201 protein-coding genes, 1 tRNA gene, 1 pseudogene and 2 riboswitches (2 of these 205 cut by a window edge) are annotated in these 229,274 nt (G+C 64.3%); of the genes and pseudogenes, 55 read left to right on the forward strand and 148 right to left on the reverse strand.

The features are described from left to right. The 3 genes in view from HGB41_RS01590 to HGB41_RS01600 are tightly spaced (at most 3 nt apart) and all read left to right on the forward strand, a layout consistent with a single transcriptional unit that may run on beyond the window. Positions 1–850, forward strand: the 3' portion of a protein-coding gene (locus tag HGB41_RS01590) for an exo-alpha-sialidase (protein WP_171080416.1). It extends 326 nt beyond the left edge of the window; the window shows 850 of its 1,176 coding nt (coding positions 327–1,176); the start codon falls outside the window, past its left edge; it ends in the stop codon at positions 848–850. Continuing rightward, on the forward strand, positions 850–1,554 hold the full coding sequence (locus tag HGB41_RS01595) for a hypothetical protein (protein ID WP_171080418.1): 705 nt from the start codon (positions 850–852) through the stop codon (positions 1,552–1,554). The genes HGB41_RS01590 and HGB41_RS01595 overlap by 1 nt, the downstream gene beginning before the upstream one ends. A gap of 3 nt (positions 1,555–1,557) precedes the next feature. Then, positions 1,558–2,361, forward strand: a complete 804-nt coding sequence (locus HGB41_RS01600; RefSeq protein WP_171080420.1) for a hypothetical protein — start codon at positions 1,558–1,560, stop codon at positions 2,359–2,361. A 352-nt stretch (positions 2,362–2,713) separates the two neighbouring features. On the opposite strand, the gene HGB41_RS01605 is transcribed toward HGB41_RS01600, so the two are convergent. Continuing rightward, positions 2,714–5,209 (reverse strand): TonB-dependent receptor plug domain-containing protein, encoded by a 2,496-nt coding sequence (locus HGB41_RS01605; RefSeq protein ID WP_171080422.1) that lies wholly within the window; start codon positions 5,207–5,209, stop codon positions 2,714–2,716. A 210-nt stretch (positions 5,210–5,419) separates the two neighbouring features. Between HGB41_RS01605 and HGB41_RS01610 the strand changes: the two genes are divergently transcribed. From HGB41_RS01610 to HGB41_RS01625, 4 genes are all read left to right on the forward strand, one after another. Then, a complete protein-coding gene (locus tag HGB41_RS01610) occupies positions 5,420–6,313 on the forward strand; it encodes an alpha/beta fold hydrolase (RefSeq protein WP_171080425.1) in 894 nt (297 codons plus the stop codon). Positions 6,314–6,440: 127 nt separating this feature from the next. Continuing rightward, positions 6,441–7,244 carry an SPFH domain-containing protein gene (locus HGB41_RS01615; RefSeq protein WP_171080427.1) on the forward strand — a complete coding sequence of 268 codons (804 nt, stop codon included), beginning with the start codon at positions 6,441–6,443 and terminating at the stop codon, positions 7,242–7,244. 262 nt (positions 7,245–7,506) lie between these two features. Further along, complete coding sequence (locus HGB41_RS01620; protein WP_171080429.1) at positions 7,507–8,904, forward strand: APC family permease; 1,398 nt, start codon at positions 7,507–7,509, stop codon at positions 8,902–8,904. A gap of 30 nt (positions 8,905–8,934) precedes the next feature. Continuing rightward, entirely contained in the window at positions 8,935–9,528 is a 594-nt protein-coding gene (locus HGB41_RS01625) for an SAM-dependent methyltransferase (protein ID WP_171080431.1), read from the forward strand. A 6-nt stretch (positions 9,529–9,534) separates the two neighbouring features. Here the strand turns inward: HGB41_RS01625 and HGB41_RS01630 are convergent, their stop codons facing one another. Continuing rightward, on the reverse strand, positions 9,535–10,695 hold the full coding sequence (locus HGB41_RS01630) for an MBL fold metallo-hydrolase (protein ID WP_171080433.1): 1,161 nt from the start codon (positions 10,693–10,695) through the stop codon (positions 9,535–9,537). A 470-nt stretch (positions 10,696–11,165) separates the two neighbouring features. Here HGB41_RS01630 and zwf point away from each other — a divergent pair, with 470 nt between their 5' ends. Then, a complete protein-coding gene (gene zwf / locus HGB41_RS01635; RefSeq protein ID WP_171080436.1) occupies positions 11,166–12,632 on the forward strand; it encodes a glucose-6-phosphate dehydrogenase in 1,467 nt (488 codons plus the stop codon). Positions 12,633–12,852: 220 nt separating this feature from the next. On the opposite strand, the gene HGB41_RS23325 is transcribed toward zwf, so the two are convergent. Continuing rightward, complete coding sequence (locus tag HGB41_RS23325) at positions 12,853–13,236, reverse strand: DUF2784 domain-containing protein (protein WP_171080438.1); 384 nt, start codon at positions 13,234–13,236, stop codon at positions 12,853–12,855. 239 nt (positions 13,237–13,475) lie between these two features. Here HGB41_RS23325 and HGB41_RS01645 point away from each other — a divergent pair, with 239 nt between their 5' ends. After that, positions 13,476–14,189, forward strand: coding sequence for a hypothetical protein (locus HGB41_RS01645; protein WP_171080441.1), 714 nt, complete (start codon positions 13,476–13,478; stop codon positions 14,187–14,189). 10 nt (positions 14,190–14,199) lie between these two features. On the opposite strand, the gene HGB41_RS01650 is transcribed toward HGB41_RS01645, so the two are convergent. Beyond that, entirely contained in the window at positions 14,200–15,549 is a 1,350-nt protein-coding gene (locus HGB41_RS01650; RefSeq protein WP_171080443.1) for an MBL fold metallo-hydrolase, read from the reverse strand. A gap of 184 nt (positions 15,550–15,733) precedes the next feature. Between HGB41_RS01650 and HGB41_RS01655 the strand changes: the two genes are divergently transcribed. From HGB41_RS01655 to HGB41_RS01665, 3 genes are all read left to right on the forward strand, one after another. Then, on the forward strand, positions 15,734–16,420 hold the full coding sequence (locus HGB41_RS01655; protein WP_371868417.1) for a trimeric intracellular cation channel family protein: 687 nt from the start codon (positions 15,734–15,736) through the stop codon (positions 16,418–16,420). A 598-nt stretch (positions 16,421–17,018) separates the two neighbouring features. Further along, on the forward strand, positions 17,019–19,361 hold the full coding sequence (locus HGB41_RS23805; protein WP_212760789.1) for a family 43 glycosylhydrolase: 2,343 nt from the start codon (positions 17,019–17,021) through the stop codon (positions 19,359–19,361). Positions 19,362–19,391: 30 nt separating this feature from the next. Then, positions 19,392–19,949, forward strand: coding sequence for a PEP-CTERM sorting domain-containing protein (locus tag HGB41_RS01665; protein WP_171080445.1), 558 nt, complete (start codon positions 19,392–19,394; stop codon positions 19,947–19,949). A 45-nt stretch (positions 19,950–19,994) separates the two neighbouring features. Here the strand turns inward: HGB41_RS01665 and HGB41_RS01670 are convergent, their stop codons facing one another. Then, a complete protein-coding gene (locus HGB41_RS01670) occupies positions 19,995–20,597 on the reverse strand; it encodes a hypothetical protein (protein ID WP_171080447.1) in 603 nt (200 codons plus the stop codon). A gap of 286 nt (positions 20,598–20,883) precedes the next feature. Between HGB41_RS01670 and HGB41_RS01675 the strand changes: the two genes are divergently transcribed. Together HGB41_RS01675 and HGB41_RS01680 are read left to right on the forward strand one after the other, a co-directional pair. Continuing rightward, complete coding sequence (locus HGB41_RS01675; RefSeq protein ID WP_171080449.1) at positions 20,884–21,258, forward strand: group III truncated hemoglobin; 375 nt, start codon at positions 20,884–20,886, stop codon at positions 21,256–21,258. A 10-nt stretch (positions 21,259–21,268) separates the two neighbouring features. Next, positions 21,269–21,544, forward strand: a complete 276-nt coding sequence (locus HGB41_RS01680) for a TehB family protein (RefSeq protein WP_171080451.1) — start codon at positions 21,269–21,271, stop codon at positions 21,542–21,544. Positions 21,545–21,606: 62 nt separating this feature from the next. Here HGB41_RS01680 and HGB41_RS01685 read toward each other — a convergent pair whose 3' ends face one another. Next, positions 21,607–23,223 carry a phytoene desaturase family protein gene (locus HGB41_RS01685; protein WP_171080453.1) on the reverse strand — a complete coding sequence of 539 codons (1,617 nt, stop codon included), beginning with the start codon at positions 23,221–23,223 and terminating at the stop codon, positions 21,607–21,609. A gap of 94 nt (positions 23,224–23,317) precedes the next feature. After that, a complete protein-coding gene (locus HGB41_RS01690) occupies positions 23,318–24,634 on the reverse strand; it encodes an MFS transporter (RefSeq protein WP_171080454.1) in 1,317 nt (438 codons plus the stop codon). A gap of 238 nt (positions 24,635–24,872) precedes the next feature. Between HGB41_RS01690 and HGB41_RS01695 the strand changes: the two genes are divergently transcribed. Then, positions 24,873–25,316: an FKBP-type peptidyl-prolyl cis-trans isomerase gene (locus HGB41_RS01695; RefSeq protein WP_171080456.1), complete on the forward strand. Its 444-nt coding sequence runs from the start codon at positions 24,873–24,875 to the stop codon at positions 25,314–25,316. A 42-nt stretch (positions 25,317–25,358) separates the two neighbouring features. On the opposite strand, the gene HGB41_RS01700 is transcribed toward HGB41_RS01695, so the two are convergent. From HGB41_RS01700 to HGB41_RS01730, 7 genes are all read right to left on the reverse strand, one after another. Beyond that, positions 25,359–27,650, reverse strand: coding sequence for a DUF4214 domain-containing protein (locus HGB41_RS01700; protein ID WP_171080458.1), 2,292 nt, complete (start codon positions 27,648–27,650; stop codon positions 25,359–25,361). Between the two features lie 212 nt (positions 27,651–27,862). After that, entirely contained in the window at positions 27,863–28,402 is a 540-nt protein-coding gene (locus HGB41_RS01705; protein WP_212760790.1) for a hypothetical protein, read from the reverse strand. A gap of 40 nt (positions 28,403–28,442) precedes the next feature. After that, positions 28,443–30,641: an OsmC domain/YcaO domain-containing protein gene (locus HGB41_RS01710; protein WP_171080460.1), complete on the reverse strand. Its 2,199-nt coding sequence runs from the start codon at positions 30,639–30,641 to the stop codon at positions 28,443–28,445. A 243-nt stretch (positions 30,642–30,884) separates the two neighbouring features. Beyond that, positions 30,885–31,493: a TadE/TadG family type IV pilus assembly protein gene (locus HGB41_RS01715; protein ID WP_171080462.1), complete on the reverse strand. Its 609-nt coding sequence runs from the start codon at positions 31,491–31,493 to the stop codon at positions 30,885–30,887. After that, positions 31,480–31,962: a TadE/TadG family type IV pilus assembly protein gene (locus HGB41_RS01720; RefSeq protein WP_171080464.1), complete on the reverse strand. Its 483-nt coding sequence runs from the start codon at positions 31,960–31,962 to the stop codon at positions 31,480–31,482. Before HGB41_RS01720 ends, HGB41_RS01715 begins: the two co-directional genes overlap by 14 nt. After that, positions 31,959–34,052: a hypothetical protein gene (locus tag HGB41_RS01725; RefSeq protein ID WP_171080466.1), complete on the reverse strand. Its 2,094-nt coding sequence runs from the start codon at positions 34,050–34,052 to the stop codon at positions 31,959–31,961. The genes HGB41_RS01720 and HGB41_RS01725 overlap by 4 nt, the downstream gene beginning before the upstream one ends. A gap of 395 nt (positions 34,053–34,447) precedes the next feature. Next, the gene (locus HGB41_RS01730) at positions 34,448–35,761 is read right to left on the reverse strand and encodes a VWA domain-containing protein (RefSeq protein ID WP_171080468.1); all 1,314 of its coding nucleotides are present in this window, start codon (positions 35,759–35,761) and stop codon (positions 34,448–34,450) included. Between the two features lie 314 nt (positions 35,762–36,075). Here HGB41_RS01730 and HGB41_RS01735 point away from each other — a divergent pair, with 314 nt between their 5' ends. Then, complete coding sequence (locus HGB41_RS01735; protein WP_212760791.1) at positions 36,076–36,825, forward strand: 3-keto-disaccharide hydrolase; 750 nt, start codon at positions 36,076–36,078, stop codon at positions 36,823–36,825. An 82-nt stretch (positions 36,826–36,907) separates the two neighbouring features. Here HGB41_RS01735 and HGB41_RS01740 read toward each other — a convergent pair whose 3' ends face one another. From HGB41_RS01740 to guaB, 4 genes are all read right to left on the reverse strand, one after another. Continuing rightward, positions 36,908–37,630, reverse strand: a complete 723-nt coding sequence (locus tag HGB41_RS01740; protein WP_171080472.1) for a 3-hydroxyacyl-CoA dehydrogenase family protein — start codon at positions 37,628–37,630, stop codon at positions 36,908–36,910. 66 nt (positions 37,631–37,696) lie between these two features. Further along, positions 37,697–39,277, reverse strand: coding sequence for an isocitrate lyase (locus HGB41_RS01745; protein ID WP_171080474.1), 1,581 nt, complete (start codon positions 39,275–39,277; stop codon positions 37,697–37,699). Positions 39,278–39,672: 395 nt separating this feature from the next. Next, positions 39,673–41,283 (reverse strand): glutamine-hydrolyzing GMP synthase, encoded by a 1,611-nt coding sequence (gene guaA / locus HGB41_RS01750; RefSeq protein WP_171081881.1) that lies wholly within the window; start codon positions 41,281–41,283, stop codon positions 39,673–39,675. Positions 41,284–41,464: 181 nt separating this feature from the next. Next, positions 41,465–42,925 carry an IMP dehydrogenase gene (gene guaB / locus HGB41_RS01755; protein ID WP_171080476.1) on the reverse strand — a complete coding sequence of 487 codons (1,461 nt, stop codon included), beginning with the start codon at positions 42,923–42,925 and terminating at the stop codon, positions 41,465–41,467. A 149-nt stretch (positions 42,926–43,074) separates the two neighbouring features. On the opposite strand from guaB, the gene HGB41_RS01760 reads away from it, so the two are divergent. Next, complete coding sequence (locus HGB41_RS01760) at positions 43,075–43,620, forward strand: DUF4124 domain-containing protein (RefSeq protein WP_171080479.1); 546 nt, start codon at positions 43,075–43,077, stop codon at positions 43,618–43,620. Here the strand turns inward: HGB41_RS01760 and HGB41_RS01765 are convergent. Continuing rightward, positions 43,617–43,940 carry an RnfH family protein gene (locus tag HGB41_RS01765; RefSeq protein ID WP_171080481.1) on the reverse strand — a complete coding sequence of 108 codons (324 nt, stop codon included), beginning with the start codon at positions 43,938–43,940 and terminating at the stop codon, positions 43,617–43,619. The genes HGB41_RS01760 and HGB41_RS01765 overlap by 4 nt on opposite strands. Further along, complete coding sequence (locus tag HGB41_RS01770) at positions 43,933–44,364, reverse strand: type II toxin-antitoxin system RatA family toxin (RefSeq protein ID WP_171080483.1); 432 nt, start codon at positions 44,362–44,364, stop codon at positions 43,933–43,935. Before HGB41_RS01770 ends, HGB41_RS01765 begins: the two co-directional genes overlap by 8 nt. Before the next feature lie 117 nt (positions 44,365–44,481). On the opposite strand from HGB41_RS01770, the gene smpB reads away from it, so the two are divergent. After that, positions 44,482–44,931, forward strand: coding sequence for an SsrA-binding protein SmpB (gene smpB / locus HGB41_RS01775; RefSeq protein ID WP_171080485.1), 450 nt, complete (start codon positions 44,482–44,484; stop codon positions 44,929–44,931). Between the two features lie 12 nt (positions 44,932–44,943). On the opposite strand, the gene HGB41_RS01780 is transcribed toward smpB, so the two are convergent. The 5 genes from HGB41_RS01780 to HGB41_RS01800 all read right to left on the reverse strand — a co-directional run bounded on the left by HGB41_RS01780 (position 44,944) and on the right by HGB41_RS01800 (position 48,893). Then, on the reverse strand, positions 44,944–45,429 hold the full coding sequence (locus tag HGB41_RS01780) for an ATP-binding cassette domain-containing protein (RefSeq protein WP_171080487.1): 486 nt from the start codon (positions 45,427–45,429) through the stop codon (positions 44,944–44,946). A gap of 56 nt (positions 45,430–45,485) precedes the next feature. Further along, the gene (locus HGB41_RS01785) at positions 45,486–46,667 is read right to left on the reverse strand and encodes a multidrug effflux MFS transporter (RefSeq protein WP_171080489.1); all 1,182 of its coding nucleotides are present in this window, start codon (positions 46,665–46,667) and stop codon (positions 45,486–45,488) included. Between the two features lie 131 nt (positions 46,668–46,798). Then, positions 46,799–47,464, reverse strand: coding sequence for a signal peptidase I (gene lepB / locus HGB41_RS01790; RefSeq protein WP_171080491.1), 666 nt, complete (start codon positions 47,462–47,464; stop codon positions 46,799–46,801). A 71-nt stretch (positions 47,465–47,535) separates the two neighbouring features. Next, positions 47,536–47,718: a hypothetical protein gene (locus HGB41_RS01795; protein ID WP_171080493.1), complete on the reverse strand. Its 183-nt coding sequence runs from the start codon at positions 47,716–47,718 to the stop codon at positions 47,536–47,538. After that, positions 47,715–48,893, reverse strand: coding sequence for a PepSY-associated TM helix domain-containing protein (locus tag HGB41_RS01800; RefSeq protein ID WP_171080495.1), 1,179 nt, complete (start codon positions 48,891–48,893; stop codon positions 47,715–47,717). The genes HGB41_RS01795 and HGB41_RS01800 overlap by 4 nt, the downstream gene beginning before the upstream one ends. A gap of 108 nt (positions 48,894–49,001) precedes the next feature. On the opposite strand from HGB41_RS01800, the gene HGB41_RS01805 reads away from it, so the two are divergent. Next, positions 49,002–51,167 (forward strand): TonB-dependent receptor, encoded by a 2,166-nt coding sequence (locus HGB41_RS01805; protein ID WP_171080497.1) that lies wholly within the window; start codon positions 49,002–49,004, stop codon positions 51,165–51,167. A gap of 207 nt (positions 51,168–51,374) precedes the next feature. Here the strand turns inward: HGB41_RS01805 and HGB41_RS01810 are convergent, their stop codons facing one another. The 4 genes from HGB41_RS01810 to ppsA all read right to left on the reverse strand — a co-directional run bounded on the left by HGB41_RS01810 (position 51,375) and on the right by ppsA (position 56,324). Continuing rightward, positions 51,375–52,181: an SDR family oxidoreductase gene (locus HGB41_RS01810; RefSeq protein WP_171081883.1), complete on the reverse strand. Its 807-nt coding sequence runs from the start codon at positions 52,179–52,181 to the stop codon at positions 51,375–51,377. Beyond that, a complete protein-coding gene (locus tag HGB41_RS01815; RefSeq protein ID WP_171080499.1) occupies positions 52,181–53,101 on the reverse strand; it encodes an SPFH domain-containing protein in 921 nt (306 codons plus the stop codon). Before HGB41_RS01815 ends, HGB41_RS01810 begins: the two co-directional genes overlap by 1 nt. 58 nt (positions 53,102–53,159) lie before the next feature. Continuing rightward, positions 53,160–53,582 (reverse strand): NfeD family protein, encoded by a 423-nt coding sequence (locus HGB41_RS01820; protein WP_171080502.1) that lies wholly within the window; start codon positions 53,580–53,582, stop codon positions 53,160–53,162. 279 nt (positions 53,583–53,861) lie between these two features. After that, positions 53,862–56,324 (reverse strand): phosphoenolpyruvate synthase, encoded by a 2,463-nt coding sequence (ppsA, locus tag HGB41_RS01825; RefSeq protein ID WP_212760792.1) that lies wholly within the window; start codon positions 56,322–56,324, stop codon positions 53,862–53,864. A gap of 179 nt (positions 56,325–56,503) precedes the next feature. On the opposite strand from ppsA, the gene ppsR reads away from it, so the two are divergent. From ppsR to HGB41_RS01840, 3 genes are all read left to right on the forward strand, one after another. Further along, positions 56,504–57,364, forward strand: a complete 861-nt coding sequence (gene ppsR / locus HGB41_RS01830; RefSeq protein ID WP_171080504.1) for a posphoenolpyruvate synthetase regulatory kinase/phosphorylase PpsR — start codon at positions 56,504–56,506, stop codon at positions 57,362–57,364. A 142-nt stretch (positions 57,365–57,506) separates the two neighbouring features. Beyond that, positions 57,507–58,046 (forward strand): heme NO-binding domain-containing protein, encoded by a 540-nt coding sequence (locus HGB41_RS01835; protein ID WP_171080506.1) that lies wholly within the window; start codon positions 57,507–57,509, stop codon positions 58,044–58,046. Further along, on the forward strand, positions 58,043–60,100 hold the full coding sequence (locus HGB41_RS01840; protein ID WP_171080507.1) for a putative bifunctional diguanylate cyclase/phosphodiesterase: 2,058 nt from the start codon (positions 58,043–58,045) through the stop codon (positions 60,098–60,100). The genes HGB41_RS01835 and HGB41_RS01840 overlap by 4 nt, the downstream gene beginning before the upstream one ends. A 417-nt stretch (positions 60,101–60,517) precedes the next feature. On the opposite strand, the gene HGB41_RS01845 is transcribed toward HGB41_RS01840, so the two are convergent. From HGB41_RS01845 to rpsB, 17 genes are all read right to left on the reverse strand, one after another. Then, on the reverse strand, positions 60,518–61,714 hold the full coding sequence (locus tag HGB41_RS01845) for an EAL domain-containing response regulator (RefSeq protein ID WP_171080509.1): 1,197 nt from the start codon (positions 61,712–61,714) through the stop codon (positions 60,518–60,520). 74 nt (positions 61,715–61,788) lie between these two features. Further along, positions 61,789–62,574, reverse strand: coding sequence for a TrmH family RNA methyltransferase (locus tag HGB41_RS01850; protein WP_171080511.1), 786 nt, complete (start codon positions 62,572–62,574; stop codon positions 61,789–61,791). After that, entirely contained in the window at positions 62,571–63,218 is a 648-nt protein-coding gene (rnhB, locus tag HGB41_RS01855; RefSeq protein WP_171080514.1) for a ribonuclease HII, read from the reverse strand. The genes HGB41_RS01850 and rnhB overlap by 4 nt, the downstream gene beginning before the upstream one ends. Further along, the gene (gene lpxB / locus HGB41_RS01860; protein WP_171080516.1) at positions 63,215–64,390 is read right to left on the reverse strand and encodes a lipid-A-disaccharide synthase; all 1,176 of its coding nucleotides are present in this window, start codon (positions 64,388–64,390) and stop codon (positions 63,215–63,217) included. Before lpxB ends, rnhB begins: the two co-directional genes overlap by 4 nt. Beyond that, positions 64,374–65,162 carry an acyl-ACP--UDP-N-acetylglucosamine O-acyltransferase gene (gene lpxA / locus HGB41_RS01865; protein ID WP_171080518.1) on the reverse strand — a complete coding sequence of 263 codons (789 nt, stop codon included), beginning with the start codon at positions 65,160–65,162 and terminating at the stop codon, positions 64,374–64,376. Before lpxA ends, lpxB begins: the two co-directional genes overlap by 17 nt. A 1-nt stretch (position 65,163) precedes the next feature. Further along, on the reverse strand, positions 65,164–65,658 hold the full coding sequence (gene fabZ, locus HGB41_RS01870) for a 3-hydroxyacyl-ACP dehydratase FabZ (protein ID WP_229422664.1): 495 nt from the start codon (positions 65,656–65,658) through the stop codon (positions 65,164–65,166). Beyond that, positions 65,655–66,704, reverse strand: coding sequence for a UDP-3-O-(3-hydroxymyristoyl)glucosamine N-acyltransferase (lpxD, locus tag HGB41_RS01875; RefSeq protein ID WP_171080520.1), 1,050 nt, complete (start codon positions 66,702–66,704; stop codon positions 65,655–65,657). Before lpxD ends, fabZ begins: the two co-directional genes overlap by 4 nt. A gap of 54 nt (positions 66,705–66,758) precedes the next feature. Next, positions 66,759–67,283 carry an OmpH/Skp family outer membrane protein gene (locus tag HGB41_RS01880; RefSeq protein WP_171080522.1) on the reverse strand — a complete coding sequence of 175 codons (525 nt, stop codon included), beginning with the start codon at positions 67,281–67,283 and terminating at the stop codon, positions 66,759–66,761. A 34-nt stretch (positions 67,284–67,317) separates the two neighbouring features. Continuing rightward, the gene (gene bamA, locus HGB41_RS01885) at positions 67,318–69,654 is read right to left on the reverse strand and encodes an outer membrane protein assembly factor BamA (protein WP_171080529.1); all 2,337 of its coding nucleotides are present in this window, start codon (positions 69,652–69,654) and stop codon (positions 67,318–67,320) included. Positions 69,655–69,759: 105 nt separating this feature from the next. Continuing rightward, the gene (rseP, locus tag HGB41_RS01890; protein WP_171080531.1) at positions 69,760–71,100 is read right to left on the reverse strand and encodes an RIP metalloprotease RseP; all 1,341 of its coding nucleotides are present in this window, start codon (positions 71,098–71,100) and stop codon (positions 69,760–69,762) included. A gap of 4 nt (positions 71,101–71,104) precedes the next feature. Continuing rightward, positions 71,105–72,292, reverse strand: coding sequence for a 1-deoxy-D-xylulose-5-phosphate reductoisomerase (gene ispC / locus HGB41_RS01895; RefSeq protein ID WP_171080533.1), 1,188 nt, complete (start codon positions 72,290–72,292; stop codon positions 71,105–71,107). A gap of 13 nt (positions 72,293–72,305) precedes the next feature. Then, positions 72,306–73,136: a phosphatidate cytidylyltransferase gene (locus HGB41_RS01900; protein ID WP_171080535.1), complete on the reverse strand. Its 831-nt coding sequence runs from the start codon at positions 73,134–73,136 to the stop codon at positions 72,306–72,308. A gap of 22 nt (positions 73,137–73,158) precedes the next feature. Continuing rightward, positions 73,159–73,911: a polyprenyl diphosphate synthase gene (gene uppS, locus HGB41_RS01905; protein ID WP_171080537.1), complete on the reverse strand. Its 753-nt coding sequence runs from the start codon at positions 73,909–73,911 to the stop codon at positions 73,159–73,161. A 125-nt stretch (positions 73,912–74,036) separates the two neighbouring features. Then, on the reverse strand, positions 74,037–74,597 hold the full coding sequence (frr, locus tag HGB41_RS01910) for a ribosome recycling factor (RefSeq protein ID WP_171080539.1): 561 nt from the start codon (positions 74,595–74,597) through the stop codon (positions 74,037–74,039). Between the two features lie 48 nt (positions 74,598–74,645). Next, a complete protein-coding gene (pyrH, locus tag HGB41_RS01915) occupies positions 74,646–75,362 on the reverse strand; it encodes a UMP kinase (RefSeq protein WP_171080541.1) in 717 nt (238 codons plus the stop codon). Between the two features lie 193 nt (positions 75,363–75,555). Continuing rightward, complete coding sequence (tsf, locus tag HGB41_RS01920) at positions 75,556–76,464, reverse strand: translation elongation factor Ts (RefSeq protein ID WP_171080543.1); 909 nt, start codon at positions 76,462–76,464, stop codon at positions 75,556–75,558. Between the two features lie 154 nt (positions 76,465–76,618). Next, positions 76,619–77,371, reverse strand: a complete 753-nt coding sequence (rpsB, locus tag HGB41_RS01925) for a 30S ribosomal protein S2 (RefSeq protein WP_171080545.1) — start codon at positions 77,369–77,371, stop codon at positions 76,619–76,621. A gap of 408 nt (positions 77,372–77,779) precedes the next feature. Between rpsB and map the strand changes: the two genes are divergently transcribed. The 3 genes from map (at position 77,780) to HGB41_RS01940 (ending at position 82,003) form a co-directional block, all read left to right on the forward strand. Next, the gene (gene map / locus HGB41_RS01930; RefSeq protein ID WP_171080547.1) at positions 77,780–78,613 is read left to right on the forward strand and encodes a type I methionyl aminopeptidase; all 834 of its coding nucleotides are present in this window, start codon (positions 77,780–77,782) and stop codon (positions 78,611–78,613) included. A gap of 10 nt (positions 78,614–78,623) precedes the next feature. Continuing rightward, a complete protein-coding gene (locus HGB41_RS01935; protein WP_171080549.1) occupies positions 78,624–81,194 on the forward strand; it encodes a [protein-PII] uridylyltransferase in 2,571 nt (856 codons plus the stop codon). Between the two features lie 62 nt (positions 81,195–81,256). Continuing rightward, on the forward strand, positions 81,257–82,003 hold the full coding sequence (locus HGB41_RS01940) for a pseudouridine synthase (RefSeq protein ID WP_171080551.1): 747 nt from the start codon (positions 81,257–81,259) through the stop codon (positions 82,001–82,003). Positions 82,004–82,013: 10 nt separating this feature from the next. On the opposite strand, the gene HGB41_RS01945 is transcribed toward HGB41_RS01940, so the two are convergent. From HGB41_RS01945 to HGB41_RS01965, 5 genes are all read right to left on the reverse strand, one after another. Further along, complete coding sequence (locus tag HGB41_RS01945) at positions 82,014–83,195, reverse strand: FAD-dependent oxidoreductase (RefSeq protein ID WP_171080553.1); 1,182 nt, start codon at positions 83,193–83,195, stop codon at positions 82,014–82,016. 159 nt (positions 83,196–83,354) lie between these two features. Further along, a complete protein-coding gene (locus HGB41_RS01950; RefSeq protein ID WP_171080555.1) occupies positions 83,355–84,083 on the reverse strand; it encodes an amino acid ABC transporter ATP-binding protein in 729 nt (242 codons plus the stop codon). Between the two features lie 13 nt (positions 84,084–84,096). Then, on the reverse strand, positions 84,097–84,801 hold the full coding sequence (locus tag HGB41_RS01955; protein ID WP_171080557.1) for an amino acid ABC transporter permease: 705 nt from the start codon (positions 84,799–84,801) through the stop codon (positions 84,097–84,099). Between the two features lie 7 nt (positions 84,802–84,808). Beyond that, on the reverse strand, positions 84,809–85,504 hold the full coding sequence (locus HGB41_RS01960; RefSeq protein WP_171080559.1) for an amino acid ABC transporter permease: 696 nt from the start codon (positions 85,502–85,504) through the stop codon (positions 84,809–84,811). Between the two features lie 19 nt (positions 85,505–85,523). Continuing rightward, entirely contained in the window at positions 85,524–86,354 is an 831-nt protein-coding gene (locus HGB41_RS01965; protein WP_212760793.1) for an ABC transporter substrate-binding protein, read from the reverse strand. 181 nt (positions 86,355–86,535) lie between these two features. Between HGB41_RS01965 and xth the strand changes: the two genes are divergently transcribed. Then, positions 86,536–87,339: an exodeoxyribonuclease III gene (gene xth, locus HGB41_RS01970; protein ID WP_171080561.1), complete on the forward strand. Its 804-nt coding sequence runs from the start codon at positions 86,536–86,538 to the stop codon at positions 87,337–87,339. A gap of 79 nt (positions 87,340–87,418) precedes the next feature. Further along, the gene (locus HGB41_RS01975; RefSeq protein ID WP_171080564.1) at positions 87,419–88,042 is read left to right on the forward strand and encodes a LysE family translocator; all 624 of its coding nucleotides are present in this window, start codon (positions 87,419–87,421) and stop codon (positions 88,040–88,042) included. 156 nt (positions 88,043–88,198) lie between these two features. Here the strand turns inward: HGB41_RS01975 and HGB41_RS01980 are convergent, their stop codons facing one another. Next, complete coding sequence (locus tag HGB41_RS01980) at positions 88,199–90,592, reverse strand: glycoside hydrolase family 31 protein (RefSeq protein WP_171080566.1); 2,394 nt, start codon at positions 90,590–90,592, stop codon at positions 88,199–88,201. A 222-nt stretch (positions 90,593–90,814) separates the two neighbouring features. On the opposite strand from HGB41_RS01980, the gene HGB41_RS01985 reads away from it, so the two are divergent. Together HGB41_RS01985 and HGB41_RS01990 are read left to right on the forward strand one after the other, a co-directional pair. Beyond that, on the forward strand, positions 90,815–92,329 hold the full coding sequence (locus tag HGB41_RS01985) for a peptide MFS transporter (RefSeq protein WP_171080568.1): 1,515 nt from the start codon (positions 90,815–90,817) through the stop codon (positions 92,327–92,329). Positions 92,330–92,899: 570 nt separating this feature from the next. Next, the gene (locus tag HGB41_RS01990) at positions 92,900–94,093 is read left to right on the forward strand and encodes a pyridoxal phosphate-dependent aminotransferase (RefSeq protein ID WP_171080570.1); all 1,194 of its coding nucleotides are present in this window, start codon (positions 92,900–92,902) and stop codon (positions 94,091–94,093) included. A 30-nt stretch (positions 94,094–94,123) separates the two neighbouring features. Here the strand turns inward: HGB41_RS01990 and HGB41_RS01995 are convergent, their stop codons facing one another. Genes HGB41_RS01995 through HGB41_RS02005 form a run of 3 tightly spaced genes read right to left on the reverse strand, consistent with a single transcriptional unit; the run spans position 94,124 to position 97,371 of the window. Continuing rightward, complete coding sequence (locus tag HGB41_RS01995; RefSeq protein WP_171080572.1) at positions 94,124–95,506, reverse strand: hybrid sensor histidine kinase/response regulator; 1,383 nt, start codon at positions 95,504–95,506, stop codon at positions 94,124–94,126. A gap of 8 nt (positions 95,507–95,514) precedes the next feature. Next, a complete protein-coding gene (locus HGB41_RS02000; protein WP_171080574.1) occupies positions 95,515–96,984 on the reverse strand; it encodes an ATPase domain-containing protein in 1,470 nt (489 codons plus the stop codon). Next, the gene (locus HGB41_RS02005; RefSeq protein ID WP_171080576.1) at positions 96,985–97,371 is read right to left on the reverse strand and encodes a hypothetical protein; all 387 of its coding nucleotides are present in this window, start codon (positions 97,369–97,371) and stop codon (positions 96,985–96,987) included. It lies immediately after the preceding gene. A gap of 240 nt (positions 97,372–97,611) precedes the next feature. On the opposite strand from HGB41_RS02005, the gene HGB41_RS02010 reads away from it, so the two are divergent. Then, positions 97,612–99,369 carry a DUF885 domain-containing protein gene (locus HGB41_RS02010; protein ID WP_171080578.1) on the forward strand — a complete coding sequence of 586 codons (1,758 nt, stop codon included), beginning with the start codon at positions 97,612–97,614 and terminating at the stop codon, positions 99,367–99,369. 143 nt (positions 99,370–99,512) lie between these two features. On the opposite strand, the gene HGB41_RS02015 is transcribed toward HGB41_RS02010, so the two are convergent. The 7 genes from HGB41_RS02015 to HGB41_RS02045 form a co-directional block, all read right to left on the reverse strand. After that, entirely contained in the window at positions 99,513–100,001 is a 489-nt protein-coding gene (locus tag HGB41_RS02015) for a hypothetical protein (protein ID WP_171080580.1), read from the reverse strand. After that, positions 100,001–100,537, reverse strand: a complete 537-nt coding sequence (gene def / locus HGB41_RS02020) for a peptide deformylase (RefSeq protein WP_171080582.1) — start codon at positions 100,535–100,537, stop codon at positions 100,001–100,003. Before def ends, HGB41_RS02015 begins: the two co-directional genes overlap by 1 nt. Next, positions 100,534–101,427: a UTP--glucose-1-phosphate uridylyltransferase GalU gene (gene galU / locus HGB41_RS02025; RefSeq protein ID WP_171080584.1), complete on the reverse strand. Its 894-nt coding sequence runs from the start codon at positions 101,425–101,427 to the stop codon at positions 100,534–100,536. Before galU ends, def begins: the two co-directional genes overlap by 4 nt. A 20-nt stretch (positions 101,428–101,447) precedes the next feature. Continuing rightward, a complete protein-coding gene (gene ligA / locus HGB41_RS02030; protein ID WP_229422666.1) occupies positions 101,448–103,802 on the reverse strand; it encodes an NAD-dependent DNA ligase LigA in 2,355 nt (784 codons plus the stop codon). A gap of 13 nt (positions 103,803–103,815) precedes the next feature. Then, positions 103,816–105,006: a cell division protein ZipA C-terminal FtsZ-binding domain-containing protein gene (locus HGB41_RS02035; protein WP_171080586.1), complete on the reverse strand. Its 1,191-nt coding sequence runs from the start codon at positions 105,004–105,006 to the stop codon at positions 103,816–103,818. Continuing rightward, entirely contained in the window at positions 105,003–108,530 is a 3,528-nt protein-coding gene (gene smc / locus HGB41_RS02040; protein ID WP_171080588.1) for a chromosome segregation protein SMC, read from the reverse strand. The genes HGB41_RS02035 and smc overlap by 4 nt, the downstream gene beginning before the upstream one ends. A gap of 107 nt (positions 108,531–108,637) precedes the next feature. Next, the gene (locus HGB41_RS02045; protein ID WP_171080591.1) at positions 108,638–110,974 is read right to left on the reverse strand and encodes a DUF1631 family protein; all 2,337 of its coding nucleotides are present in this window, start codon (positions 110,972–110,974) and stop codon (positions 108,638–108,640) included. Positions 110,975–111,256: 282 nt separating this feature from the next. Between HGB41_RS02045 and HGB41_RS02050 the strand changes: the two genes are divergently transcribed. Continuing rightward, the gene (locus HGB41_RS02050; RefSeq protein WP_171080593.1) at positions 111,257–111,472 is read left to right on the forward strand and encodes a hypothetical protein; all 216 of its coding nucleotides are present in this window, start codon (positions 111,257–111,259) and stop codon (positions 111,470–111,472) included. A gap of 92 nt (positions 111,473–111,564) precedes the next feature. Here HGB41_RS02050 and HGB41_RS02055 read toward each other — a convergent pair whose 3' ends face one another. Continuing rightward, complete coding sequence (locus tag HGB41_RS02055; RefSeq protein WP_171080594.1) at positions 111,565–112,125, reverse strand: ATP-dependent Clp protease proteolytic subunit; 561 nt, start codon at positions 112,123–112,125, stop codon at positions 111,565–111,567. A 378-nt stretch (positions 112,126–112,503) separates the two neighbouring features. Next, positions 112,504–112,589, forward strand: a riboswitch (glycine riboswitch). Positions 112,590–112,607: 18 nt separating this feature from the next. Beyond that, positions 112,608–112,709, forward strand: a riboswitch (glycine riboswitch). Between the two features lie 49 nt (positions 112,710–112,758). Between HGB41_RS02055 and gcvT the strand changes: the two genes are divergently transcribed. From gcvT to gcvP, 3 genes are all read left to right on the forward strand, one after another. Next, a complete protein-coding gene (gcvT, locus tag HGB41_RS02060) occupies positions 112,759–113,877 on the forward strand; it encodes a glycine cleavage system aminomethyltransferase GcvT (protein WP_171080596.1) in 1,119 nt (372 codons plus the stop codon). Positions 113,878–113,923: 46 nt separating this feature from the next. Further along, complete coding sequence (gcvH, locus tag HGB41_RS02065; RefSeq protein ID WP_171080599.1) at positions 113,924–114,304, forward strand: glycine cleavage system protein GcvH; 381 nt, start codon at positions 113,924–113,926, stop codon at positions 114,302–114,304. A 177-nt stretch (positions 114,305–114,481) separates the two neighbouring features. Next, the gene (gene gcvP / locus HGB41_RS02070; RefSeq protein WP_171080601.1) at positions 114,482–117,376 is read left to right on the forward strand and encodes an aminomethyl-transferring glycine dehydrogenase; all 2,895 of its coding nucleotides are present in this window, start codon (positions 114,482–114,484) and stop codon (positions 117,374–117,376) included. A gap of 32 nt (positions 117,377–117,408) precedes the next feature. Here gcvP and HGB41_RS02075 read toward each other — a convergent pair whose 3' ends face one another. Further along, positions 117,409–119,100 carry a methyl-accepting chemotaxis protein gene (locus tag HGB41_RS02075; protein WP_171080603.1) on the reverse strand — a complete coding sequence of 564 codons (1,692 nt, stop codon included), beginning with the start codon at positions 119,098–119,100 and terminating at the stop codon, positions 117,409–117,411. 303 nt (positions 119,101–119,403) lie between these two features. Between HGB41_RS02075 and HGB41_RS02080 the strand changes: the two genes are divergently transcribed. Both HGB41_RS02080 and HGB41_RS02085 read left to right on the forward strand, forming a co-directional pair. Beyond that, the gene (locus tag HGB41_RS02080; RefSeq protein ID WP_171080605.1) at positions 119,404–120,075 is read left to right on the forward strand and encodes an outer membrane beta-barrel protein; all 672 of its coding nucleotides are present in this window, start codon (positions 119,404–119,406) and stop codon (positions 120,073–120,075) included. An 85-nt stretch (positions 120,076–120,160) separates the two neighbouring features. Then, complete coding sequence (locus HGB41_RS02085; RefSeq protein WP_171080607.1) at positions 120,161–121,123, forward strand: DUF3108 domain-containing protein; 963 nt, start codon at positions 120,161–120,163, stop codon at positions 121,121–121,123. Between the two features lie 19 nt (positions 121,124–121,142). Here HGB41_RS02085 and HGB41_RS02090 read toward each other — a convergent pair whose 3' ends face one another. The 9 genes from HGB41_RS02090 to HGB41_RS02130 all read right to left on the reverse strand — a co-directional run bounded on the left by HGB41_RS02090 (position 121,143) and on the right by HGB41_RS02130 (position 132,986). Next, complete coding sequence (locus HGB41_RS02090; protein WP_171080609.1) at positions 121,143–122,816, reverse strand: peptide chain release factor 3; 1,674 nt, start codon at positions 122,814–122,816, stop codon at positions 121,143–121,145. Positions 122,817–122,950: 134 nt separating this feature from the next. Next, complete coding sequence (locus HGB41_RS02095) at positions 122,951–127,528, reverse strand: pilus assembly protein (RefSeq protein ID WP_171080611.1); 4,578 nt, start codon at positions 127,526–127,528, stop codon at positions 122,951–122,953. 41 nt (positions 127,529–127,569) lie between these two features. Beyond that, entirely contained in the window at positions 127,570–128,157 is a 588-nt protein-coding gene (locus HGB41_RS02100) for a hypothetical protein (RefSeq protein ID WP_171080613.1), read from the reverse strand. Further along, on the reverse strand, positions 128,154–129,359 hold the full coding sequence (locus HGB41_RS02105) for a PilW family protein (RefSeq protein ID WP_171080615.1): 1,206 nt from the start codon (positions 129,357–129,359) through the stop codon (positions 128,154–128,156). The genes HGB41_RS02100 and HGB41_RS02105 overlap by 4 nt, the downstream gene beginning before the upstream one ends. Continuing rightward, positions 129,356–129,790: a type IV pilus modification PilV family protein gene (locus HGB41_RS02110; protein ID WP_171080617.1), complete on the reverse strand. Its 435-nt coding sequence runs from the start codon at positions 129,788–129,790 to the stop codon at positions 129,356–129,358. The genes HGB41_RS02105 and HGB41_RS02110 overlap by 4 nt, the downstream gene beginning before the upstream one ends. Then, positions 129,787–130,413, reverse strand: a complete 627-nt coding sequence (locus HGB41_RS02115) for a pilus assembly FimT family protein (protein WP_171080619.1) — start codon at positions 130,411–130,413, stop codon at positions 129,787–129,789. Before HGB41_RS02115 ends, HGB41_RS02110 begins: the two co-directional genes overlap by 4 nt. Next, positions 130,401–130,814 carry a type IV pilin protein gene (locus HGB41_RS02120; protein ID WP_171080621.1) on the reverse strand — a complete coding sequence of 138 codons (414 nt, stop codon included), beginning with the start codon at positions 130,812–130,814 and terminating at the stop codon, positions 130,401–130,403. The genes HGB41_RS02115 and HGB41_RS02120 overlap by 13 nt, the downstream gene beginning before the upstream one ends. A gap of 125 nt (positions 130,815–130,939) precedes the next feature. Continuing rightward, entirely contained in the window at positions 130,940–132,280 is a 1,341-nt protein-coding gene (locus HGB41_RS02125) for a sensor histidine kinase (protein WP_171080623.1), read from the reverse strand. A gap of 25 nt (positions 132,281–132,305) precedes the next feature. Further along, positions 132,306–132,986, reverse strand: coding sequence for a response regulator transcription factor (locus tag HGB41_RS02130; RefSeq protein ID WP_171080625.1), 681 nt, complete (start codon positions 132,984–132,986; stop codon positions 132,306–132,308). A 257-nt stretch (positions 132,987–133,243) separates the two neighbouring features. Here HGB41_RS02130 and HGB41_RS02135 point away from each other — a divergent pair, with 257 nt between their 5' ends. After that, positions 133,244–134,044, forward strand: coding sequence for a Crp/Fnr family transcriptional regulator (locus tag HGB41_RS02135; protein ID WP_171080627.1), 801 nt, complete (start codon positions 133,244–133,246; stop codon positions 134,042–134,044). Here HGB41_RS02135 and HGB41_RS02140 read toward each other — a convergent pair. The 11 genes from HGB41_RS02140 to HGB41_RS02190 all read right to left on the reverse strand — a co-directional run bounded on the left by HGB41_RS02140 (position 134,041) and on the right by HGB41_RS02190 (position 145,083). Beyond that, the gene (locus tag HGB41_RS02140; RefSeq protein ID WP_229422668.1) at positions 134,041–135,615 is read right to left on the reverse strand and encodes a CHASE3 domain-containing protein; all 1,575 of its coding nucleotides are present in this window, start codon (positions 135,613–135,615) and stop codon (positions 134,041–134,043) included. The two genes, HGB41_RS02135 and HGB41_RS02140, sit on opposite strands and share 4 nt — an antisense overlap. 155 nt (positions 135,616–135,770) lie before the next feature. Then, positions 135,771–136,403 (reverse strand): response regulator, encoded by a 633-nt coding sequence (locus tag HGB41_RS02145; RefSeq protein WP_005667428.1) that lies wholly within the window; start codon positions 136,401–136,403, stop codon positions 135,771–135,773. Between the two features lie 232 nt (positions 136,404–136,635). Continuing rightward, on the reverse strand, positions 136,636–137,040 hold the full coding sequence (locus HGB41_RS02150; protein ID WP_171080629.1) for a MerR family transcriptional regulator: 405 nt from the start codon (positions 137,038–137,040) through the stop codon (positions 136,636–136,638). A 7-nt stretch (positions 137,041–137,047) separates the two neighbouring features. Continuing rightward, on the reverse strand, positions 137,048–137,407 hold the full coding sequence (locus HGB41_RS02155) for an integration host factor subunit alpha (protein ID WP_171081893.1): 360 nt from the start codon (positions 137,405–137,407) through the stop codon (positions 137,048–137,050). A gap of 106 nt (positions 137,408–137,513) precedes the next feature. Continuing rightward, complete coding sequence (pheT, locus tag HGB41_RS02160; protein WP_171080631.1) at positions 137,514–139,940, reverse strand: phenylalanine--tRNA ligase subunit beta; 2,427 nt, start codon at positions 139,938–139,940, stop codon at positions 137,514–137,516. A gap of 67 nt (positions 139,941–140,007) precedes the next feature. Then, complete coding sequence (pheS, locus tag HGB41_RS02165; RefSeq protein ID WP_171080633.1) at positions 140,008–141,024, reverse strand: phenylalanine--tRNA ligase subunit alpha; 1,017 nt, start codon at positions 141,022–141,024, stop codon at positions 140,008–140,010. A 121-nt stretch (positions 141,025–141,145) separates the two neighbouring features. Continuing rightward, on the reverse strand, positions 141,146–141,505 hold the full coding sequence (rplT, locus tag HGB41_RS02170; RefSeq protein WP_171080635.1) for a 50S ribosomal protein L20: 360 nt from the start codon (positions 141,503–141,505) through the stop codon (positions 141,146–141,148). Between the two features lie 22 nt (positions 141,506–141,527). Beyond that, complete coding sequence (rpmI, locus tag HGB41_RS02175; RefSeq protein ID WP_171080637.1) at positions 141,528–141,725, reverse strand: 50S ribosomal protein L35; 198 nt, start codon at positions 141,723–141,725, stop codon at positions 141,528–141,530. A 573-nt stretch (positions 141,726–142,298) separates the two neighbouring features. Beyond that, positions 142,299–142,820 carry a translation initiation factor IF-3 gene (infC, locus tag HGB41_RS02180; protein ID WP_171081895.1) on the reverse strand — a complete coding sequence of 174 codons (522 nt, stop codon included), beginning with the start codon at positions 142,818–142,820 and terminating at the stop codon, positions 142,299–142,301. 36 nt (positions 142,821–142,856) lie between these two features. After that, positions 142,857–144,767, reverse strand: a complete 1,911-nt coding sequence (gene thrS / locus HGB41_RS02185; RefSeq protein ID WP_171080639.1) for a threonine--tRNA ligase — start codon at positions 144,765–144,767, stop codon at positions 142,857–142,859. A gap of 239 nt (positions 144,768–145,006) precedes the next feature. Continuing rightward, positions 145,007–145,083: transfer RNA gene (locus HGB41_RS02190), tRNA-Val, on the reverse strand. 132 nt (positions 145,084–145,215) lie between these two features. On the opposite strand from HGB41_RS02190, the gene HGB41_RS02195 reads away from it, so the two are divergent. Next, positions 145,216–146,148, forward strand: a complete 933-nt coding sequence (locus HGB41_RS02195) for a cation diffusion facilitator family transporter (RefSeq protein WP_171080641.1) — start codon at positions 145,216–145,218, stop codon at positions 146,146–146,148. 69 nt (positions 146,149–146,217) lie between these two features. Beyond that, the gene (locus HGB41_RS02200; protein ID WP_171080643.1) at positions 146,218–147,174 is read left to right on the forward strand and encodes an NAD(P)/FAD-dependent oxidoreductase; all 957 of its coding nucleotides are present in this window, start codon (positions 146,218–146,220) and stop codon (positions 147,172–147,174) included. 95 nt (positions 147,175–147,269) lie between these two features. On the opposite strand, the gene HGB41_RS23135 is transcribed toward HGB41_RS02200, so the two are convergent. From HGB41_RS23135 to HGB41_RS02235, 7 genes are all read right to left on the reverse strand, one after another. Next, positions 147,270–148,769, reverse strand: coding sequence for a hypothetical protein (locus HGB41_RS23135; protein WP_212760795.1), 1,500 nt, complete (start codon positions 148,767–148,769; stop codon positions 147,270–147,272). Between the two features lie 476 nt (positions 148,770–149,245). Continuing rightward, positions 149,246–149,878 carry a hypothetical protein gene (locus tag HGB41_RS02210; protein WP_171080645.1) on the reverse strand — a complete coding sequence of 211 codons (633 nt, stop codon included), beginning with the start codon at positions 149,876–149,878 and terminating at the stop codon, positions 149,246–149,248. Next, positions 149,875–150,807, reverse strand: a complete 933-nt coding sequence (locus tag HGB41_RS02215) for an MlaD family protein (RefSeq protein ID WP_171080647.1) — start codon at positions 150,805–150,807, stop codon at positions 149,875–149,877. Before HGB41_RS02215 ends, HGB41_RS02210 begins: the two co-directional genes overlap by 4 nt. 16 nt (positions 150,808–150,823) lie before the next feature. Continuing rightward, a complete protein-coding gene (locus tag HGB41_RS02220) occupies positions 150,824–151,630 on the reverse strand; it encodes an MlaE family ABC transporter permease (protein ID WP_171080649.1) in 807 nt (268 codons plus the stop codon). 232 nt (positions 151,631–151,862) lie between these two features. Further along, positions 151,863–154,103 (reverse strand): RelA/SpoT family protein, encoded by a 2,241-nt coding sequence (locus tag HGB41_RS02225; RefSeq protein ID WP_171080651.1) that lies wholly within the window; start codon positions 154,101–154,103, stop codon positions 151,863–151,865. Positions 154,104–154,107: 4 nt separating this feature from the next. Further along, a complete protein-coding gene (locus tag HGB41_RS02230; protein WP_171080653.1) occupies positions 154,108–154,458 on the reverse strand; it encodes a RidA family protein in 351 nt (116 codons plus the stop codon). Positions 154,459–154,492: 34 nt separating this feature from the next. Then, the gene (locus HGB41_RS02235) at positions 154,493–155,371 is read right to left on the reverse strand and encodes an alpha/beta fold hydrolase (protein ID WP_171081897.1); all 879 of its coding nucleotides are present in this window, start codon (positions 155,369–155,371) and stop codon (positions 154,493–154,495) included. Positions 155,372–155,495: 124 nt separating this feature from the next. Between HGB41_RS02235 and HGB41_RS02240 the strand changes: the two genes are divergently transcribed. The 3 genes from HGB41_RS02240 to HGB41_RS02250 all read left to right on the forward strand — a co-directional run bounded on the left by HGB41_RS02240 (position 155,496) and on the right by HGB41_RS02250 (position 159,174). Beyond that, positions 155,496–156,290: a 3-hydroxybutyrate dehydrogenase gene (locus tag HGB41_RS02240; protein WP_171080655.1), complete on the forward strand. Its 795-nt coding sequence runs from the start codon at positions 155,496–155,498 to the stop codon at positions 156,288–156,290. 170 nt (positions 156,291–156,460) lie between these two features. Further along, positions 156,461–157,747 (forward strand): metal-dependent hydrolase family protein, encoded by a 1,287-nt coding sequence (locus tag HGB41_RS02245; protein ID WP_171080657.1) that lies wholly within the window; start codon positions 156,461–156,463, stop codon positions 157,745–157,747. Positions 157,748–157,869: 122 nt separating this feature from the next. Then, the gene (locus HGB41_RS02250) at positions 157,870–159,174 is read left to right on the forward strand and encodes a dicarboxylate/amino acid:cation symporter (protein ID WP_171080659.1); all 1,305 of its coding nucleotides are present in this window, start codon (positions 157,870–157,872) and stop codon (positions 159,172–159,174) included. 68 nt (positions 159,175–159,242) lie between these two features. On the opposite strand, the gene HGB41_RS02255 is transcribed toward HGB41_RS02250, so the two are convergent. Next, complete coding sequence (locus HGB41_RS02255; RefSeq protein ID WP_171080661.1) at positions 159,243–159,605, reverse strand: hypothetical protein; 363 nt, start codon at positions 159,603–159,605, stop codon at positions 159,243–159,245. Next, on the reverse strand, positions 159,535–160,056 hold the full coding sequence (locus HGB41_RS02260) for a hypothetical protein (RefSeq protein WP_171080663.1): 522 nt from the start codon (positions 160,054–160,056) through the stop codon (positions 159,535–159,537). Before HGB41_RS02260 ends, HGB41_RS02255 begins: the two co-directional genes overlap by 71 nt. Before the next feature lie 192 nt (positions 160,057–160,248). Here HGB41_RS02260 and HGB41_RS02265 point away from each other — a divergent pair, with 192 nt between their 5' ends. Together HGB41_RS02265 and HGB41_RS02270 are read left to right on the forward strand one after the other, a co-directional pair. Further along, entirely contained in the window at positions 160,249–160,644 is a 396-nt protein-coding gene (locus tag HGB41_RS02265; protein ID WP_171080665.1) for a BlaI/MecI/CopY family transcriptional regulator, read from the forward strand. Continuing rightward, positions 160,641–161,912, forward strand: coding sequence for a M56 family metallopeptidase (locus HGB41_RS02270; RefSeq protein WP_171080667.1), 1,272 nt, complete (start codon positions 160,641–160,643; stop codon positions 161,910–161,912). The genes HGB41_RS02265 and HGB41_RS02270 overlap by 4 nt, the downstream gene beginning before the upstream one ends. Before the next feature lie 82 nt (positions 161,913–161,994). Here HGB41_RS02270 and HGB41_RS02275 read toward each other — a convergent pair whose 3' ends face one another. After that, positions 161,995–162,645, reverse strand: a complete 651-nt coding sequence (locus tag HGB41_RS02275) for a 3-oxoacid CoA-transferase subunit B (RefSeq protein ID WP_171080669.1) — start codon at positions 162,643–162,645, stop codon at positions 161,995–161,997. Between the two features lie 21 nt (positions 162,646–162,666). Next, positions 162,667–163,365, reverse strand: coding sequence for a CoA transferase subunit A (locus HGB41_RS02280; RefSeq protein ID WP_171080671.1), 699 nt, complete (start codon positions 163,363–163,365; stop codon positions 162,667–162,669). A 278-nt stretch (positions 163,366–163,643) separates the two neighbouring features. Here HGB41_RS02280 and HGB41_RS02285 point away from each other — a divergent pair, with 278 nt between their 5' ends. Together HGB41_RS02285 and HGB41_RS02290 are read left to right on the forward strand one after the other, a co-directional pair. Beyond that, a complete protein-coding gene (locus tag HGB41_RS02285) occupies positions 163,644–164,201 on the forward strand; it encodes a PAS and helix-turn-helix domain-containing protein (RefSeq protein ID WP_171080673.1) in 558 nt (185 codons plus the stop codon). 818 nt (positions 164,202–165,019) lie between these two features. After that, on the forward strand, positions 165,020–165,595 hold the full coding sequence (locus HGB41_RS02290) for a sigma-70 family RNA polymerase sigma factor (protein WP_171080675.1): 576 nt from the start codon (positions 165,020–165,022) through the stop codon (positions 165,593–165,595). 173 nt (positions 165,596–165,768) lie between these two features. Here HGB41_RS02290 and HGB41_RS23810 read toward each other — a convergent pair whose 3' ends face one another. The 15 genes from HGB41_RS23810 to HGB41_RS02365 form a co-directional block, all read right to left on the reverse strand. After that, on the reverse strand, positions 165,769–166,047 hold the full coding sequence (locus HGB41_RS23810; protein ID WP_171080677.1) for a superinfection immunity protein: 279 nt from the start codon (positions 166,045–166,047) through the stop codon (positions 165,769–165,771). Positions 166,048–166,084: 37 nt separating this feature from the next. Next, the gene (locus tag HGB41_RS02300; protein WP_171080679.1) at positions 166,085–167,590 is read right to left on the reverse strand and encodes a GNVR domain-containing protein; all 1,506 of its coding nucleotides are present in this window, start codon (positions 167,588–167,590) and stop codon (positions 166,085–166,087) included. A 152-nt stretch (positions 167,591–167,742) separates the two neighbouring features. Further along, positions 167,743–168,861 carry a GNAT family N-acetyltransferase gene (locus tag HGB41_RS02305; protein WP_171080681.1) on the reverse strand — a complete coding sequence of 373 codons (1,119 nt, stop codon included), beginning with the start codon at positions 168,859–168,861 and terminating at the stop codon, positions 167,743–167,745. 45 nt (positions 168,862–168,906) lie between these two features. Continuing rightward, positions 168,907–170,382, reverse strand: coding sequence for a lipopolysaccharide biosynthesis protein (locus HGB41_RS02310; protein WP_171080683.1), 1,476 nt, complete (start codon positions 170,380–170,382; stop codon positions 168,907–168,909). A gap of 5 nt (positions 170,383–170,387) precedes the next feature. Continuing rightward, a complete protein-coding gene (locus HGB41_RS02315) occupies positions 170,388–171,542 on the reverse strand; it encodes a glycosyltransferase family 4 protein (RefSeq protein ID WP_171080685.1) in 1,155 nt (384 codons plus the stop codon). Continuing rightward, complete coding sequence (locus HGB41_RS02320; RefSeq protein WP_171080687.1) at positions 171,535–172,641, reverse strand: glycosyltransferase family 4 protein; 1,107 nt, start codon at positions 172,639–172,641, stop codon at positions 171,535–171,537. Before HGB41_RS02320 ends, HGB41_RS02315 begins: the two co-directional genes overlap by 8 nt. Continuing rightward, positions 172,638–174,146, reverse strand: coding sequence for an O-antigen ligase family protein (locus HGB41_RS02325; RefSeq protein WP_171080689.1), 1,509 nt, complete (start codon positions 174,144–174,146; stop codon positions 172,638–172,640). The genes HGB41_RS02320 and HGB41_RS02325 overlap by 4 nt, the downstream gene beginning before the upstream one ends. 25 nt (positions 174,147–174,171) lie before the next feature. Then, on the reverse strand, positions 174,172–175,791 hold the full coding sequence (locus HGB41_RS02330) for a glucosamine inositolphosphorylceramide transferase family protein (RefSeq protein ID WP_171080691.1): 1,620 nt from the start codon (positions 175,789–175,791) through the stop codon (positions 174,172–174,174). A gap of 18 nt (positions 175,792–175,809) precedes the next feature. Then, positions 175,810–176,685 carry a hypothetical protein gene (locus tag HGB41_RS02335; RefSeq protein WP_212760796.1) on the reverse strand — a complete coding sequence of 292 codons (876 nt, stop codon included), beginning with the start codon at positions 176,683–176,685 and terminating at the stop codon, positions 175,810–175,812. A 2-nt stretch (positions 176,686–176,687) separates the two neighbouring features. Beyond that, on the reverse strand, positions 176,688–177,863 hold the full coding sequence (locus tag HGB41_RS02340) for a Gfo/Idh/MocA family protein (RefSeq protein WP_171080693.1): 1,176 nt from the start codon (positions 177,861–177,863) through the stop codon (positions 176,688–176,690). Further along, positions 177,847–178,875 carry a DUF354 domain-containing protein gene (locus HGB41_RS02345; protein WP_171080695.1) on the reverse strand — a complete coding sequence of 343 codons (1,029 nt, stop codon included), beginning with the start codon at positions 178,873–178,875 and terminating at the stop codon, positions 177,847–177,849. Before HGB41_RS02345 ends, HGB41_RS02340 begins: the two co-directional genes overlap by 17 nt. After that, the gene (locus tag HGB41_RS02350) at positions 178,859–180,034 is read right to left on the reverse strand and encodes a glycosyltransferase family 4 protein (protein ID WP_171080697.1); all 1,176 of its coding nucleotides are present in this window, start codon (positions 180,032–180,034) and stop codon (positions 178,859–178,861) included. Before HGB41_RS02350 ends, HGB41_RS02345 begins: the two co-directional genes overlap by 17 nt. Positions 180,035–180,287: 253 nt before the next feature. Next, a complete protein-coding gene (locus HGB41_RS02355) occupies positions 180,288–180,548 on the reverse strand; it encodes a hypothetical protein (RefSeq protein ID WP_171080699.1) in 261 nt (86 codons plus the stop codon). Next, positions 180,536–181,585, reverse strand: a complete 1,050-nt coding sequence (locus HGB41_RS02360) for a GNAT family N-acetyltransferase (protein ID WP_171080701.1) — start codon at positions 181,583–181,585, stop codon at positions 180,536–180,538. Before HGB41_RS02360 ends, HGB41_RS02355 begins: the two co-directional genes overlap by 13 nt. Before the next feature lie 195 nt (positions 181,586–181,780). After that, complete coding sequence (locus tag HGB41_RS02365) at positions 181,781–183,022, reverse strand: GNAT family N-acetyltransferase (protein WP_171080703.1); 1,242 nt, start codon at positions 183,020–183,022, stop codon at positions 181,781–181,783. A gap of 545 nt (positions 183,023–183,567) precedes the next feature. On the opposite strand from HGB41_RS02365, the gene HGB41_RS02370 reads away from it, so the two are divergent. Further along, complete coding sequence (locus HGB41_RS02370) at positions 183,568–184,200, forward strand: response regulator transcription factor (RefSeq protein ID WP_171080705.1); 633 nt, start codon at positions 183,568–183,570, stop codon at positions 184,198–184,200. A gap of 231 nt (positions 184,201–184,431) precedes the next feature. Here the strand turns inward: HGB41_RS02370 and HGB41_RS02375 are convergent, their stop codons facing one another. From HGB41_RS02375 to HGB41_RS02500, 26 genes are all read right to left on the reverse strand, one after another. Further along, the gene (locus HGB41_RS02375; RefSeq protein ID WP_229422765.1) at positions 184,432–185,556 is read right to left on the reverse strand and encodes a glycosyltransferase; all 1,125 of its coding nucleotides are present in this window, start codon (positions 185,554–185,556) and stop codon (positions 184,432–184,434) included. A gap of 170 nt (positions 185,557–185,726) precedes the next feature. After that, positions 185,727–186,326 (reverse strand): response regulator transcription factor, encoded by a 600-nt coding sequence (locus tag HGB41_RS02380; protein WP_171080709.1) that lies wholly within the window; start codon positions 186,324–186,326, stop codon positions 185,727–185,729. Between the two features lie 442 nt (positions 186,327–186,768). Continuing rightward, positions 186,769–187,935: a hypothetical protein gene (locus HGB41_RS02385; RefSeq protein WP_171080711.1), complete on the reverse strand. Its 1,167-nt coding sequence runs from the start codon at positions 187,933–187,935 to the stop codon at positions 186,769–186,771. Between the two features lie 212 nt (positions 187,936–188,147). Beyond that, complete coding sequence (locus tag HGB41_RS02390; protein WP_171080713.1) at positions 188,148–188,771, reverse strand: 4'-phosphopantetheinyl transferase family protein; 624 nt, start codon at positions 188,769–188,771, stop codon at positions 188,148–188,150. Beyond that, a complete protein-coding gene (locus tag HGB41_RS02395) occupies positions 188,772–189,218 on the reverse strand; it encodes an excinuclease ATPase subunit (protein ID WP_171080715.1) in 447 nt (148 codons plus the stop codon). Positions 189,219–189,301: 83 nt separating this feature from the next. Continuing rightward, positions 189,302–189,889 (reverse strand): hypothetical protein, encoded by a 588-nt coding sequence (locus HGB41_RS02400; RefSeq protein ID WP_171080716.1) that lies wholly within the window; start codon positions 189,887–189,889, stop codon positions 189,302–189,304. Positions 189,890–189,900: 11 nt separating this feature from the next. After that, entirely contained in the window at positions 189,901–191,133 is a 1,233-nt protein-coding gene (locus HGB41_RS02405) for a beta-ketoacyl-ACP synthase (protein ID WP_171080718.1), read from the reverse strand. Further along, positions 191,130–191,864 (reverse strand): 3-oxoacyl-ACP reductase FabG, encoded by a 735-nt coding sequence (fabG, locus tag HGB41_RS02410; protein ID WP_229422670.1) that lies wholly within the window; start codon positions 191,862–191,864, stop codon positions 191,130–191,132. Before fabG ends, HGB41_RS02405 begins: the two co-directional genes overlap by 4 nt. After that, a complete protein-coding gene (locus HGB41_RS02415) occupies positions 191,861–192,319 on the reverse strand; it encodes a hotdog family protein (protein ID WP_171080722.1) in 459 nt (152 codons plus the stop codon). The genes fabG and HGB41_RS02415 overlap by 4 nt, the downstream gene beginning before the upstream one ends. Beyond that, complete coding sequence (locus HGB41_RS02420; protein ID WP_171080724.1) at positions 192,316–193,497, reverse strand: beta-ketoacyl-ACP synthase; 1,182 nt, start codon at positions 193,495–193,497, stop codon at positions 192,316–192,318. Before HGB41_RS02420 ends, HGB41_RS02415 begins: the two co-directional genes overlap by 4 nt. Before the next feature lie 16 nt (positions 193,498–193,513). Beyond that, entirely contained in the window at positions 193,514–194,068 is a 555-nt protein-coding gene (locus HGB41_RS02425) for a DUF3261 domain-containing protein (protein WP_171080726.1), read from the reverse strand. Continuing rightward, complete coding sequence (locus tag HGB41_RS02430) at positions 194,046–196,412, reverse strand: MMPL family transporter (protein WP_371868424.1); 2,367 nt, start codon at positions 196,410–196,412, stop codon at positions 194,046–194,048. Before HGB41_RS02430 ends, HGB41_RS02425 begins: the two co-directional genes overlap by 23 nt. After that, positions 196,409–197,011, reverse strand: a complete 603-nt coding sequence (locus tag HGB41_RS02435) for an outer membrane lipoprotein carrier protein LolA (RefSeq protein WP_171080728.1) — start codon at positions 197,009–197,011, stop codon at positions 196,409–196,411. Before HGB41_RS02435 ends, HGB41_RS02430 begins: the two co-directional genes overlap by 4 nt. Beyond that, complete coding sequence (locus HGB41_RS02440) at positions 197,008–197,442, reverse strand: acyl-CoA thioesterase (RefSeq protein ID WP_171080730.1); 435 nt, start codon at positions 197,440–197,442, stop codon at positions 197,008–197,010. Before HGB41_RS02440 ends, HGB41_RS02435 begins: the two co-directional genes overlap by 4 nt. Then, positions 197,435–199,006 carry an HAL/PAL/TAL family ammonia-lyase gene (locus HGB41_RS02445; protein WP_171080732.1) on the reverse strand — a complete coding sequence of 524 codons (1,572 nt, stop codon included), beginning with the start codon at positions 199,004–199,006 and terminating at the stop codon, positions 197,435–197,437. The genes HGB41_RS02440 and HGB41_RS02445 overlap by 8 nt, the downstream gene beginning before the upstream one ends. Continuing rightward, on the reverse strand, positions 198,993–199,943 hold the full coding sequence (locus tag HGB41_RS02450; protein ID WP_171080734.1) for a lysophospholipid acyltransferase family protein: 951 nt from the start codon (positions 199,941–199,943) through the stop codon (positions 198,993–198,995). Before HGB41_RS02450 ends, HGB41_RS02445 begins: the two co-directional genes overlap by 14 nt. After that, positions 199,931–200,677 (reverse strand): glycosyltransferase family 2 protein, encoded by a 747-nt coding sequence (locus HGB41_RS02455; RefSeq protein ID WP_171080736.1) that lies wholly within the window; start codon positions 200,675–200,677, stop codon positions 199,931–199,933. Before HGB41_RS02455 ends, HGB41_RS02450 begins: the two co-directional genes overlap by 13 nt. After that, positions 200,674–201,762, reverse strand: a complete 1,089-nt coding sequence (locus HGB41_RS02460; protein ID WP_171080738.1) for a class I SAM-dependent methyltransferase — start codon at positions 201,760–201,762, stop codon at positions 200,674–200,676. The genes HGB41_RS02455 and HGB41_RS02460 overlap by 4 nt, the downstream gene beginning before the upstream one ends. A 3-nt stretch (positions 201,763–201,765) precedes the next feature. Continuing rightward, entirely contained in the window at positions 201,766–203,463 is a 1,698-nt protein-coding gene (locus tag HGB41_RS02465; RefSeq protein WP_171080740.1) for an ApeI family dehydratase, read from the reverse strand. Then, the gene (locus tag HGB41_RS02470; protein ID WP_171080742.1) at positions 203,456–204,001 is read right to left on the reverse strand and encodes a COG4648 family protein; all 546 of its coding nucleotides are present in this window, start codon (positions 203,999–204,001) and stop codon (positions 203,456–203,458) included. The genes HGB41_RS02465 and HGB41_RS02470 overlap by 8 nt, the downstream gene beginning before the upstream one ends. A 4-nt stretch (positions 204,002–204,005) precedes the next feature. Then, positions 204,006–204,278, reverse strand: coding sequence for an acyl carrier protein (locus tag HGB41_RS02475; protein WP_229422672.1), 273 nt, complete (start codon positions 204,276–204,278; stop codon positions 204,006–204,008). 16 nt (positions 204,279–204,294) lie between these two features. Beyond that, a complete protein-coding gene (locus HGB41_RS02480; protein ID WP_171080744.1) occupies positions 204,295–204,549 on the reverse strand; it encodes a phosphopantetheine-binding protein in 255 nt (84 codons plus the stop codon). Then, positions 204,542–205,315: a lysophospholipid acyltransferase family protein gene (locus HGB41_RS02485; protein ID WP_171080746.1), complete on the reverse strand. Its 774-nt coding sequence runs from the start codon at positions 205,313–205,315 to the stop codon at positions 204,542–204,544. Before HGB41_RS02485 ends, HGB41_RS02480 begins: the two co-directional genes overlap by 8 nt. Continuing rightward, positions 205,308–206,036: a beta-ketoacyl synthase chain length factor gene (locus HGB41_RS02490; RefSeq protein WP_171080749.1), complete on the reverse strand. Its 729-nt coding sequence runs from the start codon at positions 206,034–206,036 to the stop codon at positions 205,308–205,310. Before HGB41_RS02490 ends, HGB41_RS02485 begins: the two co-directional genes overlap by 8 nt. 401 nt (positions 206,037–206,437) lie before the next feature. Continuing rightward, positions 206,438–206,860, reverse strand: a complete 423-nt coding sequence (locus HGB41_RS02495) for an acyl-CoA thioesterase (protein WP_171080751.1) — start codon at positions 206,858–206,860, stop codon at positions 206,438–206,440. 21 nt (positions 206,861–206,881) lie between these two features. Next, complete coding sequence (locus tag HGB41_RS02500) at positions 206,882–207,658, reverse strand: SDR family oxidoreductase (protein WP_171080754.1); 777 nt, start codon at positions 207,656–207,658, stop codon at positions 206,882–206,884. A 180-nt stretch (positions 207,659–207,838) separates the two neighbouring features. Between HGB41_RS02500 and HGB41_RS02505 the strand changes: the two genes are divergently transcribed. The 3 genes from HGB41_RS02505 to HGB41_RS02515 all read left to right on the forward strand — a co-directional run bounded on the left by HGB41_RS02505 (position 207,839) and on the right by HGB41_RS02515 (position 211,104). After that, positions 207,839–209,515 carry an electron transfer flavoprotein-ubiquinone oxidoreductase gene (locus tag HGB41_RS02505; RefSeq protein WP_171080756.1) on the forward strand — a complete coding sequence of 559 codons (1,677 nt, stop codon included), beginning with the start codon at positions 207,839–207,841 and terminating at the stop codon, positions 209,513–209,515. Between the two features lie 8 nt (positions 209,516–209,523). Continuing rightward, positions 209,524–210,480, forward strand: coding sequence for an alpha/beta hydrolase (locus HGB41_RS02510; RefSeq protein ID WP_171080758.1), 957 nt, complete (start codon positions 209,524–209,526; stop codon positions 210,478–210,480). 123 nt (positions 210,481–210,603) lie between these two features. Continuing rightward, on the forward strand, positions 210,604–211,104 hold the full coding sequence (locus tag HGB41_RS02515) for a hypothetical protein (RefSeq protein ID WP_171080760.1): 501 nt from the start codon (positions 210,604–210,606) through the stop codon (positions 211,102–211,104). A gap of 98 nt (positions 211,105–211,202) precedes the next feature. Here HGB41_RS02515 and HGB41_RS02520 read toward each other — a convergent pair whose 3' ends face one another. From HGB41_RS02520 to HGB41_RS02535, 4 genes are all read right to left on the reverse strand, one after another. Next, on the reverse strand, positions 211,203–211,826 hold the full coding sequence (locus tag HGB41_RS02520) for an amino acid ABC transporter permease (protein WP_229422767.1): 624 nt from the start codon (positions 211,824–211,826) through the stop codon (positions 211,203–211,205). Positions 211,827–211,890: 64 nt separating this feature from the next. Continuing rightward, positions 211,891–212,697 carry a transporter substrate-binding domain-containing protein gene (locus tag HGB41_RS02525; RefSeq protein ID WP_171080764.1) on the reverse strand — a complete coding sequence of 269 codons (807 nt, stop codon included), beginning with the start codon at positions 212,695–212,697 and terminating at the stop codon, positions 211,891–211,893. An 85-nt stretch (positions 212,698–212,782) separates the two neighbouring features. Further along, a complete protein-coding gene (locus HGB41_RS02530; protein WP_171080766.1) occupies positions 212,783–213,193 on the reverse strand; it encodes a hypothetical protein in 411 nt (136 codons plus the stop codon). Positions 213,194–213,329: 136 nt separating this feature from the next. After that, the gene (locus HGB41_RS02535) at positions 213,330–213,716 is read right to left on the reverse strand and encodes a DUF1622 domain-containing protein (RefSeq protein WP_171080768.1); all 387 of its coding nucleotides are present in this window, start codon (positions 213,714–213,716) and stop codon (positions 213,330–213,332) included. 309 nt (positions 213,717–214,025) lie between these two features. Between HGB41_RS02535 and HGB41_RS23340 the strand changes: the two genes are divergently transcribed. The 3 genes and pseudogenes from HGB41_RS23340 (at position 214,026) to HGB41_RS24010 (ending at position 215,813) form a co-directional block, all read left to right on the forward strand. Continuing rightward, on the forward strand, positions 214,026–215,165 hold the full coding sequence (locus HGB41_RS23340) for a glycoside hydrolase family 16 protein (RefSeq protein WP_371868426.1): 1,140 nt from the start codon (positions 214,026–214,028) through the stop codon (positions 215,163–215,165). Positions 215,166–215,180: 15 nt separating this feature from the next. Next, positions 215,181–215,495: pseudogene (locus HGB41_RS24005) on the forward strand (glycoside hydrolase family 16 protein); the annotation flags it as partial. A 75-nt stretch (positions 215,496–215,570) separates the two neighbouring features. Further along, positions 215,571–215,813 carry a hypothetical protein gene (locus HGB41_RS24010; protein WP_503827416.1) on the forward strand — a complete coding sequence of 81 codons (243 nt, stop codon included), beginning with the start codon at positions 215,571–215,573 and terminating at the stop codon, positions 215,811–215,813. Between the two features lie 247 nt (positions 215,814–216,060). On the opposite strand, the gene HGB41_RS02545 is transcribed toward HGB41_RS24010, so the two are convergent. The 4 genes from HGB41_RS02545 to HGB41_RS02560 form a co-directional block, all read right to left on the reverse strand. Beyond that, a complete protein-coding gene (locus HGB41_RS02545; protein ID WP_171080770.1) occupies positions 216,061–216,522 on the reverse strand; it encodes a metallophosphoesterase family protein in 462 nt (153 codons plus the stop codon). A 2-nt stretch (positions 216,523–216,524) separates the two neighbouring features. Continuing rightward, complete coding sequence (locus tag HGB41_RS02550; RefSeq protein ID WP_171080772.1) at positions 216,525–216,815, reverse strand: DUF378 domain-containing protein; 291 nt, start codon at positions 216,813–216,815, stop codon at positions 216,525–216,527. 112 nt (positions 216,816–216,927) lie between these two features. After that, complete coding sequence (locus HGB41_RS02555; RefSeq protein ID WP_171080774.1) at positions 216,928–217,551, reverse strand: YcbK family protein; 624 nt, start codon at positions 217,549–217,551, stop codon at positions 216,928–216,930. Positions 217,552–217,641: 90 nt separating this feature from the next. Beyond that, the gene (locus HGB41_RS02560) at positions 217,642–218,181 is read right to left on the reverse strand and encodes a GNAT family N-acetyltransferase (protein ID WP_171080776.1); all 540 of its coding nucleotides are present in this window, start codon (positions 218,179–218,181) and stop codon (positions 217,642–217,644) included. A gap of 231 nt (positions 218,182–218,412) precedes the next feature. Here HGB41_RS02560 and HGB41_RS02565 point away from each other — a divergent pair, with 231 nt between their 5' ends. Next, positions 218,413–219,420 carry a sulfate ABC transporter substrate-binding protein gene (locus HGB41_RS02565; RefSeq protein WP_171080778.1) on the forward strand — a complete coding sequence of 336 codons (1,008 nt, stop codon included), beginning with the start codon at positions 218,413–218,415 and terminating at the stop codon, positions 219,418–219,420. Positions 219,421–219,700: 280 nt separating this feature from the next. Further along, entirely contained in the window at positions 219,701–220,681 is a 981-nt protein-coding gene (locus HGB41_RS02570) for a serine hydrolase (protein ID WP_171080780.1), read from the forward strand. Positions 220,682–220,748: 67 nt separating this feature from the next. Here HGB41_RS02570 and HGB41_RS02575 read toward each other — a convergent pair whose 3' ends face one another. The 4 genes from HGB41_RS02575 to recC all read right to left on the reverse strand — a co-directional run. Continuing rightward, on the reverse strand, positions 220,749–221,849 hold the full coding sequence (locus HGB41_RS02575; RefSeq protein WP_171080782.1) for an RDD family protein: 1,101 nt from the start codon (positions 221,847–221,849) through the stop codon (positions 220,749–220,751). 257 nt (positions 221,850–222,106) lie between these two features. After that, complete coding sequence (gene recD, locus HGB41_RS02580) at positions 222,107–224,065, reverse strand: exodeoxyribonuclease V subunit alpha (RefSeq protein WP_171080784.1); 1,959 nt, start codon at positions 224,063–224,065, stop codon at positions 222,107–222,109. Then, positions 224,052–227,714, reverse strand: a complete 3,663-nt coding sequence (gene recB / locus HGB41_RS02585; RefSeq protein ID WP_171080786.1) for an exodeoxyribonuclease V subunit beta — start codon at positions 227,712–227,714, stop codon at positions 224,052–224,054. Before recB ends, recD begins: the two co-directional genes overlap by 14 nt. Continuing rightward, positions 227,711–229,274 carry the final stretch of an exodeoxyribonuclease V subunit gamma gene (gene recC, locus HGB41_RS02590; protein ID WP_171080788.1) on the reverse strand. 1,823 nt of this gene lie beyond the right edge of the window, so the window shows 1,564 of its 3,387 coding nt (coding positions 1,824–3,387); its start codon lies off the right edge, out of view — the gene reads right to left on this strand; its stop codon occupies positions 227,711–227,713. Before recC ends, recB begins: the two co-directional genes overlap by 4 nt.

Below are 229,274 nucleotides of genomic sequence, written 5' to 3' on the forward strand. Positions count from 1 at the left end.
TGCCTCGCAGTGGGATGGGGGCAAATGGGGCGCGGCCTGGGAGGTCGCCAGCCGCGAATCGCTCGGCAAGGCCCTCGGCTTCGGCGTGCGCCGCCTTGGCAATCCGGTCGCCTGGACCAGCCGCGACGGCAAGGTCCACCTGTACGTGGTCGCCACCGGCCTGGGCGGTTGGGCAGCCTCGCGCGTGGTCCACATGGTCTCGTCCACGCAGGGTGCGTCGTTCGAGGTGCGGCGCGTACTGCCGATGTCGCCCCTGTTCAATACCAGCGTGCTGGTGCGCACTTCGGCCGTTGGGCTGGCCGACGGCGGCTGGTGGCTGCCTGTTTATTTCGAACTGGGGATCAAATACCCGATGCTGATGTCCTTCGATGCCGCAGGCGAACCGACCGGGCTGGCACGCATCGGCAGCCGCACCACCACGCTGCAGCCGGCCATCGTGCCGGTGTCGCACAGCGAGGTGCGGGCCTGGATGCGCGACGCCAGCGACGAGCGCCGCGTGCAGCACGCGATGAGCCGCGACGGCGGCGCCAGCTGGCAGGACTTGCCGGCCCTCGACCTGCACAACGAAAACACCTCGGTGGCGACGATCCGCCTCGCCAACGGCGAATTCCTGATGCTGCACAACGACCAGGTGAAAGGCGGCTCCTCGCGCAGCACGCTGCGCCTGTCGATGTCGAAGGACGGCCACGCCTGGCGCAAGGTGGCCGACGTTGCCAGCGGCAGCGCGGGCGACGAGTTTTCCTATCCAACGATGCAGCAGGTCGGCAGCGAGCTGCACGTCACCTATACCCACCAGCGCAGGGCGATCGCGCACCACCGCTACCGGATCAGCATCGGGGAGAAGATCTGATGGTCCTGCCTGAACTGTCATCGCAATTCGTGTACGCCAGGATCGGCTGGGCACTGGTCTTTGCCTGCCTGATTGCCGCCGCCTGGCCGGCCGCGTGGCGCCTCCCGCGCCGCACGCTCGCGGCCATCCTTGGCGGTTCGAGCATCCTGATGGCGCTGCCCGGCGCAGCCTCGCCCGCCTGGCACCTGGGGCTGGCCTTCCAGTATCCGAGCGGCCTGCTGCTGGGGCTATGCCTGGTGAAGCTGCACGCGCGCTGGGCCGGTGCGCCCAGGGCCGCCCTGATGCCGCCCGCGGCGGCGGCCGTGCTGGCGGTCGCCGGCACCTGCCTCTACCTCGACGCCGCCGGCCTGCTCTCGCGCGGCTATTACTATGCCGGCTTCGGCCCCGATGCCGCGCCGGCGCTCGCCGCCCTGCTGGCCGGCGCCTGCGCCATCGCCGTCCTGCGCGGCCAGGCACGGCCACAAGCCTGCGCCCTGCTGGTCGCCCTGTCGCTGTTTTCGCTGGCGCGCCTGCCGAGCGGGAACCTGTGGGATGCGCTGCTCGACCCGCTGCTGTGGGGCTGGGCCGTGGCCGCGCTCTGCGCCGCCGGCCTGCGGCGCCTGCGAGTGCTGCCACGGCGCGCCAATCCGGTAGCGGACGGCGCGCAGGAAGCGCCCGGCCTGCGCCCTGCCGGCGCCGAACCGTTTTTACCAATGAAGGAGTAGTTTGTGGCAAACAGGAAGTGGCTTACTCATCCGGCAATCGCCACCGGGATCGCGATCAATGTCTTCCTCATGGCGCTGGCCGTCATCTGGTCGGACGACACGGAGGCGCTCTGGCGCCTGCTGGGCGAAGACGGCATCGTCGAATGGATGCAGTTCCTCTGCTTTACCGTCATCGCCGGCCTGCTCGGCTTCGCGTTCGTGGAACGTCTGAAACGTCCCGACCGTTCGACGCTGGAGCTGCTGGCCCTTGGCGGCCTGAGCGCCCTGTGCGCGCTGGCCGCACTCGAGGAAATCAGCTGGTTCCAGCGCATCCTCAATGTGCAGTCCTCGGAATTCTTCGTGGCGAACAACCGCCAGGGCGAGACCAACCTGCACAACCTGGCGGTGGGCAGCGGCAGCCTGCACAAGAACGTGCTGCTCAAGCTGATCTTCATTGCAGGCATCACGCACAACCTGATCCTGCCGCTGGTGGCGCGCTCCAAGCCGGCCGTAGGAAGATGGGTCGAGTCGCTCGGCCTCTACCTGCCGCCGCTGTCGGCCTCGATCGTCTACCTGGTGCTGGTGGCGCTGTCGCACCTCTTGATCGAGCATCCGCGCAAGGGCGAGCTGGGCGAGACCTTCGGCGCCGTGCATTACCTGGCCACCGTCTTCGGCGCCTATTTCGCCGGCGTAGCCTACAACCGCCCGCCGATCTTCGAGAACCTGGCGGACCGCCGCCGCATGTCGACCCTGTTCGCGATGTGGATGGTCTTCTTGCTGCTGGTGGGCTGGCTGTTGAGTGCTGGGGCTGGGGCCACCGGCGCGTGAATTCGTAGGGTGGTCGGCTACGCCGACCGCGCGGCGATAGTTGCAGTTTGAACCGGAGCACTGGCTGCAGCACCGTAATTTAAACGCGTGGGCAAGGTAACTCGGGCCAGTGGCCTGAGTTACGAATTGCCCACCCGACGAGTACGTGGCGGCTCTCAAGTGATCGGCATTAGGGCAATGCCCGGAATTACGAACGCCCGCGCGTTCAACACGCGTTGAAATAGTGGTACAGCTATTCATCCACTGATTGAACGCGCGGGCGGCGAAGCCGCCCACCCTACGGGTATCGTTCAAATCACCCGAAAACACACGGCGCCATCGGCGCCGTGTGTTTTAGCCCTACAGTGTCAGATCAGAAGCCGTAGTTGGCACGGACATAGAGATAACGTCCCGAGCGCCCAAACGGTGCGTAGTTCGCGAACGGCGTGTTACCCGTGGTGTTCAGCGCCGGCGGCTGGGTCTCCGGATACTGGTCGAATACGTTGTCGGCGCCGACGGCCAGGCTCAGTTTCGGCGTAACGGCGAAGCGTCCTTCCAGGTCGACCACGGTCCTGGCGTCCATCCAGAAGTCCAGCGCCGGCGTTGTGCCAGGCGAGAGCACCTTGCCGTAGCGGGTGGCGCGGAAGGTCGCGCCCCACTGGCCCAGGCGCCAAGCGACGTTGGCGCTGATCTTGCTCGACGGCTGGCCTTTTTCCAGCGACAGCACGTTCAGGCGGTCGAACAGCACCGGCGCAGGGGCCGGCAGCGACGACAGCTGCGCCGTCACCGGGGTCTTGGTGACCTTGGTATCGGTGAAGTTGCCGGCCACGGTGAAATCGAGCTTGCCGGCGCCATCGAGCGACATCGGCCAGCTCACCACCACGTCCACGCCCTTGGTGGTCGTGTCGACGCCGTTGATGAAGAAGCGTCCGCCGCCCACGCCGATGAAACCTTGCGAAGCGATGTAGTTGCGCACGTTCGCCTGGGTCAGGTTCTCGGACAGGATGATGCGCTCTTCGATGTCGATGCGGTAGGCGTCGATGGTGATGCTGAACGGGTCGAAGCGCATCACCGCGCCGAGCGAAGCGTTCACCGACTTCTCGGCTTCGAGCGGCTTGGCGCCGAGGGCCACCGCCACCGGATCGCCCGGCTTGAAGGTGGTGATCTCGAAGGGCACTCCGTTGATGAAGTTGGTCGAGGTGGCGGTGAAGTTCTGCTGTTGCGGCGACGGCGCGCGGAAGCCGTTCTGCACCGCGCCGCGCAGCGCGAATGCCTTGCTGAAGTCATAGCGCGCCGAGAACTTGCCGGCCAGGCTGTTGCCGAAGTCCGAATAGCGCTCGCCGCGTACCGCCACGGAGGCCAGCAGTTCCGGCGTGATGTTCGCTTCCAGGTCCACAAAAGCGCCGATCGCGTTGCGGTGGGCGTCGACTTCATTGGCCGGGCGGAAGCCCGGGAACACCTGGGCGCCCGGTGCGGCCGGGGTGCCGTTCGGGAGCACCACGCCGCCGTAGCGGTAGGAGTCCGGCTCACCCGCGAACAGCTGGTAGCCTTCGCGGCGCGCTTCCATGCCCACCGCGACGTTCAGCGGCGAAGTGAAGGCGCCCACCGGCACGCTGCGCACGCCGGTCAGGTTGGCAACCAGCTGGTCGTAGGAATAGCCGCCCGCATAGAACTCGGTCTTGCTGGTGGGGCCGATCGACCGGTTCAGCGTGTTCTGGATGTCGTACTCCATCTTGTTCTTGCCGTAGCCGAGCGAGGCATCCATGTCCCAGTCGCCCAGGGTCCAGGTGACCCCGCCGGTGGCCGAATAGTCGGTCACGGTCGGCGCGATGATCGGCAGGAAGCCGTCCGGATAGATCGACAGGATGTTGCGCGCGTCCTGGGCCGGGCGGAAGAAGCCGCCCGAACGCGCCTGGCGGTCCTGGTAGCTCGCCCAGCCGTAGACCTTGACGCCGCCGCCCAGGTTCTTGCCGGCGTTGGCGAACAGGGTGGCCTGCTCCATCTCCGGGTCGCCATACCAGGCGTTGAAGCGGTTGATGGTGTTCTCGCGCGGGTCGAAGGCGGTGCCGACCAGCGGATATTGCTGGCGCATGTCGTAGCCGCTGCGTTCGGTGCGCTTCTGGTCGCGGTATTCGGCGGCGATGGTGACGTAGCCGTCCTCGCCCCAGGCCAGGCCTTTCCACAGGCTGACCGTGGCGGTCTCGCCGTCGGTGCGCTTGCGCGATTCGGGCGCGGTCCAGGTGCCGCCGGCCGGGGCCGCGCTGTTCCACAGGTCGTATTCGGTTTCGCGCAGGCCGTAGGTCACGCTGGCTTCGCCGCCCGTGCGGTTGGTGCGCAGGCGCAGGTTGACCACGCCGGAAATCGCGTCCGAGCCGTATTGGGCGGCGGCGCCGTCGCGCAGCACCTCGACGCTTTGCACGATGGCGGTCGGAATGGTGTTCATGTCCACCGCCGCAGAGCCGCGGCCGATCGAGCCATTCACGTTGACCAGCGAGGAAGCGTGGCGGCGCTTCGAGTTCACCAGCACCAGGGTCTGGTCCGGCGCCATGCCGCGCAGGGTGGCCGGACGGATGGTGTCGGTGCCGTCGGTGATGGCCGGTTTCGGGAAGTTCAGCGAAGGCAGCGCCATCGACAGCGCCTGGTTCATCTCGGTGCTGCCGACGTTCTTCAGGGTGTCGGCCGAGATGATGTCGACCGGGGCCGCGGTATCGAGCGCGGTGCGGTTGGCGACGCGGGTGCCGGTGACCACCACGGTGGCAGTGGATGCGGCAGGGTCGGTGGCCACGGCTTCCTGGGCGTGGGAGACGCCGGAGAACAGCGAGGCAATGGCCAGGGCGAGGACCGTCTTTTGCGTTACGTGTTTCTGCATCTTGGATTTCCTCTTGTTGTTGGAGCGCGCTACTAATGCCGGAACAATGCGCAATAGGCGCCATCTGATACTGCTGGGCGCGCCGGAGGATGTCAATTGGGAAAGTTTCTAGAGGGCATATTTACAACAGTGTGAAAACGTCAGGCTCATGTAAGGCTGGAATGGCGCGGCCTGCTACACTTTTTGCTACTTCCACTTTGCCCACCTCGTATGCACGATTCCCTTTTCCCCGGTTTCCAGGCGTTTCGCATCAAGACCGATACCGCGGTCGAGATCCACGGCGAGATCGGCGGCTCCGGCCCGCCGCTCCTGCTGCTGCATGGCCACCCGCAAACCCACGCGATCTGGCACAAGGCCGCGCCCGTACTCAGCCGGCACTTCACCGTGATCGCCTGCGATTTGCGCGGCTATGGCGATTCGTCGAAACCTGCAGGCACGACAGACCATGCCAACTACAGCAAGCGGGCCATGGCCGCGGACATGCTGGCAGTGATGCGCCATCACGGCTTCGAACGCTTTCGCGTGATGGCGCACGACCGCGGCGCGCGCGTGGCGCACCGGCTGATGGCCGACCACCCCGACGCCGTCGAACGCGCGGTCCTGCTCGATATCGCGCCAACGCTGGCCATGTACGAGCAGACCTCGGATGCGTTCGCGCGCGCCTACTGGCACTGGTTCTTCCTGATCCAGCCGGCGCCGCTGCCGGAGCGCCTGATAGAGGCCGACCCCGCGGCCTATATCCGCGACGTGATGGGACGGCGCAGCGCCGGCCTGGCGCCTTTCGATCCGCGTGCGCTCGACGAATACCGCCGTTGCTTAGGTCTACCCGGCACCGCGCACGGTATCTGCGAAGACTACCGCGCCGCCGCCGGCATCGACCTGGAGCACGACCGCGCGGACCGCGGAGCCGGACGCCAGCTCGCCATGCCCTTGCTGGTGCTGTGGGGCGAACACGGCGTGGTGCACCGCTGCTTCGATCCGCTGCGCGAGTGGCGCAAGGTGGCGGCCAGGGTCGAGGGCGAGGCGCTGCCCTGCGGGCACTACATCCCCGAAGAAGCGCCCGATGCACTGCTGGCGCGCGCCCTGCCCTTCCTGCTGTCATAAGGGCCGCTTGTGAGAAACCGAGGATTTTCTCTCTCCTGAAACTGGTATCGTTCGAGACGCGCCGGGAACCAGGCCATGCCTGTCCGAGACCTGCGGCGCGCTCGCGCAAAACCTGAAAGAGAGAACAATGAAAAAACTGTACCTGGCCATCGCGGTGGCCATCGCCCTGGGCACCCTGACCACCGGCTGCACGATCGTCGACACCGGCGAAGTCGGCTTGCGCGTGAACTTCGACAAGACCATCGAGGCGGACGAGCGCGTCGCAGGCAGCTTCAACCAGACCATGGTGGGCTCGCTGCTGACCTTCCCGGTCAAGGACGTCAGCGTCGATGTGCAGAACCTGACGCCGCTGGCCGCCGACAATTCGACGATGAAGGAATTCGACATCAGCGTGATTTACAACATCACGCCGTCGTCGGTGTCCGACCTGTACATCAACAAGAGCCGCTCCTTCCACATGGTCGACAAGACCGGCGACATCTACCTGATGCATGCCTACATCTACCAGACCGCGCGCAACGCCGTGTATAAAACTGCGCGCAAGTACGAAGCGCTGAACATGAACGATAACCGGGCCCAGATCGAGCAGGAGATCCAGGAAATCATGGTGTCGACGCTGAACGACGAAAAGCTGAACGGTATCGTGATCTCGCAGGTGCGCGTGGGCAGCATGGTGCCGAGCGACGCAGTCAAGGCCAGCGCGGACAACCTGGTACGCGCCAAGAACGAGGAAAAGACCAAGGAAGTCGAGGTCCAGATCGCGAAGAAGGAAGCCGAGCGCATCGCTGCGCTGAACGCCAACGCGGGCGCCATCAGCTACATGCAGGCACAGGCGCAGATGAAGATCGCCGAGGGCATCGCGGAAGGCAAGGTGCAGACCGTCGTGATTCCTTACGACTTCAAGGGCATGGTCAATATCAACAGCAAATAAGGTTCATGCGTGCGGGAACGGGGCGCTGGCCGCGGCCCCGCTCCCGCTGGACGGAGCCTGTTTCCATCTGGATTTTGTGCAATGGCCAGAGTCTTTCCGCACAAGACCGTCACCGCTTTCAGCCGCGCGCCACGCGCAAAAACCCTTCCCTATAATCGGTCGCCGCGGACCTTGAAGCGTGTATTCGGGCCCGTCTTCGATGCTGCACAAGGCCGGTGCATCCCACGCCGGAAAAGTTCCCTCACCAGGATAGCCCGGCACCATGGATCGCACCGAGGCAGGGCAGTTTGCATCGACCGGCACAGGCGACCAGCCGCGCCGGCTGCTGGGATTGCGCCAGACGATCGCACTCATCGTCGGCGTCGTGATCGGCGCCGGCATCTTCAAGTCCCCCTCCATCGTGGCCGGCCTCAGCGGCAGTGCCGACTGGATGTTCGGCATGTGGATCCTCGGCGGCCTGATCTCGCTGATCGGCGCGCTCTGCTATGCCGAGCTGACCACGGCCTATCCGCATCCCGGCGGCGACTACCATTTCCTGCACCGCGCCTTCGGGCGCTCGACCGCCTTCTTGTTCGGCTGGGCCCGCTTTGCGGTGATCACCACCGGCTCGATCGCGCTGCTGGCCTTCGTGTTCGGCGATTACATGCAGCAGGCCATGCCGTTGACGGCGCTGCCGAGCGGCTGGGGCGCGCCGGCCTATGCCTGCGCCGTCATCCTCGTGCTCTCGATGGTCAACCTGCAGGGCCTGAGCACGGGCGCCGGCACGCAAATGTGGCTGACCCTGGCCGAGATCGGCGGGCTGGTGCTGCTGACCCTGGCCGCGGCCTTTTTTACCGACCCCGCACCGGCCGTGGCCACGCCGCTGGCGGCGACGGTCCCGGTGTCCTTCGGCATGGCGATGGTATTCGTGCTGCTCACCTATGGCGGCTGGAACGAGGCAGCCTATATCAGCGCCGAGATCAAGGGCGGCGCAGCCAGCATGGTGCGGGCGCTGACCCTGTCGATCCTGATCATCACCGTGCTCTACCTGATGGTGACCTGGGCCTGCCTGCAGACCCTCGGCATGCAAGGCATGGCCAAGTCCGAAACGCTCGCTGCCGACGTGATGGGCCAGGCGTTCGGGGCGCCCGGCGAGAAGATCATTTCGCTGCTGGTCGCGATCTCCGCTTTGACCTCGATCAATGCCACCATGATTGTCGGCGCGCGCACCGGCTATGCGATGGGCCGCGACTGGAGCCGGCTGGCCCGGCTCGGCCAGTGGGACGGCGAGCGCGGCACGCCGGCGGTGGCGATGTCGATCCAATGCGGCGCGGCCCTGCTACTGGTCGGCCTTGGCGTGGCCTTCGGCAGTGGTTTCAAGGCCATGGTCGAGTTCACGGCGCCGGTGTTCTGGCTGTTCTTCCTGCTCAGCGGCATGTCGCTGTTCGTGTTGCGGCGACGCGAGCCCGACCTGCCGCGCCCGTTCAGGGTGCCGATGTATCCCCTGCTGCCCCTGCTGTTCTGCGCCAGTTGCGCCTGGATGCTCTGGTCCAGCCTGTCGTACGTAACCAGCCAGTCGCTCGGCGGGCTGAACGCGGCGTGGATCGGGGTTGCCGTGCTCGCCAGCGGCAGCCTGCTGATGCTGTTCCTGGACCGGAAGACCCCGTCCGCCTTACCCTGACCTGATCCTGACCCTACACGGAGAATGCCGATGAATACCGATGCACGCCGCCGTACCCTGCTGCTGTCTGCCGCAACCACGGCCGGCCTGGCGCTGGTCCCTGCACGCAGCCTGCTGGCGCAGGACCTGGCCGAGCCCGCGCACCTCGACGTGCCCTATGTGCCGACGCCGCAGGAGGTGGTCGATCGCATGCTGGAACTGGCGCGGGTCGGCAAGAAGGACGTGCTGTACGACCTCGGCTGCGGCGACGGCCGTATCGTGGTCACCGCCGCCAAGGCGCGCGGCGCGCGCGGCACCGGCATCGACCTCAATCCGGTGCGCATCGCCGAAGCGATGGAGAACGCAAAGAAGGCCGGCGTCGCAGACCGCGCGACCTTCAAGGTGGGCGATTTGTTCGAGACCGACGTTTCGGCGGCAACGGTGGTGACCCTCTATCTGCTGCCGTCGGTGAACGTGAAGCTGCGTCCGCGCCTGTGGCAGCAGCTGAAGGTTGGCACCCGCGTGGTGTCGCATGCCTTCGACATGGGCGCGGAATGGCCGCCCGAGAAAAAAGTGGAGGTCGAGGGCCGCACCATTTACTACTGGACCATTACGGAGGCGAACAAACGTGCGGTGAAGGCTTGACCCGCGTCAGTCGCCGCTGACCCAGGGCGCCGCCACTGGCCGGGCTCCGGCCAGGCCGGCGGGTCCCGCAGCGCGCGCCGCATCGGTCTGGGGCGGACGATAGGTCTCGCCATGGCGCAGCACGAAGAAGGCATCGTCCGCCACGCCCTGGGCCTGGCGCGCGGCAGCCAGGTCGCGCGGGGCCTGGTCGAGGCGTTCCCGGCCCATCGGGTAGGTACCCCAGTGCATCCCGACGCTGCGCCGCACGCCCAGCTCGCGGTGGATGCGCACGGCCTCATCCGGGCTGACGTGGGAATTGCGGTACCAGAGCGGCTGGTAGGCGCCGATGCCGATCGCGGCCAGGTCGAAGCTCTTGAAGCGGGCGGCGATGTCCTGCACGTCTTTCGAATAGCCCAGGTCGCCTGAAAAGAAGAAGGCGAAGCCGGGACGGGTGACGGCCCAGGCGCCCCACAGGGTTTCGTTGCGGTCCCAGGGCGTGCGCGAGGACCAGTGGTGCACCGGCAGCAAGTGCAGTTCCAGTCCGCGGAACGAAACCTTGTCCCACCAGTCCAGCCGATTGATGCGCGACCGGTCGCCGCCGGTAACGTGCCTGGCCAGCCACAGGTCGATGCCGAGCGGCGCGTACAGCATTGGCGGGCCGCCCTTCTGCTGGTACAGGGCGCGCAGCGAATCGAGCGAGAGGTGGTCGTAGTGCGAATGGCTGATCAGCACGGCGTCGATGTGCGGCAGGTTCGCCAGCGCCACGCCCGGCGGCTGGTGGCGCTTCGGGCCGGCAAACGCGACAGGCGAGGCGCGCTCGTCGAAGATCGGGTCGGTCAGGATATTGACCCCGCTGCCGGTCTGGAACAGGAAGGTGGCATGGCCGATCCAGGTCAGCGCCGGCTCGCTGCGGTTGGCGTGGATGAAGTCCAGGTCCGGACGCACGGTAGGGATCGGCGCCTGCGGCTCGCGTTCGGAATTATCCGAAGTCCAGTTCTTGATGCGTCCGAGCCAGCCTTCGAAGAAGCCGCTCGGTGGCCGCTGGTAGGCGGGGTTCGACGGATAATTGTTGGCAAACCCCTGCGGCCGGTGGTGGAGCTTGCCCGCGTCGTAATAGGGATTGACCTGCGCGCATCCGGCAAGGGTCAGGCTAAAGCTCAGTGCTGCAAGGCAGGGTAACAGGCGCATGGCGAGGGAGAGGTAGGGAAAGCAACGAGTATAAGGGGCGAATACACGAGACACGGCCGCAGCCTGGCGCCGCCCAGGGCGTGCAAACAAGATTTGCAAAAACAGCCCGCGATGCACACAATATTTGCATGAATAGCAACTCAGCCGAACGCCGTTTCTTCTCGATGCTGCGGCTCACACGCCCCTGGTCCATTTTGTCGTTCCATAATTATTGCCCAGCATGTAAGCTAACGGGTCCCAGCCTACCCGCTGGCAAGCGCCCTTGCCCATCCCACGCCCGGGCGCGCCTGGCCGGCCACAAGCCGAACGCCTCCTGCGCAATTGCTCCCGATCTGATACCGTAGCAACAAACCAAGGGTCGATCCGGCACCCTCCGCCGCCTGCAGCGACCACGCTGCCCCGCCGGACGCAGGCAGGACGCATCGGGTGCCGGCGTACCAGCTCCTTCTTTAACTTATTTGGCTATTGAAATGACCCCTTCGACAGACACTGATACCGGTCTCCCGCTCGACATGATCATCTTCGGCGGCGTGGGCGACCTGGCGATGAGGAAGCTGCTTCCTGCGCTCTACATGGCCCACATGCACGGCAACCTGCCGGCCTCGACCCGCATCATCTCCACCGGACGCCAGGACTTTGACCGCGCGGCTTACCTGGCGCAGGTGGAAGAACAATCGCGCTCCTTCATCGCCAAGGAAAATTTCAACGAGAAAAGCTGGGACGGTTTCCTGCGGCTGCTCGAATACGTCCGCCTCGACGTCCAGGCTGCGCCCGATTTCAGCGCGCTGGCCAAGGCCGCGCACCCCGGCGCCCAGCGCGTGTTTTACCTGGCCACCGCGCCGGCGCTGTTCACCACCATCTGCGACAAGCTGGCCGAGTCCGGCCTGGTCGACCAGAATGCTAGAGTGGTGCTGGAGAAACCCCTGGGGCGCGACCTCGAATCCGCGGTCGAGATCAACGAAGCCGTCGGCAAGCATTTCGCCGAATCGCAGATCTACCGCATCGACCATTACCTGGGCAAGGAGACGGTGCAGAACCTGATGGTGCTGCGCTTCGGTAATTCGATCCTGGAACCGCTGTGGCGCGCGCCGAACATCTCGAGCGTGCAGATCACGGTCGCGGAAGAAGTCGGCGTCGGCAGCCGCGCCGGTTTCTACGACAGCACCGGCGCCATGCGCGACATGGTGCAGAACCACTTGCTGCAACTGCTGTGCATTGTCGCCATGGAACCGCCGACTTCGCTGTCGCCGGACGCCGTGCGCGACGAAAAACTGAAAGTGCTGCGCTCGCTGCGCCGCTTCGGCCTGGCCGATATCGCGCGCGACACGGTGCGCGGGCAATATGCCCACGGCGTCAGCGGCAACCAGGAAGTGGTCGGCTACCACGAAGAGCGCAATGTCCCACCAGACAGCAAGACCGAGACGTTTGTCGCCCTGCGCGCCCATATCGATACCTGGCGCTGGTCCAAGGTGCCGTTCTACCTGCGCACCGGCAAGCGCATGCAGCGCCGCTCTTCCAAAATCGTGGTCGAGTTCGCGAACCCGCCCTTCCCGCTCTTCCCCGACATGCCGGGCGGCGTCGCCAACCGCCTCGTCATCGAACTGCAGCCGGAAGAAGCGATCAAGCTGCAGATCATGGCCAAGCAGCCCGGCAGCGGCATGCAGATGCAGCAGGTTGCCCTGAACCTCGACCTGCAGTCGGCCTTCCAGCAGCGCCGCGCCGAAGCCTATGAGCGCCTGCTGATCGACGTCGTACGCGGCCGCCTGACGCACTTCATGCGCCGCGACGAGCTGGAGGCGGCCTGGGCCTGGGCCGACCCGATCATCGAAGGCTGGAATACGCTGGGCGAGAAGCCACATGCCTATCCGGCTGGCTCCTGGGGTCCGGCAGAGTCGTTCGCGCTGCTGGCACGCGACGGGTTTGCCTGGGTCGAATAAGCGCCGGCCGGGCCAATGCGAGCCCTCGCCGGTGAGTATTTCCGTCCGGTTAGCCTGAACATGCAGGGTGGACGGGGTCGTCCAGGCCAGTGGCCTGGACGACCCCGGCCGCGCGTCCAACTCCGATGTGATCTGCCACAGCGCATCGGGGATTTGAACGCGCGACCGGCGAGGCCGGCCACCTTACGCCTTTCTAAACAGCATTACGTAACGGCGAGTCCTATCTTCCTTGACCCGCCGGACGCGGCAGCCGGTGCCGGAAGATCCACAGGTAGAGGGCCGCATTGATGAAGAGCACCCCGGCAGCCAGCCCGAACTGCAGCCCGCGCGTCAGCGCGCCCGGATAGATCAGCGGCAGCAGGTAATGCTCGACGAAGCCGCCGCTGTAACCAGCCCCGCCCGCCAACGAACGCAGCCAGACCTCGGCATGGGTCAGCGGGCACACCCCGCCGATCACCTCGATCCCGACACCCCAGGCGGCCGCCGCCAGGTGCACCGGCAACAAGCGCCGCCGGCGCGCCACCAGCAGCGCGCCGAACACGACGAACAGGATGAAGCCGAGGTGCAGCAGCAGCACGGCATCCGCCAGCAAACGATAAGCCACGGTCGAGAATCCTTCCGGTAACAGGCCAGGCTTCAGTGTAGCGTGCCGCAAACGGCCGCGCCATCCAGAAGTACGTGGCCCGCACGCGCCCGGCACGCGAGTCGCTCTGCCGCGCCGATGGTCGATCCTCGGCAAGGTAGTGCAAATGGGGCGTGACGCAAGGTCTTGCACTAGAATGCTGGCCTGACCCGAGGTTCTCCGCATCCTGCGCGGCGGACTTTCCCTCTACAGAAAGCACGATGAGCACTACCGACCTCCCCTTCCGCGCCACGACGCCCGAAGCCTGCACCTGGCTGGCCGAACAAACCGGATCGCCCTGGACCCTGGCGCGGCTGCTCGAGCATGAAATCACGCCCTATGTCTGGCTCGATTACGACGCGGCCCACCCCGAGCTGTTCGGCGAGGCCAACGGCGGCTACCTGGCGCCGATCTTCTTCGCCGACGATATCGCGCGCCTGGCCGCGGGCAGCGAAGATGTGCTGATCACGACCACCAAGGATGCGTACAAGATCGTCGCGCGCCTGCCTGCGCCCGGTTTCACGCGCCGGCTCGACGAGCTGCGTTTCCAGAAGAAGGACCTGGAGCGGCTGGTTGGCAAGCTCAAGCACGCGGCCGAACCGGCGCCGCCGGTGGCGCCACCGGCCGCGAAGGAATCGCAGCTCGGCATTGGCAAGGCCGAAGTGATCGAAGCTTTTGGGCGCATCGTGCGGCTGGACCTGGGCAAGGCGCTGGACGATGCCATCGGCATCTTCGGCGACGACGGCGCCCGCGTGAAGGCGAGCGCGAAGAAATCGAAACGCAACGCGGTATGGAACCCGGTCACCCTGGCCCTCGGCCTGCACGACGTCTACCGCGTGCCGCTTGGCCCCCTGAAGCGCGCCTTCAAGACTCACGACTTTCTGCTCGACTGGGACGGCAACTGGGAACAGTCGCTGCAGCTGCTCGGCAAGTAAGCCTGGACACTCAGCGCGCCAGCAGGCGCCGCAACTGGGCCGCCTGGTAGGCGCCGAAGGTGTCGCTGAACAGGGACCGGATCAAGGGATCGTCGACCACGTCGGCCAGCGCCAGCGCCGCCTCGGTATCCGGATCGAACACGGTGTCGTTGATGCGCATGTACATCGAGGTCAGCGACTCGCCGTTATCCAGCGCCGCATACAGCTTGGCGGCAGGGATCTCGGTGGTCCAGCCGAGCGGCGCGGCGTCCGCGTCGACGAGCACGGCGCTTTCTGCATCGAGGCGATAGCGCAAGCGCGTCACCTCGCCCGCGCTGCCGAACAGCGACATCTGCCAGATCCGCGGCTCGTCGAAATACTCCGAAGCCGCCTCCACCTGCCCGTATTTTCCCGGCAGGCCTGTGCGGCAGTAATCCATCACGCGCGCATGCTGTGCGTCGGTCAGCGCTGCAAAATGGCCAGCGATGTCGGCGGTCGACGGCGGCGCGGCATGGCCTTCATAGACGTAGTCGACATCCTGGTCGCCGACCGGGATCACCCAGGGCAAGGGCGCGGCAGGCTGCAGCGCGGTGGCGTCGAGCCGCACCGACATCGATGGGTTGAGGCGCACGACCTCGGCATCCGGCAAGGCTGCGCCGACTTCACGCGCGAACTGCGCGTAGGTGATCGGGAAGAAGGCGCGGTTGTACCAGGACCACGGCTCCTGCTGGAACTGGCAGGAACTCGGCACGACGTAACGGGGTTTGAGCGCGCGCAGCTGGGCGATCCACGCTTCCGGCAGGGTCGGCGGCGCAGCCGCGGCGCGCGACGGCGCCAGCACTTCGATCTCGCGCATGGTCTGGAAGGGCCACAGCACCATGTCCCACGGCCCCTCGCGCACCAGCTTCGCGAGCGTGTCTTCGTCGATCCACGAATCGACCACGTTCAACACGTTCATGCCGGCGGCCATCACCTGGAACATCGAGTCGACGTCGGCATCCATGGCTTCGCGCGGGACCACCTCGAAGGGCCCGACATGCACCGGCAGGTTCAGGGTCAGCGAGTGCACCTGGGTGAAGCCCAGCATGCGCACCATCTCGAACAGCTCATCGAAGATGCAGTAGATGTAGAGCGGCGTGCTGCGTTCAAGCAGGTCCAGGCTCTCGAGCGAGCAGTGGTCGTCGTGGAAATGCGAGATGAACACCGCGTCGTATCGCTGGGCGCGGATCGCATCGCGGTCAAAGCGCACGTCCGGGAAGGCATGGCAATTGCGGCTGAACGGGTTCTCGAAGATGGTATCGAAGGCGATGCGCACGTCCTCGCACTCGAACACGTAGCCTGCATGCAGGATCCTCGAAATTGTCAGTCCTGTATCTGCCATGATGTCCTCCGTAGAAGCCCGCATTCTACAACGCCGGATGGCCGGTAGCGCCCGCAAGGCCTGGCGTTCTGCGCTACCATGTCGGGTTGGCCCTGGATGCCCACCGCATTGTTTCGATGCTCCCCTCCTGGCGTGGCCTTCCTTGCCGCCCCGCCCGTACTACTCTCGCTCATAGGTAACCAACGTGTTCGCTGTCCTTTCCCTCGACATGGGGGCCGCCATGAAGACCCTCGTGCTGACCCTCGACCTGGTCGGCACCTTCGTGTTCGCCCTCAGCGGCGCCATGGCGGCCTCGCGCCGCCGGCTCGATATCTTCGGCGTGCTGGTGCTCTCGTTCGTGGCCGCCACCTCGGGCGGCATCGTGCGCGACCTCCTGATCGGCGCCACGCCGCCGGCGGCCATCAGCGACTGGCGCTACTTGGTCATTTCGACCCTGGCCGGGCTGGTCATCTTCTTCTGGTACCCGGCCATCGGCCGCCTGCGCAACCCCGTGCTCATCTTCGATGGCGCCGGGCTGGCGCTGTTCTGCGTGGCCGGCGCACAGAAGGCGCTGGTGTTCGGCCTGGAGCCCGTGATGGCGGCCCTGCTCGGCATGTTGACCGGCATCGGCGGCGGCATCGCGCGCGACGTGCTGCTGTCGAACGTGCCGGCCGTGTTCCGCTCCGATATCTACGCGGTCGCCGCACTGGCCGGCGCCTCGGTGGTGGTGATCGGCGATGCGCTGCAGCTGCCCACCACTGCCACCGCCTGCGCCGGTGCCGCCCTGTGCTTCGGCCTGCGCCTGGCCGCCATTCGCTTTGGGTGGCACCTGCCGACCGCGCGCGCGCCGGAGAACGAGGCCGAGACCGACAAGATCGACCAGGGACGGTAGGCCGCCAGCCGCCACCAATGCCGCTCAGTTAAGCGTAGGGTGGCCGGGGTCATTCAGGCCAGTGGACTGAATGACGAACGGCCCCGCCTCCAGCTCCGATCTGATCTGCCACAGCGCATTGGTGGTTTGAACGCGCGGCCCGCAGAGCCGGCCACCCTACATTTCTTACGCTAACTGAACGGCATTAGCCAGCCGCCGCCGCTTGTTGTCGGCAAACTGCCCAGCTACAGTGGGCAGGCTTCAAGCCGACGCGCATCGCCGGCATCCTGATCGACGGCGTCGATGGTTCATGGGGCATCGTGCCCGACGACATCCGCGCGATCAGCGGGTATCCGGCGTCGATCCCGGGCGACAGCGATCTTCCGTCTTCTTGAACGAACCGGGTTAGCCGCGGCTCGCCGGCTGGGATACCGATACCGGTATCGCCAGCCGCATTAAAGTGATTTGTAGAAAACGCAGAACTTCCTCAATCTGTCTCCTCACCGACCATACCAAGAAAAGCGGCCGCGCCCCGCGCGTGCCGCTGGATCCTTGCGCCCTGCTCCCGGCACTGCGCAACGAACCATCAAGATAACAACAGCGACAACGGAGACACGCAATGAAGAACACACTCTCGCTATGGGGGATGGGGGCGCTATTGGCCTCGTCGCTCCTGTCCTTGCAAGCCGCCGCCCAGGCGAGCTTCACCCCGATCACCTTCAAGAACGCTTCCGTCCACGATCCATCCGTGATCAAGGCCGGCGACACCTTCTATGTCTTCGGCTCGCACCTGGCCTCGGCAAAGTCCACCGACCTGATCAACTGGACCCAGCTGACCGACAGCGTCAGCGCGACCAACCCGCTGTTCCTGAATGGCTCGGCGAACGTGTTCACCGAACTGTCGGAAACCTTCGCCTGGGCCCAATCAAACACCCTGTGGGCGGCCGACGTACGCCAGCTCGCCGACGGCAAGTTCTACATGTACTACAACGCCTGCAAGGGCGATTCGCCGCGTTCCGCCCTGGGCATCGCGGTCGCCGACCGCATCGAGGGACCGTATGTCGACAAGGGCATCATCCTGCGCTCGGGCATGTGGGGACAGGCCAGCCATGACGGCACTGTGTACGACGCCCTGAAGCACCCGAATGCGGTCGACCCACACGTCTTCCACGACAATGCGGGCCGCCTGTGGATGATCTACGGCTCCTACTCGGGCGGCATCTTCATCATGCAGATGAACCCGGCCAACGGCATGCCGCTGGCCGGCCAAGGCTATGGCAAGCGCCTGATCGGCGGTAACCACAGCCGCATCGAAGGCGCCTTCGTGATGTACAGCCCGGCCACCTCCTACTATTACATGTTCACTTCTTACGGCGGCCTGGACGCAAGCGGCGGCTACAACATGCGCGTGGCGCGCTCGCTCAACCCGAACGGCCCCTACCTGGACGCACAGGGCAACGACATGGCCAACGTGCGCTCGGACGCATCGAAGCCGCTGTTCGACGACGCCTCGATCGCGCCCTTTGGCGTCAAGCTGATGGGGAACTTCCTGTTCGAGCGCAAGCTCGGCGAGACCGGCACGGGCATCGGCACCGGCTATGTCTCGCCCGGCCACAACTCCGCTTACTACGATGCCGCGACCGGCAAGCACTTCCTGGTCTTCCACGCGCGCTTCCCGGAACGCGGCGAACAGCACGAGATCCGCACCCACCAGATGCTGATGAATGCCGACGGCTGGCCGGTGGTCGCGCCCTACCGATATGCCAGGGAAACCGCAGCCACCGTGCGCCGCGAGTTCGTGGTAGGCGACTACCTGTTCGTCAACCATGGCAAGGACATCTCCGCCGCCATCAAGACATCGCAGTCGATCACCCTGCGCAGCGACGGCGCCGTCACCGGCGCGGCGAGCGGCAGCTGGACGCTGGCCGGCACCAACCAGGTCGAGCTGCGCCTGGCCGGCGCGCCCTCGCCCTACAAGGGCGTGTTCCTGAACCAGTGGGACGAGACCTCGAAAAGCTATGTCATGACCCTGTCGGCCCTGTCGCGCGAAGGCGTGGCGGTCTTCGGCAGCCGCCTGATCCCGCGCACCGACCTGCAGGTGGTGAATGCGGTCCATGCGGAACTCAGCCTGGGCAACACCGCTGCCGTCAGCGCCAACCTGGCCCTGCCGACGTCGGCCACGCGCGGCGCCGTCATCAGCTGGACGTCGTCGAATCCTGCCGTGGTGTCCAATACCGGCGTCGTGACCCCGGGGAGTAGCGACGTCACGCTCACCTTGAGTGCGCGTATCAGCAAAGGTACCGCGGCCGTGCTCAAGACCTTCACGGTCACGGTGCGCAAGACCGGTGGCCCGCTGGCCCACTATACCTTCGACGGCAGCCTGTTTGACGCGAACGGCATCTTCGCACCGGGCGCGGTGGTCGGCAGCCGCATCGACGTGGGCGGCGGCAGCATCGGCTACGAGGTGGGCATGAAGGGCAATGCGGCGGTCTTCAATGGCGCCTCCGGCATCCGGCTGCCGAACGGGCTGATCTCGTCGAACACCTACACGGTCGCTCTCTGGCTCAAGCCGGCGCAACTGACCGCCTTCACGCCGACCTTCTTCGGCGCCCGCAGCACCGATTCCTGGATCAGCCTCCTGCCAAAGGGGCACGACTTCGTGGGCGGCGCCTCGATGCTGTGGTCAGGGACTGCCTGGTATGACGCCGGCCTGGGCATGAACATCCCGGTCGGGCGCTGGTCGCACCTGGCCTTCACGGTCAGGAACGGCGCCATCGTCGTGTATGTCGACGGCGTACGCAAATTCAGCGGCACCAACTTCCCGAACGTATTCACCACCACCACCGGCATATTCGCACTGGGCGTGAACTGGTGGGATACGCCGTACAAGGGCTCGATGGACGACCTGCGCATCTATGGCAGCGCCCTGAGCGACGCCGAGGTATCGGCCCTGGCGCGTTGATCATCCCATTCATTATCAAGGACTTCGACCATGAACAAATTTGTCTTTTCCCTGTTGCTACTGCTCGCATCGGCGGGCGCCTCGGCCGGCGTGATCGGCTTTGACGATCTGCCCGGTGACGAGTCCGAAGCGATCGCCAACGGCTACCAGGGCTTCGACTGGGATAACTTTGGCGCCATCCGGGCCGATGCCTATCCGGGCAGCGGTTACGCGACAGGCGCCGTCTCGCTGGCGAACACCGCCTTCAATCGCGACGGCAGCATCGCGGCGATTTCCAAGGCCGGCGGCTTCGATTTCATCGGCGCCTATTTTACGTCCGCCTGGCTCGAGCAGGAGCTGGCCTTCGACGGCTGGCGCAACGGGGAGCTGGTGTATTCGACCAATGTCTCATTCGTGATCGACACCGTGACGCCCCTGTGGATCGGGCTCGGATGGTCGGGCATCGATACGCTGGTCATCTACAACAGCGGCGGCACGCAATGGGCGATGGACGAGTTCACCGTCCCGGAACCGGGTTCCCTGGGCTTGTTCAGTGCAGCGCTGGCGGGACTGGCGGCGGCGCGCAGGCGCAGCAAGGCGCCGCGCTAAGGTGGGCCTGGCCGTACGGGGCATGCACCGCCCGTGCGGCCTGGTCTACGATTCCTCGCCAAAATCGGCCTTCGCGGCAAGAACGCGCTTGAGCGACGTTTCCGGATCGAGGCCCGCCATCATCAGGTTGATGATCTCTTTCTTGTCTTGCGCCGTCACCTTTTCACATGCGGCACGGTGCGAGCAGAAATAGGCGTACCAGGACACGTCTGCCGGGCGCTCTTTCCTCGGCTTGAGCCGTGCCGGGACGGCGGCGCGTGCCGCGCCCGCATACGTAGCCAGCTGGGCGTCGGCGACCGACCAGTCGAAGCCTGCCACGGCGCGCTTGTCGGCTTCCCAGTCGCCCTTGTAGCCGGAACCAGGACGCATGGTCGACCTGTTCACCGCGAGGCAGGCAAGCTTGGGGTAGGCGTTAGCCCGGCAAAAGTCCTCGACGAAGAGCAGCTTCATTCCGATGCCGACCGGTACCGCGCGGTCGAGGACCGCATCCTTCGGGTGCAACTGGCGCGCCATCGCGAGCAGGTCGCCGTAGGTGATCGGCATGCCGCGCAGCGACCGTGCGCAATGGACGAGCGCTTCGTAGAGCCGTGCGCCGACTTCGACGTCGTTGTGCGTAAACTGTATCTTTGCCCCGGTGCTGCCTGCCATCGCTACTCCCTCCCATTGCCGACAGCCCTACAGGTGCAAGCCTTGTCGAACCACAAACGAACCAAGCCCGGTGGACATGAGATGCCACCGCGGTCATGATGATCAAAGAGCGCGATTTTACATCAGCGGTGGATGCCGATCGAACAGATCAATATGACGCGCACTATCCTGACCGCGCATTGGCTGGAGCAGAATCTGCCACAATAGGCCCTGAACCGGCCACACCCAGGCGTCGTCGCGCCATTGGCCCAATCGCACGTCCATTCATCAGCACAACCGCCACACCATGTACTCCGAATTGAACCGCGCGTCCATCACCACCCTCGTCAACGAGTTTTATACCGACATCCGGCGCGACCGTGTGCTGCAGCCCGTGTTCGACGGCGCCATCGGCGCCAACTGGGAACCCCATCTCGAGCGGATGGTCGATTTCTGGTGTTCGGTCATGCTGGCCAGCGGCGAATTCAAGGGCAACGTATTCGGCAAGCACATGCAGCTGCAGGGAATCGAGATGGAGCATTTCAGGCACTGGCTGGCCCTGTTCGAAACCCATGTGCGGCGACTGTTCCAGCCCGAGGTGGCCGACGAGTTCCTGGTGGTGGCGCGGCGCATCGCCGCCAGCCTGCAATACGGTTACTTTGGCCGTGCCGAAGCCGTCTGACTGGAGCACCATGAAAAACCTTCCCGCCCACGTCGTCCACTACAAGACAACGCCCGAGTTCACCCAGGACACCGTGCCATCCGGATTGCAGCGCAATCACACGACGGCGGCCGGCGTGTGGGGCCGCATTGTCATCCACGAGGGCAGCCTGCGCTATGTGATCGAAGAGCCGGAGAAGGAAGAGCATCTGCTCGGTCCGAACACGTCAGGCATCGTCGAACCGCAAGTTGCACACCATGTCGCGATCGAAGGCCCGGTACGTTTTTCCGTCGAGTTCCACCGGTAAGACGCGGCACAGCGGTTCCCAGTTGCGCCGAGGGTCCAGAAAACGTCTGCGGCGTGACGGTACTAGCCGACCGCCCTGGTCTTGTGCCCATTCGCAAAATCCCGCAACACCTCGCGCGCCGCATTATGCCCCGGCGCACCGGTAACGCCCCCGCCCGGGTGCGTCCCCGATCCGCAGGTGTACAAGCCAGCCACCGGTCCGCGGTAATCCGCATGGCCCAGCATCGGGCGGGCCGCAAACAGCTGGTCCAGCCCCAGCGCGCCGTGGAAGATATCGCCGCCGACCAGGCCGAAGGTGCGCTCGAGGTCCAGCGGGCTCATGATCTGCCTGCCGAGCACCGACTGCTTGAAATTGGGGGCGTAGCGGTCGACGGTGTCGATCATGAGATCGGCGACTTCGTCGCGGTGCGCGTCCCAGCTCGCCCCGTCGGGCAACTGCGGCGCCACGTGCTGGCAGAACAGGCTGGCCACGTGCTGGCCAGGTGGCGCCAGCGTGGAGTCGAGCGTGGAAGGAATCAGCACCTCGACGATCGGTTCGCGCGACCAGCCGGAGCTGCGGGCGTCGTGGTAGGCGCGTTCCATGTACTTGAGGCTCGGCGCGATGATGATACCGCTGCCGTGGTGCTCCGCCATCTCCCTGCCAGGTAAACAGTTGAAGCTGGGGAGTTCCGACAGCGCGACATTCATGCGGAAGGTTCCGGAACCACAGCGCCAGGCCCGCATGCGGCGCAGGAAATCGTCTGGCAGCGCGCCGGGATCGACCAGCTTGGTGTACAGCAGGCGCGGGTTCAGGTTCGATACGACAACGCGCGCATCCAGGCGTTCGCCCCTGGTCGTGACCACGCCGGTGGCGCGGCCCTTTTCCAGCAGCACCTCTTCGACGCCGCAGCCGGTGCGGATCTCGACGCCCCGCGCTTGCGCCGCCTTCGCCATTGCCTGCGTGATGGCGCCCATGCCCCCGATGGCATGACCCCAGGCGCCCCTCTTGCCGTTGACTTCGCCGAACACGTGGTGCAGCAGCACGTAGGCGGACCCCGGCGTATAGGGGCTGGCGTAATTGCCCACCACGCTGTCGAAGCCATAGACGGCCTTGATCGGATCGCTTTCGAACCAGCCATCCAGGTAATCGCCGGCGGACTTGGTGAAGAGATCCAGCAGTTCGCGCTGGGTGGACAGGGACAGCTTGCGCATCCGGTTGCCGAGTTTGCCCGCCTTGATGAGCTCGGGCAGCGCGCTAAGCCAGCTGCCGGTCACGAGGTTCGGCGGCGTCTGCAGCACCAGGTCGCGCAGCAGGTCCGCTGCCGTGTCCAGGTGGGCGTTATAGGCATCGAGACGGCCGGCATCAACCTGCGAAAACCTCGCCACCTCGGATGCGGTCTTGCCTGCGCCGATCTTCAGGTAGCTGCTGTCGTCCAGCGGCAGGAAGTTCGACAGCGGGCGTTCGACGATGCGCAGGCCGTGGCCGGCCAGGTTCATGTCCTGGATGACTTTTGGATTGAGCAGGGAGACGGTATAGGCGGCGACCGAGTTGCGGAACCCGGGGTGGAATTCCTCGGTGACGGCGGCGCCGCCGACCACATCGCGCTGTTCGAGCACGGTGACCTTCAAACCGGCGCCGGCCAGGTAAAAGGCGCATACCAGGCCATTGTGGCCACCACCTACGATGATCGCGTCGCGCATCTGCTTCCTCCAAAGAAAACAGGACTATTGTGTGCCAACCAACAAGAAATTGCACCTGCTAAGTTGACGAGGTTTGGTGCGGCCCGCCCTGGCCTTACTCCAGGGCGCGGTGGCGCGACTCCACGTCCACGCACAGGATCGCGATGGCGGCAAGGGCCAGGCATCCGGCAAGCATGGCCAGCGCCAGCGTGAAGTGGGTCGCCATTACCGGCGCGATGATGGTCGGCGCGAGCAGGCCACCGAAGCGCGCGACGGCGCCCGCCATTCCCATGCCGCTGGCGCGCAGGTCGGTCGGGTAGACCTCGGGCGTGAACGCATATAGCGCGCCCCAGGTGCCCAGCAGCGCAAAACTCATCAACAGGGTCGCTCCCACCACCACGCTTGTCGCGCTGCCGAAACTGTAGAACATGCAGCCCAGGGCGCTGAGCAAGAGGAAGCCGACCAGGGTCGGCTTGCGTCCCCAGCGCTCAACGCCGTAGGCTGCCAGCGCGAATCCGGGCAACTGCACCAGCGCCAGCACGATCAGGAATTCCTGGCCGCGCATGAAGCCGAAACCTTCGGCGCCCAGCTTTACCGGCAGGTAGACGAAGACGCCGTAGTAGGCAATCGAGATCAGCGCCCAGGCCACCAGCAGCGCCAGGCTGCGGCGGCGCAGCCTGCTGGAGAACAGCGCGGATAGCGCCCGCTTCACCGGCGATTCCGGGATCAATGCGGGGATCGTCACTTCGCGGCCGTTGGCGGCGGCGACCCGCTGCAGCACCTCGCGCGCCTGCTCCGGTTTGCCGCTGCGATTGAGGTACATCGGCGATTCGGGCACATACAGGCGCAGCACGACGCCGACCAGGGCGGGCAGTCCGGTGACCAGGAAGATCACCCGCCACGCATCGTCGCCCCGTTGCGCCGCCAGCAAAGCCAGTATGGCGAGCAGGATCGTGCCGACCGCCCAGAACGATTCGAGCAGCACCAGCCAGCGCCCGCGCCGGTCGCTGGGCAGGAATTCCGCCATCATCGTGTAGTCCACCGGCAGGGTGCCGCCGACGCCGATCCCGGTCACGAAACGGAACGCGAGCAGCCATGCGAAATCTGGAGCAAAGGCCGAGGCCACACCGAAGCAGGCATCGAGCACCACTGCCGCCATCAGCACCGGTCGGCGCCCGATCCGGTCCGCCAGGCGGCCAAAGGCGAAGGCCCCGACCAGCATCCCGATGAAGAAGAAGGTGCCGCTCTGGAGCGCCTGCGGCATCCCGATGCCGAAGGTCCTCGCGATCGACGGCGCGCTGAAGCCGATCGACAGCACCTGCATGGCGTCGGCCATCCAGACCAGGCCAAAAATCATGAACAGGCGGTATTGGAACTTGCCGACGCCGGCGGCCTGGATGCCCTGCTCTATTGTGATCGGTGATGGCGGCAACGTGTCTTCCCCCTGGCGCGGTGGCATGCGGTTGTAGTCGGCGATTGATTGTCGATCCCTCGAGCGGCCCGGCGAAACAATCCTGTGCGCGCTAGTTTGCAGGAAAGGAAGGCAGAGAACAGTGCAATGGAAAACAGATAATCGACAAAAGCCCTCGCCGGCGGCGTGTTGGCATCCGGCGAAGCACAATGTATCCTGTGGCAACTTCCTGCATTGCCAACTACTACGAAAGAGTCACATGAAACAACTGCTCTCCTCCTGCGTCATCGGCCTCACACTCACGCTGGCCCTGGCTGGCTGCGAGCGCGCCAAGGCGCCCCAGCAGGCAGCGAGCGCCGCTCCCGTGGCGTTCCAGAAAATCGATACCGTGACCGGCACCGGCAAGGAAGCGGTCGCGGGCGCCACTGCCGTGGTCAATTACACCGGCTGGCTCTACGAACCGGGTGCAGAGTCCAAACATGGCGCCCAGTTCGATTCCTCGATCGGGCGCGAGCCCTTCAGCTTCGAACTCGGCGCCGGCCGCGTCATCAAGGGCTGGGACGATGGCGTGCAGGGCATGAAAGTGGGCGGCAAGCGCACCCTGATCGTACCGGCCGACATGGGTTACGGAGACGGCGGCGCAGGTCCAATTCCACCGGGCGCCACCCTGATCTTCGACGTCGAGCTGCTCGACGTGCGCTAAGCCGCGTCGTCCACGGGAAGCCCCCGGCGAGGGGCTGGCCGCTCAGCGCACCCGGCCCTGCATCTCCAGGTGGATCCGCGCACTGCCCGGGTCGTCCGACGTCACCGTCAGCTGGCCCGTGTACAAGCCGGGGAGCTTGGGTTTGCCATCCGGGCCGGTGCGCACACTGAGCTTGTAGGTAATCGCGACGCTCTGCCCCGGCTTGAGCGTGACGGGCATCGCGCCGCCGTTCGGCTCGACGATGGCCTCCGGCCAGGCCAGCACCCGGCCATCGGAAAATACCTGGGTCAGCTCCGACTCATACTGTGCGTTGAAACCGTATTCCCAGGCCGGCCCCTGGCCGCTCAGGTCATCGACGCCGGTGAGCGCGAACATCGAGCCTATCCGCACATGCAAGTCGGCGTCGCCCCGGTTCGAAAAGGTGATGACGCGTCTCGCACTTGCTCCGCCGACCGCGTCGGGCATCACCACCGGCACCGTCAGCGCCCCGCCGTTATAGTGCTTGCCATCGATGAGCAGCCTGGGTTGCGCGCCCACGGGTGCCTGGCGCATCGTGATATACGGGTCGCCCTGGATGCTGTCCGGAGTACCCTCCATCCGGCCATACAAGGCCTCCGCGAAAGTGCTGCCGGTCTGCAGCATCGCGTATTCGTTCTTGATGATGTCTTCCTCATAGGTACTCGCCACCAGCACGACGGCCGTCGGGCCGCGCGTGAGCAGGGCCTCGCCGCGCATCAGGAGGGTGGTGCCGACCGATTGCTCGTGGAAGAAATTATGCGAACTGCAGGACACCATCTCGACATACTTGGCCTTGACGAACTGCGGGGCAAGTTCGGAGGCGTACCAGTTGGTCGCATCGTCGGAATAAAATTCCCCGATTTTGCCGGTGCCTTCGAACTGCAGGTAGCGGGGATCTCCATGCACACTGGCCGCGCAGATTTCGTTGTTCTGTCGCAGGCAGTCGAGGAACTGGTCGCGCCGCTCGGTCGAGCTGCCCTTGTTCACGTAGCTGATCGCATCGGCAGGATACAGGCTCACGCCCGACCACAGCCTGGACAGGTCGCCCCACTGCCATCCGGGCCCGCCGAACCAGGCAGCCTGATAAAAACGAAAGTGCCGTGTCCACTTCGCGTTCGCGGCACTGCTGGCCCGGTGGTAGGCGATCATCTGGTCCAGCTTGTTCGCAACTTCAGCCGGCTCGGCGAGCGCAGTCGTGCCGCGCAGGATCGACACGACCAGTCCGTTCCGGCAGCGTGGTTCGATGGAGCGCAGCGCCAGCCCATTGAGGACCACGCCGGCATCGTTCATCTGGAACGCCGGGCAGTCAGGCATCCGGTACAGGTCGAGGAACGGCGCCTCGCCGGAGGAAGGAATCGGAAGCTGGCCCACCAGGATGGCGCCGTCATTGCCGCGCAGCTGCTCGCGTATGGCCCGGATCGAACCGGCCGCCTGCAGCACCGTCACGCTCCACGCCGGGCCATTTGTACGCAGGCGGCTCAGGTCTTCCTGCATCGCGTTCGCGAGCGCGACAAGCCTCGATCCGCTATCGGCCATGCGTTCCGCCGAGGCGAGCAGGAGAAGCTTGCGGGTGCCCGGCGCCACCTCATCGACTGCGCCCGATGCAAGCGCGGCGAGGCGCCCGACTTCCTGGTCGATGTGGCCCTGCACGGCGGCATCGTCGGCCAGGGCTGGAACGTTGTGCAGCATCGCGCGCACCACTGCGTTGGCTAGATGCCCGCTGTACGCGCCCGACTGGCCGGCCGCATCGATCCCGCGCGTAAACCCGATGGCGATGCGCGTCTTGCGTTCAATGAGCTCGGCATCGGTGCCGCGGGCGCCGGCCAGGACCGACAGCAGCACGCCTGCGCGTGTCGCGCCTTTCTGGTTGAGCGCATGGGCCCAGAACTCAGCTCCCGCGATGTCGGGATCGCGCGACAACAGGCCGCGGTACACGGCATACACCCAGGTAAAATCGCAGCCGATCCAGTCGCAATAGGGATAAAGCTGCCGCGATTCTGCGCTGTCGGCGAAGCTGTCGAGCAGACGCCGGACCGTCTCATTGGTTCGATAGGCCTTGTCCAATTCGGGAATCGTCGAAGGAGCATTGGCGGTACGGAAGACTTGCCCGTAATAGGCCATCCCGGCCGGATCAGCGGGCCGGCCAAAGAAACCGATATACAGTTGCTGGACCAGCTTCTCATGCGTGGCATCGATACCGGCCGCTCCACGCACGGCCTGCATGGAACCGGTGCCCTGCGCCTGCTGCTGCTCTCCACCGCAGGACGCCAGGACGACGGAGACCGCCAAAATCGCCAACCGGATGAATGTGCGCATGAGGCCGCCAGCAAGGTCGAAAACCCGATGTTATTCGAAATGCAAGGCCTTGCGCTGATTTCTGCCCCGTCCGCCCCAAAAATATGAGGCATGGGTAACAACTGCTCAGTTTAAAAAAAACCCGCCGAAGCGAGCTTTATGCAGCACGTGAAACCAGGTGCGGCGGGGACGCCTGGCGGCTGCAGCCAGGGGACTTGCCGGCCATCCCCGGCTTACTCCGCCGCGTCTAGGAAGAAGATCGCATAGGCCTTGGCCGCCGTTTCCACCGTCGGCTTTTCCACCTGCAGCTGGGCGCAGTCTTCTGCAACGAGGCTGCGCCAGTTACGCATGCCTGCATTCGAGAACAAAGGATTGGCCTTGGCGTTCAGGCTGATGTCCAGTGCGAGCCGGGCGTTGCGCGGTCCCGTCTTGCCATAGCTTACGCCACGCAGTTCGATGCCGTAGGCGGCCAGCCATGCTTCCCACAAACCGGACTCGGTGCCTTGGACAATGCGCTCCAGCATGTCATTCAGCGAAACACCTTTCTTGACCACGCCGCGCAGGAAGTCCAGCGATGGCGCGAAGCGCGCGTCGGTGCTTTGCTTGCCCGCGCCGCGGTCGGCGATGGCCTTCAATTCCTTCGAGAAGGTCGCATCGCGCTCGGTGTAATCGCGCACGCGGTTGTAGAAATCGCCGTCGAGGAAGGGATTTTCAGGACGCCCTGCAGGCGTGCCTTCCGGTTTGCCGGCTGAATGCAGTTTTTTGTTTGTCATGATGTTTGATACGTCGATGGTGGGGCGGAGTGTAGCACTGTCAATTACCAGCACAGCGGGCCCGCGCCTTGTGGAGTTTCTTGTAGCTGTCGATCAGGCGGTGGTGCCTGTCGAGGCCCTCCAGCTTCATGCTGGTCGGCGTCAAGCCGAAGAAGCGCACGCTGCCATCCACCGAACCCAGCGCCGCATCCATGCGGGTGTCGCCATACATCCGGCGGAAATTGACCACGTAGTCGCCAAGCTCCAGCTCGTCGTCAAGCGTCACTTCGAGCACCACGTTCAAGGCCTGGTAGAACAGCCTGCGCTCGACCGTATTGTCGTTGTACTGCAGGAAGGCGCCGGTCAGTTCGTGCGCTTCTTCGAACTGCTGCAGGGCGAGGTGCACCAGCAGCCTCAGCTCGAGGACCGTTAGCTGGCCCCAGTCGGTATTCTCGTCGAACTCGACGCCGATCAGGGTGGCGATGTCGGAGTACTCGTCCAGCTCGTTATTATCCAGGCGCTCGAGCAGCGCCTCGAGGCTGGCGTCGTCCAGGCGATGCAGGTTCAGGATGTCTTCGCGGAACAGGAGCGACTTGTTGGTGTTATCCCAGACCAGGTCTTCGACCGGATAGATCTCTGAATAACCCGGCACCAGGATGCGGCAGGCGACGGCGCCCAGTTGGTCGTATACCGCGATGTAGACTTCCTTGCCCATTTCTTCGAGTATGCCGAGCAGGGTCGCAGCTTCTTCCGCATTGGCGTGCTCGCCCTGGGCCGTGAAATCCCATTCGACGAAATCGGTATCCGCCCTGGCGCTGAAAAAGCGCCACGACACCACGCCGCTCGAATCGATGAAATGCTCGACGAAGTTATTCGGCTCCGTCACCGCATGGCTGGCAAAGGTCGGCTGGGGCAAATCATTCAGGCCTTCGAAACTGCGGCCCTGCAGCAGTTCGGTCAGGCTGCGCTCCAGCGCCACCTCGAAACTCGGGTGCGCGCCGAAAGAGGCAAAGACACCGCCCGTTTTCGGGTTCATCAAGGTCACGCACATGACCGGGTAAGTGCCGCCCAGCGACGCATCCTTGACCAGCACCGGGAAGCCCTGCTCTTCCAGGGCCGCGATACCGGCCACGATACCCGGGTATTTCGCCAGCACCTCTTGTGGCACGTCCGGCAAGGCCATTTCGCTCTCGATGATTTCACGCTTGACCGCGCGCTCGAAGATCTCGGACAGGCACTGCACCTGCGCTTCGGCGAGCGTATTGCCGGCGCTCATGCCATTGCTGGCATAAAGGTTCTCGACCAGGTTGGAGGGGAAATACACGGTCTCGCCATCCGACTGCCGCACGAAAGGCAAGGCTACGATCCCGCGCTCGGCATTGCCGGAGTTAGTGTCGACCAGGTGCGAGCCGCGCAGCTCTCCGTCCGGATTGTAGATATCCCGCGAGTGGTCGTCGAGGATCCCGGCTGGCAGTGCATCTTTCTTGCCCGGCTTGAACCAGCGCTCGTTCGGGTAGTGGACAAAGTCCGCGTTCGCGATATCCTCGCCCCAGAAGGCGCCGGCATAGAAGTGGTTGCAGTTCAGGCGTTCGATATATTCGCCCAGGGCCGAGGCCAGCGCGCTTTCCTTGGTCGCGCCCTTGCCATTGGTGAAGCACATCGGCGAATGCGCGTCGCGGATATGCAGCGACCACACGTTCGGCACGATATTGCGCCACGAGGCGATTTCGATCTTGATGCCCCAATCGGCCAACATGCCCGACATGTTGGCGATGGTCTGCTCCAGCGGCAAATCCTTGCCGACGATATAGGTGCTCGACCCGGCGTCCGGCTGCAAGGTCAATAGCGCCTGCGCATCGGCATCCAGGTTCGCGACTTCTTCGATCACGAATTCTGGCCCGGCCTGCACCACTTTCTTCACCGTGCAGCGGTCGATCGAGCGCAGGATACCCTGGCGGTCCTTGTCCGAGATATCCGCAGGCAGCTCGACCTGGATCTTGAAAATCTGCTGGTAACGGTTTTCCGGGTCGACGATATTATTCTGCGACAGGCGGATGTTCTCGGTCGGGATGCTGCGGGTGTCGCAGTACAGCTTCACGAAGTAAGCCGCGCACAGGGCCGACGAGGCCAGGAAATAGTCGAACGGACCAGGCGCCGAGCCATCGCCTTTGTAGCGGATGGGCTGGTCGGCGATGACCGTGAAGTCGTCGAACTTGGCTTCAAGGCGAAGCTTGTCGAGAAAATTGACTTTGATTTCCATAATAGAATTCCAAATTGGTGCTGAAGAAGTGTGCGCCGATTATCCGGCATGCGCGGCGGGATGGAGGTCAGTTCAAAAAAATAAAGCCCTGTGAATACAGGGCTGGACAAGACTTGGGCTGGACATGAAGGCTGGCATCGGCCGCCACGGTGACTGTGGCCAGCCATATTTTAACATGGGCGACCCGACGCAACGGGAGACCCGGGCGATCGAGGCAGCCGGCCGGGTGTCACCAGTGTGTGCTCAGCACGGGCACGGCGGTGGCGTCGGCGGAAACGTGCCTTGCACATAGCCGAAGGACTCAACCGTCGCGATGGTCGTCGCCCTATGGAGCGGCACGCGCAGGTCGATGAAGGGCAGGAGCATCTGCGAGGTGACCGGGATGCATTCGTCGGCGTTTCCGGTTTGGCATACGCGGGCCTGGACAAACCGGATGCAGCTTGGCGCACGCGCATTCATCATGCAGAGCTGTTTGTTCGCAGCGGCGTCGGCCGGCCATGAACCCTGGGGTATTACGGTCAGGTCGAACCGCAGGTACTCGAGGCGAATATGATCGTCCGTGACCGGCGCGGCGAGTATGAGTTTGCCTGGATCGTTCCTGAAAATGGCAAATTGCCTGACCGCTGCAGTCCGGGTGGTGTTGGTCGGATAAACGCCGGTCGCCGCCGCAGCAGCGCGCCTCGTCACTTCCTGAAGGGTGTTATAGACGAACAGCAGACGGGCGAGTTCGATGATGCTGAACACGAAGGTGAAAAAAATCACGGCTAATAGCGCAAACTCCACCGCACTGGCACCAGCCTGGAAGGCGCGGGGATGCCGGGCACTGCGCCTGCGGAAGTTAGTTGCCGACATAGGGTAAGGTGTAGTTAGCAGTGAGGCGCAAGCCGTACCAGCCGAAATCGATCAAGCCGTCGGGGTCGGACATCGTGAACATTATCCTGACTTGCACATTCCTAGGCACTGTCCCGGCACCCAGCTCCCCGCAAACGACCCCGTCGCAATAGGCTGTAGGCCCCGTGATTGACGACCCGGGTGAGAGCTCGGCGATTTCTCTCTCCGCGATCTCAATAGCGAGCTCTCCCGCGCTTTCGGCAAGCTCCTGCGACATCATTTCCGACCGGGGAACAGTCGAGAGATAGCGTGCCGCGTCCTGGGCCGCTTTCTGGATTACCGTGTAATGCCAATGGATGCGAGCAAAGAAAATTGGAAATGTTATAAAGACTATGAGGATAGGCATCAAAATCGCCACCTCGACCGCTGCAACGCCTGACTCGCGCTTGGTTTGCCTGCGAGTCGGTATCGCAAAAGTATTTGTCTTCATGGAAAAATCTCGACTTGACCTTGTAGGGAATCGTGGGACACCAGGCCGGCGAATTCTCCGATCAAACTCTCGTCGTTCGCTCGAGCAGTCATGAAGAATTTCGCGATCCCGGCGACTGTCGCCTGCGCGTTGGAGCCTGCCGGCGCGCTCGGGCTACAGGTCAGGAGCGGAATGTGCAGCACCCGCCGGCCGGGTACTGCCCTGGGCCTGTTGGCAGTGCTTGGCGCTGTATAGTGGCCACTTGCGGGCGTGCTGTATTGGTACGGCGTCGCGGGTCTCGACGTCGTTGGATAAGTTGATGTCGTCGGACCTGACTTGTACAAGGTCGGCCAATCCGTTGCGGGAAACGTGGCGTAGCCGTTCACGGGCTCGGGCGAGTTCAGGGGCGTAGGCGCCCGTGCGGCCTTCGCATACGCCCAAAGCGGGCCATAATCCCCAGGGGAGCTTGGCGGTGTCGGCAAGTCGGCGACCGTCTCGAGTTTGTCCCGTACCGTCGTCGACGCGGCAGCGGGACTGCCAGTGGCGGGAGACATCCACCTTACCGAGTTTGCCTGGTTATACGCATAGGATTTGACGTTGATGTCGGGCGGAGCTCCGCTCACCCTGCAGGCCGTGCCGGCATAATCGTCAAAGCGGGTATTCAAGGCGGATTGCAATGAAGCCAGGGGGCGGGACGCCGGCAGCTCCGAAACGCGAATCGCGCCGCCTGTCACCCGTTGCACCCACATCGAACCCGTGCATACGAAAGGCTCCAGCGCGGCGATATCGAATGCACTGCTGGTCGTTCCTGGCAAGCTGACCGGATTGATCGCATACCTGAGCGGCTGCACGCCGTTGGGATTGAGCTTCATGAGGTCATAACTGACTCCGCGACGAAAACCATATTGAACGAGTTCGAGCACCGTGCCGCCTGTGGCGGTAGTTGCGGAACGGCTTGCCGCAGGGTCGGGCGACATCGCACAAATTCCGATCGGCGTCAGGGCGACGGAGGTTTTTCCGGCGATTACCGTGTCGTTCAGCTCGATTGTCGACAAGCTGTTGTCGAGGATCCTGATGAGCACCGTGTCGACAATGCGCATCGATATGTCCAGGCCTGCTGTGCTCACGCGTGCAAAATATGCAGTTGCCACCTCTGCGTTTCCCTCACCTAGTTCCGCTGCCGGGATCCAGGTCCCGTTGTGCGCTGATGTGCTACTGAAACTAAGTGCGTCTTCGCTCCAGGTGAATGTCGCGCCCTCGTCGAAATGGTGAAACCGGAGGCGTTCCGCGGCCTGCCTGGCTGCGGTCTTTGCCGCGGCAATTCCGGCGGGCGTGCCGTTCAGCTCGCGGGCCGCGGCCAGCGCCACCGCCTGCGCCATCCCATGCAAGTCGACTTTGCGGTTGTAGAGTTTCCCCATTTCTAGCGCCAGGCTGCAAAACCCGATTACCACGATCAGCAAGGGCACGAACATTACGGTGAACGCGCCTGATTGGCGACTGGGTCCCGTTTTCCTTTCTGTCGAAAAGTACCGCGCTGACGCGTCGCACTTTGCCTCTGCGTCGCGCGCCGCGTTGCGCTGCTGATGCATCTGGAGCAGCAATGCACAGCAAGCGCAGGTCCAGAGTATCCAGCTCGCAAGCAAAAGGAACATGACATCGACTTGACGATGGCCAGCTGCGACAACCGACAGGCATCCACCTGACATGACGATAGAGGACCAACCGGCAAAGCGCCGGCCAAGCGGCACGCGCGACAAGGGAACAAACAGGTAGGCTACTGCGACCGCTGCGAATAGGATGAGCCATGCGGACAAGACAACCATGCCGAAAATTGCGCCGGAACCGAACAAGAGAACGGCGCCCGGGAAAACATTCGAACGTGTTTCCTTGACTGGACCCGTCCCAGTCTCCGCAGCTTCAGGGGCGAACGCTGGACGGCGCAGGGCAGACAGGATGGTCAGGATCAGCCCAGGTATCGCTGCGACCACATAGCTCCGTAATCCTGCTTCAACTGCGAGAAGCCACGCGCTGATGAGTGCCCAACCCGTCATCGAAAAAACGAGAGGCGCGAACGAACAATATGGTCGAGACTGCGTATTTTCCGCATTCATACCTGTCCTCTAGCCTGCCGGGATGGCAGCGTGATGGGCGTTGCAATCCTTGCGATGCATTGCTTCAAAGAGTGTGAGCGCCGGAAAGTCTTGCTGCAACCAAAGTATTCGGGGCTATTGATGAATATCAGCGACGGCGTGAGCTCCAATGTTTATGTGATTTTTCCTGTGGCGTGAGACCGAAATCTCTGCCTACTGCTGGTTGATCCCGCACGCGGCTGCTGACCTTTGTACGCTTACAAAAAAAAAGCCCCTGTAATCAGGGGCTGCGTCGTCGTATCGCCGGTGTTGAGCCTGCCGTGCGACAGCGCACGGCGACAATACCGAGCTGGGGTCCGGCGGCCGTGCATTCAATTTCGAGCCGCGTCGCGCGTTCCGAGTAAACCGTGGCCCGCCTATGTGAGCAGCCCGTGCTGTCGCGCCTGCCTGAGCCAGCCCGGGTACTCGGTCATCAACAAGTCGTACAGTGCCGCATCCGGGTGCTCGTCCGGACTCGACACCGAGAAGAAATCCGCGTTGTCGATCAGGCGGCCACCAAGCTCATCCAACTTTTCGAGGAAGGGGAAATCGGAATCGGCAAAGTCGGACAAGCGCTTGTTCTTGGACTTCTTTCCCTTGCCGATCCCCATGAATTTCCAGAAGATGGGTTCCCGGCTCGACCAGCGCAACTGGCGCTCGGTCAGGGGCTTGTCGGACGTGGTGCCATCAGTCACGAACATCACATAGACCGGCAGGGCCGCGGCATGAAGCGAGCTGCGTTCGCCACCGCGGCCATCGGGAAAATAATGGCGCCGCACGGCTTCCATGGCCGTGCCGTAGCGCGTGTCACCCTCGAGCGGATGCCGTTTGATGGCTTGCGCGACATAGCCCGTCCAATTGGACAATCCCATCGGTGCGGGTTGATGGACGTTCTTGCCAAACAAGAAGACATCGATCTCGCCGTCATCATCGAAGCGGCAACCCAGCGCCAGGATGCGCTCGGCGAAGCGCTGTACCAGCCCTTTGCTGTAGAGACTGCCCATTGAGCCGGAGATATCGAGCACGAGGCAAACTTTGGCGCGGTGTTCCTGCAGCCCCACCTTGGCAAGCGAGACGCCTGCGGACTTCACCAGGCTGACGAGCTGCGGTGCCTTGGCTTCCACGCGCTTTTCAAGGCTGATGGCCGGCGCCGCCGCGGCCGGCGCGGCATCTGCTGCGACGTCCGCGCCAAAATACTGCACCAGTGCCGGAAGTCCGCCATTGAACCCCTGCCCGACCGCCATGAAGCGCCAGCCCCCGTCCTTGCGATAGAACTCCCCCAGCATGACTGCCTGCTCGCTTGCAAAGTCCTGGCCGGAAAACTCGAAACGGGCGAATTCGCCCTCGGGACCATCCAGCCCCAGGGAACTGGAGGCGAGCTGCGACATCAGGCCGCCGCCATCGATACTGGCGGTGATCACGACCCGCTGTATCCATGAAGGCAGCTGGTCCAAGCGGAACCTGAATCCGTCGTGACCGCTGCCTTGCTCCTTCACTGCCACGCCGCCGCAAGGCGTCGCCGGCTGGTTGAAGAAGGTCATGTAACGGTCGTCGGCCAGCTTGCCGGCGGCATCGACCGCAAAGGAAGCGAAGTCGAGTGCAAGGCCACGCGCCAACAGGCTGGCGCCGAGGACGCCGCCCGGCGCGTAGTCGGCAAGGGGAAGACGTTCGCCTCTCGAAAGTTGTCGCATCTGTTTCTCCAGTTGACTGAATCGGAGACATTGCCAGCGCGCTTATACACGCTTGCAGCCATCGCGTGGATCTGCGTGGCAGCAAACCCATCCATGAGCATAAACGAATTTCAATCGGCTTCGCTTGAGCAAATTGCTGCGGTGCTATTCATCCTGGTTCAGCTGCGAGAGGATAAACGGCAGAGGTCAATCGCGCCATGCAGGCATCTTGCTGCGTTTCCCGAGCGTGATCCGACGACAGCCCCCGTTCAGCCCTGGACCGGCATGCTATGCTTTTCTTCTGTTTAGCGATGAAGCGAGCGATGATGGCAAACATGCGTTTGGCGATAATCGGACTGTCGATCGTCCTGTCCGCGGCCGCCCAGGACCGGACGGAACCAAACCCCAAAGACACCGAAGTGTGGACGCCGGAACCCGGGGTGGTCACTCCCGGCGCTGCAGCCGGCGCCCCATCCGACGCGATCGTGTTGTTCGGTGGAACCGATCTGGGCGAATGGGTCTCGGCCGCCTCGCCCGGCAAGCCCGCCGACTGGATCGTGGGCGCCGGCATGTTCACCGTTCGCGGCGGCAGCGGCGATATCCAGACCAGGCGCCTGTTCACGGACTACCAGATCCACCTCGAGTGGCGCGTGCCTGCGACGCTTGCCGGAAGCGGCCAGGCCAGGGGCAACAGCGGCCTGTTCCTCGCTTCGACCGGCAAGGGCAGCGGCTATGAACTGCAGATTCTTGACTGCGCCGGCAACAAGACCTATGCCAATGGGCAGGCAGCCAGCATCTACAAGCAGCACATCCCTCTCGTGAACGCCTGTGCGCCGGCAGGCGAATGGCAACGCTACGATGTCATCTGGACCGCGCCGCGCTTTACCGCCGATGGCGCGCTGATATCTCCCGCCAATTTCACGGCGCTGCACAACGGCGTCGTCGTGCAGAACCATGTCGCCCTGCAGGGCGAGTCCGTGTATGCGGGCAAGCCTACCTACCGCATGCACGGTCCCGCGCCGATCAAGCTGCAGGACCATGGCGATGCAGTCAGCTTCCGCAATATTTGGGTGCGGCCACTCTGAAGCAATGCCTTGCTGCCGCCGTTCGGGAGACGGGCCGGAGAAAGAGGAAGCGCTGCCGGGACCGCGTGCCCGGACAGCCGCATTACTCCGTGGCCTGGTCGATTTGCCAGGGAGCGGCGTCGTGGTCGACGCCCGACGTGCCGGTTTCATGACTGACATTGCTGTCCCAGCGGCCCGATACGACGCATGCCTTCCGGAGGTGCTGGGCTAGCGCGATCATGGTGGCCAGGGCCTGTCCGGAACTGGCTTTCCCGGGGACCAGCGTCCACGTCTCGCCGACATGGGGAGGACACGACAGGTGCAATCCCAGCACCTCGCCCGCACGCCGCGTACAAGCGGCAAGCTGGCCGACCTCGGCAGGCGACGAGCAGGTGACCAGGATTGCGCCTGGCTTGACGGTTTCATCAAGCCGGCGGAACAATTTGCCCTTGGTGCCGATTTCCGCAGACACGGCTTCGATCACCAGGTCGCAGTCCTTGAGGTGATGGAAGTGGATAGTGCCCGCCAACAGCGCCATGCGCCGCTCGCCACTGGCTGCGGCAAGCCTGCCCTGCAGGACTGCATCCTGGTAACTGGAGCGCGCCTTCGCGATTCCCTGTGCGAGCGATGCCCGTTCGAGTTCAAAGATCGTGACCGGGATGTCGGCATCGAGCAAACTCATGGCGATCCCGATACCGGCCCTGTTGGCACCCACGATGCCGACCCGCCTGACAGCGTGCGGCGTCATGGACAGTCCGTGCACTGGTGCCCGGTTCACCGCAACAGGCGCGCGGCTGTCATGCACCTCGTGATTCGCTTTGCTCATCCGTTTTCCTCCAGATAGTGATGTCGTCGCCGGACCCGCGACGACGGGCCCGGGATGCGCCATTCGTCAGAACTGGTTCATGGTGTTGTGTTGTCCGGACGCCTTCAACGCCGCTTCGCCGCTGAAATATTCCTTGTGGTCGTCGCCCAGGTCCGAACCCGACATGTTCTGGTGCTTGACGCAGGCGATGCCCTGGCGGATCTCCTTGCGCTGCACCCCGGCCACATAGCCCAGCATGCCCTGCTCGCCGAAATACTCCTTGGCCAGGTTGTCGGTCGACAGCGCGGCGGTGTGGTAGGTCGGCAGTGTGATCAGGTGATGGAAGATGCCCGCTTCGCGCGCCGCGTCGGCCTGGAAGGTGCGGATCCGCTCGTCGGCATCGCGTGCCAGTTCCGTGTCGTCGTACTCGGCGCTCATCAGCTGCGAACGCTCATAGGCCGACATGTCGGCGCCCCCTGCCTGCATGCTGTCGAAGACCTGCTGGCGGAAGTTCAGGGTCCAGTTGAACGAGGGGCTGTTGTTGTACACCAGCTTGGCGTTCGGGATGACCTTGCGGATCTCCTTCACCATGCCGCCGATCTGGGCGATATGCGGCTTCTCGGTCTCGATCCACAGCAGGTCGGCGCCGTTCTGCAGCGAGGTGATGCAGTCGAGCACGCAGCGCGCTTCGCCGGTGCCTTCGCGGAACTGGAACAAATTGCTGGGCAGGCGCTTGGGACGCAGCAGCTTGCCGTCGCGCTTGATGACCACGTCGCCGTTGGCCATCGCATCGAGCCCAATCTCGTCGGCGTCCAGGAAGCTGTTGTACTGGTCACCCAGGTCGCCCGGCTCGCGGGTATAGGCAATCTGCTTGGTCAGGCCGGCGCCCAGTGAATCGGTGCGTGCCACGATGAGCCCGTCGTCCACGCCCAGCTCAAGGAAGGCGTAGCGCACCGCCCGGATCTTGGCCAGGAAGTCTTCGTGCGGCACCGTGACCTTGCCGTCCTGGTGGCCGCACTGCTTCTCGTCCGACACCTGGTTCTCGATCTGGATGCAGCAGGCGCCAGCTTCGATCATCTGCTTGGCCATCAGGTAGGTGGCCTCGGCATTGCCGAAACCGGCATCGATGTCGGCGATGATCGGCACCACGTGGGTGACGAAATTGTCGATCTTGTCCTGGATCGCCGCGCGCGCCGGACCTTCTGCGGCATCCAGTTGACGGAACAGGCCGCCAAGCTCGCGCGCATCCGCCTGGCGCAGGAAGGTGTACAGCTCGCGGATCAAGCTGGCCACGGCGGTCTTCTCGTGCATCGACTGGTCCGGCAGCGGGCCGAATTCCGAGCGCAGGGCGGCGATCATCCAGCCCGACAGGTAGAGGTAGCGGCGGTCGGTACTGTTGAAATGTTTTTTAATCGAGATCATTTTTTGCTGGCCAATGAAGCCGTGCCAGCATCCGAGCGACTGCGTGTACTTGGACGGATCGGCATCGTAATTGGCCATGTCGCGGCGCATGATGCCGGCGGTGTAGCGGGCGATATCGAGACCGGTCTGGAACCGGTTCTGGGCGCGCATGCGGGCGGCGGATTCGGGATTGATGGCATCCCAGCCCTGGCCTTGCTGCTGTTTGAGGGAGTTGATGGACTGGATATCGTTCTGGTACTGGGACATGGTGACACTCCAAGGTAGGTGAATCGAAACCTGCTGCGTTCGCCGCGGTTGGGTGCGGCGAATTGACATCGCTTGAGAACATCATACGTCCAGAACAGCTCAAACTCTTCTGTCTTATATAAGACCACAGAAAAAAATTTAGTGTGAATAATCAGACACTTATCGAAGCTATTGCACGATGTGAAACAACATGCTGCGCAGTGGGATCAACAGATGCTGCACTGCGGCAGCCGCATTTCATGATGTGAAATCCCTTGCGTGTGGGTGAAATTTTCACCGCAGGTTCATGAGCGAGACTAAATCCGGATGACAATAGAAAAAGCCGCTGATCATCCCTCGGATGATCAACGGCTTTTGAATTTTCGGAGACTGATCAGCTGATCAGGAAATCCCTGTCATTCCCACTCGATGGTCGCCGGCGGCTTCCCCGAAATGTCATACACGACCCGGTTCAGTCCGCGCACTTCATTGATGATGCGATTCGACACCTTGCCCAGCAGCGAGTGCGGCAAATGCGCCCACTGCGCCGTCATGAAGTCCAGCGTCTGCACCGCGCGCAGCGCCACCACGTATTCGTAGGTGCGCCCATCGCCCATCACACCCACCGACTTCACCGGCAGGAACACGGCAAACGCCTGGCTGGTCGCTTCATACCAGTTGGTCGGCGCCTTGCCCGGATCGATGCCGGCGACCGCTGGCAGCTCGAACGGCGTATTGCGCAGCTCTTCGATGAAGATGGCGTCGGCTTCGCGCAGCAGGTCGGCATACTCTTTCTTGACTTCGCCGAGGATGCGCACGCCCAGGCCCGGGCCCGGGAACGGGTGGCGGTAGACCATGTCGTGCGGCAGGCCGAGGGCCACACCGAGTTTACGCACTTCGTCCTTGAAAAGTTCGCGCAACGGCTCGAGCAGTTTCAGGTTCAGGGTTTCCGGCAAGCCGCCCACGTTGTGGTGGCTCTTGATGGTCTGGCCTTTCTTACCTTTACCAGCCGACTCGATCACGTCCGGGTAGATCGTCCCCTGCGCCAGCCAGCGTGCATTCGACAACTTGCCCGCTTCGACCTGGAACACTTCGACGAATTCGCGGCCAATGATCTTGCGCTTTTGCTCGGGGTCGGTGACGCCGGCCAGATGGCCCATGAACTGGTCTTCGGCGTCGATGCGGATGACTTTCACGCCGAGGTTCTTCGAGAACATGTCCATCACCATCTTGCCCTCGTCCTTGCGCAGCAGGCCGTGGTCCACAAAAACGCAGGTCAGCTGGTCGCCGATGGCGCGGTGGATCAGGGCTGCGGCGACGCTCGAATCGACGCCGCCGGACAGGCCGAGGATCACTTCGTCGGTCCCGACCTGCTCGCGGATTTTCTGGACAGCTTCGCCGATATAGTCGGGCATGTTCCAGTCCGACTTGCAGCCGCAGATCTCGTGTACGAAGCGGCCGATGATGGCTTCGCCTTGCGTGGTATGGGTCACTTCCGGGTGGAACTGCAGCGCGTAGAAGCGGCGCTCTTCGTCGGCCATGGCGGCGATCGGGCAGCTGTCGGTCGAACCCATCAGCTTGAAGCCTTCCGGCATGTCCAGCACCTTGTCGCCGTGGCTCATCCAGACGCGCAGCATGCCGTGGCCTTCGCTGGTGACAAAATCGTTGATGCCGTTCAGTAGTGCCGTATGGCCGCGGGCGCGCACTTCGGCGTAGCCGAATTCGCGCAGCTTGCCGTTTTCCACTTTACCGCCGAGCTGGGCGGCCATGGTCTGCATGCCGTAGCAGATGCCCAGCACCGGCACGCCGGCTTCGAACACGGCTTGCGGCGCACGCGGCGAATCGCCTTCGAGCGTGGAATTGTGGCTGCCCGACAGGATGATGCCGGAGGCGCCGTAGTTGCGGACGAACTCGTCGCTGACATCGTAGGGGAACACTTCGGAGAACACGCCGGCATCGCGCACGCGGCGGGCGATCAGCTGGGTAACCTGGGAACCGAAATCGAGGATGAGGATTTTTGAATGCATGTGGGAGGCGACGATATTGAATGAATCGGGGTCCGTAGGGTGGGCGGGTTTCCCGCCCACGCGGTGATCGGTAGCGGCAAGATCATCCGGCACGATGCCGGAGCCTTGCGCTATCACCGCGCGGTCGGCGAAGCCGACCACCCTACGAAAACGCGGCCATTCGGGGCCGCGTTTCATGTTTTTACTCGGAACGGTAGTTCGGAGCTTCCTTGGTGATCTGCACATCGTGCACGTGCGATTCGCGCATGCCGGCCGAGGTGATCTCGACGAACTCGGCTTTTTCGCGCAGCTCTTCGATGGTGGCGCAGCCGCAATAGCCCATCGACTGGCGCACGCCGCCGACCAGCTGGAAGATGATCGCCAGCACGCTGCCCTTGTAGGCGACGCGGCCTTCGATGCCTTCCGGGACGAACTTGTCGGCCTTGCTGGAGGCTTCCTGGAAGTAGCGGTCGGCCGAGCCTTCGGCCATCGCGCCCAGGCTGCCCATGCCGCGGTAGCCCTTGTAGCTGCGGCCCTGGTACAGGATCACTTCGCCCGGCGCTTCTTCGGTGCCGGCGAACATGCTGCCCATCATGACGGTATGCGCGCCTGCCGCGAGTGCCTTGGAAATGTCGCCCGAATAGCGGATGCCGCCGTCGGCGATGCAGGGCACGCCAGTGCCCTCCAACTCCTTGGCCACGTTCGAGATCGCAGTGATCTGCGGCACGCCGACGCCGGCCACGATACGGGTGGTGCAGATCGAGCCCGGCCCGATGCCGACCTTGACCGCATCCGCGCCGTGTTCGACCAGCGCCCGCGCGGCCGCTGCGGTAGCGATGTTGCCGCCGATGACGTCGACATGCGGGAAACGCTCCTTGATCCATTTCACGCGGTCGAGGATGCCTTGCGAATGGCCGTGCGCCGTGTCGACCACCAGCACGTCCACGCCGGCCGCGACCAGCAGCTCGATGCGCTCTTCGTCGCGCTCGCCCACGCCCACGGCGGCGCCGACCAGCAGCTTGCCCTGCGCATCTTTCGATGCGAACGGGTGCTCGTGCGATTTCTGGATATCCTTGACGGTGATGAGGCCGCGCAGCTCGAACTCGTCGTTGACGACCAGCACGCGCTCGAGGCGGTGCTTGTTCATCAGGCGCTTGGCTTCGACGGTGTCGGCATCGTCCTTCACGTACACGAGCTTCTCGCGCGGGGTCATCTTGGCGCGGGCTTCGGCGTCGAGATCTTCTTCGAAACGCAGGTCGCGGTTGGTGATGATGCCGACTACCTGCTTGCCTTCGACTACGGGGAAGCCGCTGATGCCGTGCTGTTGCGACAGCGCCAGCACTTCACGGATCTTCATGGTTGGGGGGACGGTGATCGGGTCGCGCAGGACGCCGGCTTCGAAACGCTTGACGCGCGCTACTTCACGGGCCTGGTCGCTCGGCCTCAGGTTCTTGTGGATGATGCCGATGCCGCCCTCCTGTGCCATCGCGATCGCCAGGCGCGCTTCGGTCACAGTGTCCATCGCAGCAGACAGCAGCGGAATATTTAACGAAATATTCCGGGTCAGTTTGGTGCGAAGGGAAGTTGCGGCCGGGAGAACATTGGAGTAGGCCGGAACGAGCAGCACATCATCGAACGTGAGTGCTTTTTGGAGTAGACGCATAGCATTTTCCTATAGGCGCAAAAGCGAATTATACAGAAACTGGCCATGGCTGTCGCAGGCATGCCTAAAATTGGCGGGCGGACGCGGTTCCTGATTGACAGTACCGCCGAAGCATGGCGAAATCCATGTGTTACTCAAGGAAAACTTTTATGCCTCGCCTGTCCCGCCTGCTCTTCGCTTCCGCCCTGCTCTTGGGTACTGGTTTCGCCCATGCCCAATATTCCTGGATCGGCGACAACGGCGTGCGCCATTTCTCGGACCGTCCGCCGCCGGCGGGCACGCCCTCGAACAAGATCCTGAAAGCGCCGCGCCACGCTTTGGCCGCGCCGGCGCTGCCAATGCCGGCGGCAAAGACACCCGAGCCGCAGCCGGTGGTCACCGTAGCCGCCCCCACCAATATGCCGATCCCGGACGAAGCCAACGCCCGGCTCACGCCCAAGCTGGCCGCGCGCGAAGCGGCCTACCGCGAACGTGAAAAGCTGCGCGCGGAGAACGAAAAGAAGGAAGCGTCAGAGGGGCTGCGCAAGCGCGAACTGACCGAACGCTGCGCCTCGGCACGCCAGGTCAAGGCCCAGTCCGAGTCCGGCATGCGGGTGGCCAAGGTGGCAGCCAATGGCGAGTCCGTATACCTGACGGACGAAGAAAAGGCCGCAGATGCGGCCCGTGCGAACAAGCTATTGGCGGAGTGCCGTTAAATGTCCTGGCCTGCGGGCGCGGCAGTGTCCTCGCCGCCCGCTTTCTTTGCCGCACGGCGGCGCCGTGAATCCTTCGGGTCGGCCACCAGCGGCCGGTAGATCTCGATCCGGTCGCGTTCGCGCAATACCGTGTCGAGCGTCTGCTTCTTCGCATAAATGCCCACCGGCTGGGTGGTCAGGTTAATGTCCGGACAGGCTTCCAGCACGCCGCTCATCTCGATGGCCTGGCCGATCGTGGTGCCGGGAGCGACTTTCAAGGGACGCAGGAATTCGTCGCGCGCCGCGGCGTAGCAGACATAAACCTGCAACATCTCATCCATAGACGGTCTCGGCGCGCTTGCAGAAGGAATCGACCATATTGTTGGCGATCATGCCGAACACTGGGCCGATGATCTGCTCCAGGATGATGCTCGAAAACTCGTAATGCATGTCGAATTCGATCTTGCAGGCGTCGGCGCGCAAGGCCTTGAAGTTCCACGTTCCTTCCAGCATCTTGAACGGGCCGTCGACCAGGTGCATCTTCATCTGGGTCGGCCGGTTGTTGTGGTTCGAAGTGGTAAAGCTCTGCTTCACACCGTGAAAATTAATTTGCAGGTTGGCCACCAGCTTGTCCTCGGTCCGCTCGATGAGCTTCACGCCGCCGCACCACGGGAGGAATTTCGGATAATCTTCGACCTTGGCGACCAGGTCGAACATCTGCTCTGCGCTATAGCCAAGAAAAACTGATTTGTGCACTACTGCCATTGGTCAACCGTTTGTTATGATGTTGGACAAGTTGTATTTTGGGCATGCAGTGATCACAGGGTGTTCACTCCAGCGCCACAGCAGTAGTTTAACCGAGACGCGGATTTTCGTTATTTCATGAGCATCGTTGACAATAAAAAAGCATTTTTCGACTACTTCATCGAGGACCGGTACGAAGCCGGCATCGTCCTGGAGGGGTGGGAAATCAAGGCCATCCGCGAAGGAAAGGTCCAGATCAAGGAAGCCTATGTGATCGTGCGCGGCGACGAGCTGTTCCTGTTCGGCGCCCACATCAGTGCGCTGACCAGCGCGTCGAGCTTCAGCCACCCCGAGGCGCTGCGCACCCGCAAGCTGCTGCTGCACCGTAACGAGCTGGACAAGCTGGTCGGCAAGGTCGAACGTTCCGGCTATACGCTGGTGCCGCTGAACCTGCACTTCAAGGGCGGCCGCGTGAAATGCGAGATCGGCCTGGCCAAGGGCAAGAAGCAGCACGACAAGCGGTCCACCGAGAAAGACCGCGACGCCAAGCGCGAAGTCGCCGCAGCGATGAAGCAGAACAAGCGCTGATCACATCCCGGTTCAGGCCGCGCGTTGCTGCTGCCCGTTCGGGTCCGGCAGCGCGAAGACCTGCGCGCCAGAGCCCGCGACCGCCTCCAGGTCGTGGGTCGAGAAGAAGAACAGCCGCCGCTCCCGGTCGCGCTTGAAGAAATCCAGCAAGTAAGCTTTAGCCTGCGCGTCGATCCCGTTGGTCGGCTCGTCCATCAGCACCACCGGTGCATCGCTGGCCAGGCCGCTCGCCAGCATGAACTTCTTGCGGGTGCCGAGCGACATCGCCTCGAAACGTTTGCCGGCATGCGGCTGCAAGCCGAATCCCTCCAGCAGATCCTTCAAGGCGGGCGCGCCGGCCTGGCCGCGCAAGGCCAGCACCATGCGCAGGAATTCGTGGCCGGTCATGAAGTCGTAGGCCACCGATTCGTCGGGCACCCAGGCCAGTTGGCGGCGGGCCCGTTGCGGCTCCTTTGCCAGGTCATGGCCATTGACGACGATGCGGCCGGCCTGCGCCACATGACGAAGAAGGCGTCCGCCGCCGACACGCCCTGCTCCGCCACGCGCTCCACCGCTTACACGACCGGCCTGGCGAAGCGACGGCTGAGGCGCCACATCAGGAAACTCAGCACACAGCCGATCGCGGCACCACAGGCCAGCGCAAACGCACTGCCGAACAGCAGCGGCGCCACCAGTCCCGAGACCAGTGCGAAGGACATCATCTGGATGAAGCCGACCATCGATGCCGCCAGCCCGCGGTTGTTCGGGAACAGTCCCATGGCAGACAGCTGGATGCCTGGCATGGCGACGGCCAGGCCGAAGGTGAACACCGCCAGCGGCAGCACCGCCCACGGGATCGTTGCCGGGAACAGCGCGTTGTAGCCGACATTCAGGATGGACGCCACGGCCATGACGGAATAGCCGACCCACAGCAGGCGTCCCGGCGGCGCCTTGGCGGCGCGCTTGCCGCCCCAGGCCGAGCCGACCACCATGCCGCCGATCAGGGGGATGAACATCCAGGCGAAAGCGGTTTCCGGCAGGCCCAGGATCTCCATGACGAAGTTCGCGGCCGACCCGATATACAGCGACAGGCCACCAAACACCAGCCCGAGCGACAGCGACAGCATGACGAACTGCGGGTGTCGCAGCACCATCAGGTAGTTGGCGGCGATGGTGCCCGGGTGGAAGGGCTGGCGCTTCTCGCGCGGCAGGCTTTCCGGCAGCAGGCGCCATACCATCAGCATCATCGCGGCGCCGAAGATCGCCAGGAAGATGAAGGTCGAGCGCCAACCGAAGCTCACGTGCAGCCATCCGCCGAGCACCGGCGCGATGGCAGGCGCCAGGCCGAAGACCATCATGATGTGCGACATCATCTTCTGCGCCTGGGCGCCCGAGAAGCGGTCCTGCACGATGGCCTGGCCGATGACGGAACCGGCGCCGGCCGACAGGCCCTGCAGCGCGCGGAAGAACAGCAGCCAGCCGAAAGTCGGGGCATAGGCCGCACCGATCGAAGACAGCGTGTACAGGCTCAAGGCGCCAAACACCACCGGGCGGCGGCCGAAGGAATCGGACAGCGTCCCGTAGAACAGCATCATGAAGGCGAAGGTAAACAGGAAGACACTCAGCGTCTGCTGCACTGCCACCGGCCCGACACCAAACTCGACCCCGATGGCTGGCATCGAGGGCAAATAGGTATCGATCGCGAGCGCCCCGATCATGCCGAGGCAGGCGAGCATGGTGGTCAGAAGTCGATGCATGGAAGTGCCCTATTAAGAAAACCGGCACTGCGACATGCAATCATCCGGGGGAGCGGATTGTACTCAATTTTGGGAAAACAAATCTGACGGCCCCTTCGAATTCCCGGGGCCGTGGACGCGCGTTCCAGCTTTCAGCGCAGCGACATGCCGAAGCGCGCCGGGCGCGGCAGCCAGTTACCCTGGTAGTCGGCCGACACCAGGATGCGCTCGGCGCGCCCGATCAAGAGGTGGCGCGGCACGAAGCCGATATAGCGCGAGTCGGCGCTGTTGTCGCGGTTGTCCCCCAACATGACGAAGGCGTCCGCCGGCACGGTCACCGGCCCGAAGTCGCGCGCCACGGCGCGCTGCGGCAGGACCTGGATGCGGTGGCGGCGGCCATCCACGATTTCATCCATGCGCAGCGCGTCCATTGGCCCGGCCGGCGACGGCTCCTGCACCATTTCTTGCAGCGAATACTGCGATTCGACGCCATTGATCACCAGGCGCTCGTTGCGCATCTCGATGCGGTCGCCCGGCAGCGCCATCACGCGCTTGATCAGGCGGGTGCCGTCGTGCGGCGAGGTGAAGGTGACGACGTCGCCGCGCAGCGGTTCTCCGGTGCGGGCGACCACGACATCGGTGAGGGGGACTTTCACGTTGTAGGCCAGCCGGTTCACGAACACCACGTCGCCTTCCAGCAGGTTGGGCCGCATGGAGCTGGACGGAATCGGGTTCCAGTCGGCGACCGCGGTGCGGAACACGCCGAACAGCAGCAGGAACAGCAGGAAACCCTTGTTGGCGCGGATGAAGCCCTTCATGAACGACCCTCCTTGTTGTAATGGGATCGTTATACGCCGGCTTCCTTTAGCGATGCTTAAACATTAAGGCTTTACCGCCTGGCGGGTGCGCGGCGCAGGCTGTACCAGACGCCGACGGCGACCGGCGCGCCGAGTGCCACGGCGGAGACCAGGTCCCATACGCCATCGCCCAGCAGCGCAGAAACCAGGCCGATGGTGGTGAGGACGGCCAGCAGTACCGGCACGCCCCAGATCTGGCTCGGGGTCCGGATCATGAGGCCTCCGTCGAGCGCGCCAGTGCGGGAGCGTCGTGCGCAGCGGCGCGCGCTTCCTTGACAGTCTTCTTGGCGGCGCGGCCACGCTTGAACCACAGGTACAAGCCACTGCCCAGCACGATCATGGTCCCGATATCGAGCAGCGCCCACAACAGCTTCATGGGCTGGCCGCCGTAGTCGCCGAAGTGCAGCGGCTGCGACAGCAGAAGCGCGGTCAGGTACCAGGGCAGTTCGCGGCGGTCGGTGATCTCGCCGGTAGCGGCATCGATCAGCACCGGCTTGTACAGGCGCGAGCTGAAGGCCTCGTCGCCGCGCATGAAGATGCCGTAGTGGTGCGAGCTGCTGAAAGGCGTGCCGGGGAAGGCCACGAAGCCGACTTTCATGCCGGGTTCCGCCGCTTCCGCGCGCAGGATGGCGTCGTGGATCGAGGCCGTCTGCTTGACCGGCGGCTGCCCTTCGTAAGGCTTGAGCATCTCGGCGACTTCGGTCGCCTGCCAGTATTTGAGCAGCAGGTCGGCCCAGGTATTGACCATGCCGGTGGCGCCGACCACGAACACCCATACCAGGGTCACGATGCCGAGCAGGTTGTGCAGGTCGAGCCATTTGATGACTTTGCTGCGCTCCTGGCGCACGCTGCCAAAATCCAGCTTGCGCATGAAGGGCGCGTACAGCACCACCCCGCTGACGACGGCGACGATCAGCAGCAGCCCCATGAAGCCCAGGAACAGCTTGCCGTACAGGCCCGCGAACAGGTCCACGTGCAGGCGGAACATGGTGGACATGAAGACGCCGCCCTCGAAGGCCGGTTCGGTGATCACCTGGGTGGTGCGGGCATCGACCGCGATCGGCTTGTAGTGCTCGTCGTTCGGATGGTCGCCCAGGGTGACGTTCCAGATCGCCGGCTCGTCCGCCTCCTGCGACATGTACATCGGTATTTTGGCGGGGTACAGCGCCTGGGCCGAGGCCAGCACGGCGTCGATATTGCCGCGCGGCGGATTGGCCGCCATCGCTGCCGGCAAGGCTGGCGCCTCGACGTCGGTGCCGAGCAGGTGGCCGATCTCGTGGTGGTAGATCAGCGGCAGGCCGGTCAGGCACAGCAGCAGCATGAAGACGGTACAAACGAGGCTGCTCCACTTGTGGATCCAGCTCCAGCGGCGCAGCTTGGTGGGGGACATGGGTGACGGGATAAGGTTGACCTCCAAATAATAATCGTTCTCATTTACAGAAGCAAGTCAAAACGGCTAGAATGATAATTATTCTCATTAAGAAAAAGAGCTTTACTGATGAAACTGCTTCGCCTTACCCCTACCGCCCTCGCCGCGTCCCTCCTCGCCACTGGCGCCTGGGCGCAAGAAGCCGCTCCCGTCGCGCCGGTCGCCACCGTCGTCATCAGCGCTTCGGCCGACGCATCAGCCCAGGGCCTGCCATCAAGCTATGCCGGCGGCCAGGTCGCGCGCGGCGGTCGCCTCGGCCTGCTGGGCAACGTGGACATCATGGACACGCCCTTCAATTCGATGAACTACACCCAAGCCCTGATCCAGGACCAGCAGGCGCGCAGCGTGGCCGACGTGGTGCAGAACGACCCGTCGGTGCGCGTCGCGCGCGGTTTCGGCAACTACCAGGAGCTGTACGTGATCCGCGGCTTCGCCGTGAACTCGGACGACCTGGCCTATAACGGCTTGTACGGCATGCTGCCGCGCCAGTTCGTGGCCTCGGAACTGCTCGAGCGCGTGGAAGTGCTGCGCGGCGCGAACAGTTTCGTGAACGGCGCGGCGCCGGGCGGCGGCGGTATCGGCGGCGCCATCAACCTTCTGCCCAAGCGCGCACCGAATGCGCCGCTGACCCAGGTGACCGCGGGCGTCGAAACGGGCGGCCAGGGCTATGTGGCGACGGACATCGCGCGCCGTTTCGGCGACGAAGGCCGCCTCGGCGTGCGCGTGAATGCGGTGCGCCGCGACGGCGACACTGCGGTCGACCGCGAAAGCCGTGAACTGAGCCTGTATTCGGTGGGCGTGGATTACCGCGGCCGTGGCTACCGCCTGTCGGCCGACGTCGGCCACCAGGACCACCAGCTGCGCGGCGCGCGTCCGAGCGTGACTTTGGGCTTCGGCGTGCCGATGGTGGCCGCACCCGATAGCGACAGCAACTTCGCGCAGCCGTGGACCTTCTCCGGCGAGCGCGATACCTTCGGCACCCTGCGCGGCGAGCTCGACCTGCCGGGCGGCGCGACCGCCTGGGCGGCGCTGGGCATGCGCTCCGGGGATGAAATGAACATCATCTCGTCGCCGACCGTCACTGCAGCCAACGGCAATGCCACCATGACCCGCTTCGACAATACCCGCGAAGACAAGGTCCGCACCGGAGAGATCGGCGTACGCCACGCCCTGCAGACCGGCGCGGTGAGCCACAAGCTGAGTGCGTCGGTGGCGGGCTTCCATTCGGAGTCGAAGAATGCCTACGCCATAAGCGATTTCTCGGGCTTTGCCTCGAACATCTACCGTCCCGTGGACGTGGCGGCGCCGTCGAACGCCTTCTTCACCGGCGGCGTGCTGAGCAACCCGCTGCTGACGCAAAAAAGCATCCTGTCGAGCGTCGCGGTGGCGGATACGCTGGGCTTCATGAACGAACGCCTCTTGGTGACGGTCGGCGCGCGCCACCAGAAGATCAAGGACTACGGCTACGACTACGGCAGCGGCGCGCCGAATGCGCGCTACGAGGAAAGCGAAGTCACGCCGGTGGCGGGCATCGTGTTCAAGCCAGCCAAGGGTGTATCGGTGTATGCCAACTACAGCGAAGCGCTGCAGCGCGGCGCGGTGGCCTCGGGAACGGACATCGTCAACGTGGGCGAAGTGTTCGCGCCTTACGTCTCGCGCCAGAAGGAAGTCGGCGTCAAGGTCGACAGCGGCAAGCTGGGAATGACCGCAGCGGTGTTCACCACCTCTCAGCCGAGCGCCTTCATCCAGGACCGCCGCTTCGGTGTGTTCGGCGAACAGCGCAACCGCGGGCTGGAACTGAGCGTGTTCGGCACCCCGGCGCGCGGCCTGCGCCTGCTGGGCGGCCTCACCGTGCTCGATGCCGAGCAACGCAAGAACGCCGGCGGCGTGAACGAAGGCAAGGATGCGATCGGCGTGCCTGGCACCCAGGTCAACCTCGGCGCCGAATGGGACGTGCCGGGCGTGCAGGGCCTGTCGCTGAATGCGCGCGGCCTGTACACCTCGAGCCAGTATGCGGATGCGGCCAACAGCCAGAAGCTGCCGTCGTGGTCGCGCCTGGATATTGGGGCGAACTACATGACGCGCTTCATGGACCGTAACCTGACGCTGCGTGCGCGCATCGATAATGTCACGGACAAGAACTACTGGGCGTCGGCTGGTGGGTATCCGGGGTTTGGCTACCTGGTGCTGGGGGCGCCGCGCAGTGTGGTGGTGTCGGCGACGGTGGATTTCTAAGCTTGTCTGGCGCCGCGCGGTGAGAATCGCGCTGCACTGCGAAAGTCAAATTGGGGCAATCAATGCCAGTGGCATCGATTGCTCCTTCGCCGGGACGACGGTCTTGAGGTAGCTGGCCGGGGCTTGTTTCCGGCTACGCACCAGAGCACGTCATCCCGGCGCAGGCCGGGATCCAAGTTTTCCGCCCCGCCGAAAATTAACAACTTATTACTTCGGCCGCACGTCCTGCTTCAGCGCCGCCAGCGCAATCTTCTCGACCAAGCCCGGCGCAATCAACTTGAGGAAGCGGCCAATCTTCCCCTTGGCCGTCATCACCACTTCCCGCTTGCGCGCATTCATGCCCCCGATGATGAGACGCGCGCACTCTTCGACGCTCATCGCGCCCTCTTCCTTCAGCGAACTCGTGCCCATCGGCTCGCCCTGGGCGTTGAAGCCGCGATAGCGGATCTGCGTTGCGACCACGCCCGGGTAGGCTGTCGTGACGCTCACCCCTGCGCCCTTCATTTCCGCGCGCAAGGCTTCGAAGAAGCCGGTCATCGCGAACTTGGTGGCGCTGTACGCGGTGCGCCCCGGCACGCCGACCAGCCCCGCGAGCGAGGATACCGCGACGATGCTCCCGCGCGTGGCCTTGATATGCGGGAGCGCAGCCTGGGTGCACCAGACGCTGCCCCATAAATTCACGCGCATCAGCTCCTCGTACCAGTCGAGGTCCTCGACTTCCTCGAACAGCGCGTGCGCGGAGCGGCCGGCGTTGTTGACCAGCACGTCGATGCGGCCGAAGCGCTCGACGGCGCTGATGACGAGGCGGCGGCACTGGATGCGCACCGAGACGTCGGTCGGCACCGCCAGCGCCTGCGCGCCGAATGCGGAGCACTCGGCTGCCACGGCATCCAGCTGGGCTGCGTTGCGGGCCGCCAGCACCAGCGCGACGCCGGCGCCCTCTTTCGACGCCAGCTGGCGCGCCATCTCGGCGCCGATACCGTCGGAAGCGCCGGTGATGATCACAACCCTCATCATTTCTGCGACTTCACGATCTGCAGCGCGCTGGCGATGACGCTGCTCATGTCGCCCATATTCGCCGGGACGATCAGCGAATTATTGGTCTTGGCCAGGTTGCCGAATGCGTCGACATAATGCTCGGCCACGCGGAGGTTGACCGCATCCATCCCGCCCGGTTCGCGGATGGCGGCGCCTACCTGGCGCAGCGCGGTGGCGCTGGCCTCGGCCAGGGCGACGATGGCGCTGGCTTCGCCCTGGGCGCGGTTGATCGATGCCTGGCGTTCGCCTTCCGAGCGGGCGATCGACGCTTCGCGCTCGCCGCTGGCGATATTAATCTGCTCCTGGCGCCGGCCTTCCGAAGCCGCGATCAGGGCGCGCTTCTCGCGCTCGGCCGTGATCTGGCGCTGCATCGCATGCAGGATCTCGGCCGGCGGGGTCAGGTCCTTGATCTCGTAGCGCAGCACCTTGACGCCCCAGTTGGCGGCCGACTCGTCGATCGCGTTGACGATGGTGGTGTTGATGTGGTCACGCTCTTCGAAGGTCTTGTCGAGCTCCATCTTGCCAATCACCGAACGCAGCGTGGTCTGCGCCAGCTGGGTGATGGCCTGGATGTAGTTCGAAGAGCCATAGGACGCGCGCATCGCGTCGGTCACCTGGAAGTAGAGGATGCCGTCCACCTGGAGCTGGGTATTGTCGCGCGTGATGCAGACCTGCGGCGGCACGTCGAGCGGGATCTCCTTGAGGCTGTGCTTGTAGGCGACGCGGTCGATGAAGGGCACCACGATGTTCAGACCCGGCCCGAGCACGGCATGGAATTTACCGAGGCGCTCGACCACCAGCGCGTGCTGCTGCGGCACGACATTGATCGTCTTGAAGATAAAGACCAGTGCGATGACAAAGAACACCAGGGCGACGACGCCGGACGAAAGTTCCATGAGCAAACCTTATAGATGAATAGTGATTTAGATGCCGGGCTTATGAATGCGCCGGTTGTTACGCGTTCGACACGATCAGGCGGCTGCCCAGCACTTCGACGATACGGAAGTCGCCCGCTTCCGGCTGCGCCCCCGGGCCGAGTTCGATGTCCCACAGCGCGCCGCGGTACATCGCACGCGCGCGGCCGTCCTGCCAGTTTGAAACCACGACGCGCTGGCCGATGTCGATATTGACGTTGCGGTCGCGCGAAGCCTCGCTGCGCGCCGGGCGGCCGAAGCGGCTGCGGTGCAGGATTGCGGTGGCGGCCAGGCCGACCACGGCGGCGACGAAGGTCTGGGTCGACCCGCTCGCGCCCGACAAGGCAGCGAGCGCGCCGGCGCCCAGGCCGATGGCGATCATCAGCAGGTAAAAGGTGCCGGTGAACAGCTCGGCGACCACGAGGATGCCTGCGGCTACCAGCCAACTCATCCAGTCAGTCATGGTGTCGTCTCCATTTCAGGTTTCAAAAAGTAAAAAACCCCCGCGGCCTGCATAGGCGGCGAGGGTTGAATATGTTGATGCGCTTGGTTATTGTGTGCTTTCGGCAAGGAAGTTATCGATGCCAGTGTAGCAGGTCCATGCAGGGATGGGAGCATCTCCCTTGATGTTTATCGCAGGCGCATAAGCCCGCATGTCACGCCGATCAACAGCATGGTCGAACGCACCCACCCTCCGCATCATAGGGTGGGCAGGTTCTCCTGCCCACGCGTTCAACTGCCCTCAGCTCCCCTGCGATGCCAGCTTCTTCCAGGTATCGATCACCGAGTCAGGATTGAGCGACATCGATTCGATGCCCTCGTCCACCAGCCACTGCGCGAAGTCAGGATGGTCCGATGGCCCCTGGCCGCAGATACCGATGTACTTGCCCTTGGCGCGGCAGGCCTTGATCGCCAGCGACAGCATCGCCTTGACCGCCGGGTCGCGTTCGTCGAAGTCCTTGGCCAGCAGCTCCATGCCGGAATCGCGGTCCAGGCCCAGGGTGAGCTGGGTCAGGTCGTTGGAACCGATCGAGAAGCCGTCGAAGTGCTCGAGGAACTGCTCGGCCAGGATGGCGTTGGAGGGCACTTCGCACATCATGATGACGCGCAGGCCGCCTTCACCTCCACCTTCGCCGCGCTTCAGGCCATACTTGGCTAGCAGCCCAATGACCTTCTCGGCCTGGCCCAGGGTGCGCACGAACGGGATCATCAGCTCGACATTGGTCAGGCCCATCTCTTCGCGCACGCGTTTCATGGCCAGGCATTCCATCTCGAAGGCTTCGGCGAAGTCGTCGGCCAGGTAGCGTGCGGCGCCGCGGAAGCCCAGCATCGGGTTCTCTTCGTCCGGCTCGTAGCGCGAACCGCCGATCAGCTTCTTGTACTCGTTCGACTTGAAGTCGGACAGGCGCACGATCACCGGTTTCGGCCAGAAGGCCGCGGCGATGGTGGCCACGCCCTCTGCCAGCTTGTCGACGTAGAAGGCGCGCGGCGAAGCGTGGCCTCTAGCGACCGACTCCACTGCCTTCTTCAGGTCCGCATCGATGTTCGGGTACTCGAGGATGGCCTTCGGGTGTACGCCAATGTTGTTGTTGATGATGAACTCGAGGCGCGCGAGGCCGACGCCGTTGTTCGGCACCGACTGGAAATCGAAGGCCAGCTGCGGGTTGCCGACGTTGAGCATGATCTTGGTCTTGATCGGCGGCAGTTCGCCACGCGAGACTTCGGTGATCTCGGTTTCGAGCAGGCCGTCGTAGATGCGGCCTTCGTCGCCTTCGGCGCAGGACACGGTGACGAAGGTGCCGTCCTTCAGCACCTCGGTGGCGTCGCCGCAGCCGACGACTGCCGGCACCCCGAGTTCACGCGCGATGATCGCCGCGTGGCAGGTACGCCCGCCGCGGTTGGTGACGATGGCGGCGGCGCGCTTCATGACCGGTTCCCAGTTCGGGTCGGTCATGTCGGCAACCAGCACGTCGCCCGGCTGCACGCGTTCCATCTCGGACGGGTCGGTGATCACGCGCACGGGACCGGCGCCGATTTTCTGGCCGATCGCACGGCCGGAAGTGAGCACGGTGCCCGAGCCCTTCAGGCTGAATCGCTGCTGCGCATCGGTCGCCTTTTGCTGCGACTTCACGGTTTCCGGGCGCGCCTGCAGGATGTACAGCTTGCCGTCGCGGCCGTCCTTGCCCCACTCGATGTCCATCGGGCGGCCGTAGTGGTTCTCGATGATGACGGCGTATTTCGCCAGCTCGACCACTTCGGAATCCACCAGGGAATAGCGGTTGCGCATTTCGATCGGCACGTCGACGGTCTTGACCGAGCGGCCAGCCTTGGCCTCGGCGGTGAACTCCATCTTGATCAGCTTCGAGCCGATGTTGCGGCGGATGACCGGCGACTTGCCCTGCGCGAGCATCGGCTTGTGGACGTAGAACTCGTCCGGGTTGACGGCGCCCTGCACCACGGTCTCGCCCAGGCCATAGCTCGAGGTGATGAAGACCACGTCCTTGAAGCCCGATTCGGTATCGATGGTGAACATCACGCCGGCAGCGCCGGTGTCAGAACGGACCATGCGCTGCACGCCGGCCGACAGCGCCACTTCGGCGTGGGTGAAGCCCTTGTGCACGCGGTAGGAGATGGCGCGGTCGTTGTAGAGCGAGGCGAAGACATGCTTCATCGCTTCCAGCACGTTGTCGATGCCGACCACGTTCAGGAAGGATTCCTGCTGGCCCGCGAACGAAGCGTCCGGCAGGTCTTCCGCGGTGGCCGACGAGCGCACCGCGAACGACATCTCGGTTTCCGAATCGGCGACCAGGCGCTCGTAGTAAGTACGAATTTCCTGCTCCAGGCGTGGCTGGAACGGGGTGGCGACGATCCACTGGCGGATCTCGGCGCCGGCGGCGGCGAGCGAGCGCACGTCGTCGATGTCGAGGCCTTCGAGGCGGGTGGCGATGCGGTCGCCGAGCGAAGCGCCGCCGTCGATGCTGTGGTCGAGGAAGTCGCGGAAAGCATCGGCCGTGGTGGCGAAGCCGCCCGGAACGCGCACGCCGGCGCCGGCCAGCTGGCTGATCATCTCGCCCAGCGAGGCGTTCTTGCCGCCGACCGATTCGACGTCGGTCATGCGCAGGGTTTCGAACGATGCGACATAAGTACGCGTGCTGTTCGATCCCTGGTCAGGCTCCTTCAGTGCTGCTACAGACAGGTTAGTCATGGTGAAACACCCTTACTTGATGATAGAAACCTTTGCGGAATGGTGCAGTGCCGGGGACGGGGCGTTCTTGTTATTCTGGCCGTCGTGCAGCACAATGCAGCTCCTGTTGCCAAACATTTTACCCTGTGACGGGGTGAATTCGCTGCAACTATGTCACCGAAGCTTAGCAATAAGACACCATGACCGTCGAAACCAGCCCCGCCCCTCCCCCTGCCGCCGCACCCACCGCCCGCACCGTCTTCTTCGTCTCCGACGGCACCGGCATCACGGCCGAGACCTTCGGCCACGCGGTGCTGAGCCAGTTCGAAATGCGCTTCCGCCAGATCCGCCTGCCCTTCATCGATTCGATCGAGAAGGCGTACGAGGCGGCGCGCCGCATCAACGACAGCTTCGAGCGCGATGGCCAGCGGCCGATCGTGTTCTCGACGCTCGTCAAGCACGACCTGTCGAGCGTGATCCGCGCCGCCCGGGGCATGCACATGGACCTGTTCCAGACCTTCGTTTCGCCGCTGGAGCAGGAACTGGGCGTCAAGTCGACGCACACGATCGGGCGCATCCACAATGCAGTGGACACCGAGGAGTACAAGAACCGTATCGAAGCGATCAACTTTTCGCTGGCCCATGACGACGGTCAGTCGCACAAGAACCTGGCCGAAGCCGACGTGATCCTGGTCGGCGTCTCGCGCTCGGGCAAGACCCCGACCAGCCTGTACCTGGCGATGCAGTACGGGCTGAAGGCGGCGAACTATCCGCTGATCCCGGACGACTTCGAGCGCGGCAAGCTGCCATCGGGGCTGCCGCCGTTCAAATCGAAACTGTTCGGGCTGACGATCACGCCGGAGCGCCTGTCGCAAATCCGGAACGAGCGGCGCGCCGGTAGCAAGTACGCGTCGATCGAGAACTGCCGCTACGAAGTGAACGAGGCGGAAGCGATGATGCGGCGCGAAGGCGTGCGCTGGCTGTCCTCCACTACCAAGTCGATCGAGGAGATCGCCACTACGATCCTGCAAGAGATCAAACCGGACCGGCGTGAATACTAAGTGTGGTCGGCGCGACAATGTCGTTGCCATTTATCAACAACTTAACGCCCGCTTCGTCGATTCCGGCAGTTAGATAGTTTCCCATTGGATATATGTGTCTTTATGCAGGTAGAATTGATGCAAATTTTACGTCGGAGACAGCATGAAGGGCATCGTATTCAACCTGCTGGAAGAGGCAGTCAGCAAGGAGTTTGGCGAAGCAACCTGGGACCGGCTGCTCGACGACGCCGGCCTGGATGGCGCCTATACCTCGCTCGGCAGCTATGACGATGCCGAAGTGGTGCGCCTGGTCGAGGTGGCCTCGAAGGCCCTGAACATCCCGCCGCAGGACGTGCTGCGCTGGTTCGGGCGGCGCGCCATGCCGCTGCTGCACGCGCGCTATCCGAGCTTCTTCGCCACCCATGCGTCTACCCGCAGTTTCCTCCTGACCCTCAACAGCCTGATTCATCCGGAAGTGCGCAAGCTGTATCCGGGCGCCACGCCGCCGGTCTTCGATTTCGACACCAGCGACAGCGAGACGCTTATTGTTGGCTACAACTCGGCGCGCCGCCTGTGCGCGCTGGCCGAGGGCTTCATGCAGGGGGCGGCCGAACACTATCACGAAGAAGCGCAGATTCGCCAGTCCGAGTGCATGCATGACGGCGCCGGCAAGTGCGTGTTCCACGTCAGCTTCAAGCCGTGAATCCTGTCGTTGTCACGGCGAGCGATGCCGCCACGCCGGACCCCGAGATCGCGCGCCTGCAACGGCGCCTGAAGCGCGAAATCGCCGCGCGCCACGAAGCCGAAGCCATCGCCGAACGCGGCCTGCGCGATTTGTTCCAGCGCCAGCAAGAAATCACCCTGCTCGAGCACATCGCGGTGGCGGCCAACGAGGCTGCCAGCGTCGAAGACGCCATGCGCCGCGCGCTCGAAGCGGTATGCCGCTATACAGAATGGCCGCTCGGCCACCTGCTGCTGGTGCGCGGGCATGCCGCCGGCGAAGCGCTCGACTCGACCCGCATCTGGCACGACGATGCCCCCGGCCAGTTCGCGCAGCTGCGTGCCTTGAGCGAAGACATCGCCTTCTCCGAGGGTGTCGGCCTTCCTGGCCGGGTGCTCGTCACTGCCGCCGCGGCCTGGGCCAATGTCGGCGCACCGGACGAATCGGCCTTCCCGCGCATGCCGCTGCTGGCGCAGCTTGGTCTGTCCTCGCTGTTCGCCTTCCCGGTCGTGATCGGGAACGAGGTGGTCGCCATCCTCGAATTCTTCAGCCGCGAGCGGCAAGCGCCGGACGAGTCGATGCTGCGCCTGATGGCGCAGGTCGGGACCCAGCTGGGACGCGTGATCGAACGGCGCCGCGCGCAGGAACGCCTGCTGCACGACGCCCTGCACGACCCACTCACCGCGCTCGGCAACCGCAAGCTCTTCCTCGATCGGCTCGAACACTTCCTGGTGCGCTCGCAGCGCATCCCGTCCTACCAGTTCGCGGTGCTGTTCGTCGACCTGGACCGCTTCAAGGCCATCAACGACGGGCTCGGGCACCAGGCCGGTGACCAGGTGATCGTCGCCACGGCGCGGCGCCTGACGGCCTGCCTGCGCCAGAACGACCTGATCTCGCGCGATCCCGAGGGTGAAGACGGCCACGTGGTATCGCGCCTCGGCGGCGACGAGTTCACCATCCTGCTCGATAACATCAACGGCGCCGCCACGCCGATCCGCGTGGCCGAACGCCTGCTGCAGGCGCTGGCGGCGCCGCTGCAGGTCGGGCTGCAGCAGGTGTACGTCACCGCGAGTATCGGCATCGCCCTGAGCAGCAGCGGCTACAGCGACGTGCAGGTGATGCTGCGCGACGCCGACATCGCGATGTATCACGCCAAGCAGAATGGGCGCGCCCGCTGGATGATGTTCGACCAGACCATGCAGGAAGGCGCGCTGCGCCGGCTCACGCTCGAAGCCGAACTGCGGCTCGCCCTCCCCGACGGCCAGCTGTTCCTGCAATACCAGCCGATCGTTTCGCCCAAGGATGGCGTAATCCGCGGCTTCGAGGCCCTGCTGCGCTGGCGCCATCCGGTGCTGGGCATGATCTCGCCGGTGGAATTCATCCCGGTGGCCGAAGAAATCGGCTTGATCGGCGAGATCGGCGGCTGGGTGCTGGGCGAGGCCTGCCGCGCGCTGAGCGTATGGCAGCAGACCAGCGCCAGTGTGCTGAGCATGAGCGTCAACGTCTCGGCGGTCCAGCTCAACGACGGCAGACTGGTGGAACTGGTCACGCGCGTGCTGGGCGAGACCGGCATCGCGGCGGACAGCCTGAAGCTGGAACTGACCGAGAGCGCGGTGATGGCCGATCCCGAGCATGCGCTGGCGATCTTCAAGCAGCTCAAGTCCCTCGGTGTGCGTTTGAGCCTGGACGACTTCGGCACCGGCTACTCGTCGCTGAGTCACCTGCGCCGCCTGCCGATCGACACGCTGAAGATCGACCGCTCATTCGTGAGCGCCATGGACACCCACGGCGACAAGCGCCAGATCGCCGAAGTGGTCGTGATGCTGGCGCGCTCGATGGGCCTGGACGTGGTGGCGGAAGGCGTCGAAACCAGTGCCGAACTCAACATACTGCGCGAAATGGGCAGCGACTTCGTCCAAGGCTATTTCTATTTCCGCCCATTGGACGTGGAAGCCGTCGTCGCAGCACTGAGCCGCCAGAATGCCGGCGGCACCATCCTGCAACACCAGCAATTGGGGTCAGAGTTGAATTATTGAGAAAGATTGCACGGGTTCTATAATTTATGTACCCGACCATCCGCTCTCGAATTGAAAGCAATTGCCCGGTAATTAGGGTCAGAGTCGAATTACAGGAAACATTTAAGAGTTTCCCGGTAATTCAACTCTGACCCTCTTTGTTTTGGCGGCCGAAATAGCTGCTTTTCGGACCGGCTGGCAATTTAGGATTTCGATCAATTAGTCCCAGCAAATAATCGCCGCCAAAAGCAAAACGAACAGCAAAAAACAATGAGGGTCAGAGTTGAATTACCGAGCAACTTTCGAAAGTTGTCAAACAATTCGACTCTGACCCCAATTAATTTTCGGATCAAGATATTTTTTGCAATTAGGGTCGGAGTCGAATTATGGGAAATTTTTGGAAGTTTCCCGGAAAATCAACTCTGACCCCAATGGGGCTTAGAAGAACTGGCGCCAGTCTTCGAGCCAGCCGGGGAAGGCAGCGGCTTCCATGGGGTTGGCGATGTGGTAGCCCTGGGCGTAGGTGCAGCCGAGGTTTTGGAGGAAGTCCCAGTCCTGGCGGGTTTCGACGCCAACGGCGACCGACATGCGGTCCAGGCTGTGGGCGAGGCTGAGGCAGGAGCGCAGGACTGTGCCCAGGGGGCGGCGTTTCGAGGCGCCGTCGACGAAGCTGCGGTCGATCTTCAGTTCGGTGAAGGGGATGCGCGCCAGCAGCTGCAGGTTGGAACGGCCGGTGCCGTAGTCGTCGATCGCGAGGCCGAAGCCCATCATGCGCAGGCGCACCAGGCGCTCGATGAAATGCGGGTCGGTGTTCAGCGCCGACGACTCCGGCATCTCGAAGGTGAGGTATTCGGGCAGGATGCGGTGGCGGCCGATGCAGGCGGTAATCTGGCGCACGAACGACGGGTTGGCCAGGGTCTCGGGCGCCAGGTTGATCGACATCGAGATCGGGATGCCCTGGTCCTGGAAGGCGCGGCAGTGCTCGGCCGCAGTCTCGATCATGCTCCAGTCGAGGAAGTCGACGCGGTTGTTCTGCTCCAGCGCGTCGATGAACGAGCCTGGCCCGAGCACGCCGTGTTCCGGATGGCGCCAGCGCGCGAAGACTTCCAGGCCCTTCACCTGCCCGGTCGCGAGCTCGATCTTCGGCTGGAAGAAAGGCTCGAACTGGCGCTTCTGCAGGCCGATCCCGATTTCCTGGAAGCTGAAGCGGGGCCCGGCCGGCCGTTCATCGGTGCGCACGAGTGGCGTGTAGTTGTCGAGCAGCGGCTTGAGCTTGGCCGCCGTCACCGGCTTGGCGATCGACCCGAGCAGCTCGACGCCATAGGCCTGGGCCAGGGTCTCGACCGAGAACAGCAGGCTCGATGGCTGGGCGCCCGTCACCACCAGGCGCACGCCGCCGCCCATCGTGCCGAGGTTGCGGATCAGCTCCAGGCCGTCCATCCCCGGCAGCGCCAGGTCGACGATCGCGACGTTGACTTGCGGCGTGAAGCCGGCCTCGAGCCGCTGCAGCGCCAGGTGCCCGTCCGGCACGTCGGTCACGCGGCTCGCGCCCAATTGGCCAAGCAGCTCCACCAGCGTCCTGCGCTGGGCTGCGTCGGCTTCCGCCACCAGGAAATGCAAATGCGCGATGTCCATCTTTACTCCACGTTGCTGCTCGACTTGTCAGTCGCCAGATTACCCCGAAGGCCGAGCCGGCGTCTATGCCGCATTCAGACTTCCCTTTGGCGCAGCTGCTCGAAAAAACACACCGCGGCGCAGGCCGCGACGTTCAGGGACTCGACCTTGCCGGCGTGCGGCACCGCGACCCGGTGCGTCGCCAGCTCGAGCAGTTCTTGCGAGACGCCCTGCCCTTCATGGCCCAGCACCCAGGCCACCGGGCGGCGCAGGTCGAGCGCATACAGGCGCTCGCTCGCGTAACCGCTGGTGGCCAGCACCGGCACGGAGGCGTCGCGCACCAGCGGCGCCAGCTCGATGTTCTCGAAGATGTCGAGCACGAAGTGCGCGCCCATCGCGGCGCGCAGCACCTTGGGAGACCAGCAGAAGGCCGTGCCGGGGCTGCAGTACACCTGCCCGATGCCGCTGGCCGCCGCGCTGCGCAGGATCGAACCGACATTGCCGGGGTCCTGCACGCCGTCGAGCAGCACTGCGGATTCCACCAGCCCCGGCGCCCTGGACGGGACCGGCGACTCGACCACGAACACGATATTGATGCCGTTCTCGACCTGGCTGATGGCGCCGAACAACGCGTCCGGCAGCGCGGTCACGTGGGCCTGCAGCGACTCGACGCGCGCGACGATGGCGGCGACTTCCGGATTGGCGAGCGCGTCTTCCGACACCACGCAGTGCTCGGGCGCGCCGCGCAGGTCCAGCCAGCTCTGGCACAGGTGAACGCCGTCGAGCAGGCTGCGGCCGGCCTTGCGCCGCGCCTGCGAGCTGGTCGCGATCGCCTTGAGCTCTTTGTAGAACGCGTTGTCGCGGGAAGAGATGATTTTCATGCGACGGCAAACAGGTCCGACTGCAGCAACTCGCGCACCGGCCCGAACGAGCGGCGGTGCACCGGCGACGGCCCATGCAGGCGCAGGCGCTCGAGGTGCAGCGCCGTCCCGTAGCCCTTGTGCTGGTCGAAGCAGTATTGCGGGTATTGCGCGTGCAGCCGCACCAGCAGCGCATCGCGTGCAGTCTTGGCCAGGATCGAGGCCGCCGAAATCGCGTGCACCTTGTCGTCGCCTTCGACCACGGCATGCGCGCGCACCGCCATCGGCGGGCAGCGGTTGCCGTCGATCAGGGCGATGGTCGGCAGGGTCTGCAGCGCTTCCACCGCGCGCCGCATCGCCAGCATGGTCGCGTGCAGGATGTTGAGGCTGTCGATCTCTTCGCACGAGCATTCGGCGATGGCCCAGGCCAGCGCGTGCTCCTTGATCAGAGGCGCCAGCTCGTCGCGGCGCGCTTCGGTCAGCTTCTTGGAATCGCGCAGGCCGTCGATCGGCCGCTTCGGGTCGAGGATGACGGCGGCGGCGAACACCGGCCCCGCCAGCGGCCCACGGCCGGCCTCGTCTACGCCACAGACGATGTCCAGGTCGGTAAACGGCCGCAACCTGGGCGGCAGGCCGGGGTAAAAATTGATACGCTTCTTGCTCATTTCTTTCGTCCGATCACACGGAGGACTGCTTCCGCGCTCGCCTCTGCGCTGTTGCGCAGCAGGCTGTGGTGCATGTCGGTAAAGCGCCGCGCCAGCTGCTCGCGCCCGCTCGGGTCATCCAGCTGGCGCCAGACGGCGTCGGCCAGCGCCTGCGGCGTGGCCGCATGCTGAAGATACTCCGGAACGACGAATTCCCGCGCCAGTATGTTCGGCAAGCCAATCCACGGCTGGTAGCCCATGTGCCGCATGATTTCCCAGGAAGCGCGCATGACCTTGTACGCAATCACCATCGGCTTCTTGAACAGCGCGACTTCCAGCGTGGCCGTACCGGATGCGACCAGTACCGCGTCGGCGGCGGCGATGCAGGCATGCGAATCGCCGTCGACCAGCCTGACCGGCACGTCCGCAAGTCCGGCGGCGTTGACGATCCCGGTACAGTAGGCGCGCTGGCGCTCTCCCGCCATCGGCGCGATGAACACTAGCTTCGGGTCGCGCGCCGCCAGCAGCCTGGCTGCAGCGACGAAGGGCTCGGCCAGGTATTTCAGCTCGCCCATCCGGCTGCCCGGCATCAGCGTCACCACGCGCGCGTCAAGCGCAATGCCGAGCGCAACGCGGCTAGCTGCTACGTCTGGCACCAGCGGGATCATCTCCGCCAGCGGATGGCCGATATAGGTCACCGGCACGCCCGCGGCGCGGTAGATCGCCTCCTCGAACGGGAAGATCACCAGCATGTGCGAGACTGCGCGCTTGATCTTCTTGATACGCCCGCCGCGCCAGGCCCAGATCTGCGGGCTGACGAAGTGGATGGTCGGGATGCCGCCGGCCCGCAGTTGCTCTTCCAGCCCGAGGTTGAAGCCAGGGTAGTCGGCGCCGATGAAGGCGGCGGGCGGATCAAGCAGCAGGCGGTCGCGCAGGCGGTTCTGGATGCCCTTGATTTCCCGGTAGCGCGGGATGATCTCGAACAGGCCACGTACCGTCAGTGTATCCATGGGGACGCTTGAGACCAGCCCCTGCTCCATCATGCGCGGTCCGCCGATGCCGTGGAAGCGGGCGCCCGGCAGGTGCGGGCGCAGGCCCGCCATCAGGCGCGCTGCAAGCATGTCTCCGGATACTTCGCCGGCGACCAGGGCCAGCGAAATGTCTTTCAACTGGGCCTCAGCGGACGATGCCACGGGTGGCGGTGCCGAGGAAGTCGCGCAGCGCGCGGATCTCGATGGCAGCGGCCGGGAGCAGCGTTTCCTGCTCCAGGAGCGCTGCCTTGGCTTCTTCCAGCGTCAGGCCGGACCGGTACAGCAGCTTGTAGGCCGCGCGGATGCCGTCGATCTTCTCGCGCGAAAAACCGCGGCGCTTCAGGCCTTCGATGTTCACGCCGCGCTGGCCGGCCGGGTTGCCCGAGACCAGTACGAAAGGCGGCACGTCCTGGGTCAGGCTGGTGTACATGCCGATGAAGGCATGCGCGCCGATCTTGCAGAACTGGTGCACGCCGGCATAGCCCGACAGGATGGCGTGGTCGCCCACGTGCACGTGGCCCGCCAGTTGCGCATTATTCGAGAAGATCGTGTGGCTGCCGACCTGGCAGTCGTGCGCCAGGTGGACGTAGGCCGAGATCCAGTTGTCATTGCCCAGCCGGGTCACGCCTTCGTCCTGGGTGGTGCCCAGGTTGAAGGTGACGAACTCGCGGATGGTATTGCCGTCGCCGATTTCCAGGCGGGTCGGTTCGCCCTTCCACTTCTTGTCCTGCGGCGCGGCGCCGATGGATCCGAACTGGAAGAACTTGTTGTCCTTGCCGATCGTCGTGTGGCCTTCGATGACCACGTGCGGGCCCACGACGGTGCCTGCGTCGATGCGCACGTGGGGGCCGATGATCGAATACGGGCCGACCTCGACCGAGCTGTCCAGCTCCGCCTTGGGGTCGACGATCGCGCTCGGGTGAATCTTGCTCATCTTACTGCCCCGCTGCTTCCGGACCCTTCATGGTCGCCTCGGCGGCCCCGCGGATGGTGCACATCAGCTCACCCTCGACCGCGACCTTGCCGTCCACGGTGGCGACGGCCTTGTACTTCCAGATGCCGCGCGAGACGCGCAGGATCTCGACTTCCATTTTCAGCTGGTCGCCCGGCTCCACCGGACGCTTGAAGCGCGCGTTGTCGATACCGACGAAATAGACCACCGAGTTCTCGTCCGGCTTGACGTCCATGGTCATGAACGACAGGATCGCGGCGGTCTGCGCCATCGCTTCGATCATCAGGACGCCCGGCATGACCGGCTTGTGCGGGAAGTGGCCGTTGAAGAATTCTTCGTTGGCGGTGACGTTCTTGATCGCGGTGATGCGCTTGCCCAGTTCCACGTCCAGCACGCGGTCGACCAGCAGCATCGGGTAGCGGTGCGGCAGGTATTCCTTGATCTGGGTGATATCGAGGGTTTTCAGGTCGTTGCTCATTTTTGCTCTGTCAGTGTTTTAATTGTTTTTTCAAGGGCGCGGAGTTTCTCTCGCATCGAACCGAGATTGCGCACGATGGCCGCGCTGCGTTCCCATTCGGCGTTCTTGGCCAGCGGATAAAACCCCGTGTACTGGCCCGGCTCGAGCACCGAGCGCGAGACCATGCTGCCCGACGAGATGTGGACATTGTCCGCGATCTCGAGGTGGCCCAGCACCATCGCGGCGCCGCCGAAGGTGCAGTGCTTGCCGATCTTCGCGCTGCCCGCCACGCCGACGCAGCCGGCCATGGCCGTGTGGGCGCCGATGCGGCAGTTGTGGCCGATCTGGATCTGGTTGTCGAGTTTCACGCCGTCTTCGATGACGGTGTCGGCCAGCGCACCGCGGTCGATCGTGGTGTTGGCGCCGATGTCGACGTCGTCGCCGATCACCACGCGGCCGGTCTGCGGGATCTTGATGTACACCCCGGCCTCGACCGCGAAGCCGAAGCCGTCGGTGCCGATCACGGCGCCCGAATGGATGATGCCGCGCGCGCCGATGCTGCAGCGGGCGTGGAAGGTGACGTTCGCGAACAGCTGCGTGCCCTCGCCGATGCGCGCATCGGCGCCGACGAAGCAGCCGGCGCCGATCACGGCATGCGCGCCGACGATGGCGCCGGCTTCGATAGTGGCGTGCGGGCCGACGTGGGCGGTCGGGTCGACCATGGCGTCGGTCGCCACCGCGGCGCTCGGGTGGATGCCCGGGCTCGGCGGCGTGTTCGCCAGCGATTCGAAATACTGCGCGGTGCGGGCGAAGTAGGCGTAGGGATTGGTGGTGACGATGCGCGCGCCCTCGAAGGTCGCGGCCACTGCCGGATCGTCCAGCGGCGACAGGATCAGCGCGGCGGCGCCGCTTTGCGCGGCCAGCGCGCGCAGCTTGCTGTTGCTGAGGAAGCTGATGTGGGTGGCGCCGGCGCTGTCGAGCGGCGCGATGGCCGTCACCTCGAGTTCAGGGTCGCCCACCAGCTGTCCGCCGAAGCGCTCGACCAGGTCTGCCAGTCGAATGCCCATATTGGTATGTCGGGTGTCAGTCAATGTGTTACTTGTCCTTGCTTGTCCGCCGGCTTACCTGTCCAGCAGCTTCAGGACCTTGTCGGTGATGTCGATGCGTGGGCTCGACCATGCGGCTTCGGCCAGCACGGCGTCGAGCTTTTCCTGCTCGGCGACCTGCTCGATGATCTTGAAGGCCCTGGTCGCAATGGTTGCGCGCTCTTCGTTCTTGCGCTGCATGAGGTCTTCGGTGAACTCGCGCTGCATGCGCTGCACGTCCTTCTCCATATTGAACAGCTCGCGCGCACGGCGGGTGCGCTCGACGTCGTTCAGGCCGGAGGCGTCGCCGTCGAAGCGCTCGGACATCTGCTTGAGCTTCACCACCGTTTCCTCGACCGCCTTCTGGCGCTTGAGGAACTCGGCCTGGATGCGCGCATCGGCGGTCTTGGCCATCTTGGACTCGGTCATCAGGCGCTCGGTGGCCACGTACCCGATCCGGCTCGGGCCCTGCTGGGCCTGGGCCGCGCCCAGGGGCGCCGCGCACAGCGCGGCCAGCAGCAGCGTACGGGGCAACGAGGCTATCAGCGTTTTCAAGATCATTCTCCGCAAATCGTTTGAAGCCAATGGGCCCCGGTCAGAAGCCGGTACCCATCTGGAACTGGAAGCGCTCGAGGCGGTCGCCCGTCAACGCGTTCAAAGGCTTAGCATAACTCAACTTGAGCGGGCCCACCGGCGAAATCCAGGAAAGGCCGATACCTGCCGAGTAGCGCATCTGGTCGAGGCGAATCTTGGACTGCTCCTGCCACACCTGGCCGCCGTCGACGAAAGTGAACCAGCGCAGGCTGCGGTCGGCGCCGCTGCCAGGGAACGGGAACTGCAGTTCCGCGTTCACGATCAGGCGCTTGGAGCCGCCCACGGCGTCGTAGTAGAACGGGTCGACCACGCCCAGCGACGAACTTTCGTAGCCGCGCACCGAACCGATGCCGCCGGCGTAGAAGTTCTTGAAGACCGGGTAGTTGCTGCCGCCTATGCCCTTGCCGTAATCGAGTTCTCCGCGCAGCGCGAGCGTCATCCAGCGGGTGACCGGGCGCCAGTACTGGTGCTCGTACACCATGCGGTAGTACTTCGAATCGCCCAGGGCGTCGATCTCGAGGTTGGCGCGCTGGAAGCGGCCGCGGGTCGGCGTCACCGCGCTGTCGCGGGTGTCGCGGCCCCATGCCGCGGTCAGCGGGATGGCGTTGGTCTCGGCCTTGCCGATACCGTTGGCCGGGCCGCCGTTCTGCGCCACGAAGGTCTGGTAGATCTGCGGCGAGGTCTGGTCGGTCTCGATCTGGGTGCGTTCCAGGCCGGCGCCGAAGTAGACGGTATCCGATTCCGAGAACGGCACGCCGAAGGTCATGGTGCCGCCGGTCTGGCGCACGGTGTACAGGCCCAGGTTGATCGCCGGCGGACGCGAGGTGCGCAGGTAGAGCTGGAAGGCGCGCGAGATGCCGTCGTCCGTGAAATACGGATTGGTCTGCGAGAACGCGATCGTGCGGTTGTACTTGCTGGTATTGAGTTCCAGGCCGATCGTGTTGCCGCTGCCTGCGAAGTTCGCTTGCGAAATCGAGGCGGTGAAGGTGAACTTCTCCGACTGCGAGAACGCGCCGCCGATCATGAAGTTACCGGTCGGTTTTTCCTCGACCACGACGTTGACGTCGACCTGGTCGGAGGTGCCCGGCGACTCAGGGGTCTCGATCTTGACTTCCTTGAAGTAGCCGAGACGGTCGACGCGGTCGCGCGAAAGTTTGACGCGGTTGGCGTCGTACCACGAGCTCTCGAACTGGCGGAATTCGCGGCGGATGACTTCGTCGCGGGTCACGGTGTTGCCCGAGATGTTCATGTGGCGCACGTAGGCGCGCTTGCCCGGATCGACGAAGAAGGTGAAGGCCACTTCGCGCTTGTCGCGGTTGATCTCCGGGTTGCCGGTGACGTTCGCGAAGGCGTAGCCGAAGGTGCCGAGGCGGTCGGAGATCAGCTTGTTGGTCGCCTCCATGGCTTCGCCCGAATAGGTCTTGCCCGGCTGGAGCAGGATCAGCTGCTTGAGCTCTTCCTCGCGTCCGAACATCTCGCCTTCGAGCTTGACGCCGGAGACGGTGTACTGCTCGCCTTCGGTGACGTTGATGGTCAGGTAGATATCGCGCTTGTCCGGGGTGATCGAGACCTGGGTCGACTCGACCGCCGCCTCGAGATAGCCGCGGTTCAGGTAGAACGACTTGATGTTCTCCAGGTCGCCGGTCAGCTTCTGTTTCGAATACTGGTCGGCCTTCGAGTACCAGGTCAGCCAGCCCGACTTCGACAGCTGCAGCAGTTCGGTCAGCTGCTTGTCCGAGAAGGCCTTGTTGCCGACGAAGGTGATGCCCTTGATCTTGGCGACGTCGCCCTCGTCCACGTTGAACATGATCGTCACGCGGTTGCGTTCGATCGGGGTGACGGTGGTCGTGATCTTCACGCCGTACAGGCCATGCGACAGGTACTGGCGCTTGAGTTCCTGCTCGGCGCGGTCGACCGAGGCCTTGTCGAAGATCTTGGTCTCGCCCACGCCGATTTCGCGCAGGGCCTTGACCAGCATGTCCTTTTCGAATTCCTTGGTGCCGGTGAAATCCACCGACGAGATGGCCGGACGTTCTTCGACCAGCACCACCAGCACGCCGTTTTCTTCTTCCAGGCGGATGTCCTTGAAGAAGCCGGTCGCGTACAGCGCCTTGATGGCAGTGCTGGCCTTGTCGTCGTCGAAGGTCTCGCCCACGCGCACCGGCAGGTAGCTGAACACGGTGCCCGCTTCCGTACGCTGGATACCCTCGACCCGGATGTCCTTCACCACGAACGGGTTGACGGCAAGTGCGTTGCCGGCGCAGAGAGCCAATACGGCTGCGCCAATCATGCTGCGGCGGATGAACGGCAGGGCAAAACGATCAGGTTGTGAATTCATTGGCTAATTCTGTGGTCGGTCATTGGACAACATTACAAATTCTGGGCATCTCGCCCGGCTTTGCCGGTGCGCGCTTCTACCAAGGGGGAAACTGCTAAGCAAGCGCTAAAGCAACCGCACCAGGTCATTGAAGACGGCGAGCGCCATCAGCATGAACAGCAGGCCAACCCCGAAGCGTTGTGCGAATTCTCCCACTCGCGCAGGCAGGGGGCGCCCGGTCAAAACTTCCAGCGAATAATACAGTAAATGGCCACCATCCAGAACCGGAATTGGTAACAAATTCATTACGCCTAAGCTAATACTAATAAATGCAATGAACTGTAAATAAGTGGCGAGACCAACCCGCGCGGTCTGTCCCGCATAGTCGGCAATCGTGATCGGGCCGGTGACATTCTTCCACGAGGCTTCGCCGGTAATCATCCGGCCGATCATTTTCAGGGTCATCGCGCTGGTTTCCCAGGTGCGCAGGGCGCCCTTGATCACCGCATCGACGGGACCGGAACTGACGGTCGTCATCTCGACCGGCTGCGACAACAGCACCTTGGCCACGCCACGGCCGCTGGCCTTGTCAAGCTCCGGGGTGACCGTGACCGGCACGATGCGCCCGCCCCGCTCGACCTCGAGCGCGACCGTGCGGGAAGCAGAGGCGCGCATCATGTCGGTGAAGGCCAGGCCGTCGACGACGGGCTTGCCATCGGCACGCACGATCAGGTCGCCCGGCTGCAGGCCGGCGCGCTCCCCTGCCCCGCCCGGCATGACTTTCTCGATCCGCGCCCGTGCGCGCCACAGGTCCAGGCCGAGTGCTTTCATGACGTCGCCCTCGGCGTCCAGCCTGGCGATGCTCGCTGCCGGGATGACGGCATGGTAGCTGCCACCGCCCTGGGCGCGCAGCTCGAGGCGGGCGTCGCCCTTGTCGACGGTGGCATGCACCAGCTGCCAGCGCAATTCGCTCCAGGATGCGACCGGATTGCCGTTGACGGTAACCACGGTATCGCCGCCGCGCACGCCCGCCAGCTGGGCCGCCGTGCCGTGCGGGGCTGCGCGCAGGCGCGCCGACGGCTCTTCGACGCCGTGCATGAACAGCGCGGCCATCAGGACGATGGCGACCAGGAAGTTGGCGAGCGGGCCGGCCGCCACGATGGCGATGCGGCGCCAGACGTTCTGGCGGGTAAATTCGCGGTGCAGTTCCGACTCGTCTTTCGGGGCCGTTTCGGGGTCGCGGCTGTCGAGCATCTTGACGTAGCCGCCCAGCGGCAGCAGCGAGATGGCCCACTCGGTCTGGTCCGGGCCGAAGCGGCGCGACCAGACCACGCGGCCCATGCCGACCGAAAAGCGCAGCACCTTCACATTGCACATGCGTGCAACCGCGTAATGGCCCAGCTCATGCAGCACAATCAGCGGGCCGAGAGCCAGCACGAAGGCCAGCACCGTATAAATCATGCCCATATCCTTACCTCCGCAATTGAGCGATAAAGCCGCGCGCGGACTCGCGCGCACGCGCATCCTGCGCCAGCACCGCTTCGATCGAGGGCGCCGGGCCGTGCGGCACGGCGTCCATCACGCGCGCGATCACGCGGTCGATGTCGCGGAAGCCGATTTCGCGGTCAAGGAAGGACTGTACCGCGACTTCGTTGGCGGCGTTCAGCAAAGCAGGTGCGGTGCCGCCCGCACGCAGCGCGTCGAAGGCCAGTGCCAAACACGGGAAGCGCCCGAAGTCGGGCTGGTAAAACTGGAGCGCGGCCATTTGCGTCAGGTCGAGCTGCGGCACGCCGGAAGCGATCCGCTCCGGGAAGGCCAGCGCATGGGCGATCGGGGTGCGCATGTCCGGGTTGCCCAGCTGGGCCAGCACCGAGCCGTCGACGTAGGAGACCATCGAGTGGATCACGCTTTGCGGGTGGATCACGACTTCGATCAGGTCGGCCGGTGCGCCGAACAGCCAATGGGCCTCGATCACTTCCAGGCCCTTGTTCATCATGGTCGCGGAGTCGACCGAGATCTTGCGGCCCATGACCCAGTTCGGGTGCTTGCAGGCTTCGTCGGGCGTGACCGCTTCAAGCGTCTCGACCGCGCGCATCAAGAAGGGGCCGCCGGAGGCGGTCAGCAGGATCTTGGCCACGCCGGCGGCCTGCGGGTCGCGCGCATACTCACTTGCAAACCCTTGCGGCAGCGACTGGAAGATTGCATTGTGCTCGCTGTCGATCGGCAGCAGCGTGGCGCGGTTCTCGCGCACCGCATCCATGAACAGCTGGCCGGACATGACCAGCGCTTCCTTATTGGCCAGCAGGATTTTCTTGCCGGCGCGAGCGGCAGCCAGCGCCGGGGCCAGGCCGGCGGCGCCGACGATGGCCGCCATCACGGTATCGACCTCCAGGCACGAGGCGACGTCGCACAGTGCCTGCTCGCCGTGTTCGACGACGGTCGGCAGGCCGGCAAGCAGCTGCGCCAGGCGCTGCGCGGCTTCCGGGGTGCCGACGACTGCGCGCGCCGGCTTGAAGCGGCGGCAGGCGTCGGCGAGTTCTTCGACCCGGCCATGCGCGGTCAGTGCGTACACGCTGTATTGCTCGGGATGACGGGCGAGCACGTCGAGGGTCGAGGCGCCGATCGAGCCGGTGGCGCCCAGGATGGTGATACGTTGCATGGTTTCTTCCTTACTAGAGCCAGGCGCCGATCAGGGCCGCCAGGGGCAGGACCGGGACGAGCGCGTCGACGCGGTCCAGCACGCCGCCGTGGCCGGGCAGCAGGTTGCTGCTGTCCTTCATGCCGGCGCGGCGCTTGAGCTGGGATTCGAACAGGTCGCCGACCACGCTGGCCGCGACGATGAGGATGAGTACCGCGGCCAGCGCACCCCAGCCGAGGCTGGCTTGCACGCGCGCGGCGAAGGTTTGCTCCATCAGCTCGCTACCCAGCACGATGCTCAGGGTGGCGATCACCAGCACCGCGATGCAGCCGCCGATGGCGCCCTCCCACGATTTACCCGGCGAGATCGACGGCGCCAGCTTGCGCTTGCCGAAGGCCTTGCCGGAGAAGTAGGCGAAGATGTCGGCAACCCACACGATCGCCATCACCGACAGCAGGTAGAGTGGCGAATACGCGAACAGCGTCACGATCGCGGCGAAGCAGCCAACCACCGCGATGGCGTACACCAGGCTGAGGAAAGTGTTGCTGGTACTGTTCAGCGCCGGTAGGCCGAGCTTGAGCGAAGGCGCGAAGCGCAGCGCCCAGACCAGCACGCTGATGGCGAACCAGAAGGTGGTATTGGTGCTGGGCGAGATGAAGAAGGCGTAGACGAAGGCCGCAGTCCAGAAGGCGGCGATGACCGGCGCCATCCTGGTGCCCGGATTGAACAGGCGGAAGCACTCCCAGATCGCGGCGCCGAAAAACGCCGAGACAAGCACCGCGAAGGCCATGAAGTTGTTGAGGTACAGGACCGGCAGCAAAACTGCCAGCAGCACGAGCGCGGTGAGGATCCGGGTTTTGAGCATCGGTGGTTTTTTTGCGTTGGGCTTATGCGTTGGTCTTCTTGGCCACCTGGTCGCCGGTCTGGCCGAAACGGCGCTCGCGGTTCTGGAATGAGCCGATCGCTTCGTCCAGCGAGGCCTTGGTGAAGTCGGGCCAGAAGGTCTGGGTAAAGTACAGTTCCGAGTAGGCCAATTGCCACAGCAGGAAATTGGAGATGCGTTCTTCGCCGCCGGTGCGGATGAACAGGTCGGGCTCGGGCGCGTAGGCCATCGCCAGGTGCGGCGCCAGCATCTCTTCGGTGTAGTCCGTCACGCCCGGGTTGGCCGCCACCATCTTGCTGGTGGCCTGCATGATGTCCCAGCGCCCGCCGTAGTTGGCACAGACGCTGACCGTCAGGCGGCTGTTGTTGGCGGTGCGGCGCTCGGCCGCGGCGATCATGTCCTGCAGCTTCGCATCGAAGCGGCTAAGGTCGCCCACGACTTTCAGGCGGATGTTATTCGCGTGCATTTTCGACACTTCGCGCTCGAGCGCGGTTACGAACAGGCGCATCAGCAGCGAGACTTCTTCGGCCGGGCGGCGCCAGTTTTCCGACGAGAAGGCGAACAGGGTCAGGTATTCGACGCCGCGTTCGACGCAGGCCTCGACGACGCCGCGCACCGCCTCCACGCCCTTGACGTGGCCGGCCACGCGCGGCAGCAGGCGTTTGGTCGCCCAGCGGCCATTGCCGTCCATGATGATGGCGATGTGGCGCGGTACGGCGAGCCCTTCGGGTACGGCTGTGGTCGAACTTTTGAACATTGGTGCATCCAGCAGGGCTGAGGGCGGTCGGCAGAACCAGGGCCGCGGCAGCCGGTCGTAAAAGGGATTCGGACCGGCCGCAGCAATGCCGGGGCCGGTCCGCCTTGGCGCTCGCGCGCCAGGTCTTACACGGTCATGATGTCTTTTTCTTTGTCGGCCAGCAGCTTGTCGATCTCGGCGACGAACTTGTCGGTCAGCTTCTGGATTTCGTCCGAGGAGCGGCGCTCGTCGTCTTCCGACGCGGTCTTGTCCTTGACCATCTTCTTCACCGCCTCGTTCGCGTCGCGGCGGATGTTGCGCACGGCGATCTTGGCATCTTCGCCTTCGTTCTTGGTCAGCTTGACCATTTCCTTGCGGCGTTCTTCGGTCAGCGCCGGGGTCGGGACGCGGATCATCTCGCCCTGCGACGACGGGTTCAGGCCCAGGTCGGAGTCGCGGATCGCGCGCTCGATGGCGGCAGCCATCTTCTTTTCGAACGGCTGCACGCCGATGGTGCGGGCGTCGATCAGGGTCAGGTTGGCGACCTGCGAAATCTGGGTCGGCGAACCGTAATAGTCGACCATCACGGAGTCGAGGATGCCGGCGTGGGCGCGGCCGGTACGGACCTTGGCCAGGTTGGCACGCAGGGTCTCGATGGACTTGGCCATGCGCTCCTGGGCGTTTTTCTTCACATCAGCTAAGGACATGCTGCTCTCCTGTTTTTCTTGATTCAAAAGGTTCAACTACATTCAATCTCAGACGTGTACAAGTGTACCTTCGTCTTCACCCATCACCACGCGGAGGAGCGCGCCCGGCTTGACGATCGAGAACACCTTGATCGGCAGCTTCTGGTCGCGGCACAGGGCGAAGGCGGTGGCGTCCATCACCTGCAGGTGCTTGGAAATCGCTTCGTCGAAGGTGATCGACTCGTAGCGGGTCGCGTGCGGGTCCTTGTTCGGGTCGGCGCTGTAGACGCCGTCGACCTTGGTCGCCTTCAGGACGATCTCGGCCGAGATTTCCGCGCCGCGCAGCGCGGCCGCGGTATCGGTCGTGAAGAAGGGGTTGCCGGTGCCGGCGGCAAACACGACGACCTTGCCTTCTTCGAGGTATTGCAGGGCCTTCGGGCGCACGTAAGGCTCGACCACCTGCTCGATGGCGATGGCCGACATCACGCGTGCGGTGATGCCCACATGGCGCATCGCGTCGGCCAGGGCCAGCGCGTTCATGACGGTGGCCAGCATGCCCATGTAGTCGGCGGTAGCGCGGTCCATGCCCTGGGCGCCCGGGGCGACACCGCGGAAGATGTTGCCGCCGCCGATCACCACTGCCACTTCCACGCCCAGCTTCGCCACTTCGGCCACGTCGGCCACCATGCGGTCGATGGTGGCGCGGTTGATGCCGAACTGGTCGTCACCCATCAGCGCTTCGCCAGACAGTTTGAGAAGGACTCGTTTGTAGGCTGGTTTTGTCATGATGAAGCGGCTCCTATGTTGTGTTCGTATTCGGGTCTGACCGGCGCTGGTTTGCTGGTCTCATCTGTGTGCGGCAGATGAATGCGGGTGGTGCGGCTCGCGGTGCTGCTGCGGGCCTGCGGTTTACATGCGCAGCGATAACCCCCGCGCACACCACCCACCTACAAAAACGGGCCTTACGGCCCGCTGTTGATTACTGCTTGTTGGCAGCCATCTGTGCTGCGACTTCTGCTGCGAAGTCGTCTACCTTCTTCTCGATGCCTTCGCCGACGACGTACATCGTGAACGACTTCACGGTGGCGCCAGCGGCCTTCAGCATCTGCTCGACCGACTGCTTGTCGTTCTTGACGAACGTCTGGTTCAGCAGCGAGACTTCTTTCAGGTACTTCTGCACCGAGCCGTCGATACGCTTCGAGACGATCTCGGCCGATTGTGGCTGCTTGCCTTCGGCGACGGCCTTGTCGGCGTCTTCCTGGGCTTTCAATTGAGCCACCGAACGCTCTTTTTCGATCATGTCGGCAGGCACCTGGTCAGCCGACAGCGACACCGGCTTCATTGCAGCGATGTGCATCGCCACGTCCTTGCCGACCTGCTCGTCCGCGCCTTCGAACTCGACCATCACGCCGATGCGGGTACCGTGCAGGTAGGAGGCCAGCTTGCCGGTGGTTTCGAAACGCTGGAAACGGCGAACGGTCATATTCTCGCCGATTTTACCGATCAGTGCCGTACGCACGTCGTCGAAGGTCTTGCCTTCGTGCGGGATCGCGGACAGGGCGGCGACGTCGGCCGGGTTCTGCTCGGCGACCAGGCGTGCTGCCAGGTTGACCATGGCCAGGAATTCATCGTTCTTGGCGACGAAGTCGGTTTCGCTGTTGACTTCGACCAGCGCGCCGACGTTGCCGGAGATATAAGTGGCGACCACGCCTTCGGCGGTCACGCGAGCAGCTGCCTTCGATGCCTTGCCGCCCAGCTTGACGCGCAGGATCTCTTCTGCACGGCCCATGTCGCCATCGGCCTCGGTCAGTGCTTTCTTGCATTCCATCATAGGCGCGTCGGTCTTCGCGCGCAGTTCACCCACCATCGCTGCAGTAATTGCTGCCATGTTGTTTTCTCCTAATTTGGTGTAGAAAGTGCGGTCGTCCAGCGGACAGCCACACGATGTTTGATTGCTGAATCTTGTGCTTAAAAAAAGGGGGGCTCGTGCCACGGCTCGGCGCCCCCTTCGAATCTCACGGCAGGACGCGCCTGCCGCTCAATTATGCTTGCTCGGAAACTTCGACGAAGTCGTCGCCGCCGGCTGCCTTGACCATCTCGGCAACTTCGTTGGTGGCGTTGGCACGGCCTTCCAGGATCGCATCGGCAACGCCGCGTGCGTACAGGGTGATAGCCTTCGACGAGTCGTCGTTACCCGGGATCACGTGGGTGACGCCTTCTGGCGAGTGGTTGGTATCGACGATGCCGATGACCGGGATGCCCAGCTTGCCGGCTTCGGTGATGGTGCCCTTGTGGTAGCCGACGTCGACGACGAAGATCGCGTCAGGCACGCCGCCCAGGTCCTTGATGCCGCCGATCGACTTCTGCAGCTTGACCATTTCGCGTTCGAACATGAGCGCTTCTTTTTTCGACAGCTTCTCGACCGAACCGTCTTCGATCTGGGCTTCCATTTCCTTCAGGCGCTTGATCGAGGTCTTGATGGTCTTGAAGTTGGTCAGCATGCCGCCGAGCCAACGCTGGTCGACGTAAGGCACGCCAGCGCGCTGGGCTTCAGCAGCGATGATGTCGCGGGCCTGGCGCTTGGTGCCGACCATCAGGATGGTGCCGCGGTTAGCCGAGATCTGCTTGATGGTTTTCATCGCATCCTGGTACATCGCCATGGTTTTTTCCAGGTTGATGATGTGGATTTTGTTGCGATGACCGAAGATGAACGGCGCCATCTTTGGGTTCCAGAAACGGGTCTGGTGGCCGAAGTGAATACCGGCTTCCAGCATTTCGCGCATAGTAACGGACATGAATTTCTCCAGGGTTAAGTCTTGAATGTGGCCAGTCACCGTTTAGGCACCCTTTGTCGGCCACACTCGCGATTTCATTTAAAAAGATGTTTTTTGCAACATTGCTCGATGCGAATACGAGCAACCCGAGATTCTAGCGGGATTTGGGTTTGTTATCAAGCACGACGTGGGATGCGGCGGCGAAAATACGGTGTACCGTAGGGTGGGCGGGGTAATTTCGGGCAATGCCCGGAATTACGTACGCCCGCGCGTTCAACCATCGATTGAACACGCGCTGCGGCTAATCCTATCCTTGTTGAACGCGTGGGCAAGGGACTTGCCCACCCTACGATGCGCGGCAACATCCCTTATAATGGCCAGATATTACACAGCGCCCTGTGCCCTACCTATTTTCATACGACATCCATTATGTCCATTTCCATCAAGACCCCTGACGAAATCGAAGGCATGCGCCTGGCTGGCCGCCTTGGCGCCGAAGTGCTCGATTACATCACGCCCTTCGTGAAGCCCGGGGTGACCACCGGCGAGCTCGACCGCCTGTGCCACGAATACATGAGCAACGTGCAGGGCTCGACCCCGGCGCCGCTGAACTACGCCCCGCCCGGCTATACGCCCTACCCGAAAGCCGTCTGCACTTCGGTCAACGACGTGATCTGCCACGGCATCCCGGGCGACAAGGTGCTCAAGAGCGGCGACGCGCTGAACATCGACGTCACCGTCATCAAGGATGGCTTCCACGGCGATAACAGCCGCATGTTCCTGGTCGGCGAGCCGTCGATCCTGGCGCGCCGCCTGTCCGAGGTCACCTACGAGTGCATGTGGCTGGGCATCTCAAAGGTGAAAGCCGGCGCCCACCTGGGCGACATCGGCCACGTGATCCAGCAGCACGCCGAGAAGAATGGCTATAGCGTGGTGCGCGAATTCTGCGGCCACGGCATCGGCCGCGTGTTTCACGAAGAGCCGCAGGTGCTGCATTACGGCCGTCCGGGCACGCTGGAAAAGCTCGAGGCGGGCATGATCTTCACGATCGAGCCGATGATCAATGCCGGCCGCCGGGAGATCAAGGAAATGCCTGACGGCTGGACCATCAAGACCAAGGACCGCAGCCTGTCGGCGCAGTGGGAGCACACCGTGCTGGTCACCGAGACCGGTTTCGAGATCCTGACCCAGTCCGCCGGCACCCCGCCGCCGCCGGCCATCGTGCTGCCGCTGCTGGAACAGGGCGCGGCGGTCGCGGCCTGAGGATCCGGTCATGGGACAGCCCCTACTGGCCGACAGCTCGCGCACGCAACTGCGCCAGCGGCTCAAGGCCGAGCGGCAGGTCCTGATCGACGCCTTCCACCAGGACGGCAAGCCGGAAAAACTGCTGCGTGGCCTGCGCACCTGCGTCGACGGCGTGCTGACGGACGCATGGCTCGCCGCCGGACTGCCCGCCGGGACGGCCCTGGTGGGCGTCGGCGGCTACGGGCGCGGCGAGTTGTTCCCCTATTCCGACGTCGACCTGCTGGTCTTGCTCGGCCAGCCGGCCGACGCCATCACCCAGGCCAAGCTGGAATCGCTGGTGCAGCTGTTCTGGGACCTGGGCCTGGAGATCGGCCACAGCATCCGCACCGTCGACGAATGCCTGGTCGAATCTAGAGCGGACATCACGGTGCAAACCAGTTTGCTGGAAGCGCGCCTGGTCACCGGCGACGCGCAGCTGTTCGCCGAACTGCAGCGCCGCTACCGCGAAGCCATGGACCCGCAGGCTTTCTTCCGCGCCAAGACCGCCGAAATGCGCCTGCGCCATGCCAAGTACGAGTACACCGCGTTCTCGCTCGAGCCGAATGTCAAGGAAAGCCCGGGCGCGCTGCGCGACCTGCAGGTGATCCTGTGGGTGGCCAAGGCCGCGCGCCTGGCGGAATCGTGGAGCCAGCTCGCGCGCGGAAAATTCATCACGCGCACCGAGGCGCGCCAGCTGATGGAGAAGGAATACGCCTTCAAGGACATCCGCGTGCGCCTGCACCTGCAGACGGGCAGGCGCGAAGACCGGCTGGTGTTCGACGTCCAGACCCCGATCGCCAAGACCTTCGGCCTGGAAAACATTGAGGGCCGGCGCGCCAGCGAATTCCTGATGCAGCGCTACTACTGGGCGGCCAAGACGGTCACCCAGCTCAACACCATCCTGCTGCAGAACATCGAAGCCCAGCTGTTCCCGCGCCCGTCCTCGGCCGCCCCGCTGAATGCCTATTTCAACGAGGTGAATGGCTTCATCGACATCGCCGCGGGCGACATCTTCGAGCGCCACCCGCCGGCGGTGCTGGGCATTTTCGTGGCGATGACCGAGCGCCCCGACCTCAAGGGCATGACCGCGCGCACCATCCGCGCGCTCTGGCATGCGCGCAACTGCATCGACGACGCCTACCGCGCCGACCCGTTCAACAAGGCCCAGTTCCTGCGCATCCTGCAGGCCCCGAGCGGCCTGGTACATGCGCTGCGCCGCATGAACGACATGGGCGTGCTGGGGCGCTACCTGCCGGCCTTCCGCAGCATCATCGGCCAGATGCAGCACGACCTGTTCCACGTCTACACGGTGGACCAGCACATCATGATGGTGGTGCGCAACCTGCGCCGCTTCACGATGCCCGAGCATGCGCACGAATACCCGTTCTGCAGCCAGCTGATCGCCAACTTCCGCGACCGCTGGCTGCTCTACGTGGCCGCCCTCTTCCACGACATCGCCAAGGGCCGCGGCGGCGACCATTCCGAGCTCGGGATGCAGGATGCGGAAGACTTCTGCCGCAGCCATGGCTTGCCCGAGCGCGACACCGAACTGGTGGTCTTCCTGGTGCAGCAGCACCTGACCATGTCGACGGTGGCGCAGAAGCAGGACCTGTCCGATCCGGACGTGATCGCGGCCTTCGCGGCCCTGGTGAAGGACGAGCGCCACCTGAGCGCGCTCTACCTGCTCACGGTGGCCGACATCCGCGGCACCAGCCCCAAGGTCTGGAACGCCTGGAAGGCCAAGCTGCTGGAAGACCTGTACAAGACCACGCTGCGGGTGCTGGGGGGCGAGCCGCACAGCGCCGACCGCGAACTGCGCGTGCGCCAGAAAGAAGCATTGGCCACGCTGCGCCTGTTCGGCCTGAACGCCGATGCCCACGAAGCGCTCTGGCAGCAGCTCGACGTCGCCTACTTCCTGCGCCACGACGCCTCCGACATCGCCTGGCAGACCCGCGCCCTGATCGACAAGGTGGACAGCGACCGGCCGGTGGTGCGTGCGCGCCTGGCGCCGATCGGCGAAGGCCTGCAGGTGGCGGTCTACATCAAGGACCAGCCCGACCTGTTCGCGCGCATCTGCAGCTATTTCGACCGCAAGAACTTTTCAATCCTTGACGCCAAGATCCACACCACGCGCCACGGCTACGCGCTCGATACCTTCATGGTGACCGACGAAACCTTCGCCGGCAGCTACCGCGACATCATCAGCCTCATCGAACACGAGCTGTGCGCCCTGCTGCTGGCGCAGGACCCGCTCCCACCCTTCAGCCGCGGCCGTTTGTCGCGTCTGTCGCGCACCTTCCCGATCACGCCGACGGTGGACCTGCGCCCCGACGAGCGCGGCCAGTTCTACGTGCTGTCGGTGGCCGCCAACGACCGCACCGGCCTGCTGTACGCGATCGCCAGCGTGCTGGCGCGCTACCGCATCAACCTGCACACGGCAAAAATCCTGACCCTGGGCGAGCGCGTCGAAGACGTGTTCCTGGTCGATGGCCCGGCCCTGAACAACCCGCGCGTGCAGGTGCAGCTCGAAACCGAGCTGCTGGATGCACTCAAGATCTAGCGCCTGGCCTGACGTTCAAGCCTGGCCTGCCTTTTTTTACCCTTACTTTTTACTGTTGCCCGATGACTGAACCACTCCGCCTCTCCAAACGTATGTCCGAACTCGGCCTGTGCTCGCGCCGCGAAGCCGATGAATGGATCGCCCGTGGCTGGGTGCGGGTGGACGGCCAGGTCGTCTCGGAACTGGGCAGCAAGGTGCTGCCGACCCAGCGCATCACGGTCGAGCGCCAGGCGGCGGCCGAGCAGTCGAAGCGCGTGACCATCCTGATCAACAAGCCGATGGGCTATGTGAGCGGCCAGGCCGAAGACGGCTACACGCCGGCGGTGGCCCTGATCAAACCGGAGAACCGCTGGCCGGACGATCCATCGAAGGAAAACTTCCACCCGACCCAGCTGCGCAGCCTGGTGCCGGCCGGCCGCCTCGACATCGATTCGGTGGGCCTGCTGGTGCTGACCCAGGACGGCCGCGTCGCCAAGCAGCTGATCGGCGAAACGACCTCGGTCGAGAAGGAATACCTGGTGCGGGTGGAATACACCAAGCCAGGCACGCTACCGGAGTCGGACCTGAAGAAGCTGTGCTTCGGCCTGTGGATGGACGGCAAGCCGCTGCTGCCGGCCAAGGTGCGCTGGCAGAACGAAGACCAGCTCAGCTTCACGCTGAAAGAAGGCAAGAAGCGCCAGATCCGCCGGATGTGCGACATGGTCGGGCTCAAGGTGGTCGGCCTCAAGCGCGTGCGGATCGGCAAAGTGAAGCTGGGCGACCTGCCGGTGGGGCAGTGGCGCTACCTGCTCCCAGAGGAACAGTTTTAACGCGGCGGTTTTAAGCGGCCCAGGCCGCCCTGGCGCAGCGCCGCGGCGCTGCGATCGAGCGGTGCATCAGGTAGCGCGTCCCAGGCAGGTAAAGCGAGCCGGCAAAGGCCAGGTCACGCCACCAGCCATTAGCTTCAAACTGGAAGCACGGCGTCAGCGCGCGGCTCAGCGCCTGGTAGGCGCGCACCGTACGCAGGCGCCCGGCGCTGTAGCGTTCCAGTCCCACGGCCGGCCCATGCTGCGCCACCTTGGTCGCCAGCGCCAGCGCATCCTGCACCGCCAAGGTCGTTCCCATCCCCAGCTGCGGGCTCATGGCATGCGCCGCATCGCCGACGATGGCGATCGGGCCGGCCGCCAGGCGCTTTGGGCGAGCGTGGCAGTAGGCTGCAAACGCGAACTGCTCGTGCGAATGGATGCGCTCGACCAGCGACCCGGATTCGGGCCAGAGCGCCAACAGCTCGCGCTTGAAATCCTCGATGGGGGCGGCGCGCCACGCTGTGTACTTGTCCCGGTGCAGGCTCCAGAAGACGGAAACGCGCAGGGCGTGGGGCAGGCGTTCGGTCGGCATGATGCCGAACATGCGGCGCGTGCCGCCGTAGCGTTGCAGGAGTTGAGTAGGAGCCTGCCAATCCGGCAGGTCAATCAGCGACCACAAGGCGCCCCAGGCATAGGGCGTCGACGCCGTCGCCAGGCTGCATTGCGCGCTCAAGCTGGAGGTCGCGCCGTTGGCGATGACGACGATGTCGAATTCGCGCGGCGCGCCATTCACGTCGATGATGCCGCGTTCGCCTTCCGAACGGACACCGGTGACATCGGCGCCGAAATGAAGGCTGGCGCCCAGGCGCAGGCATTCCCGCTGCAGCACCCTGCCCAGCGCCGAGCGGCTGACGGCGCGTGCCTCTTGGCCACGGTAGTCGATGTCGACCAGCTTCCAGCCGCGATGGCTCAGTCCGACCAGTCGTTCGATCGGCACGCTGGCCGCCTCGAAGGCCTGCGCGACTCCGAGATCTTCCAGCGCGGCGATGCCCTGCGGCTGGATCAAGACGCCGGCGCCGAGCGTGGCCAGCGACGGATGCTTCTCGAAGACCCCGACCTCATGGCCGTCCCGCGCCATGGCAATCGCCGTGGCCAGTCCGGCGCTGCCCGCGCCCACGATGCCGACGCGGCAGCCCTTCAGGTTCGATCGAAGCATCCCATCCTCCGTGCGCCGGCGTCGCGACAGCCGCTTGCCGACAACCCGGAATTATAGGTGAGCTGCGCCGGCCGGGAGAGGCCGGAATACGGGGATTGCAGCCGCGGGCCACCGATTATGCGGCCCGCATCCGCGGCGCCAGGTATCCGGGACAGGGACTCAGCCGCGGTTACGGTCGGCCAGGAACTGCTGCGCGCGCGGGTGCTGCGGATTGTTGAAGAAGGCTTCGGGGGTGGCGCGTTCCAGGATGTTCCCTTCGCTCATGAAGAGGATCCGGTCCGCGACCTCGCGCGCAAAGCCCATTTCATGGGTGACGCACACCATCGTCATGCCGCCCTGCGCCAGCGAGCGCATTACCTGCAGCACCTCACCCACCATCTCCGGGTCGAGCGCGCTGGTCGGCTCGTCGAACAGCATGATGGCCGGGCGCATCGCCAGCGCCCGCGCGATTGCCACGCGCTGCTGCTGGCCGCCCGACAGCTCGCCGGGATAGGCGTCGCGCTTGTGCGCCAGGCCTACCTGCTCCAGCAGGCTCATTGCGAACTCACGTGCTTCCTTCGGCGTGGCCCGCTTCAGGTTGACGGGCGCCAGGGTGCAGTTCTCGAGTGCGGTCAGGTGCGGGAACAGGTTGAATTGCTGGAAGACGAAGCCGATGCCGGCGCGCAGGGCGTTCACGTCCCTGCCTTTGGCATGGATGTCGCGTCCATCGATGGCGATGCTGCCGCTGTCGATGTCTTCCAGCCGGTTGAGGGTGCGGATCAGGGTGGACTTGCCCGAGCCCGACGGCCCGCACACGACCACCACTTCATTTTTTTCGACGCGCTCGCTGACATCCACGAGCGCGTGGTAGTCGCCATACCACTTGTTGACTTTATCGAGAACGATCATCGATGGCTTTCTTTTACGAGACGTGCATGTCGACCCGGACTGCGCGGCCTTGCAGGCGGCGCTCGGCCAGGTACGCCAGGCGGGACAGGCCGAAACAGAGGATGAAATAGGTCAGCGCCAGGATCAGGTAGACCTCGACTGCCCGCGTGAAGACCAGGGTGTTGACCTGGGTGGCGATAAAGGAGACTTCCGACAGGCCGATGATATAGCCGAGCGAGGTGGCCTTGATGGTCGACACCAGCTGGCTGACGATCGACGGCAGGCCGTTTCGCAGGGTTTGCGGCAGCACCACCAGGCGCAGCGCCTGCGGGTAACTCAGGCCCAGCGAGCGGGCGCTTTCCAGCTGCCCTTTCGGCAGCGCGCGCAATCCCGCGGCGACGATCTCGCCCAGGTAGACGGCGTCAAACAGCACCAGCACCATCAGCATGGTGGTGGCCTGCCCGGTCTTGACGCCGGTGACGGCCGGCAGAAAGAAGTAGGCCCAGAACACCACCAGCAGCAGCGGCACGGCGCGCACCACCTGCACAAGGGCGCCCACCGGCCAGCGGATCGCAGGGCGGCTGCTGACGCGCGCCACGCCCAGCACCAGGCCGAGCGGCATCGCCAGCAGCAGCGCCGCACCGGACAGCAGCACGGTCAGGGCCAGCCCTCCAAGCGGGCCGTCCGGATATTGGCCGACCAGGAAATACAACCAGTAGGTATCGATCAGTTCCAGCATTACACCCTCATGCCGGACGGACCGGGTAGCGCCGCTGGAACAAATGGGCGGCAAAGGAGATCAGGAGCGACACCGTCAGGTAGGCCAGGGTCGCAAAGGTAAACGCTTCGACGCTGCGGAAGCTGGCCGTCTCCACCCGCGCGGCCTGGTACATCATCTCTGCGGCGCCGATGACCGTGGCCACGCTGGTGTCCTTCCACAGGTTGACGGTCTGCGACAGCAGCGGCGGCGTGGCGGCGCGGAAGGCTTGCGGCAGCAGCACCAGGCGCACGGCCGCCAGGCGCCCTAGACCAAGCGAGCGCGCCGCCTCTAACTGGGACGGCGGCACCGCGCGAATGCCGCTGCGGATGTCCTCGGCCATGTGTACGCCGCTGTACAGCGCCAGCGCGATGACCGCGCACACGGCTTCCGGGTTGTTCGCGTACAGGAATTCGCGCGCGCCATCCGGCAGCAGTTCGGGGAAGGCGAAATACCAGAACAGCAGGTGCGCCAACAGAGGCACGTTGCGGATGCCTTCGACGATGGCGGAGCCAAGCACCTGCAGCGGCGCAAACGACGCGGTGCGCATCAGGGCGACCAGCGCGCCGAACGGCAGGGCGAAGGCGAAGCTGACGGCAGTCAGCTGGAGCGACAGGATGAGACCCTGCACCAGCCAGTCGTGATACTGGCCGGACTGCAGGATGGCGGGATCGAAAAACGGCAAACCGGTGGTCCAGGTCTATTTAAATCTTGTCGGTGCTGATCTTGAACTGGCGCTTGGCGATGTTGGCGCGGGTGCCCGGGCCATACCATTTGTTGAACAGCTGTTCGGCCGCGCCGCTGGCTTCCAGTTCGCGCAATGTAGCGTCGACGACTGCTTTCAGGCTCTTCTCGCCCTTGCGCAAGCCCAGCGCGATCGACTCGGTGCCGATGCTGGTTGGGAGGATCGTGAAGCCCTTGGCGGCCGCGCCCAGCTTGCCGTAGTCGGCCAGCAGTGAGGATTCATCGTTCACGTAGGCGACGCCCTTCCCCTGGCGCAGCGCCTGGAAGGCCTGCTGGGTATTCTCGAAAGTCACCACCTCCGCGCTCGGGACGGCCTTGCGGATATTGGTTTCCTGGGTGCCGCCGCGGACCGTGACCACCTTCTTGCCGGCGAGCTGGGGCAGCGCGCCAATGCCGCTATTGGCACGCACCATTACCTTCGAGCCGGTGACGAAATGGGTGAGCGCGAAGTCCACCTGCGACTCGCGTTCCTTGTTGTGGGTGAGCGTGGCCGCCAGCACGTCGACGTGGCCCTGCTGCAGTTCCGGGATGCGGCTTGATACCGACATCTGCTTGAACCTAGGGGTGACGCCGATCTTCCTGGCGACCGCGGTGGCGAGGTCGATTTCGTAGCCGACCAGCTGGCGGGTCTTCGGCTCGATGAAGCTGTTCGGTTCGTCCGTGCCCAGCACCCCGAACACGATCTCTCCCTTCTTTTTAATGTCCGCGAGCTGGTCGGCATGAGCGGCGCCAGCCGCCAGGTTGGCGGACAGGGCGACGGCGCCCAGCATAAGGTGACGGCGAGTAAACATGAAATTCTCCATACAGCGAAATAGCAATCGAAAGAGTATAGGGGAAGCGTCCAGCTTCACGAACGATCAATTTGCCATATGAAAATGCTCTCTCGGCTATAAGGGACAAGCCCAGCCATCCGTGCGCGCAAGCTGCCATGCTAAAGTCATAACAAGCTCATGGACTGAACGCGGAGACAGCATGCTGGTCGTCACATACAACGTCAACGGAATCGGCGCCCGCATTGGGGCGCTGCTGGAATACCTCGAAGAGCGCCAGCCCGACGTGCTGTGCCTGCAGGAGCTGAAGGCACCGCAGGAGAAATTCCCCGAGCAGGCCATCCTGGATGCCGGCTACCACGCGATCTGGCATGGCCAGAAAAGCTGGAACGGCGTGGCCATCCTCACCCGCGAGGGCCCGGCGCAGGAGCTGCAGCGCGGCCTGCCGGGCGACCCGCTGGACGAGCAAAGCCGCTATATCGAGGCGGCCTACCAGGGCGTGCTGGTGTGCGGCCTCTACCTGCCGAACGGGAACCCGGCGCCGGGGCCGAAATACGACTACAAGCTGGCCTGGATGGAGCGCCTGATCGCGCGCGGCGAGGAACTGCTCGAGGCGAAGGTGCCCGTGGTGATGTGCGGCGACTTCAACGTGATCCCGACCGGTCTCGACGTCTACAAGCCGGAACGCTGGGTCGACGACGCCCTGTTCCGCCCGGAGACGCGCGCCGCCTTCGAGCGCCTGATGTCGCAGGGCTGGCTTGACTCGCTGCGCAACATGTACCCGGACCAGACCATCTATACCTTCTGGGATTACTTCCGCAATGCCTTCGGGCGCGATGCCGGCCTGCGCATCGACCACCTGCTGCTCAGCCCTGCCCTGGCGCCGGCGCTGCGCGGCGCGGGCGTGGACCGCTTCCAGCGCGCCAAGGAAAAGCCGAGCGACCATGCACCGACCTGGGTCGAGCTGGACCTGGACGCCATCGTGCAGCCGAAGGCGAAGCGCTGACCGAAAGCCTGGTCGGAAGCCCAACTTTTGGCGAACTCTGCGGTACTATGCTGGTCCCATTCCCGACCAGCTTTGACCCATGCTCACGCCCGAACAATTCCTTGGTTTCCTCACCGCTGCGATCCTGATCACGCTCTCGCCCGGCCCGGACAACATGATGGTGCTGGGTGTCGGCATCGCCAAGGGCCGCGCGCGCGGCATTGCCTTCGGCCTCGGTTGCGCACTGGGCTGCCTGAACCACACGCTGCTGGCCGTGATCGGCGTCAGCGCGCTCATTGCGGCGTCGCCCACTGCCTTCACGGCGCTCAAGGTGGCGGGCGGCCTCTACCTGGTCTGGATCGGTTACCAGGCCCTGCGCAGCAGCGGCGCCGCCCAGGTTGCGGCGGGCGTGCCCGACGAATCGGCGCGCCAGTTGTTCTTCAAGGGGCTGCTGGCGAATGCCATCAATCCGAAGGTGGTGCTGTTCTTCCTGTCTTTCCTGCCGCAGTTCGTGGTCGCGTCGCGCGGGGATGCGAACTGGCAGATCGCGTGGCTGGGGCTGACCTTTACGCTGCAGGCGGCGGTGCTGTTTGGATTGCTGGGCTACTTTTCGGGAGCGATCGGGCAGTGGCTGAATCGCACGCCGAAAGCGGGCATGTGGCTGGATCGGGTGGCGGGGGCGATTTTCGTGGGGCTGGGGTTGCGCCTGATCGTGGCGCGCTGAAATGCGTTGCGACTGCTTGAGAAGCAGCGTAGCGACCAAACCCGGCCCGCTCCCTCCGCCCGTCGTCCCGGCATTCGCCGGGACGACGGTTTTTAGGGTAACGGTGTAAGCAAACACTGGCTCGCAGCGGGGGCGCCCGACCCGCCGCGGAGCGCCTTACAGCGTAATCACCACTTTGCCCGATGGCTGCTTGCGCGCCGCCACCGGCACCTCGAGCAGCTGGTGCTTGCCGTTCCAGACGAACTTCACCGCACGGCCATCGACCGTGACGGCGCGCGGCCTGGCCTGCACGTTGTGCACCTTTACCGAGAAGCCTCGCTCCTGCGGCGCCTGCGCCTTGCCGGTCTCGGTCTGCAGCCCGATTTCCAGCGTGCCGGCTGCGAACTTGCTGGCGAAGCGCACGATCTCGTACTGGCCCTTCTCGAAGGCATCGGCGGTCTCGCCGTCGTCGTCGTACATCTTGCCGGTGCTGCCGGCGACCGACGCATCGTGGTAGTAGTGCAGGTCGACCTGGCGGGTCGAATAGTCGCGCGTGCTCTGCACCACCTTGGCCATCGGGATGAAGGCGCCGGCGCGCACGTACACCGGGATGTGCGCCTCGACCGGCTTCACCACCTCGAGGATGCCGCCGCGGTGCTTTTCGCCGGTGTGGAAGTCGAACCAGACGCTGTCCTTCACCGGGAAGTGCACTTCCTTGCGGGTGGCGCCGGGCTCGGTCACCGGTGCGACCAGGAAGTCGCGGCCCCACAGGTAGGTGGAGGCCAAGGTGGTGGCCTCGTCCTCCTCGAACAGCACCGGGCGCATCAGGGGCGTGCCGGTCTGGCTGTTGTCGAAGGCGAGCGTGTAGTTATACGGCAGCATGGCGTAGCGCAGCCAGACCGCTTCGCGCGCCAGCACCTTGGTGCGATCGGAGCGGAACACCGGCTCCGGCGCCACGTCGTCCTGCGCATGCGGGCGGAACACCGGCTGGAACACGCCGTACTGCAGCCAGCGCAGGTAGAGCTCGTCGTCCAGCACGGCGTTGGCGAAGCCGCCGAGGTCCGAATGCATGTAGGCGAGGCCCTGCATGCCCATCTGGAGCGAAATCTCCATCTGCGATTGCAGTCCGCCCCAGCTGCGGCTGACATCGCCCGACCACGGGATCATGCCGAAGCGCTGCGAGCCCGAATAGCCGGCGCGCATCAGGATGAACGGGCGCTCGTTCGGGAAGTTCTTCTTGTAGCCGTCGAAGATCAGGCGCGCCCAGTCGTGGCCGTAGATGTTGTGCACCTCGTCGGCGCCCTTCTCGCCGTTCGCGCCATGGCGCACCCAGGATGGATGCACTTCCGGCTCGCCCAGGTCGCCCCACCATCCGGCCACGCCGCCTTCCTTCAGGCCCTTGTAGATGTCCCAGAACCAGTCGCGTCCCTCCGGCCGGTACAGGTCGACGATGCCGGTATTCCCGAAATAGAAATCGTATGTCGCCGGCTGGCCGTCCTTGCCGGTTGCCAGCGCCTTGCGCTCCACCGCTTCCTTCCAGCGAAGGGATGTAGTAAGAACAAATGGCTCGGTGATGACGATGGTCTTGACGCCCTTCTTCCTGAAGTCGGCCATCATCTTCTCGGCGGTGGGGAAGGTGTCGCGGTCCCAGGCCAGGTTGCCCATGGTGTCCTTGACGGTCTTCCCGAACCAGAACAGGTCGAGCACGACGGCGTCGAGCGGGATTTTCTCGTCGATGAATTTGTCGACCACGGCGCGGGTTTGCGCTTCGGTCTTGTAGCCGAAACGGCTGGCGAAATTACCGAAGGTCCAGCGCGGCGGCAGCGGCTGGCGTCCGGTCAGGGCCGTGTAGTTGGCCATCACCCCGTCCCAGGTATCGCCGGCGACCACCTGGTAGGTCTTGCGCCCGCCGCTCACTTCGAAGCGCAGGGTGCCGTCCTTGCGGCTGTCGAAGTCGAGGAAGCCGGTCTGCGGGTTGTCGAAGTGGATCGCGTACTTTTTCGAGGACAGCGCGATCGGGATCGTGAAGTTCAGCAGCTTGGAGGTCGCGCCATAGCCGTAATCGGCGCGGTTGTACAGCTGGAAGCGGTTGCCGCGGCGGTTCATACCTGCCGCGCGGGCGCCGGCGCCGTACAGCGCTTCGCCTTCGTCCAGCGCGAATTCGATGGTCTCGAACTTGTCGCCGCGGCTGTAGCCGCCCTTCTCCGCCACCAGCGCCTTGCCCTTATACAGGTAGCTGATGCGGAACGGGCTCCTGTCGACGACGACCGTGATGCCCGTGGTGCCGAATTCGATGCGCTTGCCGTCTGCCTTGAAGGTCGGGCGCACGTCGACTGGCGCCAGCACCACCGCATGCGAGGCCGCATCCAGCTGCTGGCCGTTCGGGATGAAGGTGGTCTCGACCACGTTGGCCGAATACGGCTTGATCAGGTAGCGGCCATCGCTGGTGGCCAGCTCCAGCGTATTGTTATTGTGCGACACCCGCTCCAGCTGCCGGTCGGCATTCTGGGCGAAGGCGAGCGGGCTGGCGAGCAGGCACAGGGCCAGGCGGACGAACGGTGCAGTGGTCATAGATCCCGGGGGTCGAAAGTTATCAAGAAGCCGACGAAAAGCGCATGCGAGAGCATGCCAGAATTCCGGCGCGCGAAACAGGGGCCGTGTAATAAAATTACATAACCGCTCGCGGCGCGACGCTCCCACATCGCCCCTGTCAAGATTGCTTCTTCCATGCACCTCGCGTAGGATCGCCCGGCTGCCGGACCACGGCATACGATAACGATACGAGGGAGACAGATGAAGAACGACATTCCACTGGCGGCCGGCCAGGGCGTAAGCCAAACGCGCTCATTCATGACGGTGGCGCTGATCGAGCTGTGGGAGCGCTTCGGCTACTACGGCATGCAGGCGCTGATCGTGTACTTCATGGTGCAGCGCCTCGGCTTCGAGGACAGCCGCGCCAACCTCGTATGGGGTGCTGCTGCGGCCCTGATCTACGTGGCGCCGGCCATCGGAGGCTGGATCGGCGACCATGTGCTCGGCACCCGCCGCTGCATGATCCTCGGCGCCCTGATCCTGACCCTCGGCTACGCCCTGATGGCAGTACCGACCACCAATACCTGGATGACCTTCTCGGCGCTGGGCGTGATCGTGGTCGGCAACGGCCTGTTCAAGCCGAACACCGCCAACCTGGTGCGCAAGATCTACGAAGGCGACGACTCCAAGATGGACAGCGCTTTCACCATGTACTACATGGCGGTGAACGTCGGCTCGACCTTCTCGATGCTGGCTACGCCCTGGATCAAGGACCATATCAACGCCACCTGGGGCAGCAACCTTGGCTGGCACGTGGCCTTCGCCGTGTGCAGCGTCGGCTTGAGCATCGGCCTGCTGACCGTGGGCGTACTGCGCCAGACCATTGGGCATATCGGCTCGCCGCCCGATGCGCGCCCGCTCGACGTGAAGAAACTGCTGGCCGTGCTGGCGGGCGGCGTGGTGGCGGTGGCGGCATCGGCCGTCATCCTCGAATACCAGTGGCTGGCGCGCGCCTTCGTCTACGTGGCCGGCATCGTGGTGCTCGGGATTTTCTTCCACCTGATCCGCACCAGCGCACCGAGCGAACGCGCAGGCCTGATCGCCGCACTGGTACTGACCCTGCAGACCGTGTTCTTCTTCATCTTCTACCAGCAGATGTCGACCTCGCTGTCGCTGTTCGCGCTGCGTAACGTGGACCTGGAGTTCACTGTGCTGGGCAGCCACCTGTGGACCTGGTCGCCGGCGCAGTTCCAGGCGTTGAACGCGATCTGGATCATGGTGCTGAGCCCCGTGCTGGCCCTGGTCTACACCCGCGCCGGCAACAGCGGCAAGGACTTGTCGATCGCCGGCAAGTTCGCACTTGGTTTCGCGGTGGTGGCGGCAGGCTTCTTCACCTATGGCGTGGCCGGCCAGTTCGCCACGGACGGCCTGACCTCGTCCTGGATCATGATCGCGGGCTACGGCCTGTATTCGCTGGGCGAACTGCTGGTCAGCGGCCTCGGGCTGGCGATGATCGCGCGCTACGTCCCGGCACGCATGGGCGGCTTCATGATGGGCGCGTATTACGTCGGCGTCGGCATCTCGCAATACCTGGGCGGCGTAGTGGCGAACATCGCCAGCGTCCCTCGCGACATGGTCGACCCGGTACAGACGCTGCCGGTGTATACGAACCTGTTCAACAAGCTCGGGATTGCGGCGATCGTGTGCACGCTGATTGCGCTGGCGGCGCTGCCGCTGATGCGCAGGTTAACGGCGACGCATCATTCGCATCAGTAGTCGCCGAGCTATGCTCTGCCGCACATCGTAGGGTGGGCGGGTCTCCCGCCCGCGCGTTCAAATCCGGTTGAAAAGACGCGCTGCAGCTTTGCACAGGGTGGTTGAACGCGCGGGCGGCGAAGCCGCCCACCCTACGGTAAGATGGCGGATCGGATTTTTCGGATCTCAGCATGCCTATCACCCCTTCCCCCCACGCCCTCCAGGTCGCCCAGCGCGTCCACGCCATCGAACCCTTCCGCGTCATGGAAATGGTCAAGGCCGCCAACGAGATGTAGCCCAGCGGCATCGACGTCATCAGTTCAACAAGCGCGGGATCGCCGCGATCGTGTGCACGCTGATTGCGCTGGCGGCATTGCCGCTGATGCGCAGGTTAACGGCGACGCATCATTCGCATCAGTAATCGCCGAGCTATGCTGTGCCGCACATCGTAGGGTGGGCGGGTCTCCCGCCCGCGCGTTCAAATCCGGTTGAAAAGACGCGCTGCAGCTTTGCACAGGGTGGTTGAACGCGCGGGCGGCGAAGCCGCCCACCCTACGGTAAGATGGCGGATCGGACTTTTCGGATCTCAGCATGCCTATCACCCCTTCCCCCCGCGCCCTCCAGGTCGCTCAGCGCGTCCACGCCATCGAACCCTTCCGCGTCATGGAAATGGTCAAGGCCGCCAACGAGATGAAGCGCAGCGGCATCGACGTCATCAGCATGAGCGTCGGCGAGCCCGACTTCACCGCGCCCGACATCGTGGCGCAGGCGGCGATGGATGCGATCCGCGGCGGCATCACCCAGTACACCGACTCGCTCGGCCTGCACGAGCTGCGCGAGGCAATCTCCGGCCATTACGCATCCGTGCACGGCCTGGGCATCGATCCGCGCCGCATCGTCGTCACGGCCGGCGCTTCGGCTGGGCTGCTGCTGGCCTGCGCGGCGCTGGTGGCCGAAGGCGACGAAGTGCTGATGCCCGACCCATGCTACCCGTGCAACCGCCATTTCGTCTCCAGCTTCGGCGGCAAGCCGGTGCTGGTTCCCGCATCGAGCGAAGACCGCTACCAGCTGAGCGCCGCCCACGTCGACGCCCACTGGACCGCGCGCAGCCGTGGCGTGCTGGTGGCCTCGCCCTCGAACCCGACCGGAACCTCGATGACGCCAGGGCAGCTGCGCGACATGCTGGCCGCGGTGCGCCGGCGCGGCGGCTTCGCGATCATCGACGAGATCTACCAGGGCCTGACCTACGACCACAAGCCAACCAGTGCACTGGCGCTCGACAGCGACGTCATCACCGTCAACAGCTTCTCGAAATACTTCAGCATGACCGGCTGGCGCCTGGGTTGGCTGGTGGTGCCCGACGCCCTGGTGCCGACCTTCGAAAAGCTGGCGCAAAATTTGTTTATCTGCGCGCCGACCGTGGCCCAGCAGGCCGCCCTGGCCTGCTTCACGCCGGAGGCACTCGGCATCTATGAAGAGCGCCGGCGCGAATTCCAGCGCCGCCGCGACTTTCTTGTCCCCGCGCTGCGAGAACTCGGGTTCCAGGTGCCGGTGATGCCGGATGGGGCCTTCTATGTGTATGCGGACATCAGCGCATTGCAGCACGCGCACCGGGACGACAGCACCGCGTTTGCCTGGTCGCTGCTGCGCGAGGCGAAAGTGGCGATCGTGCCGGGAGATGATTTCGGTTTTACGGCGCCAAGCAGGCACGTACGGTTTTCCTACGCCACCCGGTTCGAGCGCATCGAGGAAGCCGTCGGCCGCATCGCACGGGTACTGAAGTAGCCGGGCGAACGTCTCAAACCGGGCGCCCTGCTAAGCTTCGCGCACCGCGCGCGCTTCGGCGACCAGTTCGAGCAGCGCGTCCGGTGCGGCCGGCTTGACCAGGTAGCGGTCGAACCCCGCCTCCAGCGCCCGCTCGCGGTCCTCGAGTTGCCCATAGCCCGACAGCGCGATCGAGAACGGCCCACCCGCCGGCTGAGCGCGGCGCAACTGCTCCATCACTTCCAGCCCGTCGATACCCGGCAGGCCGATGTCGCAAATCACGATATCGTAAGGACGCGCCTGCGCCGCCGCCAGGCCGGCATGGCCGTCGTAGGCGGTCACGACCTCGTGGCCCGCCAGCTCCAGCAAGGCCCGCAGCGTATCGCAGGCATCGGCATTGTCTTCGATGAGCAGGATACGGCAGGCGTCTTCGGCCGTGCTCGGCCCGGAGGGTAACTCGGGCACGGGCGCGTCGGAGCACGACAGCGGCAAACGCACGGTAAAGGTGCTGCCCTGCCCTTCGCCGCCGCTCGCCGCCGCGACCGTCCCGCCATGCATGCCGACCAGGTTGCGCACCACGTTCAGGCCGATACCCAGCCCGCCTTCGGAACGGGCCAGCGAGCGTGGGCCCTGGATGAACAGGTCGAAGATCTGGGGCAGCATCTCGGCCGAGATGCCGGTGCCGTTGTCGCTCACTTCGACCACGACCTCGTCGCCGGCGCGCCATGCGCGCAGCACGATGCGTCCGCCATTGCCGGTGTATTTGGAGGCGTTGCCGAGCAGGTTGGCGAAGACCTGGGTCAGTCGCACCGGGTCGCCTTCAATGGCCAGCGGCGCGCCGGGCAGCTCGAGCTCGAGATGCTGGCCGCGTTCGCGGATGCGCGGCGCGACCGTTTCCATCGCCTGGTCGAGTGCCGCGCCGAGCGCCAGCGGGCGTACCGCGAGCGTGATCTTGCCACTGCTGATGCGCGCGGCATCGAGCAGGTCGTCCAGCAGGCGCGCCATCTGGTCGACCTGGCGCCGCACCACGCCGGCCACCTGGCCAAGCTGGGCGGCAGCCGGGCCCGAGGCGCCGACGATGTTCTGCAGGAGGCTCGCCGACATGGAGAGCGGCGCCAGCGGGTTGCGCAGTTCGTGCGCCAGCATGGCGAGGAATTCGGTCTGGCGGCGGTTGGTGGCTTCGGCCAGGTCGCGCAGCGATTGCGCGCTGACGGTGGCCATCACCAGGTTCTCGTTGGCTTCGCGCAGCTGCGTGACCTGGTCTTCGAGGCGGTCGCGTTCGCGCACCAGGACGCGGGCATGCGAGAGCTCGGCCTCGAGCACCGCGATGCGATGGTGCAGGTCCTGCTCGCGCAGCAGTCCACCCAGGGTGTTTTCGTCGCCCATCAGGGAACGTTGTTCAGAGCCGGCTGCCGATTCATCGTACGTCCCCATGGTTTGTCTCAATCGCCGGAATTCACGTAGTCGGTCCGGCCGAACAGCACCCCGTTGACAGGGGCCGCGATGGGGTCGATCTCGAGCCCATCGTCGGTGACGCGGTATTCGCGCACGTCGGCGCTATGGCTGCTGCCACGTACCTTGACCACTGCCATATACCTGCGCACCTGGCCGTCCACCTCTGCATAACGCATCGCCACGATGGCGTCGGTGATATAGGCCATGTCGGCGCGCGCGTAGTTCATGTTGAGCGCCTGCTCGTCGAGGCCCACCGTCACCAGCACCGTCACGCCTCGCTTGGCCAGGCTGCTCAGCATGCGGAACACCCCTTCGCGCAGGTTGCGGATGCATTCCGGCGCAAGGTAAAGCGGCACTTCGGACAGCGAATCGATCACGACCCGGCGCGCGCCGGTACGATCGATCGCAGCCAGCAGCTCGTCTTCCAGCTCTTCCATCGTCAGGTCGATCAGGCGGCTTTCGACCAGCACCACCTGCCCTGCCCGCACCATCGCGGCCATCCCGGCATTGCGCAGGCGTCCCGTGCCTTTTTCAAACGACATCACGACACCTGTTTCGCCCAGGGCGACGCCGGCCTGGAGGAAGCGCGTGCCCATGATGGTCTTGCCGCAGCCGGTCGGCCCGATGGCCAGCATCGAATGCCCCTGCGGCAGGCCGCCGTGCAGCATGTCGTCCAGGCCCGGGGTGCCGGTCGGGATCCGCGTCGGATCGGTATCGACCGGCGCGCCTTCGTGCAGGCCGGCCGCCAGCGGCGGCAGCAGGCGCGGATAGATGCGCAATCCGTTTGACGTGATGCGGAAGGTGTGCGACCCACTCATGTGAGCCTGGCCGCGCATCTTGACAACGCGGATTTTCCGCACGACGGCGTCGCCCTCTTGCTGCTGGCTCAGCGCCACCATGCCGTCGGCCACCGTCATGATCGGGTTGGCTTCGACTTCGTTCTGCTGGTATTCGCCGATCAGGAAGGTAGTCGCCATCCAGCTCGTCATGCGGGTGCCAAGCTCTTGCACGAAATACTGCAGGTCGCTGGTGCCTTCGTTTCCGCCGCGGCCGGTCTGGATCACGGAACGGAAGGAATCGACGAAAACCATGCTCGGGGCGAAATCCTCCACCTCTTTGGTGATGCGTTCGAGCACGCAGTTGAAATCGCCGGCGCGCAGGTCGGCCGTGAGATTGACGTAGCGGATCGAGGTACCAACCTTGTCCATGTCGAAGAAGGCGTATTGCTGCTGGTAGCGCAGCATTTTCAGCGGCGGCTCGCCCAGCACCGTAAAGAACAGCGCGCGCCGGCCTGGCCCGGCCAGCGCGAACATGATCTGGTGGGCCATCGTGGTCTTGCCGCAGCCGGGAGCCCCGCTAATCAGGTTGAACGAAAATTCGTTCAAGCCGCCGCCCAAGAGAACGTCCAGCCCCGGTACGCCCGTTGCCAATTTCCCCAAGGTCACTTTATCGGTCATTTATTTCTGCTCCTGTACATTCGTCGGCTGGTCAGCACTGGCCGTCGCTGACGCGAGCAGGCGCTGGGTCAGCGCCTCTCCGATGAGCGTTGCGAGTAGTTGGGTGAAGGTCTGCAGCAAGGTGTCGTTCGCGGCCGTGGCTCGTCCAAGCTCGACCGTGGCGAGGCGTTCGGCCAGAAGGACAAACAGCTGGTCGGGCGAGCGGCACGGCTGTTGCGGGGCAAGCCAGGCATGGTCGGGGCCGACCATGTGGACGGCGCGGCCGAACAAGGCGCAAAAGCCGCTCTCGCCGATCAGCGGACACAGCTGCAGCGAGATACGCCGCCAGGGCTGCAAAAGCTCGTTGCTCCCTGGGGCCGGATCTTGCGCGCCCGTACTGATGGTCATGTCGTCGTCGAGGAACAATGAATACGGATGGTGGTTGCCGGGGCCCGTGGCACCCCCCGGCCCGCGGCCTGGACGGCGGCGAAGGCAGGCCGGTCCAACAGGAATTATACCTTGCTGACACGGCAAACTGTCTTTTCTGCCAACAACAATCCGGAAACATGTTCGTTCGTGCCAATTTGCGACATCCCCGCTAAGATGTGTATCGTCGAGCAATCTTGCTCATCGAAATGCGGGAAGACCATGATTAAACAATTGGGTGCCGTACTGCCGACGGCCTGCGTACTGCTGAGCCTTGCAATGTCGCCTGCGCAAGCCGCGACAAACGCCGATACGCGTTTCAAGACAATCTACACGAAAGAGTGGAAGTGGCGCGTCACGGAACGGCTCGCTCGTGCCGACGGCGACCAGGGCGTCAGCCCCGTGCTGGCCCGTGTCGATGCACTGGTGCAAGAGGCCCGCCAGCGCTACTGGGAGGGCATCCTGAAGGAACTCGACGCGATCCGCCCCGCCGACCTGTCCCCTGGAGAGCGCGTCAACTTCGCGGTCTATCGCGCCCAGGTCGCTTCCCTGGCGGACGCCCAACGCTTCCGCGAATACGAGCAGCCGGTCAACGCCGACAGCGCCTTCTGGACCGACGTCACCTTCGGCGCCCGCCGCCCGTTCAAGACCATTGAGGATTACCGCAATTACCTGAGGCAGCTGACCGCGCTGCCCGCCTATTTCGAGCAGGAGACCGCCAACATGCGTGCCGGGCTGGCGCGCGGCTTCACCCCGCCGCGCGTGACGCTGGCCGGACGCGACGTGGCGCTGAGTTCGATCGCCGATGCCAGGACGCCCCAGGACACCGTGTTCTTCACCCCCTTCAAGACCTTCCCCGCATCGGTGCCGGCCAGCGAGCAGGAAGCCTTGCGCTCGCAGGCCGCCGCCCTCATCCGCGACACGGTGCAGCCGGCCTACGGCAAGGTGCTGGCCTTCTTCCGCGACGAGTACGTGCCGAAGGCGCGCACCACGCTCGCGGCCACCAGCATGCCGGGCGGCCAGGCCTACTATCAATCGAAGATTGTCGAGTTCACCACCACCAATCTCAATGCGGACCAGATCCACACCATCGGCCTGGCCGAGATGGCGAAGATCCGCGCCGAGATGCACGGGATCATGAAGAAAGTCGAGTTCAAGGGCGACCTGCCGGCCTTTTTGCAGTTCCTGCGCACCGACCCGCAGTTCTATGCCAAGACCCCGCAAGAGCTGCTGATGCGCGCCGCCTGGACCGCGAAGAAATTCGACGCCAAGGCCGACCAATATTTCGGCTACCTGCCGCGCCGCCGCTTCGCGATCCTGCCGGTGCCCGACGACCAGGCGCCGTTCTACACGGCCGGCCGCGGCGGGCCGGGCAGCTATTGGGTCAACACCTATAACCTGCCGGCGCGCGCGCTCTACAGCCTGCCGGCATTGACCCTGCACGAATCGGCGCCGGGCCATGCCTTCCAGATGCCGGTGGCGCAGGAGCAGAAAAACGTGCCGAACTTCCGCCGCGCCTATATTTCGGCCTTCGGCGAAGGCTGGGCGCTGTACGCGGAACGGCTCGGTACCGAGATGGGGATCTACGAAACGCCGTACGAGGAATTCGGCATGCTGAGCTACCAGGCCTGGCGCGCATCGCGGCTGGTCGTCGACACCGGCATCCACGCCAAGGGCTGGACCCGCGAGCAGGCGCAGGCCTATTTGATGGAGAACACCGCACTGTCGAAGCACGAGGTTGAGACGGAGGTGGACCGCTATATTTCGTGGCCGGGACAGGCACTGTCCTACTACCTGGGGCAGATGGCGATCCAGGAAGCGCGGGCGCGGGCGGAGAAGGCGCTGGGGGCGAAGTTCGATATCCGGAACTTCCACGATACGGTGCTGCAGCTGGGGTCGGTGCCGCTGCCGGTGCTGCAGCAGAGGATCGATGTGTTTATTGCGGAGGGTGGGAAAAGCCCGTACCCGAAAGAGTCGTAAACCGTAGGGTGGGCAGCGTAGTTCAGTCCAGTGGACTGAACTACGCCCACGCGGTGATAGTTAGCAGCAAGATCATGCGGCGCGAAAGCGGAGCCGGCGACTATCACCGCGTGGGCAGAATCTGCCCACCCTACGATGCGCGGCTATTCAAATAGTTTCAGCTTGAGCTGCACCGACACCCCGCCATACAAGCGGTCCCGGTAAGTCGGAATAATCCCTACATTCACCCCCACCCGCTTGTACTCATAAGTCAGCGTCGGAATCGCCGCCGGAAACCAGCCGCCAGCACGCATGTTCGGATAGCCATCGAACGCCGCCAGCGCCAGCCCGACCCGCACCGGCCCCACTGCATACGGCTGCCAGATCACGCCCGCGTAGTTCGACCACTGCCGGTCGCTGTTATAAAAGCGCCCTGCCGTCGCGGCCATCGTGCCGCTGAAGCGGTACTCGGCAGCGAGGCCCTTGTTGGCGCCGTTCAGGTCCTTGTCGCTGTCGAAGTGCGCCGTGGCGAAACCGGTATCGAGCCAGAACTCGCTTTTCGGGACCGGGTCGATTTTCGTGAACCAGTCGTCGGCCTGTGCGGCAGGCGCGCCCGCCAGCAGCAGCGCGGCTGCGATCGAGGCAGCGCGCATCAGTCGTCCGCCTTCGGATCCAGGTCGGGGAACATCACCTCGGTGAAACCGAAACGGGAAAAGTCGCGGATCCGCATCGGGTACAGGATGCCGAGGAGGTGGTCGACCTCGTGCTGCACCACGCGCGCATGGAAGCCTTCCACGTCACGAACGACCGGTTTCCCGTACTGGTCGACGCCTTCATAATGCAGTTTCGTATAGCGCGGCACGCTGCCGCGCAGGCCTGGCACCGACAGGCAACCCTCGAAACCCTCTTCCATCTCATCCGACAGCGGCGTGAGCACGGGATTGATCAACACCGTCTCCGGCACCGGCGGCGCATCGGGGTAGCGACCATTCTTCGCAAACCCGTAGATCACCAGTTGCAGATTCACGCCGATCTGCGGCGCGGCCAGGCCGGCCCCATTGGCGGCATGCATGGTCTCGAACATGTCGGCGACCAGGGCGTGCAATTCGGGCGTGTCGAACCCGGTGACCTTTTCGGCCACGCGCAGCAGGCGCGGGTCGCCCATGCGCAGGATCTCACGTACGGTCATGGCAGTTTTCCTTGTTCGAGCAGTGCCGCGAGGCTGGCGCGGAAGCCTTCGCCGGTCTCCGGGTGCTTCAGCCCCATCGCGGCGGTGGCCTGCAGGTAGCCGAGCTTGGAGCCGCAGTCGTAGCGCTGGCCCTCGTAGCGGTAGGCCAGCACGCGTTCGGCCTGCATCAGCGCGGCGATACCGTCGGTGAGCTGGATTTCGCCGCCGGCGCCGGTGCCGAGGTGTTCGAGGTAGCCGAAGATGGAGCCCGACAGCACGTAGCGCCCGACCACGGCCAGGGTCGAGGGCGCCACCTCGGGCGCCGGCTTCTCGACGATTTCGGATACCAGCTCCAGGCCCGGGCGATAGCTGTCCGCTTTCACGATGCCATACTGGCGGGTATGTTCGCGCGCGACGTCCTGCACCGCAAGGATGCTGGAGCGCTCATACGAATACAAATCGGTCATCTGCGCCAGTACCGGCTTGTGGCCAGCGGCGGTGTCCATGAAGTCGTCTGCCAGCAGCACGGCGAAGGGCTCGTCGCCGATGACGGGACGGGCGCACAGCACCGCATGGCCCAGGCCCAGCGGCGCCGACTGGCGGATGTAGATGCAGGTGACGTTCTTCGGGATCACGCCGCGCACGACCTCGAGCAGCGCCTGCTTGCCGGCCGCTTCCAGCTCGGATTCGAGCTCGTAGGCCTTGTCGAAATGGTCTTCGATGGCGCGCTTGTTGCGGCCGGTGATGAATACCAGTTCGGTGATGCCGGCTGCCACCGCTTCTTCGACGGCGTACTGGATCAGCGGCTTGTCGACGATCGGCAGCATCTCCTTCGGCTGCGCCTTGGTGGCGGGCAGGAAGCGGCTGCCGAGGCCTGCCACGGGGAATACGGCTTTGCGGATCAGGGTCATGGGGTCGCCTCCAGGGTTCTTTAGGTGTCGAGCAGCGCCATCAGGCCTGCTTCGTCGAGGACGGTGACGCCGAGTTCTTCCGCCTTGGCGAGCTTGCTGCCCGCCTCCGCGCCGGCCACCACGTACGAAGTCTTCTTCGATACCGAACCGGACACCTTGCCGCCGGCCGCCTCGATCAGGGCGCCGGCCGCCTCGCGGCTCATGGTCGGCAAGGTTCCGGTGAGGACGAAGGTCTTGCCGGACAGGTGGCCTTCCGGCGCGGCTCCCTGCGGCAGTTGCGCCAGCAGTTCGGTGCGCAGCTGCGCCAGCGCTGCCAGCCGCTCGCGGTTGCCCGGCTGCGCCATCCACTCTTCCAGCCCGCCCGCCACCGTTGCCGGCAGGCCGAACACGTTGAACACGTTGAGGTGGCTGAGGGATCCAAGCGTCTGGCCGGCGGCCAGCAGCTGGCGCGCGCGCGGTTCGGTCAGCTTCGGGATGCCAAGGGCCGCCAGCAGGTTCACTTCTTCCAGCTTCTCGCGCAGGGCCGCCTTGGGGGCGTGCTCGCCCTGGGGCGCGACGCCGGCTGCCAGCAGCGCATTGATGGCTTGCTGGTTTTTTTCCTCGGCGAAGAATTCGGCGATCGCGTCCGCCACGGTGCCGCCAATGTCGGGCAGCACCCGTAGCAGCGCGCTCGGCGCCTGGCGCACCAGGTCGAAACGGCCCAGCCAGTCGGCCAGGGTCTTGGCGGTCGATTCGCCGACGTGGCGGATGCCGAGTGCGAACAGCAGGCGTTCCAGCGGCGGGTTCTTGCTGGCGCGGATTGCGTCCAGCAGGTTGTCCGCCCATTTGGTGGCGACCTTGCCGTTCTTCACAGTCTCTGGCGTGGTGCCCTCGCGCTCGTCGGCGAGGCGCTTCATGGCCAGCAGGTCGTCCAGGGTCAGCTTGTACAGGTCGGCCACGCCATGAATCAGGCTGCACTCGACCAGGCTGTCGATATAGCGGTCGCCCAGGCCTTCGATGTCCATCATGCGGCGGCCCGCGAAGTGGCGGATTGCTTCCTTGCGCTGGGCGGCGCAGCTCAAGCCGCCGGAGCAACGCGCGATGGCCTCGCCCTCTTCGCGCACCACGTGCGAGCCGCACACCGGGCAGGTCTTGGGCAGCACATAGCGCATTGGCTCGGGGCTGGGACGGCGCTCCAGCACCACAGCCATCACTTCGGGAATCACGTCGCCGGCGCGGCGCACGATCACGGTGTCGCCCACGCGCACGTCCTTGCGCAGCACTTCGTCTTCGTTGTGCAGGGTTGCGTTGGTGACGGTGACACCGCCCACCGAGACCGGCACCAGGCGCGCCACCGGCGTGATGGCGCCGGTGCGGCCGACCTGCACGTCGATCGCGGTGACTTCGGTCAGGGCTTCCTCGGCCGGGAACTTGTGGGCCAGCGCGAAGCGCGGTGCGCGCGACACGAAGCCGAGCTGGGCCTGGTCGGCCACGCGGTCGACCTTGTAGACCACCCCATCGATCTCGTAGGGCAGGCTGCTGCGGCGTTCACCGATTCCGCGGTAGAAGCCAAGCAGGCCGTCACGGCCCGTGACCACGGCGCGTTCCTTCGCCACTGGCAGGCCGAGGCGGTCGAACCAGTCGAGCACCCCGGAGTGGGTTTCCGGCAGCTCGGCGCCTTCCAGCAGCCCGATGCCATAGGCGAAGAAGCGCAGCTTGCGCTGGGCCGTGATACGCGCGTCGAGCTGGCGCAAACTGCCCGCCGCCGCATTGCGCGGGTTGGCGAATTCCTTGTGGCCGGCCTCGCGCTGGCGCGCGTTCAGGCTGGCGAAATCGCCCTTGAACATCAGTACTTCGCCGCGCACTTCGAGCACGTCCGGGACGTCCGCGCCGTGCAGGCGCAGCGGAATGACCCGCACGGTGCGGATATTCGCGGTCACGTCCTCGCCGGTATAGCCGTCGCCGCGCGTCGCGGCCTGCACGAACATGCCGTTCTCGTAACGCAGGCTGATCGCCAGGCCGTCGAACTTCAGTTCGGCGTTGTAGGACACCTGCTTCAGCTCGAGCCCGTCGCGCACGCGGCGGTCGAAGTTGTCGACGTCTTCGTCGGCGAAGCCGTTGTTCAGCGACAGCATCGGCACCGAGTGTGTCACCTGCTTGAACTCCGGGATCGGCGCCGCGCCGACGCGGAAGGTCGGCGAATCGTTGGTGACCGCCGCCGGGTGCGCGAGCTCGAGCTCCTGCAGCTCCCGGAACATGCGGTCGTATTCGGCGTCGGGAATGGTCGGCGCATCGAGCACGTGGTAGTTGTAGATGTGGCGGTTCAGTTCTTCCACCAGCCACGCCATCCGCGCCAGCGGCTCGGCCTGCGCAGTTTCCTTCGTCGTCACGCTCATCGCCGGGATGCCCTTATACGAACAGGCGCAATGCGCGGACCGAGCCGGCCGGGATGTCGGCGGCTTCCATCTCCTGGTAGAACTCCGCTACCTGCCCGTTGATCTCGTCCAGCGCTTCGTCCGACAGCGGCTGCTCGAAATCGTCGACGATGGTGGCGTCAAGGCGCAGCACCAGCTCCTTCGCGCACTTGACCATGGCAAGGAAGCCGTCGCGCGCCGGGGCCACGCAGGGCACGTCCAGCAGCAGGGTCAGGCGGCTGGTTGCGTCCGCGCCCAGCGTGACATTGGTCGACAAAGTGAACAGCACGCCGCCCTCGCCGTCGGGCATCGAGAAGCGGCCATCCGGGCGCACGTCGAAGCCCTGCTTCTCCAACGCCCCGATCAGGGTCGTGATCGGCCAGGCTTCGCCGTTCGCGGCCAGGTTCACGCCCAGCTGGGCATCGTGGCCGGCCACGAAGCGGTGCAGCGTACGGGCTTCGCTCATCACCTCGATCATGTCCGGCACTTCCGGCTCGGCGCCGATCTCGTCGGCCACGGCGCGCAGGCGCGTCACCAGTTCGGAGTATTCGATTTCGTTCAGGGCCGTGGTGCGGGTCGCCATCTGCACGCCGGCCTGCAGCTTGGTGTACACGCCGCCATGGACGATCGGCTCCCAGTCGCCGCTGACGGCAAAGCCGATGTAGTGGATCGGCTTGTTGCCGACGCGGCGCAGCTTCTGCAGGGCCGGCAAGATCTTGTCGCCGCGTACCGCGCCTTCGAAGTTCAAAGGCACCAGGCAGTCGATCAGCGGATCGACCAGGCTTTCGGCCAGTTCGGCCGGTGGGGTACGCGGCGTGGTGCCCGCCAGCGGTGCAAGGGGTGCGACTGGTGCGGCTGGCGCAGACGCATAGCCGGCCGCCGCGGTGGGCGCCGCGTAGGTCGGGGAGACCGAAGGCGCATCGGACACCGGCGCGCTGCGGCCTGGCACCGCGAGCTCCGGATCGACGTCGAGCGGGGCCAGCGGCGATTCCGCACCGAGGTCCAGCACAGGTTCCTGGCGCTCGACGGCGGTGTCGCCGCTGCGCATCAGGACGTCGTCGTGGTCCGAGGCAAAGGCGCGTTCGACGCTCTTGCGGGCCTTGTACTCCTGCCACTTGTTGTAAGAGATGACGCCGACGACGAAGACGCCGCCCGCTGCGATCAGGCTCATTTGGAAATCAGTCATGCTGCTTGTGCCTCAGTAGCGAAGTTCGCGGCGGACTCCATGTCCACCGCCACGATGCGCGATACGCCCTGCTCCTGCATCGTCACACCGATCAGTTGGTTGGCCATCTCCATCGCAATCTTGTTATGCGAGATGAAGAGGAATTGGGTATGTTCGGACATGCGCTTGACCATGCGGCAGAAGCGCTCGGTATTGGCATCGTCCAGTGGCGCGTCCACCTCGTCGAGCAGGCAGAATGGCGCCGGGTTCAGGCGGAACATCGAGAACACCAGCGCGGTGGCGGTCAGCGCCTTTTCACCGCCCGAGAGCAGGTGGATGGTCGCGTTCTTCTTGCCGGGCGGCTGGGCCATCACCTGCACGCCGGAGTCTAAAATCTCGTCGCCGGTCATCACCAGCTTGGCATTGCCGCCGCCGAACAGGATCGGGAACAGTTCCGAGAAGTGGGTGTTGACCCGGTCGAAGGTGTCCTGCAGCAGGTCGCGCGTTTCGCGGTCGATGCGATGGATCGCATCTTCCAGCGTGGCGATGGCTTCCTGCAAATCCTTGTTCTGCGAATCGAGGTAGCGCTTGCGCTCCGCGGCCTGGGCCAGCTCGTCCACCGCCGCCAGGTTGACCGCGCCCAGCGAGGCGATGGCATTGGTCAGGCGCGTGACCTCGCCCTGCAGGTATTGGGGCTTCAGCTCGGGATTGAGTTTTTCCGCCAGCAGCGCTTCGTCCGCGCCGGTGGAGGCCAGGGCTTCGGCGAACTGCTCCTGGTTCAGGCGCGCGGCCTGTTCCTTCAGCTGCATCTCGGTGATGCGGTCGCGCTGCGGCTGCAGGCTGCGCTCGTTGCCCATGCGCGCTTCTTCGGCCTGGCGCAGCTGCAGCGTGATCTGGTCGAGTTCATGGCGGGCGTCGGACAGCGCGCGCTCCTGGGTGCTGCGGCGGTCCAGCAATTCCTGCAAGCCTTCGTGGGCGGTGCCGGCTTCCAGCGCCTCGAGTTCGAGCTTGCCGGCGCCAAGGCTGGCGCCGACCTGGTCGGCTTGGCTGGAGGCGGTGGCGATGTTGCGGCGCAGCTCTTCGATCTTGCTGCGCTGCGCACGCTCGGCGAACTGCGCCTCCTGGGCGCTGCGTTCGAGATCGCGCAGCTTCTGGCGTGCGTCGGCCAGCGCCTGTTCCTTGTCCATGAAGGCGGTCTGGCCATCTTCATGGGCGCCCTGCAGCTCGGCCAGCTCCATGTCGAGCTGCTCGAATTCCTGTTCGGCGTCAAGCGCGGCCTGGCGCTGTTCGGCTTCCTGCGCCGCGATCTCGGACAGGTCCGCCGCGATCTGGCCACTGCGCTGGTTGAAGCGCGCCTCGATTTCGCTTTGCTTGAGCACTTCGATTTGCAGCGCATGCACTTCGCGCTGGAACATGCCGGAGCGCTGGCGCGCATCCTGCAGCCGGCGTGTGAGCTCGCTCACGGCGGCGTCGGCGCGGGTGGCGCGGCTGCGCGCTTCGTCCGCAAGCAGGGCCTGGGCCCGCAGCTGCTTGACCGTGTTCTCGATGTCGTGCTGGCGCGCCAGCATGCCGTCCTGCTCGGCATCCGGCGCGTGGAAACGCACGCTCGACTGGGTGACCAGGTGGCCCTGTCGGGTCACGAAGCTGCCGCCCTGCGGCAGGCGCGCGCGCAGGCCGAGGGCTTCGGCGGCATCCTGCGCCACATACACATGGTGCAGCCAGTCGTTGAGCACGCCGCGCACGCCGGGGTCGTTCAGGCGCAGCAGGCTGGCGAAGGGTTTCAGGCCTTGTGGGTCGTCAATCGCGGCGGGCGCGGACGGGGCCGGCGAGTACAGGGCCAGCCGCGCCGGCGGCGCATCCCCGAAGAAGCCATTGGCCCAGTCCAGGTTCGACATTTCGAGCGCACCGGCGCGTTCGCGCAGCACGGCCTCCAGCGCGGTCTCCCAGCCCTCTTCGACGTCGAGCTTTTGCCACAGGCGCGGCAGGCCGGCCAGTTCATGCTTTTCCAGCCAGGGCTGGACCTTGCCCTGGGTTTGCACCCGGTCCTGCATCTGGCGCAGCGCGGCCAGGCGTGCTTCCAGCTTGGCGCTTGCGCTTGATTCCTGCTGGACCTGGTCGTGCGCCTCGCGGCGCTCGGCCTCGACCGCCTCCTGGCGCGATGCCGCATCGTCGAGCAGCATCGTCTGCTCTTCCAGCGCCACCTGCTTCTCTTCGAGCTGCATGCGCAGGTTGTCGAGGGTGGCGCTGTCGGGCAGGTTCAGGGTATTGCGCTCCTGCTGCAGGCGCTCGCGCCGTGCGGCCAGGCTGGTGAGGATGCCGGAGGCGTTGCGCTGGTGGGCGCTGGCCAGCTCGATGCGCTGCTGGACACCCATGATGCGGGCGCGCGATTCGTTGGAACGCTCCTGGCTCTCGCGCCATGCCGTTTCCAGTTCGGGCACGCGTTCGCCGTGAGCCTCGACCGCCATCTGGGCGGCTTCGGCGCGTGCGCCGAGTTCTTCCAGCGTGAACTCGGCTTCTTCCAGCTGCTCCTGGTATTCCTGGCGCTGCGCCAACCATTGGTCGCGCTGCGCGGTGAGCGTGCCGAGCTGGTTCTGCAAGCGAGTGCGCGACTCCACCACGAACTTGATCTGCGCCTCCAGGCTGCCGATCTCGGAATTGGTCTGGTACAGCGCGCCCTGGGCGGTGTGCAGGCGGTCGCCGGTAGCGAAGTGGGACTGGCGCAGGTGCTCCAGGTCGAGCTCGACGCTGCGCAATTTGGCGGTCTGGGCTTCGAGTTCCGTCTGCGCTTCTTCCATTTCGCGGAAGTAGCGCAGCTGTTCGGTTTTCGCTTCGTTCTTGCGCAGCAGCCAGAGCAGCTTCTGCTTTTCTTCCTGGTCCGCCTGCAGCTGGTGGAAACGGTTGGCCACCACGGCCTGGGCTTCGAGCTTCTCGAGATTGGCGTTCAGCTCGCGCAGGATGTCTTCGACCCGCAGCAAATTCTCGCGCGTGTCCGACAGCCGGTTCTCGGTCTCGCGGCGGCGTTCCTTGTATTTGGACACGCCTGCCGCTTCTTCGAGGAAGACGCGCAGCTCTTCCGGGCGCGATTCGATGATGCGCGAGATCATGCCCTGGCCGATGATGGCGTAGGCGCGCGGCCCCAGGCCGGTACCGAGGAAGATGTCCTGGATGTCGCGCCGGCGCACCGGCTGGCTGTTGATGTAATACGTGGAGGTACCGTCGCGCGTGAGGGTGCGCTTGACCGCGATCTCGGCGTACTGGCCCCACTGCCCTGCCGCCTTGCCGTCGCTGTTGTCGAATACCAGCTCGACCGAGGCGCGGCCGGACGGCTTGCGGTAGGTGGAACCGTTGAAGATCACGTCCTGCATCGACTCGCCGCGCAGTTCGGAAGCCTTGGACTCGCCCAGCACCCAGCGCACGGCGTCGATGATGTTCGACTTGCCGCAGCCATTCGGGCCGACCACGCCGACCAGCTGGCCGGGCACCTGGAAATTGGTGGGATCGACGAAAGACTTGAATCCCGACAATTTGATGGAGGAGAGGCGCACGTTGCTTCGGTGGCTAATGAGTCGTCAAAGACCGCATCATACCATCTGTTGCTTGCTTTTCGGCCAAGATGCAAGCTTGTGAACCCGGCAATTGTTCGCCTTCCTACTCAGCCGGCACGCTCGGCGTGCATCGGGTCGTTCATGGCGGCTTCGCCGGCCGCCTGGGTGAGTACCCGGCCGACCACGCCATCTAGCGCCAGCACCCGGATGCTACCCGTGCGGAAGGACTCGAGCAGGCGTTCGGCCGGCAGCGAGAACGCTTCCTGGCGGCCGGCCCCGGAGAAGATAAACAGGGTGCGCAGCGGGCTGACCCAGGCCAGCTTGACCTTGCGCACTCCCCCGCTGCCGGTGAACTCGACGCGCATGCCGCGCTCCAGCGTCGCCAGGGTGGCGGCGGCCGGGTCAAGCGCTGTTTCCTCTTCCTGCTCCTCTTCTGCGGCGGCCTGCTGCTCCAGGGCGATGCGCCGCATGGCATCCTGCTGGGCGGCTTCCACGGCCAGCTCCATTTGACGGTCTGGCGACAGCTCGATCGGCGCGCGCACGATCGCCGCATGGCATTCGGCCAGCTCGGCAAAGAATTGCAGGCGCTCGGCATCCTGCCATTTGATGGCATCCAGCCATTTATTCAGGGTGGTGAGCAGGGCCGGCAGGCGCGCGATCAAGGCCTTGCGCCCTTCTTGCGTCGTCTTGGGCTTGACGCTCCAGACCAGGTCGTCCATCGCACGGGTGGCGTTGTCGACCGCGCCCGGCTTGCTGTCCTCGATGGTGTAGGCCAGGCTCAAGACCGGGGTCCAACGCTGTTCCAGGAAAGTGCCGACCACGGCGACGACGTCTTCGCCCGCCAGGCGCAGCGCCACCGCTTTTTTGGCCGAGCGTTTGGCGGCGGCCTGCTTTTCCTGGCGCGTGGCCTGGGCGATCGGACCGGCGATCGCGGCTTGCTGCGCGTGTTCGCGCTCGGCGATGCTCGCTTCCAGGTCGGCCACGGCGGAGGCAAACGCCTGCGGCTCGGCTTCGCGGCGCACCATCTCGACGCTGCTGCGCATCGCGCGGTAGACCGGATCGTCCGGGCTGCCCGGCTGCTCCCAGCCGACATTCGACAGCAGGTCCAGCATGCGCCGCGCCGGATGCGTCGCTTCGAAGAAGAAGCTGCGGTCGTGCAGCGCAGCCTTGAGCACCGGCACCTGCAGGAAGGCGATCAGCTCGCGCGTCTCCTGCGGGAGCGCGTCGTCCAGCAGCACGGTCTCGAAGATGCGCGACAACAGGTCGAGGGTGGTTTCGTCGCCGCGCGACAGGCTGCCCTGCGGCAGGCTCTGTTTCAGGCGCGGCAGGTAGAACACCTCGTGTCCGTGCGCCGCGGCGGCGGCGCCATCGCCACTGCCCGGCAGGCCGGCGGCGAATTTTTCCAGCATGCCGATCAACGGCGCCGGGAGTGCGGCCAAGGCTGCGCCGGCAGGCTGGCCAGCCGCACCTGGGGGCGGCGCCATCGTGGCGTGATATGGCGCCGACTGGCCGGGCGCAGGTGCGGCGAAGCCGGCAGCCGGGGTCGCGCTGGAAGCGGGTGCGGACGCAGGCCCCGGCACAAAGCCGGCTGCGCCGCTCGGGCGCCAGCCGCCGCTGCCCTGCGGCAGGTTGGCGATCAGCGGGATATCGAGTTCCGCGCCCTGGGCCGGATCTGCCGCGCCGAACAGCTGCCGCAGTTGTTGCGAGACGGCGGCATCGCGCCGCGCGCGCGCGGCCCGCGCGCTGGCGCTGTCGTCGGTCTTGGCGAAGCGTTCGCCATCGTTGCGGGAGGAGCGCGCGGGCTTGAGCTTGTCGTTCAGGGCGGCCAGCAGCGGCCCGAGCTCGAACACGACGGCGGGGCGCAGCAGCGGCATCACCAGTGCGTGCGCCTGGGGATCGGGCTCGAACTCGCACCAGGCTTGCTGGATCGCCCGCAGGAAGACTTCGGGACGAAAGGGATTGTGCGCGGCGCGCACCAGCCCGCGACCCAGCAGCATGCCGAGCCGCACACCGAGGCTGGCCAGGGCCTCGGAATGGGCCAGGTCGAAGGGACGGCTGACGGAAGCAAAGGCGAGCTGGCTGTCCATCTCTTCCAGTGGAACCAGGCTCAGGATCAATGGCGCTGCCGCCGCGGCGGGCTTCAGGCCGGGCGCCAGCTGCGCCACTTCCTTCTTCAGCGCCAGCTCGATGCCGGTCGAGGCGAGGTGGACAAACGCGTAGGCGTTATCCTTCAGCAGGTTTCCCGTGCGGATCCGGCTGCCGGTCAGGTGCGGATCCGGTCCGGCCGTCGTCATGTCGAGCAGCACGGCGACCATGCGGGTCGCCATGTCCATCAAGCCATCGGCTGCGTGACGCGCTGCGATTACGACGAGCTCATCCAGCGTCGCCTGCTGCGCAGCGGCGGCATTGCGAGTGGCAGGTGTCTGGGCGGTCATGCTGGACATGGAATGATGGGATGGGGATCTCCCTGCATTCTGCCACAACATTTCTGACTGGCAATAGAAACTTGCATGCGAGGCGCGTTCGAGCTGCCATCTCGTGGCCTGCCGACACATCACAGTTTCGATAATTCCTGGAGTATGTCGGCGCCTGTCCTACACGGGATCACGCTGTGATCCGATACCGATCGCCTGGAGCCGCACGCATGATGGGTCGACCGGAATAGCTGCGGTATCGATCCCAGCTCGGCAAACAGGTATTTTTCCCACCATTGAAAGGACATCTCCATGGCCTCGAAGCAAGGAAAGAAGGGCTCGCGTTCGCCCCCCCAGAGCAGCACCCAGCAGAGTGGCAACAGCGCCGGCAGCAGCAGCGGCGGCAGCCAGCAGTCGGGGGCGGGCTCGGGTTCGGCCTCGGGCAGCGGCAGCGGCACGCGCGGCGGCACCCCGGAGCAGCACGCGCAAGCGGGCCGCCAGAGCCACAAGAACGACAAGAAGCGCTGACACAGCGCTATACCTGGGGCAGGCCCTCAACTGCCCCGGCGCCTTGTCCCAGCCCGCCCTCTCCCGACGGCGGGCTGTTCGTTTGGCGCGGCTCAGATATTGCGCAGCACCGCGCCCTTTGGCGGCTTGAAGTCGGCGACATCATTCACCAGGCCCGCTGCTTTCGCATCGCGCGAATTCAGGTGCAGGTCGGAATACTGGTGAATGGCCCACTGCTCCGGCGTGAGGTCGACCGATTTGCGCAGCAGCGACTCGGTGCGCGCATCGTCGGCGCGCAGGCCTTCGACGATGATGTTGAGTGCATCCGGGCGGGAACCCGGCGAGGCGGTCGCATGCGACTTGTGGACCATGAAGCGCGCGGTCTCGCTCGCGTAGCGCCTGGTCCCGGCAAGGAAGAGCGTGACCGCGATCGACGCCACCGCCCCGCCGTTGTACATCACGAAGGTGATCGGGGAGTTCGCCAGGAAGTTATGCAGGCACAGGCCGTCGCTCACATAGCCACCGTTCGACTGCACCAGCACGTGGGCGGTCTCGAGCCCGTCTTCGGTCATGGCCGCCACCGCTTCGAATACGCGGTGCACCATGTCGCTGTTGACGTCCCCGGACAGCGTGAACCAGGCTTCCTTTCCTCCTTGCGCTTTGTCTTCGCTCATAGTCTTTTCCCACTGCAAAGTGTGTAGGGTAAGTGTAGCAAAACCCGTGCAAACCCCTCGCCCGCCCTGCACCAATAGTGCGCGGCAATACTTTGCGGCAAGCCGATAATCAGCCATCCGCCAGGTTAGTCGGTTGGCGAGAACCGTAGGGCGGGCGGGGTAATTTCGGGCAATGCCCGGAATGACGAACGCCCGCGCGGTAATAGTTAACATAGGAAAAACCCACCACGTCCGTGCTACCGCTGGTTGAACGCGTGGACAGGAAACTGCCCGCCCTACGGGTAAGCGGCGGCTCTTGCGTGACCGGCATACGGCCGCCGGCCGCCTTTTGGGCACCCTCCATCGGTTGACAGCAAACCAAGGCTGGCATATTCTCCACAGTCTTGGCCAGGAGAGCGCAGACCCATCTGCCGCCGAAGGGGCACTACCCACAAACTCTCAGGCAAACGGACTGGTCAAGGGGCAGCAGCGCATGGCGCGGCCGGCCCAACTCTGGAGAGCGGCCGCTGCCTTCGCAGGCGGCCCACCGAAGGGGCAGGCGGCTTTGCTGCTATCTCTCAGGTACCAAGGACAGAGGGGATCCAAGCACCCGCGAGGCGTGCCCGTACCCCTATTACCTGTCCCGAGGATTCCATGACGCTCAAAGCGACCCCGCTCAATTCCGCACACCGCTCCCTAGGGGCCAAGATGGTCGACTTCGGCGGCTGGGACATGCCGGTGAACTACGGCTCCCAGATCGACGAACACAATGCCGTGCGCCTTGACGCCGGCATGTTCGACGTCTCGCACATGTGCGTGGTGGACCTCAAGGGCGCCAACGTGCGCGCTTTTCTCCGCGGCCTGCTGGCCAATAACGTCGACAAGCTGCAGGTGCCGGGCAAGGCGCTCTACTCCTGCATGCTGAATCCGGAAGGCGGCGTGATCGACGACCTGATCGTCTATTACTTCAGCGACGACTGGTTCCGCCTGGTGGTCAATGCCGGCACCGCCGAGAAGGACGTCGCCTGGATCAGCCAGCAGAACGAGGCGACGAACAGCGGCGTGACCGTTACCCAGCGCCGCGACGGCAATGACCCGATCGCCCTGATCGCCGTGCAGGGCCCGAACGCTAGAACCAAGGTCTGGCAGGTGCTGCCGACCACCCAGGCGGCGTCCGAGCCGCTCAAGCCATTCAATGTCGTGATCGTCCCGGACACCGCCTTTGGCGAAGTCATGGTCGCGCGCACCGGCTACACCGGCGAAGACGGCTTTGAGGTCGGCGTGTCCGCTTCGAACGTCGAGGCGCTGTGGAATGCCTTCGTTGCAGCCGGCATCAAGCCGGCCGGCCTGGGCGCGCGCGATACCCTGCGCCTGGAAGCCGGCATGAATTTGTACGGCCAGGACATGGACGATAGCGTGAATCCGCTCGACGCCGGCCTGGCCTGGACCATCGACCTGGTCTCGGAGCGCGACTTCATCGGCAAGGCAGCGCTCCAGGCCAAGGGCCAGAACGCGAACTTCGTCGGTCTGATTCTGCGCGAAAAAGGCGGCATCCTGCGCGCTCACCAGAAAGTGGTCGCTGCCTCCGGCAATCTAGGGGAGATCACTAGCGGCACCTTCAGCCCGAGCATGCAGCAGGCGATCGCGCTGGCGCGCGTGCCGCTGGACGTCGCCATCGGCGACACCGTGCACGTCGAGATCCGCGATAAAAAGCTGGCTGCCAGCGTGGTGAAGCTGCCCTTCGTCCGCAACGGCAAAGTCCTCGCAGCCTGAAAACAAGAATTGTTATACTGTCCGCCTTACCTACTGGAGCTTTTACATGAACATTCCAACCGACCTGAAATACACCGAGTCCCACGAGTGGGTGCGCCGCGAGGCTGACGGCACCGTGACCGTCGGCATCACCGAGTACGCGCAGGACGCCCTGGGCGACATCGTGTTCGTCGAACTGCCGCAGGTCGGCAAGGCATTCACCGCCGGCGGAGATGCCGCGGTGGTCGAGTCGGTCAAGGCCGCGAGCGACATCTACGCACCGGTTGCGGGTACCGTTACCGAGATCAACCAGTCGGTCGCCGATGCGCCGGACTCGATCAACAGCGATGCATTTGGCGCGTGGCTGTTCAAGCTGAAGCCGACGGATGCCGGCGCGATCGACAAGCTGATGAGTGCTGACGATTACGCGAAGGCTACCGGCACCTGATGTCCCGTAGGGTGGGCGGGTCTCCCGCCCGCGCGTTCAACCATACAGTGCGTCGCCGCGATGCATGCGTAATTTGAACGCGCGGGCGGCGAAGCCGCCCACCCTACGAAAAACACCTACGCAGCACCATCTCGACTACCCCGGCGCCCCGCGCCAATTCTTCACCTGGCCTCTACCATGACCCGCACCAGCCTCACCCAACTTGAACTGCGCGACGCGTTCATCCCGCGCCACATCGGCCCGTCCGATTCCGAACAGGCAGCCATGCTGTCGACACTCGGCTACGCCACGCGCGCCGCCCTGATCGATGCGGTCGTGCCCGCGAACATCCGCACCAAGGAGACCCTGGACCTGGGCCAGTTCGTCGAGCCGCGCAGCGAAGAGCAGGCACTGCAGTGCCTGCGCGCTCTAGCCTCGAAGAACAAGGTCATGAAGTCGATGATCGGCCAGGGCTATTACGGCACTCACACGCCGAAAGTCATCCTGCGCAACATCTTCGAGAACCCGGCCTGGTACACCGCCTACACGCCTTACCAGCCCGAGATCTCGCAGGGCCGCCTGGAAGCGATCCTTAACTTCCAGCAGATGATCACGGACATGACCGGCATGGGCATCGCCAACTCGTCGATGCTGGACGAAGGCACCGCCGCCGCCGAAGCGATGACGCTGATCCAGCGCGTCGGCAAGTCGTCGTCGAAAGTGTTCTACGTGGCCGACGACGTGCTGCCGCAGACCCTGGAAGTAATCCGCACCCGCGCCGAGCCGATCGGCGTCGAAGTGCGCACCATTGCCGCCGCCGATATCGAGAAGCTGGAAGAGAGCTGCTTCGGCGTGCTGCTGCAATACCCGGGCGTGAACGGCGAAGTGCGCGACTACCGCGCCGCCTGCGAGCACCTGCATGCCATGGGCGCGATGGTGGTGGTTGCCGCCGACCTGCTGGCGCTGACCATGCTGGCCGCACCGGGCGAATGGGGCGCCGACGTGGTCGTCGGTAACAGCCAGCGCTTCGGCGTGCCGCTCGGTTTCGGCGGCCCGCACGCCGGCTACCTGGCCACCCGCGACGAATACAAGCGCAGCATGGCTGGCCGCCTGGTCGGCGTCACCGTCGATGCGCAGGGCAACCAGGCTTACCGCCTGGCGCTGCAGACCCGCGAACAGCACATCCGCCGCGAAAAGGCGACCTCGAACATCTGTACCGCCCAGGTGCTGCTGGCCGTGATGGCCGGCATGTACGCGGTCTACCACGGTCCTGAAGGCCTGAAGCGCATCGCCCAGCGCGTGCACCGCCAAGCCGCGATCCTGGCAACGGGCCTGAAGCAGCTCGGCGTCGAAGTGGTCAACGAGACCTTCTTCGACACCCTGACCATCCGTACCCCCGACGCCGAGTCGCTGCTGTCGAACGCGGCCAGCCAGGGCATCAACCTGCGCCGCATCGACGACGGCCACGTCGGCATCTCGCTGGACGAAACCACGACCCGCGACGACCTGGCCCTGCTGTTCTCGGTCTTCGCAGCTGGAAATGAAGCGGGCAAGACCGTGGATATCGACGCGCTCGACGCGGATGCCCAGGAAGCCTACCCATCCGCCCTGGCCCGCACCAGCGCTTACCTGACCCACCCGACCTTCCACCGCTACCACGCCGAGCACGAGATGCTGCGCTACCTGCGTTCGCTGGCGGACAAGGACCTGGCGCTGGACCGCACCATGATCCCGCTCGGCTCCTGCACCATGAAGCTGAACGCGACCTCGGAAATGATCCCGGTCACCTGGCCTGAATTCTCGAGCATCCACCCGTTCGCACCGGACGACCAGACCGTCGGCTACCGCGAGATGATCGACCAGCTCGAAGCCATGCTGTGCGCCGCGACCGGCTATGCCGCCATCTCGTTGCAGCCGAACGCCGGCTCGCAGGGCGAGTACGCAGGCCTGCTGGTGATCCAGAAATACCACCAGTCGCGCGGCGAGGGCCACCGCAACATCTGCCTGATCCCGTCGTCGGCGCACGGCACCAACCCGGCATCGGCCAGCATGGTCGGCATGCAGGTGGTGGTCACCGCCTGCGACGAGAACGGCAACGTCGACCTGATTGACCTGCGCGCCAAGGCCGAGCAGCACAGCGCCAACCTGGCCTGCGTGATGGTCACCTACCCGTCGACCCACGGCGTGTTCGAAGAAGGCATCAAGGAACTCTGCGAGATCATCCACTCGCACGGTGGCCAAGTGTATGTCGACGGCGCCAACATGAATGCGATGGTCGGCGTGGCCGCACCGGGTTCGTTCGGGGGCGACGTCAGCCACCTGAACCTGCACAAGACCTTCTGCATCCCGCACGGCGGCGGCGGACCGGGCGTCGGCCCGATCGGCGTCGGCGCGCACCTGGCCCCGTTCCTGCCGAACCAGCTGTCGACCGGCTACGTCCGCAACGAAGCGGGCATCGGCGCAGTCAGCGCCGCGGCCTATGGCTCGGCCTCGATCCTGCCGATTTCGTGGATGTACATCGCGATGATGGGCGCCGAAGGCCTGACCGCGGCGACCGAAGTGGCGATCCTGAACGCCAACTACATCGCGCGCCGCCTGGCGCCGCACTACCCGGTACTGTATACCGGCCACGACGGCCTGGTGGCGCACGAGTGCATCATCGACCTGCGCCCGCTGCAGGACAAGACCGGCATCTCGAACGAAGACGTGGCCAAGCGCCTGATGGACTTCGGTTTCCACGCCCCGACCATGAGCTTCCCGGTGCCGGGCACCCTGATGATCGAGCCGACCGAGTCCGAAGCGAAGGCAGAGCTGGACCGTTTCATCGAAGCGATGATCACCATCCACGCCGAGATCGTGAAGGTCGAGCGCGGCGAATACGACAAGATGGACAATCCGCTGAAGGGCGCGCCGCACACCGCGGAAGTGGTGACTGCCGACGACTGGCAGCACACCTATACCCGGGAAGTGGCTGCCTTCCCGGTGGCGTCGCTGCGCAAGAAGAAGTACTGGCCGCCGGTCGGCCGTGCGGACAACGTGTACGGCGATCGCAACCTGTTCTGCGGTTGCGCCCCGATCAGCGATTACGAGTAAGCCTCTAACATCTCTGTCAGGCGCTTGTGGTGTTACTTGCGGCTCGAGGCGAGCCGCAAGTGCGAGCGCTCGTGAAGGCGGCGCTCCCTGGGCAGATCCCGCGTCGGGCTCGCCTGGGGGGCGCCGCTTTCTTTTTTGGGCGGCGCTGCCGGCGCCGTTTCGGTTTCGTCGAGGCGGAAGGCGGCCACGGTACGCGACAGCGACAGTGCCTGCATCTGCAGCGTGCGCGCCGCCGCCGCGGCTTCTTCCACCAGCGCGCAGTTCTGCTGGGTCACTTCGTCCATCCGCACGATCGCCTGGTTGACCTGCGCCAGTTCGCTGGCCTGGCCGGCGCTGGCGCTGCCGATGCTGCTAACCAGGTCTTCCACTTCGCGTACCGAGCTGGCGACGTCCTGCATGCTGCTGCCGGCGTTTAGTGCCCACTCGGTGCAGCCCTCGATCTCGGCCACCGATCGGGCCGCCAGTTCGCGCACCTCGCGCGCGGCCCTGACGGCGCGCTGTGCCAGCAACCTTACCTCGCCTGCCGCATCGGCAAAATCGCGGCCGGCCTTGCCTCCGAGCCCACCTTGTGCGGCTTCCAGCGCCGCATTCAGCGCCAGCGTGCCGGCTTCGCTGGCGAAGGCGTCGATCACGCCTGCCACTTCCGCAGCGCGCAAGGCGCCCTCCTTCACCGTGGCCATGGTGGCCGCCATGCGCTCGACCGTCAGCCCGCCCTCGCGCGCACTGGTCGACGCCGACTGCGCCAGCCGGTTGGCGGCCAGCGCGCTGTTCGCGGTGCTTGAGACCGTATCGGCCAGTTCCTGCATCGATGCTGCCGCATCGTCCAGCGAGCGGCTGCGGAACACCGCCCGGCTGTGCATGCTCAGGCTGCCTAGGCTGATGTCGCGCGAGGTATTCCCGATCGTGCGCGCCGACTCTAACACGGTGCGCAAGGTGCCGTTCAGGTTGCGGATGCCGGCATCCAGGGCGCGCGAGGTTTCGCCGATCTCGTCGTCGCCATAGTCGCGCTGCCGGATCGTCAGGTCGCCACTCGCCAGCCCCAGCGCGGCCGCGCCGATGCCGCGGATTTCCACCAGCAGCACCCGGCGCACCGCCATCGTGATGGCCAACGACACCCCGACGGCCAGCAGGATCACCACCGGCATCAGGCCGGCGATGACGCGGAAGTCGGCGGCGGCGCTGTCCGATGCTTGTTCGGACAGATCGCGCTCGAGCCTGGCCAGAAGGGTCATGCGCTCTGCCATGATGGCAAATGCGGCTTCCGGCTTGATCATGGCATTGGCGCCGATGGTCTGGTCGGCATGCGCCAGCTCGACCACTTCGCGTGCCGCGCGCACATAGACGCCGTGCGCATGCTGGGCCTGCTCGACGTGGCGGCGCTCGGCACTGCCGTCCGGCGTCAGGCGGACCAGCTCGGCAAAGGAACGTTCGATGGCCCCGTTCTGGCGGTGGATCTGCGTAATCAGGAGGTCGATGCGGGGACGCGAGAAGCTGCTGCTGATCCAGGTGAGCAGCTTGTAGGTATCCGCATGCACGCGCTGGGCCTGGGCCACCAGTTCGGTCGTGCTGCGCAGCTGGACCGCGCGCGGCCCGACGATGGTGTGCAGGGACTGGTGCTGGCGCACCATCGCATAATAGGCGGCGCTCGAGAGCAGGACCAGCAACAGCAGCACTACGCCCGGCGCCAGCAGCAGCTTGGGGCCGATCTTCAGTCGGGACAACATAAGTCAGGCCGCCTTCGGGAAAAGCGCCAGGGCAGCGCGGGTGGATGTGAAGGCCTGGGAAGGATTCCGGTGGACTTGCATGATGCCTCCCTGAGTTTAACCGTGCTTAATTTCCTAAGCGCATTGAACGAATCTACGCGGTTCAAAACTGCGGCAGTTTGCGGTGGCTCATACCGGCCGAAGTCTTTGGATCCGCGCAACAGGCACATGGCGAAACAAGTACTTATCAATTTAATATAGTTGTAAGTGTGGCTTTGTATGCTTGTGCCCGACTCATCAACCAAGCCAATAAAGGGGAGTGAAATGAAGGCCAGCAGCATTGTGTTCGGGGCGGCACTGCTTGCCGCTGGTAGCACGGAGGCGCAATTGGCGGATCCTCCAGGAGCTGTGCTTGAAGCGGAAGCGGAAGCTGGTCGATTCGGGCCGCTGGCCAAGGGCTTCAAGCGCCTTTCACCCCTGTACGGCGGCAACGAGACGGCCAATCCGAACGATCGCGTGTTCCTGGGCTTCCGCACCGATCCGAGGCTGGTGCTCGGCTATGCCTTCAACGACTACCTGTCGCTGGAAGCCGGCTATTCGCACCTGCGTGACAAGGGCTTCCACAAGATCGAGCCCGGCGCCCTGGAATCCGCCGCGGCCGCGGGCGCGCTCGGCGCCAGGAGCCACACCACCTACCTCGCCGCCAAGGTGACGGTGCCGGTGAGCGAGCGCCTGAGCGCCTACGCCAAGTTCGGGATCGCGCATAGCGAAGTGACGAACGACGGCCTGCTGCTGCCGGAGCGGGTCAGGCCCCGCACTGCCAGCGAGTTCGCGGGCGAGTCCGGCACGGGGCCGTATGGTGCAGTCGGCGCCACGTACAAGCTGAACAAGAGGACCACGCTGACCGGCGAAGCCCGGCACAACGGCAGCGCCAGCAAATTCGGGAACGCGACGAACGCCAGCGGCCTGAGAGGAAGCGTGGGGATCGGCTTCTGATGATCGGTTTCTAATGCAGGGCGACCGCGACCCCGCCGTGTAAAGGCCTGGTCCCCAGCCCGTCGGGTGCGGTTACACTAGCGGGATGAACTTTGCCGCCTTCCCCGGCCGGCACGGGCGCCTGGTCGTCCTGTGCGGGCTGTCCCTGCTGCTCCACCTGCTGGTGATCGCGCTGATCGATATGCGGATCACCGAACCGCCGCCTTTCGACGGCGTGCCTGGGCTGGCGGTGCGGCTGGTGGAACCGGCGCCTTCCGCGCCGGCGCCGGTTCCAGGGCCTGCGCCTGCAGCCGAACCTGCCCTGTCCGCGCCCACACCTGCGCTCACGCCCATTGAACAAGGCCCATCCACCGCTGCGCCTGCGGCGGCGCCGCTCCCCGCGACGCCTGCCGAAGGCGCCGAGCCGGTCCAGATGCCGAGCCGCTACCGCGTCACCGTGCCGCCCAGCGTGACCCTGTCCTACGAGGTGCGCACGGCCGTTGGACCGGAAGGCGAGGCAAGGCTTGCATGGGAAACCGACGGCGTGCAATACCGGCTGGCGCTTGACGGCATCGCCGGGAGCATCGAGAGCGAGGGCGGCACCGATGACGCCGGCCTGGCGCCCACGCGCGCCAGCTACCGCCAAGGGCTTGGGCGCGCCGGGATCGCCTTCGACCGCGAACGCGCCACGATCGTGCTGGAGAGCCTGGGGCGCAGCTTGCGCGACATGCCCGGCAGCCAGGACGGCGCGACGGTGCTGATGCAACTCAGCGGCATCGGGCTGGCCGACCCCGACCAGTTGCAGGACACGGTGGAGATCTATGTCGCGCGCGCCTCTGGCGCGGCGGTGGAGCGCTACCGCGTGCTGGGCAAGGAACAGCTGGCGACACCGCTTGGCGCCATGGAGGCGCTGCGGCTGGCGCGCGTGGCGCAGCCTGGTGAATTGCTGATGGAAGTATGGCTGGCCCCTGGCCAAGGATGGCTGCCGGTGCAGCTGCGCACGACGGCGCCGGACGGCAGCACTCGCACGCAGGCACTCAAGGGAATACAGCGGGTGCCGGCAGGCTAGCCGGCGCCCGCAATCTTGCTCAGGCCAGCTTGGCCGCGTGCTCGCGGGTTGCGTGGAAGGTCAGCTTAGGCCAGCGTTCCTGGGTCAGGCGCAGGTTGACGCCAGACGTCGCCAGGAAGGCCAGGTTGCCGGCAGCATCGTAGGCGACCTGGTGGCCCAGCTGGTTCTCGAAGTCGGACAGGGATTTCTTGTCCTCGCTCGACACCCAGCGCGCGCTGCTGATGCTGCTGGTCTCGAACACGGCGTCCACGCCATACTCGTTGAGCAGGCGGCTGGCCACGACTTCGAACTGCAGCACGCCGACCGCGCCCAGGATCAGGTCCGAACCGAGCACCGGCTTGAACACCTGCACCGCACCCTCTTCGCCCAGTTGCTGCAGGCCCTTGTGGAGCTGCTTCACTTTCAGCGGGTTCCGGATGCGCACCGTGCGGAACAGGTCTGGGGCGAAATACGGGATGCCGGTAAAGGTCAGCATCTCGCCTTCGGAGAAGCTGTCGCCGATCTGCATGTTGCCGTGGTTCGGCAGGCCGATGATGTCGCCGGCATAGGCTTCCTCGACCTGTTCGCGGCTCGAGGCCATGAAAGTCACGACGGACGAGAGCTTGACATCGCGCTGCAATCGCAGGTGCTTGACCTTCATGCCCTTCTCGAAACGGCCCGAGCACACGCGCAGGAAGGCGATGCGGTCGCGGTGGGCCGGGTCCATGTTGGCCTGGATCTTGAAGACGAAGCCCGAGAACTTCGGCTCTTCCGGCTCGACCGCGCGCACGGTGGCGTCGCGTTCGCGCGGGGCCGGGGCCCAGTCGACCAGCGCCGACAGGATCTCGCGTACGCCGAAGTTGTTGATCGCCGAACCGAAGAACACCGGGGTCTGCACGCCCGACAGGAAGCGCTCCAGGTCGAAGGTATGCGAGGCGCCGTGCACCAGTTCCACTTCCATCTTCAGCTGCTCGATCTCGAGCGGGAACATGGCGGCAAGCTTCGGGTTGTCGATGCCCTTGACGATCTCGAAGGCGCCGTCGGCTTTCTCTTCGCCCGCCTTGAACAGCATGATCTCGTCCTTCAGCAGGTGGTATACGCCGCGGAAGTTCTTGCCCATGCCGATTGGCCAGGTCACCGGCGCGCACTCGATCTTCAGCACCGATTCGACTTCGTCGAGCAGTTCGAGCGGATCGCGGGTTTCGCGGTCCATCTTGTTCATGAAGGTGACGATCGGGGTGTCGCGCATGCGGCACACGCCCAGCAGCTTGATGGTCTGCTCTTCCACGCCCTTGGCCGCGTCGATCACCATCAGCGCCGAGTCGACCGCGGTCAGCACCCTGTAGGTGTCTTCCGAGAAGTCCTGGTGGCCCGGGGTGTCGAGCAGGTTGACGACGTGGTCGCGGAACTCGAACTGCATCACCGAGGACGCGACCGAAATGCCGCGCTGCTTCTCGATGTCCATCCAGTCCGAGGTCGCGTGGCGGCCGCTCTTGCGGCCCTTGACGGTACCGGCGAGCTGGATCGCGCCCGAGAACAGCAGCAGCTTTTCGGTGAGCGTGGTCTTGCCGGCATCCGGGTGGGAAATGATGCCGAAGGTGCGGCGGCGCGCGACTTCGCGCGGGATCAGGCCATCCTGGCGGTTCGCCGGGGTGGTGGCATTGGCCGCGTCAGCTGCGCTGTCGTCGGCGGTAAATTCGGTATCGTTGGGCATAGTCGAGCCTTGCTAAGCGGCCCTTGGGAGAAAACCCTCGATTTTACCGATTCCCGGCCATCCCGTGTTAGAAGATTCGTGCGCGGCCAGCCCAGAAAGAGCCGGCCGCGCATCTTCCCGCAGGCGCGGCGGCCTTACTCGCGCACGCGGCGCCAGCCGGCGCGGCGGGTTGGCTTGGTCACTGCCGGATTGTGGTCCTTGGTGACGGTCTTGCCGTCGGCCGTGGTGGCAATGGTCTTGGTCTCGCCGTTCGGCAGGCCGATGTTGATGAAACCGACCACCGCCGAGTTGTTCGACAGGGTCTCGCCGGCGTTCTCGCGCACCGGCTTGGCCGTACACAGGTCGAGCTCATAGATATTACTGGTGCCGCCCACCGAGCAGGCCGTCGAGGAGCTCGGCACGTTGGTGACGGCGGTCAGGGTGCCCAGCACGATCTTCGGGTCGAGGTTGATGCGCTCGCCGGTGTTCTTGTCGAAGTCGACATACCAGCCGGCCTTGGTGCCGAGGTCCACGTTGGCGCCGGCGATCGTGTAGGTATCGCCCGCCGCGCCCTCGATCTTGGTCAGCGTCTGCTTGCTCATCATGGTCTCGCTGCGCCACTGCGCCGCGCTCAAGGCCACGCCCGAATCGCGCAGCACATAGGCCGACTGGACCGCACTGCTGCCGACATCGGTGATGTCCAGCAGGCGGCCGGTGCCGAAAGCCACGACGCGCTGCGCTTCCGGCACCGTGGTGCCCTCCTCGGTCGTGACTTCGACCCGGCACAGGGCCACGTCGGGGCGGGTGGTGATCGGCTGGCCGGCGCCGGCGTCGCCCATCTTCACCATGCGCACGGTGCCCGGGCTGGTGAAGTCGAAGCGCCACATCTGGCCGAGGTTGTCGCCGCCGTAGACATAGCTCACCAGCGGGTCGGTACTCGGGTTGTTGGTGATCGCGGTGATCTTGGCGAGCCCCGAAGGTGTCGTCGTGGAGCCGGAATTGGTCGTGATACGGTCGAGCACAGCGCCATTGGCCACGTCGACCACGAAAATATAGCCCTTGCCGCTGCCGCTGTTGACGTTGTCCACGCCCGGGATATTGTTATAGCCCGAGGTCAGGAACACCACCCAGTGTTCTACTCCGGCGGCGTTTTTCCAGGTGCCGAACTGCGGGTTACCGAAGGACAGTCCTATCTCCGGCTCATGGTTGGCGCCGCTGCAGACGGTGGCGTCGGCGCAGGTTTCCCACAGTGCCCGCGGCTGGGCCGGATCCGTGATGTCGAGCGCATAGTAGCCGCGCCCGCCCGCGTTCAGGCCGGCCACCAGCACGGTGCGCCATTCGCCGTCGATCTGCACGTCGCTCACCTCGGGCGAGCCGTCCACCGTGTACTGGTGGTTGGTGCCGTAGTTGACGCTGGCCTGCACGGGCAGCTTCTTCATCGTGATGCGCGGGACGTAGGCCCACAGTTCTTCGCCGTTGGCGGCATTGAAGGCGTGCAGCATGCCGTCGTTGGCGGCGGCATAGATGGTGCCGGAGCGCGACTTGTGCTCCACCTTGAAGTCGTTATAGCCGGGGCGCGCGTAGTGCTTGCGCGGGTCGCGCGCGAAAGCCGGCTTGGCCGAGGCGATGTCGCCGAGCACGATCGGCACAGCGGTGCTCAGGCCGGGGCCGAAGGTCTCGGTCGGCGTATAGGCACGGAAGACGGTGTCGTTGGCGTATTGCTGGCGCCCGCGCAGCCAGTTCACGAGGTTCGTGCCGCCGTTGGCGATGGCGCGGTTGGCGGCGGAAAGATTGGCGCATTGCGACAGCGAGCTGCACTTGTCGTCGAACCAGGCCTTCTCGGTGTCCGTCATGGCCTCGTACGCAAAGTCCTTGAGGGTGCGGGTCGCCGGGTCGAGCATCTTGATGCTGCGCGTGTCGCCGGTGTCGCTCACCTTCAGCCCGACGGTAAAGGACGAATTCCACACGTCCGTATTGCCGACGATGCCGGTCACGGTGTCGATCTTGCGCTTGGTGAGCTGGCCATACCACCTCACGGTCGTGAAGGTCGCCGAGAAGATGTCGTTGTCGAATTGCGAGATGTTCGGGGTCGACGTCGCCGAGGCCGCGGCGGCGCCGACCTTGACCTCGATGGTCGACAGGGCTTCGCGCAGTCCGTCCACCACCTGCAGCGGGTCCGAAGCGGAGAAATACTTGCCATGGCCATTGATGGCGGCATGCCACAGGTCGTCCACGCGCGACTGGAAGGCGGCCGATCCGCTGTTGTCGCCAGTCTTCGGGTCGGGCCAGACGTAGGCGCCGTTGTTATTCCACGGGCAGCCGCTGGTCACGCCGGTGATCACCTTGTACAGGTCGCCGCCGAGGATGACGCCCTTGTCGTAGTTGGGCTCATAGGTCATGACGCCGTCCACGCCCAGGCCGAGCGCATAGGTCTTCATGTGCAGGCGGGTGTTCTCGCCCGAGCCCGCCGGCACCAGGCCGGGCTTGGTCCAGTCTTCGAGCCCGTTGCGCAGCGACGCGGTCCCGGTATTCGAGCCGCCGTTGTACCAGTACAGCGCGACGTCGGCCAGGGAATTCGCGGTCTGGGTGCTGGTATCGACACAGCCCTTCGAACGCAGGCAGAAACGCTGGGCGTTTTCCCGGTTGTCGTTGTTGACGACGGTGGCGGCGGCGTTGCCGTTCCAGTAGCCGTCGGTGGTCACGAAGGTGAAGTTCTGCTGGCACGCGAACTGCACCACTTCCTGGCCCGTGCCATAGTCGTAGGGCGACTGGTTGGCGTACATCTTGCCGATCGCGTGCAAGGCCTGGCGAATCGGGGTCGACTGGCTGCCGTTCATGGCGTACAGGGAGGTGTACCAGCTGCTACGGTGGTTGCCGGAGAACGGACGCGGCTTGGTCATCGTGCCTTCGGCTGCCGCGATCGACAGCGAGACCAGGCCGACGTTGTAGTTGTCGTTGATCGGCTGGAAGGCATGGCCGACGGCCGTCTTCATCATCTGGTTCCGGGTCTTGTAATAACCGTACCAGTTGGCGAAATTGGTCATTTCCTCGTCATAGGTGCAGCTCGCACCCGCGCAATCCGTACGGTTGATTTCCTTCGGATAGCTGTTGCGGGTCGAGACGATGTCGGTGCGTGCAAATACCGTCGCGCCCAGGTCGGTGGCGGTGGCCGGTACCGCATCGCTGACCGAAGCAGAAGTCCCGAACGTCAGGTTGCCCTGGTTGCTGAGCGAGCCGAGCGCGATGTTCTTGCCGCCGACGCTACCCGTTTCGACCAGGCAGACGGTGGTGCTGGAAGCCGCCTGGCAGACCGCGCCGCTGCCGGCGGTGCCGCCGATATAGGCGGTCAGGTTGCCCTGGGTGCCGATTTTGTTGCGAATCGCCGTTGCCACCGCGGATGCGCTGGCGCTCTTGGCAAAGCTCAGGGTGCCAGTGAACAGACCAGTGCCGCCGTAGCTCACTTGCGACAGGACCTGCACTTTGCTGCTGCTCGCCGAACCGCTGACCGTCAACAGCGCCGTGGCGGCGGTGCCGGAATTCACCGTCAGGACGGTGCCGGCGCGGCTGTCGTCCGATTGCGGGAAGCAAGGGGGGGTCGCCTTGCCGCTGGTGCCAGCCGGGCAGCCGATCGGCACGACCGCGACCACGTTGTCGGCATCGAGGGTGATACCCAGGCTCGCGCAGGACGGCACGCCGCCGCCGGTCGGGTTGCGCAGGCAGGCGGTGAATTGCGCGGCCAGGCCGGTCTTGGCAATGATCGACGCCGCCAGCGCGTTGGCGGTGGCCTGCTGCTTGGCGGCGCTGTTGGTGCCGCTGCTCGCCGTGACGGCGACGTTGGTAATGGTCTGGGGGCCGGCTTCGGTGGTCGCCGTAACGCTGTTGATGGTCATCGGGTTGCTGCCGCTGGAAGCGCCGATGGTAATCGTGCCATACCAGATCGCCACGCGCGCGATATCGCCGAAGCGGGGGTACTTGAAGTTGCCGACATACTTGGACTGGCAGTTTGTCAGCGCGGTGGAATCGCACCACCGCACCTTGGCCGGCACGGTGTAGTCGGCCGGCGGCGGCGCATTCACCGCGACCGCGCGGCAGTTGGTCATGGCCGCATTGGTGCAGTACTCGGCCACGTTGATCGTGTAGTAGTAGGGATTGGCGGTGAAGGAGTACGCGTTGTAGCGGCTGTTGTTCGGATAGCTGTAGCCCGCGCGGTTGACGCTGCAGTTGCTGCCGCTGTCGCCATCGCACCACTTCAGGTCAGGGAAGCCCGTGACCAGGTTGGTCGTGTTGTTGCCGGCGCCGAGCAGGTCGGTCCGGTTGACGCCAAATCCATCCGTGGTTACCGAGGTCCAGTTGCTGGTGTTGGCGCGGTTCAGGCTCGGGTAGAAGCTGCCGTCGGCCTTGACCGGCGGGCTGTAGCGCACTTGCGGGTTGTAGTACTGCTTGTTGAAGTCGGGGCTGGAAAACGGCGGATCGCCGACACGGCAGCCGCGGGTGCCGCCGCCCATCGTGGCGCGCGAACGGCAGGTGATGCCGTCGTCGACGTAGTCGGGCGTGAAGGTGCTGGTCATCGAGCCCGAGTTATCGTACAGGAGCATCAGGTTCGGCTTGACCGCGCCGCTGCCGGTGATGTTCAGAAGGGGCAGCTGGGCGATGGCGGTCGGGTCGGCGTGCGCCGGTTGGATGCACAGCGCCAGGGCCAGCAGGGACAGGAGTCGAAGATAGATGCGGTTCATATGCGTTCCGATAACAAAATTGCGGCGCCGGTCGTGAAGACTCAGGCGCCGATCAGGACCACCATCTGGGTGACCACATTGCCGCCCTTCGGACCGTCGATGCGGGCGGTGATGACGTAGTGAAGCTGCGGCACGCCCGCATACACCGGCGCGTCCGAGGCCAGGCTGTCGCCCAGCCGCACCGTATTGCCCAGCTCCGCGGTGTTGACCGCGGTCTGCACGCACGAATTGTCCGGGTGGCTGTAGACCACGTCGAGGGCGCACATGCGGTGGATCACGTAGCGGATCTGGTTAAGATTCACGTCCTGGACCACGACCGAGCCGTCCCAGAAGTCGGCCGAGCGCACCGTGTCCTTGGTGTTGAGGGTGGCGCGGTAGCCCTGAGCCGCCACGTGGCTGTCGAGCAGCGCCTTGTTGGTCGCTGCCGTGGCGCTGAGCCACTGGAAGCCCGCATGCAGGCCGAAATCGGCAGCGCGCGCCAGTGCCGCGTCGTTGGCGAGATTCGAGGCGGTCAGGGTGGTCGAATTGCTCGACTTGAGCAGGTAGATGCTCGACACGAGCATCACCAGCAGCATGATCAGCATGACCGGCAGCGCGATGCCGCGCTGGCTGTGATTGACGGGTTTCATGATGCGGTCGGCCTCCAGCCCGCATTGCGCAGCGGGACGATGGTTTCGAAAACGCGGTAGCGGTAGCAGCGCCAATTCACCGGGTCGTCGGCGACGGCCACGTCGACCGTCACCGACACCGCGGCCACGCTCTGCGCGTCGGCGTTCGCGAACACGGTTGGCCGCACGGTCGTGGCAGTGCACTCGCCGGTCGTGGCATCCGGGCGCTCTGGATTCTTTGCCCGCGCCACCACGGCGATGCGCAGCGCCGCGACGTGCTGGTAGTCGCCGGCGCCGCCAACCACGCCGTCGCCGTCGGCGTCGATCATGGCGGCCGACCAGCGGCCGATGCGCATGCCCTCTTCCGGCGTGAACAGGTCGCCGGTACGGGTATCGAAACCGTATTGCGCCTTGAGCGAGACGATGTTGTCGGCCACGGCCTGCGAGTCTTCGCCGGAACCGGCCAGGTCGGTCGCACGCAGGCGCAGGTAGCCGCTGTCCACCGACCAGGTGCGCAGCGCCAGGTTGGCGCCGGGGCCGAGGTTGAAGATGCGCGAGGCGCCGCCCACATACTGAGCGCCGAGGGCGCCGCTGTTGAAACGGTAGCCGGCATTGGCGATCATCACGAATTGCTGCGACGGCGGCGGCGCCAGGTCATCGGGGTCGGACGAGACCTGGGCCAGCGAACAGCGCCCGCCCGGTTGCCCGGGCGCGACGAGGAGCACGTCACCCTGCGAGAATCCATAAGGCACCCGGTCGACGTCGATGCGGGTGCCGCCGATATAGTCGGTAGTGATGCCGAGCGTGCCCGTGCCGCTGAGCGAGCTGCCGGCGTACAGAGAGAGACGGTCGGGGGCCGCACCATTCACCCCTGCCGCACCCGGCTCGATGATGGCGGCGGCCAGCGGCCGCACCACGGCGGCGCCGCGCGTTGCCGGCGCCAGCTCGTAGCCGTCGACATCCTCCAGTTCCGTGTCGCAGCCGACGATCAGGGGGTCGTTCAGGCCGAAGCCCGCATGCTCGGCGTCGCTGCTGATCGAGAACATGGCCACCATCCCGTTCTGCATCGAATCGGAGCCGCCCAGCGCGGCCTGCTTGTTGCGCTCGGCGTCGGTCATCATGCGGGTGGCGAACAGCACCGCCAACAGGCCGATGACGACGCTGACCATCAGTTCGACCAGCGAAAAACCGGCAGCGCGCGGGAATGCATGGAAGGTCTTCATAAGGACCCCGCGATATACGAAGTGATCGTGTGGTTGTTCAGCGGCGTATCCGCCTTGCGGCGCCAGCTGATGGCGATGTTCACCACGGCCGGGGCGGTTGTCGTCGCCGCGGTAACGCCGACGACCACCGTCGCGCCGGGCACCAGGCGCCGGGTCTCGGTATGCCACGCCGCGAGGCGGGCCGATGGCACGTCATTGGACGCCAGCCGGTAGGATTCGAGGTTCGCCAGGTCGGTGTTCATCACGCCGAGCAGCTTGTTGGCTGCGATGGCCGCCTCGGCGCGCATGCCGGCGTCCGACAGCGCCGAATAGGCGCGCGCCTGCAGGCCGATGGTGCCGAGCAGGCCAATGGCGAGGATGACTACCGCCAGCAGCGCCTCCAGCAGCGCGACGCCGCGCTGCGCGTGGATGGTGGGGACACGGCGCATCATTCCGGGCACCTGCGCGAGTCGGCAGCGGGCGCGGCGGGGTCGCATTTGGCGGCAATGCCGGCCAGCGTGAGCACCAGGCTGGAGGACGGGAAGTCGGCACCGTCGCCAGCGGCCGGCGCCAGGTCGATCCGCATCATGCGGGTGCCGACCTGGGTGTCGACCCAGCCGAGCGGGGTGAAATAGACCTCGAGATCGTCGCCCGGCCCGGGGCTGACCGACAGGCGGTCGGTGCCGGGCAGCACGTCGGCATTGCGGGCGATCGACGTATAGCCGGCGCCGGCGTCCTGCGCCGGCCTGACTGCATCGTCGGTCGTCGACCACCCGCCGCCCTCGTCGTTGCAGGGGGAATCAGGGGTCGGGAAGCACAGGTCGACGCGCCAGTCGTACTGGCCGCTGACGGCGTTCCGGCTCAGAACCAGGCGGCTGGCGCTGTTATGGGTCAGCGCCTGGGCCCGCGCGAGGGTCAGGCCTTCGGCGTAGAACTGGGTGGCAGCGGCGGCCTTGGTGGAGGCGACCCAGTCCACCATGCGCGGCACGCCCACGGCCAGCAGGGTTGCGAACACGGCGAGCGTGACCATGGCCTCGACCAGGGTGAAGCCGCGCTGGGCGTTTATTGGGTGCACGTGCCCTCCTCGCGGTCGACCCAGCAGGCGTCGTTATCGGTCCAGCCTTCCGGTACGCCGGTGGTGGCGCGATTGCCGTTCTGGTCGATCGTATACACGAAGCCGGCGGCGCCGCCTTGGCCGGTGGCGGTCACCGTGTAGGCGCTGGCATTTCCGACGGTCAGCTCGAAGGCGAAGTGCTCGGAATCTTCCGGCACTGGCGCCGAGGCATAAGTACGGTTGTTCGACCAGTGCTGCTCCATCCCCGGCTGCAGCCCTGCCAGGCCGGTGAAGGCTTCGGTCAGGCGCGCCCGCTGCACGTAGCCGTTATAGGAAGGCAAGGCCACGGCCGTCAGGATGCCGAGGATGACCACCGCAATCATGATTTCGATGAGGGAAAAACCGGCCTGGCGCTTGATCATGAGTACTCTCCATGGGAACCGGCGGGCTGCCGGAATGTTTCCGTACGGAATGATAACCCATGAAGCTTGCATTTCCCTGAGGAAAAGCTGACAGTTTCCTGACAAGTGCGCACAGGCGCTGCGGCTCACGCGGGCGGAAACTGCACCCTGAATGAAGCACCGCGTCCACCAGGTCCGTCATCGAGCGTAACCATGGCGCCGTGCGCGGAGGCGATATCCTGCACGATCGCCAGCCCGAGCCCGCTTCCGCTGCTGTGCTCGTCCAGCCGGACGAAGCGCTGGAATACCCGCGCCCGCCGCTCGGGCGGTATACCGGGACCGGAATCCTCGACCGCGAACAGGGTGCCGTCTGGCGTCGCGCGGGAATGCACCGTGACGGTGCCACGTTCCGGCGTATAGCGCAGCGCATTGTCGACCAAATTGTCGACCAGGTCGCGCAGCAGGTAGCGGTCGCCGCGGACCTGGGCCGGGCCGAGTTCGAACCCGAGGTCGATCTGCTTGCGCGCTGCCTGCTCGACGAAAGGCTGGACCGCTTCGGCCACCAGGCTGGACAGGTCGAGAGGCGCGAGTTGCGCCCGCTCGAAGCGGTCCGGGCCGGCGCGTTCGAGCGACAGCAGCTGGTTGGCCTGGCGAATCATGCGCTCGTTGGCGCGCAGCAGCAGGTCGACCGTATGGCCAGTATCCGGATCGTCCCGGTGGCGCGCCGCCAGCCACTCGAGCTGCAGCCGCAGGCCGGCCAGGGGCGTGCGCAACTGGTGCGCGACGTTGGCGCGGAAATCGTCCTGGGCCCGGGAGCCGGCGCCGATCCGGTCGAGCAGCGCATTGAAGGCCGTGACCAGCGGCGCGAGCTCGCGCGGCATGCCGGATTCGCTCAGCGGGGCCAGGTCGGCGCTGCCGCGCGCATCCAGCCTGGCGCGCAGCCGTGCCAGCGGCGCCAGCCCGTTGCCGACCGAAAACCAGACCAGCCCGACGAGCGCCAGGCAGAACAGCAGTTCAAGCAGCACCAGCGAGCGCACCATGGCCGACCGTACCTGCTGGCGCTGGAGCAGCGTGCGCGCCACGGCGACCTCGACCGGGCCAGCGGGCGTCGCGACCATGACGCTGGCGGTGCGCACCGGGTGGCCGTGCATGCTGGCGTCGCGCAGCGGTCCGCTGCCGGCGCGAGCCGGGAACCCCGGGTCGCCCGCCAGCACCCGGCCATTGTGGTCGCGCACCACGAACCAGCTGGCGTCCGGCGCCCCGGCCCCCAGCACCCGCGCAGCCGCTTCCGGCACCGCGAACTGGGCCTGGCCGCCGTCGACGCGAAAGCGCGTGGCCATCCCGGTAGCGGCATCGAGCAGGCCCTGGTCGAAGGCCAGCTGGGCCGGCGCCCAGGCGAGCAGGTAGCTCAGCGTGGCGGCCACCAGGTTGAACACGAGGAGGGGCGGCACCAGCCATTTGAGCATGCGCACGCGGATGCTGGTCATCGGTATTGCGCTCACAGCCAGGCGATCACGCCGCTTCCAGCAGGTAGCCGAAGCCGCGGATGGTGCGGATCGCCACGCCGGCGCCGTCGAGCTTGAGGCGCAGGCGCGACACATAGACCTCGACCGCGTTCAGGGTCAGGTCATCGCCCCAGGGCGCAATGGTGTCGATGATCTGCTGTTTGGAGACGACCCGCCCGGCCTGCAGCAACAGGTATTCGAGCACGGCCCACTCGCGCGCCGACAGCTCGAGGGCGCGTTCTCCCACGCGCACGCGGCGGGTTGCACTGTCGAGTGTCAGGGCCCCCAGACGGAGCTGGGCAGGTGGTGGGGCGTGGCGCCGGGCCAGCGCGCGGATGCGTGCGACCAGTTCGGCGGTAGCGAAAGGCTTCACCAGGTAATCGTCGGCCCCGAGCTCGAGGCCGCGCACCCGGTCTTCCACCGCGTCACGCGCGGTCAGCAGCAGCACCGGGGTGGCGCTGCCGCGTGCCCGCAGCCGCCGCACCACTTCAAAACCGTCGATGCCGGGCAGGCCGATGTCGAGCACGACTACTGCGATGCCCCCGGCGGCAGGGCTGCCCTGAAGGCGGGCGTCCGCAGCCAAGCCATCGCGCACCAGTTCCACCTGCATGTCCTGGGCTCCCAGCGCACGCAGCAGCCCGTCGGCAAGCACGGCGTCGTCTTCGACCAGCAGCAAAGGCAGGGGCATCGCGGTATCAAGGGTGAAAAAAGACACGCCTATTATGCGGGATTTCGTTGCCACAGCCAAAAAAACCCCTCTAAAACCGGGATTTGTCCAGTAGGACTGGACTGACACTAGGGGATGCGCCAAGCCTACACGGGTGCGACTGCTAATCTTATGTTCGGCAACAGACTATAGCTTTAATGTTCACACATCGCGATGAGGCAACGAACAGGAGCCTCACCAGTCGCCCCCGATGCATGTTAGAGATAAGAGGACAACAAATGAACAACACTCAATTTGGCGGTATGCAAAAAGCCCAAAACAAGATTCCAGCCACGAGTGAAGCGATGAAATCCACATCCCGCCCTGTTGTCTCCTATAGCGGCACCCAGCAGAACGAACTGCTCGGCGCCCTGCCCCGCCCAGATCTGGAAAGCCTGTTCGAACAACTGGAATTGGTCCCCCTGCCATTCGGCAAAGAGCTGTTCGAGTATGGAAGCAAACTTGAATACGTGTATTTCCCGACCACCGCAATCGTGTCGCTGCTGTACGTGATGGAAGACGGCGCTACTACCGAAATCGCCGTTGTCGGCCATGAAGGCGCAGTCGGCGTGTCGCTGTTCATGGGTGAGCGCGCTACCTGCAGCGCCGTGGTGCAAAGCGCCGGCTACGGCTACCGCCTCAAGGCCCAGTTCCTGCGTGACGCCTTCAACCGCGGCGGCGCCCTGCCGCAACTGCTGATGCGCTACACCAACGCCCTGTTCGCCCAGATGGCCCAGAACGCCGTCGGCGGCCGCCACAGCTCGATCGAACAGAAGCTGTGCCGCTGGCTGCTCGACCGCCTGGACCGCTCGGCCAGCAACGAACTGAAAGTGACCCAGGAACTCATCTCGATCATGCTGGGCGTGCGCCGCGAGAGCATTACCGCTGCGGCCGGCAAGCTGCAGGATGAAGGCCTGATCCAGTACCGCCGCGGCAACATTACCGTGCTGGACCGTGCTGGCCTGGAAGACTATGCCGGCGAATGCTACAAGGTCGCCAAGTCGGAATACGACCGCCTGCTGCTGGACGTGGCGCGTTAAGAACTGACCGGCGTCCCACTGGACGCTGTGCCTGAAGGGGTCTCCGGCAATGCCGCAGGCCCCTTTTCATTTGCCGGGTCCAGCATCAAAGGCGCGGACCCAACGGCGATTGACCCGCCCATTGCGGTATTCATCGCACTGGAAATGGCCGAGCCCAGCGCCGCGCCTTGCGGCGACGCCTCGCCACCCGGGGCCGTAGCCGGCAGCCAGGCGCGGACGCAGGTGCCCACACCATTGACGCCCCGCCCGACCTGAAGGGTGCCACCGAGCAGCAAGGCGCGCTCGCGCATGCCCAGCAAGCCGTGCGATTTCGAGCGCGCCATGGCATCGGCCGGGATGCCGATGCCGTCGTCCGTGATCTCCAGGTCCCAGCCGCCGGGTTCCTCGGTCAGGTTGACGATGACGGTATGGGCCTGGGCATACTTGGCGATATTGTTCAGGGCTTCCTGGGTGATGCGGAACAGCGCAATGGCCTGCATCGGGCCGGCGGCATCGGCCCGCGGGTCGATCAGGGCGTCGCAGTCGAGGGCGGTCACGCGGGCGTAATCGGCGCAATAGCTTTGCAGGGCGGCCGACAGGCCCATGTTGTCGAGCAGGCTGGGGCGCAGGTTTTCGATGATGCGGCGCTTGAGCTGCACGGTGTCGACCAAGGTCTTGCGTGCGCGCCCGAGTTTGGCGGCGAGTTCCGGATGGGTGCCGCGCAACTGCTCTGCCACCGTGGCCAGGTCCATGCCGATTGCGGTCAGGTTGGCGCCCATCTCGTCATGCAGTTCGCGCGCCAGGCGCGATTTTTCTTCTTCCTGCACCCGGATCAGGTGGCGCGACAGCACCGAGAGCTGCTCGGTGCGCTCGGCAACAGTATGCTCGAGGGTGTCGTTGGTCTGCTGCAGCGCGCGCTCGGCCGACAGGCGCAAGCCGAAACTGCGCTGCACCAGGCTGTGGAACAGCAGGATCACGAGGATCGCCAGCGCATTGATGCCGGCGCCGAGCAGGACGGTCCAGCGCGACTGCTTGTAGAATTCGGCGGTACTGGCCGCCAGCAATTCGTTCTGCTCGCGCGTCATGATCACGACCTGCAGCCGGATCTCGTCCATTTGGCCGCGCTCGTCCGCCGCGGCCGAGATCGCGACGATATCGACCAGGCCGCCCTGACGATAAACTTCGAGCGACTGGTGCATGAGGGCGAGCTTGCGCTGCACGAGCGTGCGCAACTGCACCAGGTTTTTCGTTTGCGACGGATTGTCGGCAAGCAGGACGCCAAGGGCGCGTAACTGGCTGTCGAGTTGCTGCGGCGCCGCATGCAGGGCGTTGAGGTTGACTTCTGCGCCCGACAGGAAATAACCACGCAGGCCGCTTTCAGCGTCGGTGACCAGCAGGTTCAGGTATTGGAGCTCGTCGGAGACGCGCGCGGTCTGGGCCTGCAGGCCATTCGCAGAGCGCAAATCATCGAGGTTACGCACCAGGAAGACCGCATTGATGACCAGGATCACCACACAGGCCACGCACAACAGGGTCTTGGAGAGCGGCAGGCCCTGGGTGGGTTTGCCGTCATGGGCGGTGGAAAAGTACATGAGCTTCCTTTCGCGCAACTTGTTCCGTCCGGCACGATTATAGTCGGGCGGACGAATTGTTGCAGAGCAAAACGGATGCGATGCGAAGAAGCGTTGCGCAAGGACTATTGCCCTTGCAGAAATGAAAACGCGCCCTTGTGGGGCGCGCTGGCAACTCAGTCGAGCAGGTTGTTCTTCATGGCGTAATAGGTCAGGTCGCTATTCGACTGCAGCCCCATTTTCTCCATGATACGGGTACGGTAGGTGGACACGGTCTTGATCGACAGCGACAGCGCATTGCCGATGTCCGATACCGTTGCGCCCTTTGCCAGGCGCAGGAAAACCTGGAATTCGCGGTCCGACAGTTCGGTGTGCAGCGCCGTGTTCGGATCGCGGTCGAAGCTCTGCGCGAGCAGTTCGCCCACGGTCGAGCTCACGTAACGGCGGCCCTGGTACACGGTGCGCACGGCCGTCTTGAGCTCGTCGGCTTCGCATTCCTTGTTCAGGTAGCCGTTGGCGCCCATCTTGAACAGGTTCAGCGCGTATTGCTGGGCCGGATAACCCGACAGGATCAGCACCGGCAGGTTCGGCTGGCCCTGGCGGATGGTGCGCAGGATATCGATGCCGCTCTGGTCGGGCATGGCGATGTCGAGCAAGAGCACGTCGCAAATCTCGCGGCGTGCGATGTCGAGGGCTTCACGCCCGGTAGCGCCTTCGGCAACGACTTCGAAATCGCCCGACGACGAAAAAATCTGTTTGAAACCTGCTCGAACTATCTGGTGATCGTCACAAATGGCAACGCGTATCATTGTCTTCCCTTAAATTTTCCCTGTTCAGGAAAGTGCCAGGTCCGTCTCCACGCCCCGGCTTGCATACACTCAATTCGGCATGCTCGCAGGTGACATTCTAACACTCCGGCGCTGAGCATCAAGACCGCATGCATCTGCTGAGTTACGAAAAATGCATGGCGCATGGCGCCTCGTGCCCGCGACGGGATGTTGGACGCTGCGGCGCCCCCGCCCGCGGCACTTTGCAGGTGGATTACGTGACGCTGCTGCCGTGCCTGAGGACGGCAAGGATTTCCAGCAGCTCGGCGCGCACCCCATCGATATCGATGGCCGGCACGCTTGGCGCCGGCTCGAGCTCGGCTGCCATGGCCAGGTCGTGGTTGCGGCCGTCAAGGCGGTTACGGGCGCCGCTGATGGTGAAGCCCTGCTCGTACAGCAATTCGCGGATGCGCCGGATCAGCAGCACTTCGTGGTGCTGGTAATAGCGGCGGTTGCCCCGGCGTTTGACCGGCTTGAGCTGGGTGAATTCCTGCTCCCAGTAGCGCAGCACGTGGGGTTTGACCCCGCACAGGTCGCTGACTTCGCCGATCGTGAAATAACGCTTGGCCGGGATCGGCGGCAGCGCGGCCAGTTCGGTTTTATTGGGGCGTTCGCTCATCAATCACTCAGGCAGCACGCGCCAGCGAACTGCTAGCGGGACTGGTCTCCTCGACCATTCCCTTGAGTTTCTGGCTGGCGTGGAAAGTCACGACGCGGCGCGCCGTGATTGGAATTTCTTCCCCGGTTTTTGGATTGCGGCCCGGCCGCTGCGGCTTGTCGCGCAGCTGGAAATTGCCGAAGCCGGACAGCTTGACTGCCTCGCCGCGCTCGAGCGCATTGCGGATTTCGTCAAAGAAGGTCTCGACCATGTCCTTGGCCTCGCGCTTGTTCAGGCCGACCTGCTCGAAGAGCAGTTCGGCCAGCTCGGCCTTGGTCAGGGTCGGCAGGCCCTTCTCTGCTTCAGCCCGCACGCGCGCTACATGCATCGCGCGATGCAGATCGGCCGCCAGTGCTTCCTGGAACACGGCCGAGTCAACGTCGTTGTTGTTAATTTTGAAGCCCTACCTTCAGTGAAAGCAATGTTTTGGAAGATTACGAACGCAGCCTGGCGCCGAGTTTTGCTTCGGCAGCCTGGGCGATTGCAGCCATGATGGCATCCACCGCCTCGTCTTGCAGCGTCGATTGAGTATCTTGCAAGCTAAAGCGGAAAGCAAGGCTTTTTTCATCCGTCTCCAGGCCCTTGCCGCGGTATTCATCAAACAAAACAACGGCTTGCACGATCTTGCCCGCAGGATTCAATGCGATTTCAGCCTGGAAAGTGTCAAGCACCTCCTGGGCTGCGACGCCCTGCTTCACCACCAGGGCGAGGTCGCGGGTGGCGCCCGGGAACTTCGAAATCTCGGCATACACCGGCACGCTGCGGCGGCGCAGCGCATCGGCGTCGACCTCGAACAGGACCGGCGCCTGCGGCAGGTCGTAGTTCTGCAGCCAGCGCGGATGCAGCTCGCCAATAAAGCCAATGGGCGCGCCATCGAGTTCGACGATCGCGCTGCGGCCCGGGTGCAGGGCCGGATGCTCGCCCTTCACGAAGCGCAGCACACTCGGTGCGAACAGCGCTTCGAGGTCGGCCTTGACGTCGAAATAGTCGACCGCACGGGTCTTCTCGCTCCACTGCTCGTCGAGCGCCGGGCCATAGGCGATGGCGGCGACGCGCTTGGGCTGGTCGAATCCGGCCACCGTCAGCGGGCCGTCATCGACCATCGGATTGCGCAGGAAGACGCCGCCGACTTCGAAGGCGCGCACGCGGCCGGCCTTGCGGTTGACGTTGTAGCGCACGTTGGCCACCAGGCTGCCGACCAGGTTCGAGCGCATCACGCTCATCTGGCTGGCGATCGGGTTCTGCAGGCGGATCGGGTCGCTGTTTCCGGCGAAGTCCTGCTCCCACTGCGCTTCCACGAAGCTCATGTTCACCACTTCCTGGTAGCCGAGGTCGGCCAGCTGGTGGCGCACAGCGAACAGCGAGCGGGTGTTTTCCGGCTCGAGCAGCATCGCGCTTGGGGCCACGGGCGGGCGGGTCGGGATGTTCTCGAAGCCGTAGACGCGCGCCACTTCCTCGATCAGGTCTTCCTCGATCTCGATGTCGAAACGGTAGGAAGGCGAGGTGACGTGGAACACGCCCGCGTCAAACGTGAACGGCAGCTGCAGGCGGGTGAAGATGTCGGCCACGACTTCGTCGGTGAGCGCCACGCCGATGACTTTCGCAGCGCGCGCGGTGCGCATTGCGACCGGTTTCGGCTGCGGCAGGTTCACGGACTGGTCGTCGACCGGTCCGACGCGGGTAGCAGGCGTGCCGCAGATCTCGACGATCAGCGCGGTGATGCGCTCGATGTGCTCGACCGTGGTCGCGTAGTCGACGCCGCGCTCGAAGCGGTGCGCCGCATCGGTCGAGAAGTTGAACTTGCGGGCGCGGCCCTGGATGGCGTTCGGCCACCAGAAGGCCGCTTCCAGGTAGATGTCGGTCGTCTCTAACGTGACGGCGGTGGAATCTCCGCCCATGATGCCGGCCAGGGATTCGATCTCTTGATCGTCGGCGATGACGCCGACCCATTCGTCGATCTCGATCGTGTTGCCGTTCAGGAGCTTGAGCGACTCGCCTTTCCGGCCCCAGCGCACGTCCAGGCCGCCGTGGATCTTGTTCATGTCGAAAACGTGCGACGGACGCCCCAGCTCGAGCATGACATAGTTCGAGATGTCGACCAGTGCGGACACCGAACGCTGGCCGCTGCGCTCGAGGCGCTGCTTCATCCAGTCGGGCGTGGCTGCGCGCGCGTCCAGGCCGCGGATGACGCGTCCCGAGAAGCGGCCGCACAGGTCAGGCGCGGAAATTTTTACCGGCAGGGTTTCGTCCAGCGTCACCTCTACCAGGCGGGTGGTCGGCACGTGCAGCGGCGTACCGGTCAGGGCCGCGACTTCGCGCGCCACGCCCAGCACCGACAGGCAGTCCGCCTTGTTCGGGGTCAGCTTGATGGTGAACTTCAGGTCGTCCAGGCCGAGGTAGTCGCGGATATTGGTGCCGACCGGCGCATCGCTTGGGAGTTCCATCAGGCCGTTGCTCTCTTCCGAGATGTTCAACTCTTTCGCCGAGCACATCATGCCCTGCGATTCGACGCCGCGCAGCGTGCCGGTCTTGATCTCGAACGGCTTGCCATCCGCGCCGGGTGGCAGCAGCGCGCCCGACATGGCGCAGATCGCCTTCATGCCCACGCGCACGTTCGGCGCGCCGCAGACGATGTTCAGCAGAGTGCCGGTGCCGACGTCGACCTGGCAAACGTTGAGGCGGTCGGCGTTCGGATGCTTGGCCACTTCCTTGACCTCGGCCACGACCACGTTCGAGAACGGCGGCGCGACGGCTTCGACTTCCTCGACTTCCAGGCCGGACATCGTCAGCAGGTGGGACAGTTCGCTCGAACCCATCGTCGGGTTGACCATGGAACGGAGCCAGTTTTCGGAGAATTGCATTTTCTTTTGCCTTTAAGCGCGTAACTCGTCAGGTTTTATTATTGGGCGTACTGAATCAACGGCCGCATTAATTAAACTGCTTCAAGAATCGGAGGTCGCCTTCGTAGAAGAGGCGCAGGTCGTTGATTCCATACCGCAGCATTGTCAGGCGCTCGAGGCCGGAGCCGAACGCGAAACCGATGAACTTTTCCGGGTCCAGCCCGAAGTTGCGCACGACGGTCGGATGGACCTGGCCGGCGCCCGACACTTCCAGCCAGCGGCCCTTGAGCGGTCCGGAACCGAAGGCGATATCGATCTCGGCCGACGGTTCGGTGAACGGGAAATAGGACGGACGGAAGCGCACCTGCAGGTCGTCGGTCTCGAAGAAGGCCTTGACGAAATTCAGGTAGACGCCCTTGAGGTCGGCGAACGAAATGTCTTCGCCGATCCACAGACCTTCGACCTGGTGGAACATCGGCGAGTGGGTCGCATCGCTGTCGACACGGTAGGTGCGGCCCGGCGCGATCACCTTGATCGGAGGCAGGTGGGTGCGCGCATAGCGCACCTGCATCGGGCTGGTATGGGTGCGCAGCAGCAGCGGCTTGCCAGTGCTGTCATTGCCTTCGATATAGAAGGTGTCCTGCATCGAACGCGCCGGATGGTTTTCCGGGCTGTTCAGTGCGGTGAAATTGGTCCAGTCGTTCTCGATCTCGGGGCCGTCGGCCACGTCGAAACCGATCGAGCGGAAGATCTGCTCGACGCGCTCCCAGGTGCGCATCACCGGGTGGATGCCGCCTTTGGAACGGCCGCGGCCCGGCAGGGTCACGTCGATCGACTCGGCATTCAGGCGTTCTTCCAGCTGGGCCATGGCCAGCGCTTCGCGGCGGCCGGTCAATGCGCTTTCGATTTTTTCTTTTGCGGCATTGATCAATGCGCCCTGCGCCTTGCGCTGCTCAGGGTCGAGCTTGCCGAGACCCTTCATCAGGTCGGTGACCTGGCCGGTCTTGCCGAGGTATTTGGCTTTTGCATTTTCGAGCGCGGCGGCGTCAGGGGCGGCGCTAAAGTCAGCCTGGGCCGAGACGACGAGTTCTTCGAGCGTGTGCATGTCTTGTTCTTTTCCTGTCTGGGGTGGCAGGAGCCACAATCAAAAACGGGGCACAGGTTTTAGCTGTGCCCCGCTCTCTGCACTGCGTTGCCGCAGTGCTTGTCTTGCTAACAAACTGCTATTAAGCAGCCAGCTTGGCCTGGACGGCGCTGACAATCGCGGCGAATGCCGGCTTGTCATGCACTGCCATGTCGGCCAGGACTTTACGGTCCAGTTCAATTCCGGACTTCTTCAGGCCGTTCATGAACACGCTGTAGGTCATGCCGTGCGAACGCGACGCTGCGTTGATACGGGTGATCCACAGTGCGCGGAAGACGCGCTTCTTGTTGCGGCGATCGCGGTATGCGTATTGGCCAGCGCGCATGACTGCTTGCTTGGCAACACGGAATACTTTGCTGCGGCGACCACGGTAGCCTTTAGCAAGGGCAAGAACTTTCTTGTGACGGGCACGTGCAGTAACCCCACGTTTAACTCTAGGCATATTAGCTCCTTAGTGTGTGAGATTAAGCAGACGGCATCATGCGGAGAACGCTGGTCACGTCCGACGCATTGATGTTGCGGGTGCCACGCAGCTGACGCTTGGTCTTGGTGGTCTTCTTGGTCAGGATGTGACGCTTGAACGCCATACCCGATTTGATGGTACCACCTGGACGCACGCGGAAACGCTTCTTCGCGCTGCTTTTGGTTTTCATTTTTGGCATAGTCATCTGTCCGTACTAGGGACAGCCTCATATGGGACAGGATTGCAGGTGGCAGCGATGCTGCTCTTGGATGCCTACTTTCGCTTGTCTTGCAGTCGAACCACTATCTCGCGGCCCGGCTACAACCTGTTTCGAAAAACAGGAACCGCAGATGATAGCACAGGTCGTCGGGGAATTGTTGTGGCGGGGATGGGGTTTTGATGGGGCTGTGCAGCTTGCCAACGCTCCCCCTGCCACTCCCCTACGCACCGTCGCCCCGGCGAAGGCCGGGACCCAACTCGTGTGAGCAGGGAGAACACGAGTGGTACGCAGCGAACCTGGCGGGAACGACATTCCGGAGGAGCGCGCCAACCTGGGTTCCGCCTGCGCGCGAACGACGTGCCGGTGGAGCGGGCCAACGGTGATGGCAGTGCCACGCAGCGAACTTGGGTACCGGCCTTCGCCGGTACGACGCATTGAAGAAGCAGGCCACAAGCAGCGAAGTCGGCGCCCCTCCCACGAACGCACACGGGCCGGGCCGGATGCAGCTTACGCTGGCACCCGGGCCCGGCCCGGCAATCGATCCTCGAAGAATTACTTCTTCTTCTTCGGTGCGACGATCATGATCATCTGGCGTCCCTCGAGCTTCGGGAACTGCTCGACCTGGCCGACTTCCTCCAGGTCGCCGCGCAGGCGCTCGAGCATGCGCATACCAATGTCCTGGTGCGCCATTTCGCGGCCACGGAAGCGCAGCGTGATCTTGGTCTTGTCGCCCTCTTCCAGGAACTTGATGAGGTTGCGCAGCTTGATGCTGTAGTCGCCTTCATCGGTACCCGGACGGAACTTGACTTCCTTGACCTGGATGATCTTCTGCTTCAGCTTCGCTTCGTGCGCCTTCTTCTGCTCGGAGTACTTGAACTTGCCGTAGTCCATCAGGCGGCAGACCGGCGGCACCGCGGTTGGCGCGATTTCGACCAGGTCGACGTTCAGTTCTTCGGCCATGCGGAACGCGTCCGCCAGGCTGACGATGCCCAGTGGTTCGTTCTCTACACCGTTAAGGCGCATTTCGGGATGGGTGATTTCGCCGTTGATGCGATTCTGCTTGTCAGTAGCTATGTTGTTTCCTTTGAAAGTATTTGAGTAGGCCGGAGATTATTTCGTCTTGGCGGCGACTTCGCTCACCAGACGCTCCACGAGCTCGTCGACAGGCATCACGCCCAGGTCGACATTGCCGCGGGCACGCACGGCCACAGTGTTGGCTTCCCGTTCTTTGTCGCCAATAACTAGAATATATGGCAACTTTTGCACGGAATGCTCACGTATTTTATAAGTAATTTTCTCGTTCCGCAAATCAGCGTGAACGCGCAGGCCGGCTTTCTTCAGCTTCGCCGCTACTTCCTTCACATAATCCGCCTGCGCATCCGAGATGTTCAGCACCGCCACCTGGACCGGCGCCAGCCACAGCGGCAGCGCGCCGGCGTAGTTTTCGATCAGGATGCCGATGAAACGCTCCATCGAGCCGACGATCGCACGGTGCAGCATGACCGGCACCTTGCGGGTGTTGTCTTCGGCGACATATTCCGCGCCCAAGCGGCCCGGCATCGAGAAGTCGACCTGCATCGTGCCGACCTGCCACGGACGCCCCAGGCTGTCCTTCAGGTGGTATTCGATCTTCGGGCCATAGAAGGCGCCCTCGCCCGGCAGCTCGGTCCATTCCACGCCGCAGGCGCGCAGCGCCGAACGCAGCGCTTCTTCGGCTTCGTCCCACACTTCGTCGGTGCCGATGCGGCTTTCCGGACGCAGCGCCAGCTTGACGTCGATGTTGGTAAAGCCGAAGTCGTCATACACTTCCATCGCCTGGGCGTGGAAGGCGGTGACTTCCGCCTCGATCTGTTCTTCGGTGCAGAACACGTGGCCGTCGTCCTGGGTGAAGCCGCGCACGCGCATGATGCCGTGCAGCGCGCCCGAGGACTCGTTGCGGTGGCACTGGCCGAACTCGCCGTAGCGCAGCGGCAGGTCGCGATAACTCTTCATGCCCGAGTTATAGATCTGCACGTGGCCCGGACAGTTCATCGGCTTGAGTGCGTACGAGCGGTTTTCCGACTCGGTCGTGAACATGTTCTCGCGATAGTTGTCCCAGTGGCCGGTCTTCTGCCACAAGGTCACGTCCAGGATCTGCGGCGCTTTTACTTCGTCGTAGCCGTTGACCTGGTATTTATGGCGCATGTACTGCTCCACCTGCTGCCAGACGGTCCAGCCCTTCGGGTGCCAGAAGATCAGGCCCGGGGCTTCTTCCTGGAAGTGGAACAAATCCAGAGCTTTACCTAATTTACGATGATCGCGTTTTTCGGCTTCTTCCAGCATGTGCAGGTACTGCTCCTGGTCTTCCTTCCTGGCCCAGGCGGTGCCGTAGACGCGCTGCAGCATCTCGTTCTTGGAGTCGCCGCGCCAGTAGGCGCCGGCCAGTTTCATCAGCTTGAACACTTTCAGCTTGCCCGAGGACGGCACGTGCGGGCCGCGGCACAGGTCGGTGAAGCTGCCTTCCGAATACAGCGAGACGTCCTCATTGGCCGGGATCGAGGAGATGATCTCGGCCTTGTACTCTTCGCCGATCGACTTGAAATAGGCCACGGCTTCGTCGCGCGGCAGCACCTTGCGGGTGACCGGCTCGTCCTTCTTGGCCAGCTCGACCATCTTCTTTTCGATCTTGGCCAGGTCGTCCGGGGTGAACGGGCGCTTGTACGAGAAGTCGTAATAAAAACCGTTTTCGATGACCGGGCCGATGGTGACCTGCGCCTCCGGGAACAGCTCCTTGACGGCGTGCGCCAGCAGGTGGGCGGTCGAGTGGCGGATCACGTCCAGGCCTTCCGGATCCTTGTCGGTGACGATCGCCAGCTCGGCGTCTTCTTCGATCAGGAACGAGGTGTCGACCACCTTGCCATTGACCTTGCCGGCGAGCGCGGCCTTGCCGAGGCTGGTGGCGATGCTGGACGCCACCTGGGCGACCGTGACGGGACCGTCGAACTGACGGCTGGAGCCATCTGGAAGTCGAACGTTAAGCATGCTGTTCTCCAATCGAGGCGCTGGGCGCCGGTAAGGTGGAATATCTTAAAAGCTGAAAATATTGAGACGAAAAAAAACGCGGCACTAGCCGCGTTTTCTTCGTTGTGTCGAGCAAAAGAACACCCCTTCGCGCCTAGCGATTCCCCCACAACCAGGTCGTAGTTCGCGGTGTCATAACCGTCGGTGCCTTTCTCGCTCTTACTTATGGACGCTCGATAGAATCGAGAAATCCTGTGTTCTGGTGGGCGGTGCAGAATTCGAATCTGCGACCCCTTGGATGTCGACCAAGTATTCTAACCAGCTGAACTAACCGCCCAATCCCTGCATTATAAGGAGCGCCCCCTCGTTCTGCAAGGCTTGTCACGGAAAAAGTTTCCTTGCGCGCCTGCCTGCCCCGCCACAGGCCTTTGCTTTACACTTTCGAGCATAACAAGACGCCATTCATACGATGCCTGCCCAGCCCGCCGAACGCTCTTCCGCCCACCTGCACGCCCACCTCGATGGCGACGCGCGCCACGCCCATACGATCGAGGGGCGCAGCCAGGCCACGCTGGCGGTGGCGCTCGGCATGACGCTGCTGTTCGCCGTGATCGAAGTGGTGACCGGCTTCATCTCCAACTCGCTGGCCCTGATCGCCGACGCCGGCCACATGGTGACGGACGCCGCCGCCCTCGGCCTGGCCCTGCTGGCCCAGGCCATCGCACGGCGCCCGCCTTCCGCGCGCCACTCCTTCGGCTTCGTGCGCGCCGAGGCGCTGGCGGCTTTTGTGAACAGCCTCGCCATGCTGGCCCTGGTCGCCTGGATCGGGTGGCAGGCGGTGGAGCGGCTGCTGCACCCCGAGCAGGTGCAGGGCGGCGTAGTGCTGGTGGTGGCCGGCATCGGCGCCTGCATCAACCTGCTGGTGGCCTGGGTGCTGTCGCGCGACAACCAGAGCATCAATACCCGCGCGGCCCTGGTCAACGTGATGGGCGACCTGCTCGGCTCGCTGGCGGCGATCGCAGCCGGCGCAGTCATCTATTTCTTTCCTGCCTGGGTGCGAATCGACCCTATCCTGTCGCTCTTCGTGGCGCTGCTGATCCTGCGCTCGACCAGCGGCATCCTGCGCGAGTCCTACCACTTCCTGATGGAGGGCGTCCCCGGCGGGATCGACTACCTCGAAGTCGGCGCCAGCCTCAAGCGCGTGGAAGGCGTGCTCGACGTGCACGACCTTCATGTCTGGGACATGTCGCCGGGCCACCCTGCCCTGATCGGCCACCTGGAGATTGCCAGCCTCGACCAGTGGCCGGCGGTGCTCGACGCGGTGCGCGCCATGCTGCGCGCGCAGCATGGCATCGACCACGTGACCCTGCAGCCGGAAGCGGCGGGCGGCAAGTCGCTGTAAGCGCCCTCTTACCCGCAGCTGGCTGGAGCGCCGATAGCCCTCAAGCGGTAGCCTCAGCATAATCGCCGGATGGACTGCGACCGTACTGTATTCGATACCCTCATCATAGGCGGCGGCCCGGCCGGGCTCACGGCCGCCATCTACCTGCGCCGCTTCACGCGCCACGTTGCCCTGGTCGACAAGGGCAACAGCCGACTCTCGTGGATCCCCGTTTCGCACAACTACCCCGGATTCCCAGGCGGGATCAACGGCATGGAGCTGCTCGGGAACCTGCGCACCCAGCTGGCCAATTACGGCGGCAGCGTGATGCCGGGCGAGATCCTCAGCCTGCGTCTGGAAGACGGCCATTTCGTTGCCTCGTACGCGGCGGCCGAGGGGGACGAGCCCTGCGAGCTGCGCGCCCTGACCGTGCTGCTGGCCACCGGCGTAGCCGACGCCGGCATGCCGGTCGAACGCTGGGACGACGCGGTGCGCAGCGGCGCAGTGCGCTTGTGCCCGGTGTGCGACGGCTGGGACGTGATCGACAAGCGCATCGGCGTGGTCACCTCCGAGGTCAACCCGGTCGGCCACGCCCTGTTCATGCGCACCTTCAGCGCCGACGTGCTGCTGTTCGAACGCACCGCCGAATCGGCCCTGAACGACGAGGAAAGGCAGCAGCTCGCGGCCGCAAATGTCCGCCACATCACCTCGCCGCTGGCCGGCGTGACGATGAGCGAGGACATGAAGCCCATCCTGCATACGAAAGATGGCGAGGACTATCCCTGCGACGTGTTCTACCCGATGCTGGGCGAGAACGCGCGCTCCGACCTGGCCAGCGAGCTGGGCGCCGAGACGGTGGAATGCCGCAAGCTGATGGTGGACGATCATTGCCGCACTACCGTGCCGGGCTTGTTCGCCATCGGCGACGTCACGCGCGGGTTGAACCAGATCGCGGTGGCGACCGGGCAGGCTGCGCTGGCGGCGACGACGATACACAATACCTTGCCGTGGGCGCTGCGCGCACCAGCGGATTCTACAGGCTCCTGACCGTAGCAGCCGGCTAGCAACCCAGGCCGGCACTGCGGTTAACGAAGAACAGCGCTGTCCCGAAGGACAGCGCTGTTTTAGCTAGTGCACCGGTGTTATGGTGCGATTGCCGGTGCCAGAGCCTGGCGAGGAGTACCGCCGCCGCCAATGCTGGTGGCCGAGTTGTTGTTCACGACATGCAGTGCCTTTGCCAGGCGCTGGATGTCACGGACCCAAGGAGTGTTGGCTTGCACTTTCTGCTCCAGGTCGAAACCCCAGTCCGCCTTGAACTCGTTGCGCTTCGAGCCATCCGGACCTTCTTCGGCATTGAAGTCGAAACCAGGTGCATACGTGTCGTCGACAATATAGGCGCCGTAGTTCTGCAAGGTCCAGGCAAGCTGCTTGGCAGGTGCGGTTTCCAGGCCCAGCGATGCGATCGAGGTGGAAGCCGGGAGGGCCAGCAGCGCACCCATCTTCATCGCCGAGTTGCTATTGCCGTTGGCGGTACCGTAATGGCCCACCGCATAGCTATCCGACGTCACTGCAGGCCAACGCGAGCAAGCTGCGCGGGTCGTGCACTTGAACAGCACTTCCTTGGCATACACGTTGATCTTGAGCGCATGGCGTGGGCCGGTCGTCGAACCTGGACGCAGCTCGCCGAGACGGAGACTGCCGCCGATGGCCGACAGGCCTGAACCGCCGTGGGCGCCGGTGATACCGGTACCATACAGGTCGACGTTGGAGAACTTCGCCATCGACGTAGCTGAGCCACCTGCGGTACAACGTGCCAGCGGCTGGGTCTGGACGATGGTACGGCGATCCGGCAGCAGGAAGGTCGCCGAGCTGTTCATGGTGCTGTGCGGCACCACATAGGTGCTAGGCATCGGCACTTGCATCAGCAGGCCACCCGTCGCGCCGCAACGGTTCGAACCGGACCAGGCCGCGTTGCTCAGGTTGATATTCACGAGCGGTGCAGTCGGCTTGAGAATGATCTTCTCTGGATCGACCCCTGGCATTTTCGCCCAGATATTGCCGCCTGGGTTAGGCGAGATATTCGCTGGCACATAGACCGCGCCGCTACCGATCGGCATGTTCCAGATGCTGTTGCTGGCGAATGGCTGCTTCAGCGGATCACGCGTGCCTGGAGCCGGTGCTGGCGCTGGCGCCGGTGCCGGTGCTGGCGCCGGTGCTGGTGCTGGTGCCGTACCCGGTGCTGGTGCTGGTGCTGGTGCAATGGGCGTGCTGGTCCACAGGCTGCAGGTCTTCGCATAGCCGGGGGCCGGATCGCCGAACACCGCATTCGTACAGGCTACTGGCCCAGTCAGGCTCTTCACCACAAACTTGGTGGCCGTGCCATAACGTACGTCACGGGTGCCGGTGAACGCACAGCTGCCGTATTCGGTTGCGCACTGTACCCAGGACGCAGTGGAAGTAGTTACCGTTGCCAGGCTGCGGCTCGGTTGGCCGTCAGCGGGTGCGGCGCCCTCGCCGGCAGCGGCGGCTTCAGGAGCGAGATCGCTGGCAACCGGAGTGACACTGTCGGGCACATAGTTTTGAGGCCGGACCGCCACCACTTCGACTTCGGCAGCGGTTTGATCTGCAGCCGAGCCGGACATGGATGGATCGCTGGTGCCGCCGCAAGCGGCGAGAACGGCGAAAACAGGGGAAAAGAAAACAATTTTCGACTTCAGGTGGAATCGATTTGCTTGCGTTTGGAATGGTTTTGAGATGATCACTACTATTTCCTTACGTTACATGAACAAGAGCAACGTCTGAGGCTTGCCCAACTTCATTAGTTCCGAACATAAAGAAAATAATTTCTGTTGCGATATATCCCAACCGAATTAAGTTAAAAAGGAGTCAAATTTTATGAGCCGGGAGTCGGGAAGTTCTTCCTATGAAAAACCAGGCTAGGGGCATATTGCTGAGTTCATAAAACTTGTCAATGCGACTGGGGAAAATTTCTCAAAAAAAAATGAGCGCTGGGAACAGCGCTCATTGAAAAAATGGAGTTAATGCAAGAATTAAGTTTGCATTAGCGTAAGGCTTTCTATCCGCACGCCAAGGCTACTGTGTATGCCTTGGCATAAACCTAATCCTCTCCGGACACCAGGGCGATTCGCCTGCGAATACGCAGGACTTCCGGCGTGTTTCCGGCGGCTTCCGCACGCTGGACCTGCACACCCAGCCATGCCAGCAGCGGACGGCGCCAGCCCTGGTTCGATGCGGTGTCGATGACGAGCGCGATCCCTTCCGGCGTCATGCGGCCGGCCTTGAAGCTTGCGCCGGCCGCGACCAGGCGCGCGAGTGGATCGGCCAGGTTCGCGACCTGTCCTGTCGCAAGCACGGGCCGGTGCTGCTCGGGCAGTAGCGCCGCGTCCAGTCCCTGCCAGCGGCCATACAGGTAATCGGCATACGCGCGCTGGGCCGGTGTCGCCTCGAGCGCCAGCGCCAAGTAACCCGGGCAGTCGTCGAAATCGAGGCTGGCCACCTGCGCCGCGCAGCGCACCAGCTCGACCTGCGCGACATAGTCCGGGCGGCCGGTGCTGGTCGTGGCGCGCCGCGCGTCACGGAATTCGGACCGCGCGGCAGCCGTGTTGCCTTTCAGGTAATCGTCGACCGAAGCATCGAGTAAACCTTTGGCGTCGCCTTGCCAGTCGGGCGGCAGCGGCTTGCTGGCGCAGCCGGCAAGAAAGGCTACGGCAAGAAAAGCGAACATTCTCATGGCAGCTTGATCTCCTGGTTACTGCGGGCGAAGGGCCACTTGCGGTTGATCTCGTCGACCAGGCGGTTCACCTTGCGCAGGCTGGCGTCGACTTCGCCGCGTAGCGCACCCAGGTCTTCGGTCGCCACGCGCGCATTGGCGCCGACGGCCTGGGCCTCGACCAGCACGGCGTCGACCTTTTTGAGCGTGGTGCTGGCGTCAGAAAGCACCACGTGCAGCTGCCGGAGCGACACCTGGGCGTCGTTCATGACGCCGTCCTTGCCGTAGACCCGGCGGTCGGTCTTGTCCAGCAGCCCGTTGATGCGGTCGAGCGCCTCGCGCAGCTTGCGCGCCTCGGCGTCGCCGCCCAACACGCCGCCCAGCACCCCGCCGGGACCGGACATCCTGCCGGTCACGCTGTTGATATTGGCGAGGCTGGCGTTGATGTCGGAGTCGGTTGCCGTCATGGCCTCGAGGTTTTCCAGCAGCGCGCGTGCCGTTGCGACGATGCGCGGGATCTCGGCGGTGGCGTCGCCGCGCAGCACCGAACGGGTGGCGCCCGGGGGCAGCCGCGGGTCGTTCAGCAGGCCGGTGAAGGCGCGCAGCCGGGTCTCGCCGACAATGCTGCTCTCGAGCGTGAACACGCTGGAGACCCGCAGCCACTTGGCGTCCTTGCTGGTGACGTCGACCAAGATGCGCACCTTGCCGTCCGGCGCCAGCTCGACCTGGTTGACGCGCCCGATCGGGAACCCGGCGAAAGTCATGTCCATGCCGGGGATGACGCCGGACGAATCGTCGGTCTCGAGCACCAGCCGCTGCGTAGGCTCGAACACGCCGCGTGCATGCATCACATAGCCGATGAAGGCTGCGATCAGGATGCCGACCGCCGCCAGCAGGATCATGGCCTTGAGTTCAACGTGCTTTGGTTCGTCCGGCAGGGGTTCGGTCATCTGGGTCGTCTCTTGTTTACATGTATTTCAGCGCGAGCGAAGCCGCTTCGATCACCAGCAGCACGAACAGCAGGCGCAGCGCGCCCGGCTGCACGGTGAAGGCGACGTTGCGCGGATAGCGCTGCAGTTCGAGGATGGCGGCCGTCGGGATCAGGGCCACGGCCAGGCCGAACAGCACGGTCTTGAGCACGAAGCCGACCGTGATCGCCGGAGCGAACACGCGGCCGACCGTGCGGGTGTAGTCGCCCACGCCCCAGGGCGACAGGCCATACACGTTCAGGTAGGCCAGCACCAGCACGACGGTACTGGTGACCATGGCCAGGCTCAGTACCGCCACGGCGTTGGCAAGCAACTGCGGCACCATGTCGCGCCGCATGCGGCGCAGCGCTTCGTCGTTGGCGGCTTGCGGCGACATGCCGGCGCGCGCCAGGCCCAGCGCCGAGGCATCGAAAGCCATGCTGGCGCGCAGGGCCACGAACAGCGCGGCGGCCAGCGGGATCAGTTCCAGCACCAGCACCCGCACCACCATCTCGAGTGCGAAATGCGACAGGCCATAGCTCTTGGCCGTGACCAGCACGATGCGGATGATGACCAGGCTGATGAGGCTTGATGCCAGCCCGAACCAGGGCAGCACCTGCCAGGTGCTGGCGTAGATGTGGCGCGCGGCCGCCAGCCGGTTCTCGCGGTTGTAGGTCGAGGGCGAGAGCGCCATGACGATGGCGATCGCGCCCAGGTGCACCATGTACCACCAGCTGCGCAGGTAGCGTGCGAAGGCAAGGCCCCACAGGCTTGGTCTGGCGTAGAGGTTGAGGGTTCGGCGCATGATGTCAATATGATACAGATTTGGGTGAGTGCATCGGATTTTTGTATCAAATTGATACTTTGTTGGCTGCGGTGCCAAATTGGATCCCTTCCTTCGCCGGGATGACGGTCTTTAGGGTAGGGGGAATTGAAAGTATTCCGGCCACTCACCTAAAAACCGTCGCCCCGGCGAAGGCGCGCACGATGCCACTGGCATTGTGCGCCCCAAGTTTGCCCGCAAACCGAGAAACCAATTACTGCCGCCTCGCCTCCATCACCCCACCCACCTCCCCGATCGCTGCCAGCGCCTTCTGCAGCTGCGCCGTCGAGCCGATCTCGGCCGTGAACACCATGCGCGCTTGCCCCCTGGCGCTTTGCGATGCGACGCCGGTGACGTTGATCTTCTCGCGCGAGAACACCTCGGAGATATCGCGCAGCAGTCCCTGGCGGTCGTTTGCGAGGATGAACAGGTCGACCGGGTACACCGTTTCCGACCCGGCCGATCCCCAGGCGGTCTGGATCACGCGCTCGGGCGCCTTGGCGCGCATCTCGGCGAAGTTCTTGCAGCTCAGGCGGTGGATCGAGACGCCCTTGCCGCGCGTGACGAAGCCGACGATCGGGTCGGGCGGAGCCGGCTTGCAGCACTTGGCCAGCATCGTCATCAGGCCCTCGGTGCCGACCACCAGCACGCCGGATTTAGCGCCCTTTTCCACGCTCGACGACAGGCTCTTGTTGACCACGGCCTCATCAACCGGGGGTGGCGCCGCAACTTCGTCGTGCAAGGCCGCCTCTACATGGCGCAGGCTGAATTTTTCCTTGCCGACCTGGATGAACAGCTCGTCCACCTTGGCGAAGCCCAGCTTGTGCGCCAGCGCTTCCAGGTTGACCGCGGTCTTGCCTTCGCGCTGCAAGGACTTTTCGACCAGCGCCCGTCCCTGCGCCAGCGTCTCGGCCTGGTCCATCGCGTGGAACCAGGCGCGGATCTTGGAACGCGTGCGGCTGCTGACCGTATAGCCAGGACTGAGCCAGTCGCGCGACGGCCCCTGGTTGCCGCTGGCGCCCTTGGCGGTGATGACCTCGCAGGTCTGGCCGTTGCGCAGCGGGGTATTCAGGGGCACCATGACGCCGTCGATCTTGGCGCCGCGGCAGCGGTGGCCCACCTCGCTGTGCAGGTGGTAGGCGAAGTCGATCGGGGTCGCGCCCACCGGCAGCTCGATCACGCGCGCCTGCGGCGTCAAGACAAAAATGCGGTCGTCCAGCGCGGCCGCCTTGAGCTTCTCGACCCATTCCTTCTGCTGGTCTTCCTGGCCGGCGACGACGTCGGCCACGTCGGTTTTCCAGGCTAGCAGCTGGCGCAGCCAGGCGATCTTCTCGTCGTACTTCTGGCTCTTGAAGTTGGACCCGCCCTCTTCCTTGTAGCGCCAGTGGGCAGCGATACCGTATTCGGCGAAGTTGTGCATCTCCTGGGTGCGGATCTGCACTTCCAGCGGGCGCCCGTCCTCGGCGTTGACGACCGTGTGCAGCGACTGGTAGCCGTTCGGCTTGGGTCGCGAGATATAGTCGTCGAACTCCTTCGGGATCGGGGTCCAGATGTTGTGCACGATGCCCAGCACCGTGTAGCAGGTCTTCACGTCCGGCACGATCACGCGGAAGGCGCGCACGTCGTACAGCGACGAGAAATCGAGCTCCTTGCCGCGCATCTTGTTATAAATGCTGTAGATGTGCTTCGGCCGTCCCGACACCTCGGCCTTGATGCCTGCTGCCTCCAGCTCCCCCTGCAGGCGCGCGATCGACGACTCGACGAAGCCTTCGCGCTGCATGCGCTTTTCTTCCAGCATCTTGGCGATGCGCTTGTAGGTCTCGGGCTCGATGAAGCGGAAGGACAGGTCTTCGAGTTCCCACTTGAGCTGCCAGATACCGAGGCGGTTGGCCAGCGGCGCGTAGAAGTCGAGCACCTCGCGTCCATAGGCGCGGGTGACTTCGTCGAAGCGCTTCTGCTCGGCGAAATAGCGCAAGCCGGCCGCGCAGGAGGCCAGGCGAATCAGCACCACGCGCATGTCCGAGGCCATCGCCAGCAGCATCTTGCGCAGCGTTTCGACTTGCGCCGCGGCCTGCTGGGCGGCGTTTTTTCCGCTGCCGACCTGCTCCTTGCCGGCCGTGAGGTCGCGCAGCTTGACCAGCTGGTAGACGCCCTGCACCAGGTCGGATACTTCTTTGCCGAAGCGTTCCTCAAGCGAGCCGGCTACCGCCGGATCCACCATCGCCAGCTCGAACAGCAGGCCGGCGATGCGGGTCTCGGCATCGGTGCTCAGGTAGGCCAGCGTGCCGGCCACGCCGAGCGAAAATTCGAGCGCATCCTGGCCTGATGTCGCCGTGCGCTCGCCATAGGCGATGCTGGCGTAATCGAGCGCGGCCTGCACGCGTGCGCAGTCGTCAAGGCTCAGTCCCTGGACGATCCCCGTGGTGGCGTCGACAAGCAGAGCGGTCGATACCATCAGCTCAGCGCAGCGCGGCCGTGACGCAGACTTCCACGAGGCATGCGGGGTTGGCGAGCTTTGCTTCCACGGTGGCGCGCGGCGGAGTGTGGCCCTGGGCGACCCATTCGTCCCAGACCGCGTTCATGCCGGGGAAGTCGGCCATATCGGAGATGAAGATCTGGCAGGTGAGGATGCAGGACTTGTCGCTGCCGGCTTCGGACAGCAGGCGGTCGACGTGGCCAAGGACTTCGCGCATCTGGCCGTCGATGTCCTGGGTGGTGTCTTCGGCGATCTGGCCGGCCAGGTAGACGGTGCCATTGTGGATGGCGGTTTCGGACAGGCGCTTGCCCACGTGGAGACGTTGGATTTCCATGGTTGCTTTCTTCTTTTCTAAAAACGGGGCTTGTTCAGCCCAATAAAAATTCGCGTGCGATGGCGATCTGCCCGGCCTGCACGAAAGTCGGCGCATGGCCGACACCCGGGATCTCGACCAGCCTTGCCTTCGGGCCGCGTGCGCACATCTCCAGCGCGGTCTGGCGCGACAGCAGGTCGGACAATTCGCCGCGCACCAGCAGGGTCGGGCAGCGAATCGCATCCCAGGCCGCCCACAGCAGGGACTCGTCGACCGCCGCGCGTTCGGGCGTGATGGCGCGGAAGGGCTGGGCCAGGCCCAGGTCGTAGTGGCGGACCCACTGGCCATCGCTGTCCTGGCGCAGCACGTCGTTGGCGAGCTTGAACCACTCCTCGTCGGTATGCGGGCCGAAGGACGTCGACACCGTGCGCACATAGGCCGCACCGGCGTCGAAATCCGGGAAGCGGATGTCCTGCCCGATGTATTCGCCGATGCGCTGCACCGCGCCCTGGTCGAGCACCGGGCCGATATCGTTGACGACCAGCTTGCGGACCGGGCTGTCCTCGAGCGAGGCCAGCACCATGCCGATCAGGCCGCCCATCGAGGTGCCGAACCAGTGCACGCCCGCCTCGTCACCGGTGGCGCTCACGCGCGCCACCAGCGTGACCATGTCGGCGACGTATTGCGGCACCGTATAGAAGTCCGGGTTGCGCAGCCGTCCCGAGCGGCCTCGGCCGACCACGTCGGGGCAGACCACGCGGTATTCGCCGCACAGCGCGCGCGCCAGGTGGTCGAAGTCGTCGGCCACGCGGGTGACGCCGTGCACGCAGACCAGCACCTTCGGGTTAGCCGGGTCGCCCCATTCCTTGTAGGCCATCCGGTGCAGGCCGGCGGGGGAGCTGCACTGCACGCTTCTTAATCTGGCTTCGGTCATCCCCTGCTCCGTCATGGCAATATTGTCGGTCACTTCATCGCAATGCATCATTTTACTTGGCGTTGCGATTAGAATTCTACCAATTCTGTAGAAGCAACCCGATCACCTTCACCTTGAGGATGCAATGAAATCGAGTATGTTAAGTGGGAAAACGGCCCTCGTCACCGGTTCGACCTCGGGCATCGGCCTGGGCATCGCCCGTTCGCTGGCAGAACAGGGCGCGAATATCGTGTTCAACGGCTTCGGCGACGCCCAGCAGATCGAGAAGCTGTATACCGACGCCGGCACCGAATTCGGCGTCCAGACTGCCTACCACAATGCCGACATGTCCAAGCCGGCCGAGATCGAAGCGATGATGAAGTTCGCGACGGATAAATTCGGCGGCGTCGACATCCTGGTCAACAATGCCGGCATCCAGCACGTGGCGACCGTGGAAGACTTCCCGCCCGAGAAATGGGACGCCATCCTCGCGATCAACCTGACCTCGGCCTTCCACACCACGCGCTTCGCGCTGCCGGGCATGAAGGCCAGGAACTGGGGCCGCATCATCAACCTGGCCTCGGTGCACGGGCTGGTTGGATCGAGCGGCAAATCGGCCTATGTCGCGGCCAAGCACGGCCTGGTGGGCTTCACCAAGGTGACCGCGCTCGAGAACGCGCACACGGGCATCACCTGCAATGCGATCTGTCCGGGCTGGGTGCTGACGCCGCTGGTGCAGAAGCAGGTCGACGACCGCGCCGCCCGCGAAGGCCTGTCCAACGACGCCGCGCGCAAGGCGCTGCTGGCGGAGAAGCAGCCGTCGGGCGAGTTCGTGACGCCGGATGAGCTGGGCGCACTGGCAGTGTTCTTCTGCAGCCCGGCGGGTGACCAGGTGCGGGGTGTGGCGTGGAATATGGATGGGGGCTGGGCGGCGCAATAGAAACCGTCGGGTGGGCGGCTTGTGATTCAGGCCACTGGCCTGAATCACTCCCGCCCGCGCGTTCAAATCACGGTGCTGCAGACCGTGAGGCTGTTCATCCCACTACTATCACCGCGTGGGGTAGACTGGGCCAATGGCCCAGGTTACGAGCCGCCCACCCTACGAAAACCATGCGATCACTGTCACGAACACTTGCGGTAACGGCTTTTATCCTGGCCGCTGCGACCGCGCACGCCGCCACTCCCCGCCCCATCCTCCTCACCGCCGACCGCGTCTGGACCGGCGACGGCCCACCGAAAACCGGCTGGGCGGTGCTGGTCTCGAAAGGCCGCATCGACGCCGTCGGCCCTTCTGACAAAATCGTGGTCCCGCCCGACGCCGAGCGCATCGACCTCCCCGGCAAGACCCTGGCACCCGGCCTGATCGACCTGCACTCGCACATCCTGCTCCACCCCTATAACGAAACCACCTGGGACGACCAGGTGATCAAGGAACCCGCCGCCTACCGCATCATGCTGGCGGCGAAACACGCAGCAAGCACCCTGCAGGCCGGCTTCACCACCCTGCGCGACCTCGGCACCGAAGGCGCGGACTACGCCGACGTCGGCATCAAGCGCGCCATCGACGAAGGCGTGGCGCCCGGCCCGCGCCTGCTTGTCGCCACCAAAGCCATCGTCGCCAGCTACAGCTATGGCCCGGCCGAACGCAGCTACCGTCCCGACATGGAACTGCCCTACGGCGCCCAACCCGCGACCGGCATCGACGAGGTGACAAAAGCCGTGCGCGAGCAGTCCGCACGCGGCGCCGACTGGATCAAGATCTACGCCGACTACCGCACCGGCATCGACGGCACCGCGCGCCCGACCTTCACCATGGAAGAAATGAAGGCCATGGTCGCCGCCACCCACGTCACCGGCCGCAAGGTCGCCGTGCACGCGAGCAGCGACGACGCGATCCGCATGGCGGTGCTGGCCGGCGCCGACACCATCGAGCACGGCTATGGCGCGTCGGAAGCCACCTTCCGGCTGATGAAGGAACGCGGCGCCGCCTACATCCCGACGCTCACCGCGCCGGAAGCCACGGGCGAATACTTCCAGAAGCATGTCCGCGGCGGCACGCCGACCCCGGCGATGCAGCAGGCGCAGCGAGCCTTCCAGCTGGCGCGCAAGGTCGGCGTCGTCATCGGCAACGGCAGCGACGTTGGGGTATTCGCGCACGGGACCAATGCGCGCGAACTGGCATGGATGGTCAAGCTGGGGATGTCGCCGCTGGAAGCGATGCGCGCGGCGACCACGGTGGCCGCCGCGATCCTTGGCAAATCGACCGAGCTGGGGCAGCTCAAGGCGGGCTTTCTGGCCGACGTGGTGGCGGTCGACGGCGACCCGACGCTGGATATCGCGGCGGCCGGCAAGGTGGGCTTCGTCATGAAAGGCGGCGAGGTTTTCCGCCGTCCCTGAGCCGCAGCGGTTTTTTACCGTGGCGTAAATATCTGATATAAGCCCTGCGGATATCCACAATAGAAGGCGCAGGCCGAATCCGTGAAGATGGCAGCTCTCGAACTTCTCTCAGAAGAGTTGCCATGAAAAAGCCTTTCTACAAAATCCTGTATGTCCAGGTGCTGTTCGCGATCGCCATGGGCGTATTGCTCGGGGTGTTCTACCCTGAACTCGGCACCAAGATGAAGCCTCTGGGAGACGGTTTCATCAAACTGATCAAGATGATCATCGCCCCGGTGATCTTCTGTACCGTCGTCGCCGGTATCGCCGGCATGCAGGACATGAAGAAGATTGGCCGCGTCGGCGGCAAGGCCCTGCTCTACTTCGAGGTGGTCTCGACCATCGCCCTGGCCATCGGCCTGGTGGTCGCCAACGTCGTCAAGCCGGGCGCCGGCTTCAATGTCGATGCCGCCCACCTCGACGCCTCGTCGATCGCCCAGTACACCGACAAGGCCAAGTCCCAGTCCACGACCGACTTCGTGATGAACATCATCCCGAACACCTTCGTGGATGCCTTCGCCAAGGGCGACATCCTGCAGGTGCTGCTGATCGCACTGCTGTTCGGCTTCTCGCTGTCGATGATGGGTGAGCGCGGCCGCCCGGTGACCAAGATGATCGAGGACTTCTCGCACGCCATCTTCGGCGTGGTGAACATCGTCATGAAGGCCGCCCCGATCGGCGCCTTCGGCGCCATGGCCTTCACCATCGGCAAATACGGCCTCGATTCGCTGCTGCCGCTGGCCAAGCTGATGGGTTCCTTCTACCTGACCTGCTTCCTGTTCGTGGTCGTGGTCCTCGGCGCCATCGCCAAGTTCACCGGCTTCTCGATCTTCCGATTCATCGCCTACATCAAGGAAGAACTGCTGATCGTGCTCGGCACCAGCTCGTCGGAAAGCGCCCTGCCCGCCCTGATGCGCAAACTCGAACGCCTCGGCTGCTCCAAGCCGGTGGTCGGCCTGGTGGTCCCGACCGGCTACTCGTTCAACCTGGACGGCACCAATATCTACATGACGATGGCGGCCCTGTTCGTGGCCCAGGCCACCAATACGGACCTGACCCTGATGCAGCAGCTGACCATCCTCACGGTGGCGATGCTGACCTCGAAGGGTGCATCGGGCATCACCGGCGCCGGCTTCATCACCCTGGCGGCAACGCTGGCGGTGGTCCCGACGATCCCGGTGGCCGGCATGGCGCTCATCCTCGGCATCGACCGCTTCATGAGCGAATGCCGGGCGCTGACCAATTTCGTGGGCAACGGAGTGGCGACAGTGGTGGTGTCGAAATGGGAGAAGGAACTCGACGTCGAACGCATGGACGCCGTCCTGCATGGCCGCGTGCCGCTCGGCGACGACGACAAGAACCTGGAACCGGTGCGCGCCGCTGCATGAACGCAGTCGCCCGCAGCAATGAAAAACGCCTGGTGTCCCCCGGCGTTTTTTTTCGTCCTGCGTCCCGGTCAGCCTATGCTGGCCAGGAATTCCTGCCACAGCGCTGCGACCGGCCGGTTGTAGGCCGCTTGCACAGCACCGGCGAAGCTGTCCCTGCGTCCCAGGCTGGCCAGCAGCTGCCGGAACGCGCCAGGGTCGCGGTCGTGCATGAAAGCGACGAACAGCCTGGCCTGGCTGTAATAGGTCGAAAACGCCATCCGTTCCGGCAGCACCAGATAAGGCCGCCAGAAGGACTGGGCATCGGCCGGCTCGAAATGCCGCCCGTGGCGGATCCCGACCAGCACATTGGGTTCATGGGCATTACCCCGCCCGCCTCCGCTTGAGGCCCAGGTGGCCAGGCCTTCCGAGAACCAGGCAGGCAGGCGCGCCATCGACAAGGTTCCTAGTTAGCTGCGCCAGGTGCAGGTGCGACATCTCGTGGGCCAGGATCTTCCCTACCCCGTCCGGATGGCGCAGCGCCACCGGCGACAGGTGCGCCACTCCGAATATCACCACCCCGGCCGCCCCAGGGCCGGCACTGCTGTGGCGCGAGAAGCTTTCGGCGCTGGCATAGGTCTGGACGCGCACCGGCGCCACGAAGCGCGAGAATTGCGCTTTCTCGATCGTGGCCAGCGCTGCGGGAAGCTGCGCCGCGACTTGCGCGGCAAGCGCCTCCGATCCCGGCTCGCACGCGATGCGCGGGTCCGGCGTGCAGGCGGTGAACGCCGATGTCGACTGCGCCATCGCGACGACGCCCCTGCCGATATGGCAACCGCCCAATGCCAGGGCGAGCCCGAGTACGAGGCAGGTATGGGCACGCTGCCTGGCTGGTTTGTTAACCACAAGACCTCCATTAAAGACCAATCGACCGCCGAGCATATTTCATATAGAACAGCTTGTCTACACGAAGCCGGGGAGCTGGCCTCCACGATATTCGCCAAGCATAAAGCACGCACAGGTCGCGCGAAAACTGTAGACACCGGTGTCTAGACATAATACTCTAGGCCTCATCCAACTATACATATGAGGACGCTCATGCCCCGCAAACCGGAACCCCCCAAACCCACCCCCGCCGAGCTCGAGCTGTTACAGGTGCTCTGGCCACTGGGTTCGGGCACCGCCAAGCTGGTGCACCAGGAAATGCAGAAGCACAAACCGGACGTGACCTACGCCACCGTGTTGCGCCTGATGCAGATCATGCACGGCAAGGGCCTGCTGGTGCGCGACGAGAGCGAGCGTTCGCACGTCTATGCGCCGGTGCATGCCCGCGACTCGATGCAGACCAATTTGCTGCAAGACCTGATGCAGCGCGCCTTCGCCGGCTCGGCCAAGGCGCTGGTGCTGGCCGCGCTCAAGAGCGGCATTTCGAAGAAGGAACGCGACGAGATCGAAAAACTGCTGCGCGAAGACCAACCTGGGGACAAGCCATGAGCGCCGCCGACATCATCGGCAGCATCGGCTGGACCCTGGTCCACTTCCTGTGGCAGGGCGCGCTGGTCGGCTGCGCCACGGCGGTCGCCCTCGCGCTGATGCGCAATGCGCGGCCGGAATCGCGCTACCTGGTCGCCTGCCTTGGGCTCGCCCTGTGCCTGGCCTGGCCTGCGCTCGAGCTGGTGCTGCGCCTGGTAAACGGCGCCGGCGGCGGCGGCGACGCGGCAGTGCTGTTCGCGGCGGGGCTGGTGGCGGGCACGCCGATCGACGACAGCTGGAGCCTGTTCCTGGGCGAGCAGCTGGCCTGGGTGGTCGGCACCTGGGCCGCCTGCGCCCTGGCCCTCAGCGTGCGGATGGCGCTGGGACTGCTGTGGATCGGCCGCGCGGCTGCCCACGAACGCCATGACCCTGCATGGCAGGCGTGCGCCGAACGCATGGCGGCGCGCTTCGGCATCGACCGCGCGGTTCGCCTGCGCATCGTGGAAGGCCTTGGGAGCCCGGTCACGGCCGGCTGGTGGCGGCCCGTCGTGCTGGTACCGGCCTCGCTGGTATCCGGGATGCCGGCGCACCTGCTCGAAGCCCTGCTGGCCCACGAGATGGCCCATATCAAGCGTCACGACTACCTGGTGAACCTGGGCCAGAACGTGGTCGAGACCCTGCTCTTCTATCACCCGGCGGTCTGGTGGATCTCGGGACGCATCCGCGTCGAACGGGAACAGGTCGCCGACGATTTCGCGGCACGGCAACTGGGCGAACCGCGGCGCCTGGCCCTGGCCCTTTCCGAGCTGGAGAAACTCCAGTTCTCAACCCACCACCTGGCCCAGGCGGCCAACGGAGGAGATCTTATGTCACGCATCAAACGCTTGATTCGCCCTGAATCGCAAACGCTGGGGCAGGCACTGAACTGGAAGGCGGCCATTCCCGTACTCGGGCTGGCGGCGATGTGCACTGCGGTGTTCGCCCATGCGGCGCCAGCCAAACTGGCCGAAGCCGAGCAGCCCGCCATCGCCAACTTCCGTTCGTGCGCGAAGCCCCAATACCCGGCCGAATCGATCAAGCTCAATCACACGGGCACGGTCAGCCTTGCCTTCCTGGTCGCAAAAAACGGCAAGGTCAAGGAGGCCAAGATCGACAAGTCGTCCGGCCATGTGCCGCTCGACGAAGCGACGCATAGCGCACTGGCCAAGTGCAGCTTCAAGCCGGCGACCACCAAAGGCAAGCCGGTGGAAGCCTGGACCAAGGTGCAATATGTCTGGACGCTAGAGTAAGGCTCCAAAACAAAACAGCCCCGCGAGGACGCTCGCGGGGCTGTTTTGTTTGCACGGGCGGCGCAGGCCGCCCGTTCGTGTCTTAAACCGCCGAGACGTCCAGCTCGCAGCCGGTGGCGGCCAGCACGGCTTCCTTGGTCACGCCCGGCGCCAGTTCCACCAGCTTCAGGCCAGCGTCGGTAATGTCCAGCACACCAAGGTCGGTGATGATGCGATCCACAACGCCCACGCCGGTCAGCGGCAAGTCGCATTTCGGCAAAATCTTGTGGCTGGTCGATCCATCCTTGGCGGTGGCGACGTGCTCCATCACCACGACCACGCGCTTGACGCCGGCCACCAGGTCCATTGCGCCGCCCATGCCCTTGACCATCTTGCCCGGGATCATCCAGTTGGCCAGGTCGCCGCGTTCCGACACCTGCATCGCCCCCAGGATCGCCAGGTTGATCTTGCCACCACGGATCATGCCGAAGGAATCGGCCGAGCTGAAGTAAGCCGAACCCGGCAGTGCGGTCACGGTCTGCTTGCCGGCGTTGATCAGGTCGGCGTCCACTTCGGCCTCCGTCGGGAAGGGACCGATGCCCAGCAGGCCGTTCTCCGACTGCAGGAAGACTTCGATATCCTTGGGGACGTAGTTCGCCACCAGGGTCGGCAGGCCAATGCCCAGGTTCACATAGAAACCATCCTGCAGTTCCTTCGCCGCGCGCGCGGCCATTTCATCACGAGTCCATGCCATGTTCTGTCTCCGAAGGGGGTCTTAGTTCGCGCGCACGGTGCGCTGCTCGATACGCTTTTCCGGCGTCGGGTTGTGGACGATGCGGTGCACGAAGATGCTCGCGGTGTGCACCTGGTCCGGATCGATCTCGCCGATCTCGACCAGCTCTTCGACTTCCACGATGCAGACCTTGCCTGCGGTGGCGACGTTCGGGTTGAAGTTGCGCGCGGTCTTGCGGAACACCAGGTTGCCGGCCTTGTCGGCCTTCCAGGCTTTGACCAGCGAGACGTCCGGCACCAGCGCACGCTCCATCACATAGTGTTCGCCGTCGAATTCGCGGGTTTCCTTGCCGTCGGCGACGATGGTGCCGTAACCGGTCTTGGTGAAAAAGGCCGGGATGCCCGCGCCGCCGCAGCGCAGCTTCTCGGCCAGCGTGCCCTGCGGGGTGAATTCGAGTTCGAGTTCGCCGGCCAGGAACTGGCGTGCGAATTCCTTGTTTTCGCCGACATAGGACGAGATCATCTTCTTGATCTGGCGCGTTTCCAGCAACTGGCCCAGGCCGAAGCCGTCCACGCCGGCATTGTTCGAAATCGCGGTGAGGTTCTTGGCGCCGGAGTCGCGCAGCGCTTCGATCAGCGCTTCCGGAATGCCGCACAGGCCGAAGCCGCCCACGGCGATGGTCTGGCCATCTGCAACAACGCCGGCCAGCGCCGACTTCGCATCAGGATACACTTTGTTCATACCCGTCCCTTTTATAGTTAAGCCCAGCAAAGCTCTTCTGTACTACGTCAACCCGGCGAACCTGCTGCGCGTTGCACTGTCGGCTTGCGATGCTCGCTGTACGCTTGTACAGCTGCGCTTCTCAGCCAACATTGCTGCCGCGCGCGACGGTTCTCCGATGTTTCCTCCAAGAGTAGAGTCTCAGCATAAAATACGCTGCTTCGAATGACAATACCGTAGAAATACTGGCAAGCCCCCGATTTACCGGCCAGTCAATCCAGATCAACCGAACCCAGCAGATGAACGCAGCCCACGCCATTGATTACGAGACGATCTTCCAGCAAGCCCCGGTGGGCATGTGCGTCTCAAGGGACCGTGTAATCCAGGCCAGCAACCTGGCCCTGGCGGCGATGTTCGGTTATGGCGAGGGCAAGCTGCACGGCCAGTCATTCAGCGTGCTGTACCCGACGATGGACGAGTTCCTGCGCACGGGCGACCGCATCGTGCCGATCATGAACGCGAAGGGGCGTTATTCGGACGAGCGCATCATGCGCCGCGCCGATGGTGAGCTGTTCTGGTGCCACGTGACCGGGCGCGCGCTCGATCCGTCACAGCCGCTCGGGGCCGGTGTGTGGACCTTCGAGGATGTGAGCGAGAAGCGGCCGGTATCGGCCGAGCTGACCCCGCGCGAGCGCGAGATCGCCGCCCTGCTGGTCGAGGGCAAGACCAGCAAGATGATCGCGCGCGATACCGACCTGAGTCCGCGCACGGTGGAGATGCACCGTGCGAGCCTGATGCGCAAGTTCGCGGCGTCGACCTCGTCGGAGCTGGTGCACAAGCTGGTTGGCGCGCGCTGAGCTGACCATACCGGCAGCCTGGGGCCCTGCCCTTGCCCGGGGTGCGACACCATCCGGGAACTTTCTGAAGTCGCACAATCCGCCGCTCTCCTGGTGAGGATTGGCCACCTCGAGTGCTCCGCCCTATCCCGTAGCCGTCATCGCGCGCAATGGGCCAAGTGGGGCATGGGCAGGCGACAGCTTGCCTGACGGGTCATCAGTAAATTCCCCGCAGGTGGTTTTCCAATACGTCGCAAAATCAAAGATTTCCGACATCACATTTCTATGAAAAAGTTGCGCGAAATTATCCTAGGAAATGTCACCAGTTCATTTGACAAAGGTCAATGTAGAAATAGCAGGAAAGTCAAAGATAGGACTGGAAATACGTCGACCTGCGCAACCGGGATTTGTCTTTTTCCCGATTACCGTGCTAACCGATCCTGACAAGAACGCCATTGCCCGGTTTCCAGGGCTGTTATCGAATATCGCGTACGCGGGCGATTGGGAAAGCGCAAGTTCAGGCCTCTAAAAACAATCAAAGCGATTCCGGCCGCGCTCTCGTGATGATTACATACTGCATTACCGCTAGCAAAAAACAGGGAAGATAGTTTTTCTGCCTGGCCATTCGCTTGACCATTCATCGAACTCTGGCGGATGGGGCCAGATCTACAGCGGGCGAAATGTCTGGCTTCGTTGCCAAGCGTTCGCGTCCCGTTCCAGCAGGGGTTCGTCCATACCTGCCTTATTCCTTTCGCCAGACTGGCAAGATGTCGAGAACAACATCCAAGCCAGACACACGGCGATGATTCGTTCCGAGCGCTGCTTGACGGACTACGAAGATGAAGAGCAGACAGGAAATTGACCTAGAGCTCGTCAAATCCGCACAGGCCGGCGATATGGCCGCTTTTGAAAGTCTCATGACACGCTACAGGACGCGACTTATCCGCTACTTATCGCCTATGGTACGCGATACGAGAGATACTGAAGATGTAGTACAGGATACGTTTATAAAAGTTTTCATGGCCCTCCACAGTTTTCGTGGAGAATCTTCATTTTCCACCTGGCTGTTCAGGATCGGGATCAACACGGCAAAACGAAGCCTGACCCGCCGCGGTCGTCGCATCCCGCAATTAAGTGAACCCGCTGTCGAGGGTGCCGGCAGCCAGCAACATTCCGAGGCCGATACCGATTATGAGACGCCCGAGGCGGCGATGGAATCCAAGCAGATCTTGGATATATTCAACACCGCTCTTTCCGAACTGCCCGCAGGGCAACGGGCCGCCTTCATCCTGCGGGAAATCGAGGGCTTTAGTTACGAAGAAATTGCCGAGCAGATGAATTCGCCTGTCGGCACGGTGCGTAGTCGCATTCACCGCGCGCGCGACGCGATCGCTGCGGCTTTGAAGGATAAGTAAGGCCCTGGCAGCCTGAGTGCCGGCAGCGGTTGGCAATCTCGAGGCACTTGCGCACGGCCATCACGCCGCATGCACATTCACGGCGCAACGGCGCCGCGAAGCGGATCTCCACCTACTCGACCGGCAATGCAAGGGAAAGTACTTGATTGGCAGGTGCGCGAGTACGCGGGCGTTCAGCGCCTTGTTGCCGCATACTCGTCCGTTGGATTCTCCAGGGCGACCGGTAAAGTCAGCGCAAACCCGAGGGTGACTATCCATCCAATCACTGTCCAGCCGGTCAGCGCGCAGGCAATGAAAATCCGGTCGGCGCCGCTGTAATTTCGCTTCAATGCCAGCACGCCAGGCAAAAGATAGATATAAAGAGCCGACCCGAGGGCGATTGCAACGATGTGAAACAAGAGCATGCCCAGCGCAGCCAACAGAAAGACGCTGATACGGAATAGTGCTAACACGGCGTTCCCCTGAATGTAAAATCGGCGCCGCCAACTTTCAGCCGGCGTGGGCGTAGTGAACTGGTCGCTCGTTGTCCATCTCCTCCGGGTCATACAGGCTCTGGCGGCGCATGCCGGCACGCATTCTCCTGGCGAACGCGCCTGCCGTGCCGATACCGATGCCAAGCGCTGCGGCGAAGGCGATGACGGCAAGACGCGACTCCGCAGGCTGGACAGGGATCACTGCTTCGTCGACGATCCGGACATTGGTCGACCGGTCCTGTGCGTCGACGCTCATCTCTTCGACGCGGCGCAGGACGGATCCATAGATATCTGTTTCAGACTTCAGGTCGCGTGCCCGACGCTCGAGTTCCGTTGCCACCCGGGGCACTCTCTGCATGTCGCCGGCCACCGAACCCGCTTCCTGGCCCAGGCCTGCAATCTGTCGATCGAGCGCGACCAGTTCCGGATGGGCATCGCCCAGCCGTACCCCGAGTTCGGCACGCTTTTGACGCAGTTCGGACAAGCGCGTTTTGGTCCCGGAATAGCGCGCAAGCTGCAGCTTCGTGTCCTCGGCCAGGTCGGCCGCACGTTCGTTGCGCCGGTAGGTCTCATATCGCCCCTCTGCAAGCTCGACGCGCTTTTTCAGCATCGGCAATTGCGCGCGAAGGATGGTGAGCGACTCGTTTGTTTCCTTGCCCTTCTGTTCACGCACAAAATTCATGTAGGTGTTGCCGAGTTCATTCAGGAAAGCCTGCGCCCGCCGCGCGTCGGTGTGCTGCAGGCTGACTTTGATAATGCCGGTATCCTTGCCAAGCTCGCTGACATGCAAGCCGGATGTGATGTCATCGATGGCGGCCACCCTCGGGCGCCGCGCCAGGACATACGTGGTATTTGGCGCGCCGCCCAGCTCGTCGATTCTCAAGGAAACCACTTGCTGGCCAACTGTCATTTGGTGCAGCCGGCCTATCGTCCCCGAGGAGATCGACCGGCTCTTGCGTTCCTCGATCCGGTACCGCCCGGGCCCGGTTTTCGTTACCCTGAACACCGTGTCGATCAAGGCTTCCGGCACTTCCAGCGAGCCGACCCGTATCGTCTCGTCGTTCCAGGCATACCCACCCCAGGCGCGCGACACTGTCGCCTCGCGGCGCGCGTTCCATCTCGCAATCGCCGGTCCGATCAGGGGGAAGTACCTGGGGCTTGCCGTGACATCCATTTCCAGTTTGTCGACCGCGGCGCCGACGATTGCGCGCGAGCGCAGAAGCTCGACTTCAGACATGGCGCGTTTGAATCCTGACCCTGGCGAGGCATACCCAAGCAGGCTCTTTTGCTCGACGGATCGCATGTCCGCCACCTGGATCAGCAAATTGGCTTCATACGTCGACGGCCTGGCATAGGCGTACAGGGCGCCAAGCGCCGTAATGGTCAGCGCCACGGCCACGATAAAGGTGCGATAGTGTACGACGACACTCAACTGCTCGGAAAAACTGATGGGCGTGATGACAGGTCCGACCTCGTACCGGTTGCCGGCCGGTTCAGATGAAACGATTTCATTCTTACCCATGTTGCTCTCCTTCCATCCACAAGGAATTGTTTGTGGAGGAAAATTGTGTAGGATCAGATGTCTGCCTTCACTAATATGCAGGTTAACCGGCAATCGATTAGTTCATTTGTGCTGCATCAAAAACTTGGGGCAGGTGCAGCTAAAAGAATGTGTTAGGAAACGAGATTTGCACGCAGGAGGCGCGCAGCATGCAGGGCGCGCCAGAGCAGCCGAGCGGCCTTATGCTCATCGGCAGGAGGATTTCCCATCCATAATTTAAGATTGCGGCGGCGCGCAAGGAGCGCCCGCCTGCAAATGGCGGGCGCATCCACTGCCAGGGCAACGGCGGTCCGGTAGACGTGAATCCGGTGAAGCGCGGTATGTCGCCCGAGCAGGCGGTATTTGTATTCGTAGGGTCCCCAACCGAAATTGAAACGTTTTCCACCATTCTCGATGGCATGGGTAATGCCGTAATAACAGCTGAGCGTGCCGAGATTGTAGCGATCGTAATCCGGGTGATGCGCGATGGTCAGCATCGTATACGTCGAGCCGATGCGCAACATGATCACGCCGGCACACAATTCCCCATCGATCGTGACGGTGCAGACGATGCCATAGCGTTTAACCAAGGCAATCATTTTTTCTGTTTCCTCGTCTGTGTGGTAACAGGTTTGGCCTTTCACGGACATCCTCATCCGGCTAAACTCGATAATCCGATGCAGGATATGGTCGGCCACCTTGACAGTCGCAAGAAACTCCTTCTTGACGGAAGCAAAATCGGACGTCAGCTTTTTGTCATAACGCCTGATTTTCGCGGCCATGTTCTTCCCGAGCATACCGATATATTCGGCACGACCATGAGGCAATGGCAGCGTGATATCTTCAAGGCACTCCAGGCGCTGATGTGGGAAGGCGAGCGCTTCGGTTGGCGCATCGACCGCGTACAGGGACAAGCGGCGGACATCGGGGTAATGCCGAAAAACCGTCTCGGAAAATCGCCTCAGCTGTATGGGGGAAATAGGAATCTGCTCGTTATATACGTGGACCTCGTCCTTGTCTTTGCGAAAAATAAACAGCGCGTCAATGTCGTCGCCGATCCGGGAAACATAGGTCTTTGCCTCTTGCAAGGGATAATATTGCTGGAAGCGCAGCATGGTCGTCATATGGCATTCATACAGCGACTCCAGCGCCGCTTCGGCAAAATCGGGAATGCCGTTCTCGTGGATGTGCGTTGTTGCATGCGTCTCTTCGCAAGGCCGGGCATGCTTTCCCGGCCAGATATTCAAGATCATGTCCTTGCTCCTTCGCTGTCATGGCGGCCTGCGCCAGGCCTGGCCTTACATGTTCCCTGCCCTGGGCACGCCGCGTATCCGCTGCACTTCCGCCAGCCCCCCGGCGGTAGTGAAGACTGCGGCGCCGACGGCGCCATACAGGCCCAGCTTCAGGCCGATACCCAGCCATAGGTCGCCTCCACCCGCCGTTGGGTAGAACGAGGTCGCCAGCAGGCCAATGGCGGCGGCTCCGGCCGTGATCAGAACCAGGCGCAGTGGAAACATGTCAGAAATCGATGTGCCCAACAGCCGCGCGATGACATGCAGGTTGACCGCTTCGCACAAGGCGAACGCCACCACGCTGCCCAATGCCGCGCCGGCCAGGCCGAAGCACCAGGCGCCCGCCAGGCTGGTCCCGACCGAGACGAGCAGGCCCGCGGCATTGATGCGCACCGCCAGCTTGCCGAGGTTGAGGATCGGCATTGCGTAACCGATGGCAAACGATTGCATCATGATCAGTACCAGGTAGGCGCGCATGACCGGCACCGCGGCAAGGTACTGCGCCGTATAGACGAGCTCGACAATTTCGGGCGCCAGCACAAACAGGGTGCCTGCAATCGGCACCAGCAGCAGCGTCGCCGCACAGCTCGCCTTGAGCAGGAGGCGATGAACTTCCGTATGGCTGCCAGAGGCGAATGCGGCGCTGAGCCGGGGCAGCATCGCACTATTGATCGGTTGGCGGATGAGGGTGGCGACGGGCAGGACGACTGCACCGATCGTCAACGCTGCAAAGGCCGCGCTCGGGAACATGCCAGCGGCGATCCACTGGTCGGACTGGACCCGCAGTCCATACAGGCTGGCTCCCACGGCAAACGGAAAGGAATAGCGAAGCTGGACTGCCATGAGCCCCGGCTCGCAGCGGACCCGCCCCCCGCCGGGCCTGGTCTGGAGGTAGGCCAGCGTGACGGCGACGCGCAATACGGTCTCCATGACGAGCGCGGCAACCACCCATGCGAGCTCATGGGTAAAGACGGCGGCCATGAAGATCAGCACAGTCCGGACAAGGGCGATACCCAGGTCCGCCGAAAACTGCCAGATGATCCGGCCCTCCGCAATCGCAAGGGTAGTCGTGATCGACAGCAGCACGGATAAACCCAGGAAGACGGCCGAGCCGCCATGCGTATCGTGGAAAAGCTTGTGGAGTAACATGCCGCCCGCCGGGTTGAGCGGGCTGGCGACGATGGCGGCAATGCAGCCCATGACGGCCAGGTACACGAGCACATTGCCGATCACCGCCCGTTTGCGTTCTTCCGGCGCCACGGGAAGGAAGTAATACAGCGATTGCGGCATGAACGTAGGCGCCAGCGCCAGCGCCGTACCCAGCATGAGCGTCAGGAACCGGTACTGCCCGAAAGTCGCAGTGTCGAGGTTGCGGACAAGGACGATAGGCACCAGGAATTGCAGGACGAATTCGACCATTCCTCCGGCAGTCAGCACTGCCGCGGATTTCCCGATGCCCATCTGGCGCGCCTGACCGGCCATGTCCGTCAACCCTGGAGGGGGTGGAGGTTCAGGAAGATGCGGTGGTAGGCATCGACCATTTGTGCAAGCGAAAACTGGCTGTGCACTTTTGCCAGGCTGGCGTCGCCGTAGGCCGCGCGTCGCTTTCGGTCGGACAGGCGCCGTATATGCCGCGCCAGCTGAGCGACGTCGGCCTGCGCGTAAAGCAGCCCGTTCTTGCCATGCTCAACGAATTCCGACGCGTTGCCGACGTTCGCCATGATCAATGGCTTGCCCAGTGCCATCGACTCAAGTGCGGCAAGCGACACCGTTTCCATGCGCGAAGGCTCCGCCATCACGTCGCAGCATGAAACGGCGAGCCGACCATCCTGTACCGATCCTGTGATCTTCACCTCGTCCTGCAGCCCCAGGCGCTCTACCATGGATTCGATCGCCGCGCGCATCGGCCCGTCCCCGATGATCAGGCATTTCACGGCAGTACCGGCTGCACGCGCCGCATGGATCGCCGCCACCAGGTCCGCATGACCGCATTCGTGCCGCAGGGCGCCGCAAACGCCCACCACATAGTCGCTTTCCGCAAACCCATGCGCTTCCCGGAGCCGGCCCTTCGCCGCTACGGGGAAATCATTGCGCAAGCGGTCCACATTCACGCCATGACGCACGACTTCCGTCCGCCTTGCCGTCAGCAGGTGGCGCTCCCAGTACGAACGTTGGTTTTTGCCCATGTACACCAGCAGATCCGACATCCAGAACAAAGGGCGCAACGCCAGTACATGCAGCCAGGATTCCATTGGAAATGTTGCCGCTGAGTGAAGGATCTCGACAATGCGCACCCTGCGCTTGGACATCAGGCGCAGCATCCATGCGTAGACCAGGGGATAAGGATTGACACACACGACGATATCGATCTCCTTGGCGTTTGCGTAGGCGCCGAGCTGGCGGACAGCCGCGAGGTCCAGCTTGCGGTCGGCGCCCAGGCAGAACACGAAGACGCCGTCCTGTACCCTGGCATGGGCCTGGGGGGATTCCGCTTCGTCTTTCAGGTAGACCAGCGACACGTCGAAATACTGACGGTCAAGGCCTTTCGCGAGTGCAAGCGCATGGCTTTCCGCCCCGCCCATGCTCGCAGAGACGACGAGGAACATGACCCGGACCTGCCTTGTGCCCGTCGTGCTATCCATGGCATACCTCCTGGATACCCTGCAGGTAGGGAGCGATCACATCCTGCTCAGCATAATGCCGGTCCATGAAGTCCCGGCAGCGCTCGCTGCATTGCCGCCACTGGCTGTGATCCGAGACGAGTTCGCGTACCCTTTGTTCCATCTCGTCCATGCTGCCGGCGGCATGTCCCAGGCGCTCGCGCCGGATCACATCATCCGGATCGAAGAAAGCGACTGCCGGCGTGCCATGGATCCAGGCCTGGAGATAGGAGTTGGGGAAACCTTCGCTATCGGACGTGTTGACGAAGACACGCGCACCAGCGTAGTGCTGCGCCATCTGGTGGTAGGGCACACGCCCGAGGAAATCGAGGTTCTGGATACGCGCAGCGTCTGCGGCAATGCTGGCGTACAGGCTCTCGGAGCCTGGCTGCTCCCCACCGATCATGCGAAACCGCAGGTCCGGCATCCGGCGGGCCAGGGCGAGCAGCAGGTCCGGCCGCTTGAACTGGCGCACGTTGTTGACCCATAAGACATCGACGGTGCGTTCGACCGGCTTCTCGCTGGACTGGACCAGCATGCGCGCCACCGTGCTGCCGCGCCGGTAATTGGCAAGCATGGCTGCGTGCTGGCGCTGGGTCTGGACCAGGATGCGGTGCGCATGGCGCAGCCCATACTCGTACAGCTTCTTGTCACGCCAATACTTGATCAGCAGGGCATCCGGCGTGCAGTCGCTATCGTGGGCCACCCGGAAAATCAGCTTCCGGTGATACCTGCTGCAAAATAGCGAGACAAGGCCCAGGTGCATGCCGGCGCAGCTCAGGTAATAGACGTCGGCATCGGCTTTCCGGAGCGCATCCCAGGTCTTGACCCACCTCGGATACACAAACCGCAGCAGGGGGAGCCCGGCGGCCTGCCTGAAGGAACGGTGCGTCGTGATTCCATCCCATTCGGCCTGGTCCGGCTGCCCATAATCGTAGACGACCATGCTGACCTCGAAACCGCGCCGCGCGAGTGCCTTCGCCAGCAAGGTCTGCTGGACTTGCTCGCCACCGATACCATGGGCGTTGAATTCCTCCGCGAGCACCGGCAGGTTGTCCATGCCAACAAAACACACTTTCATTGAATATCCTTGGTGGGTCGCTCCAGGGCTTCGGCCCTGCGGTGTGGGGCTGGAATGCGATCGCGCCGGGCGGTGATCCCGGTCGCGGCGCCGTAGGCCAGCCAGAGATAGACATGGGTAAAGCCGGGCATGAAGCTGTCGTCGGTGATGCCCTGTACGAGCAGCAAAGGTATGCAGGCGGCGGCGCCAAGGAAGAATCCGCGCAAGCCATGGGCTTGCCCAGCGCGCGCGACCCGCAGGAACAGCCGCCACATATGGACGAAGAACACCAGGGTAATGATCGAACCGGCAATCCCGACATCGAGCAAGGAGGCGAGATAAGCGCTGTGGGGGTGTCCCACCGGGAGGATGGACCGGGACTGCGCCGCCTCGGACCACAGGATCGAAGCGTGTCCGCTCCCGAACAAGGGGTGCCTGGCGATCTCGGGAAGCAGGGGGCGCCAGATTTCATTGACGCGGCCTGAACTGATCAGGTCGATATCATTGCCGCCGATGCCATGAAGGGCCCTTCCGACCACGGCATCCGACATGGCCGCCACCGCCAGCGCCAGGGCAACCAGCACCAGCGGCAGCCAGCCTCCTTTGCGGCGCACAAGCACCGCGTAGACCATCACGACCAGCAGTCCGAGAAAAGCGCCGCGCGAAAACGTCAGCAGGATTCCTGCGGCCAGTACCAGCGATCCCGCGCCAAGCCACAGCGCAGCGGCCCTGCTGCGGGCCTGGCCCAGCGAGCACAGCGCCAGCGCGAGCGCCATGTTCAGCACCAGGCCAAGTTCGTTCGCATGCGGCCCGAGCACCGATAGATGCCTGCGCGACTCCTGCTGGGCCAGCTCGTCCACTGTCGACGACGTACCCGTGGCGACCAGGCACAGCAGTGCCGCCAGCAGGACTGCCGAAGCAAGCACCGGGACCGTTACCCAGGCAGGCCGCCTGGTGTTTGCCGCCAGCAGGGCCATGACATACGAGGCGACGATCACCAGCCCCGGGGAGAACAGCATGACCTGGAGGTAGCCGAGCGCCGTCGTCTCGCTGAAGACCCCGAGTACATTGAAATATGCGGGGATCAGCGACACCGAGCGGGCGCCGTCGAGTGCCGCGACGACGAAGACGAGCAGGTAGGCGAGAAAAACCGGTCGCCAGGCCGGGAAGCGAAGCTGTCCCGGACGCACGGCCACTGCGATGAACACGGCCGCCGCCGTCATCAGGATCGCCATTCCGACGATGCGCAGGCCGGACAGGCCCGCCACGGCCTGCGAGAGAAAGCGGATAGGAACGAATGGCAGCAGGAATACGACCAGGACCGCGAATATCCTGAAGTCGCGCAGCCCCAGCATGACGATGACAGCGCCTGCGATCAGGGCGGCGGTGCGGGCCAGGCCTACCCGGTCGAACAGCAGGCCGACAAGAACCGCGGCAACGATGCACACGAGGAAGCTCGCGATGAGGTTCCGGGCCGGATGCTGGGGGCGCTCCAGGTACTGCGCCATGGTCGGTGTATCGCGCATCACGTTCTCGCGGTGGTGTGACATCTCAAGGCGCGAAGCAGTGCGTCTTGTAATCGACGACGGTCACGTTGCCCTTGGACGAAATATGGTGGCTGCCGAGCGAACGGTCCAGGTAATCGTGCCGGATGTCGGTGACCTTGCGTTCCAGGTAATGTGCCTCGTCGAGCACCAGGATTTCAAATAGCGCGAGCCCCTCCCCGTACTGGTCGAATCCCTGCCGCTGGGCCGCCCGGAAGATCCGTCCTTCATCCATGATGAGCCCTGCATTGCGCCCCATGTCGGTGTCGATGCACAGCGGATTGGCCGGGTGCGGTTTCCATTGGCCGTCGAGCGGTGAATCCGACGAGAACAGGCAGAGTTCCGAGCAATGGTCGCTCAGCCCGGAGCGGTCCACGCTCGTCAGTAGCCACCACTTTCCCTTGTGCTCGAAGAAGATCGAATCGGCTGCGGAGATATTGTCGATAGCAACTGAATGGAACGACCAGCGACGTGGGAACTCGTCACACTCGTAGATCCGCACCTGGTTGCTCTCGGACGCTTCCGGGCACATGTAGGTGCGACCTTCGTATTCGAAAATGAACGGGAACGACAGGTGAAAGTCTTCCCTCAGCGCGACACCAAGGCAGTTGACCGATGCTTCCGTGATTTCCAGTACCGAGATATGGGCGCGACCCGTTGCATACACATAGTCTTCGACAAAACAGTAGGTCTTGCCGCCGACGACATGGAGGAAGGGGTCTGCCCAGAAGTGGCCAGGCGGCGCCGATACGCGCACGCCGCGCCACAGGGTGGCGTCGCGCCAGCCCGAATGCGTGATGCACAGGTTCCAGCGATGCTGGATCTTCAAGATCCGGCGCGTCGTGCGCGCCGCAATCCGGCCCAGGAGTTTCGCCATGTACACGGCAGACTCGGCGCCGTTCGGCGGCGTCATGCAGCTTCCGGAGTAAGGCACCGTATCGCGCGGTGCGGGGAGCCTGCCGCTGGCGGCAATATCGAGCAGCAGCTTCTGCAACTGCGCCTGTGCTTTTCGAAACAGATGGACCTGGTTCAGCAGGAAGGAGAACTTGGTCCGGAAGCCCCCTTCGACCAGCACCTGCCCGCGTCCCCCTGGAGCCAGGTTGACGATGGCAAAACTCGTCTTGGGGCGGCAATGGTAGGCTTCCCAGAAACCGATCGGCGCCGCCGCCGTGATCCTGTCGCGGCGGTAGTCGATGAACATCGTTCCCAGCCGCGGCGCCGGCATATTGGCGGGAAGGTCGGCGTTATTTCCGAGGTGGACGAAGAGATCGACAGCGGCATCGGACAGGCCGCCCTTGAAGCCCGTCAGGTCGAACCTCGGCAGCGAGCGCATGGCAGGGATATCGGTAATGTCTGCAACGGCGAGATGGGAGCGGTGCGCCTTGTAGCAGCGCAGCAGGACGCGCTCCGCCAGCATCACGCCGCCACTGAAGGCTGCTCTCCCGGTGCGGCCGACCCAGCGCCGCCACACCGTATCGGCGGACCTGGAACGGGCTCCGGACTCGGCGCCTGCCACCGCCAGCGACAGGTCGATGCCCGGCTGCGTGGTTGCCCATGCGCAAAAAGCAGTGGCATAGCTGTCGATGTGGCGGGGATCGACGATGAGGGCGATCTTCAATATGTTCATGATCGATGACGGCGACCGCTACGAAACCAGCGCCGGGGCACTGAATCGTTCGATCAGCTGTTTCGTCTGGCGCACGTTGCGCAGGCTCGAGGCGCCAAACACGATCGATTCGATCTTTTGCTGCGCGCAGACGTATTCGATCGCTTCAGCCGGCGCAATGGCGCCCGATGCGAATACCGACATCGCCACGGCGCGGAAACTGCGCGTGGCAACGACGTCTTCATAGGCTTCCAGGCCGCCGCACATGCGAAAGCCGATCTTGTTGATGTTCGCGCACACGATGGGATTGTCGATCCCGACTCCTTCGAGCGCATCGAGCAGCAAAGGCAGGTTCATCGTGATGAATCCCGGCTCCGCGTCATAGGCATCGCGCACGTGATGCGCGAACGTGCGCAGCGCTCCATGGAAGCCCAGCCCCAGGGCCAGGTCGGTCACCACGTTTTGAAGGAAGATGACAGGCGTGTGTATGCCTTCGAACATTTTCATTTCCGCATCGATCAGGGCACGTATCAGGACGTCGACATCTTTCCTGGCAACCGCCAGTCCGCTCTTCATGGCGGACAGGATCGGCGTATCGCTCGGCAAGAACTGCTTGACTGCTTCGATCATCCCCAGCTCGGACACGGCGTTCGCATACTTGTGCGCGTAAGGCATGCAGGGATACAGCTTGAGCTTGCGGTAACGTGCCGGATTGCGCCGAATGATCGCGCAAATCCCCGCGATACGCTCATGCGTCGTGCACATCAGCACCTCGATACCTTCGTCCAGCACGCCATCGAGCATGTCCATGACCGCGTCGTTGTTCTGGAACTGGATCGCCAGTTTGCGCGCATGTTCATCCGACATATGGTTGATACCGAAGAACTGGTTATCACCGAACAGGATCCGTTCCATGGTCAGCCTCCCCTCAGGACGTTGGCGATCGCCTTCGGCGACCTCAGGATCGATTCGCCTATCCCCTTCCACGACCGGCCCCAATGCCCCCAGAGGCCGGCGGCCGCCGCGTCGGACGCAGGCTGCGCGTGGACAGGCGTGATGCGCGCGGCGTCCACACGGATCATCTCGGCAACGACATCCGTCTCGAGTCCGGAGCGGAAGTCGCAATGGGTATGCAGGCGGCGCTGCTGGATCGATTCCACGAAATACGCGATCTGGGCCGAATACTCTTCGCCGCGAAGATAAAACCAGACAGGCTTCGTCAGCTCGGTCGTGTAGCGCTTGTTCCACCCCTCGCTCAGCTCGGGCGCCTGGTCGCAAGGCGACCTGAGATAGATATTCAATTCCTGGCGGCTGGCCTCGATTTTCCCGTTCAGTCCCCAGAGCGTGACCACCGTGGACATCTTGCGGTAGCTTTCGTCACTCCAGTTGGCGGAAATCTGGGCGGTTTTCCCATCCGCATAGGAGAAGTTCGAATACACTTCGTCGTCGATGGTGGAAGAAAAAACGCTGCGCAGCACCGACCCCGACACCGACTCCGGCGGCCCGATCAGGTAACCCAGCAAATCGATGCCGTGGCAGGCATAGTCATAGAGGCAGCCGCCGCCCTCGGTCTTGCTGGTGCGCCAGGTCGAGCCCTTCTGCCGGATCATGACCGGCCCATAGCATTCCACTTGCGCGTGATAGACCTGTCCGATCGCGCCTGCCGCCAGCAGTCTCCTGGTCTCCTCGAAGGTCGCGACGAACCGGTTGTGGTAACCGACCTGCGTGACCACGCCGCGTTGCTCGGCCAGCTCGGCGAGGCGGGCTCCTTCGGCGATGTCGAGACAGAAGGGCTTTTCGCAAAAGACGTCGATATTGCGTTCCAGCGCAGCGCGCGTCATCGCGGTATGCAGCTTCGATGGCGTCGCGATGAGGATAGCGTCCGGCTTCTCAACGTCGAGCATCCGCAGGTAATCGCTGTAGGTTTCCATTCCCGTGTATTTCGCAACGATGTCGCGCAGGTATTTCGCGGGATCGCAGACGGCGACCAGCTTGAGCGCCGGATGCGCGTTGAGAATGGCCTGGTGGGAGAGTCCCATCTTCCCCATACCGGCCAGGGCAATCCGGATGGGCACGTCATTGGGCGTTTTCATTGGTCACCTGTTCCTTGATCATTTCGTAAGCCAAGCGTCCTTTTGCAAGCAACGCGGGATTCGGTGTGCCGCGCGAGTGAGAATCCAGATATTCCAGGGCCTCGTCGGCGGTAAGGCGGGGCCGGTGCACGCAGGCGCCTTCGGCAATCAGGTAACGGTCGACATCGAGCAGCTCATCCTGGTAGACCGAAATCGTCGGCACTCCCAGCACCGCCAATTCCCGTGTCATCGTGCCGCCCGCGCCGATGAACAGGTCGCAGGCTCCCACGATGGCGTGGATGTCCATGACGGAGGCGAGGGTGCGCGCGCGGGCGAATGCGGGGCTGCAATAATGCCGGTATTGGTCGGGCGAGCGCGGGAGGATCGTGACTTCGGCGCGGTCCTGCAGGCCGATGATGACGTCGTCGAGGAAATTCTGCGGACCCTTGTAATATTGCGCCGTCCATGGCTCTGGCCGGATATAGATCCGGGGACGCGTCACTGCGTCACCCGGCCGGCGTTGCGCCGGTAACTTGTGCATGTAGTCCCACAGGTAGATGCCCTCCTTGACGCCGGGATAGTGCGTGACCTTTTTCATGCGTGCGCCCTGCCTTCTGAGGCTGCCTGCGCTCAGGAATTCAGGGACCATGATGCTGTCTGCACACGCAAACGCCGGAACATTGCCTGCGGCATGTTCGTTATCGTTGAGATAGACAGACCGAATGCCCATCAACTGCGCCACAACCGGTGAGTGGAACGAGCTCTGCGAAACCGCCACGTCGACACGTTTGTGCTTGAGGAACTGCATCAATTGGCTTACCCGCACTGGGAAGCCCCACAATTTCCGCAACGAGGAGCGTCCATAGTGGGTTCCAACGACGGTATGCTCGATTTTGTGCATCCGTAGCAGTTCGCCGGTGTTGGACAGAGGCCGGCTGGTGACCACGACTTCATGCTCACGCTGCAATTCCACAATCATTGCGCGGAACATATTGATATGCGGTGAATTGGATAAATCAAACCAGATCTTCATGTTCGCCCCCCCTTGTGATGACTTGTTGCGGGCCCACCGCACCCTTCTCCGGTTCTTGGCCCGGGGGATGCTTGTACGGTGTCGTGGACCGGGTCGAGATCAGCTGCTCGTACAGGTTTTCGACCGCCGTGACGGCATTGCGCCTCGAGAACCGCGCCTCTACCTTGGCCCGGCCGGCCAGGCCCATCTTGAGGCGATCTTCCGGGCAAGCCAGCAGCCTGAGGACGGCGGCGGTCAAGGCCGCGACATCGCCTGGCGCAACCAGCAACCCTTCCACTTCGTGGGTTACCGCCTCCGGCACTCCCCCAACCGCCGTGGCAACGACCGGCAATCCGCTCCCCATGGCTTCCAGCAGGCTCATGGGAAGACCTTCGAAATGCGAAGGCAACACAAAGATCGACGCCTGCTGCAAGAGTTGCTCCCGACGCTTCGGTCCCACCCAGCCCAATACCTCGACGTTGTTCTCGAGCGCCAGCGCACGAACATGTGCACGGGCGTCCTCCACCTGTCCATCGCCGCACAGCTGGAGCCTGGCATCAGGACAGGCCGCAACGATCGCAGCCATCGCATCGATCAGCTCGAACGCACCCTTGGCGGCTTCGATATGTCCCAAAAAAATTAGCGTAGGCGAAGTTCGGAATACGGACTCATTCGCCGGCTGCACAATTGCCGGATTACAGATGGTCGTCACCCCTTGTCGGCCGGTAATGTCGCGAACCCAACGGTTCAGTTCATTCGATACAACGATAATCCGGTCAACGTGCGTGAACGCAAACCTGATCAGGAGACGTGCTACCGGACCACATTGGATGTCGTAAAATTCCGGAAACCGGCCGGCATGAATATGGAGAACGGAAGGAACACGGAATAAAAACAACACCAGGAGAAAACTGTATTTCCGCCAAAAGCTCGCATTGATCGCGACATGGACGTGAGCAAGTTCTACTTTGTTGCTTATCGACATGTAGATGACCCGGCTCATCGCTTTTGCAAACAACTGGATTTTCTCCGACCGCTTCCCGGTACAGTGTGTTGGCAAATAGGAGATCTGCTTGCGCTGTAGAAAGCCGTCGGACTCGTAATGCTGCACAACGGATGCAATGCCGCCGAATGCATCGGGCCTTGTACCCAGCATGATTATCGACTTACGCATTTCCATAGCTTTCCCCTAGCCCGACTTGATATTGGTCTAATTCACTTGATTTTATTTAATCATGTTCCAGCGTACTCTTCCCTGTTTGATAAATATCAAAGGTAGGGAGGCGCGCTCTACAATTTAGATAAAGCCGGGTTAGCAAAATAATGCCGACAGACTCGGGCTTTATCCTCGGCAATTGGCTGGCACGGCAGCCTTGACCGGCATTAACGCACCACCGGCAAGCCAGAAGCGCACCAGAAGAAAACTCGCGTCTTTAATAGAAGTGCAAGGCAATCAGCCCGATTCCCAACAATGTCAGGCAAACGGTTTTCGTTCGCCCGGCCTGGGCTGCGATCATGTCGTTTTGCTGCAGCAAGTTTGTCGGCGGATCGGCGCCCTTTCCGCTCTTGTCGAGCAATCCCGGAGAACCCGTGACGGCCTCGTCGGACGCTTCGCTCCAGATCAATGGCAACTGGATTGGTATCCGGTTCGGCTTTGCGCTGGATTCCAGGCCGTGAATGTCTATGTTTTCCATTTGCGCCTCCAGGCGGTCAAGCGCTGCTTGCCCCAGCGTCCCTTGCCATGAACCAGCGTTTGGATATACGTAGGAAGATTCGGCAGGACGCCCAGCAACGAGCGATATATGACGATCTTCTCGTAATCGCGCTGATGGCCGAGAAAGCGAAATTTATAATCGTATTTCCCGGAAAGCAGATGATACTCACGCGCACCACGGCGGATCGCGTCACAGATGCTTTTGTAGCAGCACAGCATTCCGAGACGCATATCGTCAAAGGAAGATTCATGCGTAACGACGTGCATGTAACTATGCGTGCCGACCTGGGTGCAAATCACTCCGCCGCATATCTGGCCCCTCATACTAGCCACGAGCACGACGCCATAGGCCTCGACCATGCGCACCAGTTCGGCTACGGAACGGTCGTTATGTGACGGAACCTGCCGCTTGTTGGTTATCCTCTGCCGGCTTAATTCCACTAGTCGGTCGATCAATTCGCGGCCACCGCTGTCGCGCTCATACACCGCGAATTCGATTTCCGGATAGCGTTGTTCCATTATTTTTTCGCTGCGCCGGATAGCGGCGCGCGTATTACTTCCGAGCGCGACCAGATACTCTTCCGGCGATGTTGGAAGAGATACGACAATATCCTCGCTTGAATTGAAGCGCTGGGTGGTGTATGACATCGGCCCCTCCCCGGCTTCAACCGACGGCAGGCTGATGGCCCTGACGCCGGGCAAGGCTGAGAACAAATGGCGCGCCATCTGTTCCAGTTCGCCAGCGGACATGGCGAAGTATTCGTTGAGTACGGTAATCAGGCCCTTGGTACGGCGAAATACAACGATCGTTGCCGGCTCCGCGCCCTCACCTGCAACGTATGTCGCAAGGCCGTCGGCGGCTTGGGGGCCAAGGATGCGTGCCAGCGTACAGAACACGCTCTCATAGCGTGCCTCGAGCTCCCTATGCAAAAAATCCGGAAAGGGTTCGTGCACGATGGACTGGAAAGCGCCGGCATCACGACTGCGGAAGCCGTCTACACTCGAAAAATCGTTCATGTTGTCTTTCCAGGCTGGTGCACTTCTTTATCGGGCTTCATGCCCTCGATCGTGCCGTAGAGAACGGCCGCAAGCACGGCGCAGCCAGGCCGCAGTTGCCGCTTCGAACTTCATGCGTTGGATACGAGGCTGTCCTTGCTGGCGCACGGTGTTCCGGTTAACCAGGCAGCCGCGCATCGTGGCGTCATCAGGGCCTTAGCTCATGCCGCTCGCATCGGGTCGACTGGGTCGACATCGCTGCCGCCGGCTTGGGCGGGCGACAATTTGCTGCACGCTACGCCCGGCCGTCCTCGTCGCCCGCGCGGCAGCCACCAGCCCGGCCAGCGTCCTGCCCAGGAGTCCGGATTGCGTCGTCTTGTGCTTGACGACTTGTTTGCATGTGTGGACCATGACTTTCGTTTCATTTCCGAGATATCTTTTCCAGTTACAACCGAGCAGGGAACCGGGCCGGTAAACCGTAACGCTGTTGAAGATTTTTCGATGCGCCAGGAACCGGGCCTTGGCGTCGTCGCCTCCGCCCATCATCAACACTTCCGTCATTCCTTGACGAATGCAGAGCAGAATAATCTGGAACTGGACGATGTTTCCAAGTGCGTAATTGTTCCATTCCGGATCGTGCCCTATTAACTGAACAAAACAACGATTTCCGGCAATATAACAAAGCACGCCCGCGCGTATCTCATCATCGATATAGATCAGCCCCACGAATCCGTGGCTCCGGGCCAGTTCGGCAAAGCGAATGATCTGGGGCTCTTCGACGTAAGACGACTTGTGCTTGGACTGCATGCGTTTGTCTGCCAGCCCGACAATTGCCTGAATATGTTCTTTTGTTATCTCTTTGCGGCGTAGCACGTCGAACCGACAAGTGGGATGATCGGCCTGCAATTTCTGGAAAGTCTTTATCCACCTTCGGATCGACCTCGCTTGGCTGTGTTGCACATACATTTCTTCGGTATCGGGAAGCTGCACGACCTGTTCCTCCAGGCGCGGCACCACCTGGCATGGAAAACTGCAGCGAGCAGGATCGATGGTCGCGTCAAGTGCGTAAAATTCGATCCTGGCTGCCATGCGATAGCGGTTGAATATCGACTCGGAAAACTCCGTTATCTGTTCGGTGCGCAGCTGGATTTGCTGGTTCAGCACATATACCGCCCTGCCGACAATGCGAAAGAGTATGAGCGTTTCAATCTCCCCGTCATCGGTTGCGACATAAGTGCTGACGTCGGCGAGCGAATCGTACAAGCGGAATCGCCTGAGCGTGCAGTAAATGCTGCAATATATTTTTTCCAGCGCCGCTTCGACAAATTCGGGTATTTCATTGTCGTAGATTGCAACTGCGAGCCGGCTACGGTCTGTCGCTGGCATGGCAGTATGAGTAATGCTGCGCACTGCCGTAGTGCTGCCATGCATTTCCCCGTTTGCGTAATCTGGCTGCATGGTATTCCGTCATGGAAGCTTGAGAAGATGACTGAATTCTATTGGCCCACCTCTTCGCAAGGTTTGCGATATATCAAAGTGGCGAGGGTCAATATTTTAATGGGTATATTCCAAAGGAAACTTGATAAATCTCAGCAATATAAAACGTTTCGCATTTTCAATATTATTTCTTTCTGAATGTCACGCACGGCCGTCCCAAAAGGGGTAGGTAAGCAGGTCGCGAATTACCGCATCTTCCTCAACAACCCAAGGGGCCGGCAGTGGCAATTGATCAGTTGCCAATAATAAACTGCCGCTTGCGGAATGCGTCGAATTTCCTTAGCGAACACATGTTCGGCAAAAGCCGCCCGAATCGCTAACTGGACGGCCCAATTTTATTTAAGGAAAATAGTGCATTTCGCAAAATCACATTTATACAACGCAGGAGTTCGCCTGAAAACGAAAATGATAGTATTATCCTAAGATATGACAATGCCAGTTTTTCCATTTCGACATCTCATCTGTCTTATTAATTGGCTGAGTTAATCGATTTCGAAGGAGGAATAATGATTAACGTGATGATTAGTGATTCAGACCTGTTCGCACGCGAAGGAATCAAGCAGATGCTGGCCAGGTACAGCGATCTGCGTATCGTTTGCGAGACCTGCACTGCCGCGGAGACGCTGCATGCCTTGCGGGAGCATCGACCGGATGTATGCATGCTAGAAATTGCCATGGCCGGAGACGGCGGTTTGCAACTCCTGCGGAGGGCGAAAAGCCAGGCTTGTGGGATACCGATCCTGGTCATCAGCCATCGCCATGAACGCGATCTCGCACTACGGGCACTACGGGCGGGCGCAGCCGGTTACATCACCAAGGATTGTATCGATCACCAGCTTGCCTATGCCTTGCGCACGGCAGCGGATCACCGTCCGTATGTCAGCGAGACGGTATGCGAACTGATCGCAGAAAGCTTCACGGAAGTTCGCACCGGACGGCGGCACGAAAAGTTGTCCGATAGCGATTTCGAAATTTTCTGCCTGATGGCCGATGGCGCTCCGACAGCGAAAGTCGCCACTGCCTGCAACATGAGCATCCCTGTGATTCGAAACCGCAAGGCCAGGATCATGCAGCAGTTAGGCCTTCGTACGGATGCCGACCTCGTGAAGTATGCTGTTGGGCGTAAGCTGCTTGACTAAAACACCTCATGGCAAGGCGCAGCTTCCAAGAGAATATGCTGGTACGGCGTGACGATGCAAGGCGGCCATCGGGACACGTTAGGCGTTCCGAACGATGGAAGCCCGAAACCGACCGCTGCGCGCATCGCTGTAACGGACAGAGAAGGCCATCCGCTTCACGCCCGGTCGTGATAATGATCATTGGTCGGGAATGTGGACAACGCGTCGCCGCTGCACGAAACCCTGTGTAGCCTAAGGGCACCACTCCTTGTTCCGACGTGCCAGGGCAAGGAGGGTCTGGTCGTACTTCATCAGCATCTTGTCCAGCGAGAAGCGATCAACGACTGACGCGCGCGCATTCACGCCCATTTTTCCATCGGCGTTCGCCATTTGAACTTCCAGGATCGACCTGGCTAGCGCCTCGATATCGCCAGCCGGAAAGAGCTGGCCGTTGTGGCCGTGACTGACCTGTTCGGCGGCGCCTCCCACCTCGCTCATGATGATCGGTTTTCTCAGCGCCATCGCTTCCAATGCCGACAAGGAAAAGGTTTCGATATACCGGGATACCAGGACCATGACATCGCACGCCGCCACATATTTTCGGACGTCCGGCAGAAAACCAGTGACTGCAACATCGCCCCGCAGGCCACGCGCGTCGATTGCGCGTTCGATTTTTTTTCGCTCAGGTCCATCACCGATGATCATGCATTTCAACACGTGTCCCTGCCGCTTGAGCAGGGCGAGCGCATCCAGTAGATCAAGATGCGCTTTCTCAGGGCGAAGCGAGGCACATATGCCGATCACGAAATCCGAGCTTGAAAACTCGAACTGTGCACGCAAGGAAAAAACATCGTCACTGGTGAAATCATTACGGAAGCGAGCCACATCGATACCGTTGTGGATGACCGAAGAAGACCGAAGCGACAGCTGTTTCGATTGCCAGTACGCACGCTGCTTCTCGCATACAAACACCACAAGATCGGCTGCATAGAAAAAACGGCGGTAAAACGCCATTTGCAATTTTGCCTTCCATGTGCGGAGTTCCGTTGTATGAAACACTTCCGCCAAGGCCACGCGGGATCGCGAAAACTTCAGCGTCAGCCATCCATAAAGCAGCGCAAATTCGTTTGTGCATACGAGGATATCGACCGACTCGCGATTGACGAAACGGCACAGGGTGCGCAGTGCCTTGATATCGATTTTTCTTCTAACATTCGCACAAGAAACAAGGACATCCTTGCTCAGCCCTTGCACTACATCCGTTCCGTCGAGTTCGTTCTTTAGGTAAATGACTGATACGCGAAACCTGGTTTTGTCTAAACCATTCGCCAAGGTAATGGTATGTAACTCGGCGCCGCCCACGCTCTGGGAAATCATGAAGAACAACACATGTATCTTTTGGTCCTCTGGACAATAAGGCATGTTTTAACTCCCGGGCGTGCGTGCTTGCATATGGAAAGCTGACGCGCACGCGGCTGCGGGCGCCGGCTGGACACTGTCCGCACCCTCCGAGTGACACCGGTGGATTCGGTAGACCCTTGATCTCACTAGCCTATCGACACGTCGGCATCAAACATTTTATTGACAATGGCATACTGTATAAGCTGCGAGGTCGAGATAATTCCCATTTTTTCCATCAACCTCGCCTTGTGCGTGCTGACTGTCTTGACGCTGATGGCTAATTCAGCGGCTATTTCCGAAACTTTACAGCCGACTGCAAGTCTCATGAAAATTTCAAGTTCACGCGGTGTCAATGATTTATGGGTGTGATCTTTCCAGACCTCCGTTAAGTCAGCCGCCACAATCCGCGATATCTCCTCGTGCAAATATATCTTGCCCGCAGACACTGCTCGAATCGCTGCAGGAAGATGTCCCACAGCACAGCTCGCATTGAGCAGGCCCCGAACTCCCATGCGTAGTTCGGCAAGAACTTGGGGCAAGGTTGGAGACCGTGCCACGACAATTACACGGAGCGAAGGACATTCCTGCTGCAGATACGCAAGGTAATCGTTTCCTCCGCTGATGGAGGGATGAGCAACCACAACCACGTCGGCGTCCCCGATCCCTTCCTGTGCAAGAACCTCTCTTGTATGCCTGACCTCCGCGATGACCTTGATATCCTCTTGCTGGAGAAGAATACGCTTCATGCCCTCGCGTATGATGGTCAGCCTGCTTGCCAGTACGACGCTTATCATTGCGGATCACCTATTCTTTATAAAGACGACAGCGATCGGACGTCTGGCGCGGGTTCGCCTTTTGTTCAACTATCTTCACTCCATCATGACGATATTAGCGGAGGAGCCAGCGCGGTCTCCCGGACGGCCAAAAATTGCTACCAAAACACATATGCGTTCCTGCTCGCTCGCAATATGTTTAGTAAGAAAGTTTGATCAGAATCAACCCTTGAAATTAATTTACAGTGTAGAACAATTAAATCGCCTATGCTTGTTGCATATCAAGGAATACCGCAAAGAAGGGAACCTTTTGTTCCTAAATCCGACAAAATAAATGGTTTAGATAGAATCAGCCTTTGGACAGATGTGCAGAGGCATAAACACGCAGGCGTCAGGCTGAACTAGAAAAGGTCGACTAGTCAGCGCGGAGGCCTGCGCGGTCTGGCGCGGGCGGTCGAAGTCCGGGCGCCAATGCTTGTCGCAGGACCCCGCCGCCGCCGATGCTCGACGGGCCATTATTGTCCACGACATGCAGGGCGCTGACCAGTCGCTGGATGTCCCGCACCCACGCGGTATCGTCCCGCAGCTTCTGGGCCATGTCGAAACCCCAGTCGCGCCTGAATTCATCTTTTTTAGAACCACCGGGACCGTCTTCCACGCTGAAAGCGAACCCAGGGGCGTAGGTATCGTCGACGATATAGGCGCCATAATTCTGCAAGGTCCAGGCCAATTGCATCGCGGGAGCAGTCTCGAGTCCCAAGGACGCGATCGACATGTTCCCCGGGATGGCCAGCAATGCCCCCATCTTCATCGCGCTATTCGTATTGTTGCTGGCATGACCGTACCAGCCAACTGCATAGCTATCAGACGTGACGGCAGGCCAGCGCGAGCAGGCCGAACGCATTGCGCAATTGAATAATGCTTCCCTGGCATAGACGTTCACCTTGAGCGCATGTGGCGGGCCGGTATTTTTTCCTGGACGCAGTTCGCCCCGACGGATCGATCCGCCGATTGCAGACAGACCCGAGCCGCCATGCGCTCCCGTGATTCCGGCGCCATACAGGTCGACATCCTCAAACCTCGCATATGAGGTCGCCGGACCGCGGGCGGTGCACCGCGCCACAGGCTGGGTCTGCACCAGGGTACGGCCATCCTGCATCAGGAATACCGCCGGGCTGTTTTCGTCACTGTCAGGGATGATGTAATCGCTCGGCATCGGCACCGCATACATCGGCTTGCCCGTGGCAACACAACGATCCTTGCCGCTCCACGCTGCGTCACTATGGAAAATCGTCGTCAGCGGCGCCCTCGGCGTCAGGATGAGCTTTTCCTCATCGATGCCCGGCATCGATGACCAGGGGCTTGCTCCCGGCCGCGGATTCAGGTTCGCTTCCACGAAAACGGCGCCGCTACCAATTGGCATGTTCCAGATGCTGTCCGGAGCAAATGGTTGCTGCAGCACGTTGCGGGCGTTGGCGCCGGCTACCGCCCCTTGGTTCCCGCCACCTCCGGCGGCGAGCAGCGTTTGGAAGACGATAGCGAGCAACAAAAGTTTGAGGATCGGGTGGATGTTCGTGGCCATCTCACAGGAACTGCCTTACCACTGATAGACAAGCAAAATGAGCAGTTGACGTCAAGCCCATTGTCATTCGGGCTCGCTTATCATAACCGAGCATTTGCTCAAGCCTCGTAGGCTGGAATTGTTTTTCTGTCGCTAGCCACGTAGCAAGAAATTACCGCAAGTCGCTCACGCAAACGAGGCACACAGCGCACTTCGATCGCGCCGTAACCGCTTTACAGTTCGATCACGACCGGTACAGGCGCCGTCGCCAGCGGCCGCGCGCAGCGCAGGGCGCCGGCAAAGCCGTCGTGTTCGAACAGGTAGTCGGCCGCGCTCGCGGTTGCCAGCTTGATGCCCGCCTCGTGCAGGCACCACAGGCGGTAGAAACTCCCTACCCTTGCTTCTTCGCTGCAGGCGCGAAGGTGCCCGGCCGACTCGGGCGATAAAGCCTGTTCAGCCAGCGCCAGCACGTCGCGCGACGGATCGATCCGTTCGATATCGAGTCCGACGAGGGTGACGGTACTTACCGCGCAGGCAACCCAGCGGCCGCTGTGCGAGATGCTCAAGCCGATACCCGGGTCGTGGGGGTGCACGAACGCCGGCGCCTGGCCGGGACGATCTTCCAGCCCGATGGAACCGGGCTCGATAGCCAGCAGCCGCCCCAGCGCCATGCGCAGCAGGGCACGCCCGGCGACGAACTGGCGGCGCCGCTCCGCCCGGATGAAGCGGGCGTGGCGCCGCCGTTCGGACTCGCCCAGCCAGTCCGCGTAACAGGCCAGCCGGGCATCCGTGAGCGCCGCGGTGTCGGCCAGCCAGAGAACGCTGTCGCCCGGCTCCTTCACCGCGGCCGCCGTCATTTACGGCTTGACCTTGACGAAATCGGCCTTGAGCGCGACGCCGGTCATCATTGCGCCGTCATGGCATTCGAACTCGGTTTCGCTCGACATCTCGACGTTCTTGTAGTTGCTGACGATGTTGACGACCGCGTTCGCGCCCAGTTCGCGTGCGCGTTCCTGCAGGCGCAGCATGGCCGACAGGAAGGCCCAGTTGCAGGCGGTTTCCGGCGACTTGCCGAAGGAATTGGTCTTCTGGCTGGTCTTGTCGGTGCCGAGCTGCTCCAGCATTTTCGGGGTGGCCTGCTTGCCGAAGTAGAACTTGACGTCGCCACCCAGGCGCGACTGGGCGTCGTTGGCGGCCATTGCTTTTTCCAGCGACATCATCATCTTGCTGTCGCGTGCCTGCGCCGGCGCGATGCTGGCGATGGCTGCTGCGGTAACGGCGATGGACAGGATCAGTTTTCTCATTTTTTCTCCTTTGGACTAACAATGCCAGCTGCCTGGATGCAGCTGTGCAGGGCGCCGGGATGACGCCCCCTTTTTCAAACAGGTCAGTTTGCGGCGACTGCGACGTCGTCCGCGCCGGTCGGTCCGCCAACAGGCTGCGCATAGTTCGCGACGGTGTAGTCGGAAGCCAGCTTCGCGATGCGCATCAGCATCAGGTTGTCGTTCACGCCGAGCGAAAAGCCGCCGCTCATGGCATTCGTGCGCTGGAAGAACTGCGGGCGCGCGATGACCTTTCCGGTCTGATCGCGGAAGGTGACATGCATCAGCACACCCGAGCTGCCGGCGAACGGGCCCAGGAAGACGCGTTTCGCTCCACTCTTGAACGACATCTCTTCGACAACCGGCTCGATCGTCAGGACGCGCCCGTTGGCTGACCCGCTGTTCCACTGTTTCAGCGACGGCTCCAGGTTCTTTTCGAGATTGCCACCGATGCGTGCCAGCGCAGCTGGATTGCCGCGATATCCGGACGGGAAGCTCACCGGTTTCAGCGCGATGCGGCCATAGCTGGAAAATGCCTCGGGCGGGGCCGGGTTATGCGTCGAGGACGCCTTGATCTTCGTGGCGCAGCCGCTCATCAGCGGCAAGGCGAGGATGACCGAGGTGGCGAGCAGTAGACGGCGGTTCTTCTTCATTGGATCTCCTGTTATTGGACGTGCCGTTTAAAAATCAGCGACGTATTGATGCCGCCGAACGCAAAATTGTTCGTCATGACGTAGTCGCAGTCGATGTGGCGTCCTTCGCCGCGAATGTAATCGAGCTCGCCGCATTGCGGGTCGACTTCGGTCAGGTTCAGGGTCGGGGCGAACCAGCCTTCGCGCATCATCTCGATGCTGATCCAGGCTTCCAGTGCGCCGCAGGCGCCCAGCGTGTGGCCCATATAGCTCTTGAGGGAACTGATCGGCATGCGCTTGCCGAACAGCGCGGACGTCGCCTGGGTCTCGGCCAGGTCGCCCTGCTGGGTCGCGGTGCCGTGCGCGTTGACGTAGCCGATGGCGCTAGGTGCCAGCCCGGCGTCGCGCAGGGCCAGCGCCATCGCCGTCTGCATCGTGGCCGCATTCGGCTGGGTCACGTGGGTGCCGTCGCTGTTGGTGCCGAAGCCCACCAGTTCCGCATGGATGGCCGCGCCGCGCGCCAGCGCGTGCTCGCGCTCTTCCAGGATCAGGCAACCGGCGCCCTCCCCGATCACCAGGCCGTCGCGCCTGGCGTCGAACGGGGTCGGGGTCAGGCCAGGCGTGTCGTTGCGCACGCTGGTGGCGAACAGGGTGTCGAACACCGCCGCTTCGGTCGCGCACAGCTCCTCGGCGCCGCCGGCCACCATCGCGGTCTGGCGGCCCGCTTTAATCGCCTCGTAGGCATAGCCGATGCCCTGGCTGCCCGAGGTGCAGGCCGACGACGTCGTGATGACGCGCCCGGTCAGGCCGAAGAACACGCCGATGTTCACTGGTGCGGTATGCGCCATCATCTTGATATACGTGGTGGCATTGATGCCGCGCGTGGTGCGCTCCTCGATCATGCGGCCGAAATCGCCGATGGCGCTGGTGGTGCCGGCCGACGAACCGAACGATACGCCCATGTCGCCGCTGGTGAGCAGTGGATGGTCCAGCAAGCCGGCATTGGCAAGCGCCAGTTCGGTGGCGCGCGTGGCCAGCAGCGCGACGCGCCCCATGCTGCGGGTGGCCTTGCGGTCGTAGCGTTTTGGCAGCTCGAAAGGTGCTGCGGGCGCGCCCAGCTGGGTATTCAGGCCATCGTAGGTGGCCCAGTCGTCCATGCGCTGAATAGCATTGCGGTATTCACCCAGGCGGGTGCGGATGCTCTGCCAGTCGTTGCCGAGCGGGCTGATGCCGGCCATGCCGGTGACTACGACGCGCCGGTTCATGCCAGGCCTCCGTTCACCGACAGCACCTGGCGCGTGACGTAGCCGGCGTCCTCGGACATCAGGTAGCTGACCGCCGCCGCCACTTCTTCCGGGCGCCCGACGCGGCGCGCCGGGATCATCTTGAGTGCTTCGTCCATCGGTACGTCGGCGGTCATGTCGGTCTCGATCAGGCCCGGGGCCACGCAGTTGACGGTGATGTCGCGCTTGGCCAGCTCCAGCGCCAGCGCCTTGGTGGCGCCGATGATGCCGGCCTTGGCCGCGCTGTAGTTCACCTGGCCACGGTTGCCGATCAGGCCCGAGACCGAGGCCATGGTAACGATGCGGCCTGGCTTGCGGCGCTGGACCATCGGCATCACCAGCGGGTTCAGCACGTTGAAGAAGCCATCGAGGTTGGTGCCGATCACCTGGTCCCATTCCTCGCCGGTCATGGCCGGGAAGGCGGTGTCAACTGCCACGCCGGCGTTGCAGACCACGCCGTAATAGCAGCCATGCGCCTCGATGTCGGCCGCCAGCGCCGCGGCGGTCGCATCGCGCTGGCCGATATCGAACTGCAGCACGCGCGCGGCGCCGCCGGCCGCATTGATTTCGGCCGCGACTGCGTCGGCATCGACGCGCCGGTCGCGGCAATGGACGACCACGGCATATCCGTCGCGCGCCAGGCGCAGGGCGATGGCCTTGCCGATGCCGCGCGACGACCCCGTCACCAGCACACTTTTTTGGATACTACTCATTCGGGACTCCATTGCAAAAACTCTTCGACATTATTCGGTTGGAAGACGGTGATCGTCGCGGTCGCCAGTTCGGCGCCATCGCGGCTGTCTTCGATGCGGCAATCAAACGCGCCCAGGCCGTTCTCGCCCTGCAGCGCACGCCGCACGTGGATGTGCAGCACGCTGCCGACCGGGAAGATTGGTACATTGCAGGCATAGCGCCGTGCGCCCAGCAGGAAGCCGACGCGCACCGGTTCGCCGCGCAGGCTCGCCGTGTAGCCGGCATGCGCGGCAACGGCCTGCGCCATGTATTCGACGCCGACCCAGGCGCCGACCGAGCTGCCTGCGCAGAACATGCTGTCGGGCGAGATCGTGACTTCGGCCGCCAGGGTTTCACCCTCGGCCGCCAGCAGGCGGCCAAGCAGCGACATGGCGCCGCTGTGCGGCACCAGGCTATGGATATCGGGCTGGCTCACCGGGTCCTCCCGAACACCAGGGTCGCGTTCGAGCCGCCGAAGGCAAATGAATTGCTCAACGCATAGCGGATCGGGCGTCCCAGGCGGGCGCCAGGCAGGGCCACGTTCAGCACGGGCAGCGCCGGATCCTGCTGGCCGTCCCACAGGTGCGGCGGCAGCAGGCCTTCCGGATTATCGTCCTGCATCGCCAGCCAGCAGAACGCCGCCTCGACGGCGCCCGCCGCGCCCAGCGTATGGCCGGTCACTGGCTTGGTCGAGCTCACCGCCACCTGCGCACCGAACAGCGCGGCCACGGCGCGCGATTCCATCGCGTCGTTCTGGACCGTGGCGGTGCCGTGCAGGTTGATGTAGTCGATGTCGCCCGCCCCAATGCCGGCGCGCTGCAGCGCCTCGCTCATCGCAATGCGCGCGCCGCCGCCTGCCGGATCGGGCGCCGACATGTGATGGCCGTCGGAGGACTCGCCCCAGCCACAGAGCGCGACCGCCGCCGGTTCGCGGCTCATCAGGAACAGGGCGGCGCCCTCACCCAGGTTGATGCCGTTGCGGCCCGCGCCCAGCGGGTTGCAGTGCGCCGCGCTCACCGATTCCAGCGCGCTGAAGCCGGCTACGGTGAAGCCGCACAGGGTGTCGACGCCGCCGGTAACGACTGCGTCACACAGGCCCATGCGGATCAGGCGCGCGGCGCTGGCCAGCGCCTTGGCGCTGGACGAGCAGGCGCTCGAATGCACATAGGCCGGACCGCCAGCGCCCAGTTCGCGCGCGATCACGTCGGCAGGCGATGACATCTCCTGCTGGCCGTAATGGAAGCCGTCCGGCAGCGCACCGGTGGACTGATGAAAGGCGATCGCCGCCTCGGTTTCGCCCACGCCCGAAGTGCTGGTGCCGATCACCACGCCGACCCGCGCCGCGCCGTAGCGGGCGACGGCGGCGTCCACCGCAGGCCGGATCTGGGCCAGCGCGGCCAGGGCCAGCGCGTTGTTCCGGCTGCGCATGGGCAGCGGCAGGTGGTCGAGGCTGGGGAGCGCGGCATCGGCGCGGCCGAGCGGCAGCGGGCGGCCCGGCGAGCAGGCATCCGACACCACCAGCCCGCTGGCGCCATCGGCCAGCAGGCGGCGGCGGATGGTTGCGCGCTCATCGCCCAGCGCGCACAGCAGCGCACAATCATTCAAGTACAGCATGTCCGGTTTCATTGTTTCAGTTCGTCGCCGACACGATGGTCAGCTTGTATTTGTAGCGCAGGTTGTCCAGCACCGCAGTGCCGCGCCAACGCGGCGTACCGCTGTAATCGATGGTCGCCACCACTTCGCCTTCGCGGCGCAGGGTGCGGCGCAGTCCCTTGTCTTCCACCTTCCAGCCGGCCGGCAGCACGCGCGCGATCTCGGCCACCGGCCACAGCGTCAATTGCAGATCTTCCAGCACGTCGGCTGCGCGCACCTGGCTTGGGAGCATCGGATGGCGCCATTCTCTCAGTTCGCGGCCGTCGAAATCGAGGCTCAGCACACGCATGCCCATCGCCAGGCCAACCAGGCTGACCCGGCTTCCATCCACCTCGAGGGCTGCGTCCAGGTCATTCGTCTTGCCGGCGCGTTCGACGGTGAGATGCTGCTGCACGCTGATCGATGCGCCCAGCGCGGCCGGGGCCAGGCGCAGGCCGAGGCGCGCCGGCGCGGGTTCGTCAGGCGCGCAGGCGCCCAGCATCAATGCCAGTGCCAGCGGCACGGCACGCTCAAGCCAGGACAGGCATCGCATGGGTTTCTTCCTTTGTCACGGTAAAACAGGGGGCAACCAGCCAGACCAGCGCGGTCCCGGCCAGCATGGTCAGGCCGAAGGCGCGCAGCGCCGGGGTGCCGCTCAGGGCCAGCAGGCCGAAGGACAGGATGGTGCTGGCTGCGGACAGGCCGACCGCCAGCCAGGGTGCGTCGCTCCCATGGCCGGATTCCTCTTGCAGGAAAATGCCGTAATCGACGCCCACGCCCAGCAGCAGCATCAGCGCCAGCACGTGGAACAGCTGCAGGTTCTGGCCGGACAAACCCAGCAGCGCCAGGGTCAGGATGCTGGCCGCCGCGGTCGGCGCGACCACGCGCCAGGTGCGGCCGCGGTAGCGCGGCAGCAGGACCAGGAACACAACCGCATAGGCGCCCAGCACCACCCAGCCCATGTAGGCGCGGTAGCGGCCCAGCACTGAAGAAATGCCGCCGACCTTGTCGACCCATTGCACGCCCGGCAGGTTCGTGCCCGCCTGGGCCAGCGCGGGAATCGCGGCGTAGCGCATGCCGCGCAGGGCCACAATGCTGGCATGCTCGCCTTCGACCTCGCCGAGCCACAGGTGGCGCCAGGGATCGGCGGCCGTGGTCTTCAGGAAGGCGTCGATTTTCAGCGGCGCGGCGGCGACGCGAAGGTGGGCGGCGGTGGCAGTGGCCCATTCCGGGTCTTCGCCGATCTCGCGCGCCAGGCCGGCCAGCGGGCCGCCCGCTGCCAGCAGCTTGTCTTCGACCAGGGCCAGTCGCGCCGCCTGGGTGGCCTGCGATGGCACCCAGTTCGACAGCGCCTGGACACCCTTGATGTCGCCCTGGACAATCAGCGGGTCGAGGCGGCGCTTGAGCGCTTCCTCGCGTTCCAGCACCTGCTCGGCCGAGCTGCCGCGCACCAGGTAATACTGGACCGGGCTCGGGGCATCCAACAGCTTGCCCAGCTTGACCTGGTCACGGATCAGTTCCGGCGGCGAGGATTGCAGCGAGCGGATGTCGTCATCCACCTGCAAGCGCGAGCAGCCCAGCACGGCCAGGCCGCCCAGCGCCGCGACCAGCACCAGGCTCACCGGCCCGCCGGACAGCCGCGGCCAGCGCGTCACCAGGCCGCGGTACCGGCGCGCCAGCGGACCGGCTGTCAAGCTGCGGCCATCGATCAGCGCCGGGAACCAGCACACCACGGTCATCCAGGCGAAGACCAGGCCCAGCGCCGAGAACACGGCCATGTGGCGTAGGCCCGGGAAAGGCGTCAGCGCCAGGCCCATGTAGCCGATGACTGCGGCCAGCAGGGTCAGGCCAAGGCCGGGCAGCAAGCGGCGCAGCAGCCGGTGAGAATCCAGCGCCGGGTCGGCGCCCAAACGGTGGCAGAGGAAATAGATGCCGTAGTCCTGGGCCACGCCGATCAGGCTGGCCCCGAACACCAGCGTGAGCAGGTGGATGCGGCCGAACAGCAGCCAGCACACCGACAGCGCGCCGAGGAAGCCGATGCCGATCGCCACCACCGTCAGGCCGACCGGCTTGAACGAGCGGAAGGTCAGCCAGGTCAGCAGCACGATGCCGAGCATCGAACCGACGCCGATGGTATGGATCTCGCCACTAGCCTGGCGCCCTGCAGCGGCGGCATGCAGCACCACGCCGGCCTTGATGACTTCCGCCGACGGCACCGCTCTCTGCACCGCACCGGTGGCCGCGTCCAGCATCGGCAGCACCGCCTGCTGGGCGCGGAGCGAGAAGGCAGAATCTCTCAGGGTATAGGTCAGCAAGACGTATTCGCGCCCTTCCCCCGCCACGAACAGGCGGCCGTCGCGCGGTCGCACCGGGGTTTCGCCGGCGCGCTCCTGGGCCCAGCCTGCGAACAGGCCGAAAGGATCGTCGCGGAAGGCGCCCAGCTTGGGGCCGGAAAACGCGTTGTACAGGCGCGCCAGCGCAGAATCCGTCCAGTAGCGGGCCGGCTGCTCGCGCAGCTGCTTTTCATCAAGCGCGCCGACCAGCAGGGTCGCATGCGGCTGCAGGCTGGCGAGCCAGCCTGCCTGTGCTTCGTCGCCCATGGCGTCGAAAGCCAGCAGGCCTGCATGCGGCGCCAGCGTCGCCTGGAAGGCGTCTGCGGCGCGTCCGGCATCAAGCCAATCCTTTGCCCCGACGAGCACCACCACGCGCTGCTGCGCGCTGTCGACCATATGGGTGAAGGACTGCTGCAGCACCGGGTCGCGTTCGTCCGCCGGCAGCAGCGCCAGGATGTCGGTGTCGGGCGTGATGCCCTTGCCGAGCCATAGCCAGGCATTGTGGCCCACCAGCAGGCAGACCACCAGCATCCACAGCAGGGCAAGGCGGCGTTGAAGGATCACAGCAGCGCCGCCTCTTCAGGCAGGACCGCGCCGGGGCCGGTCTTGAGCTCGGAGAATTCGATATTCGTGCGGTCGCCGCTGGCCTCATTCATCTGGATGCTGCGCACATAGGCGCCGCCATCGAGCGAGATGGCGCCGATGGCGCGCGCCAGCGCCGGGCTGCGCGCCTTGAGCGAGACTTTCCAAGAGTTGCCGGAGACGCTGCCGTCGACTTCGAACAGCGTGTCCAGCTGGGCCAGGTCGCCCCCCAGCAGCGAGAACAGCACGCCGTTGATCATGCGCACGGTCGGCTCCTGGGTGGCATCCAGGCGCATTGCGACCCGGTCGCCCTGCATGTGCACGATCTCGTCGCGTTTCAGGCGCAGCGTGTTCGGGAAGGGCTTCAGGGTGCGCCACAGCACGCCCTTGCCGGCGACGACGCAGAAACGCCCGCTCGAGGCTAGCGGCTTCTTCATGCCGGCCAGGTGCTTGACCTGGTCGAAGCGGCCGCACAGCTGCTCGGGCTTGGCCAGCATGGAACCGATCTGCGCGACCGGGGCAGCAGCTTGCGCCGCTGTGCACGATGCCGCGAGCACCAGGGTGGAAATGAGTCGTTTCATGGTGCGGCTACTCCCAGCTTTTCGAAAAGGACGGTTGGCGAAACGAAGCACATCTCACCGTTGCTCAGGTCGACCGCGACCTGGCTGGTGGTGGCGCGGTTCAGGCGCTTGCCGCTGGCGGCGTCACTGATCAGGTAATCGATGCGCAGGCGGTTCTCCCACTCGACGATCTCTGCGCGCAGCAACAGGCGCTGGCCGAAGGCGGCCGGGCCCGCATAGCGCAAATTCATCTCGATGATCGGCCACATATAGCCGGATTCGCGCATCTGCTCGTAGTTGTAGCCGATCTTGTCGAGCAGCGCGCAGCGCGCCACTTCAAGATACTTCACATAATTACCGTGCCAGACGATCTGCATCGGGTCGAGGTCGAAGAACTGTACCTGCATTTCGGTCTCGGCCCACCAGCGCGCTGGCGCCTTGGCTTTACGCATACAGGCTCCAGGCCTGGTCGCGGATGCGGCCCAGCAGCAGCTTCAGGTCCGGGTCGAGGCGGCGGTCTTCCATGACCGGCGCGATGTCCTGGCCAAGCAGCTCGAGCATGTTCGCCAGCGGCGCCGGCAGTGCACGCCCCGACTCGCGCTTCGCTTCAAGCTTGCAGCGCAGCCACACGCCCTGGCGCACCGTGATCAAGAGCGCCGCGGCGACCTGCTCGGTCAGTTCCAGCACCCGCAGGCAGTCGCGCGCGGCGATCGTGCCCATGCTGACCTTGTCCTGGTTATGGCATTCGGTCGAACGCGAGAACACCGAGGCCGGCATGGTGAGCTTCAGGGCTTCGGCAGTCCATGCCGATGAGCTGATCTGCAGCGCTTTCAGGCCATGGTTGATGGCGGCGCGTTCGCCTTCCATCCCCGACAAATTGGCCGGAAGGCCGGCGTTGTAGCGCGCGTCCACCAGCAGCGCCATCTGGCGGTCGAGCAGGTCGGCCAGGTTCGCGACCGCGTTCTTCATGCCGTCCATGGCGAAGGCAATGTGGCCGCCGTAGAAGTGGCCGCCGTGCAGCACGCGCTCGCCTTCGGCATCGATGATCGGGTTGTCGTTGGCGCTGTTGAGTTCATTCTCGATGGCGCTGCGGAAGAAAGGCAGCGCATCGGCCAGCACGCCGATGACGTGCGGCGCGCAGCGGATCGAATAGCGGTCTTGCAGGCGCTTGCCGTTGCGTTCGAGCTGGCCCTTGTATTCGAGGTCCTGGCGCAGCCAGGCGGCCACGCCCTGCATGCCGGCATGCGGCTTGACCGAGAACAGGGTCTCGTCGAAGTGGTGGTCGTTACCGTCCAGCGCGAACGAGGCCAGCGCGGTGATGCGGGTGACCAGGCGCGTGAGGTAGTCGGCACGGTCCCAGGCCAGGCAGGCCAGGCCGGTCATCACGGCGGTGCCGTTCATGATGGCCAGGCCTTCCTTCGGGCGCAGGCGCAGCGGCGTGATGCCGGCCTCCTGCAGCGCCTGGGCGGCCGGCACCTGCACGCCGTCGCGCAGCACTTCGCGCTCGCCGCACAGCACCGCGGCCAGGTAGGACAGCGGGGTCAGGTCGCCGCTGGCGCCGACCGAGCCTTCGCTCGGGATCAGCGGCAGCAGGCCGGCATCGAACAGGCGCACGATCTGCTCGAGCAGGCCGACGCTCACGCCCGAGAAGCCTTTCGACAGCGAGGCCAGGCGCGCCGCCATCACCGCCCGGGTCTGGGCCGGGTCGAGATGCGCGCCCAGGCCGCAGCCGTGGTAAGTGTACAGGTGGTGCGGCAGCTCGGCCACCAGCGATAGCGGCACCGCTACGGTGCAGGAGTCGCCGTAGCCGGTGGTGACGCCGTAGATGGTGCCGTCTTCGCGCAGCAGGCGGTCGAGGAAGTCGGCGCCGCGCGCAATCGCTGCGCGGAAGGCCGGATCGTTCGACAGTTCGGCGCGGGCGGTACCGCGGGCGATATCGACGACATCCTCGATCGACAGGCGTTCGCGGTCGAAGCGCACGGTGCGCGGGAGAGTAGTAAGGTCAGTGAATTGCATCTGGTCGTTCCGATCCGGTGTGCTGCCAAAAGTCATAGAAGTTGAACCATTCCAGCGGTGCGCACCTGGCATGGTGTTCGAGCCGCGCCGCATACTCGCCGGCCAGTTCGGCCAGGGCTGCTCCGCGCGTCGCGCGCGGCAGGCTCACGCGTTCGCGCAGGCGCTCGAAATGGAGTTCGTAAGCGTCGCCCTGCCGCGTCGAAAACAGCGCGTACATCGGGCAGCCGAGCACCGAGGCCATGACATAGGGGCCAATCGGGAAGGCGGCGGTGTCGCCCATGAACGGGACCCGGGCGACGCGCGGCTGGCTTGCCACCGGCACCCGGTCGCCCGCGATGACGACGAATTCTCCGCGCTCGATGCGCTCGGACAGCACCATCGCCATGGCGGGGGTCATCTCCGTCACCTGCATCAGGTTGAGCTGGCTGCGCGGGTCGAGCTTGCCCAGCATGGCGTTGAAGGCCTCGGCGTGGCGGGTATGCACCAGCACCGTGATCCTCAAGCCCGGCGTGCGCATCGACAGCGCACGGCACAGATCCAGGTTGCCAAGGTGGGAGCACAGCAGCAGGGCCCCGCGCCCTTGCTTGATCATTTCCAGCAGCGGCGCGTCGCCGTGCACGGTCACCTTCGACAGGTCGAACAGCCCGCCCCAGATCAGCATCTTGTCGAGGATCGCTTCGGCAAAGGCGCCGAAGTGGCGCAGCACGCCGGTGAAGCCATGCGGTGCGCCGACGCGGGCCAGGTAGCCGGACGATGCGCGCCGTGCGCGCGCCTGGGTGGCGACGTACCAGGCCAGCACCGGATACAGCACCACCCGGAACGGCCAGCGGCCGAACACGCGGCAGACCCAGAACAGCAGGCGCATGCCGCCCACGAAGCTCGCTTCGTTGATGGCCGCCCAATGGCGCGCGTCGCCGGCTTTACTCACGCTCGCCATGTGCGGACCAGCAAGGAGGGAATGCGCGGCAGCATGCCGAAGAACAGGGCCACATGCAGACGGGTGATCAGGACGTTGTCGGTCCAGGCCTTGAAGTGGGAGACGCCATCTTCCGGATAGCCAACCCGGGTCGGCAGGTTCACCACCGCCACGCCGTCCCAGTACAGGCGCACCAGGATCTCGATATCGAAATTCATGCGCAGGCCCAGGCGCCGGCGTTTGGCCAGCGCCAGCACCGGGGCGACCGGATACACGCGGAAGCCGCACATCGAATCGCGGATCGCCAGCGACAGCGTATTGATCCAGACCCAGACATGGGTCAGGTAACGCGCGTACAGGCGCAGCGCCGGCACCGATTCGTCGTACACCGGGCAGCCGGCGACGATTGCACTCGGTTGAGCGCGAGCCGCATCCAGGAAGCGCGGGATGTCGCCGACGCTGTGCTGGCCGTCGGAATCGACCTGCAGCACATGGCTGTAGCCATCACGCGCGGCGCGGGCGAAGCCGGTGAGCACCGCCCCGCCCTTGCCCTGGTTGACGGCATGCCGTTCGAGCACCACGCGTCCCGGATGCGCCGCCGCCAGGGCGTCCAGCACCGCCGCACAAGACGGTGAGCTGCCATCGTCGACCAGGATGCAAGCCAGGCCGTGCTCAAGCACTTGCGCGAGCACCTTGCCGATGGCATGCTCGTGGTTGTAGACGGGGATGACGACGCAGGGATGGAACACGTTCATGCCGCCTTCGGTGCTTTCTTCGCGAAGCGGAGCAAGGAATGGCAATAGCCGATGTTGTCGCGCGCCGTCACCAGCTCCAGGCCGGCGGCTTCCGCCAGGCGCACGTAGTCGCCGCTTTCGTAGACCTTACTGTTGCCGCTCGCAAGATTGTTGAAGTATGGCGAGGTGTTGATCAGGCAGTAGGCCGCAATGTCGTAACGCTGGCGGTCCCAGAAGGTATCCATGATCAGGACCTGGCCACGCGGGCCGAGTGCTTCCGCCGCGCGTTCGAGGATGCTGGCAATCGCGGCTTCCGAGAAGCAGCTCAGGAACTGGCTCATCCAGATGACGTCCATGTCGGCCGGCAGCTTTGCCGCCGGGTCGAGCAGGTTGGTCGGGTGCAGGGTGGCGCGCTCGCGCAGGCCGGCTTCCTGCAGGGCGCCGCCGGCCACCGCCAGCTGGCCCGGCAAGTCGACCAGGTGGAGTTCGATGCCCGGGTTGGCGCCAAGGGCCGCCAGGCTGAACTTGCCGGTATTGGCGCCGATATCCATCACGCGGCGCGGCGCGGTGGCGAAGACATCCGGCAGGATGTCCGGGAAGGAGGTATCCGAGTAGTAGTGGTCAAAGGCGAACCAGCTCGAGCGCGCAGGCTCCGGCAGCTGCGACAGGCCTTCGTAGACGGTCGGCCAGTCGCCGAACACCTTCAGGCCCAGCGGCTTTTCGGCGTCCAGCGATTGCTCCAGCGAGAACAGCGCCTGGTAGCAGACGTCGTGGTTGAAGTCGATGTTGACCTGGGTGATCGGGTCGGTCAGCACCACGAAGCCTGCCTTGTCCAGCACGTAGCGGCCGTCGTCGAGGTAGACCACGGCGGCCGACAGGCAGGTCTCCAGCACGACCTTCAGCACGTAGGGGGTCCAGCGCCCCGTGGATGCCAGCTCGTCGCTTGATAAACCGGTGTCGCCGGCGTCCGCGATCGCCTGCAGCATGCCGCGCTTCCACGCATAGCGCACGCACTGGAACACGACCGGTCCGTAGGCGATTTTTTGCGCTTCGAAGCGGGCCTCGAACGCGCTCTGGCGCTCGGGCGAGAATTTTTTGTTTTGCATGCTTCAGTTCCCCAACAGGATGCGGCCGCTGGCATGGGGGCCGGCGTCCGAGAAATAACGAAAATTCAGCTGCCCTTTGGTGCTGTCGTGCACGAGTTCGAGCTGCACCGGCTGGTCTGGCCGGATCATCTGCTGGAATTTCAATGCGTTGATCCCGCCGAAGCCCTCGCCGAGATCGAAATAGCTGCGGCCGTAATGGATCGCCCAGTCCACCTGCACCACGCCCGGCAGCACCGGGGCGACGCTGAAGTGGCCGTCGAAATACAGCAGGTCGGCCGGAACGGTCAGTTCCAGCAGCATGCGTGCAGGTTCCTGCTCCAGCACGCGCATGGCCGGGAAGCGGGGACGCGCATCCCCGTCGAGCAGCGCCAGCAACTGTGCCTGGGTGGTCTTGCCCTGGCCATTGACCGGCAGGCGGTCGAGATAGCGCCAGCGGCGCGGCAGCGCCACGGCCTCGAAGCCGGCCGCCAGCAGCGTGCGCAGGCGCGCGTTCAGGGCCGGCTTGCCTGCTTCAACCAGCAGCGCCCTGCCCTGTTCGGCCAGCACCACGAAGGCGGCCAGCACCTGGCGGCCTTCGCCGGGCAGCGCCAGCACGCGCACTTCGCGCACCAGGCCACTGGCGACCAGGGCGTGTTCGATGGCGTCGAGCGATACCCGTTTCTCCTCGATCTTGACGATGCGGTCGGCGCGTCCGCGCAGCATGAAGCGGCCATCGCCACAATCCTCGACGCGGTCGGCCAGCTGCTGCCAACCGTCCGGGCCGGCGTGGCTTGAGCGCACTTCCAGCAGGCCCTCAGGATCGGCACGCCATTCCACGCGCGGCAGCGGCTGCCATGGGTCGCCAGCGTGCTCGCCGCGGCGGCGCCAGGCCACGCCGCCGGTTTCCGAGCTGCCGTAGACTTCGACCGGAACCTGTCCGAGCAGGGCTGACGCATGAACCCCGGCCGCCTGTTCCAGCATGCCGCCGGACGAGAACACGGCGCGCAGCTTGCCGCCTGCGCCCTGCCAGTCCAGGTGTTCCGGCAGGCGCTTCAGGTGTGCCGGGCTGGCCAGCAGCACGCAGGGGCGCGCCGCCAGCGCGGGCGCCAGCGTCTCCGGGAATTCGTGGCGTTCGGCGTGGATCGCGCGCCCTTCGGCCAGTGGCCACAGCACGCGGAACAGCAGGCCGTAGATGTGCTGGTGCGAGACGGTGGCGAGGATATCGGCATCGCCCAGGGGCGCACCGAACTGTTGTTCGAGTGCCGCGATCTCGCTGGTGAGCTGCGACAGCCCCTTGGCGATTGGCGCGGGTGCGCCGGTGCTGCCCGAGGTGAACACGACCAGTGCCGGGAACGCCGGCGCCGGCGCGGCCCACTCGCCCTGCCAGTCGTCGCCAGCTGCGGGCTGGCGTGGCTCGTGATGGGGAGGGAACTGCCCCCAGAAGGCATCGACCTGCGTACTAAGTGCGTCGCAAGTGGCCGGCAGCGTGTCCGCGCCGAGCCAGACGGTCTTGCCGGACAGCCAGGCGCCGACCAGGGCTGCCGCGAATTCGAGGCTGTCCTCGACGAACAGGGCGACCCGGGTCGCGGTGCTGCGTTGGCCGAGGGCGGCCCAGGCCCGGATGCGCGACTGCAGTTCGCCGTGCAGGACCGGGCTGCCCGCGCGCCAGCCGGCCAGTTCGCCGGGAGCGCGGTGTGCTAGGTGGTGAAACAAATCAGACATGGTGCAGACGCTTGAATCGCATGCGCAGCAGGTACTCCCCGCCGAACATCATTCCCATCAAAATATAGGCCAGCACGCCGGTGTAGAAGGACCACACCGCCTCGCTTGCAAACAGGGCCGTGCCCAGCGCGACCGCGCCGTTCACGGCGAAGAAGGCGCACCAAGCCTGGGTTACGCGGCGCGTGTAGGCTACCCCTTCCGGCGGCAGTCCGGGCTCGCGCAGGCGCGCCAGGCGCTCGACCATCGGCATGCCTGATACCAGGCTGTGGCCGAAAGCCGCCAGCAGGACGGCATTGACCAGCACCGGGTAGAGCTTGAGCGGCAGCAGCGCGTTCGACCAGACTGCCACCGCCACCAGGGCCAGGCCGCCTGCGGCCGACCAGCGCGCCGACGCGCTCAGCTTGAGCGTGGGCAGGCGGGTCGCGGCCGTCAGCAGCAGCAGCCCGGCAAGCCAGCGCGGCTCGATGGCGTCGTGGCCCAGCCAGATCGCCAGCGGATACAGCAGCGTCAGCGCCAGCGTCAGTGCATTCCAGAACACCGAATCAGGCCGCTTGCTCTTCGGCCAGGCCGGCAAGCGCGTCGACGACGTCGCTGATGGTGCGGATGGTCTTGAACACTTCCGGCTGCAGGCGCTTGCCGGTCATTTGCTTGAGCTTGACGGCCAGGTCGACCGCATCGATGCTGTCGATGTCGAGCTCGGCGTACAAATTCGACGACGGGCTCAGGGCCGCGCGGTCCAGCTCGAACATCTCCGCCAGCAGGTCGGCGACCCAGACGAACAGCTCATCGCGGTTCATGTCGTTAATGCTAATCATGGCGATTGACTCCCTGTTACTTCTTGCGGTTAGCTTCGATCATCGAGGCCAGCGCGCGCACCGATGCAAAATGGCGGCGTGTTTCCTGCGATTCGGCCGACAGCGTGATCCCGTAGCGCTTCTGCAGCGCCACGCCGATTTCCAGCGCGTCGATCGAATCGAGACCCAGGCCTTCGACGAAGAGCGGTGCTTCGGCATCGATGTCGTCAGGCGTGATGTCCTCGAGTTGCAGGACGTCGATGATCAGTGCCTTCACTTCTTGTTCAAGCATGTTGCTGGCCTTCTTTCATAAAAAACTGTTGCAGGTATTCGGTCAGGCGGCGCGCCGCGACCACGTCGGAAGTGTCCGCAGTGCGGAAACCTTCCATCCCGATGTCATCCTTGACCTCGATGGTAAAACTGGCCTGGCGCGGTGGCACGTGCCACCATTTGTCGCCCTTGCCCAGGGTCGGCGGCTCGCAGCGGATCACCACCGGGGTCACCGGCAGCGTGCCGCGCACGGCAATATTGGCGGCGCCGCGCTGCAGCCGTGCGGCGCCATTGCGCGGCGTGCGGGTGCCTTCCGGGAAGACGATCAGGTTGCCGCCAGCGCGCAGCGAGGCGATGCAGTCCTCGACCAGCTCCGGGCCGCGGTCGTTGCAGATATAGCCGGCGGCGCGCACCGGGCCGCGCGTGAACGGGTTGTTCCACAGCGCGCCCTTGACGATGCAATCGGCATTGCGTACGAAGGCGATCAGGAAGACGGTGTCGATCAGGGTCGGGTGGTTGGCCAGGATCAGCTGTCCTTCGCGCTCGAGCTTGTCCAGCCCGCGCACTTCGTAGCGCAGCACGCCCAAGGCCCGCATGACGCCGACGAACGCGCGAAAACTGAGGCGGATGGTGGCGCGGGCCGCGCGCTTGCGCGATTGCGGCGCCCGGATGCATAGCGACAGCAGCGGGAATACGACCGCGCGCAGGGCCAGTCCGCCGACGCCGAACAGGGCAAAGCTCAGGCCCGTCGCGAACACGCGCCAGGCATGACCGATGCAGTTAAGCATCGCGGCTCCAGGTCCAGCGCTTGCCGCCGGCATGGCGCACCAGGGGCGCGCCCTGGTGGTGGAAGCGCAGGATTTCGAGCCCGCCCGGCGTGCGCGACGCCGTGGCCTCTTGCGCTGCGCTCCAGGACAGGCGCACCGGGCGCCCGGCGGCCGGCACCATGGCCCAGGCAAAGGCGAAGGGCTGCTCGTCGCAGTCTTCGAATTCTTCAAGCAAGGCAGGCAGCGGCGTGTCGCATACGACCAGCAGCACCATCGGCGCCCCATCAAGCAGCTGGCCACAGGCTTCGATGACTGCGTGCTCGATGCTGGCGGCGCCGGCGGCCAGCGCCACGTGGTTGGCGCGGTCTCCCCGTGCGATCGAAAACAGGCCAGCGCTGGCGTTGTGCACGGCCAGGCCGAAGCCGGTCGGGGACAGCGGCTCGCCGCGCGCCAGGTCGCCAAGCAGGTCGATGGCGCGCGCCACTTCGCCATGGCGCGAACAGAACACGGTAGGGACATCGCGCGCTTCGCCCAGGCATTCGTAGGCCACTTCGAGCGCCATGCGCCCGAGGAAGCCGGCGCGGCGGCGCAGCATCGGCGGCATGGCCGCCACTTTCGGCTCCTCGCCCACCGCCAGCGGCCATGGTTCAGCCGCCCACTCGGTCCAACGCTCATGCGTCGCGAGGCCGGGGGCCCAGGCTGCGTGCCGGGCAATGGAGAAGACGACCTCGGATTCGGACATAGGAATAGTGGCTGCTTGGTTGCTCGAAGTGAAACGCAATGCTGCTGCGCAGCAACAAAACAGGATTATAAACGCTCGAAGCCGATGTAGGAACGGTCCGATAAGTCAAGCGGTGGGATTAACAACAATGTCATGCGGCGCGGGTCAATAGCGGGACCGGCGAGGGCAAAGGCGCGATAGTGCCACAGTGGGAGCCGTGAAAATCTCACCAATTTTCACTTGGGTAGGGACGTGCGGCGTAACTCGAAGGGCGGGCGGGGTGATTTCGGGCAATGTCCGGAATTACGGACGCCCGCGCGGCGATAGTTAGAATATAAACAGCCGCACGGGCTGCAGCATGGCGGTTTGAACGCGCGGGCGGGGAACCCGCCCACCCTACGATGCAGCGATGCAGCGAAACTCTAGTCTTGCGGGGGCAGCAAGGCGCGCAGCCGGTCCGGCAGCGGCTTCGATTTCCCGGCCTTGAAATCGACCCAGACCACCTTGGCTCCGCCTTCGGCGTGCAGCGCGCCGGCCTGGCCGCCAGGCCCGACAAGACGGATTTCGTGCGTCACCTCGAAGCTCGAGCGTCCCGGCGCACCGACCCAGGTCGTGACTTCAATCTCGCCCGGATAGGTCAGCTGCTTGAGGAAGCTGCAGTTCGCATTGACGATGACCGGCCCTTCGCTGGTCGGATCGGGCAGTGCCCCGACCTGCTCCAGCCAGGCGATGCGGGCCGTTTCGATATAACGGAAGTACACCGTGTTGTTGACATGGCCCATCGCATCCATGTCGCCCCAGCGGATCGGCATCGTCATCGTATGAACCAACTGCTTGCTGCTCATTGCATCCTTCGGTGAGACGAGTTACTGCGCCGTCATGCCGTCGTCGGCGGTGATGATGGCGCCGTTGATGAAATGGGCTTCTTCGGCGGCCAGCAGCAAGAGCAAGCCATCGAGGTCTTCGGGCTTGCCGGGGCGCTTACGAGGCAGCATGTCGATCAGCTTGCGTCCCTGCTCGGTGTCGAAATAATCCTCGTTCATTTCGGTGGCGATGTAGCCGGGGCAGATGGCGTTCACGTTGATGCCGTACTTGCCCCATTCGACCGCCATGGCCTTGGTCATCTGCACCACGCCGGCCTTGCTCATGCAGTAGACGCCGATTTGCGGCAGCACGCGCAGGCCCGCCACCGAGGCGATGTTGACGATGCGGTGCTGCTTGCGCGGGTCGCCCTTGGCGCGCTGGATCATGCGCTTGGCCGCCTGCTGCGCCACGAAGAAGGCGCCGCGCAGGTTGGTGTCCATGATGTAGTTGTAGTCGTCTTCGGTGACGTCCAGCAGGCGCTGTGTGCTCTGCACCCCGGAGTTGTTCACCAGGATGTCGATCGGGCCGGCCTCGGTTTCGGCGTGCGCGATGGCCGCCTTGATCGACCCCAGGTCGGTGACGTCGAGCCGCACCACGTGGGCGGCGCCGCCATCGGCCTCGATCTCGGCGCGCAGCTCCTTGAGCCGTTCGACCCGGCGCGAGGCCAGCACCACCTGCGCGCCGGCGCCGGCCAGCGCCTTGGCGAAGCGCGCACCGAGGCCGCTCGAGGCGCCGGTGACCATGGCGATTTTTCCTTCGTAATTGACTTCGATGCCCACGTGCGGATCCCCTTGTCGTCAACCATTCTGTTTGCGATACCACCATCTTACACAATTCATCAGTATTAGATTGCTGCATCTAATAATGTCCGTAAAATGGCGCCCAAAGTTGCAAACAATGACAAAAACCCGCACACTCGTGCTTAAATTTTTTTCGCCTAATCAAACACCATAAACACCATGACTGAGACAACCAACATCCTCGAACAATACGGACCGCGCGAAGCAATGGAGTACGACGTGGTCATCGTCGGGGGCGGCCCTGCGGGCCTGTCGGCGGCGATCCGGCTCAAGCAGCTGGCTGCGCAGCAGTCGCGGGAAGTCTCGGTCTGCGTGCTGGAAAAAGGCGGCGAGCTTGGCGCCCACATCCTGTCGGGCGCGGTCATGGACCCGATCGCCCTGAATGAGCTGATCCCGGACTGGAAGGAAAAAGGCGCGCCGCTGCATACCCCGGTGACCGAAGACCAGGTGCTGTTCCTGACCGAGACCAAGTCGTATGCGACGCCCGGCTTCATGGTCCCGAAGATGCTGACCAACCACGGCAACTACGTGATTTCGCTGGCCAACGTGGTGCGCTGGCTCGGCACCCAGGCCGAAGCGTTGGGCGTGGAAGTGTTCCCGGGCTTCCCGGCCGCCGAAATCCTGTACAACGAGGACGGCTCGGTCAAGGGTGTCGCCACCGGCAACATGGGCGTCAAACGCGATGGCGAGCCGGGTGGCGACTTCCAGCTCGGCATGGAGCTGCACGCCAAGTACACGATGTTCGCGGAAGGCTCGCGCGGCCACCTCGGCAAGCAGCTGATGGCCAGGTATGACCTGAACAAGGGGCGCGACCCGCAAACCTACGGCATCGGCATCAAGGAGCTGTGGGAAATCGACCCGTCCAAACACAAGCCCGGCCTGGTGATCCACACCGCCGGCTGGCCGCTGGATAACAGCACCTATGGCGGCTCCTTCCTGTACCACCTGGAAAACAACCAGGTCGCCGTCGGCTTCGTGGTGGGCCTGGCCTACGAGAACCCTTACCTGTCCCCGTACGAAGAATTCCAGCGCTATAAAACCCACCCGGCGATCCGCCACTATTTCGAAGGCGCCAAGCGCATTTCGTATGGTGCGCGCGCCATCACTGCCGGCGGTTTGCAATCCCTGCCGAAGACCGTATTCCCGGGCGGCGCCCTGATCGGCTGCGATGCCGGCTTCCTGAACACCAGCCGCATCAAGGGCAGCCACGGTGCAATCAAGACCGGCATGCTGGCCGCCGAAGCGGCGTTTGCGGCGCTGGGCGAAGGCCGCCAGCACGACGAACTGGCCGCCTACCCGGCCGCCTTTGAAAAGTCGTGGCTGCACGAAGAGCTGCACGTCGCGCGCAACTTCAAGCCATGGATGTCGAAGGGCCTCTACCTGGGCACCATCATGACCGGCATCGACCAGATGCTCTTCCGCGGCAAGGCGCCATGGACGCTGCACCACAAGCATGCCGACCACGAAACCCTGAAGCCGGCTTCGCAGTTCCAGCCGATCGTGTATCCGAAGCCGGACGGCAAGCTGACCTTCGACCGCCTGTCTTCGGTGTTCATCTCGAACACCAACCACGGCGAAGACCAGCCGGTGCACCTGACGCTGAAGAACGCGAGCATTCCGGTCGACGTCAACCTGGCCAAGTATGCCGGCCCGGAACAGCGCTACTGCCCGGCCGGCGTGTACGAATTCGTGAAGACCGACGACGGCAAGGACCGCCTGCAGATCAATGCCCAGAACTGCGTGCACTGCAAGACCTGCGACATCAAGGACCCGACCCAGAACATCGTCTGGGTGACGCCGGAAGGCGGCGGCGGCCCGAACTACCCGAACATGTAAGCGCGGGTATGCCGACCCCGAACCTTCGGCTGCGGGCGGCCTTGCTGGCCTGCACGCTGGCCTGCCCGCTGGCGGTGCAGGCCGCAGCACCCGACGATGCCGGCGTGCGCACCGCCGCCCTGCTCGATCACGGCTTCTGGATCGAGCCCAACGTGACCTACCTGACGGCGAGCGGCAAGGAGCTCAAGCTCGACGTCTACCGCCCGATGAAGCGCAGCGAGCAAGCCCTGCCCGTGATGCTGCACTTCCACGGCGGCGGCTGGGTCGCGGGCAGCCGCGAGAGTTCTGCGTTCGCCCTGCTGCCTTATTTGCAGATGGGGTTCACCGTGGTGAACGTCAGCTACCGGCTGGCCAACGTGGCCCTGGCGCCGGCGGCGGTGGAAGACACGCTGTGCGCGCTGCAGTGGGTCGGCCGCAATGCCAAGAAGTACAACTTCGACCTGGCGAAAGTGGTCACCACCGGCGACTCGGCCGGCGGCCACCTGGCGCTGGCCACGGCGATGATTCCGTCCGACTCGCCGCTCACCCGCCAGTGCGCGGCCAACGAACCCTCCTGGAGCGGGCCATACCAGAACCCGGCGCCGAAGGTGGCGGCCGTCATCAACTGGTATGGCATCACCGACGTCGCCGACATGCTGCAGGGCCCGAACCAGCGTTCGTATGCGGTGGCCTGGTTCGGCAGCATGCCGGGGCGCGAAACCGTCGCGCGTGCGGTCTCGCCTATGACCTATGTTCGCGCCGGCGGGCCGGCCGTGTTCACCATCCACGGCGATGCCGATCCGTTGGTGCCGTATGCGCACGGCGTGCGCCTGAAGAATGCACTCGACGGGGCCGGGGTGAAAAACCTGCTGCATACCATCAAAGGTGGCGGGCATGGCGGCTTCACGGCGGAGCAGCACGTCGGTGCGTACGCCGCGGCGCATGCTTTCCTGCAGGGCCTTGCGATCGTCCCGCCGTCTCTGTAAGCCCTTGATTCTACTGCTGAGTTTGTGCGACGAGTCCTACGGGCAAGCCTCGCGGATTCCGATTGTCGCCGCTGGAGAGAGGTTTATGATGAAGTTCTCGACCACACAAGCAAGGAGTTGGGCATGGGTGAAAACAAGGGACATGGAGTTAAAGGTCCGCGTCACGACAACGACATCGACGACCTGGGCATGAACCAGGCAGGTCAGCAACAGTCGGGCAATATGCAGTCGGGACAGCAGTCGGGCAACATGCAGTCAGGAAAGCAGCAAGACAGCCAGCAATCTGGCCAACAGCAAGCTAACCAGCAGTCCGGTAAGCAGCAGCAAGGCAGTCAGCAGTCCAGCAAGAAGCAGCAAGGCAGTGAGCAGTCCAGCAAGAAGCAGCAAGGCAGTGAGCAGTCCGGCCAGCAGCAGCAAGGCAGTCAGCAATCTGGCCAAGCGCAGCAAGGTAGCCAGCAGTCCGGCAAGCAGCAGCAAGGCAGCCAGCAGTCAGGCGGCCAACATGCTTCCGGCGGCACGCCGGCACTGGACGACCCGGGTTCGCGCCAGGGTGAATCCGCAAAGGATGCCTCCCAGGCCTGGAGCCAGGACAATAGCGCCGACAAGCAACGCGGCAACCGTTAAACCGGGGCGCCAAGGCGCCGCTTCACAATGAAGCATCAACGCGCACCGTCGCAGGCCCATGGCCCGCCCGGTGCGCTTCTACGTCCGGCCTGCAGTATTCAGCGAATCGCGTGCGCGCGGTTCAGGCGCCGCTCGGCGCGGCGCTGGATCGCTTCGAAGAACAGGCTCAGGCACCAGTAGATGCAGGCCGCGGCGATATACAGCGGCAGTGGCTGGAAGGTGGTCGCAATCACTTCCTTGGTCGCCAGCATCAGCTCGGTCATCGTAATCACCGACACCAGCGAGGTATCCTTGATCAGGCTGATCAGGGTATTGCTCATCGACGGCACCGCGATGCGCAGGGCCTGCGGCATGATGATGTGATGCAGCGTCTGCCAGTAGCCGAGGCCGAGGCTGAAACTGGCGCGCCACTGCCCTTCGCTGACCGCGCGGATCGCACCGCGCAGGCTTTCGGACAGGTAGGCGCCGGCATTGAGCGAGAGCGCCAGCACGCCCGCCGTCACCGGCGTGAACTCGATGCCGATGCTGGGCAGCCCATAATAGATGACGAAGATCTGCACCAGCAGAGGCGTGCCGCGCATCACGCTGACGTACAGGCTGGCGGGAAAGCGCACCAGCGCCCACGGCGAGATGCGCATCAGCGCCACCGGGAAGCCCAGCGCCAGCCCGCCGACCATCGAGGCGACCGCGAACAGCAGGGTGTAGCCGGCGCCGGCCAGCATGACCGGCGCGGCGTCAACCAGCAGCGCGATCAGGTCCACGCCTGGCCTGTCAGTCTGGGGGGGATCACTGCGGCCGGCTGGCGTCGATGCCGAACCACTTGACCGACAGGCCCTTGAGCGTGCCGTCGTTGGCGGCATCGAGCAGGATCCTGTCGACCGCCGCCTTGAACTGCGGGTTCCCCTTGCGGAATGGGATGCCGGTGCGCTCGATCGCGCCCACGCGTGCGCCGGCCTTGATCGGCAGCTGCGAATTCTTGAGCAGGTAAGCCACCATCAGGCTGTCGTTGAGCGCCGCATCGATGCGCCCGAACGCCAGGTCCTGCAGGTTTTCCGGCGCCGCCGGATAGCTCTTGACCTCGATGCCCGGCACCGCCTTGGCCTGCTGCTCGAACACGCTGCCCTGCCCCACGCCGAGCTTCTTGCCCTTCAGGTCGGCCAGGCTGGCATAGGTGGCGCGGTCGTTCTTGCGCACGATGAGCTGCGGGCTCGAATAGGTGTAAGGGCGCGAAAAATCGAAAGCCTGCTCGCGCCTGGCGTTGATACCGACCTGGCTGACGATCACATCGTATTTGCCGGCGGCCAGGCCGGCGAGGATGGCGGCCCATTCGGTGCTGACGAATTCCGGCTTCAGGCCAAGCTTGCTGGAGACCAGCCGCGCCACGTCGACGTCGTAGCCGGCCAGCTGGCCAGTCTTCGGGTCCTTGAAGTTGAATGGCGGGTAGGTGCCTTCCATTGCGATGCGCAGCGTGCCGCGGGCCTTGGCGTCCACCAGCAGGTCGGCAGCGTGGGCCGGGACCAGCGCCGACAAGGAGGCAGCCAGGGCCAGGCCGAGGACGACGCGGCGCGCCACGATATTGGAATGCTGTCCCATCAAGTGTTTACTCCATCCGAAAGTAGAGCTGACTTTATAACCGAAACCTGCGCGGGCGGGAAGCGCCGGCGGTTCGGCCAGGTGCTCAGTAACCGAGCCTGCGCCCCCGCGCACCGAACGGGTGGCCGACGACGAGGGTGGTGCTGAGCACGAGCGTCGACAGCCCCAGGATCAGCTGCACCAGGCGGTCGTCGGGCAGGATCCAGACCCGGCCGCGCGGCGGCTCGGCGCCGGTGGCGGCAGAAATCAGGGGCGCGATCCATTCGGCCTCCTGGTCGACGTCGAGGACCACGGCGTCGCCGGTGGTCTGCATGGTCACATTGCCGCCTTCGGCCAGCGTGAAGCAGATGCCGACACCGGTTTCCTGCGGCTGGACCAGTTCCTGCAGTGCGCTGTTGTGTTCGTCGATCCAGAGTTCGACGGCTTGCGGTGTCTCGAGGTGGATCCAGGGACGGGGGCGGAAGCGTGGCGGCGGAGTATCGGGTGGAAGAGTCATGCGGTAGGCTTAAATGCGGTTCGAGCCGTATCTTACGGGATTTTTCCGTGGCGGTAAGCCTTTCCGGCGCGCATCTTTTCGACGCACATTGCCCGCAACTGGAGGACTCCTGCGCGGGCTTCAGGGTGAAGACCGCTCAGACTTCCGGCCCCGTGCTTTTAGGCCGCCCCGGGTCCGGCAACTCCGCCCCACGCTCCATCTGGATTTCCTTGTTGAGGAAGTAGTTCAGGGCGGTCCGGATGACTGCAATGGCGGCGAGTTTGCCGATCCGGTCCCAGGTCGGCGCGACGGAGGTGGAAAGGATGTCGGCGGCAAGCTGGAGTTCGAGCGCGAGGGTCAGGTAGCGGGCGAAGGCAAGCCGGATCGGGCTGAAATTGTCGCCACCGCGCGCCACGGCGTGGCGTACCAGCCCGGCGACGACGACCAGCACACCGGCGGCAATCACCAGCGCGCCCAGCGCCTCGACGAACAGGCGCAACCACTCGACATACGACTGGACCTGCTCTTGCGCATGGTCGAACACCTTCGCCTCCGTAAGCTGTGCGCCGATGGCCGTGCAATCGCGCGCGAAGTCCTACTGTAGTGGAAGTCTGCAATGGCTGGCGCAGCTCTTCGGCAGGCGCTGCAAAGACGGCCGCGTGTCGCTTTTCCAGGTGCTTGCGATTTCGTTTGACGCCGTCAAAAAATCGGAATATAACTTCTCGAAACTGTATGGAAACGTTCCCATAGATCCCGACACCAGGATCATTCGAGACCAACATCCAAGTTGGCACACCATGGAACGCCGTCCTGGCGTGTCCATTTTTCTTTGGAGTTAACCAGAGGAGTCGAAGTGAATAAGCAGAAACAGCATCGTGACTCGAAATGGAAAGCTTTCCAAGCGCTCATTGCCGCAGCGCTGCTCGCCTCCGGAGCGCAGGTCTCGGCCAGCGTTACCAATCCCTCCATCGGCCAGCTGATCTGGTCCGAGGAATTCAACGGCGCCAGCCTCAACACCACCGCCTGGACGGCGACCGACGGCAACGGCTGCCAGATCAACCTGTGCGGCTACGGCAATGCCGAGCTGCAGTATTACAGCCCCAACAACCTGTCGATCGCCAACGTGCCCTTCGAGTCCGGTACGCGCGCGCTGGCGATCCAGGCCCGCAGCCAGGCCGTCGGCATCAACGTTTTCACCTCGGGCAAGGTCGACACCAAGGGCAAGGTGCAGGTCCAGTACGGCATGATCGAAGTGCGCATGAGCACCCCGAACATCGCCACCGGCCTGTGGCCGGCCGCTTGGATGCTGGGCGTGAGCCCGCAGACCTGGCCGCGCAATGGCGAGATCGACATCATGGAGATGGGCCACAAGGCATCCAGCCGCAGCGCCGCCGGCTCGCCTTCGGCCAACAACTTCGTCGGCGCCAACGTCATCACTTACCAGCAGGCGGCCTGCGTGCCCGGCAATGAAAGCTGCGCCGCGTCCACCGCCTGGCAGACCAAGAACTGGTACGTGTCGTCCACGCCGATGGTCAACCGCTTCATCACCTACCGCCTGTACTGGGACGAAAGCCAGATGCGCTTCACCGCGATCGACAATGGCGTCGAACGCAACCTCTACGATGCGCCGCTGCCGGTCAATTCCACGGCCCTGCAGGCGCCCTTCTACCTGCTGCTGGACCTCGCCGTCGGCGGCAATTTCACCGATGCGGCGACTCCGGGCCAGGTCACGGCGCCGCTGCCCGGCACGATGTACGTGGACTATGTGCGCGTCTACCAGCTGGACGGCAAAGGCCAGGTCAAGCTCGGCAACAAGACGGTGCCGGAAGTCGGCAAGTTCGGCGTGTTTACCGATAACACCGTGGTGAACAGCAAGCTGGTGGCAGGCACCAGCTCGGATATCTTCCTGTGGAACGCCGCCTCGACCGGCGCCGGCAATACCCCGCCGGCTGAGGGCAGCAACGTGGTCGCCTGGAACTACACGGCGCCGTAACAGTGGTTCGGCGGCGGCATCCAGGCACGCCAGGCGCGTGACCTGTCGAATTTTCGTAACGGGACCATGAAGTTCCGCATCAAGATCCCGGCCAAGGTCTCCTTCAATATCGGCATCGGCGACACCTATACCAACCAGAACTGGGTCAATTTCCCGGCCAACACCACCACCCACGGCCTGGTGCGCAATGGCGACTGGGCTACCGGCATCATTCCGGTGACGACCCTGGCCGGCCCCAAGGTGGCGCTGCAGTCGCTGCTCGACACCTTCATGATCTCGATCGATGCCGCGCGCCTGCCGGCGTCCACCTTCCAGTTCGCGATCGACGACATCGTCTGGGATTCGGGCAGCACCACGACCCCGCCGCCAACGACGCCGCCGCCGCCTCCGACTGGCCCGACCTGGGTGACCCAGACGTCAAGCACCACCCTGCAGTTCAGCACCAGCACCGGGTCCTGGGCCGACGTCCATCACACCGTCAACAACGGTGCGCAGCAGAATTTCCGCATGCGGCTCGACGGGACCACCAACACCTTCAGCGCCGGCGGCCTGAAGATTGGCGACGTGGTGCGGTATGCGTTTACTTATTGGGATACGGCGCGCAACTTCGCCGTGGATACGGCGCAGCTGACGTATACGATGAAGTAAGGGTTCTGGGTAGTGCCAGTCGATGTGTGAGAACCGTAGGGTGGGCAAGTTTCTTGCCCACGCGTTCAACCAGCGGTAGATGTGTAAGAACCGTAGGGTGGGCAAGTTCCTTGCCCACGCGGTGATAGTTAGCGTTAAAACGTCGCATCGCGTCCGTGCTACCGCTGGTTGAACGCGTGGGCGGGAAACCCGCCCACGCTACGAGAAAGCGGCGGCTTATAAGAGTCGATCCTGCTGCCAGCGCCCGTCAGGAAATATCCAGCGTCACCAGCCGGGCCGTCACTCTATCGCCCTCAACCAGCAACTCCCCCACCGATACCGGCAAGCTGAACCGCCGCCGCCCCGCACTGCCCGGATTCACATACAGCACCCCGCCGCGCTCCGCTTGGGACGGCATGTGCGAATGCCCCGCCACGACCACGCGCATGCCTTCCGCACCCGGGTCGATCGGCAATTCCTTGAGGTCGTGGATGACGTAGATGGCCACCGCCCCGATGCGCAGCACGGCGGTGACGGGAATGGTGCCGGCCCAGGCGCCGCGGTCGTTATTGCCGCGCACGAACGTGAGCGGCGCGATCGCTGCGAGCGGCGCGAGGATCTCGGGGCCAGTAATGTCGCCCGCGTGGATGATATGGTCGCTGCCTTGCAGGAAATCCAGCGCTTGCGGGCGCAGCAAGCCGTGCGTGTCGGAGATCAGGCCGACCCGCATCCTCAGGGGCGCTTGCTGCCTGCCATCTTGGCAGTCGTGTAGAGCGAGTACAGCGCCGCCAGGCCGACCACGACATACACGATCCGGGTGGCGGGACTGCCCGGGCCGAACAGGGTGGCGACCATGTCGACATCGAACAGGCCAACCATCGCCCAGTTCAGGCCGCCAATGATCAGCAAGGCCATGGCCAGGTAGTCGAGCGCCGACATCGCCGGACGTAGATGGGAGCGTTCCGCGGTCCGCCGTTCGCCCATCGTCCTGCGGTCCATCGTGGGGGTATTCATCGTTGCCATCACTGCCTCCGTGGAAAAAAGTGCATGGTGGCGCCAGGATGTCCGGCACTGACCAGGACTTATATTAGTCCAAGTTCGATGGCGCGCGCATACCCGCTGACGGATGGCCGGGTCAGCCTTTCCAGGTGCGGTTCAGGCCAGTATCTGCATGGATCCAGCCGCCCCGCGGGCCAGAGCGGTAGTAATAGCCGACGCCACCCTGGCGGAAGCTGCGGATCAGTCCGCCGAGCACTTCCTCGTTCAGGCTGGCGATGCGGATGTCGGCCGCCTTGCCCATCATGTGCAGCGATTTGCGCGCGGCCGGGATGCCTTCTTCGATCAGGCGCTTGTTCGACGCTTCGGTGCGGTAGCCCGACAGGATCTCGAGCGGCTGCTGCATACCGTAGCGGGTGATGAAGGCTTGCGTGCCCCACAGCATTTCGAACAGCTTGGGATCGATCGGCGCCGATTCGCGGCCATTCACGTCGCGCAGGATGTGGCACAGTTCCTGGTAGGCGGAATCGATGACTTCGCCGTCTTTCCAGTACAGCACCTTGGTGCGTTCGCCGCTTTGCGGGCGCACCAGCGACAGCGTGCGCGGCTTGACCCAGAAATCGAGGTCGAGCAGCTGGGCGTCGAACAAATCGGGAGGTGGCTGGAGGTCGGTATTTTGGGCTGCCGCTATCAGCGGGGCACCGAGGGCGCCAAATGCACACAGGCGGGCACCCTGTTGGAGGAAATCTCTACGTGAAGCCATGACGCACTCATCTGTTGAAGACGCGTACTATAACTGAAGCTTTACGGGGACAGAAGACCTGCACGCAACAAGTGTTGCGCGGCATTGTAACTAGCTGTTGCAGTTGCAAAAACGCTTGCTGGCTGCCGCGGCGGCGCCGCTGGTATCGCAGGCGGCGTCGAGCTGCTTCCACAGCAGGTCGCATTCGAGCCCGAAGCAGGATTTGTCCTTGCCGGCATTCACGTAACCATTGCGCTCGAAGAAAGCGCTGGCGCCGCCCGGGCTGTGCAGGTGGAGTTTCTTGATGCTCCAGGCACGGGCCTGTACTTCGGCGGCCGCGAGCAAGGCACGGCCGACGCCGCTACGCAGTGCTTCCGGGGAGACATAACACAGGGCGATCTTGCCGGCCTGGGTCAGCAGGCACAGGCCTACCAAGAGGCCGCCACTTTCGGCGACCAGGGCATGATTGGTGGGGGAAGCGAACCAGCTGGCGACGTTCGCGCTGGTCTTGTTGCCGAGCCAGGCTTCCAGCACGGCCGGCTGGTCCTGGTGATCGGCCCTGCAGCCGATTTCGATGGAACGGCGCAGCAGCGAGCAGGCGGCGGCAGCCTCTCCTGGTACCGCCTGGCGAATGTCAATACGCGTGGACATCAAACATCACATCACTATAGATACATGGAAAAACAATCAACGCCCCCGCCGATGCAAACCCGCGTCGGCAGCGCTCAGCAGGGCACGACTATACACCGAAAGTTTAAAACCATGCTGGCGCATGCATATAGCCGCGCCCGTACTAAGCATATGACAAATCTATTGTTCCGTATTCGAGCGAAGACACGCATGATGCATCCTGTCACCACTAGCCTAAAAGCGAGAACAACAATGCAACTGACCTCCCCGCTTCGCCGCCTGATCCTTGCCCTGTCGCTGGGCGCCGCGCTGCCGCTGTCGGCCAGCGCCGCCGAGACCGAGCTGCTGAACGTCTCCTACGACGTCGCACGCGAGCTGTACAAGGACATCAACCCGGCCTTCATCGCCGGGTACAAGAAACAGACCGGTAACACAGTAACCATCAAGCAGTCGCACGGCGGCTCGAGCAAGCAGGCGCGCGCCGTGGCCGACGGCCTGGAAGCGTCGGTGGTGACCATGAACCAGGCCAACGACATCGACATGCTGGCCGACCGCGGCCTGGTGGCGAAAGATTGGGCCAAGAAGTTCCCGAACAATGCGGCGCCGTATTACTCGACCATGATCTACCTGGTGCGCAAGGGTAACCCGAAGAACATCCGCAACTGGGAAGACCTGGCCCGCCCCGGTGTGCAGGTCATCATCCCGAACCCGAAGACTGCCGGCAACGGCCGCTACACCTACCTGGCGGCCTGGGGCTCGGCACTGAAAAAGGGCGGCAACGACGCCCAGGCGCGCGACCTGGTCGGCCGCATCTTCAAGAATGTGCCGATTCTCGACGCCGGCGGCCGTGCCGCGACCACCACCTTCACCCAGCGCCAGATCGGCGACGTGCTGGTGACCTTCGAGAACGAAGTCAGCATGGTGCGCGCGGAGTTTGGCGACAACTTCGAAGTGGTCTACCCGACCGTATCGATCCTGGCAGAATCCCCGGTCGCCGTGGTCGACAAGGTGGTGGAGCGCCGCAACCAGCGCAAGGAAGCCACCGCCTACCTGAACTTCCTGTACTCGGCCCAAGGCCAGGAGATCGGCGCCAAGCACTTCATGCGCGTCCGTTCGGATGCGGTCATGAAGAAATATGCCGCCAACTACAAGCCGATCGCGCTGTTCACGGTGGATGAATTGTTCGGCGGTTGGCGCAATGCCCAGAAGCGCCACTTCGACGATGGCGGCGAGTTCGACAAGATCTACCAGTCGAAATAAGCAATCCCACAAGCCCTGCCTTGCGCAGGGCTTTGTCGTTAAAAGCGGCTAAATACGATCTATCTGCCAATTTGTGTGGCCGCTATGCCATGCGAATTGTTGTTCGAGGCGAAAATTCTTGTCTGCAAGCTCAATTTTTCTTGTGTGCCATAGACATGCACTAAGGCTTGATGCTATCGTCCAATCTTCTGTAGTTGCCCTACAGCTAGAAAGTTGAGTGCGCGCATACGCACCAATGCCGCGCCTCCCCGCTCAACGCACGCTAACTCCAGACCCGACAATGCTCAAAAAATTGTTTGTTACCGTATTGATGTCGTTTTCGGCTGCGGCTTTCGCCGTGCCCTTCGGCTCCCAGTCGGTACTCGTCGTAGAAGATGACACCGGCAAGATCTTGCTGGAAAAGAACGCCGGCGCCGTCATGCCGATCGCATCGCTCACCAAACTGATGACCGCCATGGTCGTGCTCGACGCCCGCCTCGACATGGACGAGCTGATCGAGATCGACCGCAGCGACGTCGACGTGGTCAAGCACAGCAGCTCGCGGGTACCGGTCGGCTCGCTGATCTCGCGCCGCGACGTGATGCAGCTGGCCCTGATGTCCTCGGACAACCGCGCCGCCGCCGCGCTGGCCCGCACCTATCCGGGCGGCGCCGCCGGCTTCAAGGCCGCCGTGCGCCACAAGATCGCCACGCTGGGCATGAGCCAGACCGTGATCGAGGAACCGACCGGCCTGTCGCCGCGCAACCGCTCGACCGCCGGCGACCTGATCAAGATGGCTGCCGCCTCGTCGCGCTATCCCGAGATCACCAACATGAGCACCCAGTCGAAGGATCTCATCAATATCAACGGCCGCGAGGTCGAATACCGCAACACCAACCGCCTGGTCGGCGCCAAGGGCTGGGACATCGGCCTGTCCAAGACCGGCTATATCCAGGAAGCCGGCCGCTGCCTGATCATGAACATCAAGGCCAATGGCAAGAATGCCACCATGGTGCTGCTCAACGCAGGCGCCTCCTCGGCCCGCATCCTCGACGCGCTGAACGTGCGCCGTTTCATCACCGGCGAGCCGGTCGGCCGCGCCCTGGTGGCGAAAGCCTCGAACCGCGAACCGCGCATGAAGGCGGGTTCGAGCCGCGCCCGCATCAAGGCAACGGCCAGCCGTGCCCGCATCAAGGCGACCGCCGGCGCCGGCAAGATCAAGATCGTCAAGAAGCGCGTCGTGCGCAGCAAAGTGAAGGTCGTGCCGAAACGCCGCAAGTAATAAGCTGCAGTACGTGTTACGAGAAAGGGACCGCAAGGTCCCTTTGTCATTGGCGCCGCAGAGCAAGCTACAAGGGCGGCGCGACGGTATACCAGAGCTCTTCGGCCAGCTCCTGCACCAGGTCTTCCGTGTAGGCCGCCGGCGGCGATTGCATCACCATCAGGCGCCAGGCCTTGCCGCGCACCTGGACCACGCGCAGCTGCACCTGCACGGCGCCATCCCTGCCCTCCCCCGCGCCGGCCCAGGACGGCCTGCCCCGGAAGTCGTCGACATAGCCTCCCTCCAGCACATAGCGGTCGTTCAGCCGGTCCCTGAGCCCGCGCGTGTATTTGCGCAGCGCCGCGTCGCCGTTGTCTTCGGATGCGAGCATCACCACCGCGCGGCCGCTATGGTGCGTGAACAGGTACTGCACCATGCCGTCGTCATCGACCTGGGCTTCGTATCTCCATTGCGGGGCAATGTTCACGATGCGTCCTGTCTCCTGGTTGATCCAGCCATAGCGCGGCGCCGCCAGGATGTTCGCCATTTCGCGGCTGTCCTGGCGGTCCACCGCATCGAGCGCCACCACCACCACGAACAGGGTGGCAAACAGCAGGCCGAACACGGTCTTCCTGGCCCACCCGACCGGGCTGGCGCGCACCGCGTAATAGCGGCCGTCATAGCTGGCCGGCGCTCCCTTGCGCAGCCGCAGGCCCTGCCATGCCATGGCGAACAGGCCGACTACCGGCAGGCAGAATCCCATGCCGCTGAACCACACGCAGAGGTTGCGCCCGATATGTTCTCCGAAGCTCAGGCGGCGGCCGTCGGCCTGCATCACCCGCAATCCAAGCATGGCCTTGCCCGGGGTGTTGCCTGCCAGCGCCTGCACGGCGGCGTCCAGCAGCAGCCCAGCCGGGATACAGACCAGGCCGAACACCTTCCAGCCGAATGGCGTCTCCAGCCAGCGCAGGAACACGGGCGAGGTGCGGCAGAGGATGATGCCGACGACCAGCGCCACCAGCCCGGTTTCCCACCAGACGTCGAAGGTCCTGGCGAACCAGCGCGGCCAGGCGCCGGCAAGCGGATCGTCGCGCGGGTCCTCGATGGTGTCCACGTACCGGGCCGCGGGATAGGCGCGCCGGGTGGCGTAGGTGAAACGACACTCGGTCTGCTGATCGATTGGCTGCATGCGTGTGCTCCTGATCGACGTGGGCCGCGAGGTGGGCTGCGATTCTTGCGCCAACCCTGCGCTGAGGGCGTATCGATCGGATGATCGGTCACGCTGCATCAGGCCGCCGGTCCTGGTCTCAACTGAAATAAGACCCTCAGGCTATGGCTGAGTTCGGGGGAAATGTCGCCAGGGCTCGCCCGGCTTAGCCTGGATCAATGGTGCAGCGCGGTGAAGGGCCTGCGACGGCGCCGGACCAGCGCCGTGGACCGCGATGGCTAGCGTGGACTGTGCGCAATCATGCCGCGCAGGCCGCTGGTGCGGTGGGTACGCAAGGCAACCGCCTCGGCCAGCACCGTGCCTGGCGGCGACACCAGGGTAAATTGTTCGCTGGCGCGGGTGATGCCGGTGTAGACCAGCTCGCGCGTCAGGATGGCGCCGCGTTCGCGCGGCAGGGCCAGCACGGTGTGGCGGAATTCCGATCCTTGGGATTTGTGCACCGTCATCGCAAACGCCGTCTCGACATTGCGCAGGCGGGTCGCCAGCACGCTGCGTACCGCTTCGCCCTCGAGGAAATAGACGCGCAGTGCGCCCGGGCGCGCCGGATCAAGCAGGGTCAGGCCGATATCGCCGTTGAACACGCCGGTGCCGTAGTCGTTGCGGGTGACCATCACCGGGCGGCCGACATACCACTCGCCGCTCGGGCGCAGCAGGCCGGCCTGGGCCAGGCGCCCGGCAATCGCCTCGTTCAGGCCGGATACGCCCCACTCGCCGTCGCGCACCGCGCACAGGATGCGGAAGGATTCGAAGCGCTGCAGGATCTGGCGCACCCATTCTTCATGATTTGTGTTAAATGGGCTCCCAGAGCCCGTATTCAACACATCCAGATAGGGTCCGTAGCCGGACTGCGCCAGCAGCAAGACCTGCTGCTGCTGGGCGTTCTCGATCCAGCGCACGCCTGGCTCGCCGGCCCGCAGCACCGCTTCCGCCTTGGGCGCGTCGCCGGCATTCACGGCCAGCGCGAGCCGGCCGATCGGGCCGCCGAAGCGGCGGCTGTGGCGCAGCATCACGGTTTGCTGGGCCAGGGTGCCGCCGTCGCCGATGAAGTCGTCCGGCAGCGCCTCGCCGCTGGCCGCGCGCACGTAGTCGAGGGTGGCGGGCGTATAGCCGCCGGCCTGGGCGTTGTGGCACAGGTCGCCGAGCACGGCGCCGGCTTCCACCGAGGCCAATTGGTCCTTGTCGCCCAGCAGGATCAAGGTCGCAGTCGGCGGCAGCGCATCGAGCAGCGAGGCCATCATTTCGAGGTGGACCATCGAGGCTTCGTCGACGATCAGCACGTCGACGTCGAGCGGGTTGCCGCGGTGGTGGGCGAAGGCGCGGGTATCCGGTCGCGCGCCCAGCAGGCTATGCAGGGTGCGGGCGGCGCCCATGCGCAGGGTCAGTTCGCGCAGAGGCAGGGTGGAACCGACCTTTTCGGCCAGTTCGTTCAGGGCCTTGTCGATCGACTGCTTCAGGCGCGCGGCCGCCTTGCCGGTCGGCGCGGCGAGCGCGATGCGCTGGCTGGCCGCTTCCGGCGCAGTGGCGAACAGCAGCGCCAGCAGGCGCGCCACGGTATAGGTCTTGCCGGTGCCGGGGCCGCCCGTGATGATGGCCACCGAGCCGCGCAGCGCAATCGCGCAGGCGAGCTTTTGCCAGTCCGGCCCGTCGGCATGTCCGGAGGTGCGCTGCGAGGCGAACAGGATATCGAGCCAGCCGCGCACGGATGCATCATCGACTTCTCGGGTGGCCAGGGCGCGCCCTCGCACCGCATCGGCCACCAGCATCTCGTCGCGCCAGTAGCGGCGCAGGTAGAGCCGCTCGCCGTCCAGCACCAGCGGCTGGTCATAATCGAAAGCGCCGATTTCCCATACCTGCGCGCAGCCCGCCAGCTGCTGGGCCCAGGCCTGCGCGTTCTTCGGCAGCGGTCCGGCGTGGCGCGCCAGGTCTTTCCATTGCTCGTCGCTCCAGCCCAGCAGTTCGGCCGGGCCGGCGGCCAGGTCGGCCAGCAGCAGGCAGCTGTGGCCATGGCCTTCCAGCTCGGACAGCACGCTCGATGCCAGTACCAGCGCCGGCGCCGCCGCCCCGAGCGAAGCGATGAAGCGCGCAAAGGCGCAGGACAGGCGGCGCAGTTCCCCCGCTTCGCTCAGCTGCGCCAGTTCGCTCCACAGCGCATCGATGTTTGCTTCAGGCTTCGCCATGCTCGTCCTTCACCCGATCCTCGTCCAGCAACGCTTCCAGGTCATCCAGCAGTTCCAGGTCCGGCGCCAGCACGCAGCAGCCGCGCGTGTCCGGGTTGGCGATCCCGCGCAGGAACAGGAAGACCGCGCCGCCCAGCTGCTTGCGCGGCTCGTAGGCATCGCCCAGCCGGCTGCGCAGCAGGCGGTGCAGGGCCAGCAGGTAGATGGTGGCCTGGATGTCGTAGCGATGGCCCGCCATGCCGAGCTCCATCGCCGCCTGGGTATAGGCAGCATCGCCCGGTCCCAGCGCATTGGTCTTGTAGTCGAGCACCCAGAAGCGCCCCTCGTGTTCGAACACCAGGTCGGCGAAGCCCTTGAGCATGCCGTGCAGGGTCCGGTCCGGCAGGGTCGGCCGGTCGATACCCTTCATGATGCGCGCACGGCACAGGCGGTCGAGACGCGCCACGTCGAGCCGCTCGCTCGGGAACCAGAATTCCAGTTCCGGCACCGGATCGACCAGCTCGCACAACGCTGCGCCCACCGGCGGCAGCGGCGTGTTCACCACCGCATGCAGCCAGCTGAGCGCGTCTTCCTGGCGATGGCCCCAGCCGGCGCGCTCGATGCGCTGGGCCAGGCGCTGCATGAATTCCGGCTCGCCGGCGCGCTCGAAGCCTTCCTGCGCCATCCACTCCAATTGCTCGTGCATGAAATTGCCGGGCACCGAACCGCGCGGGAAACGGTGCCAGGGCGCGTCTTCGATGCGCGGCGGCGTGGGCGCCGAGGGTTCTTCTTCGCGCAGGGTTTCTTCCTGCGCCCGCATCGGCGTCGGTACCGGCGCCGCCACCGCATGGCGCACCAGCGAGGTGAAGGACCCGATGGACCAGTCACGCTCGAAGCGTGCCTCGTAGCGCGGCGCCGCAAGCAGGTCGGGACGAACGTCCTCGCGCACCAGCGGCGTGCGGCCCTGCGGTTCGGACAGATCGTGCAGCACGATGCCATCGACACCGCCGCGCAGGCGCTCCAGCCGCTCGCGCAGGAGTTCGCCATCGATCTTGTCGCCACCACCCAGCAGGTAGCCCAGCGCCGACTCGTGCAAACGGTTGTCGCTCTTGCTGCGGCCGCTGATCGGCGCCGCCCCCAGCCACAGGAAGTGGCGCGCGCGCGTCAAGGCCACGTACAGCAGGCGCAGGTCTTCTTCCAGGCGCGCCCGGTCCACGGCTTCCAGCGCTTCGTCGCCCATCGACAGGTCCAGGCGGCGGGCGCCGTCTTCGCCGACGAATTCGAAGAAGGCGCGGTTGCGGCGGTCGGTACGGCGCGCGGTAACCGCGAACGGCAGGTAGACCAGCGGATACTCCAGGCCCTTCGACTTGTGGACCGTGACCACCTTCACCAGTTCGGCATCGCTTTCCAGGCGCAACACGCGTTCGTCACCGCCCTCGCCCACGCCCTCGAGCTGTTCGGCCAGCCAGCGGATCAGCGCCTGCTCGCCTTCTAACTGGGTGCTGGCTTCCTGCAGCAGTTCGGCCAGGTGCAGCAAATTGGTCAGGCGGCGCTCGCCGCCGGCTTCGCGCAGCAGGCGCGCCGGCAGCCCGAGTTCGTGTACGAAGCGGCGCAGCATGGCCAGCACGCCCTGGCGCTGCCAGGTGCCATGCAAGGCTTTCAGCTGCTCGACCCGCCCTTCCCAGGCCATTTCGTCGCTCGAGAGCCTGGCCAGCTCACCGAGCGCCAGGCCGGCCGTGCGGGTCGCGAACGCCGCGCGTGCCAGGGTGCCGTCGAGCGGGTTGGCCACCGCGTACAGCCAGCGCAGCACGTCGGCCGCCTCTTCGCTCTCGACCACCGAGTCCTTGTCGGACAGGTAGACGCTGGCAACCTTGCGCTGCACCAGCGCCCGGCGCACCGCCGCTGCCTCGCGCCGGTCGCGCACCAGGATGGCGACATCGGCAGGCATCAGCCGGCGGAAACGCTCGCCCTCAAGAAAGCCCACGCGCTCGTCGCCCAGCAGGCCTACGATATGCTCGGCGCAGTGGTGGGCGAAGAATTCGCGGTATTCCTCCTGACTCATCTGGGCCGCGCAGCACAGGGACATCGCATGCGAAGGGCCATCGGCGCCAACCAGGCGCTCGCGGTGGCCCTGGGCCGCCACCGCCTCGAAAGGCAGCGGATTGTCTTCGCCGCGGCGGAAGCGGAAGGCGCCGCCGGGATAGCCGGCATGTGCTTCATGTCCCTCGGCGTGGCGGAACAGCTGGTTCACCGCTTCCACCAGCTGGCTGGTGGAGCGGTAGTTGGTGCCAAGCTGGTAATGCCGCCCTTCGGTCGCGCGGCGCGCCGACAAATAGCTGTGGATGTCGGCGCCGCGAAAGCCGTAGATCGACTGCTTCGGGTCGCCGATCAGGAACAGGCCTTGCTGCGGGTCGTTCGCCGCCACCCGGTACAGCAGGTCGAAGATGCGGTACTGGTCGGGCGAGGTATCCTGAAATTCGTCGACCATCGCCACCGGGAACTGCAGCACGATGCGCATGCGCAGCGCTTCCCCGTTCGGTCCTTCGAGCGCGGCCTTCAGGCGCTCGAGCATGTCGGCAAAGCCGAACTGGCGGTTGCGCGCCTTCAGTTCGCGCATGCGCCCGCCGATATGGCTGGCGGCGTGGCGCAGCAGCGCATGCGACAGCGGGTCGAGCGCTTCCAGGGCGTCCTTCAGCGGCGCGGTGAAGCCGAAGCAATCCGGCACCTCGGCCACGAAATCCTTGCTGAAGGCGTCCACGATGCCGTCCGGGCAGAGGCGTTTCCAGGCGGTGTCGTTCAGGGCCGGCAGCACCATTGCCGGGTCCGCGGCCCACGCGCGCAGCGCCTCGAACCACTTGACCAGCGAATCGGCGCGCATCTTGTTCCCGTTGAAGCACTTGGGCTGGCGCTCGCGGTGACCGGCGATCCAGGCTTCCATCTCGTCGGCGCGCGCGGCCCAACCATCTTTCAGTTGCACCAGTTCGGCGCGCAGCGCGCGCTCGATGCGGGCTACCAGACTGCCCAGGGGCTCCTGCGCACACTCGCCCAGCAAATGGGTGCGGCTCACCAGCTCGCGCACGCTGCTTTTCAGCGCATCGACATCCTTCCAGCATCCCAACACCGAGCCCAGCAGGTTCGCGTTGAGCGGATAGATGTGCTGGCGCCAGTAATCGTGGGCCGCGTCCTCGAACAGTGCGCGCTCGTCGGTGACCAGTTCTTCGTCGAACAGGCTGCCGGAGTCGAAAGCGTGCTCGCGCAGCATGCGCTGGCACCAGGCGTCGATGGTGAAGATCGCCGCCTCGTCCATCGTCTCGGCCGCCAGCACCAGGCGGTGGGCGGCGACATTGCGTTCGGCCTCGCCCGGGTAGGCGCCGGCCAGCTCGCGCAGGTAAGGATCGTTCTTGTCGAGCTGGCCGCGGAAATAGGCGGCCGCTTCGACCAGCCGCTCGCGCACGCGGTTGGCCAGTTCGCGCGTGGCCGCGCGGGTAAACGTCATCACCAGGATTTCGCTCGGCAGCAGCGGGCGCACGAAAGCGGCCTCGCCGCCATGGCCGAGCACCAGGCGCAGGTAGAGCGCGGCGATGGTCCAGGTCTTGCCGGTGCCGGCCGAGGCCTCGATCAGGCGCGAGCCATGCAGCGGGAAGTCGAGGGGGTCGAGGTGCTGGCTCATGCCAAGCCTCCATCCAGCGGCGCGACGCGCACGCCGGCCTCGATCCAGTCGGCCAGCGGACCATACAAGTCGCGCGCGACGTGCGGCCAGTCGCCGGCCGCGATCAGGGTCGCGAAATCGGGCCACAGGCGCGCCAGGCAGAGTTCATCGACCTCGCCCGACATCTCATAGCTGCCATCGTAGGTAACGCGGGCGTCGCCTTCCTGCAGCAGCGCCAGCGCGGTCTTGCAGGCCACGCCCAGCGGGCGGTCGAGGTTGGTGCGCCACAGCGCGCCCAGGTCGTGCAGCGTTGCGGCGGCTTCCACCGGATCGAGCGGCGCCATCGTCAAGACCGCGTCGCGCGCCACCAGGTGGCCGGCGGTCGGCGCGCCGCTTGCTGCGGCAGCGAGCTGGCGCAGCCAGGGGCCGATCAGTTTGTCGCCGCGCGGGCGCCCTTCGCGGTCCAGCACTTTCGAGGACACCTGCATCAGCCAGGCCGTAGTTTCGCCGTCGGTGCGCAGGCGGTCGATCCAGTCGTCCAATACCAGGCCATTGTCCATGGCCAGGCTGACTGCGCGCTTGGGCGCCAGCTGCGGGAAGCGCGCGCCCAGCGCCAGCCAGGCGGTGCGCACCGGCACCAGGCCGTCGACCAGCTCCTGCTGCCACTGGCGGCCCATCAGGCCGATCGGCAGCACGCCTTCGCGCGCGAGGCGCTCGGCGCGGGTGTGCAGGGCCGAACGCACTTCGTGCGGCTGTTCCGCCGGGCCGCTGTCGTCCAGCAGGTGGTCTTCGATGAAATAACGCTCCAGCGCGTCGAGCGCGAACGGTTCCTCGTCTTCGCCCACCACGGCCGCTTCGCCAAACACCACGCCGAGCCGGCGGCGGAAGAAATAGCGCGCCGGCTGGCGCAAAAAGGCCGCCAGTTCGCCGAGTTTGAGCACGAAGCCCGGCTCGAGCTCGTAGGGCGGCAGCACTTCGACCAGGGCGGGCGCGCCGTCGTCCAGCCCGTGGGCCGAGCGCCATTCGCCCGCATAGGTCAGCAGGCCGCCATGCTCGAAATAGCGCCGGCTGAAGGGCTGCAGCGCATGTTCGACCGTACGTTCGGACAAATCGAGGTCCCAGCCATTGACCAGGTAGTCGCGCAGCTGCGCCACCAGCACCGAGGCCGGCTGCTCGCTGTTGTCGCGCACGTTGCGGCCAACCCAGCTGATATACAGCTTGTCGCGTGCCGACAGCAGCGCTTCCAGCATCAGGTAGCGGTCGTCGTCGCGGCGCGAGCGGTCGCCAGGGCGCGCCATGCCGGGCAGCGCCAGCAAATCGAAATCGGCCTGGTGGGTGCGGCGCGGGAAGTCGCCGTCGTTCATGCCGAGCAGGCAGACCACGCGGAAAGGCACGGCCCGCATCGGCATCAAAGTGCAGAAGGTGACGCCGCCCGAAACGAACTGGTGGTTCAGGGTCGGCTGGTCGAGTTCCGCCAGCCAGGCTTCGCGCATCACGCCAAGGGGCACCGGTTCGTCGAAGCCGGCACTGTCACAGGTCTCGAGCCAGCATTGCAGCGCGTCGTTCAGCTGCGCCAGCGTG

Origin of the sequence: Telluria aromaticivorans (assembly GCF_013003915.1) — a bacterium.
GTDB lineage: Bacteria > Pseudomonadota > Gammaproteobacteria > Burkholderiales > Burkholderiaceae_D > Telluria > Telluria aromaticivorans.

What these genes read in the sequence shown, in the direction of transcription:
- HGB41_RS01595 (WP_171080418.1), top strand. Translation starts at nt 850, where the DNA reads ATGGTCCTGCCTGAACTGTCATCGCAATTCGTGTACGCCAGGATCGGC.
- HGB41_RS01605 (WP_171080422.1), bottom strand. Translation starts at nt 5,209, where the DNA reads ATGCAGAAACACGTAACGCAAAAGACGGTCCTCGCCCTGGCCATTGCC.
- HGB41_RS01610 (WP_171080425.1), top strand. Translation starts at nt 5,420, where the DNA reads ATGCACGATTCCCTTTTCCCCGGTTTCCAGGCGTTTCGCATCAAGACC.
- HGB41_RS01615 (WP_171080427.1), top strand. Translation starts at nt 6,441, where the DNA reads ATGAAAAAACTGTACCTGGCCATCGCGGTGGCCATCGCCCTGGGCACC.
- HGB41_RS01620 (WP_171080429.1), top strand. Translation starts at nt 7,507, where the DNA reads ATGGATCGCACCGAGGCAGGGCAGTTTGCATCGACCGGCACAGGCGAC.
- HGB41_RS01625 (WP_171080431.1), top strand. Translation starts at nt 8,935, where the DNA reads ATGAATACCGATGCACGCCGCCGTACCCTGCTGCTGTCTGCCGCAACC.
- HGB41_RS01630 (WP_171080433.1), bottom strand. Translation starts at nt 10,695, where the DNA reads ATGCGCCTGTTACCCTGCCTTGCAGCACTGAGCTTTAGCCTGACCCTT.
- zwf (WP_171080436.1), top strand. Translation starts at nt 11,166, where the DNA reads ATGACCCCTTCGACAGACACTGATACCGGTCTCCCGCTCGACATGATC.
- HGB41_RS01645 (WP_171080441.1), top strand. Translation starts at nt 13,476, where the DNA reads ATGAGCACTACCGACCTCCCCTTCCGCGCCACGACGCCCGAAGCCTGC.
- HGB41_RS01650 (WP_171080443.1), bottom strand. Translation starts at nt 15,549, where the DNA reads ATGGCAGATACAGGACTGACAATTTCGAGGATCCTGCATGCAGGCTAC.
- HGB41_RS23805 (WP_212760789.1), top strand. Translation starts at nt 17,019, where the DNA reads ATGAAGAACACACTCTCGCTATGGGGGATGGGGGCGCTATTGGCCTCG.
- HGB41_RS01665 (WP_171080445.1), top strand. Translation starts at nt 19,392, where the DNA reads ATGAACAAATTTGTCTTTTCCCTGTTGCTACTGCTCGCATCGGCGGGC.
- HGB41_RS01670 (WP_171080447.1), bottom strand. Translation starts at nt 20,597, where the DNA reads ATGGCAGGCAGCACCGGGGCAAAGATACAGTTTACGCACAACGACGTC.
- HGB41_RS01675 (WP_171080449.1), top strand. Translation starts at nt 20,884, where the DNA reads ATGTACTCCGAATTGAACCGCGCGTCCATCACCACCCTCGTCAACGAG.
- HGB41_RS01680 (WP_171080451.1), top strand. Translation starts at nt 21,269, where the DNA reads ATGAAAAACCTTCCCGCCCACGTCGTCCACTACAAGACAACGCCCGAG.
- HGB41_RS01685 (WP_171080453.1), bottom strand. Translation starts at nt 23,223, where the DNA reads ATGCGCGACGCGATCATCGTAGGTGGTGGCCACAATGGCCTGGTATGC.
- HGB41_RS01695 (WP_171080456.1), top strand. Translation starts at nt 24,873, where the DNA reads ATGAAACAACTGCTCTCCTCCTGCGTCATCGGCCTCACACTCACGCTG.
- HGB41_RS01700 (WP_171080458.1), bottom strand. Translation starts at nt 27,650, where the DNA reads ATGCGCACATTCATCCGGTTGGCGATTTTGGCGGTCTCCGTCGTCCTG.
- HGB41_RS01705 (WP_212760790.1), bottom strand. Translation starts at nt 28,402, where the DNA reads ATGACAAACAAAAAACTGCATTCAGCCGGCAAACCGGAAGGCACGCCT.
- HGB41_RS01710 (WP_171080460.1), bottom strand. Translation starts at nt 30,641, where the DNA reads ATGGAAATCAAAGTCAATTTTCTCGACAAGCTTCGCCTTGAAGCCAAG.
- HGB41_RS01715 (WP_171080462.1), bottom strand. Translation starts at nt 31,493, where the DNA reads ATGTCGGCAACTAACTTCCGCAGGCGCAGTGCCCGGCATCCCCGCGCC.
- HGB41_RS01720 (WP_171080464.1), bottom strand. Translation starts at nt 31,962, where the DNA reads ATGAAGACAAATACTTTTGCGATACCGACTCGCAGGCAAACCAAGCGC.
- HGB41_RS01725 (WP_171080466.1), bottom strand. Translation starts at nt 34,052, where the DNA reads ATGAATGCGGAAAATACGCAGTCTCGACCATATTGTTCGTTCGCGCCT.
- HGB41_RS01730 (WP_171080468.1), bottom strand. Translation starts at nt 35,761, where the DNA reads ATGCGACAACTTTCGAGAGGCGAACGTCTTCCCCTTGCCGACTACGCG.
- HGB41_RS01735 (WP_212760791.1), top strand. Translation starts at nt 36,076, where the DNA reads ATGCGTTTGGCGATAATCGGACTGTCGATCGTCCTGTCCGCGGCCGCC.
- HGB41_RS01740 (WP_171080472.1), bottom strand. Translation starts at nt 37,630, where the DNA reads ATGAGCAAAGCGAATCACGAGGTGCATGACAGCCGCGCGCCTGTTGCG.
- HGB41_RS01745 (WP_171080474.1), bottom strand. Translation starts at nt 39,277, where the DNA reads ATGTCCCAGTACCAGAACGATATCCAGTCCATCAACTCCCTCAAACAG.
- guaA (WP_171081881.1), bottom strand. Translation starts at nt 41,283, where the DNA reads ATGCATTCAAAAATCCTCATCCTCGATTTCGGTTCCCAGGTTACCCAG.
- guaB (WP_171080476.1), bottom strand. Translation starts at nt 42,925, where the DNA reads ATGCGTCTACTCCAAAAAGCACTCACGTTCGATGATGTGCTGCTCGTT.
- HGB41_RS01760 (WP_171080479.1), top strand. Translation starts at nt 43,075, where the DNA reads ATGCCTCGCCTGTCCCGCCTGCTCTTCGCTTCCGCCCTGCTCTTGGGT.
- HGB41_RS01765 (WP_171080481.1), bottom strand. Translation starts at nt 43,940, where the DNA reads ATGGATGAGATGTTGCAGGTTTATGTCTGCTACGCCGCGGCGCGCGAC.
- HGB41_RS01770 (WP_171080483.1), bottom strand. Translation starts at nt 44,364, where the DNA reads ATGGCAGTAGTGCACAAATCAGTTTTTCTTGGCTATAGCGCAGAGCAG.
- smpB (WP_171080485.1), top strand. Translation starts at nt 44,482, where the DNA reads ATGAGCATCGTTGACAATAAAAAAGCATTTTTCGACTACTTCATCGAG.
- HGB41_RS01785 (WP_171080489.1), bottom strand. Translation starts at nt 46,667, where the DNA reads ATGCATCGACTTCTGACCACCATGCTCGCCTGCCTCGGCATGATCGGG.
- lepB (WP_171080491.1), bottom strand. Translation starts at nt 47,464, where the DNA reads ATGAAGGGCTTCATCCGCGCCAACAAGGGTTTCCTGCTGTTCCTGCTG.
- HGB41_RS01795 (WP_171080493.1), bottom strand. Translation starts at nt 47,718, where the DNA reads ATGATCCGGACCCCGAGCCAGATCTGGGGCGTGCCGGTACTGCTGGCC.
- HGB41_RS01800 (WP_171080495.1), bottom strand. Translation starts at nt 48,893, where the DNA reads ATGTCCCCCACCAAGCTGCGCCGCTGGAGCTGGATCCACAAGTGGAGC.
- HGB41_RS01805 (WP_171080497.1), top strand. Translation starts at nt 49,002, where the DNA reads ATGAAACTGCTTCGCCTTACCCCTACCGCCCTCGCCGCGTCCCTCCTC.
- HGB41_RS01810 (WP_171081883.1), bottom strand. Translation starts at nt 52,181, where the DNA reads ATGAGGGTTGTGATCATCACCGGCGCTTCCGACGGTATCGGCGCCGAG.
- HGB41_RS01815 (WP_171080499.1), bottom strand. Translation starts at nt 53,101, where the DNA reads ATGGAACTTTCGTCCGGCGTCGTCGCCCTGGTGTTCTTTGTCATCGCA.
- HGB41_RS01820 (WP_171080502.1), bottom strand. Translation starts at nt 53,582, where the DNA reads ATGACTGACTGGATGAGTTGGCTGGTAGCCGCAGGCATCCTCGTGGTC.
- ppsA (WP_212760792.1), bottom strand. Translation starts at nt 56,324, where the DNA reads ATGACTAACCTGTCTGTAGCAGCACTGAAGGAGCCTGACCAGGGATCG.
- ppsR (WP_171080504.1), top strand. Translation starts at nt 56,504, where the DNA reads ATGACCGTCGAAACCAGCCCCGCCCCTCCCCCTGCCGCCGCACCCACC.
- HGB41_RS01835 (WP_171080506.1), top strand. Translation starts at nt 57,507, where the DNA reads ATGAAGGGCATCGTATTCAACCTGCTGGAAGAGGCAGTCAGCAAGGAG.
- HGB41_RS01845 (WP_171080509.1), bottom strand. Translation starts at nt 61,714, where the DNA reads ATGGACATCGCGCATTTGCATTTCCTGGTGGCGGAAGCCGACGCAGCC.
- HGB41_RS01850 (WP_171080511.1), bottom strand. Translation starts at nt 62,574, where the DNA reads ATGAAAATCATCTCTTCCCGCGACAACGCGTTCTACAAAGAGCTCAAG.
- rnhB (WP_171080514.1), bottom strand. Translation starts at nt 63,218, where the DNA reads ATGAGCAAGAAGCGTATCAATTTTTACCCCGGCCTGCCGCCCAGGTTG.
- lpxA (WP_171080518.1), bottom strand. Translation starts at nt 65,162, where the DNA reads ATGAGCAAGATTCACCCGAGCGCGATCGTCGACCCCAAGGCGGAGCTG.
- fabZ (WP_229422664.1), bottom strand. Translation starts at nt 65,658, where the DNA reads ATGAGCAACGACCTGAAAACCCTCGATATCACCCAGATCAAGGAATAC.
- lpxD (WP_171080520.1), bottom strand. Translation starts at nt 66,704, where the DNA reads ATGGGCATTCGACTGGCAGACCTGGTCGAGCGCTTCGGCGGACAGCTG.
- HGB41_RS01880 (WP_171080522.1), bottom strand. Translation starts at nt 67,283, where the DNA reads ATGATCTTGAAAACGCTGATAGCCTCGTTGCCCCGTACGCTGCTGCTG.
- bamA (WP_171080529.1), bottom strand. Translation starts at nt 69,654, where the DNA reads ATGAATTCACAACCTGATCGTTTTGCCCTGCCGTTCATCCGCCGCAGC.
- rseP (WP_171080531.1), bottom strand. Translation starts at nt 71,100, where the DNA reads ATGGGCATGATTTATACGGTGCTGGCCTTCGTGCTGGCTCTCGGCCCG.
- ispC (WP_171080533.1), bottom strand. Translation starts at nt 72,292, where the DNA reads ATGCAACGTATCACCATCCTGGGCGCCACCGGCTCGATCGGCGCCTCG.
- HGB41_RS01900 (WP_171080535.1), bottom strand. Translation starts at nt 73,136, where the DNA reads ATGCTCAAAACCCGGATCCTCACCGCGCTCGTGCTGCTGGCAGTTTTG.
- uppS (WP_171080537.1), bottom strand. Translation starts at nt 73,911, where the DNA reads ATGTTCAAAAGTTCGACCACAGCCGTACCCGAAGGGCTCGCCGTACCG.
- frr (WP_171080539.1), bottom strand. Translation starts at nt 74,597, where the DNA reads ATGTCCTTAGCTGATGTGAAGAAAAACGCCCAGGAGCGCATGGCCAAG.
- pyrH (WP_171080541.1), bottom strand. Translation starts at nt 75,362, where the DNA reads ATGACAAAACCAGCCTACAAACGAGTCCTTCTCAAACTGTCTGGCGAA.
- tsf (WP_171080543.1), bottom strand. Translation starts at nt 76,464, where the DNA reads ATGGCAGCAATTACTGCAGCGATGGTGGGTGAACTGCGCGCGAAGACC.
- rpsB (WP_171080545.1), bottom strand. Translation starts at nt 77,371, where the DNA reads ATGTCCGTTACTATGCGCGAAATGCTGGAAGCCGGTATTCACTTCGGC.
- map (WP_171080547.1), top strand. Translation starts at nt 77,780, where the DNA reads ATGTCCATTTCCATCAAGACCCCTGACGAAATCGAAGGCATGCGCCTG.
- HGB41_RS01935 (WP_171080549.1), top strand. Translation starts at nt 78,624, where the DNA reads ATGGGACAGCCCCTACTGGCCGACAGCTCGCGCACGCAACTGCGCCAG.
- HGB41_RS01940 (WP_171080551.1), top strand. Translation starts at nt 81,257, where the DNA reads ATGACTGAACCACTCCGCCTCTCCAAACGTATGTCCGAACTCGGCCTG.
- HGB41_RS01945 (WP_171080553.1), bottom strand. Translation starts at nt 83,195, where the DNA reads ATGCTTCGATCGAACCTGAAGGGCTGCCGCGTCGGCATCGTGGGCGCG.
- HGB41_RS01950 (WP_171080555.1), bottom strand. Translation starts at nt 84,083, where the DNA reads ATGATCGTTCTCGATAAAGTCAACAAGTGGTATGGCGACTACCACGCG.
- HGB41_RS01955 (WP_171080557.1), bottom strand. Translation starts at nt 84,801, where the DNA reads ATGCTGGAACTGATCGATACCTACTGGTTGTATTTCCTGGTCGGCCAA.
- HGB41_RS01965 (WP_212760793.1), bottom strand. Translation starts at nt 86,354, where the DNA reads ATGTTTACTCGCCGTCACCTTATGCTGGGCGCCGTCGCCCTGTCCGCC.
- xth (WP_171080561.1), top strand. Translation starts at nt 86,536, where the DNA reads ATGCTGGTCGTCACATACAACGTCAACGGAATCGGCGCCCGCATTGGG.
- HGB41_RS01975 (WP_171080564.1), top strand. Translation starts at nt 87,419, where the DNA reads ATGCTCACGCCCGAACAATTCCTTGGTTTCCTCACCGCTGCGATCCTG.
- HGB41_RS01980 (WP_171080566.1), bottom strand. Translation starts at nt 90,592, where the DNA reads ATGACCACTGCACCGTTCGTCCGCCTGGCCCTGTGCCTGCTCGCCAGC.
- HGB41_RS01985 (WP_171080568.1), top strand. Translation starts at nt 90,815, where the DNA reads ATGAAGAACGACATTCCACTGGCGGCCGGCCAGGGCGTAAGCCAAACG.
- HGB41_RS01990 (WP_171080570.1), top strand. Translation starts at nt 92,900, where the DNA reads ATGCCTATCACCCCTTCCCCCCGCGCCCTCCAGGTCGCTCAGCGCGTC.
- HGB41_RS01995 (WP_171080572.1), bottom strand. Translation starts at nt 95,506, where the DNA reads ATGGGGACGTACGATGAATCGGCAGCCGGCTCTGAACAACGTTCCCTG.
- HGB41_RS02000 (WP_171080574.1), bottom strand. Translation starts at nt 96,984, where the DNA reads ATGACCGATAAAGTGACCTTGGGGAAATTGGCAACGGGCGTACCGGGG.
- HGB41_RS02005 (WP_171080576.1), bottom strand. Translation starts at nt 97,371, where the DNA reads ATGACCATCAGTACGGGCGCGCAAGATCCGGCCCCAGGGAGCAACGAG.
- HGB41_RS02010 (WP_171080578.1), top strand. Translation starts at nt 97,612, where the DNA reads ATGATTAAACAATTGGGTGCCGTACTGCCGACGGCCTGCGTACTGCTG.
- HGB41_RS02015 (WP_171080580.1), bottom strand. Translation starts at nt 100,001, where the DNA reads ATGCGCGCTGCCTCGATCGCAGCCGCGCTGCTGCTGGCGGGCGCGCCT.
- def (WP_171080582.1), bottom strand. Translation starts at nt 100,537, where the DNA reads ATGACCGTACGTGAGATCCTGCGCATGGGCGACCCGCGCCTGCTGCGC.
- galU (WP_171080584.1), bottom strand. Translation starts at nt 101,427, where the DNA reads ATGACCCTGATCCGCAAAGCCGTATTCCCCGTGGCAGGCCTCGGCAGC.
- ligA (WP_229422666.1), bottom strand. Translation starts at nt 103,802, where the DNA reads ATGAGCGTGACGACGAAGGAAACTGCGCAGGCCGAGCCGCTGGCGCGG.
- HGB41_RS02035 (WP_171080586.1), bottom strand. Translation starts at nt 105,006, where the DNA reads ATGACTGATTTCCAAATGAGCCTGATCGCAGCGGGCGGCGTCTTCGTC.
- HGB41_RS02045 (WP_171080591.1), bottom strand. Translation starts at nt 110,974, where the DNA reads ATGTCCAGCATGACCGCCCAGACACCTGCCACTCGCAATGCCGCCGCT.
- HGB41_RS02050 (WP_171080593.1), top strand. Translation starts at nt 111,257, where the DNA reads ATGGCCTCGAAGCAAGGAAAGAAGGGCTCGCGTTCGCCCCCCCAGAGC.
- HGB41_RS02055 (WP_171080594.1), bottom strand. Translation starts at nt 112,125, where the DNA reads ATGAGCGAAGACAAAGCGCAAGGAGGAAAGGAAGCCTGGTTCACGCTG.
- gcvT (WP_171080596.1), top strand. Translation starts at nt 112,759, where the DNA reads ATGACGCTCAAAGCGACCCCGCTCAATTCCGCACACCGCTCCCTAGGG.
- gcvH (WP_171080599.1), top strand. Translation starts at nt 113,924, where the DNA reads ATGAACATTCCAACCGACCTGAAATACACCGAGTCCCACGAGTGGGTG.
- gcvP (WP_171080601.1), top strand. Translation starts at nt 114,482, where the DNA reads ATGACCCGCACCAGCCTCACCCAACTTGAACTGCGCGACGCGTTCATC.
- HGB41_RS02075 (WP_171080603.1), bottom strand. Translation starts at nt 119,100, where the DNA reads ATGTTGTCCCGACTGAAGATCGGCCCCAAGCTGCTGCTGGCGCCGGGC.
- HGB41_RS02080 (WP_171080605.1), top strand. Translation starts at nt 119,404, where the DNA reads ATGAAGGCCAGCAGCATTGTGTTCGGGGCGGCACTGCTTGCCGCTGGT.
- HGB41_RS02085 (WP_171080607.1), top strand. Translation starts at nt 120,161, where the DNA reads ATGAACTTTGCCGCCTTCCCCGGCCGGCACGGGCGCCTGGTCGTCCTG.
- HGB41_RS02090 (WP_171080609.1), bottom strand. Translation starts at nt 122,816, where the DNA reads ATGCCCAACGATACCGAATTTACCGCCGACGACAGCGCAGCTGACGCG.
- HGB41_RS02095 (WP_171080611.1), bottom strand. Translation starts at nt 127,528, where the DNA reads ATGAACCGCATCTATCTTCGACTCCTGTCCCTGCTGGCCCTGGCGCTG.
- HGB41_RS02100 (WP_171080613.1), bottom strand. Translation starts at nt 128,157, where the DNA reads ATGAAACCCGTCAATCACAGCCAGCGCGGCATCGCGCTGCCGGTCATG.
- HGB41_RS02105 (WP_171080615.1), bottom strand. Translation starts at nt 129,359, where the DNA reads ATGAAGACCTTCCATGCATTCCCGCGCGCTGCCGGTTTTTCGCTGGTC.
- HGB41_RS02110 (WP_171080617.1), bottom strand. Translation starts at nt 129,790, where the DNA reads ATGATGCGCCGTGTCCCCACCATCCACGCGCAGCGCGGCGTCGCGCTG.
- HGB41_RS02120 (WP_171080621.1), bottom strand. Translation starts at nt 130,814, where the DNA reads ATGATCAAGCGCCAGGCCGGTTTTTCCCTCATCGAAATCATGATTGCG.
- HGB41_RS02125 (WP_171080623.1), bottom strand. Translation starts at nt 132,280, where the DNA reads ATGACCAGCATCCGCGTGCGCATGCTCAAATGGCTGGTGCCGCCCCTC.
- HGB41_RS02130 (WP_171080625.1), bottom strand. Translation starts at nt 132,986, where the DNA reads ATGCCCCTGCCTTTGCTGCTGGTCGAAGACGACGCCGTGCTTGCCGAC.
- HGB41_RS02135 (WP_171080627.1), top strand. Translation starts at nt 133,244, where the DNA reads ATGAACAACACTCAATTTGGCGGTATGCAAAAAGCCCAAAACAAGATT.
- HGB41_RS02140 (WP_229422668.1), bottom strand. Translation starts at nt 135,615, where the DNA reads ATGTACTTTTCCACCGCCCATGACGGCAAACCCACCCAGGGCCTGCCG.
- HGB41_RS02145 (WP_005667428.1), bottom strand. Translation starts at nt 136,403, where the DNA reads ATGATACGCGTTGCCATTTGTGACGATCACCAGATAGTTCGAGCAGGT.
- HGB41_RS02150 (WP_171080629.1), bottom strand. Translation starts at nt 137,040, where the DNA reads ATGAGCGAACGCCCCAATAAAACCGAACTGGCCGCGCTGCCGCCGATC.
- HGB41_RS02155 (WP_171081893.1), bottom strand. Translation starts at nt 137,407, where the DNA reads ATGCATGTAGCGCGCGTGCGGGCTGAAGCAGAGAAGGGCCTGCCGACC.
- pheT (WP_171080631.1), bottom strand. Translation starts at nt 139,940, where the DNA reads ATGCAATTCTCCGAAAACTGGCTCCGTTCCATGGTCAACCCGACGATG.
- pheS (WP_171080633.1), bottom strand. Translation starts at nt 141,024, where the DNA reads ATGCACACGCTCGAAGAACTCGTCGTCTCGGCCCAGGCTGACTTTAGC.
- rplT (WP_171080635.1), bottom strand. Translation starts at nt 141,505, where the DNA reads ATGCCTAGAGTTAAACGTGGGGTTACTGCACGTGCCCGTCACAAGAAA.
- rpmI (WP_171080637.1), bottom strand. Translation starts at nt 141,725, where the DNA reads ATGCCAAAAATGAAAACCAAAAGCAGCGCGAAGAAGCGTTTCCGCGTG.
- thrS (WP_171080639.1), bottom strand. Translation starts at nt 144,767, where the DNA reads ATGCTTAACGTTCGACTTCCAGATGGCTCCAGCCGTCAGTTCGACGGT.
- HGB41_RS02195 (WP_171080641.1), top strand. Translation starts at nt 145,216, where the DNA reads ATGCCTGCCCAGCCCGCCGAACGCTCTTCCGCCCACCTGCACGCCCAC.
- HGB41_RS02200 (WP_171080643.1), top strand. Translation starts at nt 146,218, where the DNA reads ATGGACTGCGACCGTACTGTATTCGATACCCTCATCATAGGCGGCGGC.
- HGB41_RS23135 (WP_212760795.1), bottom strand. Translation starts at nt 148,769, where the DNA reads ATGTCCGGCTCGGCTGCAGATCAAACCGCTGCCGAAGTCGAAGTGGTG.
- HGB41_RS02210 (WP_171080645.1), bottom strand. Translation starts at nt 149,878, where the DNA reads ATGAGAATGTTCGCTTTTCTTGCCGTAGCCTTTCTTGCCGGCTGCGCC.
- HGB41_RS02215 (WP_171080647.1), bottom strand. Translation starts at nt 150,807, where the DNA reads ATGACCGAACCCCTGCCGGACGAACCAAAGCACGTTGAACTCAAGGCC.
- HGB41_RS02220 (WP_171080649.1), bottom strand. Translation starts at nt 151,630, where the DNA reads ATGCGCCGAACCCTCAACCTCTACGCCAGACCAAGCCTGTGGGGCCTT.
- HGB41_RS02225 (WP_171080651.1), bottom strand. Translation starts at nt 154,103, where the DNA reads ATGGTATCGACCGCTCTGCTTGTCGACGCCACCACGGGGATCGTCCAG.
- HGB41_RS02230 (WP_171080653.1), bottom strand. Translation starts at nt 154,458, where the DNA reads ATGGAAATCCAACGTCTCCACGTGGGCAAGCGCCTGTCCGAAACCGCC.
- HGB41_RS02235 (WP_171081897.1), bottom strand. Translation starts at nt 155,371, where the DNA reads ATGACCGAAGCCAGATTAAGAAGCGTGCAGTGCAGCTCCCCCGCCGGC.
- HGB41_RS02240 (WP_171080655.1), top strand. Translation starts at nt 155,496, where the DNA reads ATGAAATCGAGTATGTTAAGTGGGAAAACGGCCCTCGTCACCGGTTCG.
- HGB41_RS02245 (WP_171080657.1), top strand. Translation starts at nt 156,461, where the DNA reads ATGCGATCACTGTCACGAACACTTGCGGTAACGGCTTTTATCCTGGCC.
- HGB41_RS02250 (WP_171080659.1), top strand. Translation starts at nt 157,870, where the DNA reads ATGAAAAAGCCTTTCTACAAAATCCTGTATGTCCAGGTGCTGTTCGCG.
- HGB41_RS02255 (WP_171080661.1), bottom strand. Translation starts at nt 159,605, where the DNA reads ATGGCGCGCCTGCCTGCCTGGTTCTCGGAAGGCCTGGCCACCTGGGCC.
- HGB41_RS02265 (WP_171080665.1), top strand. Translation starts at nt 160,249, where the DNA reads ATGCCCCGCAAACCGGAACCCCCCAAACCCACCCCCGCCGAGCTCGAG.
- HGB41_RS02270 (WP_171080667.1), top strand. Translation starts at nt 160,641, where the DNA reads ATGAGCGCCGCCGACATCATCGGCAGCATCGGCTGGACCCTGGTCCAC.
- HGB41_RS02275 (WP_171080669.1), bottom strand. Translation starts at nt 162,645, where the DNA reads ATGGCATGGACTCGTGATGAAATGGCCGCGCGCGCGGCGAAGGAACTG.
- HGB41_RS02280 (WP_171080671.1), bottom strand. Translation starts at nt 163,365, where the DNA reads ATGAACAAAGTGTATCCTGATGCGAAGTCGGCGCTGGCCGGCGTTGTT.
- HGB41_RS02285 (WP_171080673.1), top strand. Translation starts at nt 163,644, where the DNA reads ATGAACGCAGCCCACGCCATTGATTACGAGACGATCTTCCAGCAAGCC.
- HGB41_RS02290 (WP_171080675.1), top strand. Translation starts at nt 165,020, where the DNA reads ATGAAGAGCAGACAGGAAATTGACCTAGAGCTCGTCAAATCCGCACAG.
- HGB41_RS02300 (WP_171080679.1), bottom strand. Translation starts at nt 167,590, where the DNA reads ATGGGTAAGAATGAAATCGTTTCATCTGAACCGGCCGGCAACCGGTAC.
- HGB41_RS02305 (WP_171080681.1), bottom strand. Translation starts at nt 168,861, where the DNA reads ATGATCTTGAATATCTGGCCGGGAAAGCATGCCCGGCCTTGCGAAGAG.
- HGB41_RS02310 (WP_171080683.1), bottom strand. Translation starts at nt 170,382, where the DNA reads ATGGCCGGTCAGGCGCGCCAGATGGGCATCGGGAAATCCGCGGCAGTG.
- HGB41_RS02315 (WP_171080685.1), bottom strand. Translation starts at nt 171,542, where the DNA reads ATGGATAGCACGACGGGCACAAGGCAGGTCCGGGTCATGTTCCTCGTC.
- HGB41_RS02320 (WP_171080687.1), bottom strand. Translation starts at nt 172,641, where the DNA reads ATGAAAGTGTGTTTTGTTGGCATGGACAACCTGCCGGTGCTCGCGGAG.
- HGB41_RS02325 (WP_171080689.1), bottom strand. Translation starts at nt 174,146, where the DNA reads ATGCGCGATACACCGACCATGGCGCAGTACCTGGAGCGCCCCCAGCAT.
- HGB41_RS02330 (WP_171080691.1), bottom strand. Translation starts at nt 175,791, where the DNA reads ATGAACATATTGAAGATCGCCCTCATCGTCGATCCCCGCCACATCGAC.
- HGB41_RS02335 (WP_212760796.1), bottom strand. Translation starts at nt 176,685, where the DNA reads ATGGAACGGATCCTGTTCGGTGATAACCAGTTCTTCGGTATCAACCAT.
- HGB41_RS02340 (WP_171080693.1), bottom strand. Translation starts at nt 177,863, where the DNA reads ATGAAAACGCCCAATGACGTGCCCATCCGGATTGCCCTGGCCGGTATG.
- HGB41_RS02345 (WP_171080695.1), bottom strand. Translation starts at nt 178,875, where the DNA reads ATGAAGATCTGGTTTGATTTATCCAATTCACCGCATATCAATATGTTC.
- HGB41_RS02350 (WP_171080697.1), bottom strand. Translation starts at nt 180,034, where the DNA reads ATGGAAATGCGTAAGTCGATAATCATGCTGGGTACAAGGCCCGATGCA.
- HGB41_RS02355 (WP_171080699.1), bottom strand. Translation starts at nt 180,548, where the DNA reads ATGGAAAACATAGACATTCACGGCCTGGAATCCAGCGCAAAGCCGAAC.
- HGB41_RS02360 (WP_171080701.1), bottom strand. Translation starts at nt 181,585, where the DNA reads ATGAACGATTTTTCGAGTGTAGACGGCTTCCGCAGTCGTGATGCCGGC.
- HGB41_RS02365 (WP_171080703.1), bottom strand. Translation starts at nt 183,022, where the DNA reads ATGCAGCCAGATTACGCAAACGGGGAAATGCATGGCAGCACTACGGCA.
- HGB41_RS02370 (WP_171080705.1), top strand. Translation starts at nt 183,568, where the DNA reads ATGATTAACGTGATGATTAGTGATTCAGACCTGTTCGCACGCGAAGGA.
- HGB41_RS02375 (WP_229422765.1), bottom strand. Translation starts at nt 185,556, where the DNA reads ATGATTTCCCAGAGCGTGGGCGGCGCCGAGTTACATACCATTACCTTG.
- HGB41_RS02380 (WP_171080709.1), bottom strand. Translation starts at nt 186,326, where the DNA reads ATGAAGCGTATTCTTCTCCAGCAAGAGGATATCAAGGTCATCGCGGAG.
- HGB41_RS02385 (WP_171080711.1), bottom strand. Translation starts at nt 187,935, where the DNA reads ATGGCCACGAACATCCACCCGATCCTCAAACTTTTGTTGCTCGCTATC.
- HGB41_RS02390 (WP_171080713.1), bottom strand. Translation starts at nt 188,771, where the DNA reads ATGACGGCGGCCGCGGTGAAGGAGCCGGGCGACAGCGTTCTCTGGCTG.
- HGB41_RS02395 (WP_171080715.1), bottom strand. Translation starts at nt 189,218, where the DNA reads ATGAGAAAACTGATCCTGTCCATCGCCGTTACCGCAGCAGCCATCGCC.
- HGB41_RS02400 (WP_171080716.1), bottom strand. Translation starts at nt 189,889, where the DNA reads ATGAAGAAGAACCGCCGTCTACTGCTCGCCACCTCGGTCATCCTCGCC.
- HGB41_RS02405 (WP_171080718.1), bottom strand. Translation starts at nt 191,133, where the DNA reads ATGAACCGGCGCGTCGTAGTCACCGGCATGGCCGGCATCAGCCCGCTC.
- fabG (WP_229422670.1), bottom strand. Translation starts at nt 191,864, where the DNA reads ATGAGTAGTATCCAAAAAAGTGTGCTGGTGACGGGGTCGTCGCGCGGC.
- HGB41_RS02420 (WP_171080724.1), bottom strand. Translation starts at nt 193,497, where the DNA reads ATGCTGTACTTGAATGATTGTGCGCTGCTGTGCGCGCTGGGCGATGAG.
- HGB41_RS02425 (WP_171080726.1), bottom strand. Translation starts at nt 194,068, where the DNA reads ATGCGATGCCTGTCCTGGCTTGAGCGTGCCGTGCCGCTGGCACTGGCA.
- HGB41_RS02435 (WP_171080728.1), bottom strand. Translation starts at nt 197,011, where the DNA reads ATGAAACGACTCATTTCCACCCTGGTGCTCGCGGCATCGTGCACAGCG.
- HGB41_RS02440 (WP_171080730.1), bottom strand. Translation starts at nt 197,442, where the DNA reads ATGCGTAAAGCCAAGGCGCCAGCGCGCTGGTGGGCCGAGACCGAAATG.
- HGB41_RS02445 (WP_171080732.1), bottom strand. Translation starts at nt 199,006, where the DNA reads ATGCAATTCACTGACCTTACTACTCTCCCGCGCACCGTGCGCTTCGAC.
- HGB41_RS02450 (WP_171080734.1), bottom strand. Translation starts at nt 199,943, where the DNA reads ATGGCGAGCGTGAGTAAAGCCGGCGACGCGCGCCATTGGGCGGCCATC.
- HGB41_RS02455 (WP_171080736.1), bottom strand. Translation starts at nt 200,677, where the DNA reads ATGAACGTGTTCCATCCCTGCGTCGTCATCCCCGTCTACAACCACGAG.
- HGB41_RS02460 (WP_171080738.1), bottom strand. Translation starts at nt 201,762, where the DNA reads ATGCAAAACAAAAAATTCTCGCCCGAGCGCCAGAGCGCGTTCGAGGCC.
- HGB41_RS02465 (WP_171080740.1), bottom strand. Translation starts at nt 203,463, where the DNA reads ATGTCTGATTTGTTTCACCACCTAGCACACCGCGCTCCCGGCGAACTG.
- HGB41_RS02475 (WP_229422672.1), bottom strand. Translation starts at nt 204,278, where the DNA reads ATGATTAGCATTAACGACATGAACCGCGATGAGCTGTTCGTCTGGGTC.
- HGB41_RS02480 (WP_171080744.1), bottom strand. Translation starts at nt 204,549, where the DNA reads ATGCTTGAACAAGAAGTGAAGGCACTGATCATCGACGTCCTGCAACTC.
- HGB41_RS02485 (WP_171080746.1), bottom strand. Translation starts at nt 205,315, where the DNA reads ATGCTTAACTGCATCGGTCATGCCTGGCGCGTGTTCGCGACGGGCCTG.
- HGB41_RS02490 (WP_171080749.1), bottom strand. Translation starts at nt 206,036, where the DNA reads ATGTCCGAATCCGAGGTCGTCTTCTCCATTGCCCGGCACGCAGCCTGG.
- HGB41_RS02495 (WP_171080751.1), bottom strand. Translation starts at nt 206,860, where the DNA reads ATGAGCAGCAAGCAGTTGGTTCATACGATGACGATGCCGATCCGCTGG.
- HGB41_RS02505 (WP_171080756.1), top strand. Translation starts at nt 207,839, where the DNA reads ATGACTGAGACAACCAACATCCTCGAACAATACGGACCGCGCGAAGCA.
- HGB41_RS02510 (WP_171080758.1), top strand. Translation starts at nt 209,524, where the DNA reads ATGCCGACCCCGAACCTTCGGCTGCGGGCGGCCTTGCTGGCCTGCACG.
- HGB41_RS02515 (WP_171080760.1), top strand. Translation starts at nt 210,604, where the DNA reads ATGGGTGAAAACAAGGGACATGGAGTTAAAGGTCCGCGTCACGACAAC.
- HGB41_RS02520 (WP_229422767.1), bottom strand. Translation starts at nt 211,826, where the DNA reads ATGCTGGCCGGCGCCGGCTACACCCTGCTGTTCGCGGTCGCCTCGATG.
- HGB41_RS02525 (WP_171080764.1), bottom strand. Translation starts at nt 212,697, where the DNA reads ATGGGACAGCATTCCAATATCGTGGCGCGCCGCGTCGTCCTCGGCCTG.
- HGB41_RS02530 (WP_171080766.1), bottom strand. Translation starts at nt 213,193, where the DNA reads ATGACTCTTCCACCCGATACTCCGCCGCCACGCTTCCGCCCCCGTCCC.
- HGB41_RS02545 (WP_171080770.1), bottom strand. Translation starts at nt 216,522, where the DNA reads ATGCGGGTCGGCCTGATCTCCGACACGCACGGCTTGCTGCGCCCGCAA.
- HGB41_RS02550 (WP_171080772.1), bottom strand. Translation starts at nt 216,815, where the DNA reads ATGGCAACGATGAATACCCCCACGATGGACCGCAGGACGATGGGCGAA.
- HGB41_RS02555 (WP_171080774.1), bottom strand. Translation starts at nt 217,551, where the DNA reads ATGGCTTCACGTAGAGATTTCCTCCAACAGGGTGCCCGCCTGTGTGCA.
- HGB41_RS02560 (WP_171080776.1), bottom strand. Translation starts at nt 218,181, where the DNA reads ATGTCCACGCGTATTGACATTCGCCAGGCGGTACCAGGAGAGGCTGCC.
- HGB41_RS02565 (WP_171080778.1), top strand. Translation starts at nt 218,413, where the DNA reads ATGCAACTGACCTCCCCGCTTCGCCGCCTGATCCTTGCCCTGTCGCTG.
- HGB41_RS02570 (WP_171080780.1), top strand. Translation starts at nt 219,701, where the DNA reads ATGCTCAAAAAATTGTTTGTTACCGTATTGATGTCGTTTTCGGCTGCG.
- HGB41_RS02575 (WP_171080782.1), bottom strand. Translation starts at nt 221,849, where the DNA reads ATGCAGCCAATCGATCAGCAGACCGAGTGTCGTTTCACCTACGCCACC.
- recD (WP_171080784.1), bottom strand. Translation starts at nt 224,065, where the DNA reads ATGGCGAAGCCTGAAGCAAACATCGATGCGCTGTGGAGCGAACTGGCG.
- recB (WP_171080786.1), bottom strand. Translation starts at nt 227,714, where the DNA reads ATGAGCCAGCACCTCGACCCCCTCGACTTCCCGCTGCATGGCTCGCGC.